Source organism: Cellulomonas sp. Root137, assembly GCF_001426725.1.
Lineage (GTDB): Bacteria > Actinomycetota > Actinomycetes > Actinomycetales > Cellulomonadaceae > Cellulomonas.
In genome coordinates this window covers 1,576,817-1,801,780 of the sequence record NZ_LMFG01000001.1, presented here as the reverse complement: position 1 = coordinate 1,801,780, position 224,964 = coordinate 1,576,817, and the positions used below count along the sequence as shown (strand labels likewise).

Sequence of the window (224,964 nt, the reverse complement as noted above, 5' to 3'; positions counted from 1 at the left end):
CGCTGCCGCTCGCCGACCCCGACCTCGGGCACGTCGAGGGCGAGCCGCGCGGCCAGGGCCACCTGGTCACCGAAGTCGATCGCGTCGCTCGAGCGTTTGCGCGCCCGGTACTCCGCGACCAGCTCGAGGACCCGGACGCGCTCCCCCAGCGACCGCAGCAGCCTCTTGATCTCGGCGTACGGCTCGCGCGGCGGGGTGCCCGCCGGCGTCGACGCGATCGCCTCGATGATGCCCTCGATCCCGCTGCGGGCACCGGCCGCGTCGAGCAGGTGCTCGTCCAGCGCACCCGAGAGCGCGAGCACCGCCTCGATCACGGTGGAGGTGGCGGCGTCGGTGTCAAGGTCGTCGCTCCACGCCTCGACCACCTCGGAGGCGAGCTGCCACTGGGCTGCCTCCCCGAGCAGCCGCGCCGACGGGTCGAGCCCGAGCCGCAGCGCGTGGTCCGACACCAGGGACGCCGCGTAGGAGTTGTAGGTGGAGATCGTCGGCCGCGCGAGGCCCGCCAGGCCCGCTCCGCGCTCGGGGTCGACCTCGCCGCCCAGCACCACGCCCTCGGCCGCGGCCGCCCGGGCGAGGGTGCGCAGCCGCTTGCGCACCCGCTCGGCCAGCTCGCCGGCCGCCTTGCGCGTGAACGTCAGGCCCAGCACCTGGTCGGGGGCCACGATGCCGTTGGCCAGCAGCCAGACCACGCGTGCGGCCATGGTCTCCGTCTTGCCGGACCCGGCACCGGCCACGACGAGCGACGGCCCGAGGGACGCCTCGATGACGACCCGCTGCTCCGGCGTGGGCGGCGGCTGGCCGACGAGGGCGGCGATCTGCGCGGCGGACAGGGTCATGCGACCACCTGCCCGCCCTCGCCGCGGACCGGGCACGAGCGCCGCACGGGGCAGCGGTCGCACAGGTCGTTGGCGGTCGCCTGGAACGTCGACGCGGCCATCTTGTCGGCCACCTGGTCGACCATCGCGCGCGCCCAGCTGGGCCCGTCGACCTCCGGCCCGAGCGCGTCCTGGGTCCGCGTCACGGCCGTCGCCCCCGTGCCGAGGAAGACCAGCTGCGCGCCCCCGCTGGTGGCCCCCTCGGGCAGGCCGTCGAACGCGCCCGCGTCGACCGCCAGCTGGTACGCGCCGAGCTGCGGGTTCTCCGCGGCCTTGCTGACGCTCGGCGGGCTGGCGCCGGTCTTCAGGTCCACCACCCGCACCACGGGTCCGGCAGGCCCGTCCTGCACAAGCTCGATCCGGTCCGCCGACCCCCGCAGCGACGCCCGGTCGGTGTCGACGGCGAAAGCACCCTCCACCAGCAGCGGCTCGCCGGCGGTCCGCAGGTAGACGGCGAGCCGGTGCACCATCGCGTCGGCCTTCCGGCGGGTCGCGAGTGCCGGCCATCCCGACCCGAGGCCGAGCTCTCCCCACCGACGGTCGAGCGCCGCGGACAGCTCCTCCTCGGTACCGCGCGGGTGCTCCTGCGCGATGGCGTGCAGCAGGGTGCCCAGGCTCTGCCCACCGCTCGCCGACGACGTCCCGCCCGCGGCCTCGAGCGCCCAGCGCAGGGCGCAGCGCTGCGCGGTCTCCACCTTGGACGGAGAGACCGGCACGCGCTCGTCCGGATCCCACAGGGGCGCGTCGCTGGACGGCTCCGCGAGGCCGTGCCACTGCGCCGGGTCGGCGCCGGTGACGTCCGCCGCCGCCAGCCGCGCGAGGGTGCGGGCCGCGGCCGGGTCCGGCTCGACGCCGTCCAGCGCCGCCTGCTCGAGGTGGGCCCGCAGCTGCGCGACGAGCCCCCGCAGGTCGAGCGGGCTCGGGACGCTGGTGCGGCGGGTCTCGCCCTCGTCGTCGGACGGGTCGACCAGGTCGACGAAGGGCGACGGCTGGTGGTCGGCGTCGTCCACGGCCGTGACCAGGAGCGAGCGACGGGCGCGCGAGCACGCCACCACGAAGGAGCGCAGCTCGTCCGCCAGCACCGCGTCGCGCGCCGCGGCGGCGGACTCGGCGTCGTCGGAGGTACCGGGCACCGCCCGGCCGGCCACCAGGTCCACGAGCGCCTGCGCGCCCAGCAGCGAGTCCCGCAGCCGCAGGTCGGGCCAGGAGCCCTCCTGCACCCCCGCCACCACGACCACGTCCCACTCCCGGCCCGCCGCGCCCGCCGGCGTCAGCACCTGCACCGACGCCCGCCGGGCGCGCGCCGCGAGCGAGTCCGACGGCAGGTCCTGCGCCTGCAGCCAGTCGACGAACGCGGCCGGCGAGGAGCGCGGCATCCGGTCGACGAACGTCTCCGCCGCGCGGAACAGCGCCAGGACCGCGTCGAGGTCCCGGTCCGCGCGCTCGCCGCCCGCTCCCCCGGCCAGCGCGGACCGCCGCCACGGCTCGGCCTGCTCGGCCGCCCGCCACAAGGCCCACAGCACCGTCTGCGCGTCGGCGGCCGGGAGCGACGCGGCTCGGCGACCCTCGGCCAGGACGCGGGCGAGCCGCGCGATCGGGCGCGCCGGCGCCGGCAGTGCGACCGCACCGTCGCCGGAGAGCGCCTCGACGAGGAGCGCGTCACTGGTGCGGCCGCCGCCCGCGGCGAGCTCCTGCGTGCGCAGCGCCCGCCGGACGCGCCGCAGTCCCACGGCGTCGAGGCCCCCGAGCGGCGAGCACGCCAGTCGCGCGGCCGTCGTCGCGTCGAGCGGGACCGCCCCGACGCTCACCCGCATCGCGTCCAGCAACGGCCGCGCGGCCGGCTCCTCGCGCAGCGGCACGTCGCTGCCCAGCACGCTCACCGGCACCGAGGCCCCCGCCAGGGCGCGTCGCAGCGCGGTCACCTGCGCACCCGAGCGCGCCACGACCGCCATCTCGCTCCAGGGGACCCCCCGCTCGACGTGCGCGCTGCGCAACGCGTGCGCGACGAACGCCGCCTCCTGCGCGGTGCTCGGCAGCACGGCGACCCGGACGTCACCGCCGTCGGCCCGCGCCGGGACCGCCCGCCGGTGCTGGACGCCCCCCACCGCACCCACGCGCTCGGCGATCCGGCCGACGACGTCGCGCAGCGCCGGGTCGTGCCGCCACGCGGTGCGCAGCACGACCGTGCGGGCGCCGAGCTCCCCCGGTCCCGGACCGTCGAGACCCGCGCGCCCGACCAGCGACGGCGTCGCGCCCCGGAACGTCTGCACCGCCGCGTCCGGGTCCGCCAGCAGCAGCACCCGCGCCCCGTCGTCCGCGAGGACCCGCAGCAGGCGCGCGGTCGCCGACGTGCTCTCCTGGTGGTCGTCGACCACCACGAGCCTCCAGCGCGGCCGGACCGTGCCCGGCACCTCGTCCTCCCACGTCAGCAGCGCCTGCGCCGCCTCGTCGACCACCACCGCCGGATCGAGGCGGGCGCCGAGGTCCGGCGTGCCGGTGCGCAGCTGCACCACGTCGAGGTACTCCTCGTACAGCCTCGCGGCGCTGGCCCAGGCGGGCCGGCCGTGGAGGTCCGCGAGCGCGGCCAGGTCGACGGGGGTCAGGCTGCGCTCGGCGGCACGCATCAGCAGGTCGCGCAGCTCGTCGCGGAACGGGCGCAGGCCCAGCACGTCCGGCCGGACCTCGGAGGGCCAGGCGAGCGGCACGCCCTCGCCCGCCGCGTGGCCGGCCAGCAGGTCACCGATGAGCAGGTCCTGCTCGGCGCCGGACACGAGCGTGGGAGGCGGCTCCCCCAGCAGGGAGGCCCGGGCGCGCAGCACCGAGAAGGCCGCCGCGGCCGCGGTCTGCACGAGCGGTCGTCCCGAGGTCCGCCGCAGCCGTGCCGACAGCCGGTCCCGCAGGTCCGCCGCCGCACGGCGACCCGACGCCAGGACGAGCACGTCCTCCGGCGACATCCCCGCCTCGACCGCCGCCACGACCACCTCGAGCGCGACCGTCGTCTTCCCGGTGCCGGGCGCACCGAGCACGAGCAGCGCGCGGTCCGTGGCGGACACCGCCGCCGCCTGGTCGGGGTCCAGCTCCACGACCGCCCCGGGGCCGCTCGCGGGGACGTCCGCGAACGCCGGGCGCACCAGGCGCAGGGCGTGCGGAGAGCTGGTCACGCGGTCGATCCCATCACGAGCCACCGACACCCGTGCGCACGACCCGCGCGCGGCGCTCAGGTGCTCAGGGGAACGGCCACGCGTTCGGGATGCAGGGTGCCGCCTTGTAGGACTGCTGCTGCATCAGGGGCGCCAGCTGGCCCGCGCCGCCGCACCGCTCGTGCCCGTGCCCGAGGAGGTGCCCGACCTCGTGGTTGACCAGGTACTGCCGGTACATGACCTTGTCCTGCGCCAGCTCGGCGGTCGCCAGGACCCACCGGCGCAGGTTGAGCACCGCGTGGCCGTTGCGCCCGCAGGACACCTCTCCGCCGGTGCGCAGCGGCGCGCAGAGGTCGTCGACGGTCGACGGCGACGCCAGGACCACCCGGAGCTCGGCGGCCCCGTCGGTGCGCGCGAACGAGAGCGAGCCGTCCGCGCCCCAGCCGCGGGGGTCGTTCAGGGTCGCCATCACCGTCGCGGCGAAGGCGGGACCGTCGACCTCGAGCCCCTCCTCGACCTCCACGCGTACGGTGCGCACCGTCCCGGTGCCGGGCCCCGGGTCGGTGCCCGCGACGACGCTCAACGTGCCCGACCCCGACTCGGGGATCTCGTTCGACAGGAGGCCCGCGGCCACGTCGGCGGCGGTCAGCCCGGGCGGGAGCGCGACGATGCTGGGCGGCTGTTCCGTCGGCAGCATCCCGAGGGGGACCTCCACGGGGTTCGGCAGGAGCGACGCGCGCTCGCCGAACGCCCGGCTCTGCGAGCCGATGCGCTCGACCGGCTCGGCCGGGACGGCGGACGAGGTCCCCAGCACGTCGTCGACCATCGCGGCGGCCCGCGGCGCGCTCACCGCCCACAGTCCGCCGCCCGCACCGAGGGTCAGGCCGAGCGCGACCGCGACGAGGCCCGGGACCATGCGCCGCGCGGAGCCGGACCGGTGCCGGTGGCCCGTGCGCGGACGACGACGAGGGACCGACGGGCGTCGAGACGCACGCGTCGATCCCTGGTCCGTCCGGAGCAGTTCCGGGGCCCTCACCGAGCCATCGTCGCATCCCTGACACATCCCGTGGCTACCATCGCGGGATGACGGACGGGACAGACGACTCGACCCCGAGGCACCGCAGCCCCCGGATGGCGCGCGACGAGCGCCGCGCCCAGGTGCTCCGCATCGCCCAGGAGCTGTTCTCCTCCGAGGGCTTCCACCACGTCTCGATGGACGACATCGCGGACCGCGCCGAGGTCAGCAAGCCCGTCCTGTACCGCCACTTCCCCTCCAAGCTCGACCTGTACCTCGCCGTCGTCGACCAGAACGGCGCCGACCTGCTGGTCGCCGTCGAGAAGGCCGTGGCCGGCATCGAGCAGGGACCGGTGCGACGCGGGGACGGGCGCGACGTCATCGCCGCGATCGTCAAGGCGTACATCATGTTCGTCGAGGGCGCAGGAGAGTCGTCCGCGCTGCTCTTCGAGTCCGACGTCACGCACGACGCCGACGTGCGCGCCCGCGTCGAGCACGCCTCCTCCGAGGCCGCCCGCCGGATCACCGTGGTCCTGTCGCAGGTCACGGCCCTGTCGGTGGAGGACGCGGGCATGCTGGCCATCTCGCTGATCGCGATGGCGCAGGGCGCGGCGACCCACCGCCTGCGCCAGCCGAGCGACGTCGGGCCCGAGCGGACCGTCGAGCTGGTCACGCAGCTGGCCTGGGGCGGGGTGTCCGCCCTGATCCGGCCCGACTTCGTCTACGAGGACGCCTAGGATCGGACGACGTGCCACGGTCCACCGGCCGAGGCCGCCCGAGAACCACTGCGTGGAGTAAGGACGTGAAGGAGATGACGGTGGAGATCACCATCGGCGTGCAGAACCTGCCCCGGGAGATCAGCCTCGAGTCCGACCAGACGCCGGACGAGGTCGCCGCCGCCGTGGCCGCCGCCCTGAGCGGCCGGCCGGCCCTCGAGCTGGTGGACGTGCGCGGCCGCCGCGTCATCGTGCCGACGGCCAGCCTCGGCTACGTCGAGATCGGCTCGGAGAGCAAGGGACGCGTCGGCTTCGGCAACATCTGACCGACGCCCGCGAGAGCACGCGAGAGCCCCGCCCGGATCCGTCCGGGCGGGGCTCTCGCGGTACGTCAGGCCGTCAGGCCCAGGCGGGCCATGCGGCGGGTGTGCTGGGCCGTCAGCTCACCGAAGAGCTTGGTGGGGGCGTTCGGCGGGGCGTCGGGCTGGCTCGCGGAGCCGAGCGCGACGAGCCGGACCAGGGCCGGGCGCTGGACGAGCAGCCGCTGCACCACCCCGAGCGCCTCACCCACCAGGCGCCGGCCCCACAGGGCGAGCCGTGCGGTGAGCACCCTGTCCGCCGAGCCCGCGGCGTCCAGCTCCGCGACGGCCAGCTCCGCGTGCGACGCGTCGTCGAGCACCTCGAGCACCACCGCGCGGGACCCGGGGTCCAGGCCCTCGGCGGCCAGCCGGCAGAAGTCGTCGGCCACGCCGTACCCGACGTAGGCCTTGAGCAGCCGCTCCCACCACGAGCCGGGGGGTGTGCGGGCGTCGAAGTCGTCGAGCACGTCGCCGTACACCCGCACGGCGGCGACGGGGTCCCCGCCGATCTCGGTGATGCGGGCCAGGACGCGGTCCCGGCGCTCGACGGCGGCAGCGGCGAACCGGCTGAGCTCGAGGCGCTGCTCGATGGTCGGCGCGAGGGCCGAGTCGGCGGCGAGGCGGGCGAACGCGACGTGCTCCAGCTGGGCGACCAGACCGAGCAGCTCCACGGCGTCCGCATGCTCCAGCGAGCCGACCGGAGGGGTCGTGGCCGCGGTCGGGGAGGCCTCGGCACCGGTGCCTGCGTGCGTCGTCGTCATCCGAGGATCGTAGCCCCGGCGGGGCGTCGACCGGCCTGCGGGAGGCGTCGGATAGACTGTGCAGGTAATTCGGTTGCCCGGTCGTCTCGGTATCCCCGTTCGTTCGACGATCAGACCCATTCTCGCGCAGCCCCGGACCCGTCCGGACGACGCGCGCGAGTCGACTTGCACGATCGGCTGCCGGCCAACCCGCGTGGTGAACTCCGCTGTCGCCCGGGACGCTCCGACACCCGTCGGCCCCGGCAGCGCGCGGCACACCACCCTTCGCAGTGAAGAGTCCTCGTGACCACCACCGACGAGACGCCGGAGCAGGTCTCTGCTCTGGCCGAGCCCATGACCCGCCCCCTGAAGAACACCTGGTCCTCCGTGCAGGCCGTCGAGGCCTCGTTCGCGGACTTCGACGTCCGCCCGGAGATCGTCCAGGCGCTGGCCGACGCGGGCATCACGCACCCGTTCCCCATCCAGGCGATGACCCTGCCGGTCGCGCTGTCCGGCCACGACATCATCGGCCAGGCCAAGACCGGCACCGGCAAGACCCTCGGATTCGGCGTCCCGCTGCTGCACCGCGTGGTCGCCCCCGGCGAGGAGGGCTACGAGCAGATGCCCCACGCCGGCAAGCCGCAGGCCCTCGTCGTCGTCCCCACCCGTGAGCTCGCCGTCCAGGTGGCCGGTGACCTGGCCACGGCCAGCTCCCGCCGCAAGGTCCGCGTGCTGCAGGTCTACGGCGGCCGCGCGTACGAGCCGCAGATCGCCGCGCTGAACACCGGCGTCGACGTGGTCGTCGGCACCCCCGGGCGCATGATCGACCTGCTCAAGCAGAAGCACCTCGACCTGTCGCACGTGAAGGCGGTCGTGCTCGACGAGGCCGACGAGATGCTCGACCTGGGCTTCCTGCCCGACGTCGAGACCCTCCTCGCGGCCACGCCGGCCAGCCGCCACACGATGCTGTTCTCGGCCACCATGCCGGGCGCCGTCGTCGCGATGGCCCGCCGCTACATGACGCAGCCGACGCACATCCGCGCCGCGGACCCGGACGACGACGGCCAGACCGTCAAGAACATCAAGCAGGTCGTCTACCGCGCGCACGCCCTGGACAAGGTCGAGATGCTGGCCCGCATCCTGCAGGCCCGCGGCCGCGGCCTGACCATCGTGTTCGCCCGCACCAAGCGCACCGCCGCCAAGGTGGCCGACGACCTGGTCGAGCGCGGCTTCGCCGCCGGCGCGCTGCACGGCGACCTCGGCCAGGGCGCCCGCGAGCAGGCGCTGCGCGCGTTCCGCCACGGCAAGGTCGACGTGCTCGTGGCCACCGACGTGGCCGCCCGCGGCATCGACGTCGAGGCCGTCACGCACGTCATCAACTACCAGTGCCCCGAGGACGAGAAGACCTACCTGCACCGCACCGGCCGCACCGGCCGCGCGGGCGCCAAGGGCACCGCGGTCACGTTCGTCGACTGGGACGACATCCCGCGCTGGGGCCTGATCGACAAGGCGCTCGGCCTGGGCATCCCCGAGCCGATCGAGTCGTACTCCAGCTCCGCGCACGTGTACGAGGACCTCGACATCCCCGAGGGCACCAAGGGCCGCCTGCCCAAGTCGCAGCAGACCCGCGAGGGCCTGGGCGCCGAGGTGCTCGAGGACCTCGGCGAGACCGGCAAGCGCGGCGGCGGGCGTCCGGCGACCACGCACTCGGACGCGATCCGCGGCGGCGGGCGGGGCGACTCGCGACGCGGCGACTCGCGCGCGCACTCCAGCGACTCCCGCTCCACGTCCGCCCCGCGCAGCACCGGTCCGCAGACCGAGCGGCCGGCGGACGACTCCGGGGAGGCGCGCGAGGGCAGCCGTCGTCGCCGCGGCGGTCGCGGGCGCGGTCGTGGCGAGGGCGAGGGTGCCGAGACCTCCGCGCCGGCGGACGGCGCCCCGGCCGAGCAGGGCGCCGAGGGCGCGTCGACCGGTGGCAGCGGCCGCCGGAGCCGCAGCCGTCGTCGCACGCGCAGCGGCCAGGCGAGCGAGGGCGGCGCCCCGCAGGCGACGGCCACCGAGGCCTGACCAACCGGACGGACGAGAGGGCGCGTGCTCCGCGGAGCACGCGCCCCTCGCTATGCCGCCTGGATGAACGCGGTGACCGCGTCGGCGACGAGCTGCACCGCGATGGCGGCGAGCAGCAGGCCGGCGATCCGCGTGACGAGGATGGTCCCAGAGTCGCCCAGGATCCGGTGGATGACGTTGGCGAACCGCATCGCTAGGTAGAGCGCCACGTGCACGGCGACGACGCCGGCCGCGATGGCGGTCCACTCGGCGACGGTCTTGTCGGACTGCTGGACGAACACCATGGTGGCGACGATGGCGCCGGGGCCGGCCAGCAGGGGCGTGCCCAGCGGCACGAGCGCGACGTTGACCTTCCCGTTCCCCGACGGCTGCGGCTCCTCCATCTTCCCGGTCAGCAGCTCCATGGCGATGAGCAGCAGGAGCAGCCCGCCGGAGGCCTGCAGGGCGGGCAGGGTGATGTGCATGTAGTCGAGCAGCGACTGCCCGAACAGGGCGAACGCCACGATCACCCCGAGGGCCACCAGGACGGCCTGCCGTGCGGCGCGGTTGCGCTGCTGGCGGGTCATCGCGCCGGTGAGTCCGAGGAAGATGGGCACCACGCCGGGCGGGTCCATGATCACGAACAGCGTGATGAACACCGACGCGAACAGGTAGGCGTCGAACACGTCGCTCATGGTCTGATCACGTCTGTCGTCCCTCGCTCCTCGATCGCCGCGAGCACCTCGGGCGCGGTGAGATTCTCCCCCAGCCGGTTGGCCTTCCCGTCACCGTGGTAGTCGCTCGACCCCGTGACCAGCAGGCCGAGGCGGTCGGCGATGCCGCGGAGGCGCACCCGCTGCGCGGGCGAGTGGTCGCGGTGGTCCACCTCGATGCCGCCGAGGCCCGCGGCCGCGAGGCGGTCGAACACGCGGTCGGGCACGATCCGGCCGCGGGCGTCGGCGCCGGGGTGCGCGAAGACGGGCACACCGCCGGCGGCGCGGATCGCACGCACGGCGGCCGGCCCGTCGGGGGCGTAGTGCGGCACGTGGTACGGCCCGTCCGAGGCCAGCAGGTGCACGAACGCGGCGTCCCGGTCGGGCACCACCCCGCGCGCGACGAGGGCGTCGGCGATGTGCGGGCGGCCGACGACGACGGCGTCGCGCGCCTGCTCGAGCACGTCCTCCCAGGTGATCGGCACGTCGACCGCGAGCAGCTCCACGATCTGCCGCGCCCGGTTGAGGCGGGCGTCGCGCGTCCGGTCCAGCTCGACGGTGAGTGCGGGATGCGTCGGGTCCTGCAGGTACGAGAGCAGGTGGATGCTGATCCCGCTGGACCGCGCGGAGACCTCGGTCCCCCGGACGAGCGCGATGCCGTGCTCGTGCGCCGCCTGCTCCGCCTCCGCCCAGCCGGCCGTCGTGTCGTGGTCCGTCAGGGCGACGACGTCGAGACCCGCGGCCGCCGCGTCCGACACCACCTGCGCGGGTGCGCCCGTGCCGTCCGACGCCGTCGAGTGGGTGTGGAGGTCGATGCGCACGGAGTCACGGTAGTCGGGGCTGGTGGGAGGATGACGCCATGAGTGAGGACCTGACGCCGGAGACCACCCCCACCCAGCCGCTCGCCGACCGGGGCAGCAACCGGTCCCAGCGGCCCGGCTCCCCGGAGTTCGTGCGGTTCGTCACCTCCGGCTGGGGCGAGCGTCCGCCGTCGACCCTGCAGCGCGGCGCCGCGGCCGACCACACCGCCGCGCGCCGGTCGGCCCTCGCCGCGCAGTTCCCAGGCGAGCGGCTCGTCATCCCTGCCGGCGCGTTCAAGCAGCGGTCCAACGACACCGACTACCGGTTCCGCCCGCACTCCGCGTTCGCGCACCTCACCGGCCTGGGCGCCGAGCAGGAGCCCGACGCCGTGCTCGTCCTGCACCCTGTCGAGGACGGCACGGGCGACGACGGCGGCGGCCACCGGGCCGTCCTGTACATGCGGCCTCTGGCCGGCCGGGACACCGAGGAGTTCTTCTCCGACTCGCGCTCCGGTGAGTTCTGGGTGGGCGCGCGCCCGACGCTCGAGGACCTGGAGAAGCTCACCGGGATCCACACGGCGCACCTCGACGACCTGCGCGACGCCCTGGCCAAGGACGTCGGCGAGGACGGCGTGCAGGTGCGGGTGGTCCCGGAGGCCGACGAGGCGATCGAGGAGCTGGTCGAGGAGATCCGCGCCACCGAGGCCGCCGGTCAGCGCGACGAGCGGCTGGCCGAGGCGCTGTCCGAGCTGCGGCTGGTCAAGGACGCGCACGAGATCGAGCAGATGCGCCTCGCCGTGGACACCACGATCGAGGGCTTCGAGAAGATCGTCCGCGCGCTGCCGGAGGCGGTCGCGCACCGGCGCGGCGAGCGCGTCATCGAGGGCACGTTCGTCGGCCACGCCCGCCAGGAGGGCAACGCGGTCGGCTACGAGACCATCGCCGCGGCCGGGGACCACGCCACGACGCTGCACTGGATCGACAACGACGGCCAGGTGACGCCCGGCGAGCTGGTGCTCGTGGACGCCGGCGTGGAGGTCGACTCGCTCTACACGGCCGACGTCACGCGGACGCTCCCGGTCGACGGCGAGTTCACCGAGGTGCAGCGCCGGATCTACCAGGCCGTGCTGGACGCCGCCGACGCCGGCTTCGCGGCCGCCGTGCCGGGCGCCCGGTTCCGCGACGTGCACGAGGCCGCGATGGTGGTGATCGCCGAGAGGCTCGAGGAGTGGGGCCTGCTCCCGGTGACGGCCGAGGAGGCGCTGCTGCCCGAGAACCAGCACCACCGCCGCTGGATGGTGCACGGCACCAGCCACCACCTGGGCCTCGACGTGCACGACTGCGCGGTCGCCCGCGCCGAGCTCTATCTCGACGGCGTGCTGGAGCCCGGCATGGTGTTCACCATCGAGCCCGGCCTGTACTTCAAGTCGGACGACCTGCTGGTGCCGGAGGAGTACCGGGGCATCGGCGTGCGGATCGAGGACGACGTGCTCATCACGTCCGACGGCAACGAGAACCTGTCGGCGGCCCTGCCCCGCGAGCCCGACGCCATCGAGGCGTGGATGGCGGGACTGCTCGGCCGCTGAGTGTCGATCGGGCGCGAGCGTCCGCGTCACCACCTGTGAGAGGGACAACCCCGACACAGGAGGCAGACATGGACGGCGCCCACCTCGCACTGCTGTTCTCGAAGTCCGCGACGATTCGGGAGGCGCGCAGCGGCTTCCCCGACGCCCCGCAGGTCGACCCGGAGCCGACCTTCCGCGAGCGCCGGGCCGCGCGGCTCAGGGCGCGTGCGGAGGCCCGCTCGGCGCGTGCGGCGGCACGGGCTGGTCGGACGGCGGTCCGGTCGGCGGAGCGGGTGGTCCGGGCGGCGCGACCGGCGGCACGGTCGGAGAGCCCCACGGGTCAGCGGGGGCCGCAGCCGGCGGGTACGCAGCCGACGGATCCGACGGACTTGTGGTGGTGATCGGGGCGGCGGGCCGAGCGGGCCAGCCGGACTGGACTCCGCCGATCTCCCGCAGCAGCTCCCGGGCCTTGTGCGCCTGCTCCGCCCGGCACAGGACGGCGTAGGACGACGCGACGATCTGGCTGGTCGACGTGAAGTCCCGCTTCCCGCGGGAGAACGAGTACGTGAGGATCGCGAAGAGCAGGCCGAAGGCGCCACCGATGAAGATCGCGGGCACCAGGGGGCTCTGCGCGCCCGGCGTGGTGAAGAGGCTGAGCAGCAGGCCGACGAAGAGGCCGAACCAGGCGCCCGACAGGAACCCGCCGAGGGCCACCCGGGGGTAGGAGAGGCGCCCGGTGACGCGCTCGACCATCTTCAGGTCCGCGCCGACGATGGTGACCAGCTGCACGGGGAACGCCTTGTCCGCGAGGTGGTCGACCGCCTTCTGCGCCTCGAGGTAGGTGGCGTAGGACGCGACCGCCTCGCCCTGCGGCGGCGTGGGGGTGCGCGGGGCACGAGCGTTACCGGAGAACGACATGCGGCGATCCTCCCCTAGCGCCGCAGGGATCGCCAGGCCCCGACGACCGGCATGGCGGCGGCCGGCAGCCGGAGCCCGGTCTAGGCTGACCGACGTGAGCAGCGTCGGGACCAGGGTGTTCGTCGCGCGCCTTGCCGGGACCAACGTGTTCGACCCCCTCGGTGACCAGGTGGGACGGGTGCGCGACGTCGTCGTGCTGGTGCGCCCCAAGGGCATGCCCCGAGCGGTCGGCCTCGTCGTCGAGGTGGCCGCGCGTCGGCGCGTCTTCCTCCCGCTCACCCGCGTGACCGCCGTCGACTCCGGGCAGGTCATCTCGACCGGCCTGGTGAACATGCGTCGGTTCGAGCAGCGCGCGTTCGAGACCCTCGTCGTCGGCGAGCTGCTGGACCGGACGGTCGAGTTCGTCGACGGCTCCGGCCCGGCCACCATCGAGGACGTCGCCATCGAGCTGCAGCGCAACGGCGACTGGGTCATCTCCAAGCTGTTCGTCCGCCGGCAGACCCCCGGGCGCTCCAGCATCCTGCGCCGACGCGGCGAGACCCTGCTGGTCTCGGTCGACGAGGTCACCGGGCTGGGCCAGGCCAGCGCCGCCCAGGGCGCCGAGCTGCTGCTCGCCCAGTACGAGGACCTCAAGCCCGCCGACCTGGCGGACGTCCTGCACGACCTCGGCCTCACGCGCCGGCTCGAGGTGGCCAGCGCGCTGGACAACGAGCGGCTCGCCGACGTGCTGGAGGAGCTGCCCGAGGACGACCAGGTGGGCATCCTGCAGGGCCTGGCCCGCACGCGCGCCGCCGACGTGCTCGAGGCCATGCAGCCCGACGACGCCGCCGACCTGCTGGGCGAGCTGCCCGACGAGCAGGCCGCCGAGCTGCTCGAGCTCATGGAGCCCGACGAGGCCAAGGACGTCCGCCGCCTGCTCGCCTACGAGGACAACACCGCGGGCGGTCTGATGACCACCGAGCCCGTGATCCTCGGCCCGGAGACGCCCATCGCCGCCGCGCTCGCCCACGTGCGCCGCCAGGACCTCACCCCCGCGCTGGCGTCGATGGTGTTCGTCGCGCGCCCGCCGCTGGAGACGCCGACCGGCCGGTTCATCGGTGTCGTGCACCTGCAGCGGCTGCTGCGCGAGCCCCCGCACGAGGCCATCGGCTCGATCGTCGACACCGACATCGAGTCGATCACCGTCGACGCGCCGCTGCTGGCCGTGACGCGCAACCTGGCCACCTACAACCTGCTGGCGCTGCCGGTCGTGGACTCCGAGAAGCGCCTGCTCGGCGTGGTCTCGGTGGACGACGTCCTCGACCACCTGCTGCCTGAGGACTGGCGCGAGACGGACGACGAGGGCAACTTCTCCAGCACCGGCACGCTCGGCAGCCCCACACCGGGGGTGACCCGTGGCTGAGCGCCTCGACACCCCGCTGGAGACGCGGCGCCGGTTCATCCGCAAGCCGCAGCTGGACGAGGACGCGTCCGGCAAGATCTCGGAGAGCATCGCCCGGTTCCTGGGCACGCCGCGGTTCATCATCTACCTCACGCTGTTCTGCCTCGTCTGGATCGCCTGGAACATCTGGGCGCCCCCGGACCTGCGCTTCGACAAGGCGGCCAACGGGTTCACCGCCCTCACGCTCATGCTCTCGCTGCAGGCGTCGTACGCCGCCCCGCTGATCCTGCTCGCGCAGAACCGGCAGACGGACCGCGACCGCGTGCAGGCGGAGCAGGACCGGCAGCGCTCCGAGCGCAACCTCGCGGACACCGAGTTCCTGGCCCGCGAGATGGCGGCGCTGCGCATCGCCCTGTCCGAGGTGGCCACCCGCGACTTCGTCCGGTCCGAGCTGCGCAACATGCTCGAGGACCTCACGGCGGAGCGCGAGGCCGAGCAGGAGAAGCACCCGGAGGCTCCCGAGCGGGGACGGAAGGCCCCCCGGAGCTAGTCCGCGCGCCGCCTACGATGGGCCGCATGCCGGACCCCACCGACCCCCTGCTCGATGCCATCCGTGATGCGCTCTCCCGCGTGCTCGACCCGGAGATCAAGCGCCCGATCACCGAGCTCGGCATGGTCCGCTCCGTCGAGGTGGCGGGCGCGCGCGCGACCGTCGGGATCGACCTGACGACGCCCGGCTGCCCGCTCAAGGACACGCTCACCCGCGACGTCAGCGCAGCAGCGGCCACCGTCGACGGGGTCGACGAGGTCGCGGTGGTCTTCGGTGTCATGTCCGCCGAGCAGCGGGCCGCGCTCCGGACGCTGCTGCGGGGCACGGACTCCGAGCCCGTCATCCCGTTCGCGCAGCCCGGCTCGCTGACCAAGGTGTACGCGATCGCGTCGGGCAAGGGCGGCGTCGGCAAGTCGTCGGTCACCGCCAACCTCGCCGTCGCGATGGCGGCCGACGGGCTGAAGGTCGGCATCGTCGACGCCGACATCTACGGCTTCTCGATCCCCCGCATGCTCGGGGTCACGCGGCAGCCGACGCGGGTCGACGACATGCTGCTCCCGCCCGAGGCCTTCGGCGTGCTCGTGGTCTCGATCGGCATGTTCGTGCCGCCCGGCCAGCCGGTCGTGTGGCGCGGGCCGATGCTGCACCGCGCGCTGCAGCAGTTCCTGGCCGACGTGTTCTGGGGCGACCTCGACGTGCTCCTCCTCGACCTCCCGCCCGGCACCGGGGACATCGCGATCTCCGTCGCGCAGCTGCTGCCGAGCTCCGAGCTCGTCGTGGTCACCACCCCGCAGGTGGCCGCCGCGGAGGTCGCCGAGCGTGCCGGGTCGGTGGCCGTGCAGACGCGCCAGCACGTGGTCGGCGTGGTGGAGAACATGTCGTGGCTCGAGCAGCCGGACGGCTCGCGGCTGGAGATCTTCGGCTCCGGCGGCGGGCAGACCGTCGCGGACAACCTGACCCGGATCACCGGCGGCGACGTCCCGCTGCTCGGCCAGGTGCCGCTCGACGTCCGGCTGCGCGAGGCCGGCGACGACGGGACCCCCGTGGTGCTGAGCGCCCCCGACTCCCCCGCCGCGCAGGCGCTGCGCGAGGTCGCCCGCTCGCTGGCCGCCCGCCGCCGGGGCCTCGCGGGCCGCTCGCTGGGTCTCACGCCGGCAGGCCGCTGACCGAACGCTGACGCCATTCCGGTGTTGAAGTTTGTTTGTTTGAGTGCGATGCTGTTCGGGTGCTCGCCTCCCAGCGTCAGGAACGGATCCTCGCCGCCGTGCGCTCCGAGGGTGCCGCGCGGGTGGCCGACCTGGTGGAGAGCCTCGACGTCTCGGACATGACGGTCCGCCGCGACATCGCGGAGCTGGCCCGGGCGGGCCTGGTCCGGCGGGTGCACGGCGGCGCGGTCGCCCCCGACGCACCCGGACGGCCCACCGACGAGCCGGGCTTCGAGGCCAAGCGCTCCTGGGCGGGCCCCGAGAAGGCGGCGATCGCCCGCGCGGCGCTGACGACCATCGAGCCGGGGCAGGCCATCGCGCTCTCGGCGGGCACCACCACGTTCCTGCTCGCCGAGCTGCTCGCGGGTTCGGGCATCGGTCCGCTCACGGTCGTCACCAACGGCCTGCGGATCGCCGACGCCCTGCACGGTGCGCGTGACCTCGAGGTGATCCTCACCGGCGGCGTGCGCACCCCGTCGGACGCACTCGTCGGCCCCGTCGCCGACGCCACGCTGGCCGGCCTGCGCGTCGACCGCACCTATCTCGGGGTGCACGGGCTCGACGCGCACGGACTGACCACCCCGAATCTCGCGGAGGCCGCCACCGACCGCGCGCTCATGGCCTGCGCGGCGGCGACCACCGTGCTGGCTGACCACACGAAGTGGGGGGTGGTGGGCCTGGCGCGCATCGCCCCGCTCGACGACGTCGACACCCTGCTCACCGACGACGCCCTGCCCGCCGACGCCCGACGACACCTGACCGCGATCACCCTGGTCACGGTCGACACCTCTGGAGCCACCCCGTGAACGTCCGACTGACCACGACCACGCTCGCCGACGGTCGGGAGCTGCTCTACTTCGACGACTCGGAGCCCTACGTCTCGGGAGCGGCCACCCGCACGCTCGAGGACGCCCGACCCCTGGTCGACAGGTTCGCGCCCGTCCCCGACGCCGACGGCGTCCCGCAGCCGGTCACCGGCCCGGAGCTGCGCCGCGACCCCCTCACGGGCGAGTGGATCCCGATGGCCGCGCAGCGGATGAACCGCACGTTCCTGCCGCCCGCCGACGCGAACCCGCTCGCGCCCGCCAAGCCCGGCGCGGTCTACCAGGACGGCGAGATCCCGGCGGAGGACTACGACGTCGTGGTGTTCGAGAACCGGTTCCCGTCGCTGCTCGCGGTGCCCGGCATCCCCGACGTCCCGGTGCAGCGCGACGGCGAGCCCCTGTGGACCGTCCGCCCGGCCGCGGGCCGCTGCGAGGTCATCTGCTTCTCGTCGGACTCGACCGCGTCGCTGAGCACGGTGACACCGCGTCGGATGCGCACGATCGTCGAGGCCTGGGCGCAGCGGACCAAGACGCTGCACGCGCTGCCGGGCATCGAGCAGGTGTTCGTGTTCGAGAACCGCGGCAAGGAGATCGGCGTCACCCTGCACCACCCGCACGGGCAGATCTACGCCTTCCCGTACCTCACCCCGAAGACGACCACGATGCTCGCGCAGGCCCGCGCGCACCGGGAGCGGACCCGCCGCCTGCTGGGCCGCGACGTGCTCGACGCGGAGCTGGCGCACGGCGAGCGGATCGTGCTGGAGTCCGAGCACTGGGTGGCGTACGTGCCGTTCGCGGCGCGCTGGCCCGTCGAGGTGCATCTGGCCCCGCGGCGCGACGTGCCCGACCTGCCGGCCCTGAGCGACGCGGAGCGCGAGGACCTGTCCACCGTCTACCTGTCGTTGCTGCAGCGGCTGGACCGGTTCTTCGTCGGCCCGGACGGTGAGGCGATCCCCCTGCCGTACATCTCCGGCTGGCACCAGGCCCCCGTGCGCGAGGGCCGCGACGACTCGCGCCTGCACCTCCAGCTGTTCTCGGTGCTGCGCGCGCCGGGCAAGCTCAAGTACCTGGCCGGCGTCGAGTCCGGCATGGGTGCCTGGATCAGCGACACCACCCCCGAGCGCATCGCGACCCGTCTGCAGGAGCTGGCATGACCCCCGAATGGCTCGAAGCCTGGACCCCCGCCGAGGGCGCCGACCGCGCCGCCGCCGTGTTCCGTGCCCGGTTCGCGTCCGAGCCCGACGGGACCTGGTCGGCTCCCGGGCGCGTGAACCTCATCGGTGAGCACACCGACTACAACGGCGGCCTGTGCCTGCCCATCGCGCTCCCCCACCGCACGTACATCGCCCTGCGGCGGCGCGACGACGACACGGTCCGGCTCGTCTCCGCGCAGGAGCCCGCCGGGCTGCGGACGATCGAGCTCGCGGACGTCGCCCCCGGCACCGTCGAGGGCTGGGCCGGCTACGTCGCCGGCGTCGCCTGGGCGCTGCGCCAGGCGGGGCACACGGTCTCCGGGTTCGACGTCGCGGTCGACTCCTGCGTGCCGTACGGCGCCGGGCTCTCGTCGTCCGCCGCGCTCGAGGCCTCCGTGGCGGTGGCCCTCGATGCGGTGTTCGCACTCGGCCTGGCGGGGTCCGACGACGGACGCGCGACGCTGGCGTCCTTCTGCGTCCGCGCCGAGAACGAGATCGCCGGAGCCCCCACGGGCGGGATGGACCAGGCAGCAGCCCTGCGCGCCCAGGCGGGGAACGCCCTCCTGCTCGACTGCCTCGACGGCTCCGTCCGACACGTCCCCTTCGACCTGGCCGCGCACGGGCTCGCCCTGCTCGTCGTCGACACCCGCGCCGAGCACGCCCTGGTGGACGGCCAGTACGCCGCCCGGCGCGCGTCGTGCGAGGCGGCGGCGGAGCGTCTCGGTGTCGGCACGCTGCGCGAGATCTCCGACGACCCCCGTGGCCTGGAGTGGGCGCTCGGCAAGCTCGACGACGACGTGCAGGTGCGCCGCGTCCGGCACGTGGTGAACGAGATCGACCGTGTCACGTGGTTCGTCGCGCTGCTCGACGCGGGCGAGGTCGGGCTCGTCGGGACCCTGATGAACCAGTCGCACGCCTCGCTGCGCGACGACTACGAGGTCTCCTGCCGGGAGCTGGACCTCGTGGTCGACACCGCCCGGGAGACGGGCGCCGCGGGCGCGCGGATGACCGGGGGCGGGTTCGGCGGGTCCGCGATCGCGCTCGTCGGTGCGGACGACGTGGACCAGGTGGCGCAGGCCGTCGCGGACGCGTTCGCGGCGGAGGGCCTGCGGGCACCGGCGTTCCTGGTGGCGACGGCAGCGGGCGCGGCCGGCTGACCACTGCCGGACCGAGCTCGTGGTTTCGGCGCGAGGTCGTGGGTGTGCACCCTCGGTCTCGCGCCGAACTCACGATCTCGCCCACGCGGCCGCCGCGCGTGTCGGTGCTTGACCGCTAGTGCACATCGCGCAGTAGTGTCTGCCGCACGGTAACGGGTCGACCCCGGTGGCCAGATCATCCTCGCGATGGATCCGCAGGCCAGGGCGTGGTCGATAGGTTCCGGACGCCGTCCCGACATCGACAACGAGGAGCCCGACCGTGGGGGTCACCCGCCGGATCATCTTCCCGACCATCCGCCTGATCCTGTGGGCGATCATCGCGGCCGCCCTCGTGAAGATCGCGTTCGCCGGTGCGGACGTCAGCACGGTAGACAACTCCCTGCAGCCCACCGGGGCGATCGTCGAGCCGACCGTCGAGGTGGCGACCGGCACGGTGACCAACGCGGTGACCGTGCAGGCGTCGGTGACCTCCGACGCGGCCGTCGTCGTGCGGGCCACCCTGGCCGGCACGGTGTCCAAGCTCCTCGCCGCGGACGGCGCGGCCGTCGCGGCGGGCACCCCGGTCCTGGAGATCCGGCAGGAGACCCCGCAGGACCCGATCGTCAAGACGAACCCAGAGACCGGCGAGGTGACCACCACCGAGCGCAAGCCGAAGGTCGTGATCGAGACCGTGAAGGCGCCGGTCGCGGGGACCCTGTCGCTGCCCACGCTCAAGGACCAGGTTGTCTCGGTCGGTGACGAGGTGGGCAAGGTGGCCCCCGGCACGCTCTCGGTCACCGGGACCCTCACGCCGGACCAGCAGTACCGACTGGTCGGCGCCCCGACGCAGGCAGCCGTGACGCTCAACGGCGGACCGGCCCCGTTCGACTGCACCGGCCTGCGCGTCGGTGCGGCACCGAGCACGGGTGCCGAGCCGGACATCACCGTCGCGGCGAGCACGTCGGGCACCGTCACCTGCGCGATCCCGGCGGGCGTCACCGCGTTCCCGGGCCTCGGCGCGAGCGTCGAGATCACCAACGGCACGGCCGCCGACGTCGTCGTCGTCCCGATCACCGCCGTGCAGGGAACCGTCCAGAAGGGCAACGTCTGGGTGGTCGCCGCCGACGGCAGCAACGAGAAGCGGCCCGTCGGGCTAGGACTCACCGACGGAGAGAACGTGCAGATCACCGAGGGACTGGTGGCCGGCGACACGATCCTGGAGTTCATCCCGGTGCCCGGTGGCGCCGGGAAGCCGGTCGACTGCAGCCTCAACTACGACCCGGCTGTGTGCGGCGGATGAGCCTCCTCGAGCTCACCGACGTCACGCGGGCAGTCCGGCTGCCCGACGACCGGCTGCTGCACATCCTCCAGGGCGTGACCCTCTCGGTCGACGCCGGCGAGCACGTCGCGATCGTCGGCCGCTCCGGCACGGGCAAGTCGACGCTGCTCAACATCCTCGGCCTGCTCGACGCGCCCACCACCGGCCAGTACCTGCTCGAGGGCGTGCCGATCGGCAAGCTCTCGAACGGCACGCGCACCAAGCGCCGGGGGCGGGACTTCGGGTTCGTGTTCCAGCAGTTCAACCTGCTCCCCGGGCGCACGGCGCTGGAGAACGTGGCCGCTCCCCTGCTCTACGCCCGGGGCCGGCAGTTCTGGTCGAGGACGCGCCTGGCCGCGGAGATGCTCGAGCGCGTCGGCCTGGGCGACCGGGTGGACACCATGCCCGACAAGCTGTCCGGCGGCGAGCAGCAGCGCGTCGCCATCGCCCGCGCGCTGGTGCGCGGGCCGCGGGTCATCCTGGCCGACGAGCCGACCGGCGCCCTCGACGTGGAGACCGGCGGCGAGGTCATGGACCTGCTCGACGAGATCGCGTCGCAGACCGGCGCCGCGCTGGTGACCATCACGCACGACCTCGCGGTGGCCGCGCGGGCGGAGCGCCAGTACCGGCTGACCGAGGGCGTCCTGGTGCCCATCAGCCTCGACACGACCTCGGACTGGGTGGGCGACGTGCCCACGCTCGTGGCGGACAGGTCCGCCCGCACCGAGCGTCGCCTGCCCGATCCCGCCGGCGAGGCGGAGGTGCTCGCATGACCGGCGTCGTCGGCGCGATCGTCGAGGCCTGGGGGGAGCTGCGGATCCACAAGCTCCGGGTCCTCCTCGCCCTCATCGGCGTGGCCTGCGCGGTCACCGCCATCACCGGCGTCACGGCGCTGGTGTCCATGCTCAACCAGTCGTTCAAGGAGCAGACCGAGCGCCAGTCCGGCCGCGTGGTCACGCTCAACGTCAACGCCTGGTCCATGGGAGAGAACGCCACGCCACCGACCGGGTGGGACGCCGAGTTCGACCGCGTGCTCGAGCGCTACGACATCACCTACGCCAGCCGCAACGAGTGGACGCAGGCCGTGGTGCGGTACCCCGACGGGACGCGGGCCACGCAGGTGCAGGCCGTCGACGCCGACCTCGGCACGATCAACCGGATCGTGCCGGTGCAGGGCCGCTGGTTCACCGACGCCGACGAGGAGGCGATGGCGCCCACGCTCGTGGTCAACGAGGCGTTCCTCGAGGCGCAGGGGCTGTCGGACCTCTCGTCGCACCCGACGGTGCAGCTGGGCGACCGCGCGCCGGTCACGGCGGCCGTCGTCGGCGTCCTGCACGACGACTGGGTCGACGCCGAGCCTGTCGCCTACGTCCTGTACGACCAGTTCCACAGCTGGATCGGTCCGGACGGCTCAGGCATGCAGTCCGGCGGCTCCGGTCCGGTGGTGCCCAACCCGATGATGCCCCCGCAGGTGCCGTCCATGTACCTGTGGGTGCCCACGGAGCAGTCGATGGACCTCGGCGACCAGATCAAACGGGACATGCAGGCGGTCGCGCCGGGCTGGGAGGTCGACGTCCAGGACAACAACTACAACACCGGCGGGCTCGACCGGGCGACGAAGTGGGTGGGCATCGGCGTCGGCGCCTTCGCGCTGCTGCTCGGCGGGCTCGGGCTGGTGAACATCGCGCTGGTGACCGTGCGGTACCGCATCCGCGAGATCGGCATCCGGCGCTCGTTCGGCGCCACGTCCGGGCGCGTGTTCTTCGGGGTCATGCTCGAGTCGGTCGTGGCGACGGTCGTGGCCGGGCTCGTCGGCGTCGTCCTCGCGGTGGCCATCATCAAGAACGTCCCCGTCGAGCGGATGTTCGGGAGCGGCATCCAGGACATGCCGCCGTTCCCGGTCAGCGCCGCGCTGGTGGGCATGGCCGCGGCAGTCGCGGTCGGCGCCCTCGCGGGCCTGATCCCCGCGATCGTCGCCGTCCGCGTCAAGGTCATCGACGCCATCCGATACTGACGTCTGACGGAGCGAAAAGGTTGTGCGACCTGCGGTGGATGTGCGACGACACACCGGCTCCCTACGGTCGAGGTCGTGACACCACGACGCCGGGCGTCCGCGGAGGGGCGGACGCCTGGCGCTCGTCACGACGCCGTCCCAGAGATCACCCTCGAGGTGGATCTTTGGCCCACTCTGTGCCGCTATGTTCAGCGTCGACACGAGTGAGACCACCTGTGACTCCACCGCCGAAGGGGCCGACACGATGAGATCCACACGCACCACCACCGCGCTCGCCACCGCGGCGGTCGCGGTGACGCTGCTCGCAGGCTGCAGCGGTGGCGGGAGCGATCCCACAGACGACGGCACCCTGACGTACGAGGACAGCCCGCTGAGCGTCTACTGGGAGCAGCTGGGCGGTTCGCAGGACCCCTCCGACGCCGAGGCCCAGCAGGCCCGGTCGGAGGAGATCGTCGCCGCCTGCATGCAGGACGAGGGCTTCGAGTACACGCCCCAGGACGCCTCGGGCATGACCCAGAGCATCGAGGACGAGGGCGACATGCCCGCCTGGGACTCCCTGGAGTTCGCCGAGCAGTTCGGGTACGGCGCCACGACCTACGCCGACATGCCGATGAACCAGGGTGCCGAGGAGTGGGTGGACCCCAACGCCGACTACCTGGCGTCCATGAGCGAGGGCGAGCAGCAGGCGTTCTACGAGGCGCTGTACGGCAAGCAGACGATGTCCGAGGAGCCCACCGACGACGAGACGGCCGTGGAGCAGGAGTACGACTGGACGACGGCCGGCTGCCAGGGCAAGGCCCAGCACGAGGTCTACGAGGAGGGCCAGGTCTACGACGACCCGGAGTTCAAGGACCTGATGGACGGCATGTCCGAGCTGTACACGGACGTGGAGAAGGACGAGCGGACCATCGCCGCGTACCGCGAGTGGGCGGAGTGCATGGCGGAGGAGGGCTACGACTTCGCCAACCCGCAGGAGGCGCAGAACAGCATCTACGAGGCGGTCAACGAGATCCCGTACGACGAGGAGGACGGCTCGCAGGACCCGGCCGCGCTGGCCGAGCTCCGCGAGGAGGAGATCGCCACGGCGACTGCTGACCGCACCTGCCAGACCAGCACGGGTTCGGCGCGGGCCGCCCTCGAGGCGCAGTTCGCCGTGGAGCAGGACTTCATCGACGCCCACAAGGACGAGCTCGACGCGATGGTCGAGAAGGCGGCGCAGGCGGACAAGACGTGAGCACCCACGTCACCGGCGGGCGCCGCACGATCGTCGTGATGGCGGTCGTCGCCGTCGTCTGCCTCGCCGCCGGGCTGTTCCTGAGCCAGCTGATCGTGTCGCCGGGCAAGGCGGCCGCCGACGCCGCTCCCCCGACCGCGGGACCCATCACCGTGCCGGTCGAGAGCCGCGTGATCTCCAACGAGCTCGTCATCCGCGGCGACGTCGGGTACGACGACCCGGTCGCCCTGCGGGTGGAGACCGGCGACCTCGGCGGCCCCGCCGTCGTCACCGGACAGGTGCCGCAGGTGGGGGCGCAGATCGGGCCGGCGTCGGTCGCCCTCGAGATCGTCGGCCGGCCCGTCATCGTCCTGCCGGGAGACCTCCCCACCTACCGGTCGCTGCGGGCCGGGGTCTCCGGCCCGGACGTCCGCCAGCTGAAGGCCGCGCTCGCGTCGCTCGGCATCGACGCCGGCGACCCCGCCACCGACACGTACGACTCCGCCACCGCGGCGGGCGTCCGTGCGCTGTACCAGAAGGTCGGGTACGAGCCCCCCGCCGCAGGCGAGGAGCTGCAGGACACGGCCACCGCGGCACGCGAGGGCGTCCGGTCCGCGCAGGACGGCCTCGCCGCCGCCCAGCGCGAGCTGGCCGCTGCCGCCGCCGGCCCGGTGTCGTCGGTGATCATCGGCCTGGACACCGCCGTGGCGGTCGCCCGCCAGACGCTCGCGGACGAGCAGGGCCGGTGCGCGGCCCCCACCGAGGAGGCTCCGTGCAGCCAGGCCGCGCTGGTGCAGGCGCAGGGCGCGCTCGCCCAGGCCGAGGCCGAGCGGGCCGAGGCAGGAGCGGCGAAGGACGTCGGGTCCCAGCGCGCCGCGGTGAACTCGGCGCAGGCGCAGCTGACGGCAGCCCGGGAGCTCCAGGCCGAGGCGCAGGCCGCGACGCTCACGCCGCTGCCGGCCAGCGAGGTCGTGTTCGTGCCGACGCTCCCCCGGCGGGTGGACGTCGTCAGCGCGATCCGCGGCGGGACGGTGACGGGCGAGTTCATGAGCGTGTCCGGCGCCACCATCCAGATCACCGGCAGCGCGACGCGCGCGGACGCGGAGCTGCTGACGGTCGGCGCGACGGGGTCGATCACCCTCGACGACCAGGAGCTCCCGGTCACCGTCGCCGCGGTCAAGGACTCCGCTGAGACGCCCACGGATCCGGGCACGCCGGAGGGTGAGGAGCCCGAGCAGCCTGCGGCACCGAAGGGCGATCGTCGGGCGGTCGTCTTCACGCTGGGGAGCCTCACGCCGGAGCAGGTGGTCGCGCTGCAGAACACCAACGTGCGCGTCCGCGTGCCCGTGAGCTCGACGCAGGGCGAGGTCCTCGCCGTGCCGCTGGCCGCGCTGACGGCCGGTCCGGGGGGCGAGTCCCGAGTGGAGCTCGCCGGCGCGGGCGGGAAGGCCAGCTCGCTGGTGACCGTCACCACCGGGCTGGCGGCCGACGGCTACGTGGAGATCTCGAGCGCCGAGAGCCCGCTCGTGGCCGGCGACCTGGTGGTCGTGGGCGTCGCCGACACCGAGAAGAAGACGGCCGACGCGGAGGCGGACGAGTGACGGTCCTCGACCTGCTCGACGCCCCCGAGCAGCTCGGGCCGCCGGCGCCGGTGCTCGAGCTGCGGGGTGCCGCCCGCCAGTTCCCGGGCGACCCCCCGGTGCACGCGCTGCATCCTGCCGACCTCGCGGTGGCGACCGGCGACTACCTGTCGGTCGTCGGGCCCTCCGGCTCGGGCAAGTCCACGCTGCTCAACCTGCTCGGCCTGCTGGACAAGCCGACCGAGGGCGAGTACCTGCTCGACGGGATCCCCACGGCCGGCGCCGGCGAGCGCGAGCGTGCCGCACTGCGGGCCGGTCACATCGGCTTCGTGTTCCAGGCCTTCCACCTCATGCCGCACCGGACCGTGCTCGAGAACGTCCTGCTCGCCACGCTCTACAGCGGGGTGCCCCGGTCCGAGCGCCGCGACCGGGCACTGGCCGCGCTCGACCGCGTCGGGCTGAGCCACCGCGTCGACTTCGTCCCCACGGTCCTGTCGGGTGGCGAGCGGCAGCGGGCGGCCGTCGCGCGCGCGGTCGTCGCGCAGCCGCGGGTGCTGCTGGCCGACGAGCCGACGGGCAACCTCGACTCGGAGAGCTCGGCGAGCGTGCTCGACCTGTTCGACGAGCTGCACGCGGGCGGGCTGACCCTGCTGGTCATCACGCACGACGACGAGGTCTCCGCGCGGGCGCAGCGCCGGGTGCGCATCGCCGACGGCTACCTGCGCGAGATCCCGTGACCGCCCTGGCGGAGCGGGTGGCGCGGACCGACCGTTTCGGGCTCCGGGACCTGCTCGCCGAGGCGGCGGCGGGCATCGGTGCGCGCCCGGGCCGGCTGCTGCTCACCATCCTGGGCACCGTGCTGGGCATCGCCTCCGTGGTGGTGACCGTCGGGCTGGCGCAGACCGCGTCCGGTCAGATCAACAAGCAGTTCGACGCGGTCGCCGCGACGCAGGCGGTGGCCGAGCCGGAGACCAGCAACGGCTGGGACGGCTCCGAGCGCGCGATCGGCACGCTGCCGTGGGACGCGTCGGAGCGCGCCGAGCGCCTCGCGGGCGTCGAGGCTGCGGGGACCTTCTCCGCCGTGGACGTCGGCGACGCGGAGATCACCGCGGTGCCGGTGCACGACCCGTCGGCCGCCCGCACCGCCGCGCCCGACGTCGTCGCCACCTCCCCCGGGGCGCTCGAGGCCATCGGCGGCCGGGTGGTCCAGGGCCGCTACTTCGACGCCGGGCACGACGCCCGCGCCGACCGCGTGGTCGTGCTGGGGGTGGACGCGGCCCGGCGGCTCGGCGTGGTCCGCGTGGACCGCCAGCCGTCGATCTTCATCGGCGACCGCGCCTACCAGGTCATCGGCATCATCGACGACGTGGTGCGGCGCTCCGACGTCCTGGGCGGCGTGCTGATGCCCGAGGGGACCGCTCGTGCCGACTTCGGCCTGGCGGCACCGGGCGAGCTCCACCTGCACCTCGCCGTCGGCGCCGGGCCGGTGGTCGGCAGCCAGCTGGCCACCGCGCTGGACCCCAACGCACCCGAGACCATCGACGTGCAGACGCCGCCGGCCACCTCGAAGGTGCGGCAGAGCGTGCAGGCGGACGTGAACACGATCTTCCTGGCGCTCGGCGGAGTGGCTCTGCTCATCGGAGGTGTGGGGATCGCGAACGTGACCCTGCTCTCCGTGCTGGAGCGCGTCGGCGAGATCGGTCTGCGGCGGGCGCTCGGGGCCACCCGGCGGGACATCGGCGCGCAGTTCATGGTCGAGTCCGTCGTGGTCGGGCTGCTCGGCGGGATGCTGGGCGCCGCCCTCGGGGTGGCCGTCGTCGTCGGTGTCAGCGCTGCGCAGGAGTGGACCCCGATCCTCGACCTGCGGATGGTCGGCGTCGCGGCGCTGGCGGGCGGCGTGATCGGACTGCTCGCGGGGCTCTACCCGTCGCTCAAGGCCGCGTCGATCGAGCCCATCGCCGCGCTACGCGGGGGCGTCTGACGCGTCACGTCCTCGTGCAGCGCCCAGAACACCGAGTACGGGATCCCGCCAGGGTCGGGCGGTCGCGTCGCGAAGTCCTGGAAGACCGCGTGCACCCGGGTCATCAGCTCCTCGAGACCGCCCGGGTCGAGTCGCAGGCCGAGGCGGGTGACCAGGACGTCGGCGGGGTCGACGAGGGCGACCTCCTCGAGGAAGGTGTCGATGAGGATCCGGCTCATGCCCGGGCCGCCGGGGGTGCGCCACGACTTGCGGGTGGCGCGGTAGGGGACCTCGCGCGCCCCGCGGGCACCCCGCCGGACGGGTTCGGCGCTGAGGAAGCCCCGGTCGACGAGCGTGCGGACGTGGTGCAGGACGGTCGCGGGGTTGCGGTCCAGGCGCTGCGCGATCTCCCGGTTGGTGAGCGGCTCGTCGAGGCAGAGCCGCAGGATCCGGATGCGCAGCGTGCTGGCCAGGGCGCGCGCGTCCGCGTCTGCCTCCGCGGTGGCAGCCTCGTCGAGCGGTGCGGCCTCGGTCATGCGCCGATCCTCCCACAGTGATTGACATTTCCCAATCAGTCGGCTCATCCTGGTCGCGTGAGCACCGACCCTTCCACTCTGGCACCCGGGCGACCCCGCTCGCTGGTCCACCACCCGGACTTCCGCCGACTCTGGACGGGTGACGCCCTCGGCCAGCTGGGCGCGCAGCTGACGGCCCTCGCGCTGCCGATCTTCGCGGTGCAGCAGCTGGCCGCGACCGAGTGGGAGATGGGCGTCCTCACCGCCGCGGAGTACGCCGCGTTCCTGGTGATCGGCCTCCCCGCGGGCGCCTGGGTGGACCGGATGCGCAAGCGTCGGGTGCTCATCGTGGCGGACCTCGTGCGGGCCGCCGTGCTCGCCGCGGTCGTGGTCACGGCCGGCACCGGGCACGCGTCGATCCCGCTGCTCGTCGTCGCCGCCCTGGTCATCAGCGCCGCCACGGTGTTCTTCGACGTCTCGCACCAGAGCTACATCCCGGGACTGGTCGGCCTCGAGCACCTGGTCGAGGGCAACTCCAAGCTGCAGGCCACCGCCTCGGTCGCGCAGGTGGCGGCCCCCGCGCTGGGCGGTCTGCTGCTCCGGGTGATCACCGCGCCGGCGCTCATCGCGGTCACCGTGGTCACCTACCTGATCTCGGCGTTCGCGGTGGGCCGCATCCGGCACGTCGAGACTCCGCCGCACCCCAGCACGCGCCGGCCACTGAAGGTCGAGATCGCCGGGGGCCTGCGGTTCGTCGTGCACGAGCCGTACCTGCGCCGGATCGTCGCGTGCACGTCGCTGGGCAACTTCGCCGGGTCGCTGGCCGGTGCGGTCACGGTGATCTACGTGCTGCGCACGCTCGACCTGGGCACCGCGACGTGGGGCGCGATCGTCTCGGCCGGCGCGATCGGCGGGCTGCTCGGCGCCGTGGTCGCGGGCCGGCTCGCGCAGTGGATCGGCGAGGGCCGGATCATCCCGCTGTCCGCGCTGGTCATGGCGCCGGCCTCCGCGCTGATGCCGCTGGCGTCCACCGGCGTGGTCCCGGCCGCGGCGCTGCTCATCGCCGGTGGCGCGGCGTTCGGGTTCGCCGTGATCGTCTACAACGTGGCCCAGGTGAGCTTCCGCCAGCGCGTGTGCCCGCCGCCGCTGCTGGGTCGCATGAACGCGTCCGTGCGGTTCATCGTGTGGGGCTCGATGCCCATCGGCGGCCTGCTCGGCGGCTGGCTCGGCACGCACCTCGGCGTGCTCCCGACGCTCTGGGTCTCGGTCGCGATCATGGCGCTCGCCGCGGTGCCCGTGGTCGTCTCGCCGCTGCTGGGGATGCGCGACCTGCCGGGCGCCCCTGTGCTCGACGCGTGAAGCGCCGGACAGGCGAGTCCGACTCCCGCTAGTTTCGGACGGCACCCGCTCGCCGACGATCCACCGGGGACACCACATGCCGCACCGCGCACCAGCCGGAGTCCTCGCGGCGATGCTCGCTGTGCTCGTCGGCGCCTGCTCTCCCCAGCCCGACACCGCCGAGACCGCTGGGCCGTCCGTGTCCCCCACCACCAGGACCGCCGCCCAGGGCCCCCGTCCCCCCGGACCGCTGTTCAGCTACCTCCAGCAGGTCGGCGCCGACGGGGAGGCCGACCGCGTCGAGCGGGAGAAGCGCGTCGAGGAGCTCGTCGCCGCCTGCATGGCCGACGAGGGCTTCGAGTACTGGCCGCGGGAGCCCGCCCCCGAGTGGGACGAGTGGGAGCAGTTCACCCTCGAGTACGCCCAGCAGTACGGGTACGGCTCGACCACCACCGGCCCACCCCCGGACACGACGGAGCCCGCCGACCCCAACGAGGAGTACCTGGAGTCGCTCTCGTCGAGCGCACGGACCGCGTACGACCAGGCGATGTGGGACTTCAGCGACCCGGAGAACCCCGGCGGGTGCGCAGGGGACGCGCAGACCACCGTGTACCAGGACGGGCGGTGGGAGGAGGACCCGGCGTTCGCCGAGCTGCACGCGCAGTACGAGACCTGGCTGTTCGCGATGCTGGAGGACCCCCGGATGACCGAGGCGGCCACCGAGTGGTCAGCGTGCATGGCGGACGCCGGGTACGACGTGGCCACGCCGAGCGACGCCCAGGAGAGCCTGTCGGGCGGCAGCTCGGGCGTGATCATCACCCCGGAGGTCCAGAAGAGGGAGATCGACACCGCGGTCGCCGACCTCACGTGTCAGATCGAGACCAACTACCAGACCTCGATGCTCGCGGCGCAGCACGTCATGGAGCAGGAGTTCGTCGACGCCCACCGCGAGCAGCTGGAAGCACTGGTGGAGGCGTACGCCCTCGACGCGGGCTGATCAGCCCTGGGGATCGTCCGCCCGCAGCAGCACCTCGAGCCGCGCCCGGTACTCGGTCTCGTCGATCTCCCCGCGGGCGTAGCGCTCGGCGAGCACGGTCCGGGCACCTCCCCCGTCGCGCTGTCCGTCCCAGGCCGCCCAGTGGCGCCGGCGTCGGCGGCCACCCAGGGCGAAGAGCAGGGCGATCAACCCGAACCAGAACAACGGGACGAGCAGGAACCAGGGTCCAGGTCCCCAGCCCCAGCCGTAGCCGACCGGGTGGGACACGAGCGTGGTGAGCATGACGACCTCCGAGGACGCGGCGGCCGACCGTCGACCGCACCACCACCGTCGCTCGGGCACCGACCGCCCGTCGTCGTCCTGGCGGAGCGTCCCGGTCGCTCCGGCCGGAGTCAGGCGGACCAGCCGGGTCGCACCAGCCCGGACTCGTAGGCCACGACCACGAGCTGCGCGCGGTCGCGAGCGCCGAGCTTCGTGCCCGCGCGCAGCACGTGGGTCTTGACGGTGAGCGGGCTGAGGAACAGCCGCGCGCCGATCTCGTCGTTGGACAGCCCCTCGGCCACGAGCACCAGCACCTCGCGCTCGCGCGGGGTGAGGTCGGAGAGCGCGGCCGGCTCCGCGACCTCCCGCGTCGCGCGCGCGACAGTGGCCAGGAGACGTCGCGTGACCGTCGGCGACAGAAGAGCATCACCGGCCGCGACCACCCGGACGGCCCGCAGCAGGTCCGCCGGCTCGGTATCCTTGACCAGGAAGCCCGAGGCTCCCCCGCGGATCGCCTCCGCGACGTACTCGCCGAGCTCGAAGGTGGTCACCACCACCACCCGCACCGCGGCTGCGCGCGGGTCGTCGACGATGCGGCGCGTCGCCGTCAGGCCGTCGGTGCCCGGCATCCGGATGTCCATGAGCACGACGTCGGGCAGGAGCTCGAGCGCGAGCCGGACCGCGTCGTCACCCGTGGCCGCCTCGCCGACGACGGTCAGGTCGGGCTCGGCGTCGATGAGCGCACGGAAGCCGCCCCGGACCAGACCCTGGTCGTCCGCCAGCAGCACCCGGATCACCGCGGGACCTCCAGTCGGACGTGGAAGCCGGTCGGCCCGGACGCGGCGGACAACGTGCCACCGAGGGCCTCTGCCCGCTCGCGCATGCCGCGCAGGCCGTACCCCTCGACGAGCGTGCCGACCGGGGGTCCGTCGTCCCGGACGTCGAGCACCACCGTCTCGCTCACGGCCAGGCTGACCTGCACGGATGCACCAGGAGCATGACGTCGGACGTTGGTGAGCGCCTCCTGGAGGGTGCGGAGCACCACGGTGCCGACCTGGTCACCGACCTGCGCGTCGAGCCCGTCCGCCTCGACGCGCAGGCCCTCGTCGCGCGCCCGGTCCACCAGTCCCTGCAGGCTCCTCGTCCGCGCCGGCTCCCGCGGGGCCTCACCGTCTGCGCGCAAGATGCCCAGCACGTCCCGGACCTCGTCGAGCGCATCCCTGCTGGCCTCGCGGATCTCCACGAGCGCCCGGCGCGCAGCCTCGGGCTCCCGGTCCATCAGGTGCAGGCCCACCCCGGCTTGCACGGTGATCCCCGACAACGAGTGCGCCAGCACGTCGTGCAGCTCGCGCGCGATCCGCAGCCGCTCCGCCGCGACCGCCGACTCCTGCCGGGACAGGCGCGCGGCCCGCAGCGCCTGCATCCGCTCCCCGCGGCCGCGCGCACCCTCCCCCACGAGCATCGCGACGAGGAGCCCGGTGACCGCGAGCGTGGCGTAGACCGGGCGCGGGGACGGGGTCGTTGCCGCGAGTACCGCGACACCGAGGGCGCCGACCGTGCCGGCGCCCCAGGACAGCCACCGCCGGCGCGTCGCGCCGAGAGCCACCACGACGACGGCCAGGGGCACGAGCACCGGCCCCGGCTCGTAGCCGAGCGCCAGGTAGGTCAACGGACCGGCGACCGCGAGCACCGCGCCGAGCACCGCGACCGGTCCGCGCTGCACCACGGCGACGAGCGCGGCCGGTGCGAGCAGGAGCAGGACTGCGGCGAGCAGGTCGAACGGCCGGCCCTGCGGGTGCCACCTGCTGGCAGCCGCGCAGCCGAGCACGGTGACGATCGCCAGGAACGTCGCGGGGACGACCGCCCAGCCCGGCCGGACACGTCCCCAGGGCGGTCCGGTCCACGGCGCGCTCGTCACCCGACCACCGTAGCCAGCGGGAATCGCCCGCCGCGTCGTCCGGACGGAGCGCCGTCACCGCTCCCGGAGGACTAGGTCCGGAGACGCCGGACCGCGAGAACCAGCACCGCGCCGCCCAGCACCAGCGCGGACCCCAGCAGCAGCAGAGGTGCAGCCTCGGCGCCCGTGACGGCGAGGACGTCGTCCGTGCCGGGCGCCGGCTCGGGGCCGGGCGCCGGCGGGAGCGGCGGGATCGCGGTCACGGTGAGCGTCACGGTGGTCGTTGCGCACAGGTCCGGCGCGATCGCCGCGCAGATCGTGTAGTCGAACGCGTCCGCGCCCGAGAACCCGGCGTCCGGCACGTACCGGGCGGTCCCGCCGGAGATCGTGACGGTGCCGTGCGCGGGGCCGACGGTCACCGTCGCCGGACCGACGGCCCCCTGGTCGTTGGCATCGATGTCGACGTCGACGGCGGTCCCCTCCGCAGTCGTCGCTGCGTCCGGCACCGCCAACGGCCGCACCTCCACCGTCACGAGCCCGGTCGTGCACAGCAGGGGGACGCCGTCGTCGCACACGATGTCGCCGTAGTAGTCCCGGCCGGCGAAGACCGCGAGCGGACGGTAGGTGGTCGACCCGTCGGGCGTCACGCTCGCGGTGCCGCTGCGCGGTGGGATGCCTCCGTGCGCCGTGACCGTGTCCCCCGCGTCCGGGTCCGCGAGGACCAGCGTGCCTGTGACGGGGATCCCGGAGCTCGTGGCCAGGGTCAGCGGGTCCACCGTCGGCGGGAGGTTCGGGGGGATCACGTCGACGAGCACCGAGGCGGCGTCACAGAACGTCGGCTCCGTCGGAGAGCAGATCCGGTAGCCGAACGTGTCCGTACCGGTGAAGCCCGGATCCGGCGTGTAGGTGGCCTCCCCGGTGGCGGGATCGAGCACCACCGACCCGTTCGTCGGCTGCGTCACGACCACGGGGTCCAGCGGCGCGCCCGCCGTGTCGTTGGAGACGACGGGCACGACGACCGGGACGCCCGAGAACGTCACGGCGACGTCGTCCGTCGCGCGCGGACGGATGTTGAGCGTGACCGTGCCCGTGTCGCACGCCGGGGTGGGTGACGCGTTGTCGCACACCTGGAAGTCGAACGTGTCGACCCCCGCGAAGTCCGGGTCGGAGACGTAGGCGAAGCCGCCGCCGGCGCTCAGGACCAGCTGGCCGTGGGTCGCTGCGGTCGCCTGCGTGAAGGAGAGCTGCTGCCCGGCGTCGGGGTCGCTCGCCGTCACGGTCCCCACGACGAGCACCCGTGTGGTCGTGTCCCGCACGAGGTCGTCCGCGACGGGCGGCTGGTTGGGCGGCGGCGGGGCGGCGAGCACGGCCGTGGACACCTGGCTCGCGTCTGCCGACCCGTCGTTGTTGGCCAGGACCGGGTCCGGCGTGCTGGACGTGGACCGGACCACGTTGACCAGCGTCGACCCCGCGGGCGCCGACACCGTGCCGGCGTAGCCGAGCGTCACCACCTGACCCACGGAGACCGTCCCCAGCTGCCATGTCAGCACCCCACCGGTGAGCGTGCCGGTGGTCGAGGCGGGGTCGAGGGCCAGGCCCGTCGGCACCGGGTCGCTGACCACCACGTCCACCGCATCCTGCGCCCCGGTGTTGCGGACGGTGATCGAGTAGCTGACCGTGCCGCCCTCCAGCACGGTCGCCGGCCCGGTCTTCGACGCCTCGACGTCCGCCCACGCAGCCGGCGAAGCCGCACAGGCCGGCTCGAGGATGTCGACCGTCGTGCGCACGACGTTCGCGATCGTGCCGGTCTCGACGTCGAACACCTGGCCGCCCGGCGCGACGGTCTGCACCCGGATCGGGTCCGCCGCGGACGCACCGACCCAGCTGCCCTGCACGCTCGTGGTGCCCGAGAACCGATAGCTGCCGAACCCGCCGACCGAGCCGTCGTCGACCAGCCCGACGGCGCTGGTCACCCCCTCGTGCGACTGCTGCCAGCTGCCGTTGTTCCGGAAGTCGCCCCCGACCAGCACCAGTCCGGCGTTGCTCGAGCCGGTGCCATCGTTGATCAGGTCGCCCTGCGCGTCCACGACGCACGAGTTCACCAGCGAGCCCGCCGAGTTGACGGTGACCCCGGCGGAGAACGTGGCCTGCCCGCTGGTGGTCAGGGAGCCGCTCACGGTCGCGGCGCCGGCCACCGACAAGGTGCCGGCGTTGTCGAAGGAGACGGCGGCGTTGAAGTTCATCGCCCCCTCGACGGTGAACGACCCCTCGTTGACGAAGGCTCCGGCCGCGGGGCTGAGGTCCGAGGCGATCGTCAGGTCGGCGCCGGGAGCGACGTGGATGTCGGCCGCACCGTTGACTCCGAGGCCCTGGAACGTCCCGCTGCCCTCGAGCTCGAGCGAGAAGCCGGCGGCCACCACGACGGACGGCATGGTCACGGCGCCCCCGGCCGCGACCACCAGCGCCCCGGCGGCGTTGTTCAGGTAGCCGGCACTCAGGGTCGCCCCGGGCCCGACGCACAGGGTCCCGCCCACAGGGAGTGCATCCACCCCGCCGGTGAAGCCTGAGGCGACGAGGACCGTCTCGCCGGCGGCCACGGTGATCGTGAGGTCACCGGCGGCGACCGTACGGTCGGGCGCCGCGCACTGGGTCGCAAAGTCGGCCGACGCGATGGAGGCGTGGACCGCGCCCAGCAGGGCTGCGAGCAGCACACCGAGGAGGAGCGCGCACGTCCTGGAGCCACGTCTGGGCATGCGTACCCCCTGCCGGCCGGGTTGCTCCCACGGTAGCGGTCGCCCGGGAGGGGCGCCGGTCAGAGGTCGAACTCGACCACCAGCGGCGCGTGGTCGGAGAACCGCTCGGCGTACGTGGGCGCGCGGTCGACGGTGGCGCGCACAGCGGCGTCGGCCAGGTCCGGCGTGGCGAGCTGGTAGTCGATGCGCCAGCCCGCGTCGTTGTCGAACGCCTTGCCGCGCCAGGACCACCACGTGAACGGTCCCGGCCCCTCGCCGCCGAGCTCGCGGCCGAGGTCGTGCCACCCGAGGTCGTCGAACCAGCGGTCCAGGTAGGCGCGCTCGCGCGGCAGGAAGCCCGCGGACTTGAGGTTGCCCTTCCAGTTCCTGAGGTCCACCTCGCGGTGCGCGATGTTCACGTCGCCCGCGACGACCGCGTAGCCGCCCTGCTCCGCGATGTCCGCCAACCGTCCGGTGACGTGGTCGAGGAACGCGTACTTCTCGTCCATCGACGGCGTCCCGGCGGTGGCGGAGTGCAGGTAGGTGGACACGACCGTGAGGGTCCGCGCCGGCGCGCCGTCGTGCGACGGCAGCTCCAGGTCGGCCTCGACCCAGCGGCCGGAGTCCCCGGTCACGCCCGTCCTCAGGCCGATCCGGACCGCGGTCATCGGCAGCCGGCTCGCGATGGCGACCCCCGCGCGGCCCTTGGTCTCGCTGGCCTCGTGCGCCAGGTCCCACTCCCCCGCCGGCAGGTGGTCCGCCAGGATCTCGTCCGACGCGCGGACCTCCTGCAGGAGGATCACGTCCGGCTGCCGGGCCTCCAACCAGGCACCCATGCCCCGCTTGTAGGCAGCCCGGATGCCGTTGACGTTCACGCTCGCGATGGTCAGCACCGGACCATCCAACCCGATGCCGCCGACAGCTCCGTCACCTGCCCGCGTAAGCCGCTTCGAGGGCATCGATGTCCAGCTTGCCCATGGTGAGCATGACCGCCATCGCGCGAGCGACCCCCTCGGCGTCGGGACGCGACATCACGTCGTCGAGCTGGACGGGGACCACCTGCCACGAGACTCCGAACTTGTCGACGAGCCACCCGCACTGGCTCGGGCGGCCGCCGTCGGCGGTCAGGACGTCCCAGTAGTGGTCGACCTCGGCCTGGTCCTGACAGTCCAGGACGAACGAGAAGGCCTCGTCGAGCGTGAAGTGCGGGCCACCGTTGAGGAACGTCGCGCGCAGGCCGTCGATCGTCAGCTCGACGATGAACTCGGCACCCTCGGCCAGGCCGGGCGTCCCGGGCGGGGCCGTCGCGACGGAGTGGATCGTCGTGCGCGGGATCACGGACGCGTAGAACTGTGCGGCCGGCACGGCCTGGTCGTCGAACCAGAGGTGCGGGCGGACGATACCCATGGCGGTGCTCCCTCCGACGGCCGGGGCCGGCCGTCCTTACGGACAGCCTGGCCCCGACCAGCGGTGGTGTCAGCCCAGGAGTCGCTCGGCCGTCTCGACGACGTTGGTCAGGAGCATCGCCCGCGTCATCGGACCGACCCCGCCGGGGTTCGGCGACACCCACGACGCGACCTCGCGCACGCCGGGGTCGACGTCGCCGACGACCCGGCTCTTGCCGGTCTCCGGGTCGGTGGACCGCGAGACGCCGACGTCGATGACGACCGCGCCCGGCTTGATGATGTCCGCCGTGATGATCCCCGGCACCCCGGCCGCCGCGATGACGACGTCGGCGTTCCGGGTGTGCTCCGCGAGGTCCTCGGTGCCCGTGTGCGTGAGCGTCACGGTCGCGTTGATCTCCCGACGCGTGAGCAGCAGCCCGATCGAGCGCCCGACGGTGACCCCACGGCCGACGATGACGACGTCGGCGCCGCGCAGGTCGATGTCGTGCCGGAGCAGGAGGTCGATGATGCCGCGCGGCGTGCACGGCAGCGGGGACGTCACCGGCTCGTTGACCCGCAGCACCAGGCGACCGAGGTTGGTCGGGTGCAGTCCGTCGGCGTCCTTCTCGGGGTCGACGAGCTCCAGCACCCGGTTGGTGTCGATGCCCTTCGGCAGCGGCAGCTGGACGATGAACCCGGTGCACTCCGGGTCCTCGTTCAGCCGTCGGACGGCCGCCTCGATCTCGTCCTGCGTGGCCGTGGCCGGCAGGTCCTCCCGGATCGAGGCGATGCCGACCTCGGCGCAGTCCTTGTGCTTGCCGGCCACGTACCACCGCGAACCGGGGTCGTCGCCGACGAGCAGCGTGCCCAGCCCGGGCGTGACCGAGCGCGCCGCGAGCGCCGCGACGCGTTCGGTCAGCTCGGCCTTGATCCGGGCCGCGGTGGCGGTCCCGTCGAGGAGCTGCGCCGTCATCAGTACTGCTGCAGGTCGGAGTACAGCGGGAACGCGTCGGTGAGCTTGAGCACGCGGGCCTTGAGCGCCTCGAGGTCGGTCGACGCGCCGTTGATCAGGGCGGTCGCGATGATGTCGGCGACCTCCGTGAACTCGGCGTCGCCGAAGCCCCGGGTGGCCAGCGCGGGCGTGCCGATGCGCAGGCCGGAGGTGACGCGCGGGGGGCGCGGGTCGAAGGGCACCGCGTTGCGGTTCACCGTGATGCCGGCCGAGTGCAGGAGGTCCTCCGCCTGCTGGCCGTCGAGGTCGGAGTGCCGCAGGTCGACGAGCACGAGGTGCACGTCGGTGCCGCCGGTGAGCACCGAGACCCCGGCCTTCGCCACGTCCGGTGCCGACAGACGCTCGGCGATGAGCCGGGCGCCGTCGAGGGTGCGCTGCTGGCGGTCCTTGAAGTCCTCCGTGGCAGCGACCTTGAACGCGACGGCCTTGGCGGCGATCACGTGCATGAGCGGGCCGCCCTGCTGACCCGGGAACACGGCCGAGTCGATCTTCTTGGCGTACTCCTCACGGCTCAGGATGAAGCCCGAGCGAGGACCGCCGATCGTCTTGTGCACCGTGGAGGACACCACGTCGGAGTGCGGCACCGGGTTCGGGTGCAGCCCCGCGGCCACCAGGCCGGCGAAGTGCGCCATGTCGACCCAGAGCTTGGCGCCGACCTCGTCGGCGATGGACCGGAACGCCGCGAAGTCGAGCTGGCGCGGGTAGGCGGACCAGCCACCGATGATCACGTCGGGACGCTGCTCGAGGGCCTTCTCCCGGACGACGTCCATGTCGACGAGGAACGTCTGCGGGTCCACGCCGTAGGCGCCGACCTCGTAGAGCTTGCCGGAGAAGTTGATCTTCATGCCGTGCGTGAGGTGGCCACCGTGCGCCAGCTCGAGGCCGAGGATCTTGTCGCCCGCGTTGATCAGCGCGTGCAGCACCGCCGCGTTGGCTGTGGCACCCGAGTGGGGCTGCACGTTGGCGTGCTCGGCGCCGAAGAGGGCCTTCGCGCGGGCGATCGCGATGTTCTCCGCGATGTCGACCTGCTCGCAGCCGCCGTAGTAGCGGCGGCCGGGGTAGCCCTCGGCGTACTTGTTGGTGAGCACGGAGCCCTGCGCCTGCAGGACGGCGCGGGGCACGAAGTTCTCGCTCGCGATCATCTCGAGCGTGCCCTGCTGGCGGGCGAGCTCGCCGTCGAGGACGGCGGCGATCTCCGGGTCCAGCTGGGAGATGTTCTGATCCATCAGAGGGATCTGGTCGGCGCTCATGAAGCACTCCTGTCGGCAGTCAGCGTGTACGCGCGCGTCCGGCACCCGCACACTCGTGTGTGGTGACCGGGGGCCCAGGCGTCCGACCCGTTGGTCTGCTGCTGCGTCGCTCCCCGGTGGTGACCCACCCGCTGCGCCAGTCGCGACGGGCTCAGGTTAGCAAGGCTCAGGCCTCCGCGTGCTCGCTGCCCGTGTCGCCGAGGATCTTGCGCAGGTACGCGTACGTCAGGTCGCCCGCGGTCTGGTCGTGCTGGTGCTCGTACCCGTGCTTGGCGTAGAGCGCGAGGTTCTGCACCGAGTCGCGGCCGGTGAACACCCAGACCTCCTCGATGCCCTCGGGCAGGTGCGGCAGGATCGCCATGAGCATCTGCGTGCCGAAGCCCTGCCCCTGCAGGTCGGGGGCTACGGCGAACCGGCCGAGCGTGGCCTTCGAGCCCTCGATGAGCATCCGGATCGACCCCACCAGGCGGTGCCCGTACCAGCCGCCGAGCGTGATGACGCCCTCGCGCTGCAGGTCCGCCTCGAGCTCCTCGAGCGTCTGCGTGAGCGGCGGGATGTGCGGGTCGCCGTACTGCTGGGCCTCCGTGACGAACGCCGCGCGGCGCAGCGTGAGCAGCTCGCCGGCGTCGTCGACGGTCACCGAACGGATCTCGAGATCGGGCTGCGTCATGCGGCCCATCGTGTCAGCCGATCCGCACGACCACTACTCTCGGACCTCGTGTCCTCCGACTCACTCGACTCCACCCACTGGGTTCTCACCCTCTCCTGCCCGGACCGCCCCGGGATCGTCCACGCGGTCGCCGGCCTGCTGGCCGAGCACGGGGGGAACATCACCGAGTCGCAGCAGTTCGGGGACCCCCTGTCGGGGCTGTTCTTCATGCGCGTGCAGGTCACCGCGTCGACACCGCGCGACGAGCTGGAGGTCGCGTTCGCGCCAGTCGCCCGGCAGTTCGCCATGGACTGGTCGCTCGACGTGGTGGGCCGGCCGGTCCGGACGCTCGTCATGGGCTCCACCGCCGCGCACTGCCTGAACGACCTCGCGTTCCGCCAGCGGTCCGAGAACCTGCCGATCGAGCTGGTCGCCGTGGTGTCCAACCACACGGTCCTCGAGCCGCTGGCCGACTTCTACGGGATCCCGTTCCACCACGTGCCCGTCACGGCGGCCACCAAGGCGCAGGCCGAGGCGCGCCTGCTCGAGCTGGTCCGCGAGCTCGACGTCGAGCTGGTCGTGCTGGCGCGCTACATGCAGATCCTGTCCGACGACCTGTGCCGCGCCCTGCAGGGTCGCGTGATCAACATCCACCACTCGTTCCTGCCGTCGTTCAAGGGCGCCCGGCCGTACGCGCAGGCCCACGACCGGGGCGTCAAGCTCATCGGCGCCACCGCGCACTACGTGACCGGGGACCTCGACGAGGGCCCGATCATCGAGCAGGACGTCGAGCGCGTCGACCACACCCGGCACGTCGAGGACCTGGTCGCCCTGGGGCAGGACGTCGAGCGCCGCGCCCTGTCCCGGGCCGTCCGCTGGCACGCGGAGCACCGGGTGCTCCTCGACGGGCACCGGACGATCGTCTTCCGCTAAACGCTTCGTGCCCTGACCACGAGCGAGTCCCTCCGGCACGCTCCGAGCATGAAGCCGTCCCTGCGCCGCGCCGTCGCGGCCGCCAGCACCCTCGCCCTCGGCGTCGTCGGCCTCGCCGCCGCCGCGCTGACCACCGCACCGGCCGCCCAGGCCGCCTCGCTGGTCAGCGTCCCGAGCTTCGGCAGCAACCCCGGCCAGCTCGGCATGAGCCTGTTCGTGCCGGACTCGCTGCCGGCCAAGCCCGCGGTGCTGGTGGCCGTGCACTACTGCACCGGTACCGCGCAGGCGATGTACGACGGCGCGCAGTTCGACGAGCTCGCCACCCGGTACGGCTACATCGTCATCTACCCGCAGGCCAACCGGAGCGGCAGCTGCTTCGACGTGAGCTCGTCGGAGGCCCTCACGCACGGCGGGGCCAGCGACCCGACGAGCATCGTGTCGATGGTCCGGTACGTGCAGCAGCGGTACACCACCGACACCAGCCGGGTGTTCGTCACCGGGGTCTCGTCAGGCGCGATGATGACCGAGGTCCTGCTGGCCACCTACCCCGACGTCTTCGCCGCGGGGTCCGCGTTCTCGGGCGTGCCGGCCACCTGCTTCTCGACGACCTCTCCCCCGCCCGGCACCACCTCGCAGGCACCCTGGAACAGCGACTGCTCGGGCGGCCGGCGCGTGCTGACCGGTCAGCAGTGGGGCGACCTCGCCCGCGCCGCCTACCCGGGCTACACGGGCGCACGCCCGCGGGTGCAGCTGTGGCACGGGTCCGAGGACACGACGCTGAGCTACGTGAACTTCGGCGAGGCGATCAAGCAGTGGACCAACGTGCTGGGCGTCAGCGCCACGCCGGCCTCGACCGACTCGCCCGCGAGCGGCCAGACACGCACCCGCTACGGCGCGACCGGCGACCGGGCACCCGTCGAGGCGATCAGCCTGCAGGGCGTCGGCCACAACCTGCCCGTGGACGCGGCGGCCGCGATCCACTTCTTCGGCCTGGACACGACGAGCACCCCGCCGCCCACCACGCCCGCCCCGACCACGCCCGTCCCGACGACGCCGGCACCCACGACGCCCGCACCGACGCCGACGGCCTCGGGGGCCTGCACCGTCACCTACTCCGTGAACCAGTGGAACACCGGCTTCACGGCGAGCATCACGGTCCGGTCGGCGGTCGCGCTGAACGGGTGGACGCTGACCTGGACGTACCCGTCCGGCCAGACCGTCACGCAGGCGTGGAGCTCGGTGACCACGCAGTCCGGGTCGGTGGTGACCGCGAAGAACGCCGCCTGGAACGGCTCGATCCCCGCGGGCGGCTCCACCCAGTTCGGCCTCAACGGCGCCTATACGGGCACGAACACGGCACCGACGACCTTCGCGCTCAACGGAACCCCCTGCACGCGGGCCTGACGGCTCCGGACCGGCGCCAGCCGCTCGCGTGATGACTTCGTCGCGCGAGGCGGAACGAAGTCTTCACGCGAGGACGGAGCAGGTGGGCGAGCACGGCGCGGCTCGGCCCCGCCAGCCGCGCGAGCGCAGCGCAGCCGCCACCTGCGCGGCCGTCTCGCACGGCTCGGCCACCACGTGCTGCCATCGGTAGCGGAGAGTGATCTCGGATCGCTCGATCAGCACGGCGTTGTCGCGCCACGTGTCGCGGGCTGTGCGGCCGGACGGGTGCGCGAGCTGTCCGTCCAGCTCGATCCTCACCCCGAGCCCGACGTGCACGCGATCGGCGCGGATCCAGCGACCACCTGTCCGCTCCCGCAGCTGAGCGCACGCGGCCGGCAGCCGGTGGCGCCGTTCGACATCCCGCACGTACCTGTGCTCGAGCGGTGACTCGATCCCCGTCCCCTCGTCTCCGAGCAGGTTCACGACCAGATCGCGGTGCCGGAGGAACCGACGCCCGCCGGCCTGCAGCAGGAGGCGACCGGGCAGCACGCCGATGCGGACCGCCTCGCACACCAGGCCGACGACGTCATCCTCCGAGTCGAGCTCGTGCACGAGATCCAGCACCGTGGCGTCGACGCCAACTGCACGAATCCGACCGCCTGCGTGCGGCATCGTGCGCCGGCGCCGGAGACCGAGGCCGGGCTGCGGCGAGACGGCACGATGCGCCGGGATGCTGACGACGATCCTCGGCCCCGGCGTGGAGACGATCCCGTGCACGAACGCGGCCGACGAGTGCGAGAGAGCAGCACCGTCGCCGGCGTAGAGCAGGGCGCCACGCGCGCGCTCGCGCCAGGTGATCGCACCCGAGTGGAGGGCGATGACGCCGCGCCACAGTCGCTGCCAGTCACCGTGGGCAACTCGTCGTGACACGACCGCGCGGCCCACTCCCCACGCGTGGAGCTGCGCGGACGTCACCACCGCCTCCTGCCGATGGACGGTGTTCCGCGCCGCGGCGTCCAGCTGGGGCGGGAGTCGTGCCGCGTGCGGCGCAGCGCGTCGAGCGTCACTCACGCCCTCAGGGTCCCGCAGACGCGGGGCCGACGACGCCGGCCATCCACAGCCGCGGCCTCGTGCGCGACGCGCCGTGGTGCACGTCCCGGCACGAGGTCGCCACGCGAACGTCGGCGGGCCGCGAGCAGCGGGCACGCCGCGCGTGGAGGCTCGCGTGAAGACTTCGTTGCGTCCAGCGCAACGATGTCTTCACGCGAACCTTCGGCCAGGGAGCGGCGGCGGGCGGCGACGCCGGAGAGTGTCAGGACTCGCGGGCGCGGCGCTGCAGCGCGTCGATCGTGACCGCGACGGCCAGTACTAGGCCGGTCACCACCAGGCGCGCCGACTGGTCGAGGTTCAGCAGCGTGAGCCCCGTGGAGATCGACTGCACGACGAGGATGCCGACGAGCGCCGACCACGCCGACCCCCGGCCACCGAACAGGCTGGTCCCCCCGATGACGGCTGCGGCGATCGCGGTGAGGTTGGTGTCCCCGGCACCGCTGCCCTGGTTGGCCGCCGCGAGGCGACCGACCGCGAGCACGCCACCGAGCGCGGCGAGCGTCGAGCACGCGACGAACGCGGAGACGAACACGCGTCGCACGGGGACGCCGGCCTTGCGGGCGGCCTCCGCGTCGCCGCCGACCGCGCGCACGAACCGGCCCCAGCGCGTCCGCCGCAGCATCAGGTCGGTGAGCGCGACGAGCGCGACGAAGAGCGCGAAGACCGCGCCCACGCCACGGTTGGTGCCGAGGTAGGCCACGACGACGGACAGCACCGCCGCGAGGGCGACCACCCGGGCCACGACCTGCCACAGCGGCGCGACCGGCAGCTCCACCCGGAGCCGGCGCACCCGGTCCGTGGCCCGTCCGGCGGCGTACCCGAGGACGACGAGCGCGACGATCGCCCACGAGGTCGCGGGCGCGAGGAACGCGGTCTGGCAGAACCGCACCAGCCACCACTCGAACGGCAGGTTGACCGAGCCGGTCGGCCCGAGCACGCGCATCTGCAGCCCCGTGACCACCAGCAGGCCGGCCAGCGTGAACACGAAGCTCGGCACCGCCAGCCGCGTGTGCAGGGACGCGTAGATGGAGCCGACGAGCACCCCGACGGCCAGCGCGGCGAGGACCGAGAGCCACAGCGGCCAGCCCAGCTGCACCGAGCCCACGGCCACCACGGCGGCGGCCAGCCCGGAGACGGCACCCACCGACAGGTCGATCTGCCCGACGTGCAGCGTGAGCACCACGCCGAGCGCGATCACGCCGGTGGCGGCCGACTGCTGCGTGAGGTTGACCAGGTTGTCGCTGGACAGGAAGTGCGGGTTGAGCAGCTGGAACACGATCCCGATCAGCACGAGCACCACGGCGACGGGCAGCACGCCGAGGTCGCCGGTGCGCAGCCGCCGCCAGGTCGTCGCGACGAGGCCCGAGTCGGCAACCACGGCGCTCATCGGGCGATCCCCGTCACGGCCGCCAGGAGCTCCTCGTAGCTGGTCCGCGCGGCGTCGAACACACCGTTGACGCGACCGAGCCGGAGCACGACGATCCGGTCGGCCACGGCCTGCACGTCCGCCAGCGAGTGGCTGGTCAGCACCACGCCGTGCCCGCGCCCGCGCAGGCGCTCGACCAGGGTGAGGAACTCCGCCGTCTGGCGCAGCCCGAGGGCCGCCGTCGGCTCGTCGAGGACGATCACCCGCGGCTCCCCCAGGAGCGAGCGCGCGATGGCGACCGCCTGCCGCTGTCCGCCCGACAGCGCGGCGACGGGGACCCGGACCGACGGCACGCGGGCGGCGAGCTGGTTGAGCAGCTCCCACGCGTGCTTCTCCATGGTGACCTCGTCGAGCAGGAGCCCGCGCTCGGCCTCGTGCCCGAGGTAGAGGTTCTCGACGACGTCGAGGTTGGCGCACAGTGCCAGGTCCTGGAACACCGCCGCGATACCGAGCCCGCGCGCGACCGACGGGTCCGAGAGCGTCACGGGCTGGCCGTCGACCAGGACCTCGCCGGTGTCCGGGGCGAGCGCGCCGGTGAGGGCGCCGACGAGCGTCGACTTGCCCGCACCGTTGTCCCCGATGACGGCGACCACCTCGTGGGCATGCACCTGCAGGTCGACGTCGACGAGGGCGCGCGCCGCTCCGTAGCTCTTGGACACCGCGCGCAGGGCGAGGATCGGCTCGCTCACGGCGCACCTCCGTCGAGCAGGCCCGCAGCGGCGCAGGCGTCGGTGTAGGGATCCACGCAGATCTCCTCGGTGGTGTAGACGCCGCCGTCGACGATGACGCGGTGCAGGTTGTCCAGGGTCACGGGCACGGGGCTGAGCAGCAAGGAGGGCACACCCGCCACGCGGGCGGTCGTGACCGGCACCTCGCCGCGCAGCACGCGGACGGCCAGCTCGGCGGCGGTGCGCGCCTGCTCGCTGATCGCCTTGTAGACGGTCATCGACTGGTCGCCGGTGACGATCCGCTGGATCGCCGCCAGCTCCGCGTCCTGCCCGGTCACGGGAGGGACGGGGTCCAGCCCGGCGGCCTTCATGGCCGAGATCGCCCCGCCTGCCGTCCCGTCGTTGGCGGCGTAGACGGCGTCGACCAGGCCCGCGTACTGCGTGAGCTGCCCGGTCACCCACTCCTGCGCCTTGTCCGGGCTCCAGTCGGGGGTGTCGTACGACGCGAGGATCTCGATGGGTGCGTCGGCGAACGCGTCGGCGACCCCGGCCTCGAGCGCCGCGGAGTTCGGGTCGGTCGCCGCACCGTTGACCATGAGGACGCCCTGGGGCGGGTCGTCGGGACCGGTCCGGCCTGCCGCCAGCTCGCGCACGAGCGCCTCGCCCTGGTACCGGCCGATGCGACGGCTGTCGAAGGAGACGTAGTAGTCGAGGTCGGCGTCGGAGATGAAGCGGTCGTACGCGATCACCGGCACCCCCCGGCGGTGCGCCTGCCCGACGATGCTCACGGCCGCCGCGGCGTCGACCGCGTCGAGCACGAGCACGCCGGCGCCCTGCGTCAACGCCGACTCGGCCTGCTGCTGCTGGGTGGCGGCGTCCTGGTCGGCGTTGGCGTAGACGACGGTGCACTCCGGGCACCGGTCGTGGACGACCTTCTCGAACTCGGGGCGGTCCACCGCCTCGTAGCGGGCGGTCTTCGACTCCGGGAGCAGGAGGGCGATCACCTGGTCAGAGGGGGCGGCACCGGTCGGTGCGGCCGCGCACCCCGCGAGGGCGAGCACCACGGCCACGGCTGCGGTCAGCGCGCGGGTCACACGACCACCGCCCCGGCGCCGGCGATCGTGACCGTGTCGAGCGCCACCGCGAGCGCGCCGCGCACCTCGGCCGCGGCGCCGAGCTCCGCGCCGACCACGGGAACCGGGCCCGCCGTGCTGGGGATCGTGCGCTGGGCGAGGGCGACGCGCAGCGGCTCGAGCAGCAGCTCCCCCGCGTCCGCCAGCTCCCCGCCGACCACCAGGAGCTCGGGGTCGAACAGGTTGCACACGCTGGCGGCGGCGACGCCGAGGTGGTGCCCGGCATCGGCGATGACGCGCCGGCACCCGGTGTCGCCCGCCTCGGCGCGGGCGATCACGTCGCGCAGCGTGAGGTTGCCGTGGCTCGGCCGCAGCATCTCCAGCAGCACGGGCGCGCCCACGTACAGCTCCAGGCAGCCGCGGTTGCCGCAGCGGCAGACCGGGCCCTGGTCGTCGATGGTGGTGTGCCCGATCTCGCCCGCGGCGCCGACGCGGCCGTGGAACACCTCGCCGCCGAGCACGAGCCCGCCCCCGACGCCGTGCGAGGCGCGCACGTAGACCACGTGCTGCTTGCCCCGGGCCGCGCCCAGGCGGACCTCTGCGAGCGCGCCGAGGTTGGCGTCGTTGTCCACGTACACCGGCAGGCCGAGCCGCTCGCCGAGCATCTGCGGCACCCGTGCACCGTCCCAGCCGCGCAGCATGCCCAGCGAGGAGAGCTGGCCGGTGCGCACGTCGACCGGGGCCGGCACGCCGACGCCGACGGCGAGGACCTCGGGCAGGGTGGCGTCGACCGAGTCGACCATCTCGGTGAGGAGCATCGCGGCCCGCTCGAGGCCCTGGTCAGCCCGGTGGTCCGGCGGCAGGGGCATGCGCTGCTCCGCGACGATGCGGTGCGCGACGTCCGACAGGGCCACGCGCAGGGACCGGGTACCGAAGTGCATGCCGGCGACGAGGCCGAGGTTGCGGGCGAGGGTCACCTGCTGGGCGCGCCGACCGCTGCGCGACGTGGGGGCCGTGTGCAGGACGCCGGCGGTCGTCAGCTCCTTGACGATGTTGGACACGGTGGCCGGGGACAGGCCGGTGACGCCGGCCAGCTCGACCTGCGTGAGCGAGCCACGCTGCTGGACGGCGCTGACGATCCGCGCCCGGTTGGCTTCACGCAGTGAAGTCTGAGAGCCCGGTGTGACCCGGTCATTGCCCACCGGCGCAGGATACACAGCGGCCGACCTCGCCCCGGGTGAACCTCGTCGGCGCGCGGTGGCGGACCCGTCCCACTGCCTCGCTCTCCGGGCCGACCTGCGCAGACGGCGGAGAAATGCCCCAGACCAGGAGGTCTGCGGCGACCCGGGCGACCGCACGTCTCCACCGGGTGAACACCAGATCACGATTTGGCCACTCATGTGTTCACTTCTTGACTTCAACCTGGCCCGGCGATCTGATGTGACCCGGATCGGGCGAGGCGCAACGCAGAGCCTCCGACCGATCGTCCGGCAGACGCTCCCGCTCCGCCGGGCGAGCACACCGGGCCGCGGGAACCCCACCCCCGGCCAGCAGCACCCCATATCCACGGCAAAGAAGGCGTAGGAGTCACATGCGTACAGCACGCAAGTTCACCGCCATGGCCGCAGGTCTCGCCGTCGCCAGCCTCGCGCTGGCCGCGTGCAGCTCCGGCAGCGGCAGCGATGACGAGACCGGCGGCACGGGCAGCGGCGACGAGGTCGAGGTCTTCACCTGGTGGGCCAGCGGGTCCGAGAAGCTCGGCCTCGACGCCCTCGTCGGCGTGTTCGAGACCCAGAACCCCGACGTCGCGTTCGTCAACGGCGCCGTCGCCGGTGGCGCGGGCTCCGCGGCCAAGGACCTGCTCCAGTCGCGTCTGCAGGCCAACGACCCGCCGGACACGTTCCAGGCCCACGCGGGCGCGGAGCTGACCGACTACATCAACGCCGGCCAGGTCGAGGACGTCTCGGCCCTGTACGACGAGTTCGGTCTGCGCGACGCGTTCCCGGCCGACCTGGTCGAGCGCCTCACCGTCGACGGCAAGATCTACTCGATCCCGTCGAACATCCACCGCGCCAACGTCGTCTGGGCCAACACCCAGCTCCTCACGGACTCGGGTCTCGACCCGGCCGCGACGTACGCCTCGCTCGACGACTGGTTCGTCGCGCTCGACGCCGTCAAGGAGAAGACGGGCCGCACGCCGCTCTCGGTGGCGACCACGTGGACCCAGGTCAACCTCTTCGAGACCATCCTCCTGTCCGACCTGGGCGCCGACGGCTACAACGGCCTCTGGGACGGGTCGACCGACTGGGCCAGCCCCGAGGTCACCGACGCGCTCGCCGACTTCGAGAAGCTCATGAGCTACACGAACGAGGACCGCGACGGTCTCGACTGGCCTGACGCGACGCAGCAGGTCATCGACGGCAACGCCGCGTTCAACGTCATGGGCGACTGGGCCGTGGCCGCGTTCGAGGAGGCCGGCAAGAAGGCTCCGGCCGACTACGTCTACATGCCGGTCCCCGGCACCGACGGCGTGTTCGACTTCCTCGCCGACTCCTTCACGCTGCCCGTCGGTGCCCCGCACCCGGCCGGCGCCAAGGCGTGGCTGAAGACGATCGGGTCGCTCGACGGCCAGGTCGCGTTCAACAAGGCGAAGGGCTCCATCCCGGCCCGCAACGACGCCAAGCCCGAGGACTTCTCGGAGTACCAGCAGTCCGCGATGACGTCCTTCGGCCAGGACACCATCGTGTCCTCGCTGGCGCACGGCGCGGCGGCCCCGGCCGCCTGGGCCAACGCGATCTCGGACGCCACCAGCAAGTTCACCACCGGTGGTGGCGACCTCGCCGGCTTCCAGGCCGACCTGGTCGCGGCCGCCGAGGCGAACGCCGGCTGATCCGCCTCACCGCATGACACGGTCCCGTCCCCGGCCCTGGCGATCCCAGGGCCGGGGCGGGGCCGCGTGCAGCACCTGCTCGACCCGGGTCGGCTGACCCTCCACCGCCTGACCCGTCCGAACGCTCGTCACGACTCCAGGAGGCACTCGTGCCCCGACAGATCCGTAAGTGGGGGCCTCCCCTCCTGCTCATCTCGCCGACCCTGATCCTGCTCGGCGTCTTCGTCTACGGCCTCCTCGCCGTGAACGCGAACACGTCGATGCAGGACATCCACAACTCCTCGCAGGCCAACGGCAAGGCCCCCGTCAGCTTCGTCGGCCTCGAGAACTACATCTCGCTGTTCGGGTCGGACGAGTTCCAGCACTCGCTGAAGAACCTGGTGCTCTACACCGTGGTCTTCCTGGCGGGCACGATGTTCTTCGGGTTCGTCTGGGCATGGCTGCTGGACCGGCCCGTGCGCTTCGAGGGCGTCTTCCGCTCCATCTACCTGTTCCCCATGGCGGTCTCGTTCGTCGCCTCGGGTGTGGTGTGGCGCTGGCTGCTCAACTCCAACCAGGGCGAGAACGCCTCGGGCCTCAACCGGTTGTTCCAGATGATCGGCCTGCCGTTCCTGCAGAACAACTGGTGGAACAACGTCAACGTCGGCATCGCGGCCATCGCGATCCCCGCCATCTGGCAGCTGTCCGGCTACGTCATGGCGCTGTTCCTGGCCGGCTTCCGGGGCATCCCCGAGGAGCTGCGTGAGGCGTCGCAGATCGACGGCGCCAGCAACTGGCAGATGTACCGCCACGTGATCTTCCCGCAGCTGAGCCCCGTCGCCCTGTCCGCGGTGATCATCGTCGGCCACATGTCCCTCAAGGCGTTCGACCTGATCATGTCGATCTCGAAGCCGGCGAACTACCAGACCAAGGTGCCGGCCATCGACATGTACGTGTTCAAGTCGAGCTTCGACTACTCGAACGCGGCCGCGGTCGGCGCGATCCTGCTCGTCATCGTCGCGGTGCTGATCATCCCGTACCTGGTGCACCTCAACCGGACGGAGAAGCACTCATGACCACCGTGACGCCCGCTGAGCTCACCGCTCCCCTCGGCCGCCCGGCCACACCCGCCGCGGAGCTGACGCGCAGCAGGTTCTCGAAGGGCCGCACCGCCAAGTACGCGCTGCTCATCTTCTTCACGCTGCTCGTCCTGATCCCGGTCTACGTGCTGATCGTGACCAGCTTCAAGGGCCTGGGCGACGCCACCCCGGCGCGCGCCTGGAACCTGCCGCAGGTCTGGACCACGGAGAACTGGAGCGCCGCCTGGACGTCCCTGTCGCCGTCGCTGTGGCGCACGTTCCAGATGGTGATCCCCGCCGCGATCATCTCCTCGTTCCTCGGGTCGATGAACGGCTTCGTCCTGGCGCGCTGGCGCTTCCGGGGTGCGGACATCGTCTTCACCCTGATCCTGTTCGGGATGTTCATCCCGTACCAGGCCGTGATGATCCCGCTGCTGCAGCTCATCCTCGGCGCCGGGATCCCCTCGGGCGTCCCGTCGCTGATCATCCTGCACGTGATCTACGGTCTGCCGATCACGACGCTGATCTTCCGCAACTACTACATGTCCATCCCCGAGGAGCTCGTCGAGGCCTCGCGCGTGGACGGTGCGGGGATGCTGCGGACCTACTGGTCCGTGGTGCTGCCGATCTCGATCCCGAGCTTCGTGGTGGTCCTCATCTGGCAGTTCACCTCGGCGTGGAACGACTTCCTGTTCGCGGTGTTCTTCTCCTCCAGCCAGAACGGCCCGGTCACCCTGGCGCTCAACAACCTGGCCAACGGTGCCCTGCTCACCAACTACGGCATCTCGATGGCGGGCGCCCTGCTCGCGTCGCTGCCCACGCTGCTGGTGTACATCCTGCTCGGGAAGTACTTCATCGGCGGCCTCATGTCCGGGTCGGTCAAGGGCTGACGCCCCTGGCGTGACCACCCGCCGCGGTCTCCGCAACCCGGCACGCACGAAGGGCCCGCGACAGTCACTTGTCGCGGGCCCCTCGTGTGCCTGGCGATCAGCGCTTGCCGCCCCCGAGCAGGCCGCCCAGGATCCCGCCGATGTCGATCCCGCCCGACGAGCCGCCGCCGCCGAGCATCCCCCCGAGGACGCTGCCGAGGCCGCCGCCCGAGGAGCCGCCACCACCGAGCACTCCCCCGAGCACGTCCCCGAGGCCGCCGCCGCCCTCGGTCGCCGCGCTCTGCGTCCCGCCCGAGCGACCGGCCAGCTGCTTCGCCAGGAACGCCATGACGATCGGGGCGAGCATCGGGAGCACCTTGGCGATGATGGACTGGTCGGGCGTGCGCGAGTCGGAGCCCAGCGCCGCCACCACCTGGTCCTGGTTCGCGCCGAAGACGTTCCGCACGATCTTGGCGCCGTCGTCGGTGTCCACCTGGTCGAGGTCCACGCCGCCCTCGACGAGCGACGGGTCCTTGGTGCCGAGCGCGCGCGAGAGGGACGCGGCACCGGCCGGGTCCTGCGCGTTCGCCTCGATCCCGCCGAGCAGCGCCGGGAGGGCCGCGGCGACCGCGCTCTGCGCGGTGGCGGTGTCCACCCCGAGCTTCGCGGCGAGCTGGTCGATCGGGATCGTCGCGGTCAGGTCGTCGAGGGCTGCCACGGCTGCCTCCTCCTTGAGGGCCGAGCCGGCGGGGTCGCAGGCTGCACGGCCGCATGCGGTGCACCCGCACACGTCCTCACCGTAGAGCGAGGTCCGCACCGCCGCACCGGACGACGACGGGGCAGGACCGTCGCCGGTCCTGCCCCGTCCTCACCTCACGTGGTCACCGCCCCCAGGGCCACCAGCCGCCGCCGTGGCCGTGGCCCGCCTTCTCCACGAGCACCGCGACCGTGCGCGGCGGGACGGTCACCGTGCCGGTGGCCTTGTCCCACGTGGTCGCCTTGACCACCGGGTCGCTGCCCGAGGCCTGGACCGGCGACAGCGCCAGCCGGTGCCCCGCGAGGTCGGCGACGGTCTGCGTCGTCGCCTCGTCGGACCCGTTGACCACGACCAGGACGCCGTCGAGCGTGCGGTCCACGTCCTTGGTCCAGCGCCGCGTCGCCGAGTCCCAGCCGGGCTCGTCGTCGATGGCCATGACCACCACGCCCGGGTCGGCGTCCGGGCCGGAGCCCGGGAAGCTGACCTTCTGCTCGATCAGGTCGGCCGAGCCGAGCCGGAACAGCGGCGTGGAGAACCGCAGCCGCAGCAGGTCGTCCGCGGCCTTCGACGCCGTGGCGATGTCGGCCGGCGTCGGCTTGAGCGCCGGGTCGGCCAGCAGCGGCTGCTGGATCGGCCACTTCGCGGAGTTGTCGGCCGCCGGCGGCAGACCGCGGCCGAAGCCGTTGTCCTGGCCGGACAGGTCGAGCAGGTTGAACCAGTCGCCGGAGTTGTAGCTGTTCCGGTCGAGCGACTTGCTCCGCAGCAGGTCCGCGCCCGCGTGCCAGAACGAGGGCGTCTGGGCCAGGGCCGTCGTCGCCAGCGAGACGGTGTTCATGCGCACGCGGTCGGCCATCGGGGTATCCGTCGGCAGCTTGTACGTGAGCGAGTCCCACAGCGTCTCGTTGTCGTGGGCGTCGACGTAGGTGATGACCTCCTCCGGGGAGTCGGCGTACCCGGCCGGCTGGCCGTTGTAGTCGAGCTGCGCCCCTGTCTGGACGGTGCCGGCGCTCGTGAGGAACGCGTAGTCGCGCAGGTTGCCCGCCATGCCGAGGCGGACCAGGTCGGCGTCGTGCGCCGCCCGGGCCAGCTGGTCGGCCTCCGAGCCGTTGATCGCGTCACCGTTCGGGTCGGTGCCGCCGCCGGAGCCGAAGCCCTGGATGCGGGGGTTCTCGTCGAACGGTCCCCCGCCCCGGACGGCGTCGCGCAGGCGGTCGGAGAAGGTGCCGATGCCCGTGCCGCCCAGCTGACCCTGCGTGGCCTGCGTGAACAGCGCGTTGTTGGCGACCTCGCCGAAGTTCCACCCCTCGCCGTACAGGTAGACCTTCTTCCCGTCGACGCCGTCCTTCTTCGGGGTGAGCGCGTCGAGGGCGGTCCGGACGGCCTCCATGTTCTCCACCGAGTGGTGGCCCATGAGGTCGAACCGGAACCCGTCGACCTTGTAGTCACGGGCCCAGGTCACCACGGAGTCGACCATCGCCTTCTGCGCCATCTGGTGCTCGGTCGCGATGTTCTGGCAGCAGGTCGAGGTCTCCACGTTCCCGAGCGCGTTGAGCCGCTGGTAGTAGCCGGGCACCACGCGGTCGAGCACGGACTGCGGCGACTGACCGCTGGCCGTCGTGTGGTTGAACACCTGGTCGAGCACCACCTGCAGGCCGTCGGCGTGCAGCGCCCCGACCATGGTGCGGAACTCGGCGACGCGTGCGCCGCCGTCGGCGTTCACCGCGTACGACCCCTCGGGGGCCGTCCAGTGCAGCGGGTCGTAGCCCCAGTTGAACCCGTCGGCGTCGGCCACGGCCGTGACGCACGCCTGCTGCTGGTCGGAGTCCGGTGCGTACGACGCGAGGTCGCAGTCCGGGGTCTCCTGGAGCGCCCTGTCCTCCTGGATCGAGGCGATGTCGAACGTCGGCAGCAGGTGGATCGTCGTCAGGCCCGCCTTCTCGAGCTCACGCAGATGCGTGCGGCCGGCGCCGTTCGTGGCGAACGCCAGGTACGTGCCGCGCTTGGCCGCCGGGACGGTCAGGTCGCTGATGGAGAAGTCCCGCACGTGCAGCTCGTAGATCGTCTGGTCCACGGGCCGCACGACCGGCTGCTTCGCCTTCTCCCACTGGCTCGGGCGGAAGGCCTTGTCGGCCAGGTCCACCAGCACCGAGTGCGTCGAGTTCAGCGTGAGCGCCACCGAGTACGGGTCGGTCACGCGGTTGACCTCGACCTTGTCGGTCGTCGGCGCGTAGACCGTGACCTCCCAGAGGTAGCGCGCACCGGCCCAGGACTTCTTGCCGGGAACGGTCCAGGTGCCGTCAGCCTGACGCGTGGCGGCCACGCGCTGCTCGGTCGACGAGGTCCCCGGCCAGACCAGCAGCTCGACCTTCTGTGCCGTCGGTGCCCAGACGGCCAGCGAGGGGACGCCCTTCTTCCAGGTGGCGCCGAGGGTCCGCTCCTGCGCGTCGCCGGCGTAGACGTCGTCGAGCACGCCCGGGATCTGCACCCCGGTCGCCGCCTGGTAGGTGCCGTCGGACGCCGCCTGGGTGACCAGGAGCGCGCCGCGCAGCAGGTCGGCCGTCGGGGCGTCGTCGGGTAGGTGCAGCGCGACGTACCCGGTGGCCAGCGCCGGGAAGCGCTCGCGCTGTGCGGCCGTGAGCCCGGCCGGGTCGTAGGTCAGCGGGACGGGCGCTCCGTCGCCGCCGACCAGCACGCCGTCCTGGACCTTCAACCCGCCGGTGGGCGAGGCGTGCAGCGCGAAGGTGCTCGCGGCCGGGTCGGTGGCCCACGCCGCGGGCCACGCGATCGTGTCGTCGTCGATCCAGTGCGCCTGCGCCTGCCCGGTGCCGGGCAGCGGCGGGTCGGACACCTCGATCGTGAGGATGTGCGTGGCCAGCACGTAGGAGAACGTGACGGGCTTGCCGCCGGGCGCCGAGAACGGGATGTTCGCGCCGCCGGGGGCACCGCCGGCACCGTAGTTCTCGGCCCAGCCGAGGTTGTGCGCCACCTTGACCTCGTACGAGCCCGCGGGGATGTCCGGGGCGGTGAACGTGTAGGTGCCGTCACCGTCCAGGTCCTGCAGCCAGCTCTTCAGGCAGTCCGGCATCCAGTCGCCGGTGCAGCCCAGCTCGCTGTTGACGGACCCCGGCACCGTGAGGATCGGGCCCTGGGCGGTCGACGTGAAGTAGTGCGTCGTCTCGTCGTAGTAGAACGTCACCGGGCCGGCCGTCGTGACGGAGTACGTCACGTTCGCGCCGCCCGCGACGCCACCGGCACCGTAGTTCTCGTCCCATGCGCCGTTGATGGCGACCTTGTACTCGTAGGTGCCGACGGGCAGGTCGAACGTGCCGGACCAGACACCGTCCGACGCGCGCTTGGTCAGCTGAGCCGCCTCGCAGGCCGGCTGCCAGTCGCCCGCGCAGGTCATCTCGCTGTTGTGGCTGCCGGGCACGGACACCGACGTCGGGCTGACCGGCCCGGTGTCGGGGACCACGCCGTCGACGGCCACGCCGACGCTCGCGTAGGTGGACGCGGCCGACTTGTGCCCGGCGGCGTCCACGGTCACCGCGCGGTACTCGACCACGGCGCCGTCGGGCAGACCGGACACCGTGTGGAACACGCGGGGCGACGTCGTCTCCGAGGTGCCCAGCGGGGTCCACGTGTCGTCGCCGAGGACCCGGTACGCGAACGAGGTCTGGCTCCAGACGTCGTCGGCGACGTCCGCGCCGACGGCGGACTGCCCGGTCAGCCCGGCGCCCGCGGTGGGGACGGTGAGCGTGATCGGACCCGCCGCGTCCGGTGCGGCGACGGTCGTCCCGGCCTTGAGCACGACCGCGCTCAGGGCGGGGATCGTCACCGCGACCTTGCCGTCGGCGGCGGCCGTCACGCCGGTGGACGTCCCGTACAGCGGGGCGAACGTCGCGCCCGGCGTCAGGGTGTCGATGGTGACCGTGGTCGGCGTGGTCCCGTTGTTCGTCGCGACGAGGTGCTCGACCTTCTCGTCCGCGTCGACCCGGGAGAACGCGTAGACCGCGCCGGAGGCGTACCGCTCGATCTGAGCGCCGTCCTGCAGGGCCGGGTGCGCGGACCGCAGGGCGGCCAGCTCGGCGATGTGGTCGTACAGCGCGGTGTCGGTGCCGTACCGGTCCACCGAGCCGACGGTCGTGCCGTCGAGCAGCGTCTGGTTGGCGTACTCGGGCACCTGCGTCGCGAACAGCGACTGCCGCGCGTCCTTGTCGCCGCCGGTGCCGACCCCCGCGAAGCCCTGCTCGTCGCCGTAGTACACGACCGGCTGCCCGCGCGTGAGGTACATGAGGGAGTGCGCCAGCTCGGAGCGCTGCTCCGGGTTGCTGGCGTCCTTGACGAAGTAGCCGATGCGGCCCATGTCGTGGTTGCCCAGGAACGTGGGCAGCGCCTGCGCGTTCGTCGTGGGAGTCGTGTACATGTCGTCGCCCGCGTAGAGCGCCTTCAGGCCACCCGCCGAGAAGCCCTTGGCGTAGTTGGCGGCGGCCGACTGGAACGTGAAGTCAAGGACCGCGTTCATGTCGCTGTCGCGCAGGTACGGGGACAGCTTGGCGGGGTCGGCGTCGTAGACCTCGCCGAACATGAAGAAGTCGGGGTTGCCGACGGAGGTCGCGTGGTCGCGCACCGCCGTCGCGAACTTCTCCCAGAACTCGAAGTTGACGTGCTTGGCGGTGTCGATGCGGAAGCCGTCGACGCCCATGTCCACCCAGTCGTTGTAGACGTCGACAAAGCCGTTCACGACCGTCGGGTTCTCGGTCATCAGGTCGTCCAGGCCGGAGAAGTCGCCGTACGTCGTGGACTCCCCGGTGTAGGTCGAGTTCCCGCGGTTGTGGTAGAGCGTCGGGTCGTTCAGCCAGGAGGGAACCTTGACGTTCTCGTCCTCGGGCGCGATCACCGGCGTGTACGGGAAGCTCGTCGCGGCGTCCATCGTCGGGAACGTGTCGGTGCCCGCGTAGGTCGCGGGGTCGAACTCCGTGCCGCCGGCGTCGGTGTACGGGCTGGTGGCCTGGTCGATGTAGCCGTACTGGCCCTCGGTGTAGTCGATGACGTCGGCCGTGTGGTTGGTGATGATGTCGAAGTAGACCTTGATGCCGCGCGCGTGGGCGTCGGCGATCAGCGCCTCCAGCTCGGCGTTGGTGCCCAGGTGCGGGTCGATCTGCGTGAAGTCGGTGATCCAGTAGCCGTGGTAGCCGGCGGATGCGTCCGCGCCGGTGCCCTGCACGGCACGGTTCTTGAACGACGGGGTCAGCCAGATGGCCGTGGTCCCCAGGCCCTCGATGTAGTCCAGCTTGCTGTGCAGGCCGGCCAGGTCACCGCCCTCGTAGAAGCCCTTGTCCGTGGGGTCGAACCCCGTGGCCAGCCGGTCGCCCGTGAGCCCGCCGGTGTCGTTCGCGTCGGCACCGTCGGCGAACCGGTCGGTCATCACGAAGTAGAACTGCTGGTTCGCCCCGGGGTCGCGCACGGGGGTCGCGACGAGCGCGTCGTCCGCCGGCGTGTAGCCCGCACCCAGCTCCAGCGGGGTCAGCGCGACCCGGTGCGTGGTGTCGTCGTAGGTGAACCGCAGGGTCGACGGGCCTTCGAGGACGAGCGGGATGTTGTTGTTGTCTCCCGTGCTCCCGTTCTTGCCGTACGCCTCGTCCCAGCTGTCGTTGATCGCAACCTTGTACTCGAACGCACCGGCCGGGACCGTGAAGTCCGCGGAGTACACCCCCGCCGTGGCGGTGGGAGCGAGGTCCGTGGCGTTGCACTCGGGCTGCCAGTCCCCCGGGCAGCCGATCTCGCTCTGCAGGCTGCCGACGAGGGCGACGGTGCGGTCGGCGGCTGCGGCGGGCGTTCCTACGGCGGCGACGAGCCCGACACCGGCGACCGCGAGGGCGGTCAGCGCGGCGAAGGCTCGGGACAAGGAGCGGACGGGGGCGTCGGCGGGCGACATGGCGACTCCTTCGTCTCCCCGCACGTCGATGTGCGGGGCAGGTGTCGCCGACCGTATCCGCTTGCAGCAACTTGCAGCAAGGGATACGGGCGATTGGGCAGTCTTCGGATGGTTCGGACTAGACGGTCACCGGGTTCGCCAGTGCGGTCAGCAGAGCCGCCGAGTCCGCGACCGCACCGAACACGCCGCCCTGCATCGTCACCATCTTCAGCGCAGCCAGGTAGTTGCCGTAGTCCGTGGCGCCCGTGCAGTCGGACAGGAGCAGGCACTCGTACCCGCGGTCGTTGGCGTCGCGCATGGTGGTGTGCACGCAGACGTCGGTGGTGATGCCCGTGAGGATGATGTGCGTGATCCCCCGGTTGCGCAGGATCAGGTCGAGGTCCGTCGCGTAGAACGAGCCCTTCCCCGGCTTGTCGATGACCACCTCGCCGGGCAGGGGCGCCACCTCGGGGACGATCTCCCACCCGGGCTCGCCGCGCGTGAGGATCCGGCCGCACGGGCCAAGGTCCCCGATGCCGGCGTCGATCCGCCGCGAGCGCCACAGCTTGTTCGCGGGCAGGTCGGACAGGTCCGGGCGGTGGCCCTCACGGGTGTGGATGATGTGGAAGCCCAGCGCGCGCGCCACCTCGAGCATCGCCGCCGTGGGCGCCAGCCCCGCCCGGGTCAGCTCCAGGTCGTAGCCCATCGCGGCGACGTATCCCCCGGGGCCGCAGAAGTCCTGCTGCCAGTCGATGTTGAGCACGGCCGTCGTCTCGGCGGTGAACGTGCCGTCGTAGGGCCAGGAGTAGGGGTCCGCGACGACGGGTCCGTACGCCACCGTCGTCGTCGTGAGCTGGTCGGTCATCGTGGTCTCCTCGGGTCAGCGCAGGGCGGGCAGGGGTGCGAGTGCGTCGACGACGTCGGTGGAGTACCCCACCGCGCCGAAGATCCCGCCGGACATCTCGATGCTGGAGATCGACGCGTCCACCAGGTCAGGGTCGATCGGTACGCAGGCGTCGACGACGAGCAGGCACTCGTAGCCGCGGTCGTTCGCGTCCCGCAGGGTCGAGTGCACGCAGGTCTCCAGGCCGACGCCGACGACGACGAGCCGCCGGGTGCGGCCGGTGCGCAGGACCAGGTCGAGGTCGCTGGCGTAGAAGCCGTCGATCCCACCGGCCTGCAGCTCGAGGTCGGCCGTGAGCCCGTGCTCGTGCGGGCCCGCACCCGGGTCGGGAGCCGGCGCCGTCGTGCGGACGACGAGCACCCTGCCCCCCGCGGCCTGCACCGCCGAGGCGAGGGGCTCCACGGGCGCGGCGAGCTCGCAGTCCCCCGCCGGCAGGACGACGAGCAGCGCCGTGCGGGTGCCGTCGAGGTCGCCGTCGAACGGCCACGGGTACGGCGTGGTGCCGGAGACGTGCATGGTGCCCCTCCAGGTGGGGGCGGGGGCCGGCGGACCGGCCCCCGCCGGGGGTCAGGAGACGGTGCCGGTCACGCCCTGGACGAAGTAGTCCATCTGCTCGATGGTCTCGATCGGCGGGGTCTCGCCGTCGGCCACCGTCACGGTCCCGTCCTGCGCGGTGACCGGTCCGGTGAACGGGCTGCCACCCGCCTCCAGCTCCTCGGCAGCCGCGGCGATGAGCGCCTTCGTCTCGTCGGACACGCTCGGACCGAACGCGGAGGCGACGAACGGGTTCTCGCCGCTGGCCATGTTCGCGCGGTAGTTGCCGTTGTACTCGCTGCCGGTGAAGCCGCCGTCGATCGCCGTCTGCACGATGTCCGTGTACAGCGGGCCCCAGTTCCACTCGGACCCGGTGAGCCAGCCCACGGGCGCCAGCGACGACGCGTCCGCGTGGTAGCCGACGGTGAAGGCGCCCGCGGCCTCGGTCGCCTCGATGATCGTCTTGGTGCAGTCCTGGTGCTGGGTCATCACGTCCACACCGGAGCTGAGCAGCGACGCCACCCGGTCGGCCTGCGTGGCCGGGTCGCACCAGCTCGTGGTCGACACCGCGGTCACCTCGACGTCCGGCCGCACCGACTGCGCACCGAGCGTGAACGCGTTGATGTTGGCCAGGGTCTGCGGGATCGGGATGGCGTAGATGTAGCCCAGCTTCCCGGACTGCGTCGCGGCCCCTGCGGCGATCCCGGCCAGGTAGACCGGCTCGAACACGCTGCCGAAGTAGGTCCCCATGTTCGCCGGCGCCGGGTCGAGCAGCCCGCCCTGGTGGACCACGACGACCTCGGGGTGCGCGTCGGCCACCTGCTTGGCCGCGTCCAGGTGGCCGTAGCTGGTGGCGAAGATGATCGTCGCCCCCTGCGCGACCATGCTCTCCATCGTCGTGGCGGCCGTGTCGTCCTCGGGGATGTTGTACGCCTCGAGGACCTCGAGGTCGGGGAACTCCCCGCGCAGCGCCTCGACGCCCTGGAACACGGCCTGGTTGTAGCCGAAGTCGTCCTTCGGCCCGACGGCGATGACTCCGACCTTCGTGGCGTCCGCCCCGGGTGCGGAGTCGCCGGCCGGAGCGGAACCGTCGGCCTCCGGGGTGCTGACGGCGGGGCTGCACGCGGCGAGGACCGCGACCACCGCCGCGACGAGACACACGCGTGCTGTTCGGGTGAGGCGCATGGTGATCCTTCCGGGGACGGGACAGGAGGGGGTCAGGTGGTGCGGCTGTTGTCGAACACCTTGAGCAGCTCGTCCGGGGCGGCCAGCATCGTGCGGCGGCCCAGGATCGCCAGGACGACGAGCGTGAGGACGAAGGGCACGGCGTTCAGCGCGAACTGGTTGACGGCGATGCCGGAGGTCTGCAGGACGGAGGCCAGCGACAGCGCCGCGCCGAACAGGTACGCGCCGGCCATGATGCGGATCGGGTTCCACATCGCGAAGATCACCAGGGCCACCGCGATGAACCCGCGGCCGGCGATCATGTTCTCGAACCAGCTGTTGGCGTAGGCGATGGAGATGTGCGCGCCGCCGATCCCCGCCAGCGCCCCGCCGGCGACGGTCGCGCAGTACCGCACGGCCTGGACGGAGTACCCGTTCACCTCGAGCGCCTCCGACCGCTCACCCGCCGTGCGCACCAGCAGCCCGACGCGCGTGCGGAAGAGCACCCACCAGATGACCGGCGCCGCGACGTAGGCGACGTAGACCAGCGGGTCGTGGTCGAACAGGATCGGGCCGAGCCCGGGGATCTCGCTCAGCCCCGGCACGGGGACCGGCGTGAACGCGTTGATCTGGCGGCTGACGTAGGAGACGCCGAACAGCGAGGTGACACCGAGCGCCAGGAAGTAGAGGGTGAGCCCGCTGGCGAACTGGTTGGCCCGCCGGCTGACCACGAGGACCGCGTGCACGAGGCTCAGCAGAGCCCCCGCGAGGGCGCCGCCCAGCACTCCCAGCCACGGGTTCCCGGTCTCCGCGGTGACCGCGTACCCGCCGAGGGCACCGAGCAGCATGGCGCCCTCGGTGCCGAGGTTGATGACGCCGCCCCGCTCGGAGATCGTCTCCCCGAGGCCCGCGTACATGATGGACGTGCCGCCGCGCACTGCCCCGGCCAGGATGTCGATGATCACGAGCGCACCTTCCGCGGACCGGTCCAGCCGAGGACGGCCAGCAGGACGAGCCCCATGAGGATGTTGACGCTCGCCGCCGGCAGGCCCGAGCCGATCTGGAGGCTGTTGCCGGACACCGCGATCGCGGCCAGCACCAGCGACGCGAGCAGCAGCGGCAACGGCTTGTGCCGGGAGAGCCAGCTGGCCAGGAACGCGACGTAGCCGATGGTCAGGCCGAACGTCGGCCGCAGCTTGTACTCCATCCCCGCGAACTGGATGAACCCGGCGAGCCCCGCCAGCGCCCCACCGAGCAGCAGCGCGGTGAGCAGCAGCGTGACCACCGGCAGGCCCGCGCGGCGGGCGGCTTCGGAGTTGCCGCCGACCACCGAGAGCCGGAAGCCCCACGTGGTGCGGGTGAGCGCGAACCAGACGGCACCCGCGGCGACCACCGCCAGCGCCACCCCGACGTGGATGGCGGTCCCGGCGAAGACCGGCAGCTTCATCGCGTCGTTGAGCTCCACGCTCGTGGACTGCCCGAGCGCCGCCGGGTCCTTCCACGGACCGAGGATGAGGAAGAGCATCGAGTAGAGCGCGACGTAGTTGAGCAGCAGCGTGGTGACGGCCTCGTTGACCTTGACGACGAGGCGCATCGCGGCGGCGATGCCGGCCCACGCCGCCCCCGCGGCCATCGCCGCCACGATCATCAGGAGCATGATCAGCCACGGCGACGCTACGGGCGTGAGCCACAGCGCGACACCCGCCGCGGCAACGCCCCCGATGATCAGCTGACCCTCGCCGCCCACGTTCACCAGCCCGGCGCGCGCCGGCACGACGACCGCGAGCCCCGCCAGCGCGATGGGCGCCGCGCGCAGCACGATCTGCTGGAACTGCCCGGGCTGCGTCAGGGTCGACGTCCAGATGTCGGCGTACACCGCGAACGGGTCCGCGCCGTTGGCCAGCACGAACGCCCCGAAGACCACGAGGCCGGCGATCAGGGCACCCACCCAGCGCAGGAGCGCGGAGCCCCCGGTCCGCACGCGGCGGGGGACGTCGGCGGGCGGCGCGGCCGCGGCGGATGCGGGGGCCTCCTTCGTCACCTCCTGGCTCATGCGACACCTCCGAGCATCAGTCGTCCGAGGGACATCCGGTCGGCGCCGGCGGTGTCGACGACCCCGACCACGTGCCCGTCGTGCATCACGGCGATCCGGTCGGCGACGGCGATGAGCTCGTCCAGGTCCTCCGAGACCATGAGCACGCCGGCCCCACGGGCCCGGTGCTCGAGCAGCAGCTCCTGCGTCCGGCGGGTGTTCGCGACGTCGAGGCCGCGGCTCGGGTAGGCCGCGACCACCAGGGGGCGTCCTGACCCAGCTCGCGCGTGAGCAGGACGCGCTGGATGTTCCCCCCGGACAGCGACGAGAGCGTGCGCCTGGTGGGCGCCATGTGCAGACCGACCCGCTCGTCCAGCACGGCGGTGCGCGCACCGACCTCCGGCCAGTCGATGCCGAGGCCGCGACGGGGTACCGCGCGGCCGTCGAGGACCATGTGCTCGAGCACCGTCAGCCCCGGCACCACCGAGTCCGCCACCGGGTCCTCCGGCACCGCGACCGCGGCGCCTGCGCCGACGTCGACCGACCCCGACGTGACCGGCCGGAGCCCGAGCGCGACCTCGCACAGCTCCTTCTGGCCGCTCCCCGCGACCCCGGCCACGCCGACCAGCTCCCCGGGGTAGACGTCGAGGTCGACCCCCTTGAGCGCCACGTGCCCGCGGTCGCCGAGGGCCGTGGCACCCGCCAGCGTGAGCACCGGGTGGTCCCGCGGCGGGACCGCCGCACGTTCCACCGCCAGCGGCGGCACCCGCCGGCCGACCATCGCCTCGACCAGCTCGGCGTCCGAGAAGTTGCCGGGGTCCTCCGCGTTGAGGATCACCTGGCCGCCGCGCAGGACGGTGACCTGGTCGGCGATCGCGCGGACCTCCCCCAGCTTGTGGGTCACGAGGACGACGCCCAGCCCCCGGTCGCGCAGCTGCGCCACGACGCCGAACAGGGCCTCGACCTCCTGCGGCGCGAGCACGCTCGTCGGCTCGTCGAGGATGACCAGCCGGGCACCGGTCATGAGGACCTTGAGGATCTCCGCGCGCTGCCGCTCGCCGATGGACAGGTGGCGGACCTGCGCGGACGGGTCGACCGCCAGCCCGTACGCCTCCGACGCCTCCGTGATGCGCGCGGCCAGCTGCGTCAGGCGCAGCCTCAGGCCCTCCGGGAGCGCGAGCGCGATGTTCTCGGCGACCGTGAGCGCGGGCACCAGCCGCAGGTCCTGGAACACCATGCCGATGCCGAGGGCGCGCGCGTCTGCCGGGCTGCCCGGTTCCACGGGGGCGCCGTCGACGAACATCCGGCCCTCGTCGGGCGTGTAGACGCCGTAGATCATCTTGAGCAACGTGCTCTTGCCCGCACCGTTCTCGCCGATCAGCCCGTGCACCGTGCCGGGCAGGACGGTGAGGTCGACGTCCCAGTTGGCCTGCACCTCGCCGAAGCGCTTGGACAGGCTGCGCACCTCGAGGAGAGCGGCCGGCTTGCCCACCCGGCCGCGTGCGCGGGCGACGGCGTCGGTCGTCATGGTCGGCGCGGCCGAGCAGCAGTATCCACAGCGGTATCCGCTCGTGTATCCATGCGGGGAGACTAGAAGTGCGATGTTTCGGACATTCGCGGCACACGTAACGCTTGCGTGTCCGCAGGGCACGGGTCCTCGACCCTCCACCTACGCTCACGCCATGCCCCGGACCCGCGTGCTCCTCGTGCACGGCGCAGCGACGACGGCACGGGTCTGGGACCCGGTGGCCGAGCTCCTGCGCGCGGACGATCTCGACGTCGTCGCCCCCGACCGTGCGAGCAGCGGCGACCTCGCCGTCGAGCTCGCCGCCCTGGCCGACGACGCCGCGGGCGCGATCGTCGTCGGGGTGAGCGGGGGCGCCACCCTCGGGCTCGCGCTCGCGGCGTCCGACCGGGTGCTCGCGGCCGCGGTCCTGCACGAGCCGGCGGTCGGCTCCCTGGTCCCGGGCCTGCTGGACCACGTCGTGGCCGGCTATGCGGCCGACGGTGTGCCCGGGTTCGGTGCAGCGCTCTACGGACGCTCCTGGGACCCGACGATGGCGCCGACCGATCCGGGAGCCGTCGGCCGGGACCTCGCGATGTTCCGGCGGTTCGAGCCCTCCGCGCCGAGCCCCGGGCAGGGTCGCGTCCTCGTCACCGTCGGTGAGCTCTCCCCGCCCGCGCGGCACCGGGCGGCGTGGGTGCTGCACGACCGGCTCGGCGTCGAGGTCAGGGTGCTGCCGGCGACGGGGCACTTCGTCCAGCACGACAACCCGGCGGCGCTGGTCGAGGCCATCCGGTCCGTGCTCTAGCCGCGGAGCTCCGCCAGCCGCCCGGCGATCTCCGTCTCGTCGGCGTCCACCTCCACCAGCTTGTCGCGGCTCGTCGCCCCCGAGACCGGCCGGACCTGCCGCGGGCGCACGCCGAGCGCCTTCGCGAGGGCCTCGAGCGCGGCCTGGGTCGCGGCGCCGTCGACCGCCCGGGCGCTCACGGCGACCACCAGCCGGTCCGCGTGGGTACCGCCGACGGCTGTCCGGGAGGCTCCCGGCCGGACCCGGATGGCGACCCGCACGTCAGGCTCGGGGCGGCGCGACGAGCCGTCCCGGTGCCCGCCGGGCACGCGCGAACAGTGCCACGCCGACCACGGCGACGACCACGCCGACCAGGACGAACGGCCACGGGTTCGCCTGCGCGATGCAGTCCGACGCCCCGGTCACGCCACCGGTGCAGAACTCACCGGGGCCGAACCGGTTGAGCCACCCGATCGCCAGGGGCAGCGCCCCGAGCCCGGTGACGATCCCGAGCTGGGCGGGTCGCGGCCCCTGCCGCACGACGAGCACACCGACCACCAGCAGGAGGCCCAGCGCCCCGAACAGGCCGACCCTCCCGACCTCGCGGCCGAGTCCGAAACCGACCCCGATCCCGGCACCCAGCAGCACCCAGCCGAGGAACGCCCCGATGCCCGTGCCCGGACGCGCGACTGCGACCTCCTCGGCCCACACGGTCAGAGCAGGCCGAGCGCCTGCACCGCGTCGCGCTCCTCGACCAGCTCCGCGACGGACGCGTCGATCCGGCCGCGGGAGAACTCGTCGACCTCCAGGCCCTGGACGATCTGCCAGGTGCCACCCTCGGACGTGACGGGGAACGACGAGATCAGGCCCTCCGGGACCCCGTACGAGCCGTCGGAGACGATGCCCGCCGAGGTCCAGTCGCCCGCGGGCGTGCCGTGCACCCACGTGTGCACGTGGTCGATGGCCGCGTTCGCCGCGGACGCCGCCGACGACGCGCCGCGCGCCTCGATGATCGCCGCGCCGCGCTTGGCCACGGTGGGGATGAAGGTGTCGCGCACCCAGGCGTCGTCGCCGACGACCTCGAGCGCGGGCCGGCCGCCGACGGTCGCGTGCGAGAGGTCGGGGTACTGCGTCGCGGAGTGGTTGCCCCAGATGGTCAGACGCGCGATGTCGGCGACCTTCGCGCCGGTCTTCGTCGCCAGCTGCGAGACCGCACGGTTGTGGTCGAGGCGCGTCATCGCGGTGAACCGCTCGCTCGGCACGTCGGGGGCGTGCGACGCCGCGATGAACGCGTTCGTGTTCGCCGGGTTGCCCACGACGAGCACCCGCACGTCGTCGGCCGCGCCCGCGTTGATCGCCTCGCCCTGCGGCTTGAAGATGCCGCCGTTGGCGGACAGCAGGTGGCCGCGCTCCATCCCCGCGGTGCGCGGCCGGGCGCCGACGAGCAGCGCCACGTTGACGCCGTCGAACGCGGCCGTGGCGTCGTCGTAGATCTCGACGCTGTCCAGCGTGGTGAACGCGCAGTCGTCCAGCTCCATCGCGGTGCCCTCGGCGGCCTTGACCGCCTGCGGGATCTCCAGCAGCCGCAGCCGGACGGGGGTGTCGGGGCCGAGCAGCTGGCCGGACGCGATGCGGAAGAGCAGCGCGTAGCCGATCTGGCCGGCGGCTCCGGTGACGGTCACGGTGACGGGCGAGCTGGCCACGGAACGGGCTCCTTCGATCGGCGACGGCGGCGCCCTCACGCTACCCCGCAGACGCACGACGGCGCCCACCCGTGCGGGTGGACGCCGTCGTGACCTGCAGGATCAGGCGAGCTTGGCCGCCAGGTTGGCGTCGAGCGTCGCGAGGAACTCCTCCGTGGTCTGCCACGCCTGGTCCGGGCCGACCAGCGACGCGAGGTCCTTGGTCATCGCGCCTGACTCGACGGTCTCGACCACGACCTGCTCGAGCGTCTCCGCGAACTGCGTGACCTCGGGGGTGCTGTCCAGCGTGCCGCGGTGCTTCAGGCCACCGGTCCAGGCGTAGATCGACGCGATCGGGTTGGTCGACGTCGGCTTGCCGGCCTGGTGCTGGCGGTAGTGGCGCGTCACGGTGCCGTGCGCGGCCTCGGCCTCGACGGTCTTGCCGTCCGGCGTCATGAGCACAGACGTCATCAGGCCGAGCGAGCCGAAGCCCTGCGCGACCGTGTCGGACTGCACGTCGCCGTCGTAGTTCTTGCAGGCCCAGACGTAGCCGCCCTCCCACTTCATGGCCGCGGCGACCATGTCGTCGATGAGGCGGTGCTCGTACGTCAGGCCGGCGGCCGCGAAGTCCGCCGCGTACTCGGCGTCGAACACCTCCTGGAAGATGTCCTTGAACGCGCCGTCGTAGGCCTTGAGGATCGTGTTCTTCGTCGACAGGTACACCGGGTAGCCGCGCTGCAGGCCGTAGGCGAACGAGGCGCGCGCGAAGTCCCGGATCGAGTCGTTGAAGTTGTACATGCCCATGGCCACGCCGCCGCCGTCGGGGTACGTGACGACCTGCTGGTGGATCGGCTCGGAGCCGTCGGCGGGCGTGAACGTCATGGTCAGCGTGCCGGCGCCGGGGACCTTGAAGTTGGTCGCGCGGTACTGGTCGCCGAACGCGTGACGGCCGATGATGATCGGCTTGTTCCAGCCCGGCACCAGGCGCGGGATGTTGCTGATGATGATCGGCTCGCGGAAGACGACGCCGCCGAGGATGTTGCGGATGGTGCCGTTGGGCGACACCCACATCTTCTTCAGGCCGAACTCCTCGACGCGGGCCTCGTCGGGCGTGATGGTGGCGCACTTGACGCCGACCCCGTGCTCCTTGATGGCGTTCGCCGCGTCCACGGTCACCTGGTCGTCGGTGGCGTCACGGTTCTGGATCGACAGGTCGTAGTAGCGCAGGTCGATGTCGAGGTACGGGTGGATCAGGCGGTCCTTGATGAACTGCCAGATGATGCGCGTCATCTCGTCGCCGTCGAGCTCGACGACCGGGCCGACAACCTTGATCTTCGCCATGCGGGAATCTCCTGTGCTGGGGACGGGTGGGGGCACGGCACGATGGAGCGTCTGCCGGCGCGGGTCCGCGGACAAGATTACTCGACGTCGAGAGATCCGCGTGGGTCGCCCTCCGGTCGTTTGTCGTGACCGGACTGCGCAGGACTGGCATGCTGGCCCCCGACAGGGGAACGACGCCGAGCACCGCGTCGCCACGGCCGCACAGCCGGGCGTGGCAGTCTCCCCGCGCACCAGCTCTTCCACCGACGGTTACTCACGACAGGATCGACATGTCACAGGACAACCCCGACAAGGCCGCCGCCTCCCCGGAGCCCGACACGACCACGGCCGAGGGCGCTCCCGCCCCCGCGCCCGAGGAGACGACCGCAGCCGCCGCGGCCGAGGAGGTCGCCGAGCAGACGACGGTCGCGCCGGAGGAGACGGACGAGGACGTCGTCGTCGAGGAGCTCGACGCGTACGTCGTTCCCGCCGGCACCGTCGTCGTCACCGGTCCGACCCTGGTCGCGCGCCTCGGCGCCGAGGCGTTCGGCACCTTCGCGCTCGCGCTGGTGGGTCTCGGCATCGCCCTCTACACCGGGCTGAGCCAGGTCGACGGGCTCGCCGTGGCGCTCGGCTTCGGCATCGCGGTGCTCGCCGCGATCATCGCGGTCGGTCACGTCTCCGGCGGCCACTTCAACCCGGCCGTGACGCTCGGTGCCGCGATCGGCGGCCGCACGCCGTGGAAGGACGTCCTGCCCTACTGGCTCGCCCAGCTGGTCGGTGGCATCCTCGCGGCCGCGATCCTGTTCATCACGATCCCGTCGACGCTGCCCAGCCTCATCACGCAGGACACCGAGGCCACGGCGAAGACGTTCTTCACCAACGTCGCCAACGGCTTCGGCGAGCACTCGCCCCTGGCCACCGCGTCGTCCGGGCAGGTCGAGTTCTCGCTGGTCATCGGCCTGCTCGTCGAGATCGTCCTCACCGCCGTGTTCGTCGGCATCATCCTCGGCGCCACCGACCGTCGGTCCGCGAACGTGCAGGCCCCGTTCGCGATCGGTCTCGCGCTCGCCGTCCTGCTCCTGGTCGCGACGCCCGTGACCAACGGCTCGCTCAACCCGGCCCGCTCGACGGCCGCGGCGATCTTCTCCGAGAGCTGGGCACTCGGCCAGCTCTGGCTGTTCTGGGTGGCCCCGCTGGTCGGTGCCGCGCTGGCCGGCCTGATCTACCGCGCGTTCGCCGCGGAGCCGGTCGAGGACAACCTGCTCGAGGAGGACGACGCGTACGTCACCACGGACGACGTCCTGGTGGTCTCGGAGCGCTGAGCCCCACCCGCACGACCCGGACGCCCGGTGCCCTCGTGGTGCCGGGCGTCCGTGCGTCCCCGCCGGGTTCAGCGCGGGAGGAGCTGCGCGAGCAGCGCGACGCCCACGCCGAACAGGGCGAGCACGGCGACGTCGATCGCCTTGGCCCGCACCGTGAGGGCCACAGGACCCGGTGAGGGCAGCACGGCCCGCACGACCGCGCCCACGAGCGCGACGCCGGCGAGCACGAACGCGCCCGCCCGGGTGCCGACCGCGAGGGCCACCACGGTCGCGACGACGATGCCGGAGCTGGTCCACCACAACGACACGTTCCGGGCGGCGTCGAGCGACGCGCGCGCGATGGCGCGAGGGTCGAGCGGAGCCTCTTCGACGGGGATCGGCCCGGTGGACGGCGGGTCGACGGGTCGCGGGTCCTGCACGGCCCTCTCCACGCGCTCCCGCGCCCCGGCGCCGGGGTGAGCGGGAGCCGCGCGATGCACCCCGGCTCCCCCGCTCATGCGCTCCTTCACCATCTCGCTCGTGCCTCCCGACGGGAGACTACCGTTGCGAGGTGAGCGCCCGGACCGACGACGAGCCCCTCGACCCCTCCCGACCGCGTGACGTGCTGGTCGTCGGCGCGGGACTCGCGGCCACCCAGACGGTCGCCGCGCTGCGTGAGCGGGGGTTCGACGGGCGGGTCGTCGTGCTCGGCACCGAGGGCATCGCCCCGTACGACCGGCCGCCGCTGTCCAAGCACCTCCTCGACCGTACCGCGCCCACCTGGCTCACCGACGAGATCGGCGTGGACCTGCTCGCCCTCGCGGACGAGGTCCACCTGAGCACCCCGGCACGCGCGCTGTCGCTCTCCGGGGTGCGCCCCGAGGTGCTGACCGACGACGGCCCGATGTCGGCCGACGCGCTGGTCGTCGCCACCGGCGCGCACGCCGTCCGCCCGCCCGGGTGGGAGGCCGCACTGACGTTGCACACCGCCGCGGACGCCGACCGCCTCCGCACGGCACTGCAGCCGGGGACCCGGCTCGTCGTGATCGGCGCGGGCTGGATCGGCGCCGAGGTGGCAGGGGTGGCCGCCGCCGCGGGCATCGAGGTGGTCGTGGTCGAGGCGACGGGGGCGCCGCTCGCCGCGGCGCTCGGGCAGGTCGTCGGCGAGCTGACCACCTCCTGGTACGCCTCGGCCGGTGTCCGGCTGCTGACGGGCGAGCACGTGGTCGAGGTGGGTGCCAACGGCGTGAGCCTGGCCGACGGCAAGCTGATCGAGGCGGACGTCGTCCTCGCGGCGGTCGGCGCGCGCCCCACCACCGACTGGCTCGCCGGCGCCCTCCCCCGCGAGGACGACGGCTCGCTGCGGGTCGACGAGCACCTCGCGGTGATCGGCGCCCCCCGCACGGTCCGGGCCGTGGGCGACGTCGCGCTCCGCCGGTCTCCCCGGCACGGTTGGATCCCCGGCGGGCACTGGGACGGTGCCCTCCGCGGGCCCGCCGGGCTCGTCGCCGACCTGCTGGGCACCCCCGACGACACCCCGGCCGACGGCGCGCCCTACGTCTTCTCCACCCAGCTGGGGCACGAGCTGGCCCTGTTCGGGCATCCCCGCACGCAGGACGAGGTGGTGCTCCGCGGCGACCCGGCCGGCGCGGGGTGGGCGGCGCTCTGGTACCGGCGCGGCTCCGACGAGGTGGGCGCGATCCTCACCGTGGACCGCCCCCGCGACGTGGGCGCCGCGCGCCGGCTGTTCACCGGCGCGGGGCTGCCCCGGCTCGACCGCACGCTGGCGCGCGACCCGGGGCGGCCCCTGCGCGAGGCCGCGCTCGCCTGAGGACCGAGTGCCGGCTCAGTGCGCGAAGTGGCGCGTGCCGGTGAGGTAGAGCGTCACCCCGGCGGCCTGCGCGGCCGCGACGACCTCCTCGTCACGGACCGAGCCGCCCGGCTGCACGATGGCGCGCACGCCCGCGTCGATGAGCACCTGCGCGCCGTCGGCGAACGGGAAGAACGCGTCCGAGGCTGCGACTGCCCCGCGCGCCCGCTCGGCGTCCCCGGCGTTGGCCCGCTCGACGGCCAGCCGGCACGAGTCCACGCGGTTGACCTGGCCCATCCCGACGCCCACGGACGCACCGGCGTCGGCGAGCAGGATCGCGTTCGACTTCACCGCGCGCACCGCCCGCCACGCGAACGCCAGGTCGGCGAGCGTCGCGGCGTCGGCCGGTGTGCCCGCCGCGAGCGTCCACGCGGTCGGGTCGTCGCCGGGGGCGTCCACCTGGTCGAGCTCCTGGACGAGCAGGCCGCCGCTGATCGCTCGACGCTCGGTGCGCACACCGTCCACGGGCGTCACCTGGAGCAGGCGGATGTTCTTCTTGCGGCTGAGGATCTCGAGGGCACCGGGCTCGAACGCGGGGGCGACGACGACCTCGGTGAACACCGGTGCGATCTGCTCGGCCGCGGCGGCGGTCAGCGTGCGGTTGGTGGCGATCACGCCGCCGAACGCCGAGACGGGGTCGCACGCGTGGGCCTTCGCGTGGGCGTCGGCCACGTCGGTGCCTACCGCGATGCCGCACGGGTTGGCGTGCTTGATGATGGCGACCGCGGGGTCGGCGTGGTCGTGCGCGGCCCGCCACGCGGCGTCGGCGTCGACGTAGTTGTTGTAGCTCATGGCCTTGCCGTGCAGCTGCTCGGCACCGGCCAGACCGCGGCCCGCGGCACCGTCGGGCGTCAGGTACAGGGCGGCCTGCTGGTGCGGGTTCTCGCCGTAGCGCAGCACCTCGCCGCGCACCCAGGTGGTCCCCGTGAACGCCGGGAAGCCGGAGTCGGCTGCCCGCTCGTCGGGTGCGTACTCGGCGGCGAACCAGCTGGCCACCGCGGCGTCGTAGGCGGCGGTGTGGGCGAACGCGTCGGCCGCGAGCAGGCGACGCGCTGCGAGCGTGAACCCGCCGGCGCCGACGGCCGCGACGACCTCGTCGTACCGCGCCGGGTCCACCACGACGGCCACGCTCGGGTGGTTCTTCGCCGCCGCGCGCACCATCGACGGGCCGCCGATGTCGATCTGCTCGACGCACTCGTCGGGGCCGGCACCGGACGCGACCGTCGCGGTGAACGGGTACAGGTTGACCACGACGAGCTCGAACGGCTCGATGCCCAGCTCGTCGAGCTGCGCGAGGTGCGCGGGGAGCCGGGTGTCGGCCAGCACGCCGGCGTGCACCCGCGGGTGCAGGGTCTTCACGCGCCCGTCGAGGCACTCCGGGAAGCCGGTGAGGTCCTCGACGCGGGTCACGGGCACACCGGTGGCGGCGATGGTGGCGGCGGTGGAGCCGGTGGAGACGATCTCGACGCTGGCGGCGTGCAGCGCAGCGGCGAGGTCGGTCAGGCCGGTCTTGTCGTAGACGCTGACCAGGGCTCGGCGGACGGGCCGCTGGAAGGTGTTCTCGGACATGGCGCTCCCGGATGTGCAGGGTCGGCTAGGGCGGACCCATGCACCCAGGCGGGCGGTGCGTGGCGGGGCACTGCGGCCGCTCCCCGGTGGTTGCACCCACCTGCGCCAGTCACGACCGGGGCCGAGTCTAGCCGAGCGTCAGCCGACGATCGCGCGCCGGCCCTCGATCCGCAGGCCCTCGCGCGCGATCCGGCCCACCCACTCGACCAGCAGCTCCCGCTCGACGGTCTTGATGCGCTCGTGCAGCGTGGCCTCGTCGTCGTCGGGCTCCACCGTGACCGTCGCCTGCGCGAGGATCGGACCGGTGTCGACGCCCTCGTCGACCACCATGACCGTGCAGCCGGTCACCTTGACGCCGTACGCGAGCGCGTCCCGCACGCCGTGCGCGCCCGGGAACGACGGCAGCAGCGCCGGGTGGGTGTTGAGGATCCGACCGCCGAAGCGCCCCAGGAACGTCGCGCCGAACAGCTTCATGAACCCGGCGAGGACGACGAGGTCCGGCGAGAAGACCGACACCGTCTCGGTGACGGCCGCGTCCCAGGCCGCGCGGTCGTCGAAGTCCTTGAGCGAGACGACCGCGGTCGGGATGCCGGCCTCGCGGGCGATGTCGAGCGCCCGGATCCCGCTGCGGTCCGCCACCACGGCGACCACCCGTGCGCCGTAGGCGGGGTCGTCGTGGGCGGCCAGCAGGGCGGCCAGGTTGGAGCCCGTGCCCGAGACCAGGACCACGAGCCGACCCGAGTCGCGGGTGGCCGGGGTGGGGCGGTGGGGCGTCTCGTGCGTCACGGGCCGACCCTACTGGCCACCGTGCAGCCCGGGCACGCGCGTCCGCCGACCCCGCCCGTGGGCGAGAATGCACGGGTGAGCAACCCCTACGCGCCCCCCGACGCCGACCGGAAGGACGCACCCGCACCGCAGGACGGACCCTCGTGGCCGCCGCCCATGCCTCGGCCGCAGGCCCCGGCCGACCCCGAGCGCCAGCCCCCGGACCCCGAGGTGGCGGCGCACGCCACGCGTCTCACGCGGCTGTTCGGCGTGCTCGTGCTCGGCTCGGTCCTGGTGGCCACGCTGCCGCTGCCGTGGCAGGCCGCGGGCCTCCTGTTCGCGGTCGCCGCCCTGGTCGTGGGGGTCCGCGGGCTGATCATCGCGGGGCGCGCGCGGACCCGCGGCCTGGTGCCGCTGCTCGCGGTGGGCGTCGTCATCGCGCTGTCGTGGACGCTCATCCTCGGCGTGCAGCTGGCGCTCTGGCCGGTGCAGCAGGACAAGCAGGAGTGCCTCGAGGGCGCCCTGACGATCAGCGCGACGAACGCCTGCGAGACGCAGTACGAGAAGGATCTCGACGACCTGCGCACGTCGCTGGAGAACCCGGGCTCCTGACGCCGGTCAGTCGGGGTCTCGGCGCAGCAGCCGCCCGAGCCGCGCACGGAGCGGCGCATCGCCGGGGAGCGCCACCACCAGCGCCCCCACCAGCACGCCGGCGCCGGAGAGCAGCCCGACGAGCACGCCCTGCGCGCCCACGTGCGCCAGCCGGTCCGGCCCGATGCCGCCGCTCGCCGCGGTCACCAGCACCGCGACCAGGACCGCCGTCGTCACCCCGGCAGCTGCGCACGCCAGCATCGCGTCCCACCAGCGCTGCGTCTGGAGCCGTCGGTGCAGGTACCAGCCGACGAACGCTCCGACGGCCACGACGACCAGCGGCACCAGGCTCGTCGCCGGACCTGCGACGTCGGGTCCCGGGAGCGCACCGAGCATGGGGACTGCCGGCAGCGCACCGCCGACGACCCCGTCGGGCCCGAAGTGCGTCCCCTCGCCGACCGCGAAGCCGGCGCCGGTGAGCCACGCGAGCGCCCACACCACCAGGTTGGGGAGGTAGGCCAGCTCGGCGACCGCCAGCACGACGCCGCCCACGGCATCGAGGCCGAGCCCGCGGACGACGTCCCCGATGGTGGCGCGGCCGGCCACCACCCACAGGGTGGTCACCAGCGCGGCGACCAGCACCAGCGACGCCGCTGCGAGCACGCCGCCGGCGGCCCCGGTGCGCAGGGGCGTCGGGCACCGCGACCACACGGCGCGGGTGAGCGTCCGGAGCGGCGGAGCCTCCGGACGCGCGAGCAGCCCCGTGCCCAGGCCGACGGCGGAGACGAGCGCTCCGCCGACCAGCGCCCGGGCGAGCCCGGCGCCGGACACGCCCGACAGCAGCGCGACGAGGACCGCGACCAGCGTGTACGTCCCGACTCCCGCCACGTAGGAGGGCCAGGTCGCCAGCCCGGACCTGCGGGCCGACGCGTAGCAGACGAAGAGCGCGAGCGCGGTGACGCCGAGCGGCACCAGGGACACCACGACCGGGCCGACGTGCGCGGGCACGCCGTGCCCGAGCAGCCACAGGGCGGACCCGACGCCGACGGAGCGGAACCAGCCGACGCCGCTGTTGGAGGGGTCGGCCGAGGTCGCGACGTAGGCAGCCACGGCCGGCAGGGCGAGCACGAGGAACGACAGCAGCGCCGCCTGCAGCGCGGACAGGACACCCGCGACCCAGCGCGGCGCTCCGTCGAGCGCGCTGGTGAAGAACGTCGGGGTCGGGTCGTCGGACAGCGTGCGGCGACGACGACGGTCGACGACGGGGGTGCCCCCCGTGCGGGGGCCGGTGGCGCTCACCGTGCCATGGTCGCTGCCGCGCTCGCCGGAGCGGCGAACCCGGCGCGGCGCGTCGGCTGTCGGGTGAGACACGTCGACCCCGGTGGCCGCAGGGCTCACCGGGGTCGACGACGGACGGAGGTCAGCTCAGGAGCTGGCGCGCGAGCTCGGCCGTCTCGGACGGCGTCTTGCCGACCTTGACGCCGGCAGCCTCGAGGGCTTCCTTCTTGGCCTGCGCGGTGCCCGACGAGCCGGACACGATGGCGCCGGCGTGGCCCATCGTCTTGCCCTCGGGGGCCGTGAAGCCGGCGACGTAACCGACGACGGGCTTGGTGACGTGCTCGGCGATGTACGCGGCCGCACGCTCCTCGGCGTCGCCACCGATCTCACCGATCATCACGATGACCTCTGTCTCGGGGTCCGCCTCGAACGCCGCGAGGGCGTCGATGTGCGTGGTGCCGATGATCGGGTCGCCGCCGATGCCGATGGCCGTGGAGAACCCGAAGTCCCGCAGCTCGTACATCATCTGGTAGGTCAGCGTGCCGGACTTCGACACGAGGCCCACGCGACCGGGGCCGGTGATGTCGGCCGGGATGATGCCGACGTTCGACTTTCCGGGGCTGATCAGGCCGGGGCAGTTGGGGCCGATGAGCCGCACGCCCTTGTCCAGCGCGAGCGCGAAGAACTCGGCGGTGTCGGCCACCGGGACGCCCTCGGTGATGATGACGACCAGCGGGATGCCCGCCTCGATCGCCTCGACGACGGCCGCCTTGGTGTGGGCCGGCGGCACGAAGACGACGGAGACGTCCGCGCCGGTGGCGTCCATCGCCTCGGCGACGGAGCCGAAGACGGGGACGTCGGTGTCACCGAACGCGACGGACGTGCCCGCCTTGCGCGGGTTCACCCCGCCGACGACGGACGTGCCGGACGCGAGCATGCGGGTGGTGTGCTTCTGGCCCTCGGAACCCGTCATGCCCTGGACGATGACCTTGGATGCCTCGGTCAGGAAGATCGCCATGGTGGTGTCTGCTTCTCTCTGCGTCAGGGGGTTCAGGCCGCGGCGTGGGCGAGCTCGGCCGCCTTGTCGGCGCCGCCGTCCATCGTGTCCGCGATCGTGACGAGCGGGTGGCCGGCCTCGGCGAGGATCCGACGACCCTCGAGCACGTTGTTGCCGTCGAGGCGCACGACGAGCGGCTTGGAGGCCTCGTCGCCGAGGATCTCGAGAGCCGCCACGATGCCGTTGGCGACGGCGTCGCACGCCGTGATGCCGCCGAAGACGTTGACGAAGACCGCCTTGACCTGCGGGTCCGTGAGGATGATGTCCAGGCCCGCGGCCATGACCTCGGCGCTGGCGCCGCCACCGATGTCCAGGAAGTTGGCCGGCTTCACGCCACCGTGCGCCTCACCGGCGTACGCGACGACGTCCAGGGTGCTCATCACGAGCCCGGCGCCGTTGCCGATGATGCCGACCTCGCCGTCGAGCTTGACGTAGTTGAGGTCCTTCTCCTTGGCGCGCGCCTCGAGCGGGTCCGCTGCGGCGGCGTCCTCGAGGTCGGCGTGCTCAGGGTGGCGGAAGGAGGCGTTCTCGTCGAGCGTGACCTTGCCGTCGAGCGCGACGATCTCGCCGTCCTCGGTGAGGACCAGCGGGTTCACCTCGACCAGCGTGGCGTCCTCGCTGCGGTACACGGTCCAGAGCGTCTGCAGGACGGCCGCGACCTTGGGGGCGATGTCCGCGTCGAACCCGGCGGCGCGCACGATCTCGTCGGCCTTGGCCTGGTCGATGCCGGTGCGCGGGTCGACGGCCACCTTGGCGAGGGCGTCGGGACGCTCCACCGCGAGCTGCTCGATGTCCATGCCGCCCTCGACCGAGCACATGGCCAGGTACCGGCGCTCGGCGCGGTCGAGCAGCAGGGAGAAGTAGAACTCCGTGGCGATCTTCGCGCCGGCCGCGATCATCACGCGGTGGACCGTGTGGCCCTTGATGTCCATGCCGAGGATCTCGGTGGCCTTCTCGGCCGCGTCGTCCGCGGAACGGGCCAGCTTCACGCCGCCGGCCTTGCCGCGACCACCGACCTTGACCTGCGCCTTGACCACCACGACGCCCGGCTGACCGCCCAAGAGCTGCTCCGCGCCGGCGCGGGCCTCCTCGGGAGTCGTGGCGACGACGCCGCCGAGCACGGGGACGCCATGCTTCTCGAAGATGTCACGTGCCTGGTACTCGAACAGGTCCACCTGGTCTGGGTCCTCTCATCAACCGGCATTCGACGGCCTCTGTGCGGCCGAAACGCCCCGGATGATGGTAGCCGCCGGGTGGAGATCTCTTCACATCGAGAGATGTGGCGTGCGCAACGCCCCTCTCGTCCACCGCTTCTCCGCAACCCCTCCCCCGAACCGCCGCAATCCGCTACGTTCCCGGCATGGATCCGGTGACGATCGTGGCTGCCCTGCTCGGCACCGACGTCGACAGACACGCACGGTGAGCGCGCCGTCGGACACGGCGCCCACGGCGTCGGTCGCGCGACTCGCCGTCCTGCGCGACGTGACGCGCCGCGTGCCCGACCCGCGCACGCTCGGCCGGCCCGTGCTCGTCGGGGTCGACGGCATGGACGGCGCCGGCAAGACCACCTTCGCCGACGAGCTCGCCGCCGAGCTGCGCCGGGAGGGCCGGGACGTGGTGCGCATCTCGGTCGACGGGTTCCACCGCCCCCGCGACGAGCGCTACCGCCAGGGCCGGCACTCCCCCGAGGGGTTCTGGGCCGACTCCTACGACTACGACGCCCTGCGCACCGAGGTGCTCGAGCCGTTCGCCCCCGGGGGCTCGCGCCGGTTCCGGCGGGCCGTGCGGGACGTCGCCACCGACACCGCGCTCCACCTCCCGCGCGAGGCGGGCACGGACCGCACGGTCCTCGTGCTCGACGGGATCTTCCTGCACCGCGACGAGCTCGCCGCCTGGTGGGACTTCTCGGTGTACCTCGACGTCGACTTCGGCGAGACGTTCGCCCGCATGGCCGTCCGTGACGGCTCCCCGCCGGACCCGACCCACCCGGCGAACGCTCGCTACGTCGAGGGCCAGCGCCGCTACCTCGCCGCGTGCCGGCCCGCGTCCCGGGCGACGGTCGTCATCGACAACCGCGACCTGACCCGCCCCCAGGTGATCCCCCACCCCTGACCCGGCCCCCACCCGCGGACGTCCGCACTCCGGCAGCCTCCTGCCCGCACGAGTGCGGACGTTGCCGTCCCTCCCGTCGCTGCGTCCGCACTCCGTCGGGTTCCTCCCCGCACGAGTGCGGACATCGCTGTCAGTGTGAGTTGACAATCATCCAAGTGTCAACGTAGGTTGACGGGCATGTCCGATGAGCTCATGACCGCAGCCGCGAGTGCTGCCGAGCCTGCCGAGGGCCTGCGGGCCGTGCGGGCGCTCCGCGCGCTCGCCGACCGGTTGGAGGCCCTGCACGTCGAGCGCGCCCGCGGGCTCGGTTGGTCCTGGCAGCAGGTCGCCGACGCCCTGGGCGTCTCCCGGCAGGCGGTCCACAAGAAGTACGGAAAGAGGGTCGGCTGATGTTCGAGAAGTTCGCCAAGGACGCCCGCGAGTCGGTCGTCGGTGCGCAGGAGGAGGCACGCGCGCTCGGTGCCGACCGGATCGGCACCGAGCACGTGCTGCTGGGCATGCTCCGCACCCCCGACTCGGTCGCCGCCCAGGCCCTGGCGCGCCTCGGCGTCACCCACGGGGACGTGCTCGCCGCGGTCCGCGCGCTGCCGCCGGGCGCCATCGACGCCGACGCGCTCGCCGGCGTCGGCATCGACCTGGAGGCCGTCCGTGCCCAGGTCGAGGCGTCGTTCGGCCCGGGAGCGCTCGACACGCCGCTGCCACGCAGCCGGGCCGGGCACCTGCCCTTCGAGCCGTCGGCCAAGAAGCTGCTGGAGATCGCGCTGCGCGAGGCGATCCGGTTCAAGCACCGCCGGATCGACACCGGGCACCTGTTGCTCGCGGTCGCCCGGCTGGACGACAGCACCGCGTACGGGGCGCTCAGCTCCCTGGGCGTGGGACCCGCGGCCGCGCGCGAGGCCGTCACCGCCGTGTGGGCCGACGTCCCGGTGGGCTGAGGCACTCGGATGCCGACCGACTGGGCCGCGGTCGCTGCGCGGGGCAGGTTCGCCGCGCGGGCGGGTCGCCTCTCGCGGGCGGACCGCTACAGCTTGGTGACGGGCGAGAACCTCAGCAGCAGGCGCTTGGTGCCGTCGGTGCCGAAGTCGACCTTGGCCACGGCGTTGGGTCCGGCCCCTTCGAGCCCGATCACCGTGCCGAGCCCGTACGAGTCGTGCGTGACGCGGTCGCCGATGGCCAGCTGCGGGATCGCGGAGTCGGGGCGCGGCTTGGCCGAGCCGAACGTCGCACCGGTCGACGGGAGCGGTTTGTGCTCGGTCCGCGGTGCTGACGACGCCCGATAACCGCCGCTCCCGCCGGACGACCCGTAGCCCGAGCCCCACCCACCGCGCAGCTGCGAGGTCGACGACTCGCGGCGACGCCAGTCGATGAGCTCGTCCGGCAGGTCGTCGAGGAACCGGCTGGGCGGGAACTCGTTGGGCACGCCCCACGCCGTACGGACGGCCGCCCGCGAGATGTACAACCGCTCGCGCGCCCGGGTCAGCCCGACGTACGCGAGCCGGCGCTCCTCCTCCAGCTGCTGCGAGTCCGACAGCGACCGCAGGTGCGGGAACGTGCCGTCCTCCATGCCGGTGAGGAACACGACAGGGAACTCGAGGCCCTTGGCGGTGTGCAGGGTCATCAGCGTGACGACGCCGGGGTCGGGGCGGGACTCGCCGTCGCCGTCCCCGCCGTCGTCGTCCGGGATCTGGTCGGAGTCCGCGACGAGCGAGACGCGTTCGAGGAAGTCGGCGAGTACGCCCTCGGGATCACTCTGCTCGAACTCGGACGCGACGGCGTGCAGCTCGGCCAGGTTCTCCACCCGGGAGCCGTCCTGCGGGTCGTCGCTGGACCGCAGCTCGGCGAGGTAACCCGACCGGTCGAGCACCGCGCCGAGGACCTCAGCGGGGCCCGCGGTCGACGCCAGCGTCCGCAGGTCGGTCATCATCGAGGCGAACGCCGACAGACCCGTGATCGCGCGCGTCCCGAGGCCGGGGACCTCGTCGAGCCGGTCGAGAGCGGCGCCGAACGAGATGCGCTCGCGCTCCGCGAACGAGGCGACCATCGCCTCCGACCGGTCTCCCAGCCCGCGCTTGGGCACGTTGAGGATGCGGCGCACGCTCACGTCGTCGTCGGGGTTGTCCAGCGCGCGCAGGTACGCGACCGCGTCCTTGATCTCCTTGCGCTCGTAGAACCGGGTGCCGCCGACCACCTTGTACGGCAGGCCGACGCGGATGAGCACCTCCTCGAGCGCCCGGGACTGCGCGTTCGCGCGGTAGAACACCGCGACGTCGCCGGGGCGCACGCCGTCGGAGTCGCCCAACCGGTCGATCTCCTCCGCGACGAACCGCGCCTCCTCGTGCTCGGTGTCCGCGACGTACGCGACGATCTGCGCGCCCGCCCCCGAGTCGGTCCACAGGCGCTTGTTCTCGCGGCCGGGGTTGCGGCTGATCACCGCGTTGGCCGCGGACAGGATGGTCTGCGTCGACCGGTAGTTCTGCTCGAGCAGGATGGTCCGGGCGTCCGGGTAGTCCACCTCGAACTCGAGGATGTTCCGGATGGACGCCCCGCGGAATGCGTAGATCGACTGGTCGGCGTCGCCGACGACCGTGAGCTCGCCGCGCGGGAGCTCCATGTCCGTGGAGTCGTCGACGATCCCGCGCGAGGAGCCGACCAGCTCGCGCACCAGCGCGTACTGCGCGTGGTTGGTGTCCTGGTACTCGTCGACCAGCACGTGCCGGAACCGGCGCCGGTAGTGCTCGGCCACGGCGGGGTAGGCGCGCAGCAGGTGCACGGTGGTCATGATCAGGTCGTCGAAGTCGAGCGCGTGCGCCTGCTTCAACCGCGCCTGGTAGCGCGTGTAGACCTGCGCCAGTGCGGTGTCGAAGTCGTTCGCCGCGCCGCCGCCGGACGTCGCCGCGAAGGTCTCGGGGTCCACCAGCTCGTCTTTGAGCGACGAGATCTTGTTCGCCAACGCCTTGGCGGGGTAGCGCTTGGCGTCGAGGTCGAGCTCGCGCGCGACGAGGGTGAGCAGGCGTTGCGAGTCGGCCGAGTCGTAGATCGAGAAGCTGGACCGCAGCCCCAGGGTCGCCGCCTCGCGGCGCAGGATCCGCACGCACGCCGAGTGGAACGTGGACACCCACATGCGGCCGGCGGCCGGGCCGACGAGGCCCTCGACCCGCTCGCGCATCTCCGCGGCGGCCTTGTTGGTGAACGTGATCGCGATGACCTCGCCCGCACGCGCCCGGCCGGTGGCCAGCAGGTACGCGATGCGGTTGGTCAGCACCCTCGTCTTGCCCGAGCCGGCGCCGGCCACGATGAGCAGCGGACCGCCCTGGTGCAGGACCGCCTCGCGCTGCTGCGGGTTGAGGCCCTTGAGCAGGGCGTCGGCCTCGGCTCGGCGGCGGGCGGCCGCGGCCTCGGCCGCGGCGTCACCGGAGGGGTCTGCCGAGGCGCCCGGCAGGGGCAGGGAGAGGTTCTCGAAGAGCGACGTCATGGCACTCCCAGGATAGGCGCCGGGACCGACAATCCCGTCCTGGACCTGTGGACGTGCCGGGTCAGCGCAGGGCGAGCGCGGTGAGCCACGCACCGGTGGCCACGAGGGCCGCGGCGAGCTCCACCAGGATGGTCAGACCCGTCGCCTGCAGGGCGGCGACGGTCGCCCGCCACGCCGGCCGGGGCTCGCGAGACCGGAGGTACTCCGCGACGTAGATCCCGAGCACGAAGCCGACGAACAGCCCGACGACGGGGATCACGAAGAAGCCGACGATGCCCGCGATGCCGCCCCAGACGAGGGTGGACGACGGCACACCCGCGCGCTTGAGGTGCCGGCCCGCCAGCAGGTACTTGCCGACGAACGCCAGCGCGGTGACCACGACGGTGATCGCGACGACCGTCCAGCCCGCGACTCCTCCGGTGACGACGCCCCAGACGATGACCGCGCCGGCCACGAGCAGCCCGCCGGGCAGGACCTGGACGACGACCCCGAAGAGCCCGACCAGCACGACGAGCCCGACCAGGAGGTCACCGACGGAGTTCACGGGTGGACAGTAACGTCCTCAGCGCCAGAGGACCGCGATGGCGACGTTCAGCGCCGTGAGGCCGGCGATGGCGCCGAGGTAGCCGGTGGTGACGCGCGACGGCTTGCGGACCCCGAGGATCACCAGGGCGGCGACGACGAGCGCGACGACGAGCTTGACGGCGACCTTCGTCGTGTTGGGGTCGTGCCCGGCGAGGCCCGCCGACGCGATGCCGACCATGAGGATGCCGGTGACCAGGGCCGTGAGGATGCCGTGCAGCACGCCGGTCGCGATCTTCGGGGTGCGCAGGTTGACCAGCGAGCCGCCGAGCACGATGGCCCAGCCGAGCAGGTGCAGGACGATGAGCAGGTTGTAGACGAGATCCATGGCGCGAGCCTATCTGACGCTGAGTCAGAAAAAGGACGCCGCCCATGCGCTACTGTCTGGCGACATACCGAACAGTCGGTATCGAAGGAGTGGGCATGCGCAGGTTCGAGGGCAGGGTCGCCCTGATCACCGGGGCCAGCCGCGGGATCGGTCTGGCCGTCGCGGAACGGCTGGTCACCGAGGGTGCCACGGTGGTCATCACCGGCCGCAAGCCGGAGTCGCTCGAGCAGGCCGTCGCGCGTCTCGACACGATCGCCCAGGGACACGCGGTGGGTGTCGCGGGCCAGGCCGACGACGAGGACCACCGCGCCGACGTGTTCGCCCTCGTGCGCGACCGCTTCGGCGGCCTCGACCACCTGGTGAACAACGCGGGGATCAACCCCGCCTACGGCCCGGCGCTGGAGATCGAGAGCTCGGTCGTGCGCAAGATCCTCGAGGTCAACGTGGTCGCGGCGCTCGACTGGACACGGTCGGCGGTCGAGGCGGGCCTGCGCCGCTCGATCGTCAACACCGGCTCGGTCGCGGGCCTGTCGGCCAGCCCGGGCGTGGCGTTCTACGGCGTCTCCAAGGCCGCGCTGCTCAACCTCACGCAACAGCTCGCCGTCGAGCTCGCGCCCGGGATCCGGGTCAACGCGGTCGCCCCCGCCGTCGTCCGGACACGGCTGGCGCAGGCGCTCTACGAGGGCGACCGCGAGGCGGCCCTCGCCGCGGTCTACCCGCTCGGACGCATCGGGGAGCCCGAGGACGTGGCCGGCCCGGTCGCGTTCCTGCTGTCCGACGACGCCGCGTGGATCACCGGCCATACGCTCACCATCGACGGCGGCGCCAGTGCCGTCGCCGTCGGCTAGTCGCACACGAGAGAGGCACCACCATGGCCACGTCCAGCGTCGTCGACGACATCACGCAGGCCGCCGTCGACCTGTTCTCCACCCAGGGGTACGCCAACACCTCGGTGCAGCAGATCGTCGAGGCGGCCGGCGTCACCAAGGGCGCGATGTACCACTACTTCGAGTCCAAGGACGACCTCCTGTTCTCGATCTACGAGCGGATGCTGACGCTCCAGACGAACCACCTGGAGGAGATCGTCGGGCGCGGCGCCCCGACCGCGCAGACGCTGCACGACGTGTGCGTCGACGTCGTCGAGACGTCGATCGACTTCCTGCCCGAGGGCACCGTCTTCTTCCGCAGCGTCCACATGCTCTCCGAGCCGCGCCAGAAGGAGGTCACACGCCGCCGCCGGCAGTACCACGACGTGTTCGCGGGCCTGATCGAGCGCGGCCAGGAGGAGGGTCTCTACCGGACCGACATCCCCCGCGCGGTGCTCGTCGCCCACTTCTTCGCGGACGTCCACTACCTGTCGAACTGGTACTCCCCCGACGGCGCCGAGGACAAGGGCGTCCTCGCGCAGCAGCTGACGGACCTCTTCCTCGTCGCGATCAAGGCCTGAGCCCGGTGCGCGCCTGGCACGTGACCCGGCACGGCGAGCCCGCCGAGGTCCTGGAGCTCGCCGAGGTCGAGGATCCGACGCCCGGCCCCGGGCAGGTGCTCGTCCGGGTGCGTGCGGTCGCGGTGAACTTCCCCGACGTGCTGCTCGCCCGCGGCGAGTACCAGGTCCGCCCTGCGCTGCCCTTCTCCCCCGGCATCGAGCTGTGCGGCGAGGTGGTCGGTCTCGGCGACGGGGTGTCCCGCGTCGCGCTCGGCGACCGCGTCGTCGGGTCCCGGATCGGAGTCCTGTCGGAGCTCGCGGTGCTCGACGAGCGCGAGGTGTTCCCTGCGCCGGCCGCGCTCGACGACGCCGAGGCCGCGGCGCTGACCATCGGCTACCAGACCGCCTGGTTCGGGCTGCACCGGCGCGCGGCCCTGCAGCGCGGCGAGACCCTGCTCGTGCACGCGGCCGCGGGGGGTGTCGGCACGGCTGCCGTGCAGCTCGGGGCCGCCTCGGGGGCGCGGGTGATCGGCGTGGTCGGCAGCGCGGCCAAGGCGGAGGTCGCTCGGACGGCCGGCGCGGACGTCGTGATCGACCGGTCGGCGCAGGACGTCGTGGCGGTGGTCAAGGCGGAGACCGCGGGTGCGGGTGCCGACGTGGTGTTCGACCCCGTCGGCGGGACCGCCTTCGAGCAGTCCACCAGGTGCATCGCTTTCGAGGGCCGGATCGTGGTGGTGGGGTTCGCGGGCGGGACCATCCAGGCGGTCAACGCCGGGCACGCGCTGGTGAAGAACTACGGCGTGCTGGGCCTGCACTGGGCGCTCTACGCGCAGCGCCGGCCCGAGCTGGTGGACGCGGTGCACACCGAGCTCACCCGGCTCATCGACCAGGGCAGCGTCCGCCCGGTCGTCGGCGAGGTCGTCGCGTTCGAGGACGCCGCCGCGGCGGTGCAGCGACTCGCCGACGGCGGCACCACCGGGCGCCTCGTGGTCCGGGTCTCGTGAGCGCGCTCGACGGGCGCGTCGCGATCGTCAGCGGCGCCGCGGGCGGGCTCGGGTCCGCCTTCGTGCGCGCCCTGCACTCCGCGGGCGCGAGCGTGGTGATCGCGGACCTGGTCGACGACGCCGCCGCCGCGCTGGCCGCCGAGCTGGGCGACCGCGCGCTGGCCACCCACCTGGACGTCACCTCGCAGGAGAGCTGGACCGCCACGGTGGAACGGACCCTCGCCGCCTTCGGCGCCGTCGACGTGCTGGTGAACAACGCGGGGATCGCCAACGCCGGGCCGATCGACCACTACCCGCTCGCCAAGTGGGACGCCGTCATCGCGGTCAACCTCACGGGCGTGTTCCTGGGCGCGCAGGCCGTGGTGCCGGCGATGAAGGCGGCCGGGCGCGGGTCGATCATCAACATCTCGTCCGTCGAGGGCATGCGCGGCGGCGACCACCTGCACGGCTACGTGGCGTCCAAGTTCGGGGTCCGGGGCCTGACCAAGTCGCTCGCCGTCGAGCTGGGCCGCGACGGCATCCGGGTCAACTCCGTGCACCCGGGCTTCGTGCTCACCCCCATGACCGCGCGGCTGGACCCCACGGCGACGGCCATCCCCCTCGGCCGGCCGGCGGTCGCGGCCGACGTCGCGGGCACCGTGGTCTTCCTCGCGTCCGACGACTCCGCGTACACGACGGGCACGGAGCTGGTGGTCGACGGCGGCATGATCGCGGGCATCCCGCACTCCTGAACTGCTCCGCGCGACCATGACACAACTGTGCTCGACAGGACATACCGTCCGGTCGGTTTCTGTTGTACGTTCGTCCTCACCGACACGAAGAGGTGCCGATGTCCGCACTGACAGCTCCTCCCCGAGAGGGTGCCCCGCGCCTTGCCGTCCGCGGCCTCAGCGTGCGGTTCGGCGGCCTCGCCGCCCTCGACGACGTCTCGCTGCACGTCGACGAGGGCGAGGTCGTCGGACTCATCGGCCCGAACGGCGCAGGCAAGACGACCCTCTTCAACGTCGTCTGCGGCCTGGTCCGCCCCAGCGCGGGCAGCATCGCCGTCGGGGGCCTCCCGCTCGCGTCCGACCCGACGCGGCTGGCCGCGCGAGGCGTCGCCCGCACGCTCCAGGGGCTCGGGCTGTTCCGCGGCCTCACGGTCCGCGAGAACGTCCTGGCCGGCCGCCTGGGCGCGCACGACCCGGGCGCCGACACCCAGCGACAGCTCGACACCCTCGGCCTGGCCGGGCACGCCGACCGAGCCGTCGGTGACCTGCCCTACCCGGAGCAGAAGAAGGTCGCGCTGGCCCGCGCACTGGTCGCCGAGCCGAGCCTGCTGCTCCTCGACGAGCCGGCCGGCGGGCTCGGCACCGACGACATCGCGGCGCTCGGCGACCTGGTCCGGCACACCGCGGCCACCGGCTGCGCCGTGCTCCTGGTGGAGCACCACGTCGACTTCGTCATGAGCGTGTGCGACCGCGTCGTGGTGCTCGACTTCGGTCGCGTGATCGCGTCGGGCACCCCCGACGAGGTCGCCGGCGACCCGGTGGTCGACGAGGCCTACCTGGGGATCGAGGTGACCGCGTCGTGACCGCGCTGCTCGAGGTCCGCGGGCTCACGGTCGGCTACGGCGGGGCGCCCGTCCTGCGGGACGTGGACCTCGACGTGCCCGCCGGCAGCATCGTCGCGCTGGTCGGCGCCAACGGGGCCGGCAAGACGACCCTGCTGCGCACCCTGAGCGCGCTGGTGCCCGCGACCCACGGCACGGTGCGGCTGGCCGGTCGGGACCTCGCGGCGGTGAGCGTCGAGGACCGCGTCCGGAGCGGGCTCGCGCACGTGCCCGAGGGCCGCGGGGTCGTGGCCGAGCTGACCGTGGACGAGAACCTGCGGCTCGGCGGGCTGTGGCGCGGGGCCGACCGGCGCGAGGCGATCGCCGAGGTCTACGCGCTGTTCGAGCCGCTGGCACGCCGGAGGAACCACGCCGGCCACCAGCTCTCCGGCGGTGAGCGGCAGATGCTCGCGCTCGGTCGTGCGCTGGTCGCGCGGCCCACCGTCCTGCTGCTCGACGAGCCGTCTCTCGGGCTCGCGCCCCGCGTGGTCGCCCAGATCATGGGCGTCCTGCGCGGCCTGGCCGACCGCACCGGGCTGACCGTCCTGCTCGCCGAGCAGAACGTCGTCGGCGCGCTGTCCGTCGCCGACCACGGCGTCGTCCTCGGTCTCGGTGAGGTCGTGGCGTCGCGCCCGGCGCACGAGCTCGCCGCCGACGAGCGCCTCCGCCACGCCTACCTGGGGTTCTGATGGACCGACTCGTCTTCCTCCTGGGCACCGGCCTCGCGCGCGGCGCCGTCCTGGCGCTGTTCGCGCTCGCCCTCGTGCTCATCTGGCGCGGTGCACGCGTCATCAACTTCGCCCAGGGCGCGATGGCGGTGGTCAGCACGTACGTCGCGTTCGAGGTCACGGCCCTGACCGGCAGCTACTGGCTCGGGCTCCTGGCGGCTCTGGTGTCCGGCGGGGTGCTCGGGTTCGCCGTGGAGCGGGGGGTGATGCGGTTCGCGTCGCCCCGGTCTCCCCTGTCGGGCGTGATCCTGGCGATCGGCCTGGTGATGGTCCTGCAGTCGGCGCTGGGCATCGCGTTCGGTCCGGACTACCGGCCGATGCGCGTCCCGTTCGACGACAGCGCGGTGCTCGTCGGCGGCGTGCCGCTGCTGTCCCCGTACGACCTGTTCGTGCTGGTCACCGCGGTCGTGGTCATGGTGGTCCTGGCCGTCCTGTTCCGGTGGACGTCGCTCGGGCTGCAGATGCGTGCCGCCGCGTTCGCCCCCGAGGTGTCCCGGCTGCTGGGCGTCCGCGTCTCGCGGACCGTCACCCTCGGCTGGGTCCTGTCCAGCGTCGTCGGCTCGCTCGCGGCGCTGCTGCTGGTGCCGACGAGCCTCGGCCTCAACCCGCACGCCACCGACTCGCTCTTCGTGCTCGGCTTCACGGTCGCGGTGGTCGGGGGCCTGGACTCGCCGGTCGGCGCCCTCGTCGGGGGTGTCGTGGTCGGCGTCGCGATGAGCCTGGTGACCGGGTACCTGGGCGCCGGCCTGGTGCCGATCGCCGTGCTCGGCCTGCTCGTGCTCGTGCTCCTGCTGCGACCCGCCGGCCTGTTCGCGGCAGCCGCGGCGAGGCACGCATGAGCCGCCCGCAGCGCCTGCCCGGTCAGCGCCCGCTCGCCCGCACGCTCCTGCTCGCGGCCGGGTGGACCCTGGTCGCCCTGCTGGGGACGTTCGCGCTCGACCCGTTCCGCAACTACCAGCTCGCCCTCGTCGCCGCGTACCTGTGCGCGACCGCCGGGCTCACCGTGCTCGTGGGGGCCAGCGGCCAGCTCTCGCTGGGGCACGCGGCCCTGATGGCCGTCGGCGGGTACGGCTACGCGCTCACCAGCAACGCCCTGCCGTTCGGCGGCGTCGCACGGTTCGTGGTCGCCCTGCTCGCCGGGGCGCTGGTCAGCGCGGTCGTCGGGCTGCTGCTCGGCCTCGCGGCCGCCCGCCTGTCCGGGCCGTACCTCGCCGGGCTGACGCTCGCGGTCGTCGTCGCCCTGCCGGCGGTCGCCTCCACCTGGTCGACCGTGCTGCACGGCGACCAGGGCGTGCAGACGGCCTTCGAGGGTGTGCCCGACGCGCTCCGGCGGGTCATCGCGCTCGAGCAGTGGCAGGCGATGGTGGCCGTCGTCGTCGCGGCCGTCGTCGTCACCGGGCTGACCGTGCTGCGCGGTGGGCGGTTCGGGCTGCGGATGCAGGCGGTCCGTGACGACGAGGTCGCCGCCCGGCTCAGCGGCATCCCGGCCGGACGCGTGAAGGTGCTGGCGTTCACGGCCAGCTCGGTCGCGGCCGGGCTGGGCGGGGCGGTCCTGTGCTTCGTCGCCCAGGCCGTGAGCCCGGGCGCGTACACCGTCGGGTTCTCGCTGCTGCTGGTCGTCGCGGTGGTGATCGGCGGGCTCGGCAGCATCCTCGGCGCGGCACTCGGCTCGGCCGTCGTGGTGCTCCTGCCCTGGCTCATCGGCCGGCTGACCGCCGGCCTCCCCACCGACGCCGCCCAGCGCCTCGACGGCAACCTCGCGGTCCTGGTCTTCGGCCTCCTGCTCATCACGGTCATGGCGCTCGCCCCGCAGGGCCTGCACGGCGCACTCACCGCCCGGCGCAGACCCATCGACGACCCCGTCCGTACGGAACAACACACGAAGGTCCTCGTCCCTACCGAAGAACAGAGGTGACACCGATGTCACAGCGCTCCCGGTCCATCCCCGCGCTGGTCGCCACGGCGCTCGTCGCGGCCGGCCTGTCCGCGTGCTCCACCCCCGAGGCGTCGCCCGGCATCACGGACGACACCATCACGATCGGCACGCACACCCCGCTGACCGGCCCGGCCGCGGCCGGCTACTCGTCCATCTCGGCCGCGACGAAGGCGTACTTCGACTACGTCAACGACAACGGCGGGATCAACGGCCGCAGCATCGAGTACGTGGTCAAGGACGACGGCTACAACCCGGCGACCACGCAGACCGTCGTCCGCGAGCTGGTGCAGGAGGAGGAGGTGTTCGCGGTCCTCAACGGGCTGGGCACCCCGACGCACTCGTCGGTCGTCGACTACCTCAACGAGAACGAGGTGCCGGACCTGTTCGTCGCCTCGGGCAGCCCGCAGTGGGACCAGCCGGAGAAGTACCCGTGGACGTTCGCGTACAACGCCAGCTACATCGTGGAGGCGAAGGCGCTGGCCACGTACGCACAGGAGACGTGGCCCGACAAGACGTACTGCGTGCTCGGCCAGGACGACGACTTCGGGACCGACTTCACCACCGGCCTCCTCACCGTGCTGGGCGGCGACGGGCTCGCCTCGACGCAGACGTACTCGGTGTCGGTGCAGGACGTGGTCGCGCAGATCGGCGCCATGCAGGCGGCGGGCTGCGAGGTCAACTTCCTGGCCACCGTCAACGGGTTCACCGCCCTCGCGCTCGGCACCGCCGCCAAGATGAAGTACCGGGCCCAGTGGGTGTCGTCGTCGTCCGGCGGGGACTACCCGACGCTGGTCGGCTACCTCGGCGAGGACGTCGCGCCGCTGCTGCTCCAGGGCTTCGTCAGCTCCAACTACCTGCCGTTCAGCCCGGACGACGAGTGGGTCACGCTCTTCCAGCAGATCAACGACGAGTACAACGGCGGCGCCCAGTTCAGCGGGAACACCGTGTTCGGGATGTCGGTCGGGTACCTGTTCGCGCAGGCGCTCGCGCAGGCCGGCGAGGACCCGACGCGCGAGAGCGTGCTCGACGCCCTCGAGGTGGGCACCCTGACCGGCAACGGCATCGTCCCGCTGAGCTTCTCGAAGGACAGCCACGCGGCCTTCGAGGGCGTCGGCATCACCGCGGTCGACAAGGGCGTCCAGGACTACGTCGGTGAGGTGTTCACCACGGACGCCGGCAGCGGGGACGTCGTGCCGTTCACGGGCGAGCCGGTGGCGCTCGAGGGTGACGGGATCCCGACGGCCTGAGCCCGCACGCACCGGAGGCCCGGCCCCCCGATCGGGGACCGGGCCTCCGGTCTGTCACGCCTGGACGGGCTCCGTCTGGAACTGGGCGACGAGCTCGCGCTTGAGCACCTTGCCGCTGCCTCCGAGGGGCAGGGCGTCCACCAGGTGCACCACGCGCGGGAACTTGTAGGCCGCGATGCGCTCCTGGGTGAACGCGACCAGCTCCTCCGGTGTCGCCTCGTGCCCGTCGAGGAGCACCACCGCGGCGTGCACCTCCTGGCCGCGCGCCTCGTCGGGGAGCCCGAAGACCGCCGCGAACGCGACCGCGGGGTGCCGCATCATCACGTCCTCGACCTCGCTCGGGTACACGTTGTAGCCGTTGCGCACGATCATGTCCTTCTTGCGGTCCACGATCGTCACGATGTCGTCGGCGTCCATGGTGCCCAGGTCACCCGTGCGGAACCAGCCGTCCACCACCGCGGCGGCCGACGCCTCCGGGTTGCCCAGGTAGCCCTTGAACAGGGCGTGGCCGCGGATCACGATCTCGCCCAGCTCGCCGGTGGGCACCGGGACGACCCGGTCGTCGAGGTGCGCGTCCGCGATCGCGATGTCGACGCCCCAGAGCGGTCGCCCGACGGTGCCCGGCCGGATCGGCTCGCCGACGCGGTTGAACGCGACGGCCGGCGACGTCTCGGTCAGCCCGTAGCCCTCGTGCACCTCGGCGCCGAACTCCCGCGAGAACACCTCGAGCACCGCCACGGGCAGCGCGGCGCCTCCCGACACCGCGTACCGCAGAGGCGGTCGGTCCGTGCTGCGCGCGGCGGCCTGGAGGAGTCCGATGTACATCGTCGGGACCGCCGTGAACACGGTCGCCCCGTGATGGACCATCTGCGCGAGCGCCTGGTCCGGGTCGAACTTCGGCAGCAGGATCACGGCGGCGCCCCTGCGGAACGCCGTGTTCATCACCGAGACCTGCCCGAACGTGTGGAAGAGCGGCAGACCGCCGAAGACGACGTCGTCGCGACGCATGTCGAACAGGTCGATGAGGGCCACGTGGACCTGCTCGACGATGGACAGGTGCGAGCCGACCGCCCCCTTGGGCCGGCCCGTGGTGCCGCTCGTGTAGAGGATCGTCGCGGCGCTGATCGGGTGCACGGACTCGTACCGGTCGATCGGGTCCGCCGCTGCCGCCTCGTCCTCGAGCCGGGGGAAGGGGACCGCCATGCCGTCGGGGACCAGCACCGTGAGCAGCGGGAGGCCGGCCCGTGCCGCGGCGGGCGCCGCCTCGGCGAGCATCGGCGCCGCCGCGACCAGGAGCGTGGCGCCCGAGTCGCGCAGGACGAACTCGATCTCGTCCGCCTTGAACAGCAGGTGGACCGGCACGACGACCGCGCCCAGCGCCAGCACGCCGTAGTAGACGCGGGCGAAGTCGGGCACGTTCGGCACGATCATGGCGACGCGGTCGCCCGGCCCGATGCCGCGGGCGCGCAGGGCGCCGGCGTAGGAACGCGTCTGGTCCCACAGCTCGCCGTAGCGGACCACCTGGTCGCCCAGGAGGAACGCGGTGCGGTCGGGGGTGCGGTGCGCGGTCTCGGCGAGGATCGCCGCGACGGACAGGCTGGCGTAGCCCGCGCCATCGAGAGCCTGATCAGTCATGTCATTGTCCTTTCGTCGTGAGCTGGGCTCGCCCGAGTGAGGCGAGGTGGACCTCGTCGGGACCGTCGGCCAGGCGCAGGGCACGCGCGGCGGCGAACATCTCGGCCAGCGGCTGGTCGCCGGACAGGCCGGCCGCGCCGAACAGCTGGATGGCGCGGTCGAGGATCTGCTGCACGGCCCGCGGGACCGCGATCTTGATGGCCTGGATCTCGGTCATGGCCGCGCGGTTGCCGACCGTGTCCATGAGCCAGGCGGTCTTGAGCACCAGGAGGCGCAGGGCCTCGATCTGGAGCCGGGACTCGGCCACCCACTCGCGCACCACGCCCTGGTCCGCGAGGCGCTTCCCGAACGCGGTGCGCGACGTCGCACGCTCCACGACCAGGTCCATCGCCCGCTCCGCCATGCCGAGCGAGCGCATGCAGTGGTGGATCCGGCCCGGGCCGAGCCGCGCCTGGGCGATGGCGAACCCGTCGCCCTCGCCGGACAGCATGGTGGCGACGGGCACGCGCACGTCCTCGAACACGATCTCCGCGTGGCCCCCGTGGTCGCGGTCGTCGTACCCGAACACGGTCAGCGGCCGCACGATCCGCACCCCCGGGGCGTCCCGCGGCACCAGGACCATGCTCTGACGACGGTGCCGCTCGGCCGAGGGGTCCGTGGCACCCATGACGACCAGCAGCGCGCACTCGGGGTTCATGGCGCCCGTGGACCACCACTTGCGGCCGGTGATCACGTACTCGTCGCCGTCGCGGACGATGCGGGTGGCGATCTGCGAGGCGTCCGACGAGGCGACGTCCGGCTCGGTCATGCAGAAGGCGGACCGGATCTCGGCGTCGAGGAGGGGCTCCAGCCACTCCTCCTTCTGCTCGGCCGTGCCGAACTCCGTGAGCAGCTCCATGTTGCCCGTGTCCGGGGCCGCGCAGTTGAACGCCGCCGGGGCCAGGCGCGGGCTGCGGCCGGTGAGCTCGGCGACCGGCGCGTACTGGAGGTTGGTCAGGACGCTCGGCAGGAAGAGGTTCCAGAGGCCCTGCTCGCTGGCCAGCCCCTGCAGGCGCCGGACCACCGGCCGCGTCCCCCACTCGGTCGGTGTCGCCGCCAGCTCGGCCTCCAGCACCGGCTCGGCGGGGTAGACGTGCTCGTCGAGGAACGCCTGCACGCGGCCGACGACGTCGACCGTCACGGCATCGGGCGCGAAGTCCATCAGCGCACCCCCGCCAGCTGCGCAAGGCCCTCGTCGGCGAGTGGCCCGACCAGGCCCCCGATCCGGTCGAACCCGTCGCCGACCGTGTCCCCGCCGAGGAACCGGAAGTGGATCCCCTCGAGGATGACCGCGAGCTTGTACGCGGCGAACGCCCGGTACCAGCCCAGCTCCGGCACGCTGCTGCCCAGGCGGGCGCAGTACGCGTCCACCAGCTCGTCGAACGCCGGGTAGCCCGCGGCGGGGTCGACCGCGCTGGGCGCCACCCCCTCGGCGCCGGCGATGCCGCGGATGTGCCAGTAGAGGCCGAGCATGCCCAGGTCGACCGCCGAGTCGCCGAGCGTCGCCATCTCCCAGTCGAGGATCGCGGTGATGTGCGGGACCTCTCCCCCGACGAGCGCGTTGTCCAGCCGGTAGTCGCCGTGCACGATGCTGCTGCGCCGCGTCGTCGGCACCCGTTCCGCCAGGCGTCCCTGCAGGTCGTCGAGGCTCGGCACCGGCCGCGAGCGCGACCCGTCCAGCTGGGTCCGCCACCGTCGCAGCTGCCGGTCGAGGTAGCCGTCGGACCGCCCGAGGTCCGCGAGGCCGACGACCGCCGGGTCGATCGCGTGCAGCTCCGCGAGCAGCGTGGCCAGCTCGAGGCTCACGGCACGCAGCTCGTCGGCGGTGTAGGTCGTGTTCTGCGCCTGGTGCGCCAGCACGGCGCCCTCGACGAGGTCCATCACGTAGAACACCGTGCCCGTGCCCGCGGACGGGTCCTCCACCAGCGCGACCGCCGGGGGGACCGGGACGCGAGACCCCCGCAACGCGGAGATGACCCGGAACTCGCGGGCCATGTCGTGCGCGGTGGTCTGCACGTGCCCGAGCGGCGGCCTGCGGACGACCAGGGGTGTCGCGCCGCCGTCGACCCGGTAGGTGAGGTTGCTGCGCCCTCCGGCGATCACCCGCGCCGACAGCGGATCGTCGCCCACCGTGGCCGGGTGCTCGCGTCTCAGGAATGCCTCGAGTCGCGCCACGTCGAGCCCGGGCGGGTCCGGCATGCGTCGGGTCATCGTCGACCGCCTCTCCGGGAGGCACCTCGTCATACCGCCCGGTCGGTATGCTACCCGATCAGATGGTGAGCTCGCGCTCGATGGCCTCGCGGATGTGCGCGGGGATGGGGACGGGGCGTCGCGTGGCGTCGTCGACGAACACGTGCACGAACCGGCCCTCGGCGATCACGACCCCGTCGCGCAGGATGCCGAGCTCCCACGTCACGGAGCTCCTGCCCACGCGGCCGGCCCGCAGCCCCACCTCGAGCGCGTCCGGGAAGGCGGCGGACGCCGCGAACTCGCACGACGACGACACGCAGACGCCGATCGGCTCCCCGGCGGACGGGTCGAGGCCGGCCGAGGTCATGAGCCAGACGTTGATCGTCGTGTCCATGGCCTCGTAGTAGACGGTGTTGTTGAGGTGGCCGTAGACGTCGTTGTCGTTCCAGCGCGTCGGGAACGGAGCGGTGTGCGGATAGGTCATGGCCTGAGCACCAGCTCGAAGGCCGCGCGGGCGCGCTCGGCGCTGGGCACGTCGCCGGTGATGAGGTCCGCGTAGGTGAAGGACTCCGAGACGCGGACCAGCAGGTACGCCAGGTCGTGCGCGCCGACGGCACCGCCGAACGGCTGCTCGCCCAGCTCCTGGCGGACCAGCGCCTCGACAACGGCGACGTACCGCCGCTGGATGTCGCTCTCCTTCGTGGTCAGCAGCCGCAGGGCACGCGCCGGTTCGCGGCGCAGGAAGCCGCGGAAGTAGTCGGCGGTGATGAGGTCGCGCGCGAAGTGCGTGAGGACCGCCGCCACCCGGGCGGGGCCCTCGGTGCCGTGCGTCGCGGCCTCCGCCTGCTCGAGCGTGGGGACGGCCAGCGACCAGAGGACCTCCGAGAGGAGCGCGTCGCGGTTGCCCACCCACCGGAACAGCGAGGTGCGGTCGACGCCGAGCTTCGTCGCCAGGCGGCCCATGTCGATCCGGGCGCCCTCGATGAACGTCTCGCGGGCAGCGACGAACGCCCGCAGCGCCTCGGCGTGCTCGCCGTCCTCCAGCCGTTGCGACAGCCACGAGGGCGCGACGCGGGTGCCGATGCGGCCGAGGCCGCCTCCGATGACGTCGAGGTGCGACATGGCGGCAACCTACTCCTCGGCAACGGGGGGTATGCAACATCTGGGAAAATGATGCAGACTCGGAGCGAGATCAGAGCCGATCGACGAGCGGAGCCATGACGTGACTCAAACTGACGTGACCCACGCGCTGCTGACCAGCGACTTCTACTCCTTCCAGGACCTGCTCACGCCCGTCGAGAACGCGCACGTCATGGAGATCCGGGAGTTCCTGGAGTCCGAGGTCCGGCCGATCGCCGACGACTACTGGGACCGCGCCGAGTTCCCCGTGCACCTCATCCCGCGGGTCGGTGAGCTCGGGCTGCTCGGGCCGATGTGGCCGGAGACGGTCCGGTTCGAGAACAGCGCCGTCTACCGCGGGTGGGTCGCGCTTGAGCTCTCCCGCGTGGACGCCGGGTTCTCCACCTTCATCGGCGTGCAGAACGGGCTGACCATGGGCGCGATCGGCGTCGGCGGCTCGCCCGAGCAGCGCGCCGAGCTGCTGCCGCCCATGAGCCGCGGCGAGCTGGTGGGCGCCTTCGGGCTCACCGAGCCGCTGTCCGGCTCCGACACGGCGCGCGGCCTGCGCACCACCGCGCACCGCACCGGCGACACCTGGGTGCTGAACGGCGCCAAGCGCTGGATCGGCAACGCCACGTTCGCGGACCTCACCGTCATCTGGGCGCGGGACACCGCCGACGACCAGGTCAAGGGCTTCATCGTCCGCCGCGGCACCCCCGGGTTCACCGCCACCAAGATCGAGCGCAAGCAGGCGCTGCGGTCCGTGCAGAACGCCGACATCCTGCTCGACGGGGTCGAGGTGTCGGAGGCCGACCGGCTCCCGAACATCCACTCGTTCCGCGACGTCGCCACGGTGCTCCGCCTGACCCGGGCGGAGGTCGCGTGGCAGGCGGTGGGAGTGGCCGTCGGCGCCTACGAGGCCACCGTGAGGTACACCCTCGAGCGCGAGCAGTTCGGCAAGCCGATCGCGTCCTTCCAGCTGGTCCAGGACCGGCTCGCCCGGTGCCTGGGCAACATCACCGCCAGCATCGCGCTGTGCGTCCGGGCCTCCCAGCTGGGTGACCAGGACCGACAGGGCGACCAGCACTCGGCGCTGGCCAAGGCCTACACGACGACCGCGATGCGGGAGACCGTGGCCCTGTGCCGCGAGACGCTCGGCGGCAACGGCATCCAGCTGGACCACGGCGTCGCGCGCTACATGGCCGACGCCGAGGCCGTGTACTCGTTCGAGGGAACCAAGGACATGAACCACCTGATCGTGGGGCGTGCCATCACCGGCATCGCGGCGTTCGTCTGATGGCCGAGGCGTACATCGTCGCGACCGCCCGCTCGCCCATCGGCCGCGCGTTCAAGGGCTCGCTCACGGACGTCCGTCCGGACGACCTCGCCGCGTCGATGGTCCGCGCCGCGCTCGCACAGGTGCCGTCGCTCGACCCCGGCCGCGTCGAGGACCTGCTGCTCGGCTGCGGCATGCCCGGCGGCGAGCAGGGCATGAACATGGCCCGGATCGTCGCCGTGCTGCTCGGCCTCGACTCCGTCCCGGGCACCACCGTGAACCGGTACTGCTCGTCGTCGCTGCAGACCACCCGGATGGCGTTCCACGCGATCAAGGCCGGCGAGGGCGACGTGTTCGTGTCCGCCGGCGTCGAGTGCGTGAGCCGGTCGGTGGTCGGGTCCTCGGACCACATCCCCGGCGTGGACCTGCTGAACCCGCGGTTCGCCTCCGCCGTGGCGCGGACGGCGGAGCGCGCGGCCGGGGCCGACGTCTGGACCGACCCGCGCGACAGCGAGCTGCTCCCCGACGCGTACATCGCGATGGGCCAGACGGCCGAGAACGTCGCCGCGCTCACCGGCACCACGCGCCGCGAGCAGGACGAGTTCGCGGCCCTGTCCCAGAACCGCGCGGAGAAGGCCCTGGCCGACGGGTTCTGGGCGGACGAGATCACCCCGGTGACCCTGCCGGACGGCACGGTCGTGGCGCACGACGACGGACCCCGCCCCGGCGTCACGGTCGAGGCGCTCGCAGGCCTGAACCCGGTGTTCCGGCCCGACGGCACGGTCACGGCCGGCAACTGCTGCCCGCTCAACGACGGCGCCGCGGCCGTGGTGATCGTGAGCGACCGGATCGTCGACGAGCTCGGCCTGACCCCGCTGGCGCGCATCGTGTCCACGGCGGTCAGCGGACTGTCGCCGGAGGTCATGGGCCTCGGACCGGTGGACGCGTCGCGGATGGCCCTGGCCCGTGCCGGCCTGGGCATCGACGACATCGACCTGGTCGAGCTCAACGAGGCGTTCGCCGCGCAGGTCCTCCCGTCGGCGCGCGCCCTGGGGATCGACCACGACAAGCTCAACGTCCACGGCGGCGCGATCGCGGTCGGTCACCCGTTCGGGAGCACCGGCGCCCGGCTGACGACGACCCTGCTGCACGGCCTCGCGGTGCAGGACGGTACGTTCGGCCTGGAGACCATGTGCGTCGGCGGCGGCCAGGGCATGGCGATGGTGGTCGAGCGGGTCTCCTGACGCTCCGAGAACCCGCAACGTCCGAGGAAGTGGCTGCTGGAGCGCTCACTACCTCGGACGTTGCGGGTGTTCAGGCGGCCGCGACGTAGAGGACGACCGTCTCCGCGATCAGGGCCGGCTTGGTCGCGCCCTCGATCTCGACCGTCACCGTGAAGGTCGCGCGGACGCCCTGCGGGGTCGGCTCGGCGGAGGTCACTGTGGACGTCGCCCGGATGCGCGACCCGGCGGTCACCGGCTGGAGGAACCGCACGCGGTCGAGGCCGTAGTTGACCACCAGCCCGGTCCCGCCGACCTCGACCAGCCCGTCGGTCAGCACCGGGATCAGGGCGAGCGTGAGGTACCCGTGCGCGACGGTCGCGCCGAACGGACCCTCGGCAGCCCTGACCGGGTCGACATGGATCCACTGGTGGTCGTCCGTGGTGTCGGCGAACGCGTCGATCCGCGCCTGGTCGACGGCGAACCAGCGGTCGGCCGTCGCGCTCTGCCCGACGGCGGCCACGAGCCCCGCGGGAGCGTCCACCGCGATCACGCCTTCGGCCCGCCGGCGACGTAGAGGACCTGCCCGTTGACGAAGCTCGCGGCCTCCGAGCAGAAGAACGACACGGCGTTCGCGATGTCCGCCGGCTGACCCACGCGCCCGACCGGGATCTCCTTGGCGGCCCCCTCGAGGAACTGCTCGAACGTGATCCCGAGCCGCTCGGCGGTCTGTCGCAGCATGTCGGTGGCGATGAACCCCGGGGCCACCGAGTTCACCGTGACCCCGAACCGGCCCAGCTCGATGGCCAGCGTCTTGGTGAACCCCTGCAGCCCGGACTTGGCGGTCGCGTAGTTGGCCTGCCCGCGGTTGCCCAGCGCCGACGTGCTCGACAGGTTGACGATCCGCCCCCAGCCGGCAGCCACCTGGTGCTTCTGCACCTCGCGGCTCATGAGGAAGGCGCCGCGCAGGTGCACCGAGATGACGGAGTCCCAGTCGGCCTCCGACATCTTGAACAGCAGGTTGTCGCGCAGGATGCCGGCGTTGTTGACCAGGACCGTGGGCGCCCCCAGCTCGTCGGCCACGCGCGCCACGGCCGCGGCGGCGGCGTCCGTGTCGCCGACGTCGGCCCCGACCGCGACGGCACGCCCGCCGGCAGCGGTCACGGCGTCGACGGTGGCCGCGCAGTCCTCCTCGCGCAGGTCGAGGACGGCCACCTGGAAGCCGTCGGCGGCGAGCCGGAGGGCGGTCGCGGCGCCGATGCCGCGGGCGGCTCCGGTCACCAGGGCAGTGCGTGTCACGAGGGGGTCCTTTCGTCGAGAACGATGAGCTGGCGGAGCTCGCCACCGGCCGCGAGGCGGTCCATGGCGACGTCGAGGTCGTGCAGGGTGATCCGTGAGGAGACCAGGCGCTCGAGCGGGAGCCGCCCCGAGCGCCACAGGTCGACGTAGAGCGGGATGTCGCGGGCCGGGACGGCGGAGCCGAGGTAGCTGCCGACGACGGTGCGGGCCTCGGCGGTGAGCACCAGCGGGCTGACCGCTGCGCGCGCGTCGGGGGCGGGCAGGCCGACCGTCACGGTGGTGCCGCCCGGCGCGGTCGCGGCGAACGCGGTCTCGAACGCGCGGGCGTTCCCGGCGGCCTCGATGACGACGGGCGCCCGGGCAGTGAGCTGGTCCGGTGAGTACGTCGCGGTCGCTCCGTTGGCGCGCGCCGCGTCGAGCTTGTCCGCGAGCGCGTCGACGCCGATGACCTCGAACCCGAGCGCGACCGCGACCAGCAGCGCGGCCATCCCCACGCCTCCGAGCCCCACGACCATCACGGTGTCACCCTCCCGCGGTCGGCCGGCGTTGACCACCGCTCCCCCGCCCGTGAGCACCGCGCAGCCGAGCAGGGCGGCGACCTCGGGCGGCACGTCGGGGTCGACCCGCACGACGGACGTCCGGCTGACCACGGCGTGGCTGGCGAACGCGGACACCCCCAGGTGGTGGTGGACCGGCTCGCCGTCGCGGTGCAGCCGCATCCCGTCGCCCACCAGCGAGCCGCGGCCGTTCGCCGCGCTACCCACCCGGCACGGCAGCCGCCCGTCGGTCGCGCACTCCGGGCAGTCCCCGCAGCGCGGCAGGAAGGTCATGACGACGCGGTCGCCGAGGGACAGGTCGTCGACCCCGGCGCCGAGTCGCTCGACGATGCCCGCGGCCTCGTGGCCCAGCAGCATGGGGGTCGGCCGGACGCGGTTCCCGTCCACGACGGAGAGGTCCGAGTGGCAGACGCCCGCAGCCTCGATCCGGACGAGCACCTCGCCGGGTCCGGGATCGTCCAGCTGCAGGACCCCCACCGTGAACGGCCTCGAGGCCGCGAACGGTGCGGGGGCGCCGGATCGTTCCAGCACCGCGCCCACGATCTGCACGTGCACCTCCGGGTCGACGACGTTGTCTCCATACCGACCGCGCGGTATGTTGCAGGCCACAGTACACACGATCCGCCGACGCAGGAGGGCTCGATGACGAGCACACCGGTCCAGGGCTTCGCCGACGAGCGGTTCGCTCCGCTGCGCGCCTCGTTCCAGCACCACCTCGACACGGGCGCGGAGCTCGGTGCGAGCGTCGCCGTCGTCGAGCGCGGGGCCCTGGTGGCCGACCTCTGGGGCGGGTGGGCCGACCCCGAGCACACGCGTCCGTGGACGGCAGACACCCTCACGAACGTCTGGTCGATCTCCAAGACGATGACGTCCCTGTCGGCGCTCGTCCTCGTCGACCGAGGGCTGCTGGACCCCGACGAGCCGGTCGGCACCTACTGGCCGGAGTTCAAGGCCGCCGGCAAGGAGGGCGTGCTGGTCCGGCACGTGCTGAACCACACCTCGGGCATCTCGGGCTGGGACCAGCCGGTCACGGCCGAGGACATCCTCGACGTCCCCGCGGCGACCGCGCGGCTCGCCGCCCAGGCACCCTGGTGGCCGCCGGGCACCCTGTCCGGGTACCACCTGCTCGACTACGGGCACCTGCTGGGTGAGCTGGTCCTGCGCGTCACCGGCCGGTCGCTCGGTGAGTTCTTCCGGGCCGAGATCGCCGAGCCGCTCGGCGCCGACTTCTGGCTCGGCCTGCCCGCCGGCCAGGACGTGCGCGTCAGCCACGTCGTCCCGCCGCCGCCGTCGCAGATCGACCTCGCGCAGCTGCCCCCGGACTCCCCCGCGCGCCGCACGCTCACCGGGCCGGTGCTCGACGCCTCGATCACCTGGACGCGGGAGTGGAAGTCGGCCGGCATCGGGGGCGCCGGTGGCCACGGCAACGCGCGCTCGGTGGCGACGGTCCAGTCGGTGCTCACCAACGGCGGGGGCAGGCTGCTGTCCCCCGAGACCGTCGACCTCGTGTTCGCGCAGCACACCGACAACGTCGACCTCGTGCTCGGCGTGCCCCTGCGGTTCGGTCTCGGCTACGCGGTCCCGAACCCGGCGAGCACCCCGTACATCCCCGAGGGACGCGTGGCGTTCTGGGGCGGCTGGGGCGGCTCGCTCGTCGTCAACGACGTCGACCGCGGGCTCACGTTCGCCTACGTGATGAACCGGATGTCCCCCGGGATCCTCGGCTCGGCCCGCTCGGACGCCTACCTCCAGGCGCTGTACGGCTCCCTCTAGTGCCCGGCCAGCCGCAGGCCGATGTCGACCAGCTCGACCCGGTCGAGCCCCGCCACCTCGTCCAGGTCGAACCACGCCGCCGTGTCGGTGCTGCCGTCGGCCTCGTCGCGCAGCTCACCGCCGACGACGTGCGCGCGGTAGATGACCCGCAGCCCGTGCAGGTCGCCCTCGGTGGGGTCGAGACGGGTGGCGGCCGGGACGACGATCGAGTCGATGCCGAGCAGCTCGTCGAGCACCACGTGGTACCCGGTCTCCTCGAACACCTCGCGCACGGCTGCGTCGGCCGGGTCCTCCCCCGGATCGATGCCACCGCCCGGGAGGGTCCAGCCCGAGATGGGCCCCTCCAGCCAGTGCGGGAGCAGCACCCGCCCGGACTCGACGACGATGGCGTAGGCCGCGACGCGTTGCTTCACCCGCAGGAGCCTAGGGCTCCCCGGGCTACAGGAGCCGTCGTGCCGCCGCCCAGCGCGTCAGCTCGTGCCGGCTGGAGAGCTGCAGCTTGCGCAGGACCGCCGAGACGTGGGTCTCGACCGTCTTGATCGAGATGAACAGCTCGGACGCCACCTCGCGGTAGGAGTACCCGCGCGCGATCAGGCGCATGACCTCACGCTCCCGGGCGGAGAGCCGGTCCAGCTCGTCGTCGCCGATCGCGATGTCGCCCGCGGCCGCGCCGAACGCGTCGAGCACGAACCCCGCCAGCCGCGGCGAGAACACGGCGTCCCCGCCGGCCACGCGGCGGACCGCGTCGGACAGGTCGGTGCCGTCGATCGCCTTGGTGACGTAGCCGCGAGCGCCGGCGCGGATGACCGCGACCACGTCCTCGGAGGCGTCGGACACGGACAGGGCGAGGAACCGGGTCTGGCCCAGCAGGTCGGTGCACGCCCGGATCACCTCGGCACCGCCTCCCCCGTCGCCGCCGGGCAGGTGCACGTCGAGCAGGACCACCGGGGGCTTCAGCTCGCGCACGAGCCGGATCGCCTCGTCGACCGTGTCCGCCTCGCCGATCACCCGCACGCCGGCGTCGAGCGACGCCTTCACGCCGGTCCGGAACATGTGGTGGTCGTCCACCAGCACGACGTCGACTGGCTCGCTCATGACTGCACTCCCTGTTCGTCCGACACCCGGATCGGCACCACCAGGTGCACCTCGGTCCCGCGCTCGGGGCTGCTGGTGACGGTGGCGGCGCCGCCACGACGACGCACCCGCCCGATGATCGACTCCCGCACCCCGAACCGGTCGGTGCCCACCTCGTCGAGGTCGAACCCGTCACCGTGGTCGCGCACGAACACCTCGACCTCGGACGTGCCCACCTCGAGGTAGAGCGACACCGGCGGGCGTCCGTGCACCACGGCGTTGACCAGCGCCTCGCGCGTGGCCTGGAGCAGCGCCTCGGTGTCGGCGTCGGGCACCCGGTCCCCGACCACCACCGACTCGACGGCCACGGGGTCGCCGGTCGGACCCGAGCGCGAGTCCTCCACCTCGGCGATGATCCCCCGCAGCGCCGCCGCCACGGAGGTGCCCGGCGCCGGGCGGTCGTCGTAGAGCCACTCGCGCAGCTCGCGCTCCTGCGCACGCGCCATGCGGGCGACCTCCGCGGAGTCGTCGGCCCGCGAGCGGATCAGGGCCAGGGTCTGGAGCACGGAGTCGTGCAGGTGGGCGGCGATGTCCGCGCGTTCCGACTCGCGCGCGCGGGCGGCCCGCTCGTCGCCGAGCTCCCGCACCAGCCGCAGCCACCACGGGGTGAGCACCAGGGCCACGCCGCCGAGCATCACGAGCGCCGCGACGATCGACTGCGCGAGGGTCGCCGTGTCGACGCCCTCCCCGGACGCGAGGCCGACGAACAGGAGCACGCCGACGCCCGCGAGCAGGATCCCGCCGGCGACCCGCAGGAGACTCACGGGAGTCCGCCCACCGGCCCGGTCCCGCAGCCGCCCGCGCTGCAGCTCGTCGAGCTGGCTCCACGCCAGCCACAGCCCCGCCAGGACGATCAGGGCGGGAAGAAGCCAGTCCGCGTCCACGTCCGCCCCGGACCGGACCGCGATCAGCAGCGCGGCCGCGATCACCAGCACCGCGCCGATGGCGATGTCCGTCACGGGGATGCGCCGGCCCGGCTCGATGACCGCCTGTCGACGGGCCAGGCGGGACAGGGCGCTCGGGCGGATGTCCTGCGCGGCCGCGGCGGGGTCACCCGCGGGGATCGCCAGCCACCAGAACACGTACAGCAGAGGTCCGACAGCGGCGACCGGCGTGAGCACGACGAACGCGAGCCGCACCAGCCCGACCGGGAGGTCCAGGTGCGCGGACAGCCCGAGGGCGACGCCGCCGAACCACCGCCCGCGCGCGGGGCGCCGCAGCGGCAGCCGGCGCGTGGGCGCGAGAACGGGCGTGGTCGGGTGCACGGTCCGATCGTCACACGCCGCGAGGCCTTCCGGGGTCGCGTCCGGGGTCGGTTCAGGGGTTCGCAGGCTCAGGATCAGGGTGCGCTCAGGGGACCACCCGATGCCGCGCGCTGGTCAGGGCGAGCAGGATCGAGACATGGACACGACCACCCCCGCCGGCCCGGAGCCGGCACCGGCCGCCCCGGCACCGGACCCGGCCCCCGCGCAGCACTCGAACAGCTTCTTCGCCGGGGTGCGCCGCCTCGGCATCACCCGCGCCGACGACCGCTGGATCGGTGGAGTCAGCGGCGGGATCGGCGACCGCTTCGGGATCGACCCCCTGCTGGTCCGCGGCATCTTCGTCGCGACGCTGCTGCTGGGCGGGCTCGGCCTGGTGGCGTACGGCGTCGCCTGGGCACTGCTGCCCGAGCGCCGCGATGGTCGCATCCACCTCGAGGAGATGGTCCTCGGCCGGTTCGACATCGCGCTGCTCGGCGCTCTCGCCTTCGTCATCGTCGGCATCAACCGCGGCGACAGCTGGTTCTTCTTCTGGGGACCGCCCGGATGGGTGCAGGGCATCCTCTGGCTCGCGTTCATCGGCGGGATCGTCACGCTGATCGCCGTCGTCGCCAACCAGAAGTCGTCCCAGCCGCGCCCCCCGGCACCGCCGTTCACGCCGTACGTGCCGCCGGCACCCGCGGCGAGCTACCCCGCCGCCGGCGCGTACACCGCCCCGGTCACCGACACCCCGCCGACGACGTCCGCCTACGGCGTGCCGCCTGCGCCCGCCCCCGCCTGGACCTCCTACGCCCCGCCGCAGCCGGTTCCCGCTCCCAAGCCCGTGCAGCCGCCTCGCCCCCCGCGGCCCCCGCGTCCGCGCACCCCGGGTGCCGGCGTCGGCACGGTCGGCGTGGTCGTCGCGCTCAGCCTGCTGGCGCTCGCCCTGCTGCTGATGGCCGAGCGCTCGGGCGACTTCACCGGTCCGGTCGCGCTCACCGCGCTGGGCATCGGCATCGTCCTGGCCGGCCTCGGCATCATCGTGTCCGGTCTGCGCGGCCGCACCAGCGGCGCGCTCGGCGGGCTCGCCGTCGTCGCCATCATCGCCGCCGTGCCCCTCGGCGCGGTGCAGAACGCCACCTGGAACTGGTCCACGGACGCGCGGCACGACTTCGCCGCCGACGGGGTGGCCGTCGTCACCGACCGCTCCGAAGCCGCGGACGGCTTCTCCATGGGGTTCGGCGACGCCACCATCGACCTCACCGAGCTGCCCCTGACGTCCGAGACCCTCGAGGTCCCGATCTCGCTCGCCGCCGGTGACCTCACCGTCATCGTGCCCTCCGACGCGAGCGTGACCGCCGACGTCGAGGCCGGCGCCGGCACGGTGCGCTGGGACGTCGACGGCCAGAGCAGGAGCGTCGACGGCGTCGGCCTCAACCCCCGCACCTTCACGACCGACGACGTCGGCCCCGACGGCCCGCAGCTCGCCCTGCAGGTGCAGATCGGCGCCGGCGACGTCTCGATCATCGAGGAGAACTGATGTCCACCGACAAGACCCCCCGCGACGACGACGAGACGCTCGCCCTGCCGGTCACCGGCACGGAGCCCGCCGCCGACGACACGGCCGTCATCCCGGTCGAGGAGAGCGCCACGCACGAGGACCCGTCGGTGCTGACGCTCGACGAGACGACGCCGCTGCCCGTGACCCAGCCGGCCCCGTTCGGATCGCCCGAGCCGCCCACGGCGACGTCCCCGATCGGCGCGCTGTACTCCCCGTCGGAGCGCCCCGCGCCGGCCGACGTACCGTCCAGCAGCCCGGACCCGTTCGTCGCCGCGGCCGCACCGTCCGAGCCTGCACCCGTCGACCCGCCCCGCCGCCGTCTCCGCGTCGGGACGGTCGTCTGGGGTCTGGTCATCGCCGCGATCGGCGTCGGCCTCCTGGCGTGGGCGGCGGGGGTCGAGATCGACCTCCAGCTCGCGATGATCGTGCTCCTCGCGGTCGCCGGGACCGCGCTGCTGGTCGGCTCGATCGTCAGCGGAGCCCGCAACGCCCGGCGCTGAGCGGCCGTGCACACAGCGACGGCCGGGCGGAGAGACCTCCGCCCGGCCGTCGCTGTGTGCAAGGTCAGACCACGGGGTCCGGGTTCCCGGTGGCGGACGTGTCGGTGTACGTGGTGGTGGTGGTGCCGACCTTGCGCAGCGCCCACCCGATGAGGATGAACACGACGCCGATGCCGACGACGAGCAGAGCCACGCCGAACGCCACGACCGACGTGAACAGCGAGGCGCGGAGGAACGATGCCGTCATGACCGTGCCGCGGCGCTCGTCGTCCTGGTCCAGCTGCGCGTAGGTCTGGCCGTCGGTGGCCTCGAGTGCGTGGGTGTTGATGATGTCGGCCTGGAACCAGGCCTCCCACGGGGTGTCGACCAGCTGGCCGCCGAACGCCTGCGCGTCCTCGGACACCGTGATCTGCTCGGCCGCCAGGTTGCTGGCCACGGCGCCCCACGTGATTCCACCCGCGATGATGAAGATGATCCCGAAGATGATGGTCAGCAGCCCGAGCACGCGGACCGACCTCGGTTGTCCCGTCGTCGTCGTCATGTCTCCCTCTCTGAACCCCCAGAGGACGGGCAGGTGTGCCGTGCGGCCCCTGACAGAACCGTCCAACGGGACCGACTCTAGTGAGAGGCGGGTGACGAAGTGGGAGATTTCGCCGCGCGTGCCCGCGCGTACTCGGCGTCCGCGGCGGCCAGCACGTCGTCCCACCCGAACCGGGGCCGCACCGCACGGTTGTGCGTGAGCATGCCCTCGAGCAGGCGGCCGTCACGGGCGAGGTGCACGATCGCCTCGGTCATCTCGGCGTCGTCGGCGACCAGGAGCCCGTCGACGCCGTCCTCGACGAACTCCTCGATCCCCGTGCCGCGTCGGGCGACGATCGCCAGCCCGGCCGTGCGGGCCTCGAGGGCCGCGATGCCGAAGGCCTCGAGCTCCGCCGGGGCGAGGAACACGTCGGCGTCGGTGTAGGCGCTGCGGACCTGGGGCCGGGTCAGCCGGCCGCGCAGGTCCACGACGTGCTGCAGCCCCTGTCCTGCCACCGCCGACGCGACCCGGCCCTGGGCAGGCCCGGACCCGATGATCGACAGGCGCAGACGGTCGGGCGGCAGCCGTCGCGCGGCCTGGCCGACCAGCTCGACCAGCGGCACCGCCCGCTTGCGCGGCGCCAGGCGCATCGTCGAGACCAGCCGCAGCGGCCCGTGCTCGCCGGGGCGGCCGCGGCCCTCGGAGAAGCTCCTGGGTGCCCAGAGGTCGAGGTCGATCCCGTTCGGCATCACGGAGACCTCGGTGCCGAACACCTCCTGCACGCGGGCGGCCGCGGCGTGGCTGACGGCGCTCAGCGCGGCGGGCGTCCGCTGCCAGTGCGTCCGACCCACGACGGTCCGCAGCGCCCCGACCACGCCGTCCAGCATGCAGTGCCACGTGATCGCGGTCGGCAGCCCCGCGTCGAGCGCGATCCGGGCGCCGTCGTACGCGAACGGGGACAGCACCCCGGCGTGCACGTGCACGACGTCCGGGCGCAGGGCCGCGTAGGCCTCGCGCACCAGGCGCGGGCCGACGGGGTTCACGGGGAGGTCGAACGGCAGCCGTGCACCGAGCCGGTGCACGTGGACGCCGTGCTCGAGATCGACCACTCCGCCGCGCTCGCCGCCGACCCCGAGCGTGGCGGTCAGGACGTGCACCTCGTGGCCGGCGGCGACCTGCCGCGCGGCGAGGTCCCCCACCTGCGACTCGATCCCCCCGGTGCGCGGTGCGTAGCAGTCGGAGACGTGGACGATCAGCACGCGCTCACCGTAACGGCGCGAACCGGACGACCGACCACGACACGGGACATGTCACCCGCGTGCGCCACCGGCGGCCTCGATGCGGGCGAGCGCCTGGGCGTGCACCTTGCGCTCGAGGATGAACGACATGACCGGCACGACGCCGGCAGCGGCCATCGTGGCGAGCCGCCCGAGCCGCCAGCGCATCTTCGACCAGAGGTCGAAGACCGTGACCAGGTAGACGACGTAGATCCAGCCGTGCGCGTACGCGATCCAGGAGCCGATGACGGGGTTCGGGGTGCCGGAGGCGTCCACCCCGCTCGCGTGGAACGCGTACTTGAGGACCAGCTCGACGCAGAGCAGCAGCAGCATGGTGCCGGTGATCCAGGCCAGCACGCGGTAGCGCTTCGTCGCTCCCGCGGCCTTGCGCACCCAGGGGTCGACGCCGGTAGCGGTCTCGGTCACAGTGTCACTCCCAGTCACTCCCACTCGATGGTGCCCGGCGGCTTGCTCGTCACGTCGAGGACGACGCGGTTGACCTCGGGCACCTCGTTGGTGATCCGGGTCGAGATGGTCGCCAGGACGTCGTAGGGCAGGCGGGTCCAGTCGGCGGTCATCGCGTCCTCCGACGACACCGGCCGCAGCACGACCGGGTGCCCGTACGTCCGGCCGTCACCCTGCACACCTACCGAGCGCACGTCCGCCAGGAGCACCACCGGGCACTGCCAGATGTCCCGGTCCAGGCCCGCGCGGGTCAGCTCCTCGCGGGCGATGACGTCGGCCGCGCGCAGGATGTCGAGACGCTCCGCGGTCACCTCGCCGATGATCCGGATGCCCAGCCCGGGTCCGGGGAACGGCTGGCGCCAGACGATGCCCTCGGGCACCCCCAGCTCCAGGCCGACCGCGCGGACCTCGTCCTTGAACAGGGTGCGCAGCGGCTCGACCAGCTCGAACTGCAGGTCGTCGGGCAGCCCGCCCACGTTGTGGTGCGACTTGATGTTGGCTGCACCCTCGCCACCGCCGGACTCGACCACGTCCGGGTAGAGGGTGCCCTGGACGAGGAACTTCACCTCGTCGTCGCTGTCGGACACGATCTCGCGGGCGGCGTCCTCGAACACCCGGATGAACTCGCGGCCGATGATCTTGCGCTTGGTCTCGGGGTCGGTGTGCCCGGCCAGCGCGTGCAGGAACCGCTCGCGGGCGTCGACGACCTTCAGCTGGACGCCGGTGGCGGCGACGAAGTCCTTCTCCACCTGCTCGGCCTCGCCCGACCGCAGCAACCCGTGGTCGACGAACACGCAGGTCAGCTGGCTGCCGACGGCCCTCTGCACGAGCGCGGCGGCCACCGAGGAGTCCACGCCGCCGGAGAGCCCGCAGATGACCCGCGCGTCGCCGACCTGCGCGCGGATCTTCTCCACCTGCTCCGCCACGACGTTCCCGGCGTTCCAGTCGGGGGCCAGGCCGGCGCCCTCGTAGAGGAAGTTCTCGAGCGCCTTCTGGCCGAGCGGCGAGTGCTTGACCTCGGGGTGCCACTGCACGCCGTAGAGGCGGCGGGCGCGGTCCTCGAACGCGGCGACCGGGCTGCCCGCCGACGTCGCCAGCACCTCGAACCCCTCCGGCGCGGCGTGCACCGCGTCGCCGTGGCTCATCCACACCGTCTGCGAGTCCGGGCTGCCGGACAGCACCGTGCCGGCGGACGTGACCTCGACAGCCGTCCCGCCGTACTCGCGCTGGCCGGTCTGCGCGACCGTCCCGCCGAGCGCCGCCGCCATGGCCTGGAAGCCGTAGCAGATGCCGAGCACGGGGACGCCCGCCTCGAACAGGGCGGGATCGACGAACGGCGCGCCGGTGGCGTACACCGACGAGGGCCCGCCCGACAGGATGATCGCCGCCGGGTCCTTGGCCAGCAGGTCCGCGACCGAGGCCGTGTGCGGCACGATCTCGGAGTACACGTTGGCCTCGCGCACGCGGCGCGCGATGAGCTGCGCGTACTGCGCGCCGAAGTCGACGACGAGCACGGGGCGGTGGGTGGTGGCGGCCAGGTCAGGCGTCTGCGTCACGCCCTCAGGGTAGTCGGCGCGCGGGGAAGGTCCGTCCGTGGTCCGCGTCACGGAAAACGGTTCGATCCCTGTCAGTACCCCCCCGTAACGTTGCTCCTCGTGCGTTCCCTCCCCCTCGACGATCCCGGCACCCCGCCTCTGAGCGGGCCTGTCGCGCTGCTCTGGTGGCTCGCCCAGCGACAGTGGGGCATCCTCCTGACCGCCGTCGGCCTCGGCATCACCATGTTCGCGAGCCAGGCGTTCACCCCGTTCGTGGTCGGTCGCGCCATCGACGACGGTCTGGACAGCGGGTTCGGCCCTGACCTGTGGCGCGCGTGCGGCACCCTCCTGGCGCTCGGCGCCGTGATCATCACCGCGTCGGCCATCGGGCACCGGTACGACGTCAACAACTGGCTCCGCGCGGCCTTCACCTCGTCGCAGCTGGTCGGCCGGACCGTCGCGCGCTCCGGCCACACGATCACCAAGGAGCTCCCGACGGGCGAGGTCGTCTCGGCGGTGGCCAACGACGCGCTGCGCATCGGCGAGGTCTTCGCGATGGCCGCGCACTTCCTCGGGAGCCTCGTCGCGTACGGCATCGTCGCCGTTCTCATGCTGCGCGTGTCCGTGCCGCTCGGGCTCGTCGTCGTGCTCGGCCTGCCGACCGTGGCCGCCATCCTCGGCCTGCTGGTCAAGCCGCTGTCCCGGCGCCAGGCCGCGCAGCGCGAGGCGTCCGGCCGTCTGACCACGCTCGGCTCGGACACCGTGTCGGGACTGCGCATCCTGCGCGGCATCGGCGGCGAGGAGGTCTTCACCGGCCGGTACCGCGCGCAGTCGCAGGAGACGCGGCGCCGCGGGGTCGAGGTGGCCAGGACGCAGTCGATCCTGGACGCCCTGCAGGTGCTGCTGCCCGGCGCCTTCGTCATCACGCTCATCTGGCTCGGCGCGCACATGGCGCTGGCCGGCACCATCACGCCCGGTCAGCTGGTGTCCACGTACGGCTTCGCGGCGTTCCTGTCGTGGCCCGTGCAGAACGCCACGCAGATGCTGCAGGCCGCGACGCGCGCGCACATCGGCGCCGGCAAGGTGGTCAAGGTCCTCCAGGTCGTCCCGGCCACGGGAGCGACCGGCGGGACGGCCGCCGCGCCGGGACCGCACGCGTCGCTGGTCGACGAGGTCAGCGGCCTGGAGCTCGAGGCCGGCCGGGTGGTCGCGCTGGTGAGCGTCGACCCCGACGAGACCGCGCGGATCGCGACGCGGCTCGGCCGGTTCGACGACGAGGCCGAGAAGGACACCCCGGTGCGCCTGGGTGGCGTGCTCCTGTCCGAGCTGGACAAGGAGGTCGTCCGCGAGCGCATCGTCGTCGCAGAGGCGACGCCGCACCTGTTCTCCGGGCTCCTGGCCCAGGAGCTGGACGTGCGCGGCGACGCCACCGAGGACGACCTGCTGCGGGTGATCGGCACGGCCGACGCGCAGGACGTGCTCGACTCGGTGCCCGACGGGCTCGCCGGGGAGCTGCCCGAGAAGGGCCGCTCGCTGTCCGGCGGGCAGCGGCAGCGTGTCGCCCTCGCGCGGGCGCTCCTCATCGACCCGGAGATCCTCGTGCTCGTGGAGCCGACCAGCGCGGTCGACGCCCACACGGAGGCGCGGATCTCGGCACGGCTGGCGGACGTCCGGCGCGGTCGGACCACGCTCGTCGTGACGGCCAGCCCCCTGGTGCTGGACCACGTCGACGAGGTCGCGTTCGTGCAGGACGGCGTCGTCGTCGCCCGTGGCACCCACGACGCGCTGCTCGTGCACGGCGCGGGGAACCTCGAGGTGGCCCGCGCCTACCGCGCCGTCGTGGGACGGAACATGGACGAGGAGTCGCTGGAGAACCGCACCGTCGAGGCGCTCGAGGACGACGAGCGCCTGTACCAGGAGCTGATGGCCGCGCAGTCCGCGGGCACGGCAGGAGAGAACAGAGGAGGTCAGTCATGAAGCTTCCCATCGCCGACTCGGCGACGGTCCGTGCCTACGCCGCCCTCCTGTTCCGCAAGCACCACCGCCCCTTGACGCTCATCGCGGTCCTGCACACGCTGGCCGCCACCGCCGGCCTGGCCGGTCCGTGGCTGCTGGGCATGCTCATCGACGCGGTCACCGACGGCACCACCGTCGGGTACATCAACACGCTCATCGCCATCGGCGCGGCGGCCGTGCTGGCCCAGACGGTGCTCATCCGGTTCGCGCAGCGCTCGTCGATGATCTTCGGCGAGGAGGTCTTCGCCGAGCTGCGCGAGGAGTTCATCGAGAAGGTCACGGCCCTGCCGCTGTCGACCGTCGAGCGTGCGGGGACCGGCGACCTGGTGGCGCGCACCACCAACGACGTGAACAAGCTCCAGCACGCGGTCCGCTTCGGCGTGCCCCGCGTGATCGTCGCGGTCGTCACCATCTCCCTGACGATCGTCGCGTGCCTCGTGCTCTCGCCGGTGGTCTCGCTGGCGATGTTCTTGGGCGTCCCGTCGCTGCTGCTCATCGTGCGCTGGTACCTCAAGCGCGCGACCCCGGCCTACCAGCGCGAGTCCGCGGCGTACGCGGTGCTCAACGGCACCATCACGGAGTCAGTCGAGGGTGCCCGCACGGTCGACGCCCTCCGGCTGGGCGCGCGCCGCATGCAGCGGGTGAACGACGACCTGGCGGAGGCGTTCGAGGCGGAGAAGGCGACGCTCCGGCTGCGCACGATCCTCTTCCCGGGCATCGACCTCACGTTCGTCCTGGCCCCCGCGGCCGTGCTGTTCTGGGGCGGCTACCTGGCCTCGCAGGGTCACGTCTCGGTCGGCGCGGTGACGACGATCGTCCTGTACACGTACCAGATCACCGGTCCCGTCTGGGAGCTGATCTTCTGGGTCGACGAGATCCAGGTGGCCGCGACGTCGCTCGCGCGCATCGTCGGCGTCCAGCTGGTCGAGCCCGACCGTCGGGCCCGCGAGGGCGAACCGGTCGACGAGGACATCGCCGCCCGGGACCTCACGTACGCGTACCGCGAGGGTCACAACGTGCTGCACGGCATCGACCTCGACCTCGCGGCCGGGGAGCGCCTGGCGGTCGTCGGCCCGTCCGGTGCCGGCAAGTCGACGCTCGGCCGGATGCTGGCGGGCATCCACCCGCCCACGGACGGCACGGTCACGGTCGGGGGCGTGCCGCTGATCGACCTGCCGCTCGAGGAGCTGCGCGGGCACGTCGCCCTGGTCACCCAGGAGCACCACGTGTTCGTCGGGTCGGTGGCCGACAACCTGCGCCTCGCCCAGGTGGACGCCGACGCGGCCGCGCTCGAGCGCGCCCTGCGCGCGGTGGACGCCTGGGAGTGGGTGCAGGCGCTGCCGCAGGGCCTCGAGACTGAGGTCGGCTCCGGTGGTGTCGCGCTCACACCCGCGCAGGCCCAGCAGATCGCGCTGGCCCGGCTGGTGCTCCTCGACCCGCACACGCTGGTGCTCGACGAGGCCACCTCGCTGCTCGACCCGCGGGCGGCCCGGCACCTCGAGCGGTCGCTGTCGGCCGTTCTCGCCGGGCGCACGGTGGTCGCCATCGCGCACCGCCTGCACACCGCGCACGACGCGGACCGGGTGGCGGTGGTCGACGGCGGCCGGATCGTGGAGATCGGTCCGCACGACGAGCTGGTCGCCGCGGGCGGCGACTACGCCGCGCTGTGGCACTCGTGGCAGCACGACTGAGGTGACCGGTCCGATGGTGCTGCGCGGGGGTGTCGTCGTTCCTGACGACGCCCTCGCGTGGCGCTTCTCGCGCTCCAGCGGCCCGGGCGGTCAGTCGGTGAACACCACCGATTCCCGCGTCGAGCTCACCGTCGACCTGGCACGGATCCCCTGGACCAGCCCGACGCAGCAGGACCGCGTCCTGGAACGCCTGGCGGGTCGGCTGCGGGGTTCGCTGCTGACCCTGAGCGCCCAGGAGTACCGGTCCCAGCTGCGGAACCGGGAGGCGGCGCTCACCCGCGTGCACTCGCTGCTCGACGACGCCCTCGCTCCCCCGGGGCCGACCCGCCGCGCCACCCGGCCGAGCCGGGGGTCGCAGGTGCGCCGGGTGCAGGGCGAGCAGAAGCGCCGCGCGGTCAAGGAGCTGCGGCGCCGCCCTCCGCTGGGCTGACCGGCCCGTCCGGCTCCCGCCCGGCACCGCGGGCCTCGTCGCGCACCAGGCGGAGCCAGAGCAGCACCGCGAACGCACCGAAGATCCACCACTGTGCGGCGTAGGCGAGGTTCTGGATGTTCAGCCCGGCGCCGGGCTTCGTCGGCGGGTCGAGCAGTGCCACGGCGGCCGCCTGTGCCGGGTCCGACGCCGAGACCACGAGGTACCCGGTGTAGATCGGTCCGCCCCAGGAGTTGAGCAGCTCGGCGGAGCTGATGGCGTCGGTCCGCCCGTCGGCCACGCCGGCACCCGCCTGCTCGGACGCCTGCAGGTAGCCGGTGACCTCGACGGGTCCGGTCGGCGGCTCGTCGGCGTCCGCGGGGCTCGCCACCCAGCCGCGGACCACGGGCAGCACGGCGCCGTCGGTCGTCCGCAGCGGTGTCAGGACGAGCAGGCCGGTGGTCCCGTCGTGCGCGCGGCCGGTGACCAGCAGCTGACCTGCGGCGTCGTAGGTGCCGGTCACGGACACCTTGCGGCCCACGAGGTCGCCGGTGAACGTGGTCTGCGGGGCCAGCACGTCGTCGAGCGGGACCGCCGGCGCGGCGACGAGCTCGGCGGTGAGCCGCTCCGCCGCGGCCGAGCCGTGCACCTGTGCGCGGTCCAGCTGCCACGCGCCGAGCCGGGCGCACAGCGCGGCCGCCGCGAGCAGGAGGACGAGGAGCAGGAGCATCCGGGGTCGGAGCGCGGCACGGAGCATCGTCGTCGGCGGACGCCGCTCGGCCTGCGACCACGCGGAGAGGGCCGGTGCCGGCGCCTCCGCGGCGCGCCCGGGCGGGCGGCCGTGACCATCGTCACTGCCCGCCGCCGACCCCGTCGCGCGGTCGCGCGCCACGGCTGCGGGGGGCTGTTCGGTCACGCCTCACGGTACCCCGCACGGAGGCACGGATCGGTACACGCGACCCCCTCCAGACGGGCCCACGACCCCGCTGACCTGCGCAACCGTTCCGTCCGGATCCCACCACACGTTCGATTCCCGTTCGCCTCCCCCTCCTGCGCTGGAGGGCTGAGTGCGGTTGTATGACAACTGGGTACGCGCGGCGCCGGGAGGACCTAGGTCCTCCGGGTGCGACGGGCCCCGACGCAAGGCTGACACCGGACCGGCGAACTGCCGGAACGACGACTGGGGAGCGCGCATGAGCACGACGACGTCGCAACGCGGCACGTGGCGGACCGGGAGCGGGGACGCTCTCGACGCCGAGACCCTCAACCGCATCGACCAGTGGTGGCGAGCTGCCAACTACCTGTCGGTCGGCCAGATCTACCTGCTGGACAACGCGCTGCTGCGCGAACCGCTGACGCGCGACCACGTCAAGCCGCGCCTGCTCGGGCACTGGGGCACCACCCCCGGTCTCAACTTCCTGTACGCGCACCTCAACCGCGCGATCGCCGAGCGCGAGCAGTCGACCATCTACATCACGGGTCCCGGCCACGGCGGCCCCGGCCTCGTGGCCAGCGCCTACCTCGACGGCACGTACTCCGAGTACTACTCGGACATCACCGAGGACACCGAGGGCATCCACCGGCTGTTCCGGCAGTTCTCCTTCCCCGGCGGCATCCCCAGCCACGTGGCCCCCGAGACCCCGGGGTCGATCCACGAGGGCGGCGAGCTGGGCTACGCGCTGAGCCACGCCTACGGCGCCGCGTTCGACAACCCGGACCTGCTGGTCGCCACCGTCATCGGCGACGGCGAGGCCGAGACCGGCCCGCTGGCCACCAGCTGGCACTCGAACAAGTTCGTCAACGTCGAGAACGACGGGGTCGTCCTGCCGATCCTGCACCTCAACGGCTACAAGATCGCCAACCCGACCGTGCTGGCACGGATCCCCGAGGACGAGCTCGCCTCGCTCATGGTCGGGTACGGGCACAAGCCGCACATGTTCGTCGCGGGCTTCGACGACGAGTCGCACGAGGACATCCACCGCCGGTTCGCGACAATGCTCGACGAGGTGCTCGACGAGATCGCGGAGATCAAGCGCAGCGCGCACGCCGGCAACGAGCAGCGCCCGCAGTGGCCGATGATCGTGTTCCGCACCCCCAAGGGCTGGACCGGTCCGGACTACATCGACGGCAAGAAGACCACCGGGTCGTGGCGGGCGCACCAGGTGCCGCTGGCCAACGCGCGGGACACCCCGGAGCACCTCGACGTGCTGCGGCAGTGGCTCGAGTCGTACCGGGTCAACGAGCTGTTCGACGAGAACGGCAAGCTGCACGACGACATCCGCGCGCTCGCTCCCCAGGGGCACCTCCGGATGAGCGACAACCCGCACGCCAACGGCGGTCTGCTGCTCAAGGACCTGCGTCTGCCGGACTTCCGCGAGTACGCGGTGGACGTGCCGGTGCCGGGCGGCTCGATGAGCGAGGCGCCGCGCGTGCTGGGCGACTGGCTCACGGACGTCATCCGGCTCAACCCGGACAACTTCCGGATCTTCGGGCCCGACGAGACGGCGTCGAACCGCCTGCAGTCGGTGTTCCAGACCACGGACAAGCAGTGGAACGCGGAGTTCTTCGGCGCGGACGTCGACGAGCACCTGGCGCGCGCCGGCCGCGTGCTGGAGATGCTCAGCGAGCACCAGTGCCAGGGCTGGCTCGAGGGCTACCTGCTGACCGGCCGGCACGGCCTGTTCAACTGCTACGAGGCGTTCATCCACATCATCGACTCGATGTTCAACCAGCACGCGAAGTGGCTGAAGGTCACCGACGACATCCCGTGGCGCCGGCCGATCGCGAGCCTGAACTACCTGCTGTCCAGCCACGTCTGGCGCCAGGACCACAACGGCTTCAGCCACCAGGACCCGGGGTTCATCGACCACGTGGTCAACAAGAAGGCCGACGTCATCCGCGTCTACCTGCCGCCGGACGCCAACACGCTGCTGTCCACGTACGACCACTGCCTGCGCAGCCGGCAGTACGTCAACGTGGTCGTGGCGGGCAAGCAGCCTGCGCCGAACTTCCTGACCATGGACCAGGCCGTGGCGCACTGCACGCGCGGGCTCGGGATCTGGGACTGGGCGGGCTCGGAGGTGCCGGGCGAGAAGCCCGACGTCGTCCTCGGCGCCGCCGGTGACGTGCCGACGCTCGAGGTGCTGGCCGCGGCGGACATCCTGCGCCGCGAGCTGCCCGACCTCAAGGTCCGCGTGATCAACGTGGTCGACCTGATGCGCCTGCAGGACGCGCGGGAGCACCCGCACGGCCTGTCGGACGCGCAGTTCGACGGCCTGTTCACGGACGACAAGCCCGTGATCTTCGCGTACCACGGCTACCCGTGGCTCATCCACCGGCTCACGTACCGGCGCAAGGGCCACACCAACATCCACGTGCGCGGCTACAAGGAGGAGGGCACCACGACGACGCCCTTCGACATGGTCATGCTCAACGACCTCGACAGGTTCCACCTGGTCATCGACGTCATCGACAACGTGCCGCACCTGCGCACGGCCCAGGCCAACCTGCGGCAGAAGATGGTCGACGAGCGCCTCCGGGCCCGGGAGTACACCCGCGCGTTCGGCGACGACCTGCCCGAGGTCCGGGACTGGGTCTGGCCCGACGCGCAGGACGAGTCCGACTCCGGTCAGGTGGCGGCGACGCTGTCGACCGGTGGCGACAACGAGTAGCACCCCCACGTCCGTGGGGCGGGCGCCGCTGCCCGCCCCACGGTCCCGCACCAACCGCACCACCACATCGGAGACGCCCACCGTGGCCCGCAGCATCTACGTCACCTCCCCCGAGGGGGATTCCGGCAAGTCCATGGTCGCGCTCGGACTGGTGGACCTCCTGGCCCGCACGGTCCAGCGCGTGGGGGTGTTCCGACCCGTGGCGCGCTCGACGGACGTGCGGGACTACGTGCTCGAGCTGCTCCTGCAGCACGACGGCGTCGACCTCACCTACGAGGAGTGCGTCGGGGTCACGTACGAGCAGGTGCTCAACGACCCGGAGCAGGCGCTCGCGCAGATCGTGTCCCGGTACCACGACGTGGAGCGGCGCTGCGACGCCGTGGTCGTCGTCGGCACGGACTACACCGACGTCGCGGGACCCACGGAGCTGGCCTACAACGCCCGCATCGCGGCGAACCTCGGCGCCCCCGTGGTGCTCGTCATCAACGGCGGTCACCGCAAGCCCGCCGTGATCGCCCAGGTGGCCGACGTGGTCGTCACCGAGATGCACGCCAACCACGCGCAGGTGGTCTCTGTCGTCGCCAACCGCTGCGCCCCGGGCTCGGTCAGCGGCGTCCGCGACGCCCTGCGCGCCGGCACGGGTCTGCCGTCGTGGGCGGTGCCCGAGAACCCGCTGCTCACCGCGCCCACGGTCCGGCAGCTGTCGGAGTCCGTGCGCGGCACGCTCATCGCGGGCGACGAGTCCCTCCTCCAGCGCGAGGTGCTCGACGTCATCGTCGGCGCCATGTCCATGGAGCACCTGCTGGGCAAGCTGACCGACGGCGCCGTCGTGATCACGCCCGGCGACCGGTCCGACGTCCTGCTCGGGCTGCTCATGGCGCACCAGGCCGAAGGGTTCCCGTCCCTGGCCGGGATCATCCTCAACGGCGGGTTCCGCCCGGCGCCGCTGATCGCACGGCTGGTGAACGGCCTCGGGAGCAAGCTCCCGATCCTCAGCACCGAGCTGGGCACGTTCCGGTCCGCGAGCGCCGTCGCCGACACGCACGGCCGCCTCACCGGCGACTCGCAGCGCAAGATCGACACCGCGCTCTCCCTGTTCGAGCAGCACGTCGACGGCGCCGCGCTCCTGGCGGCGCTGGACGTGGAGCGGCCCGAGGTGGTCACTCCGCTGATGTTCGAGTTCGCCCTGCTGGACCGCGCCCGGGCGGACAAGCAGCACGTGGTGCTCCCCGAGGGCAGCGACGACCGGATCCTGCGCGCCGCGTCCACCCTGCTGCAGCGCGGGGTCGCCCAGATCACGATCCTCGGCGAGGAGCCGGCCATCCGCTCCCGTGCCACGGAGCTGGGCCTCGACCTCGACGCCGCCGCGATCATCGACCCGCACGACCCCGTCCTGCTCGAGAAGTTCGCCGAGGCGTACACCGAGATGCGCAAGCACAAGGGGATGACCGTCGAGCGGGCGCGGGAGATCGTCTCCTCGGTGTCCTACTTCGGCACGATGATGGTCCAGCTCGGCCTGGCCGACGGCATGGTCTCCGGCGCCGCGCACACCACGGCGCACACCATCAAGCCGTCGTTCGAGATCATCAAGACCTCCCCCGGCGTCGGCAACGTGTCGAGCGCGTTCCTCATGTGCCTCGAGGACCGGGTGCTCGTCTACGCCGACTGCGCGGTGATCCCGGACCCGACCGCGGAGCAGCTGGCTGACATCGCCATCTCGTCCGCGGGGACCGCCCAGCAGTTCGGCATCGAGCCCCGCATCGCGATGCTCTCCTACTCCACGGGCGAGTCCGGCTCGGGCGCGGACGTCGAGAAGGTCCGCACGGCGACCGCGCTGGTCCGGGAGCGTCGGCCGGACCTGTCGGTCGAGGGCCCGATCCAGTACGACGCCGCCGTCGACGCCTCCGTCGCCAAGACGAAGATGCCCGACTCGGCGGTGGCCGGACGCGCGACGGTGTTCGTGTTCCCCGACCTCAACACCGGCAACAACACCTACAAGGCCGTGCAGCGCTCCGCCGGAGCCGTTGCCATCGGCCCGGTGCTCCAGGGACTGCGCAAGCCGGTCAACGACCTGTCGCGCGGCGCCCTGGTGCAGGACATCGTGAACACGGTGGCGATCACGGCCATCCAGGCCCAGACGGAGACGCCCGCATGAACCCCCTCACCCGCCCGGTCCCGCACATGGCGCACGGAGCGCACGGCAGCGTGCTCGTCGTGAACTCCGGCTCGTCGTCCATCAAGTACCAGCTGGTCAACCCGGTCGGCGGCGAGGCGATCGCGTCGGGTCTCGTCGAGCGCATCGGCGAGAGCGAGGGGCTGGTCAAGCACACGTACGCCGGCAACACCACGGAGCGCACGGACGCGGTCCCCGACCACGGCGCCGGCCTGCGCGCGGTCCTCGCACTCTTCGACGAGGTCGGTCCGGACCTGGCCGAGGCCCACGTGGTCGCCGTCGGTCACCGCGTGGTGCAGGGCGGCTCGGTCTTCGGGTCCCCCGTGATCGTCGACGACGACGTCGTCGCGCAGATCGACGCCCTCGCGCCGCTGGCGCCGCTGCACACCCCGCCGAACCTCACCGGTATCCAGGTGGCCCGCGAGCTGCTGCCGGACGTGCCCCACGTGGTCGTGTTCGACACGGCGTTCTTCCGCACGCTGCCCGAGGCGGCGGCCACCTACGCGATCGACCGTGCGGTGGCCAAGGCCCACGACGTGCGGCGCTACGGGTTCCACGGGACGTCGCACCAGTACGTGTCGGGCAAGGTGGCGCGGGTGCTCGGCCGCCGGCTCGAGGACATCAACCAGATCGTGCTCCACCTGGGCAACGGCGCGTCGGCGTCGGCCGTCCGCGGGGGCGTCGCGGTGGAGACGTCGATGGGCATGACACCGCTGGAGGGCCTGGTCATGGGCACCCGGTCCGGCGACGTCGACCCCGCCGTGCTCATCCACCTGCAGCGCAACGCGGGCATGTCGGTGGACGACATCGACGACCTGCTCAACCGCCGGTCCGGCCTCAAGGGGCTCGCGGGCGAGAACGACTTCCGCGAGCTGCACAAGCTGGTCGAGGCGGGCGACGAGGACGCGACGCTGGCGCTGGACGTGTACGTGCACCGGCTGCGCAAGTACATCGGCGCGTACCACGCGGTGCTCGGCCGGGTCGACGTCATCGTGTTCACAGCCGGTGTCGGCGAGAACGACGACATCGTCCGCGCCCGCGCGCTCGAGGGGCTCGAGGCGATGGGCATCGCGGTCGACCTGGAGCGCAACGCCGGTCGCAAGAAGGAGCCGACGATCATCTCGCCGGACTGGGCCAGCACGCTGGTGATGGTGGTGCCCACCAACGAGGAGCTCGCCATCGCCCGCCAGGCGGTCGCCACCGTCGAGGCGGCCGGCTACGAGGGCACCAGCGACGAGTCGGACCCGGCGCCGGCGGCCGCGGGGCACGCCTGACGGGTCGCTACGGCAGCCGCAGGGCCTTGAGCGTCCGCAACACCTCGGTGTAGACGCGGGGCCACGTCTCGGTGCCCAGGTCGAACATCCGGTGCAGACCGACGCCGGGGCCACCGAGCACCCCGTGCACGCCGTGCTGGACCGCCACGGTCTGCACGCGGGTGCTCGCCCACAGGCCCTCGCGGCCGTGCCGGCTGCCGATGCCTGACGCTCCGACCCCGCCCTGCGGCGCCCCGACCGAGCCCCACGTGGCCACGTAGCCCTCGTTGACGTTCACCGTGCCTACCCGGACGCGCTCGGCGAGGGCCGCGCCGCGGCGGGTGTCGGCCGTCCAGATGCTCGCGTTCAGGCCGAGGTCGCTATCGTTCATCGCCGCGACTGCCTCGTCGTCGGAGGCCACCCGGGAGATCGCCACGACCGGCCCGAACGTCTCCTCGCGCACCAGCCGCGCCTCGTCCGGCACGTCGGTGAGGATCGTCGGCTCGTAGAACCACGGCCCGACGTCCGAGCGGTGCACCCCGCCGGCCAGCAGGGTCGCCCCGTGCCCGACGGCGTCCTCGACGTGCTCGACGACCGTGGCCAGCTGCGCGGCCGAGGTGAGCGACCCGATGTCCGAGCGGTAGTCCAGCCCGGAGCCGAGACGCAGCGCCTTGGTGCGCCGGACGAACGCCGCGGTGAACGCGTCGGCCACGTCCTCGTGCACATAGATCCGCTCGATGCTCACGCAGACCTGCCCGGCGCCGACGAAGCAGGCGCGCACGGCCCCCTCGGCGGCGACCTCCACGTCCACGTCGTCCGCGACGTACATCGGGTTCTTGCCGCCGAGCTCCAGGGTGGCCGGCACCAGCCGCTCCCCCGCGTGCGCGGCGACGACCCGGCCGGTGCGGGTGGAGCCGGTGAAGCTCACGTGGTCGACGTTCTCGACGACCGCCGCCCCGACCGTCGGCCCGTCACCGACGACCACCTGGAGCAGCCCGCCGGGCAGCCCGGCGACCTCGAGCAGCTCCGCGGCCCACAGCGAGGTCAGCGCGGTCTGCGGGTCGGGTCGCAGGATGACCGCGTTGCCGGCCACCAGCGCGGGAAGCACGTCTCCGAGCGTGAGGGTCAGCGGGAAGTTCCACGGGGCGATGATGCCGACGACGCCGACCGGGTGCCGCAGCACGCGCGTCGTCGTCAGGCCCGGGATGAGGCCGGGGACCCGGCGCGGCGCGAGGTAGCGCCCGGCGCGTGCGGCGTAGTGCCGGGCCACGAGCGCGATGTCGCAGACCTCCTCGAACGCCGAGGCGCGCGCCTTGCCTGACTCCACCTGGATGAGGTCGAGCACGTCGCTCTGCCGCTCGAGCACCAGGTCGTGCACGCGGGACAGGACCGCGGTCCGCTCGCGCAGCGGTCGGGCCGCCCACAGCCGTTGGGCGGCGCGCGCCGCCTTCGCGGCGCGCGCCACGTCGTCCGGCGTGGACAGCGGGATCGCGGCGATCGGCCCCCCGGTGAACGGGGCGTGCGACGTGAACGTCCCGGCCTCGGCGGACGAGACCACGCGGCTCAGGAGCGGACGGACGTCGTCCGGCTCGAGCACGTAGGTCGCGAGCGGGTCGGTCTCAGGGTCGTGGAGCTCGATGTGTCCCGGGTCGTGCGCCATACCGGCGAGAGTACGCGCGGGGATCCGGGATCCTGCGCCCTCACACGCCCAACGTCTCCCGCACCTCCGGGTGCACCAGGGCGAGGACGGCAGCGCGCCCCTCGCCCGCCGACTGGGCCGCGAGCGCGGCGGCGGCCATCGTCGCGCACTCGGCGGACGTGTGGTGCCGCAGCGCGTACCGGACCGCCGGGATGGCGCCGACCGACATCGACAGGCTGGTCACCCCGAGCCCGACGAGCACGAGGGCCAGCACCGGGTCCGACGCCGACTCCCCGCACACCCCGACGGGCTTGCGCGCCCGCAGACCGGCCCGCGCGGTGCTGTCCACCAGGTCGAGCACGGCCGGCTGCCACGGGTCCAGCAGGTCGGCCAGCTCGCCGCGGAGCCGGTCGCTCGCCATCGTGTACTGCGCGAGGTCGTTGGTGCCCAGCGAGACGAAGTCCACCTCCGCGAGGATCTCCCGCGCGCGCAGGGCAGCAGCCGGGACCTCGATCATCACCCCGACGATCGCGATCCCCGCGGCCCGCGCCCGGCTGGCGAAGTCGCGCGCCTCGGCGGGCGTCGTGACCATCGGCGCCATCACCCACGGCGTGGTGCCGGTCTCGGTCTGCGCGCGGGCCAGCGCCTGGAGCTGCGTGTCCAGCAGCTCCGGGTGCGAGCGCACCAGGCGGTAGCCGCGCACACCCAGCGCCGGGTTCTCCTCGCCCGCCTGCGTGACGAACGGGAGCGGCTTGTCGGCACCCGCGTCGAGCGTGCGCACCACGACCTTGCCGCCCGCGAACGCCTGCAGGACGCGGCTGTACTCGGTGACCTGCTCGGCCTGCGACGGGGCCGTCGCGCGCCCCAGGTAGAGCACCTCGGTGCGGAACAGCCCGACGCCCTCGGTGGGGACGGCGCTCGCCCGGTCGGCGTCCTTGCCGGTGCCGATGTTGGCCATCAGCTTCACGGCGTGACCGTCGGCGGTCGCTCCGGGGGCGGTGTCCGACTCCAGCGCGGTGGCCGCCGCACGGCGCGCACGCGACTGCTCCCGGATCTCCGGGCCCGGGTCGAGCGTGACCGTCCCGGCGACGGCGTCCACGGCCACCTCGGTGCCGGGCTCGAGGTCCATGATCCCGGTCGTCCGGACGATGCACGGGATGCCGAGCTGGCCGGCGATGATCGCGGTGTGGCCGGTGGGCCCGCCGCGCTCGGTGACGATCGCGAGGACCTGGCGGACGTCGAGCTCGGCGGTGTCGGCCGGTGCCAGGTCGGCCGCGACGACGACGCTCGGCTCGGTGAGCGGAGGGACGCCGGGCTCGTCGAGGTCGAGCAGCACCGCGACGACGCGGTCGCGGACGCTGCGCAGGTCGGTCACCCGCTCGGCCAGCGCCCCGCCCGCGGCGGTGAACATGTCGACGAACCGCGCGATGGCGCGGTCGACGGCCTCGGCCGGGGTCTCCCCCGCGGCGACGCGCTGCTCCGCCTCGGCGCGCAGCGCGGGATCGGCGGCCATCTGCGCGGTCGCGCCGAGCACGGCCGCGAGCGCACCGGTCGCTGCTCGCGCGCGGCTCTCGAGGGAGCTCGCCACCTGGTCGAACGCGGGGCCCAGCTGCGCGGGGTCGCCGCCGCCCTGGGCCGGGATGACAGGCGACGGGTACGCCTTGGCGACCGGCCCGACGACGAGCCCGCGGCCCACCCCCACGCCGACCAGGGTGCGGCGTCCGGCGTCGACGCTCATACGTCGGCGTCCAGGTCCGTGGCCAGCAGCCCGACCAGGGAGTCCAGCACGTCGTCGGCCTGGGGCCCGTCCGCGGTCAGGACGACCTCCTCGCCGTGCCCGGCGGACAACGTCATGACCATCAGCACGCTGGCGGCGTTGACGGGCGAGCCGCCCTGCTTCGCGATGGTGACGGGGATGCCCGCGGCACCCGCGGCCTGCGCGAACACGGAGGCGGGGCGCGCGTGCAGGCCCTGGGCGGAGGCGATCGCGACGGTGCGTTCGGTCATGGCAGGTCTCCTTGAATCAGCGGAACGAGGAAGCAGGGGGTCTCAGGCGAGACCGGCGGGGGCGGTCCGGAACAGGTCGACGGGCTCCAGCGCCGGGTCGGGTTCGGCGACGACCTGCACGGCGGCGAGGTCGAGGTCGTCCGGTCCAGGGATGGCGCTGCCCGGCAGCCCGACGGCCGCGCGGCCCCAGGCGACGGCGGCCCGCAGGCGTTCGATCGGCTCGCCGTCGGTGGCGAGGAAGCCGGCGAGCGTGCAGTCCCCGGCGCCGACGGTGCTGCGGGGCACGATCGGCGAGCCGCCGGCCCACCAGCTCCGCGTCGCCGTGACGAGCAGGGCACCGTCGGCGCCGAGCGACACCAGCGCGCTGTCGTGCCCGCGGGCGAGCACCGACCGGGCGCCCGCGACGATGTCCCCGACGGTGGTCAGGGACGCGCGGAGCACGTCGCAGAGCTCGTCGAGGTTCGGCTTGAGCAGCGCGGTGCCGCCCGCCTGGACCGTCGCGTCGAGCGCCTTGCCCGAGGCGTCCACCGCCACCGGGATGCCGCGGGCGGCGGCCGCTGCGACGAGCCGAGGGTAGAGGTCGGCGCCCGCACCGCGCGGCACGCTCCCGGCGAGCACCAGCCAGGAACCGGCCGTACCCGCGACGTCCAGCTCGCGCTCGACGGCGGCCACGAGCGCCGCGGCCTCGTCGTCGTCGAGCGTCGGACCTGCGGCGTTGACCTTGGTGGTCACACCGCGGGCGTCGACGACCGCGACGTTGCTGCGCGTGGCGCCCCGCACCGGGACGGCCCGGGCGGCGACGCCCAGCCCGCCGAGCAGCTCGACCAGCTCGGCGCCGTCGGCTCCGCCGACCGGCAGGACGGCGCGCGTGGGGATGCCGTGCCGGGCCAGCGCCCGGGAGACGTTGATGCCCTTGCCGCCGGCGTGCACGTGCGTGCCGTGCGCGCGGGTGACCTCGCCGACCGCGAGGACGTCGACGTCGAAGGTGCGGTCGAGGCTCGGGTTGGGGGTGACCGTGATGATCAAGGTGTGCTCCGTCGAAGTGGTGGTCCAGGGGTGCCGAGGCCCCGGCGCGTCGTGCCCGCGCCGGGGCCTCGGCCGTCAGTCGGTGCTCACGTGTTTACCCGCTGGACGATGTCGTACAGCTCGTCCGCGGTCGACGCGTCCAGGACGCGGCGTACCTCGTCCTCGTCGGCGAAGATCACCGCGATCTTGCCGAGGATGCCGAGGTGCTCGTCGTTGACGCCGGCGATCCCGACGACGACCCGCACCGGGTTGCCAGCCCAGTCGATCGGCTCGTCGTACCGGACCAGGCAGAGCGCCGAGCGGACGATCGCGTCCTTGGCGGCGTTCGTGCCGTGCGGGATCGCCAGGTAGTTGCCCATGTAGGTGGACACCGTGCGCTCCCGCTCGGCCATCGCGTCGAGGTACTGCGCAGTGACCGCGCCCGACGACGCGAGCAGCTCGCCCGCCTCCCGGATCGCCTCGTCGCGGGTGGTCGCCCGCCCCGACGCGACGACGAGGTCCCTGGTCAGGATGTCGCTCACGATGCCGTGGCTCCGTCCCCGGCGCCCTCCTTGACCTCCTGCACGACGGAGTCGTACACGGGGCTGTTCATGAAGTTGTCCACCGAGACGTGCCGCGAGCTCGGCGCGTGCTTGCGTGCACGGTCGGTCAGCTCGCGCTGGCTGATCACCAGGTCGGCGTCGTCCTGCAGGTTGGCGACGGCCTTGTTGACCACCGTCACGCCTTCGACGCCGGCCTTGCGCAGCTTGTCCCGCAGGACGCTGGCGCCCATCGCGCTCGACCCCATGCCGGCGTCGCACGCGAACACGATCGACCGGATCGGCCGGACCGCCGTGGCCGTCGTCGTGCCACCGGCCGCCAGAGCGGCCTCGGCCTGCTCCGCGGTGTGCTGCTCGACGACCAGCGCGCTCAGCGCCGCGCTGCTCTTGCCCTTGTTCGCCTCGGTCTGCGCGATCGCGGCACTGAGGTCGCCGCTCTCGCCCGCCGCGAGGTCACGCTTGCGCGTGGCCCGCAGGATGACCGCCGCGATGAGGAAGGACACGGTCGCGGAGAGCACGACCGACAGGATCACGCCGGGGAAGCTGCCTCGGGCCGTCTGCGCGAAGACCGCGAAGATGCTGCCCGGTGCCGCCGGTCCGACCAGCCCGCTTCCCATGACGACGTTCGTCCCGATGCCCGTCATGCCACCGGCGATCGCCGCGATGATGAGGGTCGGCTTCATGAGCACGAACGGGAAGTACACCTCGTGGATGCCGCCGAAGAACTGCACGATGATCGCGCCCGGGGCGGTCGACCGCGCCGCACCGACACCGAGGAGCGTGTAGGCGAGCAGGATGCCCAGGCCGGGGCCGGGGTTGGCCTCGACGAGGAACAGCAGAGACTTGCCCTGCTCGGCCACCTGCGCCGCGCCCAGGGGCACGAGCACGCCGTTGCCGATCGCGTTGTTGAGGAACAGCACCTTGGCCGGCTCCACGATCACGCTCATGAACGGCAGGATGTGGTTGTCGGCCATCAGCTGGACGATGTCGCCGAGCCACGTGCTGATCTGGGTCACGATCGGGGCGACACCGTAGAACGCGGCGACCGAGAGGGCGCCACCGACGATGCCGGCCGAGAACATGTTGACGAGCATCTCGAACCCGGGCCTGATCTTGCCGTCCCAGAGCGAGTCGATCTTCTTCATGATCCAGGCCGACAGCGGGCCGAGGATCATGGCGCCGAGGAACATCGGGACCGTGCTGCCGACGATGATGCCGACCGTCGCGATGGACGCGACGACCCCGCCGCGCTCGCCGTAGACCATCCGGCCGCCCGCGTTCGCGATGAGCAGCGGGAGCAGGAAGGTCACCATCGGGCCGACGAGCCCGAGGTACTGGTGGAACGTCGTGCCGTCCTCGGCCATGACGAGCTGCGTCGCCGCACCCGACCATGCGCCGGGCAGGTCGGCGTTGCCGAACCCGCCGAGCACGCCGTTCGGCAGCCAGCCGACGGCGATGAAGAGTGCCGTGATCAGGCCCCATGCCAGGAATGCCGGCAGGTTGGGCATGATCATGCCGGTCAGGAATGCACCGAACCTCTGGACATGGACCTGGGCGGCCTTGCCTCGGGACACGGGTGGAGCACCTGCTGTCGTGGTGGCCATGCGTGGCTCACTCCGCTCTGTGATCGTCGTTGATCTGATGGAAAGACGGTCGCGATCGTCAGGGTTCGATCGTGACCTTGATGCCCGCTCCCGAGCGGACGATGTCGATGCCCTCCGCGACGCGGTCGAGCGGCAGCCGGTGCGTGATCAGGTCGGCCACGGGGACGCGGCCGTCGGCGATCATGGCCAGCGCCTGCTTGTTGTGGTCGGGGCTCGACCCGTTGGCACCCATGAGCATCAGCTCCTTGTAGTGCACGACGTTGGAGTCCAGCGTGATCGTCGGCTTGTCCTTGGGCAGTCCGCCGAAGAGGCTGAACCGACCGCGCGGGGCGAGCATCTGGAGCGCCTGCTCCTGGGCGGCACCGGAGGCCGCGGCGGTGATGACGACGCTGACGCCCTTGCCTCCGGTCAGCTCGAGGACCGCCGCGACCGGGTCGACCTCGGCGGCGCAGATCGCCGCGTCGGGCTTGACGACCTCGGCGGCGAGGTCGAGTCGCTCGCGGCTGAGCTCCACGAGGTAGACCGTCTCGGCACCGCGTGCCCGGGCCAGCCGGACGTGCAGGCAGCCGATCGGGCCGGCGCCGACGACGACGACGGTGTCGCCGTCGTGCACGTCGACGAGCTCCTGTGCGTTGATCGCGCACGCGAACGGCTCCGCGACGGACGCCTCGGCGAAGCTGACGCCGTCGGGGATCCGGTTGAGCCCGTCCACCTTGAGCACCGCCGGCGGGACGATCATGAAGGGCGCGAACCCGCCCTCGAAGTCGTAGCCCATCGACACCTGGTTCGGGCAGATGGTCATGAGACCGGAGGTACAGAACTCGCAGTCGCCGCACGGGATGGCCGCGATGACCTGCACGCGGTCGCCCGGCGCCCAGCCGGTCACGCCCTCGCCGACCTCGACGATCTCGCCCGCGATCTCGTGGCCCATGACGCGGGGCGGACGGATGCGCTGGTGGCCCGAGGTGGAGATCTTCACGTCGGTGCCGCACATGGAGCAGGCGCGGACCCGGATCTTGACCTCGCCGGCGCCGGTCGTCGGCTCGGGGGCGTCCTCGGTCCGGACGTCGCCGGGGGCGTAGAAGCGGAAGACCTTCATCGTTCTCCTTCGATCGGTGCTGTGTTGTGCTGCGGTGTTCAGTCAGGCCCGGACCACGCGTGGTCCGGCGGACTCGATCTCGTCGGCGAGCTCGGCGTCGATGCCGGTGTCGGTCACGAGGGTGTCGACGGCCGACAGGGGCGCGACGATGGCGAGGTCGGACCGGCCGACCTTGGTGTGGTCGGCCAGGACGACCGTGCGCCGGCCCGCGGCGACGAGCGCGCGCTTGACCGCGGCCTCCGCCAGGTCGGGCGTGGTCAGCCCGTTCTCGACGGTCAGGCCGTTGGTGCCGAGGAACGTGGTGTCGACGCGCACGTCGGCCAGGGCACGCTCGGCCCACGTGCCGACGGCGGCGAGGGTGCGTCCGCGGATCGTGCCGCCGACGACGTGCAGGGTGATGTTCGGCCGGGTGGCCAGCACGATCGCGACCGGCAGCGCGTGCGTGACGACGGTGAGCTCGCGGTCCTGCGGGAGCATCTCGGCCAGCCGGACGGTCGTGGTGCCGGCGTCCAGGATGATCGCGCCGCCGTCGGGAAGCTCGTCGAGCGCCGCCTTGGCGATCCGCTCCTTCTCCCCCGCGAGCATGCGCTCGCGGTCGGCGATGCCAGGCTCGAAGCCGAGCCGCTCGACGGGGATCGCCCCGCCGTGCACGCGCCGCACGAGGCCGAGCCGCTCGAGGGCGCTCAGGTCGCGGCGGACGGTCTCCGGGGTGACGTCCAGCTCCGCCGCGAGGTGGGCGACGTCGACCCGGCCGTCGGCGCGCGCACGGAGCAGGATCTGCTGGTGCCGCTCCTGTGCGTACATGCGCTGCGCTCTCCGTCCGGTCCCGGCACGACCGATGTCTCCGTCGGGTGCCGGCAGGCGTCGTCGGTGACGCCTGCCGTGGAGCAGCATGCAGCAGCGAAGCAAACAACGTCAAGCAGACTCGGACTCAAACAGAGCCAAACCAACATTTGCTTCTCGCGCATAGCAGGTCGAAACACAGATGCACCAGGACTTCCGACCGACCCGTCGAGAGAACCGACCCGTTCGGACATGCAGAGACGCCCGGAGCAGCGTCTCCGGGCGTCTCCGGGCGTCTCCGGGCCGTGACGGTCAGTGCGGCTGGTACGGGCTGACGACGACCTCGACCCGCTGGAACTCCTTGAGGTCCGAGTAGCCGGTGGTGGCCATCGCGCGGCGCAGGGCGCCGATGAGGTTCAGCGTGCCGTCGGCCGTGTGACCGGGCCCGAACAGGATCTGCTCGAGCGACCCGGCGGTGCCCACCTCGACCCGCTCGCCGCGGGGCAGCTGCGGGTGGTGCGCCTCGGGACCCCAGTGCCAGCCGCGACCGGGCGCCTCGGTGGCCCGCGCGAGTGCGGCGCCGAGCATGACGGCGTCCGCGCCGCACGCAACGGCCTTGACCAGGTCGCCGGAGCGCCCGACGCCGCCGTCGGCGATCACGTGCACGTACCGGCCACCGGACTCGTCGAGATAGTCGCGCCGCGCGGCTGCCACGTCAGCGACGGCCGACGCCATGGGAGCGTGGATGCCCAGCGACAGGCGCGTGGTGTGCGCGGCGCCGCCGCCGAAGCCGACGAGGACGCCCGCCGCACCTGTGCGCATGAGGTGCAGGGCCGCCGTGTAGGTCGAGGCGCCGCCGACGATCACCGGGACGTCCAGCTCGTAGATGAAGCGCTTGAGGTTGAGCGGCTCCGCGCGGCCCGAGACGTGCTCGGCCGACACGGTGGTGCCGCGGATGAGGAAGAGGTCGACGCCGGCGTCGACGACGGTGCGCCAGAACTCGTTGGTGCGCTGCGGCGACAGGGCGCCCGCCACGGTGACGCCCGCGGCGCGGATCTCCTTGAGGCGTGCCGTGATCAGCTCCGCCTGGATCGGCGCCGCGTAGATCTCCTGCATGCGGGCGGTGGCACGGGCGCTGTCGAACGTGGCGATCTCCGCGAGCAGCGGCGCGGGGTCCTCGTAGCGGGTCCAGAGGCCCTCGAGGTCGAGCACGCCGAGCCCGCCGGCCTTGCCGAGGGCGACCGCCGTGGCCGGGCTCATCACCGAGTCCATCGGGGCCGCGATGATCGGCAGGTCGAAGTGGTAGGCGTCGATCTGCCAGCCGACCGAGACCTCCTCGGGGTCACGGGTCCGCCGCGACGGGACGACCGCGACGTCGTCGAAGGAATAGGCGCGGCGTCCGCGCTTGCCGCGGCCGATCTCGATCTCGTTGCTCACCCGGCCAGGCTACCGGGGTGCGGGGTGCGGACCCGAAACCGCGGCACGCGGGCGGCCCTCCCGGGCGATGTCGGACCTCGGTGCGAGTCTGGCTCTGCACGCACCACGCAGGACGAGAGCGGGACACGATGAGCTGGACGGACGGGCCTCTGCTCGGCTTCGACACCGAGACCACGGGCATCGACGTCGACAACGACCGCATCGTCACCGCCGCGCTCGTCCGCCGCGACGCCTCCGGCACGCACGTCCGCAGCTGGCTGATCAACCCCGGGGTCGAGATCCCCGAGGCGGCCGCCGCCATCCACGGCGTCAGCACGGAGCACGCCCGCGAGCACGGCCGGCCGCCGCGCGAGGCGCTCGAGGAGATCGCGACCGACCTGGCCGAGGCCTTCCGCGGTGGCGTCCCGGTCGTCGCGTACAACGCCGCGTTCGACCTGTGCCTGCTGGACGCGGAGCTGCGGCGGCACCGTCTGCGGACGTTGCCGGACCGCCTGTGCAGCGATGCCCGTCCCGTCATCGACCCGCTCGTGCTCGACCGCGCGGAGGATCAGTTCCGGCGTGGCAAGCGCAAGCTGGTCGACCTGTGCGGCTACTACCAGGTGGTCGAGTCGGGGAACCTGCACACCGCGGACGTGGACGTCGTCGCGACGCTCGACGTGCTCGAGCGGATCGTCGGGCGGTTCCCGCACCTGGCCGCGCTCGACCTCGACACGTTGCACGAGTACCAGTCCACGGCACACCAGGCCTGGGCCGAGGGGTTCAACGCGTGGCGCGCTGAGCAGGGCTTCGACGGGCCCGGCGCCTCGGACGTGTGGCCGACGCGTGAGCCCGTCGGGACGCTCTGGTGAGATGCGCGTCATATCGCGGCTGAGTTCGAGGCGCACCGACGTGACGGATCTGACCGATTCGATCGCCCGGCCCAACGTGGCAATATCTCATCCATGAGTTAGCGTCTTCCCCATGACTACGACGACCACCCCGGTTCCGACGAGCACCGGATCCCTCCCGATCATCGAGGACCAGCTCGCGCACGTCGGCTCCCTCGTCCGCTCCGCCCGCCAGCACCGCGGCCTCACCCAGGCCCAGCTGGCGGAGCGCCTGGCCACCAGCCAGTCGGCGATCCACCGCATCGAGCAGGGCGCGCAGAACGTCAGCCTGGAGATGCTCACGCGCATCGGGGCGGCGCTCGACTCCCCCATCGTCACGCTCGGCGGTCCGCAGCGCACCCACCTGCGCGTGCACGGCGGCCAGACCCTGAGCGGCCGGATCGACGTCAACACCAGCAAGAACGGGGCCGTCGCGCTCCTGTGCGCCTCGCTGCTCAACCGCGGCACCACCCGGCTGCGCAACGTCGCCCGCATCGTCGAGGTGGACCGGATCGTCGAGGTGCTGCGCTCGATCGGCGTGCGCGCCACCTGGTCGACCGACGGCCGCGACCTGGAGATCGTCGTCCCCGAGCACCTGCAGCTCGAGGCGATCGACGTGGACGCCGCCCGTCGCACCCGCTCGATCATCATGTTCCTCGGCCCGCTGCTGGGCCTCGAGGACGAGTTCCGGCTGCCGTACGCCGGCGGCTGCGACCTGGGCACCCGTACCGTCGAGCCGCACCTGATCGGCCTGCGTCCGTTCGGCCTCGACGTCACGGCCACCGCCGGCGACTACCACGCCCTGGTCACCCGCGGTGCCGCGCAGAACCTCGCGGTCGTCCTCACCGAGCGCGGCGACACCGTGACGGAGAACGTGATCATGGCGGCCGCCCGGCGCGAGGGCATCACCACCATCCGCAACGCCAGCTCCAACTACATGGTCCAGGACCTGTGCTTCTACCTGGAGCTGCTCGGTGTGCGGATCGACGGCATCGGCACCACGACCCTGCGCGTGCACGGGCTGGCGGACATCGACGCCGACGTCGAGTACGCCGTCTCGGAGGACCCGGTGGAGGCGATGAGCCTGCTCACCGCCGGCATCGTCACCGGCTCGGAGGTCACGGTCGGTCGCGTGCCCATCGAGTTCATGGAGATCGAGCTCGCGACGCTGGCCGAGATGGGCCTGCGCTTCACCCTGTCCGACGAGTACGCCGCCGCCAACGGCCGCACCCGCCTGGTCGACGTCACGGTGCACCCCAGCGAGCTGCGCGCGCCGATCGACAAGATCCACCCGATGCCGTTCCCCGGTCTGAACATCGACAACCTGCCGTTCTTCGCGGCGATCGCGGCGTGCGCGGAGGGCTCCACCCTGATCCACGACTGGGTCTACGAGGGCCGCGCGATCCACCTGACCGACCTGACCCGCCTCGGCGCCGACGTCCGCCTGCTCGACGCCCACCGCCTGCAGGTCTCCGGCCCGACGCACTGGTCCGGCGCCGAGGTCTCGTGCCCGCCGGCCCTGCGCCCCGCAGTGGTCATCCTGCTGGCGATGCTCGCCGCCAAGGGCACCTCGGTGCTGCGCGACGTCGACATCATCGCCCGCGGGTACGAGCAGCTGCAGGACCGCCTGGTGCAGCTCGGCGCGCAGATCGAGACCTTCCGCGACTAGCCCTCGGGTGTGGCGGGGCCGGCCAGGTGCGTCCGGAGGTCCGCCATCGTCCGCCCGAACGCCGCCTCCAGGTCGACGTCGTACGCGTCAGCCAACGACATGACCGACCACAGGCAGTCCGCGAGCTCGTGCGCCAGCGCCTCGTCGAGGTCGGCGCGCGGCCGCACGCCTGCCTTGCCCTGCACCAGCTTGGCCAGGTCACCGACGTCGCCGAGGAACCCGAGCATCAGCTCCTCCGTGCTCCAGCTGCGCCCGAACCTCTCGGCCTCGCGCGCGGCGTAGGCCGCTCGGACCGCACGCGCCTGCGTCTGCATCTCCCCGAAGTCCACCAGCTCAGTATCGAGGGACCGCACGCGCCCGCGGGCGACTACGCCGTCAGGACGATCGGCCCGTCGTCGGTGATCGCCACGGTGTGCTCGCTGTGCGCCGTTCGCGCGCCGGTCGCACTCCGCAGGGTCCATCCGTCGCGGTCGGTGACCAGCGTGGCGGTGTCCACCATGACCCACGGCTCGATGGCCAGCAGCAGGCCAGGGCGCAGGACGTACCCGCGTCCGGGTCGGCCGGCGTTCGGGAGGTGCGGGTCCTGGTGCATGGTCGACCCGACGCCGTGCCCGCCGAAGTCGGTGTTCACCGGGTAGCCGGCGGCGGTGAGCACGCTGCCGATCGCGTGCGACAGGTCACCGATCCGCGCGCCGGGGACCGCTGCCGCGATGCCGACCTCGAGTGCCCGACGCGTGGTCTCGATCATGCGGAGGTCCGCGGGGTCGACCGCGTCCCCGACGACGAAGCTCACGGCCGAGTCGGTGACGATGCCGTCGAGCGACGCCGCGAAGTCGAGGGTGAGCAGGTCACCGTCGCGCAGCGCGTAGTCGTGCGGGAGCCCGTGCAGCACGGCGTCGTTCACCGACGTGCAGATGACGTGACCGAAGGGTCCGCTCCCGAACGAGGGGGCGTAGTCGACGTAGCTGGACACCGCGCCGGCCTCGGCGATCAGCTGCGCCACCCAGGCGTCGATCTCCAGCAGGTTGGTGCCGACGGTGGTGCGCTCCTGCATCTGACGCAGGGCGCCGCCGACGAACGCTCCACTGGCGCGGGCACGCCCCAGCTCCGCGGGGCTGAAGAGCTCGATCATGGGAACCACCTTGCACGGTAGGGATAGGTATACCGGTAATCATATCCCGGGATTATCATTGGCGTCATGGTCCGACTGCCCCTGTCCCCCACCGAGGTCGAGCGCGGCGAACGCCTCGGCGCGCTGCTGCGCCAGGCGCGCGCCGACCGCTCCATGGTCGAGGTGGCGCTGACGGCAGGCATCTCACCGGAGACGCTGCGCAAGATCGAGACGGGACGCGTGCCCACCCCGTCGTTCTCGACGATCGCCGCGATCACCACCGCCCTGGGCATCTCGCTCGACGACGTGTGGGCGGCGATCCGTGAGGACGCCGGAGCGAGCCGGCTAGTCGCGTCCTAGCGCCGGGACCGGCTCGACGACCCCGCTGCGCAGGTGCTCGTACACGATCGACGTCCGGACGTCGGCGACCTCGGGCCGCTCGGTGAGCCGGTCGATCACGAACGCGTAGAGCCGGTCGTTCCCCGCCACCGCCACATGCAGCAGGAAGTCCTCCGACCCGCTGGTGACGAACACGCCGATCACCTCAGGCAGCGCCGCCGCCCACGTGCGGAACCCCTCGATGTTCTGCCGCGTGGGAGGCCGGACCCGCAGCGCGATGAGCGCCTGCACGGGTCGACCGATCTCCGCGAGGTCCACGTCGAGGACCGCCCCGCGGATGACGCCGCGGTCCCGCAGCGAGCGCGTGCGGTCCAGCGCGGTGGTCGGTGACACCCCCACCGCGGCCGCGACGTCGCGGTTGGTCCGCCGTGCATCCACCTGCAGCTCTCGCAGGATCGCCGTGTCAAGTGCGTCAAGATGCGCCATCCGGCCACTCTATCCGCATGTCATACGGACTGATTGATAGCGCACCGAATGCATGCCTACCCTTCTCATGTCCTGACGTACGAACGAGGAGCACAGCATGTCGATCGACACCCCGACACGAGTCGGCTTCGAGCCCGACGAGATCCGCACGGGTGAGCCGACCCGGGCCGCGCGCCTGAAGTGGGTGGTGGTGGTCGACGAGTCGCTGCCGCCGGGCCGCGCGGCCAACGCGGCCGTCTGTGTGTCGGCCGCGACCTCGAGCGGGGTCGACGGCTTGCTCGGTCCCACGGCCCGGGACGCCACGGGCTCCGACCACCCCGGGCTCCCCTGGGCCGGCTGCTCGGTGCTCTCCGCCTCGGCCGACCAGCTCGCGCAGGTCCGCGCGAAGGCCGCCGCCTCCCTGGGGGTGTTCGTCGCGGACATGCCGGCGTCGGCGCAGCACACCCGCGTGTACGACGAGTACCTGGCCGAGGTGGCGACCGCTGACGCGCCCGCGTACTACGCGGTCAGCATCGTCGGGCCGCGCAACCGCGTGGACAAGATCGTCGGGAAGCTGCCCCTGCTCCCCTAGCGGCCGGTGTAGTTGGGCGCCTCGACCGTCATCTGGATGTCGTGCGGGTGGGACTCCTTGAGGCCGGCCGCGGTTATCCGGATGAACTGCCCACGGTCCTGGAGCTGCGGGATCGTGTGCGCGCCGACATAGAACATTGACTGGTGCAGCCCACCGATGAGCTGGTGGGCCACCGCCGACAGCGGTCCGCGGTACGGCACCTGGCCCTCGATGCCCTCGGGGACGATCTTCTCGTCGGAGGACACGTCGGCCTGGAAGTACCGGTCCTTGGAGTAGGAGATGCGGCCGCGGGACGCCATGGCCCCGAGCGATCCCATCCCGCGGTAGTGCTTGAACTGCTTGCCGTTGACGAACACGAGCTCGCCCGGCGACTCGTCGCACCCGGCCAGCAGGGAGCCGAGCATCACGGTGTCCGCACCGGCGACCAGCGCCTTGGCGATGTCCCCGGAGTACTGCAGGCCGCCGTCGCCGATGACCGGCACGCCGGCCGGCTTGCACGCGCGGGCGGCGTCGTAGATCGCGGTCACCTGCGGCACCCCGACGCCGGCGACGACGCGGGTGGTGCAGATGGAGCCCGGCCCGACACCGACCTTGACCGCGTCGACCCCCGCGTCGACCAGCGCCTGCGCGCCCGGCGTCGTCGCGACGTTGCCGCCGATGACCTGGACGTGGCGGGTCGACGGGTCGGACTTGAGCTTGCGCACCATGTCGAGCATCAGGCGGGCGTGCCCGTTGGCCGTGTCGACGACGAGCGCGTCCACCCCGGCCTCGACCAGCGCGGTGGCCCGCTCCCACGCGTCCCCGAAGAACCCGATCGCGGCACCGACCACCAGCCGGCCCTCGCCGTCCTTCGTCGCGTCCGGGTACTGCTCGGACTTCACGAAGTCCTTGACCGTGATCAGCCCGCGCAGGATGCCCGCGTCGTCCACCAGCGGGAGCTTCTCGATCTTGTGCTTGGCCAGCAGCGCGGCCGCGTCGTCGCGCGCGATGCCGACGGGCGCGGTGACCAGCGGCATCGGCGTCATCACCTCGCGGACGCGGCGCGTCTCGAACTCCTGCGGCGGCACGAACCGCAGGTCGCGGTTGGTGATGATGCCGAGCAGCAGCCCGATCTCGTCGATGACGGGCAGCCCCGACACGCGGTAGATGCCGCAGAGGTGGTCCAGCTCCGCGAGCGTCGCGTCCGGGCCCACCGTCACGGGGTCGGTGATCATGCCGGACTCGGAGCGCTTCACGAGGTCGACCTGGTGGGCCTGGTCCTCGATGGACAGGTTGCGGTGCAGGATCCCGATGCCGCCCTGGCGCGCCATGGCGATGGCCATGCGCGACTCGGTGACGGTGTCCATCGCAGCGGACAGCAGCGGGACGCGCACGGAGATCTCGCGCGTCAGGCGCGAGGAGGTGTCCACCTCGCTCGGGATGACGTCCGTCTCCCCCGGCAGGAGGAGCACGTCGTCGTAGGTGAGCCCGATGCGGGCGAACGGGTCGGCAGGCGAGTGCTCCGTCATCCGGCAAGGATACGCGGGCGCACGCGTGCTGAGGGCCCCGCCCTACTGGATGAGACCCCGCCGCAGGCCGATCGCGACCGCCTGGGCGCGGTCGTTGGCCCCGAGCTTGCGGAACAGCCGGCGCGCGTGGGTCTTCACCGTGTCCTCGGACAGGTAGAGCTCCGCGCCGATCTGCGCGTTCGAGCGTCCGTGGCTCATCCCGGTGAGCACCTCGATCTCGCGCTTGGTCAGCGGCACGCCGGGGATCGCACCCGTCGTCGGCACACCGACCGGTGCGGCGTTGGCGTCGGGAGCGCCGACCGTGGACACCCCGGCCGCGGGCGTGCGCAGGTCGCTGGCGCGGAAGCTGCCCTGGCTGGGCACGTCGACAGGCTGCGTGCGGGGCACGGTCTGTGCGGGCAGCACAGGGCTGGCCAGCACGTGCGCCGCCACGGCGGACAGCTCCGCGCGGCCGACGTCAGGTGCCAGGAACCCGCGGGCGCCGAGCGCGAGCGCCCGGTCGAGCGCCACGCTGTCGTCGGGCAGCGCGAGGAGCACGATGGCAGCGGCGGGCGCGACCGCGCGCAGTCGGCGGATCGCCTCGATGGCACCCGGGGCTGCCAGGTGTGCGTCGAGCAGGACGACCGTCGGCGGCATGCGCCGAGCCAGGCTCAGCAGCTCGTCGACCGACGACGCGGCCCGGACCGGACCGAGCGCGGGCACGCCGATGGAGGTCACGACGAGCCGCTCTCGAACGACCGCCGAGCCGTGAACGACCACGACTCCCGCCATGTTGGTTCCCCTCTCGGGCCCCGAACGGGGCACCTGAGTGCTATCGGCTGATGATCACGCTGAAGTTAGCCGGAGAGACGATCCGTCCCCACGGCGGGAGGGGCTTCGTCCGCCCCTGCGCCGCCTGCGTGGAATGTCTCCCCCACTCGGCCGTGCCGTCAGGGCTCGCCACCCGACGTCGCGACCGCGAACACCTCGTGGAGCAGGCCGGTGAACGTCCGAGCCCGGTGCACGGACCTCCCCAGCGGGACGGCGTCCGCGGCACCGTCCGGGACCATCACGAACTGCGCCAGGTCCGGCTGCTCGGCCGCGAGCCGGTCGACCACCTCGAGGTCGACGTCGACCCGCTGCCCGATCGTCACGACCGCCCTGGCGCGCGTCATGGCGGTGAGCTCGACCGCGTGGTGCGGACCCACCGGCCCCCCGACGATGCGGGCGTCGACCCCCTGCGCCGCGAGCGCGCCCGCGAGGGCGTGGGCGACGAGCGGCCGTGCCTCCCGGGGGGCGACGAGCACGAGGACGACGGGCCGTCGGGTTCCCGTCAGCGGCACCGGGTGCTCGCGCAGGGCGCCGAGGACGCCCGCGTGCACCGCGGCGACCGCGTCGACCCCGGGCGGGTCCACGACCGTGCGGCGGGCGAGGGCCGCGATGACCGGCTCCACCAGGCCCGTCCACCAGAGCGCGACGTCGGCGCCCTGGTCGATCGCCAGCAGCCGCGCGCACCCGACCACGTCACCGGCGAGCGCGGCGTCGACGACCGCGGTCGGCGTGGTCGGCACGTCGTCGTGGGAGTGGGCGGGGCTTCCGGCGGTCACGTCGGTCGCCAGGGCGATCCGCGCCGACTCCGCCGGCGCCACGCCGTCCAGCGTGAGCCGCCGCATGACCAGCAGCCGCTCGACGTCGACCGCGGAGTAGCGCCGGTGCGCCCCCGCGGAGTGCTCGGACGGCCCGAGCCCGTACCGGCGGTCCCAGGTGCGCAACGTCGCAGGTGCGACACCGAGGCGTCGGGCCACCGCGGCGACGGCGAGCGCAGGCGCAGGAGGCACGGCCGGCCCCGCCAGTTCGTCGTCCTCGCGCGTCACCATGGCGCGATTCTGCCAGGCCGACGCGATTCGGCCTCATCGGGCGCGTCGGACCACGACACGCCGACCAGGGACTTCATGCACAATCGCGCCACCAAATCAATGTGCGAACGGGTCTTGAACAACTTCTGGCGCGGTTGTAACGTCCTCTCCAACGCGTCACCCCGGTGGGACACCATCCGGTTCCCGTGTTGACGACTTCCCGGCACAGCCGCCCCGCACGGCGGACTGGGTCGGATCGACTGAGGAGGAACTCATGGCCGAGATCTCGCGCCTTCCCGGACCGGTGATGGACCTGTGGGAGTGGCAGTTCGACGGAGCGTGCCGCGACGAGGACCAGGACCTCTTCTTCCACCCCGAGGGCGAGCGCGGTTCTGCCCGCCGGCGCCGCGCCGAGGCGGCCAAGGCGATCTGCGCCACGTGCCCCGTGATCAAGGAGTGCCTCGAGCAGTCGCTCGCGGTGCGCGAGCCCTACGGCGTGTGGGGCGGGCTCTCCGAGGACGAGCGCTCCGCCGTGCTCGCCCAGCGCGGCCGCGCCAGCCGCGTGGGCTGACCCGACCTGGACGACCAGAGCCCCTCTCCTCGGCGGCACGATCGAGGAGAGGGGCTCTGGTGTGTCCGGCGCCGAACGCGCGAAGGCCCCCCACGGCAGTGCCGTGGGGGGCCTTCGCGGGTGAGCGGGGCGCGTGGCGCCCCTCAGCTCACTTGACGACGATCGCGAGGATGTCGCGCGCGGAGAGGATGAGGTACTCCTCGCCGTCGTACTTGACCTCGGTGCCGCCGTACTTGGAGTAGATCACCTTGTCGCCGACGGCGACGTCGAGCGGGATCCGGTTGCCGTTGTCGTCGACACGGCCGGGTCCGACCGCCTGGACCTCGCCCTCCTGGGGCTTCTCCTTGGCACTGTCCGGGATGACGAGACCGAAAGAGGTCGTCGCCTCTGCCTCGAGCGTCTTGACGACGATCCGGTCCTCGAGGGGCTTGATGGAGACCGACACAGCGGACCTCCCCTTCGCATGTGAGTAGTTCTCTGAGGTACGTGCGCGCTCTCGGACACGTCGTCGCGGGTGCCGTGGCCTGGAGCGCTGCTGGCACACTCACCGGGAGAGTGCCAGCCACTCACTCTAGGAACCGGTTAGCACTCGGTCAAGGCGAGTGCCAACGAGCGGTCCTGGCGAGTCTCTGCGTGCGAGGATCGCCGCATGGATCGCGAGGGCATCGCCCAGCTGCTCAGCCCCGCCGGATGGGCACTGCTGTCCGCGCTGCCGCCCTACGACGAGACCCGCACGCTCGCACTCTCGGAGCGCATGCGCGACGAGGGCATCGATCCGGCGCTCGTCGCCGCGGCGCTCACGCAGTCGCGCCTGCGTGCGAAGGCCGCCGCGAAGTTCGGCACGTTCGCCGACGGCATGCTCTTCACCGCCGCGGGCCTCGAGCAGGCGACGCGGCTCACGGTCGCCGCCCACCACGCGCGCAGGTTCCGCGACGCCGGCAGCACCCGCGTGGCCGACCTGACCACCGGGATCGGTGCGGACGCCATGGCCTTCGCCGGCATCGGCCTGCGGGTGCTGGCCATCGACCTGGACGAGGCGACCGCGGCGATCGCCACCGTGAACCTGCGGCACTTCCCCGACGCCGAGGTACGGCACGGCGACGGGCTCGCTCTCGACCTCGAGGCGGAAGGTGTCGACGGTGTGTACGCCGACCCGGCCCGCCGGACCTCGTCCGGCAGTCGCGTGTTCGACCCGTCCGCCTACGAGCCGTCCCTCGACGCGGTCCTCGCGGTGCGCGAGCGGGTCCCCGCCCTCGGCCTCAAGCTCGGTCCCGGCATCCCGCACACCGCCCTGCCCGACGACGCGCAGGCCCAGTGGGTCTCGGTCGACGGCGACGTGGTCGAGGTCGGCCTCTGGTTCGGCCCGCTCGCGCCCGAGGGACCCGGCCGGTCCGCCCTGGTGCTCCGCGACGGCGAGGCCCACGTCGTGCGCGCCACCACCGATGAGCGCCCGCCCGCCGGGGCGGTCGGCGGCTACCTCTACGAGCCCGACGGCGCCGTCATCCGGGCCGGCCTGGTGGGCGAGATCGCCCAGCAGGTGCAGGGCCGCCTCGTGGACCCCACGATCGCCTACGTGACCTCGGACGCGCTGACTCCTGTGCCCACCGCCACCGCGTACCGCGTGCTCGACACGATGCCGTTCGGTCTCAAGCGGCTCCGGACCTACCTGCGAGGACGTGACGTGGGGAAGCTGACCATCAAGAAGCGCGGGACCGCCGTGGTGCCGGAGCAGCTCCGTCGGCAGCTGGACCTGCGCGGCAGCGCGACCGGGACGATCATCCTCACGCGTGTCGCTGGCAGCCAGCAGGTGCTCGTGGTGGAGCCCGTCTGATGGCCGCGCCGGTGCGGGTGCCGTTCGCGCACTCCGAGCGGTCGAGCGTGGGGATCGAGTGGGAGGTCGCCCTCGTCGACGCCGACTCCGGCGACCTGCGCCAGGCCGCGGAGGCCATCCTGGCGACCGTCCGGCCCACCGACGGCTCCGAGCACCCGCTGATCACGCAGGAGCTGCTGCTCAACACCGTCGAGATCCGCTCCGGCAAGTGCCGCACGATCGCCGGGGCGACGGCCGACCTGCAGCAGGCCCTCGACGAGGTGGAGGCGGCCGCGGCCCCGCTGCGCATCGAGCTCATGGGCGGCGCCACGCACCCCTTCGCCAACTGGGCGCAGCAGAAGGTCACCGACAAGCAGCGGTACGCCACCCTCATCGACCGGACGCAGTGGTGGGGCCGGCAGATGCTCATCTACGGGGTGCACGTGCACGTCGGCATCGAGGACCGGGACAAGGTGCTGCCCATCGCCCGGGCGATGCTCAGCGTCTTCGCGCACATCCTGTCGCTGTCGGCGTCGTCCCCGTTCTGGGGCGGCAAGGACACCGGCTACGCGTCCAACCGCGCCCTGCTGTTCCAGCAGCTGCCCACCGCGGGCCTGCCGTTCGCGTTCGAGGACTGGTCGCAGCTGGAGCAGTACGTGGGCGACATGCTGCACACCGGCGTCATCGACCAGTTCGACGAGATCCGGTGGGACGTCCGCCCGTCGCCGCGGTTCGGCACCCTGGAGATGCGGATCGCCGACGGCGCCTCCAACCTCCTCGAGGTCGCCGCGATCTCCGCGCTGACCCACTGCTTCGTCGAGCACTTCTCGTCGATGCTGGACCGCGGGGAGAGCCTGCCGACGCTGCCGCCGTGGTTCGCGCAGGAGAACAAGTGGCGCTCCGCCCGGTACGGCATGGACGCCATCATCATCACGAACGCCGCCGGCGACGAGGAGCTGGTCACGGACTCGATCGGCCGCTGGCTCGTCGAGCTGGCCCCCGTCGCCGAACGCCTCGGGTGCGCCGCCGAGCTCGAGCAGGTGCGCGTGATCCTGCGCCGCGGCGCGTCGTACCAGCGGCAGCGCGCGGTCGCCCGGCGGCACGCGGGCGAGCTGGACGCCGTCGTGCGCTCCCTCGTCGCCGAGCTCAAGGCCGGTCGCCCGCTCTAGGCGGAACTGGGTCACGCCCGCTACTTGTCAATACCAACTACTAGGCATAGCGTGGGCGCCATGGACGAGCCCCGCGATCCCCAGCTCCTCAAGGGCGTGCTCCCGATGCTCGTGCTCGCGCTCCTGACCGAGCGCGAGTCCTACGGGTACGAGCTGGTCACCCGCCTGCACGAGGCCGGGCTCGACGACCTCGGCGCCGGGACGCTGTACCCGGTGCTCAACCGCCTCGAGCGCGACGGGCAGATCTCGTCGCGCCTCGTCGCCTCCAGCGCGGGTCCCGCCCGCAAGTACTACCTGCCCACCGACACCGGAGCGGAGCAGCTCTGGAGCACCGCCCGGGCGTGGCAGCAGCTGGCCGTCACGGTCGACGGACTGCTCGCCCGCGCCACCTCGAAGGAGCCCTCATGAGCACGTCCCTGCGCGACACCCTCGTCCGTGAGCGCTACCTCCTGCGGTTCGACTGGGCCATGCAGGACTTCCCGAAGCACAAGACGGTCGTGCGCGAGCTCCGCACGGAGCTCACCGCGGCCGCGTCCGAGGTGGGCATGCGGCAGGCCGTCGCGGACCTGGGTCACCCGCGGGTGCTCGCGGACGGCTACCTCAGCGAGCTGGGCCGGCCCGTCCCGCGGTGGACCACCGGCGCCGTCTGGGGCGGTCTCGCCGTCGGCGCGGTCGTCTACCTGGTGATGGCCTACACGTTCGGGACGCTCGACACGCTCGAGCAGCTGGGCGGCGGGACGATCGAGCGCGAGTTCCTGGGCGCGACGGCCGTCTTCACCAGCGCCGACGGCGGCATCTCGGCGGGCACCACGCTCACGTGGCAGGCGCTCGTGTTCTACGCCCTCGTGTTCACCGTGCCGTTCCTGCTGGGCGCCCGCGTGTGGCGGGTGTGGAGCCGGCCGGCCCACGCGCGCAGCCCTCGCAGGACGGCACCCACGACGACGGCCGCCTAGCTCCCGTCGGCGACGATCAGCTCGTCGGCCATGCCCGCGGCGTAGTGGTGCGGCAGGTTGCAGACGACCTCGTACCGTCCGGCCGGCAGGTCGAGCGTGACCCAGCCGACGGAGCCGGAGGGCAGACCGTCGCCCGCACCCTCGGCGCACGGCGCCGACGCCTCGCCCAGGCTGCCGGTCTCGTCCACGGAGCCGTCGGCGCCCTGCGGCAGCTCGCCGACGGACGCACCGGGGGCCAGCGGCAGCACGACGAGCTCGTGGGTGCGCAGCCCCATGTTCCGGGCGACCAGCGTCACCGTTCCCGCCTCGACGGACGCGGGGACGACCCGGAGCATCGCCCTGCCGCCGTGCATCCGGCGGACCATGCCACCGTCGCCGAGCATGACCGCGACGGTCGCTCCCGAGGGGTCGACGGTCGGCGTGCACGCCGAGCGGACGACGCCGGCACCGCGACCGTGCATCATGCCGGGCCCGGCCTGCTGCTGGTTCACCGTCACGCAGCCCGTCAGCACCGCCGCCGAGGCCACCGCCACCAGGACTCGTCCAGCTCGCACCACACCCACCGCCTCCGGACCGGCGCCGCGCGGCGCGCGACCCCTTCCTCATGGCACGCCGGAGCGTCCCGGCACGACAGGGCAGAAGGTCCTCAGACCAGCACCTGGGTGAGCGGCATCGAGGAGTCGACGGGCAGGTCGAGCGACGACGGCGGCAGCCCGCGGCGCACCACCGCCGAGCCGAGCGCGGCGATCATCGCGCCGTTGTCCGTGCAGTAGCGGATGGGCGGGATGCGCAGCTCGATGCCGGCCTCCGCGCAGCGCTTGGCGGCCATGTCCCGCAGCTGGGAGTTGGCGGAGAACCCTCCGCCGACCACCAGGGTGTCCACGCCGTGCGCACGGCAGGCGGCGATCGTCTTGGCGGTCAGCACGTCGGCCACGGCCTCGGCGAACGACGCGGCGACGTCCGGGAGCGGGACCTCCTCGCCGGCGTCCTGCCGGGCCTCCACCCAGCGCGCGACGGCGGTCTTCAGGCCGGAGAACGAGAAGTCGGCGGCGTGCGCGGCCTGGTCCTTGGCGGCGGTGAGCCCCCGCGGGAAGCGGATCGCGGCCGGGTTCCCCTCGCGGGCCAGCCGGTCGATGTGCGGGCCTCCCGGGTACGGCAGGCCGAGCAGGCGGCCCACCTTGTCGAACGCCTCCCCCGCCGCGTCGTCGAGCGTCGAGCCGAGCTCGGTGACGTGCACGGTGTCGTCGAGCAGCAGCAGCGACGAGTGGCCGCCCGAGACGACGAGCGCCATGACGCGCTCGGGGAACGCGCCGTCCACCAGCTCGTCCACGACGGCGTGCCCGATCACGTGGTTGACACCGTAGAGCGGCTTGCCCAGCGCGAGCGCGAGCGCCTTGGCCGCGGAGGCGCCCACGGTGAGGGGTCCGACGAGGCCGGGGCCGGCGGTGACCGCGATGGCGTCGACCGCGCCGAGCGAGACGTCCGCCGTGGCCAGCGCCCGCTCGATCGTCGGCACCATGGCCTCGAGGTGGGCCCGCGACGCGATCTCGGGGATGATCCCGCCGAACCGCGCGTGCTCGTCCACCGAGCTGGCGACGGCGTCGACCAGCAGGTCGTAGCCGCGCACGAGAGCCACGCCGGTCTCGTCGCAGGACGTCTCGATCCCGAGCACGAGGGGGTCAGCCATGCGGACCAGGATAGGTGGCCGCGACGTGGTGACGACCGCCACACCGTCGCCCGGAACAACCCAGGGTAGTTGACGCTTCAACCGTGCATGACCACTGACACCACCGTCCTGGACGGCCTCGACTTCCCCACCTCCGGTCTGGCCGTCGGCGACGACGTCGCGGACCTCCTGTTCCGCGAGGCCCGCACGGCCGCCGCGTTCACCCACGACGAGGTCAGCGACGAGCAGATCGCCGCGGTGTACGACCTGGTCAAGTGGGGCCCGACCGCCCTCAACACGGTCCCCCTGCGCCTGCTCGTCGTCCGCACGCCCGACGCCCGCCGGCGCCTCGCCGCGCACATGAACGAGGGCAACCGCGACCGCGTGCTCGAGGCCCCCGTCACGCTCGTCCTCGCCGCCGACACCGGCTTCCACGCGCACATCCCGACGCTCGCGCCGCACATGGCCGCCCTCGCCGACGCGCTCGAGGGCCAGCCCGAGCAGCGCGAGTCGATGGCCCGCATGAACGCCCTCATCCAGGCCGGCTACCTGATCGTCGGCCTGCGCGCCGCGGGCCTGGCCGCCGGCCCCATGGGCGGCATGGACGCCCAGGGCATCGACGCCGACTTCTTCGCGGAGAACGGCTGGAAGTCGCTCCTCGTCGTCAACGTCGGGCACGTCGAGGGTGCCGGCACGCACTACCCGCGCGCCGAGCGCCTGAGCTACGCGCAGGCGTCGCTCACCGTCTGACGGACCTGCTCAGGAGGCCGCGATCCCCTCGGGGGTCGCGGCCTTCCCCGTCTCCACCGGGCGGGCGGGGTCGTTCGACCACTGCGACCACGAGCCCGGGTACAGCGCCGCCTCCACGCCGATCGAGGCGAGTGCGGCGACCTCGTGCGCCGCGGTGACGCCGGACCCGCAGTACACGGCGACCGGACCCTGCACGCCGGCGAACCGCGCCCGCAGCTCCTCGTCGGGCAGGAACGACCCGTCGGCGCCGACGTTCCCGGCGGTGGGCACGGAGACCGCTCCGGGGATGTGGCCCGCACGCGGGTCGACGGGCTCGACCTCACCGGCGTACCGCTCGGCCGCGCGGGCGTCGAGCAGGGAGCCGGTCCAGGCGGCGGCCTCGTCGGCGTCGATCGTCGGCAGCGCTCCGGGGACCAGCACCACGTCCCCCGGCTCCGGCGTCACCGACCCGGCCTCGAGCGCGAACCCCGCCGCGGTCCACGCCGCGAGCCCGCCGTCGAGCAGCCGCACGTCCCGCACGCCGGCCCAGCGCAGCAGCCACCAGACGCGCGCCGCCGACATCCCGCCCACGGCGTCGTAGGCCACCACCGACCGCTCGCCCGAGACGCCCCAGCGCCGCGCATCCGCCTCGAACGCGGCGAGGTCGGGCAGCGGGTGCCGGCCGTCCCGCGGGGTCGGCGGCGCGGCCAGCTCGGTGTCCAGGTCCACGAAGACCGCCCCGGGAAGGTGGCCCGCGAGGTACTGCTCGTGGCCGTCCGTCTGGCCCAGCGCCCAGCGCACGTCGAGCAGCACGGGGGGCTCGTCGCCCGCCAGCACCGCCGCGAGCGCCTCGGCCTCCACGATGACCGCGTCCCTCGTCATGCAGGTCCCCCCTCGTCGTGGCGCAGCGCCAGGCGCATGGTCCACGCGTCGATATTGCCTGGCTGGTAGTACGCCCGGCGCATCCCGAGCTTCTCGAATCCCACGCTCTCGTACAGGTGGATGGCGGGGTCGTTGTCCACGCGCACCTCGAGCAGCACGACGGCCGCACCGAGCGTCCGGGCGCGGTCCAGGAGGTTCTCCAGCATCCGTCGCCCCAGCCCGCGCCCCTGGAACCGCGCGTCGGTGCCGATGGTCATCACCTGCGCGTCGAACCCGTCGAACCACAGACCCGCGTACCCGACCAGCTCGCCGTCGACGACCGCGCCGACGTACCAGCGCCCGGGCCCGCCGATCTCGGAGGCGAGGCTCTCGGGCGACCACGCGGCTGCCTCGAAGAGCTCGACCTCCATGCGCACGAGGGCCGGCAGGTCCGCCGGGCGCAGGGCGCGCACGACGACGCCGCGCGGCTGCTCCGTCATCCGAGCACGCGCTTGCGGGCCGCCTGCGGCACGGCGTCGGGGCGGCGCAGGTAGAGGGGCTCGGTGCCGAGCTCCTGGCCGGCCGCCGTCCGTGCCAGCGCCAGCCGCGCGAGCTCCGCGGGGTCGGGGTCGAGCGCGCCCACCGTCGGGCCACCGCGCAGGACGTCGGGGTAGAGCAGCGCCCCGCGGCCGATCGCCACGGCGCCGGCGGTGCGCGGGTCGGCGGCGACGTCGGCGGCCGCGGCGACCTCGGGGCCGGCCAGCACCTCGATCTCCCCCGGCGCGACCAGCCGGTACAGCGCCCAGTAGACCTCGCGGCGCCGGGCGTCCGTGGCGACGAGCACCTCCGTGCCGGCCGGCAGCACGCGGGACGCCTGGAGCGCGACCGCATCGAGGCTCGGGACGCCGTGCACGGGGATGCCGAGAGCGAGCGCGAGCGTGCGGGCGGTGACCAGCCCCACTCGCAGCCCGGTGAACGGGGCGGGTCCGGTGCCGACGACCACGGAGGTGAGCTCGCGGCGGTCCACACCGGCCTCCGCGAGGACGTCCGCGATCATCGGGGCCAGCAGCTCGGCGTGGTGCCGCTGCTGCGCGTCGGAGCGCGCGGCGAGCACCACGCCGGAGTCGTCGGTCAGGGCCACCGCGACGGCGGCGGACGTGTCGAGCGCGAGGACGGGCACGGCGCTCAGCCTGCCACCGGGTCGGCGTCGGGCAGCGCGACGTCCGCCCAGCGTGCACCCACGGCGCGCACGGTGACCACGCGCTCGCCCGCGGCGGCGTCGGCGAGGTCGTCGTCGGTCAGCGCACCACCGCGAGGGCGAGCCAGGACGACCTCGAGGCGGTCCTGCGCGAGCGACTCCACCCAGCCCTCGCCCCACTCGACCACGGTCACGGCCTCCTCCAGGCTCGCGTCGAGGTCGAGGGCGTCCACCTCCTCCAGCGAGCCGAGCCGGTACGCGTCGACGTGCACGAGCGTCGGACCGGTCGAGCCGTCCTCGCGCGGGACCGGCGGGTGCTCGCGGGCGATGATGAACGTCGGCGACGCCACCTGCCCGCGCACGTGCAGCCCGGCCCCGATCCCCTGCGTCAGGGTCGTCTTGCCGGCCCCGAGGTCGCCCGTGAGCACCACCAGGTCGCCGGCCCGCAGCACGCCCGCGAGCGCGCGTCCGTACGCCCGGGTGGCGTCGGCGTCGGGAAGCCGGACGGTCACCGCGGTCATGCCGGGAGCTCGCTGTCGACGTGCACCCGCGGCACGCGCGCGCCGACCCGCGTGACGATCTCGTAGGAGATGGTCCCCGCGACGCGCGCCCAGTCCTCTGCGGTCGGTCCGCCGTCGCGTCCGGTGCCGAACAGCTCGACGCGGTCCCCCGCGTGCTCCGTGGCGCCCGGGCCCAGGTCGAGCACCACCTGGTCCATGCAGACCCGGCCGGCCACGCCGAGCGTGCGACCGCCCACCCGCACGGGTCCGCCGGGCCGCTCCTGCGTGCCGGACGCGTGCCGCGGGATGCCGTCCGCGTACCCGAGGGGCACGAGGCCGAGCACGGTGTCCGTCGGCGTCTCGTACAGGTGCGCGTAGGAGACGCCCTGCCCGGCCGGGACGTGCTTGACGTTCGCGAGCTCGGCCTCCAGCGTCATCGCGGGCACGAGCCCGAAGTCGTCGGGGCCCCCGAGCTGCGGCACCGGCGACAGGCCGTAGACGGCGATCCCCGGCCGCACCAGGTCGTAGTGCGCCGCGGGCGTGGTCAGCGTCGCCGCCGAGTTGGCCAGGTGCCGCACCTCGAGGGCGATGCCCGCCCCCTCGACCGTCTCGAGGGTCTCCGCGAACACCTCGGCCTGGAGCTTGACGGTCGGGTGCTCGGGCTCGTCGGCGAACGCGAAGTGGCTCCAGAGCCCGACCACCTCGAGGGCCCCCTCCGCCCGCAGGCGCAGGACCTCGGGGAGGAGCTCGGCCAGGTCGCCCAGCGTCAGCCCGTTCCGGCCGAGGCCGGTGTCGACCTTGAGGTGGGCCCGCGCGGTCCGACCCGACGCCCGCGCCGCGGCGGCGAGCTCAGCCAGGGCCCACGGCGCCGAGACCGAGACGTCGATGTCGGCGTCGACCGCCTCGCGCAGGGGGGCGCCGGGTGCGTACAGCCACGTGAGGACCCGCGCGTCGGCGATCCCCCCGCGTCGCAGGGCCAGGGCCTCGTCCACCTGCGCGGCGCCGAGCCACGTGGCGCCTCCGGCCAGGGCTGCGGTCGCGGTGGGCAGGAGACCGTGCCCGTAGCCGTCCGCCTTGACGACGGCCATCACCTGGGCGGTCGGTGCGTGGGCGGCCAGTGACCGGACGTTGGCGCGGACGGCCGCGAGGTCGACGACAGCGCGTGCGGGATAGCTCACGGCGACCAGTCTCGCACCGTCCGTCAGGCGGGACGGACGATCACGTCGGCACGCGCGGCGGTCGCCGCGACGAGCTGGGCGTTCCGCTCGTCGGGACCGTGCGACCAGGCGCGGGCCGCCTCCGGGGACTTGCCGAACGCCTCGTGCCGGGCCACCAGCCGGTCCAGCCGGAGTCCGTCGTCGGGCGCCAGGAACCACGTCTCGTCGAGCAGGTCCGCCACCGGGCCGAACCCGTGGTCGTCGAGCAGCAGGTAGTTCCCCTCCACCACCACGAGCCGGACCTCGGGAGGGACCGCGATGGCGCCCGCCACCGGGTTGCGCAGGTCGCGGCGGTACTCGGGTGCGTAGACGGTCCGCTCCGGGTCCCGCAGGCGGGTCAGCAGCGCGACGAAGCCGTCCGCGTCGAACGTGTCCGGTGCTCCCTTGCGGTCCGCCCGGCCGATGCGCTCGAGCTCCGTCTGCGCCAGGTGGAACCCGTCCATCGGCACGGCGACCGCGGAGCGCCCGACCGCGTCGACCACGTCCGCGGCCACCGTCGACTTCCCTGCGCCGGGCGCCCCGACGATGCCGAGGAGCCGGCGCGGACCGCTCGCCAGCAGCGCGTCCACGCGGGCGCGGAGATCGGGGGTCAGGGTCATGCGTCGAGCAGCTCGGCGATCGTGCCGGGCAGCGCGTCCGCGACCTCGCGCGCGGAGACCGGGCCGCCCGGGGTGGCGCGGTGGGCCGCCCGACCGTGCACCAGCGCGGCCGTGGCGGCGAGCGCGGCGGCGAGCGAGGGGTCGTCGTGCACGTCGTCCACCCGGCCTGCCAGCAGGGCCCCCAGCAGGCCCGCCAGCACGTCGCCGGCGCCCGCCGTCGCCAGCCACGCCGGGGCGTCGGCCTGGGCGTAGGCGGCGCCCTGCGCCCCCGCGACGACGGTCACCGGACCCTTGAGCAGGACCGTGGCCCCCGTGAGCTCGTGGGCCCGCCGTGCCCAGCGCAGCGGCTCGGCCTCGACCGCGCGCCGGTCGACGTCCTCACCCCGCTGGCTCAGCACGCGCGCCAGCTCGCCCGCGTGCGGCGTGAGCACCGCGTGCGGGCCGACGCGCGCCGGGAGCAGCTCCAGGGCGCCGGCGTCGACCACCGCGGCCTCCCCGCGCTCCAGCACGTGCTCGAACGCGTACTCGATGCGGCGTCGCTGCCCGGCGTCGTCCGGCGAGACCCCCGGCCCGAACACCCACGCCTGCACCCGCCCGTGGCCGACGACGACCTCCGGGTGGGCCGCCACGACCGCGTCCCCGGCGTCGCCCAGGTACCGCACCATCCCGACGCCCGCACGGACCGCCGCACCCGTGGTGAGGACCGCAGCCCCCTGGTACGCCCGGGAGCCCGCCACCACGCCCAGGACGCCGCGCGTGTACTTGTGCGCGTCCGGCGCCGGCACGGGCCAGAGGTCGGCGACGTCGGACGGTTCGAGCCGGACCACCTCGGGGGCACCGGCCGGCTCGAGGCCGAGGTCGACCAGCACGACCCGTCCCGCGGCGCGCCCGCCCGGCGGCAGCAGGAGCCCGGGCTTGGCGACGCCGAACGTCACCGTGAGGTCGGCGTCCAGCACCACCCCGTCGCGACGTCCGTCGTCCACACCGAGGCCCGACGGCACGTCCACGGCCACGACGTACGGACGGCCCCGCGCCACGATCTCCTCGACCAGGGCGCCCGCTGCCCCGCGCAGCCCGGACCCGTCGGTGCCGATGCCGAGGATGCCGTCCAGCAGCAGGTCGGCGGCCGACGCCGCTGCGGCGGCCTCCTCGGCGCGCAGCACCCGTCCCCCCGCCCGGAGCAGCGCGTCCAGCCCGCCCTCGTGCACGCGCGCGCCGGTGAGCACCGCCCGGACGTCGACGCCGCGGCGGGCGAGCAGCGCCCCCGCGTACAGGGCGTCGCCCCCGTTGTTGCCGGAACCGACGAGCACCACCACCCGCGCGCCCGCCACGGCGCCGCGGAGCTCCCGCAGAGCCGCGACCACGTGGACGTGCAGGGCGAACGCGGCCCGCTCCATCAGCGGGACGCCGGCAGCCAGCAGGGGCTCCTCGGCGGCACGCACCTGCGCGGAGGTCCAGGTCTGCAGCACGTCTCCCATCCTGGCGGGTCAGGCGGGCGGCTGTCCGATCGGATCGATTCGAGCGATCACGCGGCACCGGTGCTCGTGCGCAGGTAACGTGCCGAGCATGCGCTTCGGACTCTTCATCCCCCAGGGCTGGCGGCAGGACCTCACCGGCATCGACCCCCGCGACCACTGGCAGACCATGAGCGGCCTGGCCGACCACGCGGACCAGGGCGACACCTACGACTCGATCTGGGTCTACGACCACTTCCACTCGGTCCCCGAGCCCAACGGCGAGGCCACCCACGAGGCCTGGAGCCTCATCAACGCGTTCGCCGCCACCACCAGCCGCGTCCGGCTGGGCCAGATGTGCACCTGCATGGCGTACCGGAACCCGGCGTACCTGGCCAAGGTGGCCACCACGGCCGACATCATCTCGGGCGGCCGCGTGGAGATGGGCATCGGCGCCGGCTGGTACGAGCACGAGTGGCTCGCGTACGGGTACGGGTTCCCGTCCGCCGGCACCCGGATCGCGATGCTCGACGAGGGCGTGCAGATCTTCAAGCAGATGTGGACCAACGGCACCGCCACCCTCGACGGCGAGCACTACAAGGTCGACGGCGCGCAGCTGTCCCCGCTCCCCCTGCAGGTGGACGGCCCTCCCCTGTGGATCGCCGGCGGCGGCGAGAAGAAGACGCTGCGCATCGCGGCCGAGCACGCGCAGTACACCAACTTCGCGGGCGCCCCGGAGGCCTTCGCGCACAAGTCCGAGATCCTGCGCGGCCACTGCGAGGCCATCGGCCGGCCGTTCGAGGAGATCACCCGGTCCGCCAACTACAACGTGGTCATCGGGTCCACGCAGGCCGAGGTCGACGACCGCATCGCCTGGGTCGAGGAGCACCTGAGCAACACCGTCCCCGCCAAGGCGGCCGAGGTCGCGGAGGACTTCCGCCACGGCACCCTGGTGGGCACCCCGGAGCAGATCGTCGAGAAGCTGCAGGGCCTGGAGAAGCTCGGCATGACCTACGCGATCACGTACTTCGCCGAGGCGGCCTACGACCGCTCGGGCATCGAGCTGTTCGAGAACGAGGTCGCCCCCGCGCTGCGCTGACGCGTCAGTCGCGCTCGGCGACGACCACGGCGGAGGCGATGCCCGCGTCGTGGGAGATGGACAGGTGGAACCGGTCCACGCCGAGCGCGGCCGCCGCGGCGGCGACCGTGCCCACCACCTCGACCACCGGCTGCGCGCCGGCGGTCCGGCGCACGGTCGCGTCCTGCCAGCTCATCCCCGCCGGGGCGCCCAGCGCCTTGGCGATCGCCTCCTTGGCCGCGAACCGCGCGGCCAAGGAGGTCTCCGGCATCTGCCGCTCCTCGGGCGTGAACAGCCGGTCGCGCAGCGCAGGCACCCGGTGCAGGGTGTCGACGAACCGCGCGACGTCGACGACGTCGATCCCGACGCCGATGATCACGCGGCGCTCACGCGGTGATCACTCGACCGTGACGGACTTCGCGAGGTTGCGCGGCTGGTCGACGTCGAGCCCCTTGGCGGTGGCCAGCTCGCACGCGAAGATCTGCAGCGGCACCACGGCGAGCAGCGGGGCGAGCAGGGTGGGCGACTGCGGCACGTAGAACACCTCGTCCGCGTACGGCAGCACGTCCGTGTCTCCGTCCTCCGCAATGACGAGGGTGCGCGCACCCCGCGCGCGGATCTCCTGGATGTTGGAGACCACCTTGGAGTGCAGCGAGTCGCGGCCGCGCGGCGAGGGCACGATGACGAACACCGGCTGCCCCTCCTCGATCAGCGCGATCGGGCCGTGCTTGAGCTCCCCGGCGGCGAACCCCTCGGCGTGGATGTAGGCGAGCTCCTTGAGCTTGAGCGCGCCCTCCATGGCCACCGGGAACCCGACGTGGCGGCCCAGGAACAGGACCGAGCTGGTGTCCACCATCGACCGCGCGGTCTGGCGCACGCGGTCCGCCCGGTCGAGCACCTGCTGGATCTTGTCCGGCATGGCGCGCAGCTCGGTGAGGATCTCCCCGACCTCGTCGGCGTACTTGTTCCCCCGCAGCTGCGCCAGGTACAGGCCCAGCAGGTACGCGGCGGTGATCTGGGCGAGGAACGCCTTGGTGGACGCCACCGCGATCTCCGGCCCGGCGTGCGTGTAGAGGACCGCGTCCGCCTCGCGCGGGATGGTCGAGCCGTGCGTGTTCACCAGCGCGAGCACCTTGGCGCCCTGCTCACGCGCGTGCCGGACGGCCATCAGGGTGTCCATGGTCTCGCCGGACTGCGACACGGCGACCACGAGCGTCCGCTCGTTGACCACCGGGTCGCGGTACCGGAACTCATGCGCCAGCTCGACCTCGACGGGGATCCGGCACCAGTGCTCGATCGCGTACTTGGCCACGTGCCCGGCGTACGCCGCGGTGCCGCACGCGACGACGACGATCTTGTCGACCGACCGGAGCACCGACTCGTCGATCCGCACCTCGTCGAGGACCAGGCGCCCGTGGGCGTCGGTCCGGCCCAGCAGGGTGTCCGCGACGGCGTGCGGCTGGTCGTGGATCTCCTTGTCCATGAAGGAGGCGAAGCCACCCTTCTCGGCGGCAGCGGCGTCCCAGTCGACCGTGTACCGACGCGCCTCCGCGGGCAGCCCGTCGAAGCCCGTGACCGTGACGGTGTCCGGCGTGATGGTCACCACCTGGTCCTGGCCGAGCTCCAGGGCCTCCTTCGTGTGCGAGATGAACGCCGCCACGTCGGATCCCAGGAAGTTCTCGCCCTGGCCGATCCCGACGACCAGCGGGGAGTCGTGCCGGGCGCCCACCACGAGGCCGGGGGCGTCCTCGTGCACGGCCAGCAGCGTGAACGTGCCGTGCAGCGAACGGGCGACCTCGGTCATCGCTGCCGTGAGGTCCCCGGTCGACTCGTAGGCGCGCGCGATGAGCTGCGCGGCGACCTCGGTGTCGGTCTCGGAGACGAACTCGACGCCGTCCGCCACCAACCCGGCCTTGAGGGAGGCGAAGTTCTCCACGATGCCGTTGTGGATCACCGCGAGCTTGCCGGCCACGTGCGGGTGCGCGTTCACGTCGGTCGGTCCGCCGTGCGTCGCCCACCGGGTGTGCCCGATGGCGGCGGTCGACTCCGGGAGCGGACGCAGGTCGAGCTCCTCGACGAGGTTGGCCAGCTTGCCGGCCTTCTTCGCGGTCGAGAGCCTCCCGTCCGGACTGACGAGCGCGACGCCCGCCGAGTCGTACCCGCGGTACTCGAGCCTCCGCAGGCCCTCCAGCACGACGTCCAGCGGATGATCGCTGGCTACCTGGCTACCGACGTAACCGACGATTCCACACATGGCGGGGAGTCTACCGGGGTGCTCGGGGGTCCTCCGGTGCGCCGCGTTCCCCGCGCTCAGGCACAATCGTCCTCGTGCCACCGTCGCTGACCCCGGCCACGCCCTACGTCGACCTGGACCGCGACGCCTGGACGCGGCTCTCCGCGTCCACCCCGCTGCCCCTGACCGACGCGGACGTGGAGCGCCTCGCCGGTCTCGGCGACCCGATCGACCTGGCCGAGGTCGACGCGATCTACCGGCCGATCTCCCGTCTGCTCGACCTGCACATCGAGGCCACCCGCGGCCTGCACGCGGCGTCGAGCACGTTCCTGCGCGAGGACGTCGGCGGGACCCCGTTCGTCATCGGCGTCGCCGGCTCCGTGGCGGTCGGCAAGTCGACCACGGCCCGCCTGCTGCGCGAGCTCCTCGCCCGGTGGCCCGCGACCCCGCGCGTCCAGCTGATCACCACCGACGGCTTCCTCTACCCCAACGCGGAGCTGGAACGTCGCGGGCTGATGGACCGCAAGGGCTTCCCGGAGTCGTACGACCGTCGGGCCCTCCTGCGGTTCGTCTCCAAGGTCAAGGCCGGTCGCCCCGAGGTCCGGGTACCCGTGTACGACCACCTGACCTACGACATCCTCCCGGGGCGCGAGATCGTGGTGAACCGCCCCGACGTGCTCATCGTGGAGGGGCTCAACGTCCTGCAGCCCGCCCGGCCCACCGCCGAGGGCACCTCGAACCTCGCGGTGAGCGACTTCTTCGACTTCTCGATCTACGTCGACGCGCGCACGAGCGACGTGCGGCGCTGGTACGTGGACCGCTTCCTGGCGCTCCGGCAGACCGCGTTCGCCCGGCCGGAGTCGTACTTCCACCGGTACGCGGCGCTGAGCGACCTCGAGGCCATCGAGCTCGCCGAGGGGATCTGGGACTCCATCAACGAGCCCAACCTCGTGCAGAACATCCTGCCCACCCGCAGCCGGGCGACCCTGGTGCTCACCAAGGGGCGCGACCACTCGGTGGAGCGGGTCCGGCTCCGCAAGCTCTAGCTCAGGGGCTCGTCGTGGCCTCGTCCGCGGGCGCGATGAGCCGCACGGGGTACTGCTCGCTGTCGGTCTCCTCGAGGGCGTCGAGCGCGTCCGCCACCGCCGGCTCCGGGGAGCCGCAGCGGTCCGTCGGCCACACCGGCCGGATGGCGCGACCGAGGGCGTCGACGAGCCACAGGGCCGGCGGGACCACCGCAGCCGTGCTGCACGTGCCACCCCGGGGGGCCGACGGGCGTCGCAGCGCGGCGACGAGCGGGTCGAGGTCGCCCTCGCGCCAGCTCGCGGTCAGGGCGACCCAGGTCCCGGACGAGTCGTGCAGGGTGCCGCCCGGCGAGCACACGACGACGCTCGCCGCGCGGAAGTCGTCGGGGACACGCCCTGTGTCAGGAGCGTCGGCGTGCGGCGTGCCGGTCTCGGCCGACTCCCCGGCCGACACGAGACCCAGGTCGGCGAGCACCCGCGCCGACAGGCAGTCCGCGGCGGGGGCGACGACGGCGGTCGGCGAGTCGGCGGCGGGCTCGGGCGCGCTGCACGACGACGCCAGACCCGCCACCAGGGCTGCAGGCAGCACGAGGCCGACGGCCCACCGCGCGCGCCTGCTCATCTCGCCCCCTGCCTGCTCTGCCCATGCCTGAGGACACCCCCGGGGGTGTCGACAGGCTCGGGAGCGCCGACAGCGACGTCGGCACAGTCAGAGAGTAAGCACAGTCATGGGGCAAATGACCGGGTGAGACCGGATCGTTAGGCGGCGGGGTCGGATCGTGAGCGTCCTGTGACCGGAGGGGCCGACTCGGTCTCCCGCACGGTGTCCTCGACGGTCGGACGGAGCTCCGACGTCGGCGCCGGCGTGACGGCGCGCTGCCCGGTGAACCGGCGCAGGATCCAGTCGACGACGAGGCCGATCACCAGGCCGCCGACGACTCCGACGGCCACCGCGGCGATCGTGTTGTCGTGCAACCAGGCGCCCGCGCCGATGCCGATGAGCGACGAGTAGGCGCCCCACGTCAGGGCCGCGATGGCGGTGAGCCCCATGAACCGGCGGCGGCTGTACTTGACGGCGCCCGCGGTCATGTTGACGGCCACGCGGCCCACCGGGATGTAGCGGGCGGCGATGATGAAGGCGGCGCCGCGGTTGGCCAGGGCGTTCTCCGCCCAGTCGACGGCCGCCCGCCCGCGGGTGGTGCGCAGCAACCGCAGCTCCCGCACCTTGACCTTGGTACCGATCTGGTAGGCGATCTGGTCACCGGTCCACGCGCCGGCGGCCGCCACGAGCATGATCATCGGCAGGTTCGGCGTGCCCTCGGCCATCGAGACCACCGACAGGGCGATCACGATGGACTCGCTGGGGATCGGGGGGAAGAAGCCGTCGATCGTGGCGAACAGGTAGAGCACGACGAAGATCCACGGGGAACCTACGAGGGCCAGGGCCCACCCCTCCAGCACGTGACATCAGCTCCTGCGTCGTGCACCGGCGGCGATCCGCCCGGTGTCGTGCCTCCACGGTAAGTGTCGCCCCTGCCCGGACGACATAGGGGTGACCCCCGGTTCATCCCTGGTGCAGCCCCTATTCCTCCCGGGGTCGGACCCGGGGTCCCCCCTCGGGCCCTTGTTCAGGACAGGGGGAACGAGAGAGCACGGGCGGCCGCCTCGGGACTGGGCTCCGCCGACCACCGGGCGCCGAACTCGTCGGTCGCCGCGAGCGAGCGCAGCTCCGCGCGATCCAGGTACAGCGTCCCGCCCAGGTGGTCGGTCTCGTGCTGCACGATCCGCGCGGACCAGCCCTCGACCACCTCGTCGACCGCGGTGCCGTGCTCGTCCGCTCCGGTCAGGTGCACGCGCCGCGCGCGGGCGACCACCGCCTGGTAGCCGACGACGCTGAGGCAGCCCTCGTAGAACGAGACGCGGTCCTCGTCCAGCGGCGTGTACCGCGGGTTCACCAGGACCCGGAACGGCAGCGGCTCGCGCTCCCGGACCTCCGCGTGCTCCGGCGAGATGGAGCCCGGGTCCTCGAGCACGGCGAGGGCCAACGGCAGACCGAGCTGCGGCGCCGCGAGGCCGACCCCGGGGGCCGCGCGCATCGTCCGGTGCATGACGTCGACGAGCACGGCCAGCTCCTCGTCGGACAGCTGGCCGTCGTACGGCGTCGACACCGCGCGCAGGGCCGGGTGCCCCGCCTGCACGATGGGCGCCACCCCCTCGGGCGAGCGGGTGCCCGACTCGATGATCCAGAGCGCGACGTCGCGCAGCGCCTGGTCCCACTCGGGGCCGGACGGCACTAGAGGGCCAGCCGGTGCTGGACGACGTCAGCGAGCTCGCGCGCGACGCGGTCCGCCTCGGACTGCGTGCCGGCCTCGACCATCACGCGGACGAGGTCCTCGGTGCCCGACGACCGCAGCAGCACCCGCCCGGTCTGGCCGAGGCCCTCCTCGGCGGAACGCACCGCGTCGAGGAGCCGCTCGTCGGTGCCGGCGCGCCGCTTGTCGACACCGGGGACGTTCACCAGCGTCTGCGGCAGCCGCCGGACCACGCCCGCCAGGTCGGCGATGGTCGCCCCCGTCGCCGCCACCCGGGCGGCCAGCTGCAAGGCCGTCAGGACGCCGTCGCCGGTGGTCGCGTGCGCCGCCATGATGATGTGCCCGGACTGCTCGCCGCCGAGGGAGTAGTTCCCGGCACGCATCGCCTCGAGCACGTACCGGTCGCCCACCGCGGTGTCGATCGTGGCGATCCCCGCCTCGCTCATCGCGATCTTGAGCCCCAGGTTGCTCATCACCGTGGTGACCAGGGTGTTCGCCACCAGGTCGCCCCGGTCGCGCATGGCGATCGCGAGGATCCCCATGATCTGGTCGCCGTCCACCAGGTTGCCCGCGGCGTCGACCGCCAGGCACCGGTCCGCGTCCCCGTCGAACGCGACCCCGAGGTCCGCCTCCGAGGCCACGACCGCGGCCTGAAGCTGCTCGGGGTGCGTCGATCCGCACTTCTCGTTGATGTTGCGACCGTCGGGCGAGGCGTTGATGACGACGACGTCGGCGCCGGCCGCCCGGAGCGTCGCCGGTCCGACCTCGCTCGCGGCGCCGTTCGCGCAGTCGACCGCGATGCGCAGCCCCGTGAGGGGGACGTCGATCGTGCCGACGAGATGCTCGATGTACTGCTCGCCCGCGCGCCCGGTGTCGACGCGGATGCGCCCGACGTCCCCGCCGAGCGGCCGCTCCCAGTGCTCACCCATGCGCGCCTCGATGGCGGCCTCGAGCTCGTCGTCGAGCTTGTGCCCGCCGCGCGCCAGGAACTTGATCCCGTTGTCGGGCATCGGGTTGTGCGACGCCGAGAGCACCACGCCGATGTCGACGCCGAGCTCCGCGGTGAGGAAGGCGACCGCGGGCGTCGGCAGCACGCCGACGTTGTTGACGTCCACGCCGGCCGAGGCCAGCCCGGCGGACACGGCGGCCGCGAGGAACTCCCCCGACGCGCGGCTGTCACGCCCGACGATCGCGCGGGGCCGGTGCCCCTCGAACTGGCCGAGCGAACCCAGCACGTGCGCGGCCGCGACCGAGAGGTCGAGCGCGAGCTCGGCGGTCACGTCCCGGTTGGCGAGCCCACGCACGCCGTCGGTCCCGAACAGTCGGCCCATGGTCAGACTCCTTCGTCCTGGCGGCACGGCGCTGCTGATGCATGCCCCACGCGCCCGCCCTCGCTGATGGTTGCAGACATGCCGATGGCCCCGCTGGTCGTGAGACCGGCAGGGCCATCGGGCCGAAGTGCGTCGATCAGCGCTTCGAGTACTGCGGTGCCTTGCGGGCCTTCTTGAGACCGGCCTTCTTGCGCTCCACGACGCGGGCATCGCGGGTCAGGAAGCCGGCCTTCTTGAGGGCCGGGCGGTTGTGCTCCTCGTCGATCGCGTTCAGCGCACGGGCGATGCCCAGGCGCAGCGCGCCGGCCTGGCCGCTCACGCCGCCGCCGGTGATGCGCGCGACGACGTCGAAGCGACCCTCGACGTCGACCAGCTTGAACGGGGAGTTCACGAGCTGCTGGTGCACCTTGTTCGGGAAGTAGTCCTCGAGCGTGCGCCCGTTGACCTTCCACTGACCGGTGCCGGGGACCAGGCGCACGCGCGCGATGGCCTCCTTGCGACGGCCGAGCGCGTTCGCCGGTGCCGTGATGCTCTGACCGCGGCCCGTCGGGGCAGCCGTCTCGGAGGTGTAGCTGGTGGGGGTGTCATCGCCCTCGAGGTCGATGTCGACCGTGGTCTCTGCCACTGGTGTCCTCGCGTCCTTGTTCTCTGTACTCAGCCGGCTCACGCCTGCTGAGAGACCTGGGTGATCTCGAAGGGCTTCGGCTGCTGCGCCGCGTGCGGGTGCTCCGCACCGGCGTAGACCTTGAGCTTGGTGAGCTGCTGACGCGCGAGCGAGCTCTTGGGGAGCATGCCGCGGACAGCCTTCTCGATCGCGCGCTCGGGGTGCTTCTCCAGGAGGTCGGAGTAGGCCACGGCGCGCAGGCCACCCGGGTATCCGGAGTGGCGGTACGCGAGCTTGTTCTCGCGCTTGTTGCCGGTCAGTGCCACCTTGCTCGCGTTGATGACGATGACGAAGTCACCGCCGTCGACGTGGGGGGCAAAGGTTGCCTTGTGCTTGCCGCGCAGCAACGTGGCCACATGTGTGGCCAGGCGACCCAGGACGACATCGTTCGCGTCGATGATGTGCCAGGTCCGCTCGACGTCGCCGGGCTTCGGTGTGTACGTGCGCACGGTCGTCAGCCTTCGTTTCGTTGCGAATCTTGTCGGGGCGGAGCTCCGCAGGGTGCGGGTCCGCCGATGCATGCTTTCGTCGGCTTCCGGGCGGCGAGCGGGAACGCACCAGCCCTGCCGTTCTGGCTCGGTGCTGAGTGCTGAGAAGGCACTAGCAGCCGCCGGAACGGGGACGCACAACGACACACCAGGGTAGCCGCCGTGCCGCCGGAGGGTCAAAACGCGTCAGCCTGCCGAGGGCGGCCCGTGGCGTCGCACCGGCCGCAGAGCCGCCGACGCCGCGGTGACCACCCGCTCGGTCAGGTCGTCGAGCGTCGGTGTGCGCAGCGCCCAGTGCTGCCAGTACAGCGGGACGTCGAGGTGGCGCCCGGCCCGGATCTCCACCAGCGCGCCGGCGGCGATCCGCTCGGCCGCCGCTACCTCCGGCACCATCCCCCACCCGAGCCCGGCCTCGACCAGCCCCACGAACGCCGACTGCGACGGCACGTAGTGCACGCGCGGGGTCACCGTGCGCCGGCCGACGACCGACGCGACGAAGCGTTCCTGCAGGCCATCCTCCCTGTTGAACGCCAGGAGGGGCGCCGCCGCGAACACCTCCGCACCGAGCCCGTCGGCGAACCAGCGCTCCGCGCGCTCCGGTGCCGCGACCGCGAGGTACCGCATCGCGCCCAGGCGGCGGACGCGGCAGCCCTGCACCGCGCGCGGGTCCGCGGTGACCGCGGCCATCACCGTCCCGTCTCGCAGCAGGTCGGCGGACAGGTCCTGGTCCTCGCGCCGCAGGTCGAGCAGGACGTCGGCGGGCAGGTCGGCGACCGCGGCGGGGAACCACGTGGACATCGAGTCGTCGTTCACGGCCACGGGGAGCCGGCGCGTGGCCGGCCGGGCGCGCGTGCCACCCGGTGCCGGGACCAGCAGGCCCATCGCGTCACGCCCCAGGAGCTCCACCTGGCCGGCCAGGCGCACCAGCACCTCGCCGTCCTCCGTGGGCCGGCACGGGCGCGTGCGCAGCACCAGCACGCGTCCCACCTGCTGCTCGAGCGCCTTGATCCGCTGGCTGACGGCCGACGGGGTCACGTGCAGGCGTCGTGCGGCCGCGTCGAAGCTGCCCTCGTGCACCACGGCCGCGAGGGCGCTCAGCTGGTCCGCGTCGAACGCCACATGAATGATCCTAACGGTTCACCAGGAATCTGAACTGGACTTCATCGACGCCGAGTTCGTACCGTCGTCCCGTGACCACCGCTGCCCTCTCGGGCTTCCTCACGGGCCTGTCCCTGATCGTCGCGATCGGCGCGCAGAACGCGTTCGTGCTCCGCCAGGGCATCCGGCGCGAGCACGTGCTGCCCGTCGTGGCGGTGTGCGCCGTCGCGGACGCGCTGCTGATCGCCGCGGGCATCGCCGGCCTCGGGGCGCTCGTGACCGACCACCCGGTGGTGCTGGCGGTGACGAAGTACGCGGGCGCCGTGTTCCTGCTCGTGCTGGCCGTGGGCGCCGCGCTGCGGGCCCGCCGCCCGGAGCGGCTCGATCCCGCGGGCGACGGCCCTGCGGCCCTCGGCGCGGTCGTGTCGACGTGCCTCGCGCTCACGTTCCTCAACCCGCACGTGTACCTCGACACCGTGGTGCTCCTGGGCTCGCTGGCGCACCAGCACGACCCCGGCGCCTGGGTGTTCGGCGCCGGGGCGGTCACCGCCAGCGTCGTGTGGTTCACCGCACTCGGCTTCGGGGCCACCTACCTGCGGCCGGTGTTCGCCCGCCCGCGCGCCTGGCAGGTGCTCGATGTCGTCATCGCCGTGGTGATGGCGACCCTCGCGGTCCTGCTGCTGGTCTGAGCCTGCTGGTCGGGGCTCAGCGCACCCGGTCCACCCGGCCGGCGTCCCACACCGGCTCGGGCGTCTCGACCACGTCCCCGTCCGCGCCGAACACGAGGAACCGGTCGAAGGTGCGCGTGAACCAGCGGTCGTGCGTGACTGCCAGCACCGTGCCCTCGAACGCCGCCAGCCCGGTCTCGAGCGCCTCGGCGGAGTGCAGGTCGAGGTTGTCGGTCGGCTCGTCGAGCAGCAGCAGGGTCGCTCCCCCGAGCTCCAGCAGCAGGATCTGCAGCCGTGCCTGCTGGCCGCCGGACAGCGTCTCGTAGCGCTGCTCCGCCGCGGAGACGAGCTCGTACCGGTCGAGCGCCTTGCTGGCCTGCTCGCGCCCGAGCCCCGCGCGGTGCCCCTCGCCGCGGTGCAGGATCTCGAGCAGCGTCCGTCCGACCAGCTCCGGGTGCCCGTGGTTCTGCGCGAACCAGCCCGGCCGCACCCGTGGCCCCAGCACGACCTTGCCTGTGTGCTTCACCGGTGCCACGGGGAGGTCGTCGGCGGGCTCGTGCTCGGGACCGGGGTCGCTCCCGCCGGCGGCGAGCAGCCGTAGGAAGTGGGACTTGCCGGACCCGTTGGAGCCGAGGACGGCCACCCGCTCGCCGAACCAGACCTCCAGGTCGAACGGGTGCATCAGCCCGGTGAGCTCCAGACCGGTCGCGACCACCGCGCGCTTGGCGGTGCGTCCGCCGCGCAGCCGGACCTTCACGTTCTGCTCGCGGGCCAGCAGCGTCGGTGGCCCGGCCTCCTCGAACTTGCGCAGTCGCGTCTGCGCTGCGGAGTACCGCGACGCGAGCCCGTCGTTGAACGCCGCCTTCGTGCGCAGGGTGAGCACGAGCTCCTTGAGCTTCGCGTGCTCCTCCTCCCACCGCCGCAGCAGCTCCTCGAGCCGCGAGCGCCGGTCCTCGCGCGCCTGGTGGTAGGACGCGAACCCGCCGCCGTGCACCCAGACCGCAGCCCCCATGACGCCGGGCTCGAGGGTCGCCACCTGCGTGGCCACACGGGCGAGCATCTCGCGGTCGTGGCTCACGAACAGCACGGTCTTGTTCGACGCCCGCAGCCTGTCCTCGAGCCAGCGCTTGGTCGGCACGTCGAGCGCGTTGTCCGGCTCGTCGAGCAGGAGCACCTCGTCGGGGCCGCGCAGCAGGGCCTCCAGGACGAGCCGCTTCTGCTCGCCGCCGGACAGGGTGCGCACCTCGCGGTGCTGGGCGGCGTCGAACGGGATCGACAGGACGGCGTCGGTCACCCGGTCCCAGCCGGCCTCGGCCTCGTACCCGCCGACGTCGGCCCAGTCGACGAGCGCCTGGGCGTACCGCATCTGCGCCGGCTCGTCGTCGGTCTCCATGATCGCCAGCTCCGCCGCCGCGAGCTCGACGGCCGCGTCCCGGACGGCGGGCGACGCGAGCGAGGCGAGCAGGTCACGGATCGACCGGTCGTCGTCGATCCGGCCGATGTCCTGGCGCATGATCCCGAGGCCGCCGCTGCGCCCGATCGACCCCGCGTGCGGCGCCTCGTCCCCCGCGATGATCCGCAGCAGCGTCGTCTTGCCGGCGCCGTTGGGGCCGACGAGCGCGACGCGCGCGCCGTCGGCGACGCGGAACGACACGTCGTCGAGGAGAGGGCGTCCGTCGGGCAGGAAGTACCCGATGCCGCCGATGTCGAGGTGGCCCATGCGTCCAGTGTCCCTGCCGCCCCGTCGGCGGCCCATCTCATTGCCTGTGGCACGGCGCACAGCATCGCTGCCGAGCGCGGGTCCGCGGTCTATCGTCGGAGCATGAGCGACACCTCCGGCACCAGCCCCGACCCCGAGCTCGGCAGCGAGGGCGACACGGACCAGCTGCCCAGCGAAGACACCCTGCTCGACCGCGGCGTCGACGACCTGCTCGACGAGGGCTACACGGTCCCCGACCGGCCGCGCACCAACCACTACGGCGAGACGGCGTGGGAGGAGGCGCACCGCGAGACGATCGACCAGCGCATCGGCCAGGAGGAGCCCGAGGTCTGGGAGGCGCGGCCGCGGCCCGAGCGCGAGGAGTTCCGCGCCGGCCGGCTCATCGAGGACGACGGCGCCGTCGAGGCGGGCGGCACCGACGGGTTCGCCATCGACGCCGGCATCTCCGGGGGCGCCGCGAGCGCCGAGGAGGCCGCCGTGCACCTCATCGAGGAGGAGTACGTCGACGACCGCCGGTACCGCGACGACGTCGAGGACTGACCTGCTCGCCCGAGGCAGAGCGGAAGGTCCGTCCGACCTTCCGTCGACGAGGTCCGAGCCGGTTCAGCCGCAGCAGTCGCCCGCGGCCGGCGGGTGCTGCAGGTCCTCGGCCGCCCGCCGCGCACGGGTCAGGACCGCCCGGGCTGCCAGCTCGTCGTCGGCGGGATAGCTCACCTCGTCGAGCATGAGGCCGTGCGCGGCCACCACGTGCACGCCCACCCCGCGGCGCCGGGCGGCGAGCAGCTCCGCCGGCCAGCCGGACGCCTGGCGCCCCTCGCCCACCGCCAGGCTGGCGCCCACGAGCGAGCGCACCATCGAGTGACAGAACGCGTCCGCCCGCACCGTGGCGACGACGAGCCCCGCGTCCGGCCCGTCCACCGGCCTCGACCACGAGAACGCCTCGAGCGTCCGGATCGTCGTCGCACCCGGCCGCGGCTTGCAGTACGACGCGAAGTCGTGCCTGCCGACCAGCGGCTTCGCGGCCGCCGCCATGGCGTCCACGTCCAGCGCGCGGCGGTGCCACAGCACGTGCGCGCGGGACAACGGGTCGCGTCGGGCGGAGTCGTCGCAGATCCGGTACGTGTAGCGCCGACTCAGGGCCGAGAACCGCGCGTCGAAGCCGTCCGGCGCACGAGTCAGCGCGTGCACCACCAGGTCCGGGGGAAGGATGCCGCCGAGCCGGGTGAGCAGCACCTCGTCGACCGGGCGGCGCGACCGCCCACGGGACCTCTCGATGAGCCCGCCGGGGATGTCGACGTGCGCCACCTGGCCGCGCGCGTGCACGCCCGAGTCCGTGCGCCCGGCCACCGTCACGCGCGGCGGGCCGTCGGTGCGCAGGACGGTGCCCAGCGCGGCCTCCAGGACGCCCTGCACGGTCCGCAGGTCCGGCTGGATCGCCCAGCCGGCGAACCCCGTCCCGTCGTAGGCCAGGTCCAGCCGCAACCGCACGGCGGCCGGCTCGGCGGGCTGCTCGACAGGCGGCTCGGTGGGGTCCAGGCGTTCGCTCACGGGCCCACACGGTACTCGGCGCTAGCGTGGGCCCGTGTCCACCAACCCGTTCACCCTCGCCGTCGACTGTGGTGGCGGAGGGATCAAGGCGTCGGTCCTGGATGCCGCGGGCACTCTGCACGCCCCCGCCGTGCGGGTGCCGACGCCGTACCCGCTCCCGCCGGACCGGCTCGTGGCCACGATCGCCGACATCGCCGCCGGGCTGCCGGCCGCGGACCGCGTCACCGTCGGGATGCCGGGGATGATCCGGCACGGCGTCGTCGTCGCGACCCCGCACTACGTCACCCGCGCCGGACCACGCACCGCGGTCGACCCGGACCTGTTCACCGCGTGGGCCGGCTACGACATCCGGGCCGCCGTGCAGGAGCGTCTCGGCCTGCCCACGCTCGTGCTCAACGACGCCGAGGTGCACGGAGCCGGCGTCATCTCGGGGACGGGCATCGAGCTGGTGCTCACGCTCGGCACCGGGCTGGGGACCGCGCTGTTCGACGGGGGCGTCCTCGCGCCGCACCTCGAGCTCTCGCACGCACCCGTCCGGTGGGGCACCACCTACGACGCCTACATCGGGCAGGTCGAGCGCGCCCGGCTCGGCGACGGCCTCTGGTCGCGGCGGGTGCGACGTGTCGTCGAGGGCTTCCGGCCCGTGTTCGTCTGGGACCGGCTCTACCTCGGCGGAGGGAACGCCCGGCAGGTCACCCCTGCGACCCTGGCGAAGCTCGGCGACGACGTCGTCGTGGTACCCAATCAGGCGGGCATCGTCGGCGGCGTCCGGGCGTGGTCGCTCAGCGACTGACCGCGGTACGACCCGCACGCTCACGCAGCTCGACCTCGTCGACCGCCTCGAGCAGCACCCGCGTGAACCGCGCCGGCGCCACGAGGCTCACCAGGTGCGTCGCCCGCGGCACCACGACGAGCCGCCCGTCGCGGCACGCAGCGAGGAAGCGACGCTCCTCGCCGCGGAAGTGGTCGAACGCCCCGTTGACCAACCAGACCGGCGCCTCGATCCGCGCGAGGTCCTCCAGCGGCGTCGCCACCGTCATCTCGCGCAGGACCTCCTGCGTGGCGTCCAGCGCGAACCCGCCCGCTGCGACGTCCGCGGCACCCTCGTGCGGCAGGACGCGGTCGACGAAGAACTGGTTCAGGCGCGCGCCGCGGTCCGGCAGCCGGGCGATGCCCTGGGCGCCGACCGACCACCCCGCCAGCAGCACCCGGTGCGGCTGCGTGGAGCAGGACGCCGCCACGAGGCCGGCAACCTGCTCGGGGTGCCGGGCTGCGTGCCGGATCGCCACGTACCCCCCGAGCGACAGCCCGACGACGAACGCCCGGCCGCCGACTCCCTCGATCGCCTCCGCGACCGTGTCCACCGCCGAGTCCAGGGTGAACGGCTCGCCGATCCGGGAGCCGTGACCGGGCAGGTCGACGGCGACCGCCCGCCGGCCCACCCGCTCGAGGGCCCGCACCTGCGCGCGCCACATCGTGCGTGACGTCCGCAGCCCGTGCACCAGGACGACCGGCAGGCTCATGCCCCCGACTCTAGGCGCGGGACGGGACGCGAGAAGGCCCGGGACCAGCAGGTCCCGGGCCTTCTCGGTGCAGCTCTCAGATCACGCCTTGTCGGCGTCATCCTTGGTCTCGACGGGCGCGTCCTCGACGGGCGCGTCCTCGACAGGGGCGTCCTCGACGACCTTGTCCTCGGCCGGCGTGTCCTCGACCTTGTCGGCCTTCTTCGCCTTCGGCGCAGCCTTGGAGGCGGCCTTGGTGGCCTCCTTCACGACGGCCTGCTTCGGGGAGAGCGGCTCGAGGACGAGCTCGATGACGGCCATCGGGGCGTTGTCGCCCTTGCGGGGGCCGATCTTGGTGATGCGCGTGTAGCCACCCTGACGCTCGGCCACGGCCGGGGCGATCTCGGTGAAGAGCACGTGCACGACGGACTTGTCCTTGACGACGGTCATCACGCGGCGGCGGGCGTGCAGGTCACCACGCTTGGCGAACGTGATGAGGCGCTCGGCGAGCGGACGGAGGCGCTTGGCCTTCGTCTCGGTCGTCGTGATGCGCTTGTGCTCGAACAGCGACGTCGCGAGGTTCGCGAGGATCAGCCGCTCGTGCGCCGGTCCGCCACCGAGCCGGGGACCCTTGGTGGGCGTAGGCATGGTCTTTACTCCTTGAGTTCCAGTGATGGGCTGCAGGCAGGCCGGCTCACGCCGGCCCGTCTAGCTCCCCGGCGTCAGTACTGCTCGTCCTCGACGAAGTCGCCCTCGTCGTCGCCGTAGTAGGCGGTGGCGGACGGGTCGAAGTCGAGCGGGCTGTCCTTGAGCGTCAGTCCGAGCTCGGCCAGCTTCTCCTTGACCTCGGTGATGGACTTCGCACCGAAGTTGCGGATGTCCAGGAGGTCGGCCTCGGACCGGGCGACGAGCTCACCCACGGAGTGGATGCCCTCGCGCTTGAGGCAGTTGTAGGAGCGGATCGTGAGCTGCAGGTCCTCGATCGGCAGAGCGAGGTCCGCGGCGAGCGCAGCGTCGGTCGGCGACGGGCCGATCTCGATGCCCTCGGCCTCGATGTTGAGCTCACGGGCCAGACCGAACAGCTCGACCAGCGTCTTGCCGGCGGAGGCCAGCGCGTCACGCGGGCCGATCGCCGACTTGGTCTCGACGTCGACGACCAGCTTGTCGAAGTCCGTGCGCTGCTCGACACGCGTCGCCTCGACCTTGTAGGTCACCTTGAGGACGGGCGAGTAGATCGAGTCGACCGGGATGCGGCCGATCTCGGCGTCGAACGACTTGTTCTGGTTCGCCGACACGTAGCCACGCCCGCGCTCGACGGTCAGCTCGATCTCGAGCTTGCCCTTGTCGTTCAGCGTGGCCAGGTGCAGGTCGGGGTTGTGCACCTCGACGCCGGCCGGCGGCACGATGTCAGCGGCGCTGACCTCACCGGCACCCTGCTTGCGCAGGTACATCACCACGGGCTCGTCGTTCTCCGAGGAGACGACCAGCTGCTTGATGTTGAGGATGATCTCGGTGACGTCCTCCTTGACGCCCGGCACGGTGGAGAACTCGTGCAGCACGCCGTCGATCCGGATGGACGTGACGGCGGCACCGGGGATGGAGGACAGCAGCGTCCGGCGGAGCGAGTTGCCGAGCGTGTAGCCGAAACCCGGCTCCAGGGGCTCGATGGAGAACCGCGACCGGTTCTCCGAGATGACCTCTTCGGTCAGGGTGGGGCGCTGTGCAATCAGCACGGTGTGTTTTCCTCTCAGCGGGCGTCCGCCATATGACGCTGCGCAGTACTACAAGCCGGCCTGGTCTCGGTCTACCTGGTCGGCGTCAGGATGTCCGGGTCGGTGCGCGCCTTCCGGCAGCGCACCGACCCGATCGAGCCGACGGTCAGACGCGGCGGCGCTTCGGCGGACGGCAGCCGTTGTGCGCCTGGGGCGTCACGTCCTGGATCGAGCCGACCTCGAGGCCGGTCGCCTGGAGCGAGCGGATCGCGGTCTCACGGCCGGAGCCGGGGCCCTTGACGAAGACGTCGACCTTCTTCATGCCGTGCTCCTGGGCGCGACGAGCGGCCGCCTCGGCGGCGAGCTGCGCCGCGAAGGGGGTCGACTTGCGCGAGCCCTTGAAGCCCACCTGGCCCGACGAGGCCGACGCGATGACGGCGCCGGTCGGGTCGGTGATGGAGATGATCGTGTTGTTGAACGTGCTCTTGATGTGCGCCTGGCCGTGGGAGACGTTCTTCTTCTCCTTGCGGCGCGGCTTGCGCACGGCGGAACGGGTCTTGGGAGGCATGCTCTTCTTCTCTCGAGATCAGCTGGGGATGACCGGGCGGCGCATCGCGAGGATGCAGCCAGCCGGGAGGGCTACTTGCGCCCGGCCTTCTTCTTGCCGGCGACGGTGCGCTTCGGGCCCTTGCGGGTACGCGCGTTGGTCTTGGTGCGCTGACCGCGCACCGGAAGGCCACGGCGGTGACGCAGGCCCTCGTAGCAGCCGATCTCGACCTTGCGGCGGATGTCCGCAGCGACCTCACGGCGAAGGTCACCCTCGAGCTTGTAGCTCGCCTCGAGGTAGTCACGCAGCGCGACGAGCTCGGCGTCGCCGAGGTCCTTCACGCGCAGGTCCGGGCTGATGCCGGTCGCGGCCAGAGTTGCCTGGGCGCGGGTACGGCCGACCCCGTAGATATAGGTGAGCGCGATCTCGAGCCGCTTCTCGCGGGGGAGGTCGACGCCGATAAGACGTGCCATGTGCCTGGTGGCTCCTGAACTGCATCGGAGGTCTACCGCACTGCCCTCCCGCGTGCTGCGGGCCCCGGCCTCCGACCGAGGGTGCACCGGCGAGTGATCGCCGGAGTGGCTGTGCGCTTGCTGGTCCTCCGTGGAGGACCGGTGGTGCTGGTCGAGCTGCTGGTCCGACGGACCGGCGTCAGGGCATCAGCCCTGGCGCTGCTTGTGGCGCAGGTTCTCGCAGATCACCTGGACGCGACCGTGCCGGCGGATCACCTTGCACTTGTCGCAGATCTTCTTGACGCTGGGCTTGACCTTCATCGCGTGTTCCTCCGCCGCCGTTGCGCCCGTGACAGGGCTGACGGCGTGTTCGAGTGGCTGTTACTTGTAGCGGTAGACGATCCGGCCACGGGACAGGTCGTACGGGCTCAGCTCCACCACCACCCGGTCCTCGGGGAGGATCCGGATGTAGTGCTGTCGCATCTTGCCCGAGATGTGGGCGAGCACCTTGTGGCCGTTGGTGAGCTCCACGCGGAACATCGCGTTCGGCAGAGCCTCCACGACGCTGCCCTCGATCTCGATGACACCGTCCTTCTTCGCCATATCCTCCGCTAACTGTCGGTCCTGATGGATCAACCCACGACGACCGGCCCCGCCCGGACGGGCGGCGACGACGAGGTGGGAACTAGATGTGGACAGCGCGCCACGAGAACCGGGCGCACACCCAACGGACGATCTTACGCCATCAGGCCCACGGGACGAAACCGCCCCCTGCTCCGGACACGTGCCGTCCGCCACACCGGGGCACGACGCACGCGAGGAGGGCCGTCGTCGGCGTGACGACGGCCCTCCAGCGCTCGATCAGCTGGCGCGGCGGCGCCTGATCAGGAGCAGTGCTGCCCCCGAGAGCACCAGGATCCCCGCGGCGAGCACGCCCGGCAGCGGGGACGAGCCGGTCGCGGCCAGCGTCGCACCACCGGTGGGGCCTGCGGCCAGGACCTCGGAGTAGAAGGTCGCGCTCGGGCTCGGCGTCGAGGCCACCACGACGACGGGCGTGGTCTGCGTGGGCGTGGGCGTGGAGCCCACCTCGGTCACGGGGGTCGGCGTGACCGTCGGCGTCGGCGAGGCCGGCGTCGTCGGCGTCTGGCTGGGCGCGGGAGGCGTCGCCACGGGGACGGTCGGCGTCGGCGTCGAGGTCGGGCTCGGGGACGCCGTCGGCGTGGGCGACGGCGACGTGGTCGGCGCCGGGGCGCACGGCGGCACCGTCACCATGGCGGACAGCTCGAAGTGCTTGGCGTCGAAGAGCGCGCCCTTGGGGTTCTCCTTGCTCCGCCAGCCGATGTAGTCCGTCGGGTAGTGGGGCGCCTTGTTGCCGGTGAAGACCGTCGCGTCGCCGTACGCCTTGTCCTCCTGGACCGCCCAGCCCGGACCGCAGACCGTGACGCCCGCGGGCAGGGCCGCACGGATCTCCTCGAGCGTGAGGTCGCGCCAGTAGCCCCCCGGCCAGGTGGTGACCAGGTACTGCTGGGTCGAGTTCTCCCAGGACACCGGCTTGGAGACGTCCTTCTTGAGGTAGACGTAGGCGCCCGTGGTCTCCGGCTCGCTCGTCTGCTGCTTCTTGGGCTGCGGCTGTGGCTGCTGCCACTGCTTGCCACCGCGGCCGTCGTTGCCGTGCGCCTGCGCAGCACCTGCACCGGTGAGGAGCAGGGCGGAGGCGACGGCCACGGCGCCGACGAGGCGGGCGTGGCGCCCGAGGCGGCGGGCTGAGAACGGGGAAGGACGAACGCTGCGCTGCATGAGCCACCCATCACGTCGAGTGCAGGCGCGCGCTGACCACGTGCCTGCCGGAGTCGGGCCTCCCCACCCCTTCACCGCAGCGGCCGAGCCGCGCGGGCCCCAGGGACGCCCGTGGCGGAACGTTCACCGCCGGGCAGGACGGTATCCGACAAACCGGTCATCGCGGGCGTATTTGGCCAGTTCACCGACAAATTGTGGACAACTGGACACAAGTTCACCTGGATGGACCTACTCTGAAGTAACTCCGGGTGGGTCAGGCGAGCGGTGCGATGGAGACACCCAGCGCGGCGAGCTTCTCCGCACCGCCGTCGGGCGCGGTCAGCACCCAGATGCCGTCGTCCAGGACGGCGACGGTGTGCTCCCAGTGGGACGCGCGCGAGCCGTCGCCCGTCACCACGGTCCAGTCGTCGTCGAGGACCTGGGTGAACCGCTGACCGCGCACCACCATCGGCTCGACGGCAACGCACAGTCCCGCGCGCACGCGTGGGCCGCGGTCGCGACTGCGGAAGTTCGGCACGTCCGGCGGCTGGTGCATCGCCGTACCGATGCCGTGCCCCACGTACTCCTCGACGAGGCCGTACCGCTGACCGCCGTTCAGCCCTTCGACCGCAGCGGCGTCGACGACGTCCTCGACCGCCTCCCCCACCGCGCCGAGCCGCTCGGCTCCGGCCAGGGCGGCGATGCCGGCCCACATGGCCCGCTCCGTCGTCTCCGCCAGGGCGACGTCCTCGGGCGCGGCGCCGTCGAGGACGAGGGTGATCGCGGAGTCGCCGTGCCAGCCCTCGACGATCGCACCGCAGTCGACCGACACCACGTCGCCGGGCTCGAGCACGCGGGGTCCGGGGATCCCGTGCACGACCTCGTCGTTCACCGAGACACAGAGGGACGCCGGGTAGCCGTGGTAGCCGAGGAACGACGGCGTGGCGTGGCGGTCACCGATGACCTCCGCGGCCACGGCATCGAGCTCACCCGTCGTGACCCCTGCGGCGGCCCGCTCCCGCACAGCGGCCAGCGCCTCGGCCACCACCAGCCCGGCACGCCGCATGAGCAGCACCTGCTCGGGCGTCTTGTACTCGATCCGCTCGCGACCGAACATCGTCAGCCCGCGCTCGGCGCGCCGATCGCCGCGACGAGCCGCTCGGTGACCGCGTCGACGTCGCCGATCCCGTCCACCTGCGCGAGCAGTCCGCGGTCGGCGTACACGTGCGCGATGGGCGCGGTTTCCTGGGCGTAGACGTCGAGCCGGTGGCGGACCACGTCCTCGGTGTCGTCCTCACGGCCCTCGATCTCCGCGCGCTTCAGCAGCCGCGCCACGACGACGTCGGGGTCGGCGGTGATCTCGATCGCCAGGTCGAGGCTCAGCCCGGCGTCGGCGAGGATCGCGTCGAGCTCTCCCACCTGGGCGACGTTGCGCGGGTACCCGTCGAGCAGGAACCCGTCCGCCGCGTCGTCCTGGGCGAGCCGGTCGCGCACCATCTCGTTCGTCACCGAGTCCGGGACGAGCGCACCGCGGGAGGTGTACTCCTGGACCGTCTTGCCGAGCGGCGTGCCGCCCTTGATGTTGGCGCGGAAGATGTCGCCGGTCGAGATGGCCGGGATACCGAGCCGCTCCGCGATCCGGACGGCCTGGGTCCCCTTGCCCGCTCCCGGAGGACCGAGCAGGACGAGACGCGTGCTCAACGCAAGAACCCTTCGTAGTGCCGCTGCTGCAGCTGGGACTCGATCTGCTTCACGGTCTCCAGGCCGACGCCGACGACGATGAGGATCGACGCCCCACCGAACGGGATGTTGGTGCCGACCCCCATCACGATGAACGCGATGGTCGGGATCAGCGCGACGATCGCCAGGTACACCGAGCCGGGCGCGGTGATGCGGGAGATCACGTAGTCCAGGTACTCGGCCGTCGGCCGGCCGGCGCGGATGCCGGGGATGAACCCGCCGTACTTCTTCATGTTGTCCGCGACCTCGTCCGGGTTGAACGTGATCGCCGTGTAGAAGTAGCAGAAGAAGATGATCAGGACGACGTAGATCGCCAGGTGCAGCGGGGCGCTCGGCGACGCCAGGTACCGCTGGATCCACTGGACCCACGCGGCGGTCGGGTCACCGAACTGCGCGAGCAGGCCGGGGACGGCGAGCAGCGACGACGCGAAGATCACCGGGATGACGCCGGCCATGTTGATCTTGATCGGGATGTAGGTGCTCGAGCCGCCGTACATGCGCCTGCCCACCATGCGCTTGGCGTACTGCACGGGGATGCGCCGCTGCGACTGCTCGACGAACACCACCAGCGCGATGACCAGGACGACGATCGCCAGGACGACGATGAACTTCGAGATGCCGTTGTCGCCGCCGGCGATCGACCACATGGCGCCGGGGAAGCTGGCCGCGATCGACGTGAAGATGAGGAGCGACATGCCGTTGCCGACGCCGCGCTCGGTGATGAGCTCACCCAGCCACATGATCAGGCCGGTACCGGCGGTCATGGTGATGACCATGAGCAGGAGCGTCTGCCAGCTGTCGTTCGGGATGACGTCGACGGTGCACCCGCTGAACAGCTGACCGCTGCGCGCGACCGTGATGATCGTCGTCGACTGCAGGATCGCGAGGCCGATCGTCAGGTACCGCGTGTACTGCGTGAGCTTCGCGGTGCCGGACTGGCCCTCGCGGTGCAGCTCCTCGAAGCGAGGGATGACCACCCGGAGCAGCTGGATGATGATGCTCGCCGTGATGTACGGCATGATCCCGAGCGCGAACACCGACAGCTGCAGCAGTGCACCGCCGCTGAACAGGTTCACCAGCCCGAGCAGGTCGTTGCCCTGGGACTGCGCGATACACGTCTGCACGTTCGGGTAGGAGACTCCCGGTGTCGGCAGGAACGAGCCGGCACGGAAGATCACCATGATCCCGATGGTGAAGAGCAGCTTGCGCCGCAGGTCGGGCGTCCGGAACGCCCGCACGAATGCGCTGAGCACCTGTCCTCCTGGGCCGCCGGAGCGGCATCACGTACGACCGGTCCGTTCCGGCCGTGCAGCCCGCGACGAGTCGCGAGCACCGGGGCACCCTAACTGATGCCCGCCGACATACGGAACGGGACCGGTGGGTAACTACGCACCCACCGGTCCCGTCCTTCGATCAGTCCTGCGCGACGCTTCCGCCGGCCGCCACGATCGCGTCCTTCGCGGACGCCGAGTAGGCGTCGACCGCGACGGAGACCTTGACCGTGAGCTCGCCGGTGCCGAGCACCTTGACGGGCTGGCCCTTGCGGACCGCGCCCTTCGCCACGAGGTCGGCGACCGTCACGTCGCCACCGTTCGGGTACAGCGCCGAGAGCTTGTCCAGGTTGACCACCTGGTACTCGACGCGGAACGGGTTCTTGAAGCCGCGCAGCTTCGGGAGGCGCATGTGCAGAGGCATCTGCCCACCCTCGAAGCGCGTCGGCACCTGGTAGCGGGCCTTGGTGCCCTTGGTGCCACGACCGGCCGTCTTGCCCTTGGACGCCTCGCCACGACCCACGCGGGTCTTGGCGGTCTTGGCGCCCGGGGCCGGACGGAGGTGGTGCACCTTGAGCGTGCCGCCGTTGCCGGGCTGTGCGGCGGCCTCAGCCGCCTTCGCCGCAGCAGCGGAGACCGACTTCTTGGGCGCAGCGGCCTTGGGCGCGGCCTTGGGAGCCTTCGCCTTCGGTGCAGCCTCGGTCGTCGCCTCGGCCTTGTCGGCCTTGGTCGGCTTGTCCGCAGCAGCGGACTTCGCCTTGGTCGCCTTCGGAGCGGACTCCGTGTCGGCGGCCTTCTTCGCGGGGGCCTTCTTGGCAGCGGCCTTCTTGGGGGCCGTCACCTCGTCGGTGCCCTTCTCGTTCTCGTCAGCCATGGTCACTCCACCTCTTCGACCGCGACAAGGTGCGTCACCGTCTTGACCATGCCGCGGATCTCAGGACGGTCCTCCTTGACGACGACGTCGCCGATCCGCTTGAGGCCGAGGGTGCGCAGGGTGTCGCGCTGGTTCTGCTTACCGCCGATGCCAGATCGCGTCTGGGTCACCTTGAGTCGAGCCATCACGCACCTGCCTTCGAGCCCGCCGCTGCGGCCAGGCCGGCAGCCTGGGCACGGAGGAGGGCAGCCGGGACCACGTGCTCGACCGGGAGCCCACGGCGCGCGGCCACGGCCTCGGGACGCTCGAGGCCCTTGAGGGCCGCGACCGTGGCGTGCACGATGTTGATCGCGTTGGACGAGCCGAGCGACTTGCTCAGCACGTCGTGGATGCCGGCGCACTCGAGCACGGCGCGCACCGGACCACCGGCGATGACGCCGGTACCCGGGGACGCCGGACGCAGGAAGACGACACCGGCAGCGGCCTCACCCTGGATGGGGTGCGGGATGGTGCCCTGGATGCGCGGGACCTTGAAGAAGTTCTTCTTGGCCTCCTCGACGCCCTTGGCGATCGCCGCGGGCACCTCCTTGGCCTTCCCGTAGCCGACACCCACGGTGCCGTCGCCGTCGCCGACCACGACGAGCGCGGTGAAGCTGAAGCGGCGGCCACCCTTGACGACCTTGGCCACGCGGTTGATCGTCACGACGCGCTCGAGGAACGCGCTCTTCTCTGCGGCGTCGCGTCCGCGACCGCCGCCGCCGTCACGGCCGCGGCCGCCGTCGCGGCGGTCACCGCCGCCGGTCCCGGTGCCGCCCGCGGGCGCCCCGGTGTTGCTGCGCTGAGGAGCAGCCATCAGTGAGTCCTCTTCTTCATGTCGCAGTTCGTCGTCGTCACAGCTTCAGACCGCCCTCGCGAGCGCCGTCGGCCACCGCAGCGACACGGCCGTGGTACTTGTTGCCGCCGCGGTCGAAGACCACAGCGTCAAGGCCGGCAGCCTTCGCACGCTCGGCGATGAGCTCGCCGACCTTGCGGGCCTTGGCGGTCTTGTCGTCGTTCGAGCTGCGCAGGTCGGCCTCGAGGGTCGATGCGGAGACGATCGTCTGACCGATGCCGTCGTCCACGACCTGCGCCGAGATGTGCCGGGCGGACCGGGTCACGACGAGACGGGGACGCGCGGCCGAGCCGGCGACCTTCTTGCGAAGGCGCAGGTGGCGGCGCTGGCGGGCAACACGCTTGCCCTTGCCGAGGATCTTGAGAGCCATGATTACTTACCGGCCTTTCCGACCTTGCGGCGCACGTTCTCGCCCGCGTACCGGACGCCCTTGCCCTTGTACGGCTCGGGCTTGCGGATCTTGCGGATGTTCGCGGCGACCTCGCCCACCTGCTGCTTGTCGATGCCCTGCACCGAGAAGCGGGTGGGTGCCTCGACGACGAAGGTGATGCCCTCCGGCGGGTTGACCGTGACCGCGTGGCTGAAGCCGAGCGCGAACTCGAGGTCCGCACCCTTCGCGGTCACGCGGTAACCGGTGCCGACGATCTCGAGCTTCTTGACGTAGCCCTCCGTCACACCGATGACCAGGTTGGCCAGCAGCGTGCGGGTGAGGCCGTGCAGCGAGCGCGAGGCGCGCTCGTCGTCGGGGCGGGTGACCACGAGGGCACCTGCCTCGTCACGAGCGACCTCGATGGGTGCGGCGACCGTGTGCGTCAGGGTGCCCTTGGGGCCCTTGACCGTCACGACGGCACCGTTGATGTCGACATCCACGCCGGTGGGGACCGGGACGGGGACTCTGCCGATTCGGGACATGGCTAGCTCCTTTCCGTCTCGGACTTACCAGACGTAGGCGAGGACTTCCCCACCCACGCCCTTCTTGGCGGCCTGCTTGTCGGTGAGGAGACCGGAGGACGTGGACAGGATCGCCACGCCGAGGCCGCCGAGCACCTTGGGCAGGTTGGTCGACTTGGCGTACACGCGCAGGCCCGGCTTGGACACGCGCTTCACGCCGGCGAGCGCACGCTCGCGGTTGGGGCCGTACTTGAGCTCGATGATGAGGTTCTTGCCGACGACGGCGTCCTCAACCTTCCAGCCCGTGATGTAGCCCTCCGCCTGGAGGATCTCCGCGATGTGCGACTTCAGCTTCGAGAACGGGATCAGCACGGTGTCGTGGTGAGCCGAGTTCGCGTTACGCAGCCGCGTGAGCAGGTCTGCGATGGGGTCGGTCATGGTCATGGGGCTTCCGCCCTTCCTCGCCGGGGTATCCCGCCCTTGTGGGGGCTGGACCTACCGACGTTCGTGGTGCGTGGGTTACCAGCTGCTCTTGGTGACGCCGGGGAGCTCGCCGCGGTGGGCCATCTCGCGCACGCAGATCCGGCACAGGCCGAACTTGCGGTACACCGAGTGGGGCCGGCCGCAACGCTGGCAGCGCGTGTAGCCACGCACTGCGAACTTCGGCTTGGCAGCAGCCTTGTTCTTGAGGGCAGTCTTCGCCATGGTCAGATCTCCTTGAACGGGAAGCCGAGGAGCTTGAGGAAAGCGCGACCCTCGTCGTCGGTGTCGGCCGTCGTGACGACCGTGATGTCCATACCGCGGACCCGATCGATCTTGTCCTGGTCGATCTCGTGGAACACGGACTGCTCCACGAGGCCGAAGGTGTAGTTGCCGTGACCGTCGAACTGCTGCGGCGAGAGGCCACGGAAGTCACGGATGCGCGGCAGCGCGGTGGAGAGCAGGCGGTCCAGGAACTCCCAGGCACGGTCGCCACGCAGGGTGACGTGGGCGCCGATGGGCATTCCCTCACGCAGCTTGAACTGCGCGATCGACTTGCGAGCCTTGGTGACCTGCGGCTTCTGGCCCGTGATCTGGGTCAGGTCGCGGATCGCGCCCTCGATGAGCTTGGAGTCCTTGGCGGCCTCGCCGACGCCCATGTTCACGACGACCTTCACCAGGCGCGCGACCTGGTTGATGTTCTCGTGCGAGAACTGCTCGAAGAGAGCGGTGCGGATCTCGTCGTTGTACTTGGACTTCAGACGCGGGAGCGCCGGAGCCGTGAGAGTGGTCTCGGTCATCAGATGTCCTTACCGGAGCGCTTGGCGACGCGGACCCGAACGGTGCGGGTACGGCCGTCGCGCTCGACCTGCTCGGTGCGGTAGCCGACCCGGGTGCCCTTCTTGGTCTCCGGGTCCACGAGCATCACGTTGCTGATGTGGATGGGGGCCTCGACGGTCTCGATGCCGCCGGTGCGCGTGCCGCGCTGCGTCTGGCCGGCCTTCACGTGCTTCTGCACGCGCTGGACGCCCTCGACGACGATCCGCTGCGACTCGACGAGGACCTCGAGGACGCGACCGGTGCTGCCCTTGTCGCGGCCCGAGATGACGAGGACGAGGTCGCCCTTCTTGATCTTCGCCATGGTCAGAGCACCTCCGGCGCCAGCGAGATGATCTTCATGAACTTCTTGTCGCGCAGCTCGCGGCCCACCGGGCCGAAGATGCGCGTCCCACGGGGCTCCCCGTCGTTCTTGAGGATCACGGCGGCGTTCTCGTCGAACTTGATGTACGAACCGTCCGGACGGCGGCGCTCCTTGCGGGTGCGCACGATGACAGCCTTGACGACGTCGCCCTTCTTGACGTTGCCGCCGGGGATGGCGTCCTTGACGGTGGCGACGATGACGTCACCGATGCCTGCGTAGCGACGGCCGGAGCCGCCGAGCACACGGATGCAAAGGATCTCCTTCGCACCAGTGTTGTCGGCGACACGAAGTCGCGACTCCTGCTGGATCATTACCTACTCCTGTCGTCTGGCGGGTTCTCGAGCCGGGTGGTCGAGCCTGGCCGAACGGATAGTTGCCGTGATGCACACGTCGCGCCGGGTGGTGTCGAGGACGTCCACCCGGCGCCCGTGGGCAACTGGGGATGGTGCTGCTTACTTGGCCTTCTCGAGGACCTCGACCAGGCGCCACCGCTTGGTGGCGCTCAGCGGCCGGGTCTCCATGATGACCACGAGGTCGCCCACGCCCGCCGAGCCCAGCTCGTCGTGCGCCTTGACCTTGCTCGTCCGCCGGATGACCTTGCCGTAGAGCGGGTGCTTGACCCGGTCCTCGACCTCGACCACGACGGTCTTCTCCATCTTGTCGCTGACCACGTAGCCGCGGCGCGTCTTGCGGTCGCCGCGCTTCTCAGCGATCGCTGTCGTCTTCTCGTTCTTGTCGTCGCTCATCTGTCTCACTCGCTCGCGCTCGGGGCGGTACGGATGCCGAGCTCGCGCTCACGCAGGATCGTGTAGATCCGCGCGATGTCGCGGCGAACGGCCTTGAGACGCCCGTGGCTCTCGAGCTGGCCCGTCGCGGACTGGAAGCGGAGGTTGAACAGCTCCTCCTTGGACTTCTTCAGCTCGGCGACAAGCTTCTCGTCGTCGAAGGTGTCCAGCTCGCTGGGAGCCAGTTCCTTGGTGCCGATAGTCATCAGTTACCACCCTCGCGAACCACAAAACGTGTCTTCATCGGGAGCTTGTGCTGCGCGCGGCGCATGGCCTCGCGAGCCAGGGGCTCCGGGACGCCGGCGAGCTCGAAGAGAACTCGGCCGGGCTTGACGTTGGCGATCCACCACTCCGGCGAACCCTTGCCGGAACCCATGCGGGTCTCGGCAGGCTTCTTGGTGAGGGGACGGTCCGGGTAGATGTTGATCCAGACCTTCCCTCCACGCTTGATGTGGCGGGTCATGGCGATACGAGCAGCCTCGATCTGCCGGTTGGTGACGTAGGCCGGCTCGAGAGCCTGGATGCCGTAGTCACCGAAGGAGATCGCGGTACCACCGGTCGCGGCGCCGGAGCGCCCCGGGTGGTGCTGCTTGCGGTGCTTCAACCTGCGCGGGATCAGCATGCTCAGGCCTCCGTTCCGGTCTCAGCGGCCGGGGTCTCCGCCGGAGCGGCAGCGGCCTCGGTCGCCTCAGGAGCGTCTGCACGGTCGCGACGAGGAGCGGCGGCACGGGGGCCACGGTCGCTGCGCTCGCCACGGTCCGTCCGCGGGCCACGAGCCGGGCGCGGGGCCTGGGTCGCCTGCTCGCGAGCAAACTCCTTCTCGGTCATGTCGCCCTTGTAGACCCACACCTTGACGCCGATGCGCCCGAAGGTGGTGCGAGCCTCGAAGAACCCGTAGTCGATGTTCGCGCGGAGCGTGTGCAGGGGCACGCGGCCCTCGCGGTAGAACTCCGTGCGGCTCATCTCCGCACCACCGAGGCGGCCGGAGACCTGCACGCGGATGCCCTTGGCACCGGCGCGCTGGGCCGACTGGATGCCCTTGCGCATGGCACGGCGGAACGAGACGCGGCTCGCCAGCTGCTCGGCGATGCCCTGGGCGACCAGCTGAGCCTCGATCTCGGCGTTCTTGACCTCGAGGATGTTCAGCTGCACCTGCTTGCCCGTGAGCTTCTCGAGCTCGCCGCGGATGCGGTCGGCCTCCGCGCCACGACGCCCGATGACGATGCCCGGGCGGGCGGTGTGGATGTCGACGCGGACGCGGTCACGCGTGCGCTCGATCTCGACCTTGGCGATGCCGGCACGCTCGAGGCCCGTGGCCATGAGCTTGCGGATCTTGACGTCCTCGCCCACGTAGTCGCGGTAGCGCTGACCCGGCTTGGTCGAGTCGGCGAACCAACGCGACCGGTGGTCGGTGGTGATGCCCAGGCGGTACCCGAGCGGGTTGACTTTCTGTCCCACTATCGGGCCCGTCCCTTCGTCTCGCGCTCAGCGACGACCACGGTGATGTGGCTCGTCCGCTTGAGGATCTGGCTTGCCCGACCCTGCGCCCGCGGACGGAACCGCTTGAGCGTCGGACCCTCGTCGACGAACACCTCGGAGATGTAGAGGTCCGCCTCGTCGAGACGCTCGTTGCTGCGCTTGGCAGCCTCACGAGCGTTCGCGATCGCGCTCTCCACAACCTTGAGCACCGTCTCCCCCGCGGCCTGCGGTGCGAACTTCAGCACCGCCACAGCCTCGCCGGCCTGCTTGCCACGGATGAGGTCCACGACGCGCCGGGCCTTCTGGGGCGTGACGCGGACGAACCGCGCCTTCGCCTTGGCTTCCATTGCTGTCCTGCCTTCTTGTCTCTGCCGGTTAAGGGCGTCGCCTGGCTGACCCGGGGGTCAGCGGCGACGACCCTTCCGGTCGTCCTTCTCGTGGCCGCGGAACGTCCGCGTCGGGGCGAACTCGCCGAGCTTGTGCCCGACCATCGCCTCCGTCACGAACACCGGGGTGTGCTTGCGTCCGTCGTGCACCGCGAACGTGTGGCCAAGGAAGTCCGGCGTGATGACCGAACGGCGCGACCACGTCTTGATGACGTTCTTCGTGCCGGCGGTGTTCTGGACGTCGACCTTCTTCTGCAGGTGACCGTCGACGAACGGGCCCTTCTTCAGGCTACGTGGCATCTCAGGCTCCTATCAGCGCTTGTTCTTGCCGGTGCGCCGACGGCGCACGATGAGCTTGTCGCTCGGCTTGTTCGGACGGCGGGTACGGCCCTCGGCCTGGCCCCACGGGCTGACGGGGTGACGTCCACCGGACGTCTTGCCCTCGCCACCACCGTGCGGGTGGTCGATCGGGTTCATGGCGACACCACGGACGGTCGGGCGCTTGCCCTTCCAGCGCATGCGGCCGGCCTTGCCCCAGTTGATGTTCGACTGCTCGGCGTTGCCCACCTCGCCGACCGTGGCGCGGCAGCGCAGGTCGACGTTGCGGATCTCACCGGACGGCATACGCAGCTGGGCGTAGGGGCCGTCCTTGGCGACGAGCTGCACGGACGCACCAGCCGAGCGGGCGATCTTCGCACCGCCACCGGGCCGCAGCTCGATGGCGTGGATGACCGTACCGGTCGGGATGTTGCGCAGCGGCAGGTTGTTGCCGGGCTTGATGTCGGCGCCGGGGCCGTTCTCGATGCGGTCGCCCTGCGACAGCTTGTTCGGCGCGATGATGTAGCGCTTCTCGCCGTCCGCGTAGTGCAGGAGCGCGATGCGGGCCGTGCGGTTGGGGTCGTACTCGATGTGAGCGACCTTGGCCGGCACGCCGTCCTTGTCATGACGACGGAAGTCGATGACGCGGTATGCACGCTTGTGACCGCCACCCTGGTGGCGCGTGGTGATGCGACCCGTGGAGTTACGGCCGCCCGTCTTGTGGAGGGGACGGACGAGCGACTTCTCCGGCGTGGATCGCGTGATCTCGACGAAGTCGGCGACGCTGGAGCCGCGACGGCCCGGCGTGGTCGGCTTGTACTTACGAATACCCATGAGTTCTCAGTCCTTCGCTCAGCCGACCGGACCGCCGAAGATGTCGATCGTTCCCTCGCGGAGGGTGACGATCGCACGCTTCGTGTCCTTGCGGCGGCCGATGCCGAAACGGGTCCGACGGGCCTTGCCCTGCCGGTTCGCGGTGTTGACCGAGTCGACCTTGACGCCGAAGACCTGCTCGACGGCAATCTTGATCTCGGTCTTGTTGGCCCGCGGGTCGACGAGGAAGGTGTACTTCCCCTCGTCGAGCAGGCCGTAGCTCTTCTCGGAGACGACCGGCGCGATCAGGATGTCGCGCGGGTTCTTGCCGATGTCGGTCACTTCGTCTCCTCCTCGGACTCGGAGGACGTGGCCACAGCGGAGGCACCCTTGACGGGGCCCGCCAGGAACGCGTCGAGCGCGCCCTGCGTGAACACGACGTCGTCCGAGATCAGGACGTCGTAGGTGTTGAGCTGGTCGGAGACCAGCAGGTGCACCCGCTCGACGTTCCGCAGCGACTTCCACGTGATCTCGTCCTGACGCTCGACGACGACCAGGACGTGCTTGCGCCCCGACAGGTTGTCGAGCACGGCGAGCGCGGACTTGGTCGACGGCGCGGTGCCCGGGGCGAAGCCCGAGACGACGTGCACGCGACCGGCACGAGCGCGGTCCGAGAGAGCACCGCGGAGCGCCGCGGCCTTCATCTTCTTGGGGGTGCGCTGCGAGTAGTCACGCGGGGTGGGGCCGTGGACGACGCCACCACCGGCGAACTGCGGAGCACGCGTCGAACCCTGACGGGCGCGGCCGGTGCCCTTCTGCTTGTACGGCTTGCGCCCACCACCGCGCACCTCGCCACGAGACTTCGTGTCGTGGGTGCCCTGGCGAGCCGCCGCGAGCTGCGCGACGACGACCTGGTGGATCAGCGGGATGTTGGTCTGCACGTCGAAGACGTCCGCGGGCAGGTCGGCCGAGCCGGCCTTCTTGCCCTCGGAGTCGACCACGTCGACAGTCAGCGTGTCACTCATGGTCACGCCCCCTTCACAGCGGAACGCACGACCACGACGCCACCCTTGGGGCCGGGGACGGCACCCTTGACGAGGATGAAACCCCGCTCGACGTCGACGGCGTGCACGGTCAGGTTCTGGGTGGTCTGGCGGTCCACGCCCATGCGACCGGCCATCTTGATGCCCTTGAACACGCGCGACGGCGTCGAAGCGCCACCGATCGAGCCGGGCTTGCGGTGGTTGCGGTGCGCACCGTGCGAGGCGCCGACGCCGTGGAAGCCGTGACGCTTCATGACACCGGCGGTGCCCTTGCCCTTGGTGGTGCCGATGACGTCCACGAGCGAGCCGGCCTCGAAGAGGGCGGCCGTGAGCTCCTGGCCGAGCGTGAACTCGGAGGCGTTCGGCGTACGGATCTCGGCCACGTGCCGGCGGGGGGTGACCCCGGCCTTCTCGAAGTGGCCCTTCAGCGGCTTGGTGACCTTGCGCGGGTCGATCTGGCCGTGGGCCAGCTGAACCGCGGCGTAGCCGTCAGCATCGGCGGAGCGCACCTGGGTCACGACATTCGTCCCGACAGCGACGACGGTGACCGGGACGAGACGACCGTTGTCGTCCCACACCTGGGTCATGCCGAGCTTCGTGCCGAGGAGAGCCGTGACTGCGCGCTCGTTCTGCTGGGTAACCATAGAAATCAGTTCCTTCCCAGCGTCAGAGCTTGATCTCGATGTTCACGTCCGCAGGCAGGTCGAGACGCATGAGCGAGTCGACGGCCTTCGGCGTGGGATCGATGATGTCGATGAGCCGCTTGTGAGTACGCATCTCGAAGTGCTCGCGGCTGTCCTTGTACTTGTGGGGCGACCGGATGACGCAGAACACGTTCTTCTCCGTCGGCAGCGGCACCGGACCCACGACCGACGCACCAGCGCGAGTCACCGTGTCGACGATCTTGCGCGCCGAGCTGTCGATGACTTCGTGGTCGTAGGACTTGAGCCTGATGCGGATCTTCTGTCCCGCCATGGCGCTTCTACTTCCCTCTGTTTGGAACCGGCCCGTCCGACCCCCGCACTCGGGCGTGTCGCTAGGCGCGACACACCGTTGCGCTGCGTACCGTTTCCGGCACGAGATCGGTGGTTGTTGTCGGGCGTCAACCACCGGGTGATCCCGGGGTCCAGACGCCTTCCACGTGTGTGAGCCCTGTCGTGTGCTGCGCGCGCGAACGCGCCGCCCTCAACTAGGCAACCTGAACAGTGTGCCAGAGTGCGCCCGGGAACTCCAATCGCCTCCGTCACACCCGTGGGCTCGTCCCGCGTGATCTCCCCCACAGGCGGGGCCGCCGCCGCTACCGTTCGGGCATGCACCGACCGACCGGCCGCCTCCTCGGGGTCACCGTCGCCGCCCTCGTGCTCGCGGGCTGCGCGTCCGAGCCGGCCCGGCCGTCCTCGGCGGTCTCGCCGAGTGCAGCCGGCACGACGACGACGTCGACGCCGGCCACGCCGAGCGCGCCGCCGGTGAGCCCGAGCTCGTCGACGACCCCGGTGCCCGGCGAGCCGTGCGACCCCGCCGACGGCTCCCCCGACTGCACCGACGCCACCAGCGACGGGCTGTTCCGGTACGTCGAGGGCTACGCCGACTGCGTCGCGCAGCTGCCCGGCGAGGAGCACAGCATGTGCACCGACCTCGACGGTGACGGTCGCGCCGGCTACCCCGACTCCGGCTGAGGCCCCGACCGCGGACATGACGGAAGGGCCCGGGAGCCGAAGCTCCCGAGCCCTTCCGTCAGTTCAGCTGCCCCGAGGGGCGAGCATCACTTGATGATCTTGATGACCTTGCCCGAGCCGACGGTGCGGCCACCCTCGCGGATGGCGAAGCCGAGGCCCTCTTCCATCGCGATGGGCTGGATGAGGTTCACGTGGATCTCGGTGTTGTCGCCGGGCATGACCATCTCGGTGCCCTCGGGCAGCGTGATGACGCCGGTGACGTCGGTGGTGCGGAAGTAGAACTGGGGGCGGTAGTTCCCGTAGAACGGGTTGTGACGGCCACCCTCGTCCTTGGCCAGGATGTAGACCTGGCCCTCGAACTCGGTGTGCGGCGTGATCGAGCCGGGCTTGACGACGACCTGGCCGCGCTCGACCTCCTCGCGCTTCGTGCCACGCAGGAGCAGACCGACGTTCTCGCCGGCCTCGGCGTAGTCGAGCAGCTTGCGGAACATCTCGACGCCGGTGACCGTGGTCTTGATCGCCTTCTCCTTGATGCCGACGATCTCCACCTCCTCGTTCACCTTGAGCTTGCCGCGCTCCACGCGACCGGTGACGACGGTGCCACGACCGGTGATCGTGAAGACGTCCTCGATCGGCATGAGGAAGGGCTTGTCGATGTCGCGCACCGGGTCCGGGACGGACTCGTCGACAGCGGCGAGCAGGTCCTCGACGGACTTGACCCAGATCGGGTCGCCCTCGAGCGCCTTCAGGCCGGAGACGCGCACGACGGGAACCTCGTCGCCGTCGAAGCCCTGGGCCGAGAGGAGCTCGCGCACCTCGACCTCGACGAGCTCCAGGATCTCCTCGTCGTCGACCATGTCGGTCTTGTTCAGCGCGACGAGCAGGTAGGGCACGCCGACCTGACGGGCGAGCAGGACGTGCTCACGCGTCTGGGCCATCGGGCCGTCGGTCGCCGCGACCACGAGGATCGCGCCGTCCATCTGCGCCGCACCGGTGATCATGTTCTTGATGTAGTCCGCGTGACCCGGAGCGTCGACGTGAGCGTAGTGACGCTTCTCCGTCTGGTACTCCACGTGCGCGATGTTGATGGTGATACCGCGCTGCTTCTCCTCGGGCGCCTTGTCGATCTCGTCGAACGGCGTGAAGGGGTTCAGGTCGGGGTACTTGTCGTGCAGCACCTTCGAGATGGCCGCGGTCAGCGTCGTCTTGCCGTGGTCGACGTGGCCGATGGTGCCGATGTTGACGTGCGGCTTCGTCCGCTCGAACTTCGCCTTGCCCACTGGGTGTCCTCCTCAGGACTTGGTAGAGATTGGCCGACGTTCTGCGGCTACCGGACGGTAGCCGTTCGACGCGGCGTCCTACGGGTCGGTTTGTGTGATGGAACTACAGGGTTCGACCTGTGGGACTACTCGCCCCGGGTCTTCTTGATGATTTCCTCGGCAACGTTCCGAGGAACCTCGGCGTAGCTGTCGAACTGCATCGAGTACACCGCGCGACCCTGGGTCTTCGACCGCAGGTCACCGACGTACCCGAACATCTCGGAGAGGGGCACCGTGGCGCGGATGACCTTCACGCCCGTTGCGTCCTCCATGGCAAGGATCATGCCGCGGCGCGAGTTGATGTCGCCGATGACGTCACCCATGTACTCCTCGGGAGTACGGACCTCGACGGCCATGACCGGCTCCAGGAGAACCGGGTCGGCCTTGCGGACCGCTTCCTTGAGGATCATCGAGCCCGCGATCTTGAACGCCATCTCCGAGGAGTCGACGTCGTGCGCGGCACCGTCGAGCAGGATCGCCTTGACGCCCACGAGCGGGAAGCCCGCGAGGACGCCGAGCTGCATCGCGCTCTGGATGCCGGCGTCGACCGACGGGATGTACTCGCGCGGGATGCGGCCACCGGTGACCTTGTTCGAGAACTCGTACAGCTCGCCCTCGGCGGGGTCCAGCGGCTCGAAGGTCATCTGGACCTTCGCGTACTGGCCCGAGCCACCGGTCTGCTTCTTGTGCACGTAGTCGATCTTCTCGACCGAGCGACGGATCGTCTCGCGGTACGCGACCTGCGGCTTGCCGACGTTGGCCTCGACCTTGAACTCGCGACGCATGCGGTCCACGAGGATGTCGAGGTGGAGCTCGCCCATGCCGCCGATGACGGTCTGGCCGGTCTCCTCGTCGTGCTTGACGCGGAAGGTCGGGTCCTCCTCGGCCAGCTTCTGGATGGCCACGGAGAGCTTCTCCTGGTCACCCTTCGTCTTGGGCTCGATGGCGACGTCGATCACCGGCTCCGGGAACGTCATCGACTCGAGCACGACGGGGTGCGCCGGGTCGCTCAGGGTGTCACCGGTGGTGACGTCCTTGAGGCCGATGAACGCGTAGATGTGACCCGCCGTGGCGTCGTCGACCGGGTTCTCCTTGTTGGAATGCATCTGGAAGAGCTTCCCGATGCGCTCCTTCTTGTTCTTGGTCGAGTTGAGCACCTGGGCGCCCTGCGCCACCTTGCCGGAGTAGACCCGGACGTAGGTGAGCTTGCCGAAGAACGGGTGCGAGGCGACCTTGAACGCGAGGGCCGAGAACGGCTCCGTCGAGTCGGGGTGGCGCTCGACGACGAGCTCGGGGTCCTTCATGTCGTGGCCCTCGACCGCCGGGACGTCCAGGGGCGTCGGCAGGTAGTCGATGACGGCGTCGAGCATGGGCTGGACGCCCTTGTTCTTGAACGCCGAACCACACAGGACCGGGTACGCCTCGCTGGAGACGGTGAGCTTGCGGATGCCGCGCTTGATCTCGGCGACCGTCAGCTCCTCGCCACCGAGGAACTTCTCGAGCAGCTCGTCGTCGGTCTCGGCGACGGCCTCGAGGAGCTCGGCGCGGTACTTGTCCGCCTTCTCCACCAGGTCGGCCGGGATGTCCTCGACCTCGTACTTCTCGCCCAGGGCGGTCTCGCCGCGCCAGACGAGGGCACGCATGGTGACCAGGTCCACGACGCCGATGAAGTCGTTCTCGGCTCCGATGGGCAGCTGGATGACCAGCGGCCGGGCCTTGAGGCGGTTCACGATGGTGTCGACGGTGAAGTAGAAGTCCGCGCCGAGCTTGTCCATCTTGTTGACGAAGCAGATGCGCGGGACGTCGTACTTGTCGGCCTGACGCCAGACAGTCTCCGACTGGGGCTCGACGCCCTCCTTGCCGTCGAAGACGGCAACAGCGCCGTCGAGGACGCGCAGCGAGCGCTCGACCTCGACCGTGAAGTCCACGTGGCCCGGGGTGTCGATGATGTTGATCTGGTTGTCGTGCCAGTAGCAGGTCGTCGCGGCGGACGTGATCGTGATGCCGCGCTCCTGCTCCTGCTCCATCCAGTCCATCGTCGACGCACCGTCGTGCGTCTCACCGATCTTGTAGTTGACCCCGGTGTAGAACAGGATCCGCTCGGTGGTGGTCGTCTTGCCGGCATCGATATGCGCCATGATGCCGATGTTGCGGACCTTCGTGAGGTCCGTCAGCACATCCAGTGCCACGTGAGTTGCCCCTTGTCGGTTGGCTTGGGTGGCGCCACCGGTCCGGCCCGAGGATCGGACCGGCGGCGCAGCGCCCGTGGGTGCCGGGATTACCAGCGGTAGTGCGCGAAGGCCTTGTTGGACTCGGCCATCTTGTGCATGTCCTCGCGACGCTTCACCGCGGCACCGAGGCCGTTGGACGCGTCGAGGATCTCGTTCATGAGGCGCTCGGTCATCGTCTTCTCGCGGCGTGCGCGCGAGTAGTCGGTGAGCCAGCGCAGCGCGAGGGTGGTCTGACGGACCGGGCGCACCTCGACGGGCACCTGGTACGTGGCGCCACCGACGCGGCGCGAGCGCACCTCGAGCGACGGGCGGACGTTGTCCAGCGCGCGCTTGAGCACGACGACCGGGTCGCCCTGCGTCTTCTCACGGACGCCCTCGAGGGCGCCGTAGACGATGTGCTCCGCGACGGACTTCTTGCCGTCGAGCAGGACCTTGTTGATCAGCTGCGTGACGACCGGGGACCCGTAGACGGGGTCGATGACGAGCGGCCGCTTCGGGGCCGGACCCTTGCGAGGCATCAGCCCACCTTCTTCGCGCCGTAGCGGCTGCGCGCCTGCTTACGGTTCTTGACGCCCTGCGTGTCGAGGGCACCACGGACGATCTTGTACCGGACACCCGGGAGATCCTTCACACGGCCACCGCGAACGAGCACGATCGAGTGCTCCTGCAGGTTGTGACCGACACCGGGGATGTACGCGGTGACCTCGACCTGGCTCGAGAGGCGGACGCGCGCGACCTTGCGGAGCGCGGAGTTCGGCTTCTTCGGGGTCGTGGTGTAGACGCGGGTGCACACACCGCGTCGCTGGGGGGAGCCCTTGAGGGCAGGCGTCTTCGACTTGTTCGTCTTCGCCTGCCGGCCCTTGCGGACCAGCTGCTGGATCGTAGGCACTACGTCTCCGTCTGTTGGATGAATCTCTGGTCGACCGGCACCCGTCACCCTGGACGGCCGGCATGGTCGAGGATCGTCGCCCGTCGCGCGACTACCTCGCAGTTCTTGCGTCCCGAACCGACCCCCGCGCCCGGGCGTGTCGCCCCGGTCCTCCGCACCGCAGTCCGCAAGGTTGCCTTGAGGAGAGACGGCGCGGTGGAGAGAGACCACCCGATGCCCCCGGACCCACCATCCTGAACTGAGTCCAGGACCAGGCGTCCACCGAGTGCATGCGCGAGAGCCCGACGGCGCGGGCACGGTGTCCTACGTTACCTGGCGCCTGGGGAGGCGTCAAAGCGGCTGACCACAGAGCCAGCCCTCACGGGGCACCCTCAGAGAACACCAGGAGCGCGCCGGGGATTCCCGGGACGAAAGGCCCGAGGGGGCCCACCGTGACGGTGGACCCCCTCGGGTGAGGCGTTGAGGCCGAGATCAGCGGTAGTCGCCGAAGTCGATGTCCTCGAGCGGGATCGCCTCGCCGGAGCCGAGGCCCAGGGCGGGGAAGTCGATCTCGTCGTAGCCGAAGGTCGGGTACAGCTCGGCCTTGGCCTCCTCGGTGGGCTCGACCGCGATGTTGCCGTAGCGGGGAAGCCCCGTGCCGGCCGGGATGAGCTTGCCGAGGATGACGTTCTCCTTGAGGCCGAGCAGCGGGTCGGAACGACCCGACATCGCGGCCTCGGTGAGCACCCGGGTGGTCTCCTGGAAGGAGGCCGCCGACAGCCACGAGTCCGTCGCGAGCGACGCCTTCGTGATGCCCATGAGCTCCGGACGACCCGACGCCGGCTGACCGCCCTCGGACACCGCAGCGCGGTTCGCGTCCTCGAAGCGCCCACGCTCGGCGAGCTCGCCGGGCAGCAGGTCGGTGGTGCCGGAGTCGAGGACCGTCACGCGGCGCAGCATCTGCCGCACGATGACCTCGATGTGCTTGTCGTGGATGTCCACACCCTGCGAGGAGTAGACGACCTGCACCTCGTCGACCAGGTGCTTCTGCGTGGCACGCGGGCCGAGGATGCGCAGGACCTTCTTCGGGTCCACCGCACCCACGACGAGCTGGGTACCCACGGAGACGTGGTCGCCGTCCGAGATCAGCAGGCGCGAGCGCTTGGTGATCGGGTAGGCGATCTCCTCCGAGCCGTCGTCCGGCGTGAGGACGAGGCGACGCGAACGGTCACCCTCCTCCACCGCGATGCGACCGGAGAACTCCGCGATGGGCGCCTCACCCTTGGGGGTGCGGGCCTCGAAGAGCTCCTGGACACGCGGCAGACCCTGCGTGATGTCGTCGGCCGACGCCACGCCACCGGTGTGGAAGGTACGCATCGTCAGCTGCGTGCCGGGCTCACCGATCGACTGGGCCGCGATGATGCCGACGGCCTCGCCGATGTCGACGAGCTTGCCGGTGGCCAGCGAACGGCCGTAGCAGCGGGCGCAGGTGCCGACGCGGGACTCGCAGGTGAGCACCGAGCGGATCTTCATCTCGGTGACACCGGCCTCGAGGAGGCGGTCCAGCAGCACGTCGCCGACGTCGTCACCGGCGTGACCGATGACCTCGCCGTCGATCTCGACGTCCGTCGCCAGCGTGCGCGAGTAGACGCTCGTCTCGACCTTGTCGTGACGACGCAGCGTGCCGTCCGAACCCGGGACGCCGATCGGCATGGTCAGACCACGCTCGGTGCCGCAGTCGTCCTCACGGACGATGACGTCCTGCGAGACGTCCACCAGACGACGGGTCAGGTAGCCCGAGTCGGCGGTCCGCAGAGCGGTGTCCGCCAGACCCTTGCGGGCACCGTGCGTCGCGATGAAGTACTCGAGGACCGACAGCCCCTCGCGGTAGTTCGACTTGATCGGGCGAGGGATGATCTCGCCCTTCGGGTTGGCGACGAGGCCACGCATACCGGCGATCTGGCGGACCTGCATCCAGTTACCACGCGCGCCCGAGCCGACCATCTTGTAGACGGTGTTCTGGCGCGGGAAGTTCTCCTGCATCGCCTTGGCGACCTTGTCGGTGGCCTGCGTCCAGATCTCGATGAGCTCCTGACGACGCTCGTCGTCGGTGATCAGGCCCTTCTCGTACTGGCCCTGCACCTTCGCCGCACGTCCCTCGTGCTCCTCGAGGATGGCCGCCTTGGCCGACGGGGTCGCGACGTCCGAGATGGAGATCGTGACGCCCGAGCGGGTGGCCCAGCGGAAGCCGGCCTCCTTGAGCGCGTCCAGCGAGGCAGCGACCTCGACCTTGGGGTAGCGCTCGGCCAGGTCGTTGACGATGACCGAGAGACGCTTCTTGTCGACGACGCCGTTCTCGTACGGGTAGTCGACGGGCAGGAGCTCGTTGAAGAGCGCCCGGCCCAGCGTCGTCTCGTACAGCAGCACGTCGCCCTCGGACCAACCCTCGGGCGCGTCCTCCTCGGTCAGGACCAGGTCGTCGAACCGGATCCGCACCACGGCGTTCAGGTCCAGGGAACCCTGGTCGAACGCCATGATCGCCTCGGAGACCGTGCTGAACGCACGGCCGGCGCCGAGCGCGTCGTCCTTGTCGTTGGTCAGGTGGTACAGGCCGATGATCATGTCCTGCGAGGGCATGGTCACCGGACGACCGTCCGACGGCTTGAGGATGTTGTTGCTCGAGAGCATGAGGATGCGGGCCTCGGCCTGCGCCTCCGCGCTCAGGGGCAGGTGGACGGCCATCTGGTCACCGTCGAAGTCCGCGTTGAACGCGGCGCAGACGAGCGGGTGCAGGTGGATCGCCTTGCCCTCGACCAGCTGGGGCTCGAACGCCTGGATGCCCAGACGGTGCAGCGTGGGTGCGCGGTTGAGCAGCACCGGGTGCTCCGTGATGACCTCCTCGAGCACGTCCCAGACGACGGGACGGGCGCGCTCGACCATGCGCTTGGCCGACTTGATGTTCTGCGCGTGGTTGAGGTCCACGAGGCGCTTCATCACGAACGGCTTGAACAGCTCGAGCGCCATCTGCTTGGGCAGGCCGCACTGGTGGAGCTTGAGCTGCGGGCCGACGACGATGACCGAACGGCCCGAGTAGTCGACGCGCTTGCCGAGCAGGTTCTGACGGAACCGACCCTGCTTGCCCTTGAGCATGTCCGAGATGGACTTGAGCGGGCGGTTGCCCGGACCGGTCACCGGACGGCCGCGGCGGCCGTTGTCGAACAGCGAGTCGACGGCCTCCTGGAGCATCCGCTTCTCGTTGTTGACGATGATCTCGGGCGCGCCCAGGTCGAGCAGCCGCTTGAGGCGGTTGTTCCGGTTGATGACGCGGCGGTACAGGTCGTTCAGGTCCGAGGTGGCGAAGCGGCCACCGTCGAGCTGGACCATCGGACGCAGGTCCGGCGGGATGACCGGGACGGCGTCGAGCACCATGCCGGTGGGCGAGTTGGTCGTCGTGAGGAACGCGTTGACGACCTTGAGCCGCTTCAGGGCACGCGTCTTGCGCTGGCCCTTGCCGGTCTTGATGATCTCGCGCAGCGAGTCGGACTCGGCCTCGAGGTCGAACGCCTCGAGACGCTTCTGGATCGCCGCGGCGCCCATCGAGCCCTCGAAGTAGTTGCCGTACCGGTCCTGGAGCTGGCGGTACAGCATCTCGTCGCCCTCGAGGTCGGCGACCTTGAGGTTCTTGAACCGGTCCCAGACCGCGTCGAGGCGGTCCAGCTCCAGGTCCGCACGCTTGCGGATCTGCGCCATCTCGCGCTCGGCGGAGTCGCGCACCTTGCGGCGTGCGTCGGCCTTGGCACCCTCGGCCTCGAGCTCGGCCAGGTCGGCCTCGAGCTTGGTGGCGCGGGTGTTGATGTCGTTGTCGCGGCGGTCCGAGATCTCCTTCTTCTCCAGGTCGATCCCGTTCTGGAGGTTGGGGAGGTCCTCGTGCCGGCCGTCGACGTCGACCCAGGTGATCATGTAGGCCGCGAAGTAGATGACCTTCTCGAGGTCCTTCGGGGCGAGGTCCAGCAGGTAACCGAGACGCGACGGCACACCCTTGAAGAACCAGATGTGCGTGACGGGCGCGGCCAGCTCGATGTGGCCCATGCGCTCACGACGGACCTTGGAGCGGGTCACCTCGACGCCGCAGCGCTCGCAGATGATGCCCTTGAAGCGCACGCGCTTGTACTTGCCGCAGTAGCACTCCCAGTCCCGGGTGGGACCGAAGATCTTCTCGCAGAACAGGCCATCCTTCTCCGGCTTCAGGGTCCGGTAGTTGATGGTCTCGGGCTTCTTCACCTCGCCGTGCGACCAGGCACGGATGTCGTCGGCCGAGGCAAGGCCGATACGCAGCTCGTCGAAGACGTTGACGTCGAGCAAGAGGGGTCCTACTTCCTTCGCTTGCCGGTCTCGAGGACCAGCGGAACGGAAATGTTGCTAAAGGGTGCGGGCACCCGGTCCGGCATCTCGTGAGAGCAGCCGGACCGGGGCTCGACGTCAGATCTCTTCGACGCTGCTGGCGTTCGGGCGCCGGGACAGGTCGATGCCGAGCTCTTCCGCTGCGCGGTAGACCTCGTCGTCGTTCTCCTTCATGTCGATGGAGACGCCGTCCGAGGAGAGCACCTCCACGTTCAGGCAGAGCGACTGCATCTCCTTGAGGAGGACCTTGAAGGACTCCGGGATGCCCGAGTCGGGGATGTTCTCCCCCTTGACGATCGCCTCGTACACCTTGACGCGTCCGGGGACGTCGTCCGACTTGATGGTGAGAAGCTCCTGCAGCGTGTAGGCGGCGCCGTACGCCTCGAGGGCCCACACCTCCATCTCGCCGAACCGCTGGCCACCGAACTGCGCCTTACCACCCAGCGGCTGCTGCGTGATCATCGAGTACGGACCCGTGGAACGTGCGTGGATCTTGTCGTCGACGAGGTGGTGCAGCTTGAGGATGTACATGTAGCCGACCGCGACCGGGTCCGGGAACGGCTCGCCGGAACGCCCGTCGAACAGGCGCGCCTTGCCGTCGCCACCCACGGTGCGGACACCGTCACGGTTCGGCAGCGTGGCCGAGAGCAGACCGGTGAGGGTCGTCTCCGGGACACCGTCGAACACGGGCGTGGCGACCGGGTTGCCGGCCGGCGACGACGCGGCGATGGCCGGGACGTCGTCCCGCCAGGACACGTCACCCTCGGCGAGCTGGATGTCCCAGCCCTGCTTGGCCACCCAGCCGAGGTGCGTCTCGAGGACCTGGCCGACGTTCATGCGGCCGGGGACACCGAGCGGGTTGAGGACGACGTCGACCGCGGTCCCGTCGGCGAGGAACGGCATGTCCTCGACCGGCAGGATCTTGGAGATGACGCCCTTGTTGCCGTGACGGCCGGCCAGCTTGTCGCCGTCCGTGATCTTGCGTCGCTGCGCGATGTACACGCGGACCAGCTCGTTCACGCCGGCGGGCAGCTCGTCGCCGTCCTCGCGGCTGAACGTGCGGACCTCGATGACCGTGCCGGACTCGCCGTGGGGCACCTTGAGCGACGTGTCGCGGACCTCGCGCGCCTTCTCACCGAAGATCGCACGGAGCAGGCGCTCCTCCGGGGTCAGCTCGGTCTCGCCCTTGGGCGTGACCTTGCCGACGAGGATGTCGCCGGCCGCGACCTCGGCGCCGATGCGGATGATCCCGCGCTCGTCCAGGTCCGCGAGGACCTCCTCGGAGACGTTCGGGATGTCCCGCGTGATCTCCTCCGGGCCGAGCTTGGTGTCGCGCGCGTCGACCTCGTGCTCCTCGATGTGGATCGAGGACAGGACGTCGTCCTGCACGAGGCGCTGCGACAGGATGATCGCGTCCTCGTAGTTGTGGCCCTCCCACGACATGAACGCGACCAGCAGGTTGCGGCCGAGCGCGAGCTCGCCCTCGTCCGTGGCCGGACCGTCGGCGAGCACCGAGTTGACCTCGACGCGGGCGCCCTGGTCGACCAGCACGCGCTGGTTGTAGGACGTGCCCTGGTTCGAGCGACGGAACTTGGCGACGCGGTACGTCGACGTGGTGGCGTCGTCGTTGGCGACGACGATCAGGTCCGCCGACACCTCGGTGACGACACCCGGCTTCGTCGCGACGATGACGTCGCCCGCGTCGATGGCCGCACGACGCTCCATGCCGGTACCCACGAGCGGGGCCTCGGAACGGACCAGCGGGACGGCCTGGCGCTGCATGTTGGCACCCATGAGGGCACGGTTGGCGTCGTCGTGCTCGAGGAACGGGATCAGGGCCGTGGCCACCGACACCATCTGGCGCGGGGAGACGTCCATGTAGTCGACGGCCTCGCCGGCGACGTACTCGATCTCGCCGCCCTTGACGCGGACGAGGACGCGGTCCTCCTCGAAGGCACCGTTGGCCTTGAGCGGGGCGTTCGCCTGCGCGATGACGTGGCGGTCCTCGTCGTCGGCGGTCAGGTAGTGGACCTCGTCGGAGACCTTGCCCTTGATGACCTTGCGGTACGGGGTCTCGACGAAGCCGAACGGGTTGATCCGCCCGTACGTGGCGAGCGAGCCGATGAGACCGATGTTCGGGCCCTCAGGGGTCTCGATCGGGCACATGCGGCCGTAGTGCGACGGGTGGACGTCACGGACCTCCATGCCGGCGCGGTCGCGGGACAGACCACCCGGGCCCAGCGCGGACAGGCGACGCTTGTGCGTCAGGCCCGCGAGGGGGTTGTTCTGGTCCATGAACTGCGACAGCTGCGACGTGCCGAAGAACTCCTTGATCGACGCCACCACGGGGCGGATGTTGATCAGGGTCTGCGGGGTGATCGCCTCGACGTCCTGCGTCGTCATGCGCTCGCGCACGACGCGCTCCATCCGCGACAGGCCCGTGCGGACCTGGTTCTGGATGAGCTCGCCGACCGCGCGGATGCGACGGTTGCCGAAGTGGTCGATGTCGTCGGGCTCGACGCGGATCTCGACGGACTCGCCGCCACGCGTGCCGGGCAGCGAGGGCAGGTCGATGTGCAGCGACGCGAGGTACTTGATCGTCGCGACGACGTCGTCCTTGGACAGGACCGAGTCGGCGAGCGGGACGTCCAGACCGAGCTTCTTGTTCAGCTTGTAGCGGCCGACCTTGGCGAGGTCGTAGCGCTTCGGGTTGAAGTAGAAGTTCTCGATCAGCGCGCGGCCGGCCTCGACCGTGGGCGGCTCGCCCGGGCGGATCTTGCGGTAGAGGTCGAGCAGCGCCTCGTCCTGCGTCTGGACGTGGTCCTTGTCCAGCGTGTCGATGACGGCGGGGTACGCGGCGAACTCCTCGCGGATCTCCGCGTCCGTCATGCCGAGCGCCTTGAGCAGCACGGTGGCGTTCTGCTTGCGCTTGCGGTCGACGCGCACGCCGACGTTGTCGCGCTTGTCGATCTCGAACTCGAGCCAGGCGCCGCGGCTCGGGATGACCTTGGCCGTGAGGACGTCCTTGTCGGACGTCTTGTCCGCGGTGCGCTCGAAGTAGACGCCCGGCGAGCGGACGAGCTGCGAGACGACGACGCGCTCGGTGCCGTTGATGATGAAGGTGCCGCGCTCGGTCATGAGCGGGAAGTCGCCCATGAAGACCGTCTGGCTCTTGATCTCACCGGTGGTGTAGTTGACGAACTCCGCCGTGACGAACAGCGGGGCGGCGAAGGTGAAGTCCTTCTCCTTGCACTCCTCGGCCGTGTACTTCGGCGGCTCGAAGCGGTGCTCGCGGAACGACAGCGACATGGAGCCGCCGAAGTCCTCGATGGGCGAGATCTCCTCGAAGATCTCCTCGAGACCAGCGGTCTCGGGAACGTCCTGCCGACCGGCCTCGAGGGCCTTGGCCACACGGCCCTGCCACTTCTCGTTGCCGAGCAGCCAGTCGAAGCTCTCCGTCTGCAGACCGAGCAGGTCCGGGACCTCGAGGGGCTCGTGGATCTTGGCGAAGGAGATACGGCGAGAGGCGGTGCGGTTCGCGATGGCGTCGGCGGTCGGAGCAGAAGGGGTGCGCGAGGCAGCCAAAAGAGGGGTCCTTCCCAGCGGATCGAGTGCACGCTGCACTGGTCCTGGCTAGGCGCGATCCCCCGGCCGGCGAGCCCCACGACGTCGTGCATTGACGACGAGGGTGGGCTCGGGTTATACGGGATCGCGGGCACAGGCCAGCGCAAAGCGCTAGCATACTCGGCCGCGGCTGCAAAGTCCACCCGGCATCGACACCCCTGGAGTCCCCCACCGAGATGGGTGACCGACCCTGAGGCGTCCGGTACGAGCGGGCGGCTCCGCCCGCACGACGACGTCGTTGTCGTCGCGCACATGGTGGCACACGGAACGGGCCGGCGAAAGCCTGTCCCTCATCCGGACGCGACGAGGCCCGCGTCCCCGAGGGGGCGCGGGCCTCGTCTGCGAGCTGGCGTGCTACCTCCGTGCGACCGGCGGACCGGCGACGGAGGCGGCGATCACTTGAGGGTGACCGTGGCGCCGGCGGCCTCGAGGGTCGCCTTGGCCTTCTCGGCGTTCTCCTTGGTGATGCCCTCCAGGACGGCCTTGGGAGCGGCGTCCACGAGGTCCTTGGCCTCCTTCAGGCCGAGGCTCGTCAGGACGCGCACCTCCTTGATGACCTGGATCTTCTTGTCACCGGCGGCCTCGAGGACGACGTCGAACGAGTCCTTCTCCTCCTCGGCCTCGACCTCGGCAGCGCCACCGGCGCCGGCGGGGGCCGCAGCGGCGACGGGAGCGGCAGCGGTGACCTCGAAGGTCTCCTCGAACGCCTTCACGAACTCGGAGAGCTCGATGAGGGAGAGCTCCTTGAACGCGTCGATGAGCTCGGTGGTGGTGAGCTTCGCCATGGTGGCGGTTCCTTCCGATCAATGCCCGGTGGCCGGTGCGGCTACCTGGGCGGGGGTTCAGTGAGTGCCTGTCGCCGGGTGGCTCAGGCAGCGACCTCGGTCGACTCCTCGAGCTTGAGCCGGAGAGCGTCGACGGTGCGTGCAGCCTGAGCGGCGGGGGCGGTGAACAGGTAGGCCGCCTGGAAGAGCGACGCCTTGAACACGCCGGCCGCCTTGGCCAGCAGAACCTCACGGGACTCGAGGTCCGCGAGCTTGGTGACGTCCGCAGCGGTCAGGGCGCGTCCGTCGAGGACACCGCCCTTGATGACCAGTGCGGGGTTCGCCTTGGCGAAGTCACGCAGTCCCTTGGCGGCCTCGACCGGGTCACCGGAGACGAAGGCGATCGCCGACGGGCCCGTGAGCGCGTCGTCGAGGCCTTCGAGGCCGGCATCCTTGGCCGCGATCGCGGTCAGCGTGTTCTTCACCACGGCGTAGGTTGCGTTGCCGCTGAGCGCCTTGCGCAGCTTCTTGAGCTGAGCAACGGTGAGCCCGCGGTACTCGGTCAGCACGGCCGCGTTGGAGTCACGGAACAGGTCCGTGAGCTCTGCGACAGCGGCTGCCTTGTCCGGCCTCGCCATGGCAATCCTTCCGATGGTGGTGCCACCGGTCGTCACGTCCCCCAACAGGAAGAGCCCCGCGCAGGCGCGGGGCTCGGCAGGCAGCTCGGCGCAAGCCGAACCATCCGGGAACACTCACCTGCGCTGGCCTCCGCGTGCTGCGGGACTTCGGGCGATCGGGCGTGAGCACTGCGTGCGCACGACACGGTCGACGACCGGCGGTCTTTGGGTCCCCTCAGGGTACGGCACCCGCCGGAGGTGACCAAATCGCCCTCAGAGCGGGGCGCCGAAGCAGACCAGCGGCGCGACGACCCCCGTCTGGGCCGCGTCCTCCGCGGTCGCCGTCGCGACAGCCTGCGCCACCGGCACACCCGTGGCCAGCAGGGCGTGGGTGCGCGTCATCACCGCGAGCGCGGTCGCGTCGGGCAGCGGGGCCAGCGCGGCCACGACGCAGCCGACGCCGGTGCGCAGGAGGACGCTCGCGAGCCCGAGCGCCTCTCCCCCGGCCCGGATGCTCGCGCGGCCCACCTCGCAGCTGGACAGCAGCACGAGGTCCGGCGACGCTCCGCCCGAGTCCAGCTCGTGCGCGAAGAGCGGCCCGTCGGCCATCCGGACCGAGGAGAACAACGGGTTGTCGGGCTCGTGGCGGCCGTGCGCGGCGAGGTGCACGATGCCGGGCGAGCCCAGCAGGCCGATCATCCGGGAGACCGTGGCCTCCTCACCCACCACGACCTCGCCCCCGGGCCACAGCCGACCGATCTCCTCCGCCTCCGCCTCGGCGTGCCGCAGTCCCGGCCCGGCCGCGGCGCTGACCCGGGTGGGCGCGCTGCTCGCCGTGCCGGCATACGTCATCCAGTGGTGCACCGACGGCGCGACGACGGTCGGCAGACCCACCCGGGACGGGAGCATCGACCACGGCAGCACGCCGAGCCAGCCGGTCGCCACGACGACGAGCTCCCCGGGTGCACCGAGCGCGGGCTCGAGCCGCTGCTCCAGCCTCGTCATCCCGTGACGCAGGGAGCTCAGCGCGACCCCGCGCAGGTCCGCGGGCACCAGCGGGTTCGCCGTCACCTCCAGGTCGGCGTGCACCCGGCGGACCAGCTCGGCGATGCTCGCCGTCTCCCCGAGGTGGTGCAGCTCGGTGCGGTGGTCGCCGACCTCCACGGCCAGGAGCTCCCCGCGGTGCTCGAGCACGTCGAGGACCACCGCGCCGGGTCGGTCGCGCAGCAGCCTGCGCACCTCCACCGTGCGGCCCGCCCGGTCGCCGCCTGCCCGTCCGCTCTCGTGCCAGGACCGGGCCAGGATCTCGTGCTTCAGGCGCTGCGCCTCGCGCTCGACACGGACGAGCCGGGGGTCGCCGCCCACCCGCAGCCGCACGCCACGGTTCTTGTCGATCAGCTCGCGCAGCTCCTCGAGCAGGGCCGCCGAGACGGGGTCGCTGGGCGGGTTGACCCGCGGGGTGCCGCCGATCACGGACCGCACCCGCTCCGCGGCGTCCAGCACCGCCGAGGCGCGGCCGGTGGCGAGCGCCAGCGACACGTCGAGCGCCGCCAGCCCCGTCCCGTGCACCGCGCCGGCGGTCCGCAGGTCGAGCGAGCCGAACCGCGACCGGTGCAGCCCGAGATCGCGCTGACCTGCGCGGACGTACCGTCCGGCGCGCTCCCGGTCCCCCGCCTCGAGCGCGAGCATCGCGCGGATGCGGCGCCCGTGCAGCCGGACCGCGATGGGGTCGCTGTTCCGCACCGGCCCGAGCCCCTCGAGCACGGTCGCCGGCTCCGTGAGCACCCCGCGCGCGAGGTCCGCCTCGATCCGCACGTACGCGGCCGCGGTGGCCCAGATGGTGCGGCCGGTAGACACGCACATCCGCTCCAGCCGGGCCGCGCTGCGGGCCAGCGACGCCCAGCGCGCGCGGGAGTGCACGTCGCCGGGCGCGGTCGCGTACGCCTCGGCGTCCGCCTGCAGCGCCAGCAGCGACGACCGGACCACCCAGGCGTCGTCCCCCCGCCGACGGAACCGGCGTTCGGCGGACAGGGCGAAGTCCCGCGCGGCAGCGAGGTCGCCGCGCAGCATCGCGCACTCCGCCCGACCGAGCTCGCACTCGGCGACGTCGCGCGGGAGGTGCTGCTCGGCGAACCGGGCGGCCGCCTCCGCCAGGGTGCTGTCCGCGACACCGACGAGCCCCGCCTCGAGGAGCACCCGCGCGCGGTCCTGGAGCGCGGTCGGCCGGGGCGGCCCCGGCAGGATCGCGGCGGCGGCCTCCATGACGGCCAGGGCCTCCGGCATGCGGCCGGCGACGAAGCTGAGGTAGCCCAGGTTGTGCTCCGCCTTGAACACGAGGCGGACGAAGCCGGCCTCCCGCGCGCGGCGGGCGCACTCCGCGAAGTCCGCCCGGGCCGCCGCCACCTCGCGCCGCTCGATGTGCAGCACCCCGCGGTTCAGGAGAGAGCGGCACGCGTCGATCGGGTCGGCGTCGTCGGACGCGGCGATCGCCACGTCCAGCTCCCGCAGCGCGTCGTCCTGGCGACCGGCCCGCAGCGCCAGCAGGCCACGCAGGCCAGCGACCGCCGGGCGCAGCCCGCGCCAGCCCCCGCCCGACGCCTCCTGCTCGGCAAGCATCGCGTCGAGTCGTTCGAGCACCGGGCGCGGCCCACCCCGGGTCTCGAAGTCACACTTGGCCAGCTCGACGAGCGCCCGACCACGCCATCGCGCCACCTCGGGCGTCGAGGGCATCGCGTCGAGCGCGCGCAGTGCAGGACGCAGCCGACGACGCGCGCGGGTCGGTCGACCCTCCGCGTTGTCGTCGTCCGCGCGCTGCACCTGCTCGGCCAGGGCGCCGAGTGACGGCGATCCGGCCGCCGCCGGACCGCCGGGTTCGGCCATCTGCGCTAGAGCTCGATCTGCGGCGTGACGATGGGGACCGTGGGGTCCGAGGGTCGACGGAGCACCAGCCGCGCAGGTCCTCGCTCGATGTCGGAGAACGAGAACCGGCCGTCCACGTCCGACGTCGTCGAGGCGACGTCTCCGCCCTGGTGCAGCTCGACGGACAGCTCGCCCGCCGGCGCCGCCCAGCCGTCGACCCGCACGCGGCCCGCCTCCGCGTGCACCGAGATCATCACGGTGAGCACGTCGGTGGTGAACGTGATGGTGCCGGCCTCGATGCTCGTCTCGTCGGCGCGGACCGCGAGCGCGGGCTCACCGACCAGGTGCAGCTCGGCCACCTCGGCGTGCATCGCCTCGATGGTGAGCGCCATGCCGATGCTCTCGATGAGGCCCGGAGGTACCGGGTCCGCGCGCTCGACCAGCTCCGCCAGACGGTTCAGGATGCGGCGGTCGTCGATGTCCAGGCCACCCGCGGCGACCAGCGCGAGGGTCCTCTCGTCGGTGCTCATGACACGCTCCAGGCGGGGTCGGAGGCGAGTGCGACGCGGAGCTTGGCGAGGCAGCGACCGCGGGTGGGTCCGATGCTCCCCACCGGCATGCCGAGCGCCCGGGAGACCACCCCGTAGTCCGGGCGGTCGACCAGCGCGACCAGGCCGAGCAGCCGCCTGCACCGGTCGGGCAGCTCGGCGACGTGCTGCCAGAGCAGCTTGTCCCGCTCGGAACGCACCGCGACCGTGTCGGGCAGGTCGTCCGCCGGTGCCGCGAGCCAGTCGGTCACGTGCTCGTCCTGCTCGTGGCGGACCATCTCGTCGCGGCTGCGCCGCACGGACCTCCACGCGGCGCGCTTGGCCGTGACGAGCATCCACTGGAGGGTCGCCCGGGGATCCCGGATCGACTCGATGTCCCGCACGAGGGTCAGCCAGGTGTTCTGCACGATGTCCTGCGCCAGCTCGGGGTCAGCCCCCTGGGCGCGCACGGTGTGCCACAGCAACGGAGTCATCACCTGCACCAGGGCGGCGAGCGGCGCACGGTCTCCGTCGCGGTAGGCCACCACCGCGCGGGCCGCCTGGTCGGCGAGCCCCTCACCCTGGCTGCGGAGCTCGGTGTCCACCGGCTCCACCAGGTCGTCACTCATCATGGACCCCTCACAGGCAGGCCTCGTCGGGCGGCCGCCCCGCACACAGTAGGACGACCCGGACAACCCCGACAAGGACGATTGACGTCGCTCGCCGCTGCCCCGAGCAAGCCGCTGGTGACGACCTGCCCCCGCGAGCACCCGCGGGCGACCCCACTCGACGGGGTCGACGAAGAGGAGCATCCCCTCGGCAGCCAGATACATCTCTGGGAGTGTTCCTTCCTGGCGGATGTATCTGGCCTGACTTCACCCGCTCCTGACGAGCACCCGACCGGTTGAGGAGACGCGCGACATGACTGAGCAGGACCCCACACCCGACCCGTACACCCGCGAGCAGATCCGAACGACGAAGCGCACCGTGGAGGACGCGCTCATCGCCCGGCCCGGCGTGGTGGGGGTCGACATCGGCGAGAAGTGGTCGGACGGGTCGCCCACCGGCCGGCAGGCGATCGTGGTCCACGTCGAGCGCAAGCGTGCCGCGGGCGAGCTGCCCGACAGCGAGCGCATCCCCAGCGAGATCGACGGCATCCCCACGGACGTCGTCGAGCACCGCGTGCGTCTCTTGTCCAGCTCGGAGCCCACCCCGGCGAGCAAGCGCGTCCGTCCCCTGGCCGGCGGCATCAGCATCGGACCGGCCGCCCCGGTGACGATCCCCGTCGACGGCACGGCCCAGCTGCGGTCGGTCAACGGCACGCTCGGCGTGCTGGTGTACGAGCGGCACACAGGCCAGACGTTCGGGCTGACGAACTGGCACGTCGCTGCGGGCGACGGGCTCGAGGACGTCGCGAGCACCTGGATCCAGCCGGCGCTCGCCGACGGTGGGAACCCCCGCTCGGACCGCGTCGGCGCCCTCGTGCGTGGCGCGCTGACCGACCACATCGACGCGGCCGTCGTCGCGCTGGCGCCTGGCGCACCCTGGGTGCCCGGCATCGTCGGGATCGGACCCGTGACCGGGTCCGAGCCGGCCACCGAGGGGTCAGCCGTCCGCAAGACCGGCCGGACCACGGGGCTGACCAGCGGCACGATCACCTCGACCGACTACACGACCTCCGTCGACTTCGGTCCCGGCATCGGGTGGAAGACCCTGCGCGACCAGATCCGCATTGAGCCCGCCGAGGGCGTCGCCGCCTTCTCGGCCGAGGGCGACTCCGGCTCGGCGATCATCACCGAGGACGGACGGGTGGTGGGCCTGCTCTGGGCGGGCGAGGACGACGGCTCGTTCTCCGTGGCGAACCCGATCGGCGCCGTGCTGGGCACGCTGGGTGTCGACGTCCTGACCCCGACCGCGGCGCGCGCCCTCGCGGGACGCCGGGGGGCACGGTCGCGTGCTGCGCGGCCGACCGGGGCTCCGTCGCTGTTCCCGCCGATCGAGGCGGCGTTCGGCCGTCGCCGTCCCCGTCGGCGCCCTGCTGCGGCACGCGGCACGGCGACGAGCGGCAACGGCGCCACCGGGCGTCCCGTGGCGGCCCCGGCTCAGCCGGGCGCAGCGGCCTCCGCCCAGTCGGCCGCGACAGCCGGCGCGGACGCCCAGCCGTTCACCGAACCGTTCACGGAACCGTTCACGGAACCCTTCACGGAACCGTTCACGGAACCGTTCACGGAACCCTTCACCGAGGCCCTCGGGGCCAACCCGTTCACCGAGCCCTTCACCGAACCGTTCACGGAGCCCTTCACGGAGCCCTTCACCGAACCGTTCACCGAACCGTTCACGGAACCCTTCACCGAGGCGTTCGGCGCCAACCCGTTCACCGAGCCGTTCACGGAGCCGTTCACCGAACCGTTCACGGAGCCGTTCACCGAGGCGTTCGGGGCCAACCCGTTCACCGAGCCCTTCACCGAGCCGTTCACCGAGCCCTTCACCGAGCCCTTCACCGAGCCCTTCACCGAACCGTTCACCGAGGCCCACACCCAGGCAGCTGGCCCCGGCGGTGCCGCCGGTGCCCGCGCACGGGCCTTCGCGTCGCTCCGGCTGCGCGAGGCGTTCTGGGCGGGTTACGTCACGGCCATCGTCCGCGGCCGGGCCCGCTGACCCAGCACCCGAGCTCGAGGCAACAGAGAGGAAGGCAGCGCGATGTCCGTCGACGTGGAGAGCACGGCCGGCCGTGACCGCACAGCGGTCGACCGCAGTCCCTCCGCACGCGTCGTCGCGCTGCGTCCGCGGGTCGGGCGCCACACGGCGGCCGGTCCGTCGCCGGAGGTCGTCGCGCTGGTCCCGGACCCGGGGCACGCGACGGTCCCCGCACACCCGGCTCGGCACCAGCGCGGTGGGGGGACCGCGCTGGTGGGGAGCTCGAGGACCTCGTCGGCCGGTTCCACGAGCACGGGCCGGCCTCGGTCCTGCGCGCGGAGCTGACAGCCCTCCTCTCGGCGTGGGCGGCAGCCCTGGTGCGCCTGCACCGCACGCCGCTCACGGCGCTCACGCCGACCGCTGACCTGCCCTGGGTGCTCGACGCGCCACTGCCGGACTGGCTCGACGAGCTCCCGGTGCAGGCGGGACCGGTCTGGGCGGTGCGGGCCCACCCCGCGATCGGGCGTGCTCTCGCGGGGGCCCGATCGGCGTGGACCACCGCGCAGTGGATCCACGGCGAGCCGACGGGCGACGACGTGGCCGTGACCCGGGTGCGCGGGGCCGTGCGCGCGGTCCTCCTCGGCGGCGTCACGGGGCCGGACGGCGCGGCCCCGGGTCGCGACCACCGCTCCGCCGGGTGCGGAGACCCGCGGTGGGACGTGGCCACGGCGCTCGACTGGGTCGCCATCGCGCTCGGCCCGGCCCTCGACCCGGCCTGGGGGCTGGACCCGGTGGCGATGTTCCTCACGGAGTACCGCAGCCTCGGAGGGGACGCGACACCGACCCGCTCGATGGCGGTCGCCCGGACGGTCGGCACCGCGGTCGAGTGGAGCGCGCAGCTCGCCGTCGCCGCCGAGCCGACGGACGACGAGCTCAGCTGGCTCTCCGGCCTGTGGACCCGGCCGCTCGAGCTGGTCGGGGCAGCTCGACCGGGTGCGGCCCGGCGCGCGCGCTGACCCGGTCCGGCCGGGAGCACGCGCGCTGCCCCGGTTGGCTCCGGGAACGACGAAGGCCCGGTCCGCAGGGGGGACCGGGCCTTCGTCGCGCTGGAGCTACCGTCAGGCGGCGTCGTCCTCGAGCAGGTTCCGCGTCTTGTTCTGGTCGACGAGGATGCCGGGGCCGTTCGTCGTCGAGAAGGTCGCCTTCGCGATGTAGCGGCCCTTCGACGCGGACGGCTTCAGACGCAGGATCTCGTCGAGCGCGGCTGCGTAGTTCTCCACCAGGGCGGTGTCGCTGAACGAGACCTTGCCGATGATGAAGTGCAGGTTCGCGTGACGGTCCACGCGGAACTCGATCTTGCCGCCCTTGATGTCGGACACGGCCTTGGCCACGTCCATCGTCACGGTGCCGGTCTTCGGGTTCGGCATGAGACCACGCGGGCCCAGGACCTTGCCCAGTCGACCGACCTTGCCCATGAGGTCGGGCGTCGCGACGGCGGAGTCGAAGTCGGTCCAGCCGGCCGCGACCTTGTCGATGAGCTCGTCGCCACCAACCTCGTCGGCACCCGCGGCGCGGGCCTGCTCAGCGCGCTCGCCGGTGGCGAACACGATGACGCGGGCCGTCTTGCCGGTGCCGTGGGGCAGGTTGACCGTGCCGCGGACCATCTGGTCCGCCTTGCGCGGGTCGACACCGAGGCGGAAGGCCACCTCGACGGTCGAGTCGTACTTGGTGGTGGCGGTCGTCTGCGCGAGCCGGACAGCCTCGAGGGGGGTGTAGAGGTGCCCCTCCTCGATCTTCTCGACCGCGGCGCGGTACGCCTTGCTGTGCTTAGCCATCTGCTTGGTTCTCCTTGATCAGCAGTCGTGGTCTGCGGGCCGCACACGGCCCTGCCACTGGGTGGGCTGGATCAGCCCTGGACGGTGATACCCATCGAGCGAGCGGTGCCCGCGATGATCTTCTCGGCCGCGGCCAGGTCGTTGGCGTTGAGGTCCTCGAGCTTGGTGCTCGCGATCTCGGTGATCTGGGCCTTGGTGAGCGTGGCGACCTTGACGGTGTGCGGGGTCGGGGAACCCTTGGCCACACCGGCGGCCTTCTTGATCAGCTCGGCGGCCGGCGGCGTCTTCGTGATGAAGGTGAACGAGCGGTCCTCGTACACCGTGATCTCCACGGGGATGACGTTGCCGCGCTGCGCCTCGGTGGCCGCGTTGTACGCCTTGCAGAACTCCATGATGTTGACGCCGTGCTGACCCAGCGCCGGACCGATCGGCGGCGCGGGGGTGGCGGCGCCGGCCTTGATCTGGAGCTTGATCAGGCCGGTGACCTTCTTCTTCGGGGGCATAGCTGCTTCCGTTCGTGTCGTGGGCCGACGCCGTGGGCGATGACCCGGTTGCAGTGCCGCCTCGCAGCGCGAGGAAGCTCAGTCAGATCTTGGCGACCTGGCTGAAGGACAGCTCGACCGGGGTCTCCCGGCCGAAGATGGAGACGAGCACCTTGAGCTTCTGGCTCTCGGCGTTGATCTCGGAGATCGTGGCCGGCAGCGTGTCGAACGGGCCGTCCGTGACGGTGACCGACTCGCCGACGGTGAAGTCGACCTTGATCTGGGAGGCGGCCTTGGCGGCCCCGGCAGCGGTGGTCGCCTGCTTGGGCTCCAGCGACGGCGCGAGCATCGAGAAGACCTCGTCCAGCGTCAGCGGGACGGGCTGGTGCGTGTGGCCGACGAAGCCGGTGACGCCCGGCGTGTGCCGGACGGCGCCCCACGACTCGTCGGTGAGGTCCATGCGGACGAGGACGTAGCCGGGGATCCGGACGCGCTTGACGACCTTGCGCTGCGCGTTCTTGATCTCCACGACCTCCTCCATGGGGACCTCCACCGCGTAGATGAAGTCCTCCATGTTCAGGCTCTGGCGACGGTTCTCGAGGTTCGCCTTCACGCGGTTCTCGTAGCCGGCGTAGGAGTGGATGACGTACCAGTCACCCAGCTGGCTGCGGAGCTGCGCCTTGAACGCGGCGACCGGGTCGTCCTCGACGTCGGGCTCTTCCTCGGCCTCGTCGGACTCCTCGGTGACCTCGTCGGCGGCAGGCTCGGCACCCTCGTCGGCCGGCTCGTCGCTCTCGGTGGCGTCGGCGCTGACATCCTCGGCTGAGGCGTCCTCGACAGCCGACGACTCGACGGCCTCGACCGACGCGATGGCGTCCTCGAGCTCCGCCTCGGCGCCCGTGGTGGGCTCCTGCGACTCCTGCGACACGTGCGAACCTGCTTTCTCCTGCGTGTGCGCCCCGGCGGACCGGGGCGATGAGTGCTCCACCCGGGTGGGGCGACTGCCTGACTGTCGGGGCTGGCCCCGAGGGGCTGTCAGCCTCCGAAGACCCAGAACGTGAGCTTGCCGATGCCCAGGTCGACCACGGTGACGAAGGCCATGACCACCGCGACGAACACCAGGACGACGCTCGTGTAGGTGATCAGCTCCGACCGCGTGGGCCGGACGACCTTCTTCAGCTCCGCGACGACCTGGCGGACGAAGAGCGCGATGCGGGCGAACAGTCCGCCACGAGACTGCGACGAACCCTTACCGGCAGCCTTGGGTGCCGACGGGCGCGCCGCCGAACCCTCGGCGTCGGACGCCGCAGCCGGTGCTGTTTCGCTCACGTCTGACCCCTACGTCTCGTGTGTGGTCAGGCTCCGTGCGGAACCTGACGGACGGACGGGCCGACGCGTCGCGCCGGACCGACCGGCGGTCCTGCTCGCCTCCCGGACCCCCGGGCGAACCCGGAGGACCAGACGCGTGCGCAGGGCAGACAGGACTCGAACCTGCAACCTGCGGTTTTGGAGACCGCTGCGCTACCAATTGCGCCACTGCCCTACGGCGGCCTGGGCCTCCACGACGATCCGTCCGCCCGTAGGCGCGCACCGACGGACACCACCCGCAGGGGCTCCGCACAGGCTCCCGGAGACCTCCGGGGCACGGCTCATCATGGCGGACGTCAACCGCCGGGGGTCCACTGTACGCGACGAGGGCCCGTGGGTCGAACCGTCCCGATGCCCGCCGGAGGTGCGAAATGGCGGGCACGAGCGAGCGTGACCTCTGCCACTATGGGCCCCGTGAGCGAGCAGACCTCCCCCCGCCCCCGCGTGTCCGCCCGACTGGCTGCGATCGCCGAGTCCGCGACGCTGGCGGTCGACGCCAAGGCCAAGGCCCTGAAGGCCGCCGGGCGTCCGGTGATCGGCTTCGGCGCCGGCGAGCCCGACTTCCCGACGCCCGAGTACATCGTCGAGTCCGCGATCGCCGCCGCGCAGGACCCGGCCAACCACCGGTATACGCCGGCTGCCGGGCTGCCTGCGCTGCGCGAGGCGATCGCCACCAAGACGCTGCGCGACTCCGGCTACGCGGTGAAGCCGTCGAGCGTGCTGGTCACCAATGGCGGCAAGCAGGCGGTGTACCAGTCGTTCGCGGCGATCGTGGACCCGGGCGACGAGGTGATCCTGCCCTCGCCGTACTGGACCACGTACCCGGAGGCGATCCGGCTGGCGGGCGGCGTCCCGGTCGAGGTGTTCGCCGGCGTCGACCAGGGCTACCTGGTGACCGTCGAGCAGCTCGAGGCGGCGCGCACCCCGAAGACCAAGGTGCTGCTGTTCAACTCGCCCTCCAACCCCACCGGGGCGGTGTACTCCCCCGAGCAGACGGCCGCGATCGGGCGCTGGGCGCTCGAGCACGGCGTGTGGGTGATCACCGACGAGATCTACGAGCACCTGACCTACGACCACGCCGTGTTCACGCCGATCGTGCGCGTGGTGCCGGAGCTCGCGGACACGACGATCGTGCTGAACGGCGTCGCCAAGACCTATGCGATGACCGGGTGGCGGGTGGGCTGGATGATCGGCCCGGCCGACGTGATCACCGCCGCGACGAACCTGCAGTCGCACCTCACGTCGAACGTCGCCAACATCTCGCAGCGCGCCGCGATCACGGCCCTGAGCGGGGACCTCACGGCCGTCGAGCAGATGCGCACCGCGTTCGACCGGCGCCGGCGGACGATCGTCGAGATGCTGTCGCAGATCGACGGCGTGCGGATCCCGGCCCCGGAGGGCGCGTTCTACGTGTACCCGTCGGTCGAGGGGGTGCTCGGCAGGACGATCCGCGGGGTCACCCCGCAGACCTCCGCCGAGCTGGCCACGCTCATCCTCGAGCAGGCCGAGGTCGCAGTGGTGCCGGGTGAGGCGTTCGGACCGAGCGGGTACCTGCGGCTGTCGTACGCGCTCAGCGACGCCGACCTGGTGGAGGGCGTCACCCGGATCCAGTCGCTGCTCGCCGAGGCCGAGTAGCTCGCGATGCCGGATGCCGTCGAGGTCGTCGGGCTGCGCAAGGCCTACGGCGAGAAGCGGGCGGTCGACGGCCTCGACCTGCACGTCGCGCACGGCGAGGTGGTGGCCATCCTGGGCCCGAACGGCGCCGGCAAGACGACGACCGTCGAGATCCTCGAGGGCTACCGGTCGCGCGACGGCGGCGACGTGCGCGTCCTCGGCCAGGACCCGCAGACCGGCGGCCGGGACTGGCGCTCGCGCCTCGGCATCGTGCTGCAGACGAACAACGACCTCGCCGAGGCGACGGTCGCGGAGCTCGTCCACCACTTCGCCCGGTTCTTCCCGGACCCGCGCGACCCCGACGAGGTCATCGCCGCCGTGGGCCTGCAGGAGAAGGTGAGGACCCGTGCGCGGCAGCTGTCGGGCGGGCAGCGTCGACGGCTCGACGTGGCCCTCGGCATCGTCGGCAGGCCGGAGCTGCTGTTCCTCGACGAGCCGACGACGGGGTTCGACCCGCAGGCCCGGCGCTCGTTCTGGGACCTGGTGGAGGCGCTCGCCGACGGCGGCACGACCATCCTGCTCACCACGCACTACCTGGAGGAGGCCGAGCGCCTCGCCGACCGGGTGCTCGTGGTCCGCGACGGTCAGGTGGTCGCCGAGGGGACCCCGGCGGACCTCGGCGGCCGGACCGCGCGGCAGGCGGTGGTGCGCTGGACGCAGGACGGTCAGACGCGCGACGTCCGCACGGACACCCCCACCCAGGTGGTTCTCGAGCTGACCGGGACGTTCGGCGGCGAGGTCCCGGGGTTGCAGGTGCTGCGCCCGACGCTGGAGGACGTGTACCTGAGCTTGATCGACGGGGGGACCTCGTGAGCGTCGTCGACACCCGGACCCGGCTGCCGGGCGTGCTGCGCCTCGGGCTGGCCCGGACCGGCTACGAGGTGCGGACGTTCTTCCGCGAGCGCGACGCCGTCGTCTTCATCTTCGCGTACCCGATCATCATGCTCGCGATCTTCGCGACGGTGTTCGGCCAGGACGGTGCGACGGTGGGCCCGGAGCCGGGGATCCCGTTCGCGCAGTACTTCCTGCCCGGCATGGTCGCGACGGGCGTCATGCTCTCGAGCTTCCAGCAGCTCGCGATCTCGATCGCCGTCGAGCGCGACGACGGCGGGCTCAAGCGGCTGCACGGCACGCCGCTGCCGCCGGCGGCGTACTTCCTGGGCAAGACCGGAGAGGTCCTGGCGACCTCGCTGATCCAGACCGCGCTCCTGCTGGCCGCGGCGGCGCTGCTCTTCGACGTCCCTCTGCCGACGACCGCGACCGCCTGGGCCACGTTCGCGTGGGTGTTCGTGCTCGGCACGGCGGCCGGGACCCTCGCCGGGGTCGCCTTCTCGTCGGTCCCCCGCAGCGGGAAGTCCGCGAGCGCGGTGGTCACCCCGGTGGTCCTCGTCCTGCAGTTCATCTCCGGGGTGTTCTTCGTGTTCCAGGACCTGCCCACCTGGATGCAGCAGGTGGCGTCGGTGTTCCCGCTGAAGTGGATGGCGCAGGGCATGCGCTCGGTGTTCCTGCCGCCCAGCGCCGAGGCGTGGGAGGTCAGCGGCTCGTGGCAGCACGGGGCGACGGCCGTCGTCCTGCTCGTGTGGGCGGTCGGGGCGCTGGTGGTCGGGATCCGCACGTTCCGGTGGCAGCGGCGCGACGACGGCTGACCCGGAAGGCGCCTGCACGGGGCGGGGCGAGCCGGACATACTTGCGTCCATGTCACGCAGCGCCAGGGCCGGCGGTCGCGCCGAGGTCCTCGGCGTCTCGACGGGCTCCATCCCCGCCTACCAGCGCACCCTCGCGCACCTGACGGTCCGTGCACGGCTGCTGACCGCCGTGCTGATGCTCGCCGCGCTGACCGTCATGATCGCGGGCGGCACGGCGTTCGCCCTCCAGGCCGCCGAGACCGACGAGCGGATGGACAACTCGCTGTCCCGTGCCGTGGCCGCGCTCCGCGTCGTCGAGGCGGGCAAGGACCCGACGACGAATCTTCCGTTCGACAGCGTGAGCGACGTGCTCAAGCAGGGTGTGCGCAACCGGGTGCCCGGCAAGAACGAGGGAGTGCTCACGCTGCTCGACGGCAAGCTCAGCTGGTCGCCGGCCGCAGAGACGCGGTCGGTCCGGCTCGAGCGGGACCCCGAGCTGGTCGAGGTACTCGCCGCGCTGCCCGCCGACACCCTGTCGCTGCCGCGGACCGTCGGAACCTCTGTCACGCAGTACCGCCTGATCGCCGTCCCGGTGCTCCTCGCCGGAGATCCCGGCACCGGCATGTTCGTCGTCGCCTTCGACCGGTCGGCGGAGATGTCGAGCCTGCGCAAGACGTTCCTCACCTACTCCGCGGTCGGGCTCGCCGCCCTCGCCGTCATCGCGGTCGTCGCGTGGTTCGTCGTCGGTCGGCTGCTGCGGCCGATCCGGCTCCTGCGTGAGACCACCCGCAGGATCACCGAGTCCGACCTGTCGGAGCGCATCGCCGTGACCGGCAAGGACGACCTGTCGAACCTCGCCCGGACGGTCAACGCGATGCTCGACCGCCTGGAGCGGGCGTTCGGGTCGCAGCGGGAGCTGCTCGACGACGTCGGGCACGAGCTGCGCACGCCGCTGACGATCGTCCGCGGCCACCTCGAGCTGGTCGACGCCGACGACCCGGACGACGTCCGCGCCACGCAGGCGCTCGCCCTCGACGAGCTGGACCGCATGCAGCGGCTGGTCGACGACCTCATGACGCTCGCCACCGCCGACCGCCCCGACTTCGTCCGGTACGCGCCCACCGACGTCGGACGGCTCACGGACGACGTGCACGAGAAGGCGCGCGGGCTCGGCGACCGGCACTGGGTGGTGGCGGCACGGGCGGACGTGACCGTCCAGCTGGACGCGCAGCGGATCACGCAGGCCTGGCTGCAGCTGCTCGCGAACGCGTACCGCTACTCGGCCCCGTGGTCGACCGTGCGCCTGGGCAGCGAGGTGGCGGACGACCGGCTGCTCCTGTGGGTGCGGGACGAGGGGCCGGGGGTAGCGCCGGACGAGGCGGACCGCATCTTCGAACGGTTCCACCGCGGTCAGGCCGACCGCCTCTCGCACGGGGCGGGCCTGGGCCTGCCGATCGTCGCGGCGATCGCACACGCGCACCACGGACGTGTGTTCGTCGAGCAACCACCGGCTAACGTCGGGCCCGGCGTGGTCTTCGTGCTGGACCTGCCGGCCGTCGACCTCGTGGACGGCGAACCCCGACCCGTCACGGAGCTGGTGGAGTACCTATGACGCACATCCTCATCGCGGAAGACGAGGAGCGCATCGCCGCGTTCGTCGCCAAGGGGCTGCGCGCCTCCGGCTTCGAGACGAGCGCGGTGACCTCGGGCGAGGAGGCTCTGGCGACGGTGCAGTCGGGTGGCATCGACCTGCTCATCCTGGATCTGGGCCTGGTCGACATCGACGGGTTCGAGGTCCTGCGCCGCCTGCGCGCGGCCGGCGAGACCGTCCCGGTGATCGTGCTGACCGCGCGCTCGTCCGTCACCGACACGGTCACGGGGCTCGAGTCCGGGGCCGACGACTACATGGCCAAGCCGTTCCGGTTCGAGGAGCTGCTCGCCCGCGTGCGGCTGCGGCTGCGGGCGCAGGGTGCGGCCACGGGTGAGGCGTCGGTGCTCAAGCACGGTGCTCTCCAGCTGGACCTGCGGACGCGGCGGATCAAGGTGGGCACGCAGGAGGTGGACCTGTCGGCGCGGGAGTTCGCGCTGGCCGAGACGTTCCTGCGGCACCCCGGCGACGTGCTCACGCGCGAGCGACTCCTGTCGGAGGTGTGGGGCTTCGACTTCGACCCGGGCTCCAACGTGGTCGACGTGTACGTGCGGTACCTGCGCCGCAAGGTGGGCGCCGAGCACTTCGACACCGTCCGCGGCGTCGGGTACCGGCTGATCGACGCGACCGCGGCAGGCGTGTGAGCCGGGATCTCGCGCTTCTGCCGAAGGCGCACCTGCACCTGCACTTCACCGGCTCGATGCGGATCTCCACGCTGGCCGAGCTGGCGACGCTCCACGGGATCCGGCTCCCGGCCGCCCTGCTCGACGCGGATCCCCTGCACGTGCCCGCCGACGAGCGGGGATGGTTCCGGTTCCAGCGCCTGTACGACGCCGCGAGGGCGTGCGTGCGGGGCGAGGCCGACATGCGCCGGATCGTCGCGGAGGCCGCCGAGGACGATGCCCGGGAAGGATCGGGCCGGCTCGAGATCCAGGTGGACCCGACGTCGTACGCGCCGTTCGTCGGCGGCCTGACGCCCGCCCTGGAGATCGTGCTGGACGCGGCCCGCGAGGCCTCGGCGACCACCGGCGTCGACATCGGGGTCATCGTGGCGGCCTCCCGGATGCGGCACCCGCTCGAGGCCCGGACCCTCGCGCGCCTGGCCGCGACGCACGCCGGCGACGGCCCCGGGCAGGTGGTCGGCTTCGGCCTCTCGAACGACGAGCGCCGCGGCGAGACCCCCGAGTTCGCCGCCGCGTTCGCGATCGCCCGACGGGCCGGCCTGGCCTCCGTCCCGCACGGCGGCGAGCTGCTCGGTCCCGCGCACGTGGAGGACGTCGTCGGGCACCTGCGGCCGGACCGGATCGGGCACGGCGTCCGCTCCGCCGAGGACCCCCGGGTGCTCGAGCGCGTGGTCGAGGAGGGCGTGGCGCTCGAGGTGTGCCCGGCGTCGAACGTGTCGCTCGGCGTGTACGCGACCGCCGCCGACGTCCCGCTGCGCGCGCTCGTGGACGCGGGGGCGACCGTGGCGCTGGGTGCCGACGACCCGCTCCTGTTCCTCTCGCGGCTGGTCGACCAGTACGCGATCGCGCGGGACGAGCACGGGTTCACCGACGACGAGCTCGCCGAGCTGGCGCGGTCGTCGATCCGGGCCAGCCGCGCCGCCGACGACGTGCGGGCGCGGCTGTTGGTCGGCGTGGACGACTGGCTGGCCTCTTGACTCGTGAGGGCGATCGCGTCATTGTATCAATCAGTTGACTGATTGATACAGAGAGAGGATCCCGATGGCTGCCCTGTACCCGTTCGCTGTGCTCCTGCTGCTCGGCGTCGCCGTCGGCGTGGCGCTGCGCCCCATCCGCTCGCTGGGCCCGGTGAGCACGTCCGAGGCATGGCTCGCGGCGGCGCGCCATGCCCGCCGGGTGGCGACCGTCGCCTGGACGGTGCTGCTGGGCACCCAGCTCCTGGCCCTGTTCGGGGCGTCGACGATCCTGCGGGGCTTCCAGGTCGGCCTGATCCCGACAGCGAGCGGGGTGGCATTCCTTGCGGTGCTGGCGGCGGGCGAGCTCACCTGGCCCCGTCCGACCGGCGCGGTCCGCCGCGCACCCCTCGCCCGCCGCGGACTGCACGATCTCGCACCGGTCGGCCTGGTCCGCGTCGTCGCGGTGTGGGCGACCGCTCTCGGCGCCCTGCTCGTCCTGTGCGGAGCGGCGGCCGCCGACGACGGCCGCTCGCTGACCTGGCGGTTGTCCGCGAGTGCGACCAGCGGCGCCGGCCCGTTCCCCGGGTGGTACTACGGCGTCCCGCTGGGACTCGGCGCGCTCGTCGTGCTGGCCGGAGGCGTGGGAGTCCTCGTGCTCATCGCGCGCCGGCCCGCTGTGAGCGACGCTGCACCGAGCGACGACGCCGCCCTGCGGCGACTCTCCGCCCGACGGCTCCTCGGTGGGGTCCAGCTCGTCCTGGCGTGGACGCTGGCCGGCTGCCTCTTCTACGCGGGTGACGCCCTGCGCAGGACCCAGGAGGGTTCGTTCGACGGCGTCGTCCTGGGCAGCCCGGTCCTCGTCGCCGTCGCCGTGATCGGGATGTGCGCCGCACCGGCCGTGGTGATCGTCAGCGCGGTGGTCGCCTGGCGCTCCGCGGGCGCGCCCCGCCGCCTCGCCGGATCCGCGGACCAGCGCTCCGACGCCTACAGCCAGCCCCAGACGGCATGACCGCGCAGCTCGAGGTCGACCTGACCTCCGGAGTTCCCGCGTTCGAGCAGATCCGCGCGCAGGTCGTCGCGCACGTGGCCGCGGGTCGGCTCGTCGCGGGCGACCGGCTGCCCACCATCCGTGCGCTGGCCACGGACCTCGGCCTCGCCGCGGGCACCGTGGCGCGAGCGTTCCGCGAGCTCGAGGCGGAGGGGGTCGTCGAGACGCGGCGTCGGGCGGGAACCGTCATCGCCGAGGGCGCGTCGGTCCCCACCGACATCGCGCGACGGGCCGCCGAGACCTATGTGACCGCCGTACGGGCGGCCGGACTGACCGACGACGAGGCGCTCGTGCTGGTGCACGGCGCGCTGCTCGGGCGGCAGAGCGTGACGCGTCAGAGCGTGACGCCCACCAGCACGGGCTCGGGCTCCAGCTCCACGCCGAAGGTGGACCGGACGCCGTCGCGCACCTGACGCGCCAGCGCGAGGAGGTCCTCGGCCTTCGCTCCCCCGCGGTTGGTCAGGGCGAGCGTGTGCTTGGTCGACAGGGTCGCCGGGCCGGGTGCGCCGAAGCCGCGGGAGAACCCGGACCGCTCGATGAGCCAGGCGGCGCTGGTCTTCACGCGGTCGTCGTCCGCCGGGAAGCGCGGGGCGTCCTCCGGCAGGGCAGCAGCCTCGGCGAGGCTCAGGTGCGGGTTGGTGAAGAACGAGCCGGCGCTCCACGTGTCGTGGTCGGCGGCGTCGAGCACCATGCCCTTGCGGGTGCGCAGGGCCAGGACGGTGTCGCGCACCTCGCCCAGCGGGGCTCGGCCGCCCACCTCGACCCCCAGGGTGCGGGCGAGCTCGGCGTAGGCGATCGGGCGGGACAGCGAGCCCGGGCGGAGCTGGAACGTCACGTCGAGCACCACGTAGCGGGGGGTCGGCGACCACGGGGACTGCGGGTCGGCCGGGTCCGCCTGGCGCATCGAGCGCTTCAGCAGCGAGGTGCGGTACCCGAACGCGAGCGTGACCAGGGGCAGCGTGCGCACCTTGCCCCGGCCGCGGTCCCACACCCGGACGGTCGCGATGCTCTGCGACACCTCCTGGCCGTAGGCGCCGACGTTCTGCACGGGCGTCGCACCGGTCGACCCCGGGATCCCCGACAGCGTCTCGATCCCGGTCAGCTCCTGCTCGACCGCGTAGCGCACCACGTCGTCCCACGGCGTGCCGGCCGGGACGGTGAGGGTGGCTCCGGCGCAGGCGGACGCGTCCGGCACCTCGATGCCGCTGCGCACGTCCCGCACGACCACCCCGTCGAACCCGGCGTCGGCGACGAGCAGGTTGGAGCCGCCGCCGAGCACCAGCACCGGCTCGGAGTCGGCGTCGGCCGCGCGGACCGCGTCGATCAGCTCCGCCTCCGTCGTCGTCTCCACGTACCGGCGCGGCGCTCCGCCCACCCGGAGGGTGGTGAGGTCCGCGAGGGTGGTGGACGACGGGGCGGTCCGGGGCGGCCAGGTGATCGTCGGGGGGACGGTCGCCGGCGAGCAGTCGGCCGTGCTCAGCTCACTCTGCACGCCCTCAGGCTACGCGGTCCTTGTTCAGGGGCGCGGCGGCGTTGACCACGAGGAGGCCCAGCACGATCGGGACGATGATGACCAGCAGAGCGTGCCGGTAGCCCACCTGCTGCGCGAACAACCCGAGCAGCGGCGGGCCCGCGAGGAACGCGCTGTACCCGATGGTCGAGACGACGCTGACGCGCTGGGCGGCCCGCAACGGGTCGTCGGAAGCGGCACTCATCCCCACCGGGAACCCGAGGGCGGCACCGGCACCCCAGGCGACGATGCCCACGACAGCCAGCCACAGCGGGTCGGCCAGCCCGAAGATCAGAAGGCCCACGAGCGACAGCCCGGCGCACAGCCGCAGGACCGCCACGCGGCCGTACCGGTCGAGCAGGGTGGTGCCGAACCAGCGCATCGCGGTCATCGCCGTGACGAAGACTGCGAACGCGATCGCGCCGACCGCGTCCGTCACGTCGAACCCGTCGACCACCGCCAGGCTGACCCAGTCGTTGGCCGACCCCTCGGTGAGCGCCGCCGCGAGCACCACGAGTCCGATGAGCAGCGTGCGGGGCTCGAGCCAGGCCGCCAGAGCACCCCGGGCACCCTTCGCCGGGCGGTCGCCCGCGTGCCGGACCTCGGGCTCGTCGGCGGTCGGCAGGAACACCCGGACCGCGAACGCGACGCCGATCACCGACAGGACGACCGCGATCGGGATGTGCACGACGACGGGCACGTGCAGGCCTGCCGCGACGGCCGCGACCCCGGCGGCGGCGACCGTGCCGAACGAGAACCCGGCGTGGTACCGCGGCATGACGGTCCGGCCGAGGTGCTGCTCGACGGCCGCGCCCTCGACGTTCATCGACGCGTCCCACACACCCGTGCCGACGCCGAAGAGGACGAGGCCCAGCCCGACGACCAGCACCTGGCCGAGGGCGACCCCGACCGACGCGACGATCAGGCCCGAGGCGTTGAGGATCGCGAACGCGAGGACCGTGCGGCGGGCACCGAGGCGCTCGACCACCATCCCCGACAACGGCAGCGAGAGGAGCGACCCGACCGAGCCGACGAGGAGCAGCAGCCCCATCTGCGCCGGCGAGAAGTCCAGGCCGTCACGGATGGCCGGCAGGCGCGCGGCCCAGCTGGCGAAGTTGAACCCGTTGAGGAAGAAGACGGCGAAGACGGCGATCGACGCCCGCTCGACCGCCCGCGAGGCGCGTCCGGGCGCGCTCGGGAGGGTCAGCTCGTCGTCGTGTCCCGCTGGCGTCGTCATCGGCCCTCCGGTGCTCATGATGTCGTCCGTTCCATGGTCAGGGCACGCGCAGGGGTCGGCGTCGCCGGCTGCGCCGCGTGCGGGCGGTGACGTGGTCGGCGTGCCGGGCCACGATCGCGCCGTACGGATCGGGGTCGGCGTCGGCGAGGTGCGCGAGCGGCTCGTCCTGATGACGCGTGGGCGGGTCCTGGTTCGACACCGGCTCCGGCGCGACACGGTGGGCCAGCAGGACGCTGGCCACCATCGCGACCGCGATGAGCGCCAGGGCGTGCCGGGCCCCGGTGGAGGCGGCGGCGATCCCGAGCAGCGGCGGGGCAGCGATGGAGGCGACCGAGGCGAACGCCGACACGACGGCCACCCGGCCGGCGGCCCGCATCGGGTCGTCGGACGCGGCGGCGATGCCCACGGGGACGGCGAGCGCGGCGCCGAAGCCCCAGAGCACGATGCCGACGCCGGCGAGCGCGAAGCCGGGCGCGAACCCGAAGAGCAGCAGTCCGACGATCGACACGGTTCCCGAGACGCGCAGGACGGCCACCCGGCCGAACCGGTCGATCACGCGCGTGCCGAGGAGCCGGACGAGCGTCATGGCACCGACGAACACGGCGAGCATCGCGCCGCCGACGGCCTCGGTCTGGTCGAAGCCGTCGACGACCGCCAGCGACAGCCAGTCGTTGGCCGACCCCTCGGACAGCGCGGCGGCCATGACCACGACGCCGATCAGCAGCGTGCGCGGCTCGCGCCACGAGTCGAGCGCGGTCGCGATGCGGCGGCGCCGGCCCATGGTCGCCGTGCCGGTGACGGCACGGCTGGGCGTGCGGGGACGGTCCCCGGGCGCGTCGGGCAGGACGAGCCCGCGCAGGGAGGCCAGCCGCCAGACGACCGCGAGGACCGCGACGGCGGTGAACTGCACCGCCACCGAGACGCCCAGGTGAGAGGCCGTCGCTCCGAGGGCCGAGCCGGTGACCGCGCCGATGGAGAAGGCGGCGTGGAACTGCGGGATCACCGTGCGGCCCATCGCCCGCTCGATCCGGGCCGACTCCACGTTGAGCGGGACGTTGCCGAGCGCCACCGCGACGCCGTTGAGGAAGATGCCGACACCGAGCAGCTCGACGGAGCCGACCGTGGGCCCGACGCCCATGAGCACGAGCGCCACCGCCAGGACCGCCGTCGAGGCCACGACGGCCGCCCGGCTGCCGAACCGCTGCACGACCACGCCCGAGACGGTCACGGTGAGCAGCGCGCCGACCGAGCCGACGAGCAGGAGCACCCCGAGCTCGGAGGTGGACAGGTCGAGCAGGTCGCGGACCGTGGGGATGCGGGCGAGCCAGCTGGAGAAGGTGATGCCGGTGAGGGCGAAGAGGCCCATGAGGAGCCAGCGGGCTCGACTCAGGGAGGGGGAAGGGTGGCGCACGGGCTTGCTCCGGGGCATCGGGTCGAGCGGCGATCGAATCGATTCGACCAGGCGCCGTCGTCGGTGGTCGAATCGATTTGAGGGTCGCAGCCATTCTGCGGGTACGCTGGCCGCTGCGTCAACCGTGCGCTCGTCACGCGCGTCGCGTGCACCCGGGTGCCGCGGCGCCGATCCGGAGGTCCGACCCCTGTCTCCGCAACGCCCCACCCTGGCCGACGTCGCCGCCGCCGCGCACGTGTCGGTGTCGACCGCCTCGCTCGCGTTCTCCGGTGCGGGTCCGATCGCCGCGGCGACGCGCCAGCGCGTGCTCGACGCGGCCGCCGCGCTCGACTACTCCGGCCCGAACCCCCTCGGCCGCCAGCTGCGCCGTGGCCGGTCCGGGATCGTCGGCGTCGTGGTGGGCGACTCGCTGCGCCGGTCGTTCCGGGACCCGGTCTCGATCCAGGTGCTCGACGGGCTGGTCAGCACGCTCGGCCCCCTCGACCTGGGCGTCCTGCTCATCCCCGGCTCGAGCGACCCGGCCGGCCCCGCGGTGGACCCCCTGCTCGAGACCGCCGCGATGGACGTCGCCGTGATCATGTGGGGCGGCACCACCGACGACCCGATGCTCGGCGCGCTGCGGCGGCGCGGGACGCCGACCGTGCTCGTCGAGGGTCAGCAGCTCCCCGACGTGGCGTCGGTCGGGATCGACGACCGTGGTGGCATGCGGCAGGCCACGGAGCACCTGCTCTCCCTGGGCCACACCCGGATCGCGTCCGTCACGCTCCCGTTCGACCGTGCCCGCGGGGAGGGGCTCGTCGCGCTCGACCAGATGGACCACCTCAACTGGGAGATCACCCGACGCCGGCTCACCGGGGTGACCGACGCGGGCGTGACGCCGGTGGCGATCTGGGAGACGCCGGCCTCGCTGGTGGAGCACGGGCGCACCGCGGGGATCGCCCTGCTGTCCATGCCCGAGCGCCCGACCGCCATCGCGTGCCAGTCCGACCTGCTCGCGTCCGGCGTCGTGCTCGCCGCGCGCGAGCTCGGGCTGCGCGTGCCGGAGGACGTGTCGGTCAGCGGGTTCGACGGCCTCGACCTGCCCTGGCTCGCCCCCGACGTGCTGACCACGGTCGTGCAGCCGCTCGCGGAGAAGGGCGCCGCGATCGGGCACGCCGTCGAGGACTTCCTGGCCGGCGAGGGTCCCTCGCGACGGGAGCTGCCGGTCAGCCTGCGGATCGGCACGACGACCGGTCCGGCGCCGACCGTCAGCTGAGGCGGACGACCGCCTGCGCCTTACCGAGCACGCGGACCCCGTCGACCGCGACGGTCAGGTCGATCCGTGCCGTGCCGGCCTCGGCGTCCAGCGCCCCGACGACGGCGATCACCTCGACGGTCGCCGCGCCCGGGTCGGGCACCGGCACCGGCCGCGTGAAGCGCACCTGGTAGTCGAGGACCGCACCCGGGTCCCCCGCCCAGTCGGCGACGACGCTCGACGCGGCACCCATGGTCCACATGCCGTGCGCGATGACCCCGGGCAGACCGACCGAGGTGGCGACGCGGTCGTTCCAGTGGATGGGGTTGAAGTCGCCGCTGGCGCCCGCGTACCGGACGAGCCGTGCGCGGTCGACGGTGATCTCGCGGCGAGCGACCTCGTCGCCGACGGCCAGGCTCATGAGTCCTCCGGGCGCACGGCCAGGGTGGAGATCACCGTGGTGACGGGCTCGCCGTCCTCGGCCGCGATCTCGGCGCGCGTGGTGATCATGGCCAGTCCCGCGCGCACGGTGATCGAGTCGACGTGGAGCACCGTCACCAGGCGGTCGCCCGCGTGGATCGGCCGGTGGTGCGTGAACCGCTCGTCGGCGTGCACGACGCGGCTGAAGTCGATCCCGGCGGCGGGGTCCTCGAACAGCTGCGCCTCGGCGCGCTGCGCCACCAGGACGGCAAACGTCGGCGGCGCGATCACGTCGGGATACCCGAGCGCGCGCGCCACCGACGGATCCGTGTGGGCTGCGTGGGAGGCGCCGACCGCGTCGGCGAACTCCTGGAGCTTCTGGCGACCTACCTCGTAGGCAGCGGTCGGCGGGTACTGACGACCCGCGTAACCGACGTCGACCGGCATCGGTGCGAGGTCAGCGGGTCTCGCGGTGCAGGGTGTGGCGGTTGTCGCGGGGGCAGAACTTCTTCATCTCGAGACGGTCGGGGTCGTTCCGACGGTTCTTCTTGGTGATGTAGTTCCGCTCCTTGCACTCGGTGCACGCGAGCGTGATCTTCGGACGGACGTCCGAGCTCTTGCTGGCCATGGTCTTGCCACCTCTCGCACCCGGAACGGGATGCATGCGATCTTGTCATTGCGCGCCGGCCGACGCACAGCTGTGTCACTGGGATGTAGCGGGAGCGGGGATCGAACCCGCGACCTCACGATTATGAGTCGTGCGCTCTAACCACCTGAGCTACCCCGCCTCGGGTGATATCGGGGTGCGACCTGCGTCGCACCCCGAACACACCACAGAGCCCCGAAAGGGAATCGAACCCTTGACCTTCTCCTTACCATGGAGACGCTCTGCCGACTGAGCTATCGGGGCAGCGCGAGCAAGGTTACACGGGCCCCGGGGTGCTCGCGAAATCGGCTCCTCGCACCGAGGGCCGGGCCCGTTGCCTAAACGATTCATCTCATGGTCCCCGCCCGCCGTCGCGTGCCACGATCCGGCCCATGCGCCAGCCCCGACGCAGCACCGCTGCTGCCCTCACGCTCTCCGCCGCCCTCCTGCTGAGCACCGCCGCGTGCACCGGTGGCGACGCCGACGACGCCGCCCCGACCACCGACGAGGTGACCGCCCCGACGTGGCCGACGGCGATCGACCCGACGGCCACCACCGAGCAGTTCTGGGTGGTCTGGACCGAGGTCGTGGAGACCGGCGCCGGGGACACGACCACGCTGCAGCCGTCCATCGACTCCCTCGCAGCCCTGGGCTACCCGACCCTGCCGCTGGACCCCGCCTGCCAGAGCGGCGCTGAGGAGCAGCTGGCCGGCCTCACCGGCTACGGCGACCCGCTCGGGGTCGGCGTGGCCTTCGGGTCCGCGCAGGACGCCGGCGTGTTCGACACGCTCTACGAGGGCGCGACGGTCTCGATCACCCCCGGCACCTACACCTGCGGCACCGCGTCCTGACACCCGGGACCTGCCGGACGAGAATGGGCGTCCAGGCAGAGAGCGGGGCAGCACCATGAGCAGGGCACTGATCGTCGTAGACGTCCAGAACGACTTCTGCGAAGGGGGTTCGCTGGCGGTCACCGGCGGGGCCGACGTCGCGCGCGCGGTGTCCGCCTACGTGCGCGACCACGCGGACCGGTACGCCGCGGTCGTCGCCACCCGGGACTGGCACGCCCCGCTGCCGGACACCAACGACGGGCACTTCGCCTCCGACGCCGAGCCCGACTACGTCACCACCTGGCCGGTGCACTGCGTCGCGGGGACCGTCGGCGCCGAGTACCACCCCGACCTGCACCTGCCCCCGGACACCGTCCACGTGCGCAAGGGGCAGAGCCGGCAGGACTACTCCGGGTTCGCCGGTGAGGTCGTCGGCGCCGAGGGAGCCCGGCTGACGGAGGTCCTCACCGCGGCGGGCGTCACGGAGGTGGACGTCGTCGGCCTGGCCACCGACCACTGCGTCACCGCGACCGCCCTGGACG

The 224,964-nt window shown here is 72.4% G+C and carries 228 protein-coding genes, 3 tRNA genes and 1 riboswitch (2 of these 232 only partly in view); of the genes, 80 read left to right on the top strand and 151 right to left on the bottom strand.

The genetic code is table 11. The features are described from left to right. From ASD18_RS08665 to ASD18_RS08655, 3 genes are all read right to left on the bottom strand, one after another. Positions 1-836, bottom strand: the start of a protein-coding gene (locus tag ASD18_RS08665; RefSeq protein ID WP_082573948.1) for an ATP-dependent DNA helicase. Its footprint begins 2,710 nt before the window's first position; only the first 836 of its 3,546 coding nucleotides appear in the window; the start codon lies at positions 834-836; its stop codon lies off the left edge, out of view. Then, complete coding sequence (locus ASD18_RS08660; protein WP_082573684.1) at positions 833-4,036, bottom strand: ATP-dependent DNA helicase; 3,204 nt, start codon at positions 4,034-4,036, stop codon at positions 833-835. The genes ASD18_RS08665 and ASD18_RS08660 overlap by 4 nt, the downstream gene beginning before the upstream one ends. A gap of 64 nt (positions 4,037-4,100) precedes the next feature. Beyond that, positions 4,101-5,051: a DUF3152 domain-containing protein gene (locus ASD18_RS08655; protein ID WP_235522299.1), complete on the bottom strand. Its 951-nt coding sequence runs from the start codon at positions 5,049-5,051 to the stop codon at positions 4,101-4,103. Positions 5,052-5,098: 47 nt separating this feature from the next. Between ASD18_RS08655 and ASD18_RS08650 the strand changes: the two genes are divergently transcribed. Beyond that, complete coding sequence (locus ASD18_RS08650; RefSeq protein ID WP_056089390.1) at positions 5,099-5,767, top strand: TetR/AcrR family transcriptional regulator; 669 nt, start codon at positions 5,099-5,101, stop codon at positions 5,765-5,767. A gap of 74 nt (positions 5,768-5,841) precedes the next feature. After that, on the top strand, positions 5,842-6,072 hold the full coding sequence (locus ASD18_RS08645) for a DUF3107 domain-containing protein (protein WP_210768092.1): 231 nt from the start codon (positions 5,842-5,844) through the stop codon (positions 6,070-6,072). 65 nt (positions 6,073-6,137) lie between these two features. Here the strand turns inward: ASD18_RS08645 and ASD18_RS08640 are convergent, their stop codons facing one another. Then, entirely contained in the window at positions 6,138-6,866 is a 729-nt protein-coding gene (locus ASD18_RS08640; RefSeq protein WP_082573682.1) for a ferritin-like fold-containing protein, read from the bottom strand. Positions 6,867-7,199: 333 nt separating this feature from the next. Between ASD18_RS08640 and ASD18_RS08635 the strand changes: the two genes are divergently transcribed. Further along, positions 7,200-8,912, top strand: a complete 1,713-nt coding sequence (locus tag ASD18_RS08635; RefSeq protein WP_082573946.1) for a DEAD/DEAH box helicase — start codon at positions 7,200-7,202, stop codon at positions 8,910-8,912. Between the two features lie 50 nt (positions 8,913-8,962). Here ASD18_RS08635 and ASD18_RS08630 read toward each other — a convergent pair whose 3' ends face one another. Then, on the bottom strand, positions 8,963-9,586 hold the full coding sequence (locus tag ASD18_RS08630; RefSeq protein WP_056089384.1) for a MarC family protein: 624 nt from the start codon (positions 9,584-9,586) through the stop codon (positions 8,963-8,965). Continuing rightward, positions 9,583-10,425, bottom strand: coding sequence for a PHP domain-containing protein (locus ASD18_RS08625; protein ID WP_056089380.1), 843 nt, complete (start codon positions 10,423-10,425; stop codon positions 9,583-9,585). Before ASD18_RS08625 ends, ASD18_RS08630 begins: the two co-directional genes overlap by 4 nt. 38 nt (positions 10,426-10,463) lie before the next feature. Here ASD18_RS08625 and ASD18_RS08620 point away from each other — a divergent pair, with 38 nt between their 5' ends. Then, on the top strand, positions 10,464-11,990 hold the full coding sequence (locus tag ASD18_RS08620; RefSeq protein WP_056089377.1) for an aminopeptidase P family protein: 1,527 nt from the start codon (positions 10,464-10,466) through the stop codon (positions 11,988-11,990). A 195-nt stretch (positions 11,991-12,185) separates the two neighbouring features. Here the strand turns inward: ASD18_RS08620 and ASD18_RS08615 are convergent, their stop codons facing one another. After that, entirely contained in the window at positions 12,186-12,887 is a 702-nt protein-coding gene (locus tag ASD18_RS08615; protein WP_056089374.1) for a general stress protein, read from the bottom strand. A 94-nt stretch (positions 12,888-12,981) separates the two neighbouring features. Between ASD18_RS08615 and ASD18_RS08610 the strand changes: the two genes are divergently transcribed. The 13 genes from ASD18_RS08610 to ASD18_RS08550 all read left to right on the top strand — a co-directional run bounded on the left by ASD18_RS08610 (position 12,982) and on the right by ASD18_RS08550 (position 27,282). Then, positions 12,982-14,289: a magnesium transporter MgtE N-terminal domain-containing protein gene (locus ASD18_RS08610; protein WP_056089371.1), complete on the top strand. Its 1,308-nt coding sequence runs from the start codon at positions 12,982-12,984 to the stop codon at positions 14,287-14,289. Beyond that, complete coding sequence (locus tag ASD18_RS08605; RefSeq protein WP_056089368.1) at positions 14,282-14,818, top strand: DUF1003 domain-containing protein; 537 nt, start codon at positions 14,282-14,284, stop codon at positions 14,816-14,818. Before ASD18_RS08610 ends, ASD18_RS08605 begins: the two co-directional genes overlap by 8 nt. A gap of 26 nt (positions 14,819-14,844) precedes the next feature. Further along, entirely contained in the window at positions 14,845-15,984 is a 1,140-nt protein-coding gene (locus ASD18_RS08600) for an Mrp/NBP35 family ATP-binding protein (protein ID WP_056091859.1), read from the top strand. A gap of 59 nt (positions 15,985-16,043) precedes the next feature. Then, positions 16,044-16,829 (top strand): DeoR/GlpR family DNA-binding transcription regulator, encoded by a 786-nt coding sequence (locus ASD18_RS08595; protein ID WP_056089364.1) that lies wholly within the window; start codon positions 16,044-16,046, stop codon positions 16,827-16,829. Further along, positions 16,826-18,001 carry a galactose-1-phosphate uridylyltransferase gene (gene galT, locus ASD18_RS08590; protein WP_056089361.1) on the top strand — a complete coding sequence of 392 codons (1,176 nt, stop codon included), beginning with the start codon at positions 16,826-16,828 and terminating at the stop codon, positions 17,999-18,001. Before ASD18_RS08595 ends, galT begins: the two co-directional genes overlap by 4 nt. Continuing rightward, complete coding sequence (gene galK / locus ASD18_RS08585; protein ID WP_056089358.1) at positions 17,998-19,197, top strand: galactokinase; 1,200 nt, start codon at positions 17,998-18,000, stop codon at positions 19,195-19,197. The genes galT and galK overlap by 4 nt, the downstream gene beginning before the upstream one ends. Before the next feature lie 259 nt (positions 19,198-19,456). Next, a complete protein-coding gene (locus ASD18_RS08580; RefSeq protein WP_056089355.1) occupies positions 19,457-20,476 on the top strand; it encodes a hypothetical protein in 1,020 nt (339 codons plus the stop codon). Further along, a complete protein-coding gene (locus ASD18_RS08575) occupies positions 20,473-21,267 on the top strand; it encodes an ABC transporter ATP-binding protein (RefSeq protein WP_056091856.1) in 795 nt (264 codons plus the stop codon). The genes ASD18_RS08580 and ASD18_RS08575 overlap by 4 nt, the downstream gene beginning before the upstream one ends. Beyond that, positions 21,264-22,508 carry an ABC transporter permease gene (locus ASD18_RS08570; protein ID WP_056089352.1) on the top strand — a complete coding sequence of 415 codons (1,245 nt, stop codon included), beginning with the start codon at positions 21,264-21,266 and terminating at the stop codon, positions 22,506-22,508. Before ASD18_RS08575 ends, ASD18_RS08570 begins: the two co-directional genes overlap by 4 nt. Positions 22,509-22,752: 244 nt before the next feature. Then, the gene (locus tag ASD18_RS08565) at positions 22,753-23,742 is read left to right on the top strand and encodes a hypothetical protein (RefSeq protein WP_156387917.1); all 990 of its coding nucleotides are present in this window, start codon (positions 22,753-22,755) and stop codon (positions 23,740-23,742) included. Continuing rightward, a complete protein-coding gene (locus tag ASD18_RS08560) occupies positions 23,739-25,322 on the top strand; it encodes a peptidoglycan-binding protein (protein WP_235522298.1) in 1,584 nt (527 codons plus the stop codon). The genes ASD18_RS08565 and ASD18_RS08560 overlap by 4 nt, the downstream gene beginning before the upstream one ends. Continuing rightward, a complete protein-coding gene (locus tag ASD18_RS08555; RefSeq protein WP_056089346.1) occupies positions 25,319-26,038 on the top strand; it encodes an ABC transporter ATP-binding protein in 720 nt (239 codons plus the stop codon). Before ASD18_RS08560 ends, ASD18_RS08555 begins: the two co-directional genes overlap by 4 nt. Continuing rightward, positions 26,035-27,282: an ABC transporter permease gene (locus ASD18_RS08550; RefSeq protein ID WP_056089343.1), complete on the top strand. Its 1,248-nt coding sequence runs from the start codon at positions 26,035-26,037 to the stop codon at positions 27,280-27,282. The genes ASD18_RS08555 and ASD18_RS08550 overlap by 4 nt, the downstream gene beginning before the upstream one ends. On the opposite strand, the gene ASD18_RS08545 is transcribed toward ASD18_RS08550, so the two are convergent. Further along, the gene (locus ASD18_RS08545) at positions 27,222-27,797 is read right to left on the bottom strand and encodes a transcriptional regulator (RefSeq protein ID WP_056089340.1); all 576 of its coding nucleotides are present in this window, start codon (positions 27,795-27,797) and stop codon (positions 27,222-27,224) included. The two genes, ASD18_RS08550 and ASD18_RS08545, sit on opposite strands and share 61 nt — an antisense overlap. A gap of 57 nt (positions 27,798-27,854) precedes the next feature. Between ASD18_RS08545 and ASD18_RS08540 the strand changes: the two genes are divergently transcribed. Next, positions 27,855-29,135 (top strand): MFS transporter, encoded by a 1,281-nt coding sequence (locus ASD18_RS08540; RefSeq protein WP_056089337.1) that lies wholly within the window; start codon positions 27,855-27,857, stop codon positions 29,133-29,135. A gap of 76 nt (positions 29,136-29,211) precedes the next feature. Then, positions 29,212-30,111: a hypothetical protein gene (locus tag ASD18_RS08535; RefSeq protein WP_056089335.1), complete on the top strand. Its 900-nt coding sequence runs from the start codon at positions 29,212-29,214 to the stop codon at positions 30,109-30,111. Here ASD18_RS08535 and ASD18_RS08530 read toward each other — a convergent pair whose 3' ends face one another. The 9 genes from ASD18_RS08530 to ASD18_RS08490 form a co-directional block, all read right to left on the bottom strand. Continuing rightward, positions 30,112-30,393 carry an SHOCT domain-containing protein gene (locus ASD18_RS08530; RefSeq protein WP_056091850.1) on the bottom strand — a complete coding sequence of 94 codons (282 nt, stop codon included), beginning with the start codon at positions 30,391-30,393 and terminating at the stop codon, positions 30,112-30,114. A gap of 110 nt (positions 30,394-30,503) precedes the next feature. Further along, positions 30,504-31,169 (bottom strand): response regulator transcription factor, encoded by a 666-nt coding sequence (locus ASD18_RS08525; protein WP_056089332.1) that lies wholly within the window; start codon positions 31,167-31,169, stop codon positions 30,504-30,506. Then, a complete protein-coding gene (locus ASD18_RS08520) occupies positions 31,166-32,290 on the bottom strand; it encodes a sensor histidine kinase (protein ID WP_056089328.1) in 1,125 nt (374 codons plus the stop codon). The genes ASD18_RS08525 and ASD18_RS08520 overlap by 4 nt, the downstream gene beginning before the upstream one ends. 71 nt (positions 32,291-32,361) lie before the next feature. Then, entirely contained in the window at positions 32,362-35,022 is a 2,661-nt protein-coding gene (locus ASD18_RS08515) for an Ig-like domain-containing protein (RefSeq protein WP_156387916.1), read from the bottom strand. Positions 35,023-35,081: 59 nt separating this feature from the next. Further along, complete coding sequence (locus ASD18_RS08510; protein ID WP_056089322.1) at positions 35,082-35,894, bottom strand: exodeoxyribonuclease III; 813 nt, start codon at positions 35,892-35,894, stop codon at positions 35,082-35,084. Between the two features lie 34 nt (positions 35,895-35,928). Continuing rightward, entirely contained in the window at positions 35,929-36,408 is a 480-nt protein-coding gene (locus ASD18_RS08505) for a VOC family protein (protein ID WP_056089319.1), read from the bottom strand. 69 nt (positions 36,409-36,477) lie between these two features. Further along, positions 36,478-37,359 carry a bifunctional methylenetetrahydrofolate dehydrogenase/methenyltetrahydrofolate cyclohydrolase gene (locus tag ASD18_RS08500; protein WP_056089316.1) on the bottom strand — a complete coding sequence of 294 codons (882 nt, stop codon included), beginning with the start codon at positions 37,357-37,359 and terminating at the stop codon, positions 36,478-36,480. After that, entirely contained in the window at positions 37,359-38,648 is a 1,290-nt protein-coding gene (gene glyA, locus ASD18_RS08495; RefSeq protein ID WP_056089313.1) for a serine hydroxymethyltransferase, read from the bottom strand. Before glyA ends, ASD18_RS08500 begins: the two co-directional genes overlap by 1 nt. A 65-nt stretch (positions 38,649-38,713) precedes the next feature. Further along, positions 38,714-38,802, bottom strand: a riboswitch (ZMP/ZTP riboswitch). A 12-nt stretch (positions 38,803-38,814) separates the two neighbouring features. Further along, positions 38,815-39,318, bottom strand: coding sequence for a GNAT family N-acetyltransferase (locus ASD18_RS08490; protein ID WP_056089310.1), 504 nt, complete (start codon positions 39,316-39,318; stop codon positions 38,815-38,817). A 48-nt stretch (positions 39,319-39,366) separates the two neighbouring features. Here ASD18_RS08490 and purU point away from each other — a divergent pair, with 48 nt between their 5' ends. Together purU and ASD18_RS08480 are read left to right on the top strand one after the other, a co-directional pair. Continuing rightward, the gene (purU, locus tag ASD18_RS08485) at positions 39,367-40,230 is read left to right on the top strand and encodes a formyltetrahydrofolate deformylase (protein ID WP_056089307.1); all 864 of its coding nucleotides are present in this window, start codon (positions 39,367-39,369) and stop codon (positions 40,228-40,230) included. 48 nt (positions 40,231-40,278) lie between these two features. Beyond that, complete coding sequence (locus ASD18_RS08480) at positions 40,279-41,634, top strand: PHB depolymerase family esterase (RefSeq protein ID WP_056089304.1); 1,356 nt, start codon at positions 40,279-40,281, stop codon at positions 41,632-41,634. Between the two features lie 63 nt (positions 41,635-41,697). Here ASD18_RS08480 and ASD18_RS08475 read toward each other — a convergent pair whose 3' ends face one another. From ASD18_RS08475 to ASD18_RS08455, 5 genes are all read right to left on the bottom strand, one after another. After that, entirely contained in the window at positions 41,698-42,684 is a 987-nt protein-coding gene (locus ASD18_RS08475) for a hypothetical protein (protein WP_056089302.1), read from the bottom strand. 241 nt (positions 42,685-42,925) lie between these two features. Continuing rightward, positions 42,926-44,110: a sugar ABC transporter permease gene (locus ASD18_RS08470; protein ID WP_056089297.1), complete on the bottom strand. Its 1,185-nt coding sequence runs from the start codon at positions 44,108-44,110 to the stop codon at positions 42,926-42,928. Further along, positions 44,107-44,838 (bottom strand): ATP-binding cassette domain-containing protein, encoded by a 732-nt coding sequence (locus tag ASD18_RS08465; RefSeq protein ID WP_056089295.1) that lies wholly within the window; start codon positions 44,836-44,838, stop codon positions 44,107-44,109. Before ASD18_RS08465 ends, ASD18_RS08470 begins: the two co-directional genes overlap by 4 nt. After that, positions 44,835-45,911: a substrate-binding domain-containing protein gene (locus tag ASD18_RS08460; RefSeq protein ID WP_056089292.1), complete on the bottom strand. Its 1,077-nt coding sequence runs from the start codon at positions 45,909-45,911 to the stop codon at positions 44,835-44,837. Before ASD18_RS08460 ends, ASD18_RS08465 begins: the two co-directional genes overlap by 4 nt. Continuing rightward, on the bottom strand, positions 45,908-47,092 hold the full coding sequence (locus tag ASD18_RS08455; RefSeq protein WP_056089289.1) for an ROK family transcriptional regulator: 1,185 nt from the start codon (positions 47,090-47,092) through the stop codon (positions 45,908-45,910). Before ASD18_RS08455 ends, ASD18_RS08460 begins: the two co-directional genes overlap by 4 nt. A 389-nt stretch (positions 47,093-47,481) precedes the next feature. Between ASD18_RS08455 and ASD18_RS08450 the strand changes: the two genes are divergently transcribed. The 3 genes from ASD18_RS08450 to ASD18_RS08440 all read left to right on the top strand — a co-directional run bounded on the left by ASD18_RS08450 (position 47,482) and on the right by ASD18_RS08440 (position 50,728). After that, positions 47,482-48,780 carry an ABC transporter substrate-binding protein gene (locus ASD18_RS08450; protein WP_056089284.1) on the top strand — a complete coding sequence of 433 codons (1,299 nt, stop codon included), beginning with the start codon at positions 47,482-47,484 and terminating at the stop codon, positions 48,778-48,780. Between the two features lie 149 nt (positions 48,781-48,929). Next, positions 48,930-49,835 carry a carbohydrate ABC transporter permease gene (locus ASD18_RS08445; protein WP_056089280.1) on the top strand — a complete coding sequence of 302 codons (906 nt, stop codon included), beginning with the start codon at positions 48,930-48,932 and terminating at the stop codon, positions 49,833-49,835. Further along, entirely contained in the window at positions 49,832-50,728 is an 897-nt protein-coding gene (locus ASD18_RS08440) for a carbohydrate ABC transporter permease (RefSeq protein WP_056089277.1), read from the top strand. Before ASD18_RS08445 ends, ASD18_RS08440 begins: the two co-directional genes overlap by 4 nt. A 97-nt stretch (positions 50,729-50,825) precedes the next feature. Here ASD18_RS08440 and ASD18_RS08435 read toward each other — a convergent pair whose 3' ends face one another. The 8 genes from ASD18_RS08435 to ASD18_RS08400 all read right to left on the bottom strand — a co-directional run bounded on the left by ASD18_RS08435 (position 50,826) and on the right by ASD18_RS08400 (position 63,540). Beyond that, the gene (locus ASD18_RS08435) at positions 50,826-51,425 is read right to left on the bottom strand and encodes a DUF937 domain-containing protein (protein WP_056091845.1); all 600 of its coding nucleotides are present in this window, start codon (positions 51,423-51,425) and stop codon (positions 50,826-50,828) included. A gap of 163 nt (positions 51,426-51,588) precedes the next feature. Continuing rightward, positions 51,589-57,399, bottom strand: a complete 5,811-nt coding sequence (gene pulA / locus ASD18_RS08430; RefSeq protein ID WP_056089274.1) for a pullulanase-type alpha-1,6-glucosidase — start codon at positions 57,397-57,399, stop codon at positions 51,589-51,591. Between the two features lie 118 nt (positions 57,400-57,517). Then, on the bottom strand, positions 57,518-58,243 hold the full coding sequence (locus tag ASD18_RS08425) for a cysteine hydrolase family protein (RefSeq protein WP_056089268.1): 726 nt from the start codon (positions 58,241-58,243) through the stop codon (positions 57,518-57,520). Between the two features lie 15 nt (positions 58,244-58,258). After that, complete coding sequence (locus tag ASD18_RS08420; protein WP_056089264.1) at positions 58,259-58,798, bottom strand: isochorismatase family protein; 540 nt, start codon at positions 58,796-58,798, stop codon at positions 58,259-58,261. Positions 58,799-58,849: 51 nt separating this feature from the next. After that, positions 58,850-60,001, bottom strand: a complete 1,152-nt coding sequence (locus ASD18_RS08415; protein WP_056089259.1) for a BMP family ABC transporter substrate-binding protein — start codon at positions 59,999-60,001, stop codon at positions 58,850-58,852. A gap of 32 nt (positions 60,002-60,033) precedes the next feature. Next, complete coding sequence (locus ASD18_RS08410; protein WP_200938499.1) at positions 60,034-60,945, bottom strand: ABC transporter permease; 912 nt, start codon at positions 60,943-60,945, stop codon at positions 60,034-60,036. After that, complete coding sequence (locus tag ASD18_RS08405) at positions 60,942-62,033, bottom strand: ABC transporter permease (RefSeq protein ID WP_082573678.1); 1,092 nt, start codon at positions 62,031-62,033, stop codon at positions 60,942-60,944. The genes ASD18_RS08410 and ASD18_RS08405 overlap by 4 nt, the downstream gene beginning before the upstream one ends. An 85-nt stretch (positions 62,034-62,118) precedes the next feature. Beyond that, positions 62,119-63,540 (bottom strand): ABC transporter ATP-binding protein, encoded by a 1,422-nt coding sequence (locus ASD18_RS08400; protein WP_056089256.1) that lies wholly within the window; start codon positions 63,538-63,540, stop codon positions 62,119-62,121. Positions 63,541-63,694: 154 nt separating this feature from the next. Between ASD18_RS08400 and ASD18_RS08395 the strand changes: the two genes are divergently transcribed. Continuing rightward, a complete protein-coding gene (locus ASD18_RS08395; RefSeq protein WP_056089252.1) occupies positions 63,695-64,324 on the top strand; it encodes an alpha/beta fold hydrolase in 630 nt (209 codons plus the stop codon). Here the strand turns inward: ASD18_RS08395 and ASD18_RS08390 are convergent. The 4 genes from ASD18_RS08390 to ASD18_RS08375 all read right to left on the bottom strand — a co-directional run bounded on the left by ASD18_RS08390 (position 64,321) and on the right by ASD18_RS08375 (position 67,326). Continuing rightward, positions 64,321-64,584, bottom strand: a complete 264-nt coding sequence (locus ASD18_RS08390; RefSeq protein WP_056091836.1) for a DUF167 domain-containing protein — start codon at positions 64,582-64,584, stop codon at positions 64,321-64,323. The genes ASD18_RS08395 and ASD18_RS08390 overlap by 4 nt on opposite strands. Position 64,585: 1 nt before the next feature. Next, a complete protein-coding gene (locus tag ASD18_RS08385; protein WP_056089249.1) occupies positions 64,586-65,014 on the bottom strand; it encodes a hypothetical protein in 429 nt (142 codons plus the stop codon). A 2-nt stretch (positions 65,015-65,016) separates the two neighbouring features. Continuing rightward, positions 65,017-66,006: a malate dehydrogenase gene (locus ASD18_RS08380; protein ID WP_056089246.1), complete on the bottom strand. Its 990-nt coding sequence runs from the start codon at positions 66,004-66,006 to the stop codon at positions 65,017-65,019. Positions 66,007-66,108: 102 nt separating this feature from the next. Then, positions 66,109-67,326, bottom strand: coding sequence for an NADP-dependent isocitrate dehydrogenase (locus ASD18_RS08375; protein ID WP_056089243.1), 1,218 nt, complete (start codon positions 67,324-67,326; stop codon positions 66,109-66,111). Between the two features lie 269 nt (positions 67,327-67,595). Between ASD18_RS08375 and ASD18_RS08370 the strand changes: the two genes are divergently transcribed. Next, positions 67,596-68,630 carry an aquaporin gene (locus ASD18_RS08370; RefSeq protein ID WP_056089239.1) on the top strand — a complete coding sequence of 345 codons (1,035 nt, stop codon included), beginning with the start codon at positions 67,596-67,598 and terminating at the stop codon, positions 68,628-68,630. 68 nt (positions 68,631-68,698) lie between these two features. Here ASD18_RS08370 and ASD18_RS08365 read toward each other — a convergent pair whose 3' ends face one another. After that, positions 68,699-69,127: a DUF3017 domain-containing protein gene (locus ASD18_RS08365; protein ID WP_082573942.1), complete on the bottom strand. Its 429-nt coding sequence runs from the start codon at positions 69,125-69,127 to the stop codon at positions 68,699-68,701. A 53-nt stretch (positions 69,128-69,180) separates the two neighbouring features. Between ASD18_RS08365 and ASD18_RS08360 the strand changes: the two genes are divergently transcribed. Beyond that, on the top strand, positions 69,181-70,440 hold the full coding sequence (locus ASD18_RS08360) for an NAD(P)/FAD-dependent oxidoreductase (protein WP_056089236.1): 1,260 nt from the start codon (positions 69,181-69,183) through the stop codon (positions 70,438-70,440). Positions 70,441-70,455: 15 nt separating this feature from the next. Here the strand turns inward: ASD18_RS08360 and purH are convergent, their stop codons facing one another. Together purH and purN are read right to left on the bottom strand one after the other, a co-directional pair. Further along, entirely contained in the window at positions 70,456-72,048 is a 1,593-nt protein-coding gene (gene purH / locus ASD18_RS08355; RefSeq protein ID WP_056089232.1) for a bifunctional phosphoribosylaminoimidazolecarboxamide formyltransferase/IMP cyclohydrolase, read from the bottom strand. A 138-nt stretch (positions 72,049-72,186) separates the two neighbouring features. Then, positions 72,187-72,834 (bottom strand): phosphoribosylglycinamide formyltransferase, encoded by a 648-nt coding sequence (purN, locus tag ASD18_RS08350; protein ID WP_056089229.1) that lies wholly within the window; start codon positions 72,832-72,834, stop codon positions 72,187-72,189. A gap of 75 nt (positions 72,835-72,909) precedes the next feature. On the opposite strand from purN, the gene ASD18_RS08345 reads away from it, so the two are divergent. Then, a complete protein-coding gene (locus tag ASD18_RS08345; protein ID WP_056089227.1) occupies positions 72,910-73,425 on the top strand; it encodes a hypothetical protein in 516 nt (171 codons plus the stop codon). Between the two features lie 6 nt (positions 73,426-73,431). Here ASD18_RS08345 and ASD18_RS08340 read toward each other — a convergent pair whose 3' ends face one another. From ASD18_RS08340 to sucC, 3 genes are all read right to left on the bottom strand, one after another. Further along, positions 73,432-74,703: a DUF6350 family protein gene (locus tag ASD18_RS08340; RefSeq protein WP_056091831.1), complete on the bottom strand. Its 1,272-nt coding sequence runs from the start codon at positions 74,701-74,703 to the stop codon at positions 73,432-73,434. 121 nt (positions 74,704-74,824) lie between these two features. Next, positions 74,825-75,700 carry a succinate--CoA ligase subunit alpha gene (sucD, locus tag ASD18_RS08335; protein ID WP_056089224.1) on the bottom strand — a complete coding sequence of 292 codons (876 nt, stop codon included), beginning with the start codon at positions 75,698-75,700 and terminating at the stop codon, positions 74,825-74,827. Positions 75,701-75,732: 32 nt separating this feature from the next. After that, the gene (sucC, locus tag ASD18_RS08330; protein WP_056089221.1) at positions 75,733-76,914 is read right to left on the bottom strand and encodes an ADP-forming succinate--CoA ligase subunit beta; all 1,182 of its coding nucleotides are present in this window, start codon (positions 76,912-76,914) and stop codon (positions 75,733-75,735) included. A gap of 244 nt (positions 76,915-77,158) precedes the next feature. Here sucC and ASD18_RS08325 point away from each other — a divergent pair, with 244 nt between their 5' ends. The 3 genes from ASD18_RS08325 to ASD18_RS08315 all read left to right on the top strand — a co-directional run bounded on the left by ASD18_RS08325 (position 77,159) and on the right by ASD18_RS08315 (position 78,786). Beyond that, positions 77,159-77,851 (top strand): uridine kinase, encoded by a 693-nt coding sequence (locus tag ASD18_RS08325; RefSeq protein ID WP_235522297.1) that lies wholly within the window; start codon positions 77,159-77,161, stop codon positions 77,849-77,851. 177 nt (positions 77,852-78,028) lie between these two features. Then, a complete protein-coding gene (locus ASD18_RS08320) occupies positions 78,029-78,241 on the top strand; it encodes a helix-turn-helix transcriptional regulator (protein WP_056089219.1) in 213 nt (70 codons plus the stop codon). Further along, positions 78,241-78,786, top strand: coding sequence for a Clp protease N-terminal domain-containing protein (locus ASD18_RS08315; RefSeq protein ID WP_056089216.1), 546 nt, complete (start codon positions 78,241-78,243; stop codon positions 78,784-78,786). Before ASD18_RS08320 ends, ASD18_RS08315 begins: the two co-directional genes overlap by 1 nt. Before the next feature lie 86 nt (positions 78,787-78,872). Here the strand turns inward: ASD18_RS08315 and pcrA are convergent, their stop codons facing one another. From pcrA to ASD18_RS08300, 3 genes are all read right to left on the bottom strand, one after another. Beyond that, on the bottom strand, positions 78,873-81,323 hold the full coding sequence (gene pcrA / locus ASD18_RS08310) for a DNA helicase PcrA (RefSeq protein ID WP_056089213.1): 2,451 nt from the start codon (positions 81,321-81,323) through the stop codon (positions 78,873-78,875). Between the two features lie 61 nt (positions 81,324-81,384). Then, positions 81,385-81,867 (bottom strand): DUF456 domain-containing protein, encoded by a 483-nt coding sequence (locus ASD18_RS08305; RefSeq protein ID WP_056089211.1) that lies wholly within the window; start codon positions 81,865-81,867, stop codon positions 81,385-81,387. Positions 81,868-81,885: 18 nt separating this feature from the next. Beyond that, a complete protein-coding gene (locus ASD18_RS08300) occupies positions 81,886-82,233 on the bottom strand; it encodes a hypothetical protein (protein ID WP_056089208.1) in 348 nt (115 codons plus the stop codon). 95 nt (positions 82,234-82,328) lie between these two features. On the opposite strand from ASD18_RS08300, the gene ASD18_RS08295 reads away from it, so the two are divergent. From ASD18_RS08295 to ASD18_RS08255, 9 genes are all read left to right on the top strand, one after another. Next, positions 82,329-83,081, top strand: coding sequence for an SDR family oxidoreductase (locus ASD18_RS08295; protein ID WP_056089205.1), 753 nt, complete (start codon positions 82,329-82,331; stop codon positions 83,079-83,081). A 23-nt stretch (positions 83,082-83,104) separates the two neighbouring features. Then, positions 83,105-83,680 carry a TetR/AcrR family transcriptional regulator gene (locus ASD18_RS08290; protein ID WP_056089199.1) on the top strand — a complete coding sequence of 192 codons (576 nt, stop codon included), beginning with the start codon at positions 83,105-83,107 and terminating at the stop codon, positions 83,678-83,680. A gap of 5 nt (positions 83,681-83,685) precedes the next feature. Continuing rightward, complete coding sequence (locus ASD18_RS08285; protein ID WP_056089196.1) at positions 83,686-84,663, top strand: NADPH:quinone oxidoreductase family protein; 978 nt, start codon at positions 83,686-83,688, stop codon at positions 84,661-84,663. Continuing rightward, positions 84,660-85,394, top strand: coding sequence for an SDR family NAD(P)-dependent oxidoreductase (locus tag ASD18_RS08280; protein WP_056089192.1), 735 nt, complete (start codon positions 84,660-84,662; stop codon positions 85,392-85,394). The genes ASD18_RS08285 and ASD18_RS08280 overlap by 4 nt, the downstream gene beginning before the upstream one ends. 98 nt (positions 85,395-85,492) lie before the next feature. Further along, a complete protein-coding gene (locus tag ASD18_RS08275) occupies positions 85,493-86,236 on the top strand; it encodes an ABC transporter ATP-binding protein (protein WP_056089190.1) in 744 nt (247 codons plus the stop codon). Further along, positions 86,233-86,943 (top strand): ABC transporter ATP-binding protein, encoded by a 711-nt coding sequence (locus ASD18_RS08270; RefSeq protein WP_056089186.1) that lies wholly within the window; start codon positions 86,233-86,235, stop codon positions 86,941-86,943. Before ASD18_RS08275 ends, ASD18_RS08270 begins: the two co-directional genes overlap by 4 nt. Next, positions 86,943-87,821 (top strand): branched-chain amino acid ABC transporter permease, encoded by an 879-nt coding sequence (locus tag ASD18_RS08265; protein WP_056089183.1) that lies wholly within the window; start codon positions 86,943-86,945, stop codon positions 87,819-87,821. Before ASD18_RS08270 ends, ASD18_RS08265 begins: the two co-directional genes overlap by 1 nt. After that, entirely contained in the window at positions 87,818-88,897 is a 1,080-nt protein-coding gene (locus ASD18_RS08260; protein WP_082573676.1) for a branched-chain amino acid ABC transporter permease, read from the top strand. The genes ASD18_RS08265 and ASD18_RS08260 overlap by 4 nt, the downstream gene beginning before the upstream one ends. 5 nt (positions 88,898-88,902) lie before the next feature. Continuing rightward, positions 88,903-90,165 carry an ABC transporter substrate-binding protein gene (locus ASD18_RS08255; RefSeq protein WP_056089180.1) on the top strand — a complete coding sequence of 421 codons (1,263 nt, stop codon included), beginning with the start codon at positions 88,903-88,905 and terminating at the stop codon, positions 90,163-90,165. 54 nt (positions 90,166-90,219) lie between these two features. Here ASD18_RS08255 and ASD18_RS08250 read toward each other — a convergent pair whose 3' ends face one another. From ASD18_RS08250 to ASD18_RS08230, 5 genes are read right to left on the bottom strand one after another with little or no spacing between them, the layout of a single operon-like run. Continuing rightward, positions 90,220-91,800, bottom strand: a complete 1,581-nt coding sequence (locus ASD18_RS08250) for a long-chain fatty acid--CoA ligase (RefSeq protein WP_056089177.1) — start codon at positions 91,798-91,800, stop codon at positions 90,220-90,222. A gap of 1 nt (position 91,801) precedes the next feature. Next, complete coding sequence (locus ASD18_RS08245) at positions 91,802-93,001, bottom strand: acyl-CoA dehydrogenase family protein (RefSeq protein WP_056089174.1); 1,200 nt, start codon at positions 92,999-93,001, stop codon at positions 91,802-91,804. Further along, positions 93,001-94,050, bottom strand: coding sequence for a phosphotransferase family protein (locus ASD18_RS08240; RefSeq protein WP_082573674.1), 1,050 nt, complete (start codon positions 94,048-94,050; stop codon positions 93,001-93,003). The genes ASD18_RS08245 and ASD18_RS08240 overlap by 1 nt, the downstream gene beginning before the upstream one ends. A 58-nt stretch (positions 94,051-94,108) precedes the next feature. Then, the gene (locus ASD18_RS08235; protein WP_056089168.1) at positions 94,109-94,513 is read right to left on the bottom strand and encodes a thioesterase family protein; all 405 of its coding nucleotides are present in this window, start codon (positions 94,511-94,513) and stop codon (positions 94,109-94,111) included. Continuing rightward, positions 94,510-95,151 (bottom strand): QsdR family transcriptional regulator, encoded by a 642-nt coding sequence (locus ASD18_RS08230; protein WP_056089165.1) that lies wholly within the window; start codon positions 95,149-95,151, stop codon positions 94,510-94,512. The genes ASD18_RS08235 and ASD18_RS08230 overlap by 4 nt, the downstream gene beginning before the upstream one ends. A gap of 100 nt (positions 95,152-95,251) precedes the next feature. On the opposite strand from ASD18_RS08230, the gene ASD18_RS08225 reads away from it, so the two are divergent. Continuing rightward, the gene (locus ASD18_RS08225; protein WP_235522296.1) at positions 95,252-96,445 is read left to right on the top strand and encodes an acyl-CoA dehydrogenase family protein; all 1,194 of its coding nucleotides are present in this window, start codon (positions 95,252-95,254) and stop codon (positions 96,443-96,445) included. Continuing rightward, positions 96,445-97,668 carry an acetyl-CoA C-acetyltransferase gene (locus ASD18_RS08220; protein WP_056089160.1) on the top strand — a complete coding sequence of 408 codons (1,224 nt, stop codon included), beginning with the start codon at positions 96,445-96,447 and terminating at the stop codon, positions 97,666-97,668. The genes ASD18_RS08225 and ASD18_RS08220 overlap by 1 nt, the downstream gene beginning before the upstream one ends. Positions 97,669-97,738: 70 nt before the next feature. Here the strand turns inward: ASD18_RS08220 and ASD18_RS08215 are convergent, their stop codons facing one another. Genes ASD18_RS08215 through ASD18_RS08205 form a run of 3 tightly spaced genes read right to left on the bottom strand, consistent with a single transcriptional unit; the run spans position 97,739 to position 100,049 of the window. Then, complete coding sequence (locus ASD18_RS08215; protein WP_235522295.1) at positions 97,739-98,188, bottom strand: MaoC family dehydratase; 450 nt, start codon at positions 98,186-98,188, stop codon at positions 97,739-97,741. Between the two features lie 5 nt (positions 98,189-98,193). After that, a complete protein-coding gene (gene fabG, locus ASD18_RS08210) occupies positions 98,194-98,943 on the bottom strand; it encodes a 3-oxoacyl-ACP reductase FabG (RefSeq protein ID WP_056089153.1) in 750 nt (249 codons plus the stop codon). Then, positions 98,940-100,049 (bottom strand): alcohol dehydrogenase catalytic domain-containing protein, encoded by a 1,110-nt coding sequence (locus tag ASD18_RS08205; protein WP_057211790.1) that lies wholly within the window; start codon positions 100,047-100,049, stop codon positions 98,940-98,942. The genes fabG and ASD18_RS08205 overlap by 4 nt, the downstream gene beginning before the upstream one ends. Before the next feature lie 93 nt (positions 100,050-100,142). Here ASD18_RS08205 and ASD18_RS08200 point away from each other — a divergent pair, with 93 nt between their 5' ends. Further along, positions 100,143-101,273 (top strand): serine hydrolase domain-containing protein, encoded by a 1,131-nt coding sequence (locus ASD18_RS08200; RefSeq protein ID WP_056089147.1) that lies wholly within the window; start codon positions 100,143-100,145, stop codon positions 101,271-101,273. Here ASD18_RS08200 and ASD18_RS08195 read toward each other — a convergent pair. Genes ASD18_RS08195 through ASD18_RS08185 form a run of 3 tightly spaced genes read right to left on the bottom strand, consistent with a single transcriptional unit; the run spans position 101,270 to position 103,672 of the window. Then, positions 101,270-101,686, bottom strand: a complete 417-nt coding sequence (locus ASD18_RS08195; protein WP_056089144.1) for an NUDIX hydrolase — start codon at positions 101,684-101,686, stop codon at positions 101,270-101,272. The two genes, ASD18_RS08200 and ASD18_RS08195, sit on opposite strands and share 4 nt — an antisense overlap. A gap of 25 nt (positions 101,687-101,711) precedes the next feature. After that, positions 101,712-102,368, bottom strand: a complete 657-nt coding sequence (locus ASD18_RS08190) for a response regulator transcription factor (protein WP_056089141.1) — start codon at positions 102,366-102,368, stop codon at positions 101,712-101,714. After that, a complete protein-coding gene (locus ASD18_RS08185; protein WP_056089137.1) occupies positions 102,365-103,672 on the bottom strand; it encodes an ATP-binding protein in 1,308 nt (435 codons plus the stop codon). Before ASD18_RS08185 ends, ASD18_RS08190 begins: the two co-directional genes overlap by 4 nt. 136 nt (positions 103,673-103,808) lie before the next feature. On the opposite strand from ASD18_RS08185, the gene ASD18_RS08180 reads away from it, so the two are divergent. Both ASD18_RS08180 and ASD18_RS08175 read left to right on the top strand, forming a co-directional pair. Beyond that, a complete protein-coding gene (locus ASD18_RS08180; RefSeq protein WP_056089134.1) occupies positions 103,809-105,188 on the top strand; it encodes a PspC domain-containing protein in 1,380 nt (459 codons plus the stop codon). Beyond that, positions 105,188-105,709, top strand: coding sequence for a hypothetical protein (locus ASD18_RS08175; RefSeq protein ID WP_056089131.1), 522 nt, complete (start codon positions 105,188-105,190; stop codon positions 105,707-105,709). Before ASD18_RS08180 ends, ASD18_RS08175 begins: the two co-directional genes overlap by 1 nt. A 64-nt stretch (positions 105,710-105,773) precedes the next feature. Here ASD18_RS08175 and ASD18_RS08170 read toward each other — a convergent pair whose 3' ends face one another. From ASD18_RS08170 to guaA, 4 genes are all read right to left on the bottom strand, one after another. Then, positions 105,774-106,250 carry a hypothetical protein gene (locus tag ASD18_RS08170; RefSeq protein WP_056089129.1) on the bottom strand — a complete coding sequence of 159 codons (477 nt, stop codon included), beginning with the start codon at positions 106,248-106,250 and terminating at the stop codon, positions 105,774-105,776. A gap of 77 nt (positions 106,251-106,327) precedes the next feature. Further along, positions 106,328-107,488, bottom strand: coding sequence for a glycosyltransferase family 4 protein (locus ASD18_RS08165; protein ID WP_056089126.1), 1,161 nt, complete (start codon positions 107,486-107,488; stop codon positions 106,328-106,330). A gap of 51 nt (positions 107,489-107,539) precedes the next feature. Next, complete coding sequence (locus ASD18_RS08160) at positions 107,540-107,932, bottom strand: DUF3817 domain-containing protein (RefSeq protein ID WP_082573670.1); 393 nt, start codon at positions 107,930-107,932, stop codon at positions 107,540-107,542. A gap of 14 nt (positions 107,933-107,946) precedes the next feature. Further along, a complete protein-coding gene (guaA, locus tag ASD18_RS08155) occupies positions 107,947-109,527 on the bottom strand; it encodes a glutamine-hydrolyzing GMP synthase (RefSeq protein ID WP_056089120.1) in 1,581 nt (526 codons plus the stop codon). Between the two features lie 99 nt (positions 109,528-109,626). Between guaA and ASD18_RS08150 the strand changes: the two genes are divergently transcribed. From ASD18_RS08150 to arfB, 3 genes are read left to right on the top strand one after another with little or no spacing between them, the layout of a single operon-like run. Beyond that, complete coding sequence (locus ASD18_RS08150; protein WP_056089117.1) at positions 109,627-111,483, top strand: ABC transporter ATP-binding protein; 1,857 nt, start codon at positions 109,627-109,629, stop codon at positions 111,481-111,483. Then, positions 111,480-113,213 carry an ABC transporter ATP-binding protein gene (locus ASD18_RS08145; RefSeq protein ID WP_056089114.1) on the top strand — a complete coding sequence of 578 codons (1,734 nt, stop codon included), beginning with the start codon at positions 111,480-111,482 and terminating at the stop codon, positions 113,211-113,213. The genes ASD18_RS08150 and ASD18_RS08145 overlap by 4 nt, the downstream gene beginning before the upstream one ends. A gap of 1 nt (position 113,214) precedes the next feature. Continuing rightward, positions 113,215-113,643: an alternative ribosome rescue aminoacyl-tRNA hydrolase ArfB gene (gene arfB, locus ASD18_RS08140; protein WP_369817256.1), complete on the top strand. Its 429-nt coding sequence runs from the start codon at positions 113,215-113,217 to the stop codon at positions 113,641-113,643. Here the strand turns inward: arfB and ASD18_RS08135 are convergent. Beyond that, positions 113,609-114,538, bottom strand: coding sequence for an SURF1 family protein (locus ASD18_RS08135; protein ID WP_235522294.1), 930 nt, complete (start codon positions 114,536-114,538; stop codon positions 113,609-113,611). The genes arfB and ASD18_RS08135 overlap by 35 nt on opposite strands. A gap of 277 nt (positions 114,539-114,815) precedes the next feature. On the opposite strand from ASD18_RS08135, the gene ASD18_RS08130 reads away from it, so the two are divergent. From ASD18_RS08130 to ASD18_RS08120, 3 genes are all read left to right on the top strand, one after another. Beyond that, positions 114,816-117,293, top strand: coding sequence for a phosphoketolase (locus ASD18_RS08130; RefSeq protein ID WP_056089111.1), 2,478 nt, complete (start codon positions 114,816-114,818; stop codon positions 117,291-117,293). An 82-nt stretch (positions 117,294-117,375) separates the two neighbouring features. Beyond that, positions 117,376-119,448 carry a phosphate acetyltransferase gene (gene pta, locus ASD18_RS08125; protein ID WP_056091819.1) on the top strand — a complete coding sequence of 691 codons (2,073 nt, stop codon included), beginning with the start codon at positions 117,376-117,378 and terminating at the stop codon, positions 119,446-119,448. After that, positions 119,445-120,740, top strand: coding sequence for an acetate/propionate family kinase (locus ASD18_RS08120; RefSeq protein ID WP_235522293.1), 1,296 nt, complete (start codon positions 119,445-119,447; stop codon positions 120,738-120,740). Before pta ends, ASD18_RS08120 begins: the two co-directional genes overlap by 4 nt. 7 nt (positions 120,741-120,747) lie before the next feature. Here ASD18_RS08120 and ASD18_RS08115 read toward each other — a convergent pair whose 3' ends face one another. The 9 genes from ASD18_RS08115 to ASD18_RS08075 all read right to left on the bottom strand — a co-directional run bounded on the left by ASD18_RS08115 (position 120,748) and on the right by ASD18_RS08075 (position 130,853). Then, positions 120,748-122,379 (bottom strand): succinic semialdehyde dehydrogenase, encoded by a 1,632-nt coding sequence (locus tag ASD18_RS08115; protein WP_056089109.1) that lies wholly within the window; start codon positions 122,377-122,379, stop codon positions 120,748-120,750. Between the two features lie 40 nt (positions 122,380-122,419). Continuing rightward, positions 122,420-124,096 carry a phosphoenolpyruvate--protein phosphotransferase gene (ptsP, locus tag ASD18_RS08110; RefSeq protein WP_056089106.1) on the bottom strand — a complete coding sequence of 559 codons (1,677 nt, stop codon included), beginning with the start codon at positions 124,094-124,096 and terminating at the stop codon, positions 122,420-122,422. Then, positions 124,093-124,365, bottom strand: coding sequence for an HPr family phosphocarrier protein (locus ASD18_RS08105; RefSeq protein WP_056089102.1), 273 nt, complete (start codon positions 124,363-124,365; stop codon positions 124,093-124,095). Before ASD18_RS08105 ends, ptsP begins: the two co-directional genes overlap by 4 nt. 42 nt (positions 124,366-124,407) lie before the next feature. After that, a complete protein-coding gene (locus ASD18_RS08100; protein WP_056089099.1) occupies positions 124,408-125,391 on the bottom strand; it encodes a 1-phosphofructokinase family hexose kinase in 984 nt (327 codons plus the stop codon). A gap of 86 nt (positions 125,392-125,477) precedes the next feature. Next, complete coding sequence (locus ASD18_RS08095; RefSeq protein WP_056089096.1) at positions 125,478-125,912, bottom strand: PTS sugar transporter subunit IIA; 435 nt, start codon at positions 125,910-125,912, stop codon at positions 125,478-125,480. Continuing rightward, positions 125,909-127,534 carry a PTS mannitol transporter subunit IICB gene (locus tag ASD18_RS08090; RefSeq protein WP_056089093.1) on the bottom strand — a complete coding sequence of 542 codons (1,626 nt, stop codon included), beginning with the start codon at positions 127,532-127,534 and terminating at the stop codon, positions 125,909-125,911. Before ASD18_RS08090 ends, ASD18_RS08095 begins: the two co-directional genes overlap by 4 nt. A gap of 58 nt (positions 127,535-127,592) precedes the next feature. Then, positions 127,593-128,633, bottom strand: a complete 1,041-nt coding sequence (locus ASD18_RS08085; protein WP_056089089.1) for a zinc-dependent dehydrogenase — start codon at positions 128,631-128,633, stop codon at positions 127,593-127,595. A gap of 42 nt (positions 128,634-128,675) precedes the next feature. Beyond that, entirely contained in the window at positions 128,676-129,437 is a 762-nt protein-coding gene (locus ASD18_RS08080; RefSeq protein ID WP_056089085.1) for a DeoR/GlpR family DNA-binding transcription regulator, read from the bottom strand. A gap of 291 nt (positions 129,438-129,728) precedes the next feature. Beyond that, positions 129,729-130,853: a GuaB3 family IMP dehydrogenase-related protein gene (locus ASD18_RS08075; RefSeq protein ID WP_056089081.1), complete on the bottom strand. Its 1,125-nt coding sequence runs from the start codon at positions 130,851-130,853 to the stop codon at positions 129,729-129,731. A 128-nt stretch (positions 130,854-130,981) separates the two neighbouring features. Here ASD18_RS08075 and ASD18_RS08070 point away from each other — a divergent pair, with 128 nt between their 5' ends. Then, entirely contained in the window at positions 130,982-131,701 is a 720-nt protein-coding gene (locus ASD18_RS08070) for an exonuclease domain-containing protein (RefSeq protein ID WP_056089077.1), read from the top strand. 112 nt (positions 131,702-131,813) lie between these two features. Then, positions 131,814-133,388, top strand: a complete 1,575-nt coding sequence (locus ASD18_RS08065; protein WP_200938497.1) for a UDP-N-acetylglucosamine 1-carboxyvinyltransferase — start codon at positions 131,814-131,816, stop codon at positions 133,386-133,388. Here ASD18_RS08065 and ASD18_RS08060 read toward each other — a convergent pair. Together ASD18_RS08060 and map (ASD18_RS08055) are read right to left on the bottom strand one after the other, a co-directional pair. Further along, positions 133,385-133,717 carry a MazG nucleotide pyrophosphohydrolase domain-containing protein gene (locus ASD18_RS08060; protein ID WP_235522292.1) on the bottom strand — a complete coding sequence of 111 codons (333 nt, stop codon included), beginning with the start codon at positions 133,715-133,717 and terminating at the stop codon, positions 133,385-133,387. The two genes, ASD18_RS08065 and ASD18_RS08060, sit on opposite strands and share 4 nt — an antisense overlap. A 38-nt stretch (positions 133,718-133,755) precedes the next feature. After that, a complete protein-coding gene (gene map, locus ASD18_RS08055) occupies positions 133,756-134,520 on the bottom strand; it encodes a type I methionyl aminopeptidase (protein ID WP_056089074.1) in 765 nt (254 codons plus the stop codon). A 66-nt stretch (positions 134,521-134,586) separates the two neighbouring features. On the opposite strand from map (ASD18_RS08055), the gene ASD18_RS08050 reads away from it, so the two are divergent. Next, positions 134,587-134,859 carry a helix-turn-helix domain-containing protein gene (locus tag ASD18_RS08050; RefSeq protein WP_056089071.1) on the top strand — a complete coding sequence of 91 codons (273 nt, stop codon included), beginning with the start codon at positions 134,587-134,589 and terminating at the stop codon, positions 134,857-134,859. Here ASD18_RS08050 and ASD18_RS08045 read toward each other — a convergent pair. Next, the gene (locus ASD18_RS08045; RefSeq protein ID WP_056089068.1) at positions 134,845-135,324 is read right to left on the bottom strand and encodes an Lrp/AsnC family transcriptional regulator; all 480 of its coding nucleotides are present in this window, start codon (positions 135,322-135,324) and stop codon (positions 134,845-134,847) included. The two genes, ASD18_RS08050 and ASD18_RS08045, sit on opposite strands and share 15 nt — an antisense overlap. Positions 135,325-135,421: 97 nt before the next feature. Between ASD18_RS08045 and ASD18_RS08040 the strand changes: the two genes are divergently transcribed. Continuing rightward, positions 135,422-135,895, top strand: coding sequence for a DUF2000 domain-containing protein (locus tag ASD18_RS08040; protein ID WP_056089063.1), 474 nt, complete (start codon positions 135,422-135,424; stop codon positions 135,893-135,895). Here the strand turns inward: ASD18_RS08040 and guaB are convergent. The 3 genes from guaB to ASD18_RS08025 all read right to left on the bottom strand — a co-directional run bounded on the left by guaB (position 135,892) and on the right by ASD18_RS08025 (position 139,259). Next, positions 135,892-137,403, bottom strand: a complete 1,512-nt coding sequence (gene guaB / locus ASD18_RS08035; protein WP_056089060.1) for an IMP dehydrogenase — start codon at positions 137,401-137,403, stop codon at positions 135,892-135,894. The two genes, ASD18_RS08040 and guaB, sit on opposite strands and share 4 nt — an antisense overlap. Before the next feature lie 42 nt (positions 137,404-137,445). Continuing rightward, a complete protein-coding gene (locus ASD18_RS08030; protein ID WP_056089057.1) occupies positions 137,446-138,174 on the bottom strand; it encodes a response regulator transcription factor in 729 nt (242 codons plus the stop codon). Positions 138,175-138,332: 158 nt separating this feature from the next. Then, positions 138,333-139,259 (bottom strand): MerR family transcriptional regulator, encoded by a 927-nt coding sequence (locus tag ASD18_RS08025; RefSeq protein WP_056089052.1) that lies wholly within the window; start codon positions 139,257-139,259, stop codon positions 138,333-138,335. Positions 139,260-139,512: 253 nt separating this feature from the next. Between ASD18_RS08025 and ASD18_RS08020 the strand changes: the two genes are divergently transcribed. Further along, the gene (locus ASD18_RS08020) at positions 139,513-139,809 is read left to right on the top strand and encodes a WhiB family transcriptional regulator (protein ID WP_056089049.1); all 297 of its coding nucleotides are present in this window, start codon (positions 139,513-139,515) and stop codon (positions 139,807-139,809) included. A 148-nt stretch (positions 139,810-139,957) separates the two neighbouring features. Here ASD18_RS08020 and groES read toward each other — a convergent pair whose 3' ends face one another. Then, positions 139,958-140,254: a co-chaperone GroES gene (gene groES, locus ASD18_RS08015; protein WP_056089045.1), complete on the bottom strand. Its 297-nt coding sequence runs from the start codon at positions 140,252-140,254 to the stop codon at positions 139,958-139,960. Positions 140,255-140,458: 204 nt separating this feature from the next. Between groES and ASD18_RS08010 the strand changes: the two genes are divergently transcribed. From ASD18_RS08010 to ASD18_RS07995, 4 genes are read left to right on the top strand one after another with little or no spacing between them, the layout of a single operon-like run. Then, on the top strand, positions 140,459-141,640 hold the full coding sequence (locus ASD18_RS08010; RefSeq protein ID WP_056089043.1) for a class I SAM-dependent methyltransferase: 1,182 nt from the start codon (positions 140,459-140,461) through the stop codon (positions 141,638-141,640). After that, positions 141,640-142,788: a glutamate--cysteine ligase gene (locus ASD18_RS08005; RefSeq protein ID WP_056089040.1), complete on the top strand. Its 1,149-nt coding sequence runs from the start codon at positions 141,640-141,642 to the stop codon at positions 142,786-142,788. The genes ASD18_RS08010 and ASD18_RS08005 overlap by 1 nt, the downstream gene beginning before the upstream one ends. Before the next feature lie 60 nt (positions 142,789-142,848). Beyond that, the gene (locus tag ASD18_RS08000; RefSeq protein ID WP_056089035.1) at positions 142,849-143,196 is read left to right on the top strand and encodes a PadR family transcriptional regulator; all 348 of its coding nucleotides are present in this window, start codon (positions 142,849-142,851) and stop codon (positions 143,194-143,196) included. Continuing rightward, positions 143,193-143,741: a hypothetical protein gene (locus ASD18_RS07995; protein ID WP_056089032.1), complete on the top strand. Its 549-nt coding sequence runs from the start codon at positions 143,193-143,195 to the stop codon at positions 143,739-143,741. Before ASD18_RS08000 ends, ASD18_RS07995 begins: the two co-directional genes overlap by 4 nt. Here ASD18_RS07995 and ASD18_RS07990 read toward each other — a convergent pair. Beyond that, positions 143,738-144,295: a hypothetical protein gene (locus tag ASD18_RS07990; protein ID WP_156387915.1), complete on the bottom strand. Its 558-nt coding sequence runs from the start codon at positions 144,293-144,295 to the stop codon at positions 143,738-143,740. The two genes, ASD18_RS07995 and ASD18_RS07990, sit on opposite strands and share 4 nt — an antisense overlap. 92 nt (positions 144,296-144,387) lie before the next feature. Then, a complete protein-coding gene (gene tsaD, locus ASD18_RS07985) occupies positions 144,388-145,428 on the bottom strand; it encodes a tRNA (adenosine(37)-N6)-threonylcarbamoyltransferase complex transferase subunit TsaD (protein WP_056089026.1) in 1,041 nt (346 codons plus the stop codon). An 87-nt stretch (positions 145,429-145,515) separates the two neighbouring features. On the opposite strand from tsaD, the gene ASD18_RS07980 reads away from it, so the two are divergent. Continuing rightward, on the top strand, positions 145,516-146,157 hold the full coding sequence (locus tag ASD18_RS07980; protein ID WP_056089022.1) for a malonic semialdehyde reductase: 642 nt from the start codon (positions 145,516-145,518) through the stop codon (positions 146,155-146,157). 9 nt (positions 146,158-146,166) lie between these two features. Here ASD18_RS07980 and ASD18_RS07975 read toward each other — a convergent pair whose 3' ends face one another. Genes ASD18_RS07975 through ASD18_RS07945 form a run of 7 tightly spaced genes read right to left on the bottom strand, consistent with a single transcriptional unit; the run spans position 146,167 to position 151,989 of the window. Further along, positions 146,167-147,018 carry a sulfurtransferase gene (locus ASD18_RS07975; protein ID WP_056089019.1) on the bottom strand — a complete coding sequence of 284 codons (852 nt, stop codon included), beginning with the start codon at positions 147,016-147,018 and terminating at the stop codon, positions 146,167-146,169. Then, a complete protein-coding gene (gene rimI, locus ASD18_RS07970; protein WP_056089016.1) occupies positions 147,015-147,497 on the bottom strand; it encodes a ribosomal protein S18-alanine N-acetyltransferase in 483 nt (160 codons plus the stop codon). Before rimI ends, ASD18_RS07975 begins: the two co-directional genes overlap by 4 nt. Next, positions 147,494-148,177 carry a tRNA (adenosine(37)-N6)-threonylcarbamoyltransferase complex dimerization subunit type 1 TsaB gene (tsaB, locus tag ASD18_RS07965; protein ID WP_056089014.1) on the bottom strand — a complete coding sequence of 228 codons (684 nt, stop codon included), beginning with the start codon at positions 148,175-148,177 and terminating at the stop codon, positions 147,494-147,496. The genes rimI and tsaB overlap by 4 nt, the downstream gene beginning before the upstream one ends. A gap of 5 nt (positions 148,178-148,182) precedes the next feature. Beyond that, positions 148,183-148,716, bottom strand: a complete 534-nt coding sequence (gene tsaE, locus ASD18_RS07960; RefSeq protein ID WP_056089011.1) for a tRNA (adenosine(37)-N6)-threonylcarbamoyltransferase complex ATPase subunit type 1 TsaE — start codon at positions 148,714-148,716, stop codon at positions 148,183-148,185. After that, on the bottom strand, positions 148,713-149,873 hold the full coding sequence (gene alr / locus ASD18_RS07955) for an alanine racemase (RefSeq protein ID WP_369817255.1): 1,161 nt from the start codon (positions 149,871-149,873) through the stop codon (positions 148,713-148,715). Before alr ends, tsaE begins: the two co-directional genes overlap by 4 nt. Before the next feature lie 23 nt (positions 149,874-149,896). Then, positions 149,897-150,511, bottom strand: a complete 615-nt coding sequence (locus ASD18_RS07950) for a nucleoside/nucleotide kinase family protein (RefSeq protein ID WP_056089008.1) — start codon at positions 150,509-150,511, stop codon at positions 149,897-149,899. After that, positions 150,508-151,989, bottom strand: a complete 1,482-nt coding sequence (locus tag ASD18_RS07945; protein WP_156387914.1) for a bifunctional ADP-dependent NAD(P)H-hydrate dehydratase/NAD(P)H-hydrate epimerase — start codon at positions 151,987-151,989, stop codon at positions 150,508-150,510. Before ASD18_RS07945 ends, ASD18_RS07950 begins: the two co-directional genes overlap by 4 nt. Positions 151,990-152,077: 88 nt before the next feature. Between ASD18_RS07945 and ASD18_RS07940 the strand changes: the two genes are divergently transcribed. Next, a complete protein-coding gene (locus ASD18_RS07940) occupies positions 152,078-153,064 on the top strand; it encodes an LLM class F420-dependent oxidoreductase (RefSeq protein ID WP_056089002.1) in 987 nt (328 codons plus the stop codon). Between the two features lie 4 nt (positions 153,065-153,068). On the opposite strand, the gene ASD18_RS07935 is transcribed toward ASD18_RS07940, so the two are convergent. Further along, positions 153,069-153,422 carry a holo-ACP synthase gene (locus ASD18_RS07935; protein WP_056088999.1) on the bottom strand — a complete coding sequence of 118 codons (354 nt, stop codon included), beginning with the start codon at positions 153,420-153,422 and terminating at the stop codon, positions 153,069-153,071. An 18-nt stretch (positions 153,423-153,440) separates the two neighbouring features. Continuing rightward, positions 153,441-155,297: a glutamine--fructose-6-phosphate transaminase (isomerizing) gene (gene glmS, locus ASD18_RS07930; RefSeq protein WP_056088995.1), complete on the bottom strand. Its 1,857-nt coding sequence runs from the start codon at positions 155,295-155,297 to the stop codon at positions 153,441-153,443. A gap of 74 nt (positions 155,298-155,371) precedes the next feature. Between glmS and coaA the strand changes: the two genes are divergently transcribed. Then, positions 155,372-156,322 (top strand): type I pantothenate kinase, encoded by a 951-nt coding sequence (gene coaA / locus ASD18_RS07925; RefSeq protein ID WP_056088993.1) that lies wholly within the window; start codon positions 155,372-155,374, stop codon positions 156,320-156,322. Position 156,323: 1 nt separating this feature from the next. On the opposite strand, the gene ASD18_RS07920 is transcribed toward coaA, so the two are convergent. From ASD18_RS07920 to ASD18_RS07890, 7 genes are all read right to left on the bottom strand, one after another. Further along, positions 156,324-156,923, bottom strand: coding sequence for a hypothetical protein (locus tag ASD18_RS07920; RefSeq protein ID WP_057210355.1), 600 nt, complete (start codon positions 156,921-156,923; stop codon positions 156,324-156,326). A gap of 137 nt (positions 156,924-157,060) precedes the next feature. After that, positions 157,061-157,762, bottom strand: coding sequence for a DedA family protein (locus tag ASD18_RS07915; RefSeq protein WP_235522291.1), 702 nt, complete (start codon positions 157,760-157,762; stop codon positions 157,061-157,063). 167 nt (positions 157,763-157,929) lie between these two features. Continuing rightward, the gene (locus ASD18_RS07910) at positions 157,930-158,595 is read right to left on the bottom strand and encodes a peptide deformylase (protein ID WP_082573665.1); all 666 of its coding nucleotides are present in this window, start codon (positions 158,593-158,595) and stop codon (positions 157,930-157,932) included. Next, positions 158,595-159,944: a phosphoglucosamine mutase gene (gene glmM, locus ASD18_RS07905; RefSeq protein WP_056088989.1), complete on the bottom strand. Its 1,350-nt coding sequence runs from the start codon at positions 159,942-159,944 to the stop codon at positions 158,595-158,597. Before glmM ends, ASD18_RS07910 begins: the two co-directional genes overlap by 1 nt. Before the next feature lie 136 nt (positions 159,945-160,080). Continuing rightward, entirely contained in the window at positions 160,081-160,569 is a 489-nt protein-coding gene (rpsI, locus tag ASD18_RS07900) for a 30S ribosomal protein S9 (RefSeq protein WP_056088985.1), read from the bottom strand. A gap of 38 nt (positions 160,570-160,607) precedes the next feature. Beyond that, the gene (gene rplM / locus ASD18_RS07895) at positions 160,608-161,057 is read right to left on the bottom strand and encodes a 50S ribosomal protein L13 (protein WP_055912203.1); all 450 of its coding nucleotides are present in this window, start codon (positions 161,055-161,057) and stop codon (positions 160,608-160,610) included. 225 nt (positions 161,058-161,282) lie between these two features. Then, complete coding sequence (locus tag ASD18_RS07890) at positions 161,283-162,215, bottom strand: LysR family transcriptional regulator ArgP (protein WP_056088983.1); 933 nt, start codon at positions 162,213-162,215, stop codon at positions 161,283-161,285. A gap of 71 nt (positions 162,216-162,286) precedes the next feature. On the opposite strand from ASD18_RS07890, the gene ASD18_RS07885 reads away from it, so the two are divergent. Then, a complete protein-coding gene (locus ASD18_RS07885; RefSeq protein ID WP_056088980.1) occupies positions 162,287-162,883 on the top strand; it encodes a LysE/ArgO family amino acid transporter in 597 nt (198 codons plus the stop codon). A gap of 16 nt (positions 162,884-162,899) precedes the next feature. On the opposite strand, the gene ASD18_RS07880 is transcribed toward ASD18_RS07885, so the two are convergent. After that, entirely contained in the window at positions 162,900-164,582 is a 1,683-nt protein-coding gene (locus tag ASD18_RS07880) for an ABC-F family ATP-binding cassette domain-containing protein (RefSeq protein ID WP_056088975.1), read from the bottom strand. Between the two features lie 102 nt (positions 164,583-164,684). Between ASD18_RS07880 and ASD18_RS07875 the strand changes: the two genes are divergently transcribed. Beyond that, complete coding sequence (locus ASD18_RS07875) at positions 164,685-165,122, top strand: DUF5709 domain-containing protein (protein ID WP_056088972.1); 438 nt, start codon at positions 164,685-164,687, stop codon at positions 165,120-165,122. A gap of 63 nt (positions 165,123-165,185) precedes the next feature. Here ASD18_RS07875 and truA read toward each other — a convergent pair whose 3' ends face one another. Then, positions 165,186-166,130, bottom strand: coding sequence for a tRNA pseudouridine(38-40) synthase TruA (gene truA, locus ASD18_RS07870; RefSeq protein ID WP_235522290.1), 945 nt, complete (start codon positions 166,128-166,130; stop codon positions 165,186-165,188). Positions 166,131-166,164: 34 nt separating this feature from the next. Here truA and ASD18_RS07865 point away from each other — a divergent pair, with 34 nt between their 5' ends. After that, positions 166,165-166,923 carry an ROK family protein gene (locus tag ASD18_RS07865; RefSeq protein ID WP_056088969.1) on the top strand — a complete coding sequence of 253 codons (759 nt, stop codon included), beginning with the start codon at positions 166,165-166,167 and terminating at the stop codon, positions 166,921-166,923. Here the strand turns inward: ASD18_RS07865 and ASD18_RS07860 are convergent. The 32 genes from ASD18_RS07860 to rpsJ form a co-directional block, all read right to left on the bottom strand. After that, entirely contained in the window at positions 166,913-167,653 is a 741-nt protein-coding gene (locus ASD18_RS07860) for an alpha/beta fold hydrolase (RefSeq protein WP_056088966.1), read from the bottom strand. The two genes, ASD18_RS07865 and ASD18_RS07860, sit on opposite strands and share 11 nt — an antisense overlap. Before the next feature lie 81 nt (positions 167,654-167,734). Next, complete coding sequence (gene rplQ / locus ASD18_RS07855; protein WP_056088964.1) at positions 167,735-168,280, bottom strand: 50S ribosomal protein L17; 546 nt, start codon at positions 168,278-168,280, stop codon at positions 167,735-167,737. 74 nt (positions 168,281-168,354) lie between these two features. Then, positions 168,355-169,365 (bottom strand): DNA-directed RNA polymerase subunit alpha, encoded by a 1,011-nt coding sequence (locus ASD18_RS07850; protein ID WP_056088961.1) that lies wholly within the window; start codon positions 169,363-169,365, stop codon positions 168,355-168,357. A gap of 145 nt (positions 169,366-169,510) precedes the next feature. Beyond that, a complete protein-coding gene (gene rpsK / locus ASD18_RS07845; RefSeq protein WP_055912186.1) occupies positions 169,511-169,912 on the bottom strand; it encodes a 30S ribosomal protein S11 in 402 nt (133 codons plus the stop codon). Between the two features lie 71 nt (positions 169,913-169,983). After that, positions 169,984-170,364 carry a 30S ribosomal protein S13 gene (rpsM, locus tag ASD18_RS07840; protein WP_056088956.1) on the bottom strand — a complete coding sequence of 127 codons (381 nt, stop codon included), beginning with the start codon at positions 170,362-170,364 and terminating at the stop codon, positions 169,984-169,986. A 186-nt stretch (positions 170,365-170,550) separates the two neighbouring features. Continuing rightward, a complete protein-coding gene (rpmJ, locus tag ASD18_RS07835) occupies positions 170,551-170,664 on the bottom strand; it encodes a 50S ribosomal protein L36 (protein ID WP_013117849.1) in 114 nt (37 codons plus the stop codon). A 60-nt stretch (positions 170,665-170,724) separates the two neighbouring features. Next, entirely contained in the window at positions 170,725-170,946 is a 222-nt protein-coding gene (gene infA / locus ASD18_RS07830; RefSeq protein WP_013770189.1) for a translation initiation factor IF-1, read from the bottom strand. 258 nt (positions 170,947-171,204) lie between these two features. Then, positions 171,205-172,068 (bottom strand): LPXTG cell wall anchor domain-containing protein, encoded by an 864-nt coding sequence (locus tag ASD18_RS21015; RefSeq protein ID WP_056088953.1) that lies wholly within the window; start codon positions 172,066-172,068, stop codon positions 171,205-171,207. Between the two features lie 325 nt (positions 172,069-172,393). After that, entirely contained in the window at positions 172,394-173,236 is an 843-nt protein-coding gene (map, locus tag ASD18_RS07820; protein WP_056088950.1) for a type I methionyl aminopeptidase, read from the bottom strand. Between the two features lie 2 nt (positions 173,237-173,238). Further along, positions 173,239-173,820 (bottom strand): adenylate kinase, encoded by a 582-nt coding sequence (locus ASD18_RS07815; protein ID WP_056088947.1) that lies wholly within the window; start codon positions 173,818-173,820, stop codon positions 173,239-173,241. Continuing rightward, on the bottom strand, positions 173,817-175,112 hold the full coding sequence (secY, locus tag ASD18_RS07810) for a preprotein translocase subunit SecY (protein WP_056088946.1): 1,296 nt from the start codon (positions 175,110-175,112) through the stop codon (positions 173,817-173,819). Before secY ends, ASD18_RS07815 begins: the two co-directional genes overlap by 4 nt. A gap of 160 nt (positions 175,113-175,272) precedes the next feature. Then, entirely contained in the window at positions 175,273-176,004 is a 732-nt protein-coding gene (gene rplO / locus ASD18_RS20715) for a 50S ribosomal protein L15 (protein WP_082573648.1), read from the bottom strand. 2 nt (positions 176,005-176,006) lie between these two features. Beyond that, entirely contained in the window at positions 176,007-176,189 is a 183-nt protein-coding gene (gene rpmD, locus ASD18_RS07800; RefSeq protein WP_028045050.1) for a 50S ribosomal protein L30, read from the bottom strand. Continuing rightward, entirely contained in the window at positions 176,189-176,857 is a 669-nt protein-coding gene (gene rpsE, locus ASD18_RS07795) for a 30S ribosomal protein S5 (protein ID WP_056088942.1), read from the bottom strand. Before rpsE ends, rpmD begins: the two co-directional genes overlap by 1 nt. A gap of 37 nt (positions 176,858-176,894) precedes the next feature. Beyond that, positions 176,895-177,266 carry a 50S ribosomal protein L18 gene (rplR, locus tag ASD18_RS07790; protein ID WP_056088939.1) on the bottom strand — a complete coding sequence of 124 codons (372 nt, stop codon included), beginning with the start codon at positions 177,264-177,266 and terminating at the stop codon, positions 176,895-176,897. Positions 177,267-177,268: 2 nt separating this feature from the next. Next, positions 177,269-177,808 (bottom strand): 50S ribosomal protein L6, encoded by a 540-nt coding sequence (gene rplF / locus ASD18_RS07785; protein ID WP_056088938.1) that lies wholly within the window; start codon positions 177,806-177,808, stop codon positions 177,269-177,271. Positions 177,809-177,832: 24 nt separating this feature from the next. Then, complete coding sequence (gene rpsH, locus ASD18_RS07780) at positions 177,833-178,231, bottom strand: 30S ribosomal protein S8 (protein WP_055912171.1); 399 nt, start codon at positions 178,229-178,231, stop codon at positions 177,833-177,835. 75 nt (positions 178,232-178,306) lie between these two features. Further along, complete coding sequence (locus ASD18_RS07775) at positions 178,307-178,492, bottom strand: type Z 30S ribosomal protein S14 (RefSeq protein WP_028045055.1); 186 nt, start codon at positions 178,490-178,492, stop codon at positions 178,307-178,309. 2 nt (positions 178,493-178,494) lie between these two features. Beyond that, positions 178,495-179,067 carry a 50S ribosomal protein L5 gene (gene rplE, locus ASD18_RS07770; RefSeq protein ID WP_056088935.1) on the bottom strand — a complete coding sequence of 191 codons (573 nt, stop codon included), beginning with the start codon at positions 179,065-179,067 and terminating at the stop codon, positions 178,495-178,497. Beyond that, entirely contained in the window at positions 179,067-179,408 is a 342-nt protein-coding gene (gene rplX / locus ASD18_RS07765) for a 50S ribosomal protein L24 (RefSeq protein ID WP_056088933.1), read from the bottom strand. Before rplX ends, rplE begins: the two co-directional genes overlap by 1 nt. Before the next feature lie 2 nt (positions 179,409-179,410). Next, on the bottom strand, positions 179,411-179,779 hold the full coding sequence (rplN, locus tag ASD18_RS07760; RefSeq protein WP_034625870.1) for a 50S ribosomal protein L14: 369 nt from the start codon (positions 179,777-179,779) through the stop codon (positions 179,411-179,413). Between the two features lie 141 nt (positions 179,780-179,920). Further along, positions 179,921-180,214, bottom strand: a complete 294-nt coding sequence (gene rpsQ / locus ASD18_RS07755) for a 30S ribosomal protein S17 (protein ID WP_056088930.1) — start codon at positions 180,212-180,214, stop codon at positions 179,921-179,923. A 5-nt stretch (positions 180,215-180,219) separates the two neighbouring features. Beyond that, a complete protein-coding gene (rpmC, locus tag ASD18_RS07750) occupies positions 180,220-180,459 on the bottom strand; it encodes a 50S ribosomal protein L29 (protein WP_055912162.1) in 240 nt (79 codons plus the stop codon). Further along, positions 180,459-180,875 carry a 50S ribosomal protein L16 gene (gene rplP / locus ASD18_RS07745; protein WP_056088927.1) on the bottom strand — a complete coding sequence of 139 codons (417 nt, stop codon included), beginning with the start codon at positions 180,873-180,875 and terminating at the stop codon, positions 180,459-180,461. The genes rpmC and rplP overlap by 1 nt, the downstream gene beginning before the upstream one ends. Positions 180,876-180,877: 2 nt before the next feature. Then, the gene (gene rpsC / locus ASD18_RS07740) at positions 180,878-181,711 is read right to left on the bottom strand and encodes a 30S ribosomal protein S3 (protein WP_056088923.1); all 834 of its coding nucleotides are present in this window, start codon (positions 181,709-181,711) and stop codon (positions 180,878-180,880) included. Beyond that, complete coding sequence (gene rplV, locus ASD18_RS07735) at positions 181,711-182,079, bottom strand: 50S ribosomal protein L22 (protein ID WP_056088920.1); 369 nt, start codon at positions 182,077-182,079, stop codon at positions 181,711-181,713. The genes rpsC and rplV overlap by 1 nt, the downstream gene beginning before the upstream one ends. 57 nt (positions 182,080-182,136) lie before the next feature. After that, positions 182,137-182,418: a 30S ribosomal protein S19 gene (gene rpsS, locus ASD18_RS07730; RefSeq protein ID WP_055912154.1), complete on the bottom strand. Its 282-nt coding sequence runs from the start codon at positions 182,416-182,418 to the stop codon at positions 182,137-182,139. Between the two features lie 12 nt (positions 182,419-182,430). Further along, positions 182,431-183,270 carry a 50S ribosomal protein L2 gene (gene rplB / locus ASD18_RS07725; protein ID WP_055912153.1) on the bottom strand — a complete coding sequence of 280 codons (840 nt, stop codon included), beginning with the start codon at positions 183,268-183,270 and terminating at the stop codon, positions 182,431-182,433. Between the two features lie 18 nt (positions 183,271-183,288). Next, entirely contained in the window at positions 183,289-183,591 is a 303-nt protein-coding gene (gene rplW, locus ASD18_RS07720; RefSeq protein WP_056088917.1) for a 50S ribosomal protein L23, read from the bottom strand. Further along, complete coding sequence (gene rplD / locus ASD18_RS07715; RefSeq protein ID WP_056088914.1) at positions 183,588-184,274, bottom strand: 50S ribosomal protein L4; 687 nt, start codon at positions 184,272-184,274, stop codon at positions 183,588-183,590. Before rplD ends, rplW begins: the two co-directional genes overlap by 4 nt. Before the next feature lie 2 nt (positions 184,275-184,276). Further along, complete coding sequence (rplC, locus tag ASD18_RS07710; protein WP_056088911.1) at positions 184,277-184,936, bottom strand: 50S ribosomal protein L3; 660 nt, start codon at positions 184,934-184,936, stop codon at positions 184,277-184,279. 22 nt (positions 184,937-184,958) lie between these two features. Then, positions 184,959-185,267: a 30S ribosomal protein S10 gene (gene rpsJ, locus ASD18_RS07705; RefSeq protein WP_013117879.1), complete on the bottom strand. Its 309-nt coding sequence runs from the start codon at positions 185,265-185,267 to the stop codon at positions 184,959-184,961. A gap of 335 nt (positions 185,268-185,602) precedes the next feature. Here rpsJ and ASD18_RS07700 point away from each other — a divergent pair, with 335 nt between their 5' ends. Beyond that, on the top strand, positions 185,603-185,968 hold the full coding sequence (locus ASD18_RS07700) for a hypothetical protein (protein ID WP_056088908.1): 366 nt from the start codon (positions 185,603-185,605) through the stop codon (positions 185,966-185,968). An 86-nt stretch (positions 185,969-186,054) separates the two neighbouring features. On the opposite strand, the gene tuf is transcribed toward ASD18_RS07700, so the two are convergent. The 11 genes from tuf to ASD18_RS07645 form a co-directional block, all read right to left on the bottom strand. Continuing rightward, positions 186,055-187,248 carry an elongation factor Tu gene (gene tuf / locus ASD18_RS07695; RefSeq protein ID WP_056088906.1) on the bottom strand — a complete coding sequence of 398 codons (1,194 nt, stop codon included), beginning with the start codon at positions 187,246-187,248 and terminating at the stop codon, positions 186,055-186,057. 125 nt (positions 187,249-187,373) lie between these two features. Continuing rightward, a complete protein-coding gene (gene fusA, locus ASD18_RS07690) occupies positions 187,374-189,476 on the bottom strand; it encodes an elongation factor G (RefSeq protein ID WP_056088903.1) in 2,103 nt (700 codons plus the stop codon). Between the two features lie 89 nt (positions 189,477-189,565). Beyond that, positions 189,566-190,036, bottom strand: a complete 471-nt coding sequence (rpsG, locus tag ASD18_RS07685) for a 30S ribosomal protein S7 (RefSeq protein WP_028045072.1) — start codon at positions 190,034-190,036, stop codon at positions 189,566-189,568. Next, positions 190,036-190,407 (bottom strand): 30S ribosomal protein S12, encoded by a 372-nt coding sequence (gene rpsL / locus ASD18_RS07680; RefSeq protein WP_013770160.1) that lies wholly within the window; start codon positions 190,405-190,407, stop codon positions 190,036-190,038. The genes rpsG and rpsL overlap by 1 nt, the downstream gene beginning before the upstream one ends. 471 nt (positions 190,408-190,878) lie before the next feature. Further along, positions 190,879-194,748: a DNA-directed RNA polymerase subunit beta' gene (locus ASD18_RS07675; RefSeq protein ID WP_056088901.1), complete on the bottom strand. Its 3,870-nt coding sequence runs from the start codon at positions 194,746-194,748 to the stop codon at positions 190,879-190,881. Positions 194,749-194,865: 117 nt separating this feature from the next. Then, positions 194,866-198,372, bottom strand: coding sequence for a DNA-directed RNA polymerase subunit beta (gene rpoB, locus ASD18_RS07670; RefSeq protein WP_056088898.1), 3,507 nt, complete (start codon positions 198,370-198,372; stop codon positions 194,866-194,868). A gap of 434 nt (positions 198,373-198,806) precedes the next feature. Continuing rightward, positions 198,807-199,196 carry a 50S ribosomal protein L7/L12 gene (rplL, locus tag ASD18_RS07665; protein WP_056088894.1) on the bottom strand — a complete coding sequence of 130 codons (390 nt, stop codon included), beginning with the start codon at positions 199,194-199,196 and terminating at the stop codon, positions 198,807-198,809. Positions 199,197-199,279: 83 nt separating this feature from the next. Then, positions 199,280-199,813, bottom strand: a complete 534-nt coding sequence (gene rplJ / locus ASD18_RS07660; RefSeq protein ID WP_056088890.1) for a 50S ribosomal protein L10 — start codon at positions 199,811-199,813, stop codon at positions 199,280-199,282. Between the two features lie 252 nt (positions 199,814-200,065). Further along, a complete protein-coding gene (locus tag ASD18_RS07655; protein WP_056088886.1) occupies positions 200,066-202,672 on the bottom strand; it encodes a CHAT domain-containing protein in 2,607 nt (868 codons plus the stop codon). Between the two features lie 5 nt (positions 202,673-202,677). Beyond that, on the bottom strand, positions 202,678-203,181 hold the full coding sequence (locus ASD18_RS07650; protein WP_056088883.1) for a hypothetical protein: 504 nt from the start codon (positions 203,179-203,181) through the stop codon (positions 202,678-202,680). After that, entirely contained in the window at positions 203,178-203,807 is a 630-nt protein-coding gene (locus tag ASD18_RS07645) for an RNA polymerase sigma factor (protein ID WP_235522289.1), read from the bottom strand. The genes ASD18_RS07650 and ASD18_RS07645 overlap by 4 nt, the downstream gene beginning before the upstream one ends. A gap of 292 nt (positions 203,808-204,099) precedes the next feature. Between ASD18_RS07645 and ASD18_RS07640 the strand changes: the two genes are divergently transcribed. Both ASD18_RS07640 and ASD18_RS07630 read left to right on the top strand, forming a co-directional pair. Beyond that, positions 204,100-205,836 carry a trypsin-like peptidase domain-containing protein gene (locus ASD18_RS07640; protein WP_056088877.1) on the top strand — a complete coding sequence of 579 codons (1,737 nt, stop codon included), beginning with the start codon at positions 204,100-204,102 and terminating at the stop codon, positions 205,834-205,836. 356 nt (positions 205,837-206,192) lie between these two features. Beyond that, positions 206,193-206,831: a hypothetical protein gene (locus ASD18_RS07630; RefSeq protein ID WP_056088871.1), complete on the top strand. Its 639-nt coding sequence runs from the start codon at positions 206,193-206,195 to the stop codon at positions 206,829-206,831. Positions 206,832-206,933: 102 nt separating this feature from the next. On the opposite strand, the gene rplA is transcribed toward ASD18_RS07630, so the two are convergent. The 5 genes from rplA to ASD18_RS07605 form a co-directional block, all read right to left on the bottom strand. Then, positions 206,934-207,650 (bottom strand): 50S ribosomal protein L1, encoded by a 717-nt coding sequence (gene rplA / locus ASD18_RS07625; RefSeq protein WP_056088868.1) that lies wholly within the window; start codon positions 207,648-207,650, stop codon positions 206,934-206,936. A 71-nt stretch (positions 207,651-207,721) separates the two neighbouring features. Then, on the bottom strand, positions 207,722-208,153 hold the full coding sequence (gene rplK, locus ASD18_RS07620) for a 50S ribosomal protein L11 (protein ID WP_056088865.1): 432 nt from the start codon (positions 208,151-208,153) through the stop codon (positions 207,722-207,724). An 82-nt stretch (positions 208,154-208,235) separates the two neighbouring features. Beyond that, on the bottom strand, positions 208,236-209,060 hold the full coding sequence (gene nusG, locus ASD18_RS07615) for a transcription termination/antitermination protein NusG (RefSeq protein WP_056088862.1): 825 nt from the start codon (positions 209,058-209,060) through the stop codon (positions 208,236-208,238). Positions 209,061-209,167: 107 nt separating this feature from the next. Beyond that, positions 209,168-209,461, bottom strand: coding sequence for a preprotein translocase subunit SecE (secE, locus tag ASD18_RS07610; protein ID WP_056088859.1), 294 nt, complete (start codon positions 209,459-209,461; stop codon positions 209,168-209,170). A gap of 141 nt (positions 209,462-209,602) precedes the next feature. Then, positions 209,603-209,675, bottom strand: a tRNA-Trp gene (locus ASD18_RS07605). A gap of 230 nt (positions 209,676-209,905) precedes the next feature. Here ASD18_RS07605 and ASD18_RS07600 point away from each other — a divergent pair. From ASD18_RS07600 to ASD18_RS07565, 8 genes are all read left to right on the top strand, one after another. Then, on the top strand, positions 209,906-211,135 hold the full coding sequence (locus ASD18_RS07600; RefSeq protein ID WP_056088854.1) for a pyridoxal phosphate-dependent aminotransferase: 1,230 nt from the start codon (positions 209,906-209,908) through the stop codon (positions 211,133-211,135). Between the two features lie 6 nt (positions 211,136-211,141). Beyond that, positions 211,142-211,987 (top strand): ABC transporter ATP-binding protein, encoded by an 846-nt coding sequence (locus ASD18_RS07595; protein WP_056088851.1) that lies wholly within the window; start codon positions 211,142-211,144, stop codon positions 211,985-211,987. Continuing rightward, positions 211,984-212,820 (top strand): ABC transporter permease, encoded by an 837-nt coding sequence (locus ASD18_RS07590; RefSeq protein ID WP_056088848.1) that lies wholly within the window; start codon positions 211,984-211,986, stop codon positions 212,818-212,820. The genes ASD18_RS07595 and ASD18_RS07590 overlap by 4 nt, the downstream gene beginning before the upstream one ends. Positions 212,821-212,869: 49 nt before the next feature. Further along, on the top strand, positions 212,870-214,411 hold the full coding sequence (locus ASD18_RS07585; protein ID WP_082573646.1) for a cell wall metabolism sensor histidine kinase WalK: 1,542 nt from the start codon (positions 212,870-212,872) through the stop codon (positions 214,409-214,411). After that, positions 214,408-215,091: a response regulator transcription factor gene (locus tag ASD18_RS07580; RefSeq protein WP_056088845.1), complete on the top strand. Its 684-nt coding sequence runs from the start codon at positions 214,408-214,410 to the stop codon at positions 215,089-215,091. The genes ASD18_RS07585 and ASD18_RS07580 overlap by 4 nt, the downstream gene beginning before the upstream one ends. Beyond that, positions 215,088-216,107: an adenosine deaminase gene (locus ASD18_RS07575; protein ID WP_082573644.1), complete on the top strand. Its 1,020-nt coding sequence runs from the start codon at positions 215,088-215,090 to the stop codon at positions 216,105-216,107. The genes ASD18_RS07580 and ASD18_RS07575 overlap by 4 nt, the downstream gene beginning before the upstream one ends. A 64-nt stretch (positions 216,108-216,171) precedes the next feature. After that, positions 216,172-217,095, top strand: coding sequence for a hypothetical protein (locus tag ASD18_RS07570; RefSeq protein WP_056088841.1), 924 nt, complete (start codon positions 216,172-216,174; stop codon positions 217,093-217,095). Then, a complete protein-coding gene (locus ASD18_RS07565; protein ID WP_082573642.1) occupies positions 217,092-217,547 on the top strand; it encodes a GntR family transcriptional regulator in 456 nt (151 codons plus the stop codon). Before ASD18_RS07570 ends, ASD18_RS07565 begins: the two co-directional genes overlap by 4 nt. On the opposite strand, the gene ASD18_RS07560 is transcribed toward ASD18_RS07565, so the two are convergent. The 3 genes from ASD18_RS07560 to ASD18_RS07550 are packed head-to-tail and all read right to left on the bottom strand — an operon-like array spanning position 217,469 to position 221,499. Then, complete coding sequence (locus tag ASD18_RS07560) at positions 217,469-218,572, bottom strand: UDP-N-acetylmuramate dehydrogenase (protein ID WP_056091788.1); 1,104 nt, start codon at positions 218,570-218,572, stop codon at positions 217,469-217,471. The genes ASD18_RS07565 and ASD18_RS07560 overlap by 79 nt on opposite strands. A 58-nt stretch (positions 218,573-218,630) precedes the next feature. Continuing rightward, on the bottom strand, positions 218,631-219,881 hold the full coding sequence (locus ASD18_RS07555; protein ID WP_056088837.1) for an MFS transporter: 1,251 nt from the start codon (positions 219,879-219,881) through the stop codon (positions 218,631-218,633). A gap of 37 nt (positions 219,882-219,918) precedes the next feature. Then, positions 219,919-221,499, bottom strand: a complete 1,581-nt coding sequence (locus ASD18_RS07550) for an MFS transporter (protein WP_369817254.1) — start codon at positions 221,497-221,499, stop codon at positions 219,919-219,921. Between ASD18_RS07550 and ASD18_RS07545 the strand changes: the two genes are divergently transcribed. After that, positions 221,480-222,547 (top strand): LacI family DNA-binding transcriptional regulator, encoded by a 1,068-nt coding sequence (locus tag ASD18_RS07545; RefSeq protein WP_056091785.1) that lies wholly within the window; start codon positions 221,480-221,482, stop codon positions 222,545-222,547. The genes ASD18_RS07550 and ASD18_RS07545 overlap by 20 nt on opposite strands. Here the strand turns inward: ASD18_RS07545 and ASD18_RS07540 are convergent. From ASD18_RS07540 to ASD18_RS07520, 5 genes are all read right to left on the bottom strand, one after another. After that, complete coding sequence (locus ASD18_RS07540) at positions 222,540-222,947, bottom strand: MaoC family dehydratase (RefSeq protein ID WP_056088834.1); 408 nt, start codon at positions 222,945-222,947, stop codon at positions 222,540-222,542. The genes ASD18_RS07545 and ASD18_RS07540 overlap by 8 nt on opposite strands. Further along, positions 222,944-223,393 (bottom strand): MaoC family dehydratase N-terminal domain-containing protein, encoded by a 450-nt coding sequence (locus ASD18_RS07535; RefSeq protein ID WP_056088831.1) that lies wholly within the window; start codon positions 223,391-223,393, stop codon positions 222,944-222,946. The genes ASD18_RS07540 and ASD18_RS07535 overlap by 4 nt, the downstream gene beginning before the upstream one ends. A gap of 10 nt (positions 223,394-223,403) precedes the next feature. Next, the gene (gene rpmG, locus ASD18_RS07530) at positions 223,404-223,574 is read right to left on the bottom strand and encodes a 50S ribosomal protein L33 (protein WP_029290226.1); all 171 of its coding nucleotides are present in this window, start codon (positions 223,572-223,574) and stop codon (positions 223,404-223,406) included. An 86-nt stretch (positions 223,575-223,660) separates the two neighbouring features. Further along, a tRNA-Met gene (locus ASD18_RS07525) sits at positions 223,661-223,734 on the bottom strand. Between the two features lie 49 nt (positions 223,735-223,783). Next, positions 223,784-223,856, bottom strand: a tRNA-Thr gene (locus ASD18_RS07520). A 128-nt stretch (positions 223,857-223,984) separates the two neighbouring features. Between ASD18_RS07520 and ASD18_RS07515 the strand changes: the two genes are divergently transcribed. Next, positions 223,985-224,443, top strand: coding sequence for a hypothetical protein (locus tag ASD18_RS07515; protein WP_056088828.1), 459 nt, complete (start codon positions 223,985-223,987; stop codon positions 224,441-224,443). Between the two features lie 55 nt (positions 224,444-224,498). Beyond that, positions 224,499-224,964 carry the 5' portion of an isochorismatase family protein gene (locus ASD18_RS07510; RefSeq protein WP_056088825.1) on the top strand. Its footprint extends 134 nt past the window's final position, so the window shows 466 of its 600 coding nt (coding positions 1-466); it begins with the start codon at positions 224,499-224,501; its stop codon lies off the right edge, out of view.

Excerpts from the sequence above, each read along its gene's own strand:
- ASD18_RS08650 (WP_056089390.1), top strand. The coding sequence starts at position 5,099 with ATGACGGACGGGACAGACGACTCGACCCCGAGGCACCGCAGCCCCCGG.
- ASD18_RS08645 (WP_210768092.1), top strand. The coding sequence starts at position 5,842 with ATGACGGTGGAGATCACCATCGGCGTGCAGAACCTGCCCCGGGAGATC.
- ASD18_RS08640 (WP_082573682.1), bottom strand. The coding sequence starts at position 6,866 with ATGACGACGACGCACGCAGGCACCGGTGCCGAGGCCTCCCCGACCGCG.
- ASD18_RS08635 (WP_082573946.1), top strand. The coding sequence starts at position 7,200 with ATGACCCGCCCCCTGAAGAACACCTGGTCCTCCGTGCAGGCCGTCGAG.
- ASD18_RS08630 (WP_056089384.1), bottom strand. The coding sequence starts at position 9,586 with ATGAGCGACGTGTTCGACGCCTACCTGTTCGCGTCGGTGTTCATCACG.
- ASD18_RS08620 (WP_056089377.1), top strand. The coding sequence starts at position 10,464 with ATGAGTGAGGACCTGACGCCGGAGACCACCCCCACCCAGCCGCTCGCC.
- ASD18_RS08615 (WP_056089374.1), bottom strand. The coding sequence starts at position 12,887 with ATGTCGTTCTCCGGTAACGCTCGTGCCCCGCGCACCCCCACGCCGCCG.
- ASD18_RS08600 (WP_056091859.1), top strand. The coding sequence starts at position 14,845 with ATGCCGGACCCCACCGACCCCCTGCTCGATGCCATCCGTGATGCGCTC.
- galK (WP_056089358.1), top strand. The coding sequence starts at position 17,998 with ATGACCCCCGAATGGCTCGAAGCCTGGACCCCCGCCGAGGGCGCCGAC.
- ASD18_RS08575 (WP_056091856.1), top strand. The coding sequence starts at position 20,473 with ATGAGCCTCCTCGAGCTCACCGACGTCACGCGGGCAGTCCGGCTGCCC.
- ASD18_RS08570 (WP_056089352.1), top strand. The coding sequence starts at position 21,264 with ATGACCGGCGTCGTCGGCGCGATCGTCGAGGCCTGGGGGGAGCTGCGG.
- ASD18_RS08565 (WP_156387917.1), top strand. The coding sequence starts at position 22,753 with ATGAGATCCACACGCACCACCACCGCGCTCGCCACCGCGGCGGTCGCG.
- ASD18_RS08545 (WP_056089340.1), bottom strand. The coding sequence starts at position 27,797 with ATGACCGAGGCCGCACCGCTCGACGAGGCTGCCACCGCGGAGGCAGAC.
- ASD18_RS08535 (WP_056089335.1), top strand. The coding sequence starts at position 29,212 with ATGCCGCACCGCGCACCAGCCGGAGTCCTCGCGGCGATGCTCGCTGTG.
- ASD18_RS08530 (WP_056091850.1), bottom strand. The coding sequence starts at position 30,393 with ATGCTCACCACGCTCGTGTCCCACCCGGTCGGCTACGGCTGGGGCTGG.
- ASD18_RS08515 (WP_156387916.1), bottom strand. The coding sequence starts at position 35,022 with ATGCCCAGACGTGGCTCCAGGACGTGCGCGCTCCTCCTCGGTGTGCTG.
- ASD18_RS08505 (WP_056089319.1), bottom strand. The coding sequence starts at position 36,408 with ATGGGTATCGTCCGCCCGCACCTCTGGTTCGACGACCAGGCCGTGCCG.
- ASD18_RS08500 (WP_056089316.1), bottom strand. The coding sequence starts at position 37,359 with ATGACGGCGCAGCTCCTCGACGGGACCGCCACCGCGGCCCGGATCAAG.
- glyA (WP_056089313.1), bottom strand. The coding sequence starts at position 38,648 with ATGAGCGCCGACCAGATCCCTCTGATGGATCAGAACATCTCCCAGCTG.
- ASD18_RS08490 (WP_056089310.1), bottom strand. The coding sequence starts at position 39,318 with ATGACGCAGCCCGATCTCGAGATCCGTTCGGTGACCGTCGACGACGCC.
- ASD18_RS08480 (WP_056089304.1), top strand. The coding sequence starts at position 40,279 with ATGAAGCCGTCCCTGCGCCGCGCCGTCGCGGCCGCCAGCACCCTCGCC.
- ASD18_RS08470 (WP_056089297.1), bottom strand. The coding sequence starts at position 44,110 with ATGAGCGCCGTGGTTGCCGACTCGGGCCTCGTCGCGACGACCTGGCGG.
- ASD18_RS08450 (WP_056089284.1), top strand. The coding sequence starts at position 47,482 with ATGCGTACAGCACGCAAGTTCACCGCCATGGCCGCAGGTCTCGCCGTC.
- ASD18_RS08440 (WP_056089277.1), top strand. The coding sequence starts at position 49,832 with ATGACCACCGTGACGCCCGCTGAGCTCACCGCTCCCCTCGGCCGCCCG.
- pulA (WP_056089274.1), bottom strand. The coding sequence starts at position 57,399 with ATGTCGCCCGCCGACGCCCCCGTCCGCTCCTTGTCCCGAGCCTTCGCC.
- ASD18_RS08425 (WP_056089268.1), bottom strand. The coding sequence starts at position 58,243 with ATGACCGACCAGCTCACGACGACGACGGTGGCGTACGGACCCGTCGTC.
- ASD18_RS08420 (WP_056089264.1), bottom strand. The coding sequence starts at position 58,798 with ATGCACGTCTCCGGCACCACGCCGTACCCGTGGCCGTTCGACGGCGAC.
- ASD18_RS08415 (WP_056089259.1), bottom strand. The coding sequence starts at position 60,001 with ATGCGCCTCACCCGAACAGCACGCGTGTGTCTCGTCGCGGCGGTGGTC.
- ASD18_RS08405 (WP_082573678.1), bottom strand. The coding sequence starts at position 62,033 with ATGAGCCAGGAGGTGACGAAGGAGGCCCCCGCATCCGCCGCGGCCGCG.
- ASD18_RS08400 (WP_056089256.1), bottom strand. The coding sequence starts at position 63,540 with ATGACGACCGACGCCGTCGCCCGCGCACGCGGCCGGGTGGGCAAGCCG.
- ASD18_RS08395 (WP_056089252.1), top strand. The coding sequence starts at position 63,695 with ATGCCCCGGACCCGCGTGCTCCTCGTGCACGGCGCAGCGACGACGGCA.
- ASD18_RS08375 (WP_056089243.1), bottom strand. The coding sequence starts at position 67,326 with ATGGCGAAGATCAAGGTTGTCGGCCCGGTCGTCGAGCTCGACGGCGAC.
- ASD18_RS08370 (WP_056089239.1), top strand. The coding sequence starts at position 67,596 with ATGTCACAGGACAACCCCGACAAGGCCGCCGCCTCCCCGGAGCCCGAC.
- ASD18_RS08365 (WP_082573942.1), bottom strand. The coding sequence starts at position 69,127 with ATGAGCGGGGGAGCCGGGGTGCATCGCGCGGCTCCCGCTCACCCCGGC.
- purH (WP_056089232.1), bottom strand. The coding sequence starts at position 72,048 with ATGTCCGAGAACACCTTCCAGCGGCCCGTCCGCCGAGCCCTGGTCAGC.
- sucD (WP_056089224.1), bottom strand. The coding sequence starts at position 75,700 with ATGGCGATCTTCCTGACCGAGGCATCCAAGGTCATCGTCCAGGGCATG.
- ASD18_RS08320 (WP_056089219.1), top strand. The coding sequence starts at position 78,029 with ATGTCCGATGAGCTCATGACCGCAGCCGCGAGTGCTGCCGAGCCTGCC.
- ASD18_RS08315 (WP_056089216.1), top strand. The coding sequence starts at position 78,241 with ATGTTCGAGAAGTTCGCCAAGGACGCCCGCGAGTCGGTCGTCGGTGCG.
- pcrA (WP_056089213.1), bottom strand. The coding sequence starts at position 81,323 with ATGACGTCGCTCTTCGAGAACCTCTCCCTGCCCCTGCCGGGCGCCTCG.
- ASD18_RS08300 (WP_056089208.1), bottom strand. The coding sequence starts at position 82,233 with ATGGATCTCGTCTACAACCTGCTCATCGTCCTGCACCTGCTCGGCTGG.
- ASD18_RS08295 (WP_056089205.1), top strand. The coding sequence starts at position 82,329 with ATGCGCAGGTTCGAGGGCAGGGTCGCCCTGATCACCGGGGCCAGCCGC.
- ASD18_RS08290 (WP_056089199.1), top strand. The coding sequence starts at position 83,105 with ATGGCCACGTCCAGCGTCGTCGACGACATCACGCAGGCCGCCGTCGAC.
- ASD18_RS08275 (WP_056089190.1), top strand. The coding sequence starts at position 85,493 with ATGTCCGCACTGACAGCTCCTCCCCGAGAGGGTGCCCCGCGCCTTGCC.
- ASD18_RS08265 (WP_056089183.1), top strand. The coding sequence starts at position 86,943 with ATGGACCGACTCGTCTTCCTCCTGGGCACCGGCCTCGCGCGCGGCGCC.
- ASD18_RS08260 (WP_082573676.1), top strand. The coding sequence starts at position 87,818 with ATGAGCCGCCCGCAGCGCCTGCCCGGTCAGCGCCCGCTCGCCCGCACG.
- ASD18_RS08255 (WP_056089180.1), top strand. The coding sequence starts at position 88,903 with ATGTCACAGCGCTCCCGGTCCATCCCCGCGCTGGTCGCCACGGCGCTC.
- ASD18_RS08250 (WP_056089177.1), bottom strand. The coding sequence starts at position 91,800 with ATGACTGATCAGGCTCTCGATGGCGCGGGCTACGCCAGCCTGTCCGTC.
- ASD18_RS08245 (WP_056089174.1), bottom strand. The coding sequence starts at position 93,001 with ATGGACTTCGCGCCCGATGCCGTGACGGTCGACGTCGTCGGCCGCGTG.
- ASD18_RS08240 (WP_082573674.1), bottom strand. The coding sequence starts at position 94,050 with ATGACCCGACGCATGCCGGACCCGCCCGGGCTCGACGTGGCGCGACTC.
- ASD18_RS08235 (WP_056089168.1), bottom strand. The coding sequence starts at position 94,513 with ATGACCTATCCGCACACCGCTCCGTTCCCGACGCGCTGGAACGACAAC.
- ASD18_RS08230 (WP_056089165.1), bottom strand. The coding sequence starts at position 95,151 with ATGTCGCACCTCGACGTCATCGGAGGCGGCCTCGGCCGCATCGGCACC.
- ASD18_RS08220 (WP_056089160.1), top strand. The coding sequence starts at position 96,445 with ATGGCCGAGGCGTACATCGTCGCGACCGCCCGCTCGCCCATCGGCCGC.
- ASD18_RS08200 (WP_056089147.1), top strand. The coding sequence starts at position 100,143 with ATGACGAGCACACCGGTCCAGGGCTTCGCCGACGAGCGGTTCGCTCCG.
- ASD18_RS08190 (WP_056089141.1), bottom strand. The coding sequence starts at position 102,368 with ATGAGCGAGCCAGTCGACGTCGTGCTGGTGGACGACCACCACATGTTC.
- ASD18_RS08180 (WP_056089134.1), top strand. The coding sequence starts at position 103,809 with ATGGACACGACCACCCCCGCCGGCCCGGAGCCGGCACCGGCCGCCCCG.
- ASD18_RS08175 (WP_056089131.1), top strand. The coding sequence starts at position 105,188 with ATGTCCACCGACAAGACCCCCCGCGACGACGACGAGACGCTCGCCCTG.
- ASD18_RS08170 (WP_056089129.1), bottom strand. The coding sequence starts at position 106,250 with ATGACGACGACGACGGGACAACCGAGGTCGGTCCGCGTGCTCGGGCTG.
- ASD18_RS08145 (WP_056089114.1), top strand. The coding sequence starts at position 111,480 with ATGAAGCTTCCCATCGCCGACTCGGCGACGGTCCGTGCCTACGCCGCC.
- ASD18_RS08130 (WP_056089111.1), top strand. The coding sequence starts at position 114,816 with ATGAGCACGACGACGTCGCAACGCGGCACGTGGCGGACCGGGAGCGGG.
- ASD18_RS08120 (WP_235522293.1), top strand. The coding sequence starts at position 119,445 with ATGAACCCCCTCACCCGCCCGGTCCCGCACATGGCGCACGGAGCGCAC.
- ASD18_RS08115 (WP_056089109.1), bottom strand. The coding sequence starts at position 122,379 with ATGGCGCACGACCCGGGACACATCGAGCTCCACGACCCTGAGACCGAC.
- ptsP (WP_056089106.1), bottom strand. The coding sequence starts at position 124,096 with ATGAGCGTCGACGCCGGACGCCGCACCCTGGTCGGCGTGGGGGTGGGC.
- ASD18_RS08105 (WP_056089102.1), bottom strand. The coding sequence starts at position 124,365 with ATGACCGAACGCACCGTCGCGATCGCCTCCGCCCAGGGCCTGCACGCG.
- ASD18_RS08090 (WP_056089093.1), bottom strand. The coding sequence starts at position 127,534 with ATGGCCACCACGACAGCAGGTGCTCCACCCGTGTCCCGAGGCAAGGCC.
- ASD18_RS08085 (WP_056089089.1), bottom strand. The coding sequence starts at position 128,633 with ATGAAGGTCTTCCGCTTCTACGCCCCCGGCGACGTCCGGACCGAGGAC.
- ASD18_RS08080 (WP_056089085.1), bottom strand. The coding sequence starts at position 129,437 with ATGTACGCACAGGAGCGGCACCAGCAGATCCTGCTCCGTGCGCGCGCC.
- ASD18_RS08070 (WP_056089077.1), top strand. The coding sequence starts at position 130,982 with ATGAGCTGGACGGACGGGCCTCTGCTCGGCTTCGACACCGAGACCACG.
- ASD18_RS08065 (WP_200938497.1), top strand. The coding sequence starts at position 131,814 with ATGACTACGACGACCACCCCGGTTCCGACGAGCACCGGATCCCTCCCG.
- map (WP_056089074.1), bottom strand. The coding sequence starts at position 134,520 with ATGATCGAGCTCTTCAGCCCCGCGGAGCTGGGGCGTGCCCGCGCCAGT.
- ASD18_RS08050 (WP_056089071.1), top strand. The coding sequence starts at position 134,587 with ATGGTCCGACTGCCCCTGTCCCCCACCGAGGTCGAGCGCGGCGAACGC.
- ASD18_RS08045 (WP_056089068.1), bottom strand. The coding sequence starts at position 135,324 with ATGGCGCATCTTGACGCACTTGACACGGCGATCCTGCGAGAGCTGCAG.
- ASD18_RS08040 (WP_056089063.1), top strand. The coding sequence starts at position 135,422 with ATGTCGATCGACACCCCGACACGAGTCGGCTTCGAGCCCGACGAGATC.
- guaB (WP_056089060.1), bottom strand. The coding sequence starts at position 137,403 with ATGACGGAGCACTCGCCTGCCGACCCGTTCGCCCGCATCGGGCTCACC.
- ASD18_RS08030 (WP_056089057.1), bottom strand. The coding sequence starts at position 138,174 with ATGGCGGGAGTCGTGGTCGTTCACGGCTCGGCGGTCGTTCGAGAGCGG.
- ASD18_RS08025 (WP_056089052.1), bottom strand. The coding sequence starts at position 139,259 with ATGGTGACGCGCGAGGACGACGAACTGGCGGGGCCGGCCGTGCCTCCT.
- ASD18_RS08020 (WP_056089049.1), top strand. The coding sequence starts at position 139,513 with ATGGCCGAGATCTCGCGCCTTCCCGGACCGGTGATGGACCTGTGGGAG.
- ASD18_RS08010 (WP_056089043.1), top strand. The coding sequence starts at position 140,459 with ATGGATCGCGAGGGCATCGCCCAGCTGCTCAGCCCCGCCGGATGGGCA.
- ASD18_RS08005 (WP_056089040.1), top strand. The coding sequence starts at position 141,640 with ATGGCCGCGCCGGTGCGGGTGCCGTTCGCGCACTCCGAGCGGTCGAGC.
- ASD18_RS08000 (WP_056089035.1), top strand. The coding sequence starts at position 142,849 with ATGGACGAGCCCCGCGATCCCCAGCTCCTCAAGGGCGTGCTCCCGATG.
- ASD18_RS07995 (WP_056089032.1), top strand. The coding sequence starts at position 143,193 with ATGAGCACGTCCCTGCGCGACACCCTCGTCCGTGAGCGCTACCTCCTG.
- tsaD (WP_056089026.1), bottom strand. The coding sequence starts at position 145,428 with ATGGCTGACCCCCTCGTGCTCGGGATCGAGACGTCCTGCGACGAGACC.
- ASD18_RS07980 (WP_056089022.1), top strand. The coding sequence starts at position 145,516 with ATGACCACTGACACCACCGTCCTGGACGGCCTCGACTTCCCCACCTCC.
- ASD18_RS07975 (WP_056089019.1), bottom strand. The coding sequence starts at position 147,018 with ATGACGAGGGACGCGGTCATCGTGGAGGCCGAGGCGCTCGCGGCGGTG.
- rimI (WP_056089016.1), bottom strand. The coding sequence starts at position 147,497 with ATGACGGAGCAGCCGCGCGGCGTCGTCGTGCGCGCCCTGCGCCCGGCG.
- tsaE (WP_056089011.1), bottom strand. The coding sequence starts at position 148,716 with ATGACCGCGGTGACCGTCCGGCTTCCCGACGCCGACGCCACCCGGGCG.
- ASD18_RS07950 (WP_056089008.1), bottom strand. The coding sequence starts at position 150,511 with ATGACCCTGACCCCCGATCTCCGCGCCCGCGTGGACGCGCTGCTGGCG.
- ASD18_RS07945 (WP_156387914.1), bottom strand. The coding sequence starts at position 151,989 with ATGGGAGACGTGCTGCAGACCTGGACCTCCGCGCAGGTGCGTGCCGCC.
- ASD18_RS07940 (WP_056089002.1), top strand. The coding sequence starts at position 152,078 with ATGCGCTTCGGACTCTTCATCCCCCAGGGCTGGCGGCAGGACCTCACC.
- glmS (WP_056088995.1), bottom strand. The coding sequence starts at position 155,297 with ATGTGTGGAATCGTCGGTTACGTCGGTAGCCAGGTAGCCAGCGATCAT.
- ASD18_RS07920 (WP_057210355.1), bottom strand. The coding sequence starts at position 156,923 with ATGAGCAGGCGCGCGCGGTGGGCCGTCGGCCTCGTGCTGCCTGCAGCC.
- glmM (WP_056088989.1), bottom strand. The coding sequence starts at position 159,944 with ATGGGCCGACTGTTCGGGACCGACGGCGTGCGTGGGCTCGCCAACCGG.
- ASD18_RS07880 (WP_056088975.1), bottom strand. The coding sequence starts at position 164,582 with ATGGGCCACCTCGACATCGGCGGCATCGGGTACTTCCTGCCCGACGGA.
- ASD18_RS07875 (WP_056088972.1), top strand. The coding sequence starts at position 164,685 with ATGAGCGACACCTCCGGCACCAGCCCCGACCCCGAGCTCGGCAGCGAG.
- ASD18_RS07860 (WP_056088966.1), bottom strand. The coding sequence starts at position 167,653 with ATGAGCCTGCCGGTCGTCCTGGTGCACGGGCTGCGGACGTCACGCACG.
- rplQ (WP_056088964.1), bottom strand. The coding sequence starts at position 168,280 with ATGCCTACGCCCACCAAGGGTCCCCGGCTCGGTGGCGGACCGGCGCAC.
- rpsK (WP_055912186.1), bottom strand. The coding sequence starts at position 169,912 with ATGCCTCCCAAGACCCGTTCCGCCGTGCGCAAGCCGCGCCGCAAGGAG.
- rpsM (WP_056088956.1), bottom strand. The coding sequence starts at position 170,364 with ATGGCACGTCTTATCGGCGTCGACCTCCCCCGCGAGAAGCGGCTCGAG.
- rpmJ (WP_013117849.1), bottom strand. The coding sequence starts at position 170,664 with ATGAAGGTCAAGCCCAGCGTCAAGAAGATCTGCGACAAGTGCAAGGTG.
- infA (WP_013770189.1), bottom strand. The coding sequence starts at position 170,946 with ATGGCGAAGAAGGACGGTGTCATCGAGATCGAGGGCAGCGTCGTGGAG.
- map (WP_056088950.1), bottom strand. The coding sequence starts at position 173,236 with ATGTTCGGTCGCGAGCGGATCGAGTACAAGACGCCCGAGCAGGTGCTG.
- rplO (WP_082573648.1), bottom strand. The coding sequence starts at position 176,004 with ATGGCTGACGAGAACGAGAAGGGCACCGACGAGGTGACGGCCCCCAAG.
- rpmD (WP_028045050.1), bottom strand. The coding sequence starts at position 176,189 with ATGGCTCGACTCAAGGTGACCCAGACGCGATCTGGCATCGGCGGTAAG.
- rpsE (WP_056088942.1), bottom strand. The coding sequence starts at position 176,857 with ATGGCTGCTCCTCAGCGCAGCAACACCGGGGCGCCCGCGGGCGGCACC.
- rplR (WP_056088939.1), bottom strand. The coding sequence starts at position 177,266 with ATGGCTCTCAAGATCCTCGGCAAGGGCAAGCGTGTTGCCCGCCAGCGC.
- rplF (WP_056088938.1), bottom strand. The coding sequence starts at position 177,808 with ATGTCCCGAATCGGCAGAGTCCCCGTCCCGGTCCCCACCGGCGTGGAT.
- rpsH (WP_055912171.1), bottom strand. The coding sequence starts at position 178,231 with ATGACCATGACCGACCCCATCGCAGACCTGCTCACGCGGCTGCGTAAC.
- ASD18_RS07775 (WP_028045055.1), bottom strand. The coding sequence starts at position 178,492 with ATGGCGAAGACTGCCCTCAAGAACAAGGCTGCTGCCAAGCCGAAGTTC.
- rplE (WP_056088935.1), bottom strand. The coding sequence starts at position 179,067 with ATGACCGAGACCACTCTCACGGCTCCGGCGCTCCCGCGTCTGAAGTCC.
- rplX (WP_056088933.1), bottom strand. The coding sequence starts at position 179,408 with ATGGCGAAGATCAAGAAGGGCGACCTCGTCCTCGTCATCTCGGGCCGC.
- rplN (WP_034625870.1), bottom strand. The coding sequence starts at position 179,779 with ATGATCCAGCAGGAGTCGCGACTTCGTGTCGCCGACAACACTGGTGCG.
- rpsQ (WP_056088930.1), bottom strand. The coding sequence starts at position 180,214 with ATGAGCGACGACAAGAACGAGAAGACGACAGCGATCGCTGAGAAGCGC.
- rpmC (WP_055912162.1), bottom strand. The coding sequence starts at position 180,459 with ATGACTATCGGCACCAAGGAACTGGCTCCCAGCGAGCTGGACACCTTC.
- rplP (WP_056088927.1), bottom strand. The coding sequence starts at position 180,875 with ATGCTGATCCCGCGCAGGTTGAAGCACCGCAAGCAGCACCACCCGGGG.
- rplV (WP_056088920.1), bottom strand. The coding sequence starts at position 182,079 with ATGGAAGCCAAGGCGAAGGCGCGGTTCGTCCGCGTCACGCCCCAGAAG.
- rpsS (WP_055912154.1), bottom strand. The coding sequence starts at position 182,418 with ATGCCACGTAGCCTGAAGAAGGGCCCGTTCGTCGACGGTCACCTGCAG.
- rplB (WP_055912153.1), bottom strand. The coding sequence starts at position 183,270 with ATGGGTATTCGTAAGTACAAGCCGACCACGCCGGGCCGTCGCGGCTCC.
- rplD (WP_056088914.1), bottom strand. The coding sequence starts at position 184,274 with ATGAGTGACACGCTGACTGTCGACGTGGTCGACTCCGAGGGCAAGAAG.
- rplC (WP_056088911.1), bottom strand. The coding sequence starts at position 184,936 with ATGGTTACCCAGCAGAACGAGCGCGCAGTCACGGCTCTCCTCGGCACG.
- rpsJ (WP_013117879.1), bottom strand. The coding sequence starts at position 185,267 with ATGGCGGGACAGAAGATCCGCATCAGGCTCAAGTCCTACGACCACGAA.
- ASD18_RS07700 (WP_056088908.1), top strand. The coding sequence starts at position 185,603 with ATGCACCGACCGACCGGCCGCCTCCTCGGGGTCACCGTCGCCGCCCTC.
- rpsG (WP_028045072.1), bottom strand. The coding sequence starts at position 190,036 with ATGCCTCGCAAGGGTCCGGCCCCGAAGCGGCCGCTCGTCATCGACCCC.
- rplL (WP_056088894.1), bottom strand. The coding sequence starts at position 199,196 with ATGGCGAAGCTCACCACCACCGAGCTCATCGACGCGTTCAAGGAGCTC.
- rplJ (WP_056088890.1), bottom strand. The coding sequence starts at position 199,813 with ATGGCGAGGCCGGACAAGGCAGCCGCTGTCGCAGAGCTCACGGACCTG.
- ASD18_RS07655 (WP_056088886.1), bottom strand. The coding sequence starts at position 202,672 with ATGGCCGAACCCGGCGGTCCGGCGGCGGCCGGATCGCCGTCACTCGGC.
- ASD18_RS07650 (WP_056088883.1), bottom strand. The coding sequence starts at position 203,181 with ATGAGCACCGACGAGAGGACCCTCGCGCTGGTCGCCGCGGGTGGCCTG.
- ASD18_RS07645 (WP_235522289.1), bottom strand. The coding sequence starts at position 203,807 with ATGAGTGACGACCTGGTGGAGCCGGTGGACACCGAGCTCCGCAGCCAG.
- ASD18_RS07640 (WP_056088877.1), top strand. The coding sequence starts at position 204,100 with ATGACTGAGCAGGACCCCACACCCGACCCGTACACCCGCGAGCAGATC.
- rplA (WP_056088868.1), bottom strand. The coding sequence starts at position 207,650 with ATGGCTAAGCACAGCAAGGCGTACCGCGCCGCGGTCGAGAAGATCGAG.
- rplK (WP_056088865.1), bottom strand. The coding sequence starts at position 208,153 with ATGCCCCCGAAGAAGAAGGTCACCGGCCTGATCAAGCTCCAGATCAAG.
- ASD18_RS07600 (WP_056088854.1), top strand. The coding sequence starts at position 209,906 with ATGGGCCCCGTGAGCGAGCAGACCTCCCCCCGCCCCCGCGTGTCCGCC.
- ASD18_RS07595 (WP_056088851.1), top strand. The coding sequence starts at position 211,142 with ATGCCGGATGCCGTCGAGGTCGTCGGGCTGCGCAAGGCCTACGGCGAG.
- ASD18_RS07585 (WP_082573646.1), top strand. The coding sequence starts at position 212,870 with ATGTCACGCAGCGCCAGGGCCGGCGGTCGCGCCGAGGTCCTCGGCGTC.
- ASD18_RS07580 (WP_056088845.1), top strand. The coding sequence starts at position 214,408 with ATGACGCACATCCTCATCGCGGAAGACGAGGAGCGCATCGCCGCGTTC.
- ASD18_RS07570 (WP_056088841.1), top strand. The coding sequence starts at position 216,172 with ATGGCTGCCCTGTACCCGTTCGCTGTGCTCCTGCTGCTCGGCGTCGCC.
- ASD18_RS07565 (WP_082573642.1), top strand. The coding sequence starts at position 217,092 with ATGACCGCGCAGCTCGAGGTCGACCTGACCTCCGGAGTTCCCGCGTTC.
- ASD18_RS07555 (WP_056088837.1), bottom strand. The coding sequence starts at position 219,881 with ATGACGACGCCAGCGGGACACGACGACGAGCTGACCCTCCCGAGCGCG.
- ASD18_RS07540 (WP_056088834.1), bottom strand. The coding sequence starts at position 222,947 with ATGAGCCTGGCCGTCGGCGACGAGGTCGCTCGCCGCGAGATCACCGTC.
- ASD18_RS07535 (WP_056088831.1), bottom strand. The coding sequence starts at position 223,393 with ATGCCGGTCGACGTCGGTTACGCGGGTCGTCAGTACCCGCCGACCGCT.
- rpmG (WP_029290226.1), bottom strand. The coding sequence starts at position 223,574 with ATGGCCAGCAAGAGCTCGGACGTCCGTCCGAAGATCACGCTCGCGTGC.
- ASD18_RS07515 (WP_056088828.1), top strand. The coding sequence starts at position 223,985 with ATGCGCCAGCCCCGACGCAGCACCGCTGCTGCCCTCACGCTCTCCGCC.